Here is a 230686-nt window from a genome sequence, read left to right as displayed (position 1 = left end):
CGAGGCGGACTGGGACGTCCAGCACGACGTGATGGCCAAGGGCTCCTTCCTCGTCTCGCGGGAGGCCGCGCGGGTGCTGCTGGCGCAGGGGATGGGCGGTGACATCGTCTACATCTCCAGCAAGAACTCGCTGTTCGCCGGCCCGAACAACGTGGCGTACGGCGCGGCCAAGGCCGACCAGGCGCACCAGGTCCGCCTGCTCGCCGCCGAACTCGGCGGCCACGGCATCCGGGTCAACGGTGTCAACCCGGACGGGGTGGTCCGCGGTTCCGGCATCTTCGCCGGGGGCTGGGGTGCGCAGCGGGCCGCCGTCTACGGCGTGCCGGAGGAGAAGCTGGGCGAGTTCTACGCCCAGCGCACGCTGCTCAAGCGCGAGGTGCTGCCCGAGCACGTCGCCAACGCGGTCTTCGTGCTCACCGGCGGCGAGTTGTCGCACACCACGGGGCTGCACATCCCGGTGGACGCCGGGGTCGCCGCAGCCTTCCTCCGCTGATGACCGCCGTGCGACTGGCCGCCGTGGACGTGGGCGCGTCCAGCGGCCGGGTCATGCTCGCTCGTGTCGGGCCAGGGACGCTGGAGCTGACCGAGGCGCACCGGTTCCGCAACGATCCGGTGCGGGTAGCAGGCACCCTGCACTGGGACGTCCTGGCGCTCTACCGGGGCGTCCTGGAGGGGCTGCGCGCCGCCGGTCCGGTCGCCGGTCTCGGCATCGACACCTGGGCGGTGGACTACGGGTTGCTCGACGCCACGGGTGCTCTGCTCGGCAATCCGGTGCACTACCGCGACGGGCGTACCGAGGGCGTCGGTGACCGGGTGGCGAAGCAGCTCGGCCCGGCGCGGCTGTATGCCACTACCGGGCTGCAACACCTGCCGTTCAACACCCTCTACCAGCTCGTCGCCGCCGCCGGAACGCCTCAGCTGGAGGCCGCGCACCGGCTGCTGCTGATCCCGGACCTCATCGCCTACTGGCTCACCGGTGTGATCGGCGCCGAGGTCACCAACGCCTCCACCACCCAGCTGTACGACCTGCGCCGCCGCACCTGGGCCACCGACCTGATGGCCGACGCGGGGATCCGCGGCGAGATGTTCCCGCCGCTGCGCGAGCCGGGAACCCCGATCGGCCCCGTGCTGCCCACGCTCGATCTGCCCGGAACGCCCGAGGTGGTGGCGGTGGGATCGCACGACACGGCCTCGGCCGTGGTGGGAGTGCCGGCGGTGGGTGAGCACTTCGCCTACATCTCCTGCGGCACCTGGTCGCTGGTCGGCGTCGAGCTGGACGCCCCGGTGCTCACCGAGGCGAGCCGGCGGGCCAACTTCACTAACGAATCCGGCGTCGACGGCACGTTCCGCTACCTACGTAACGTGATGGGCCTCTGGCCGCTGCAGGAGTCACTGCGTACCTGGGGCACCACGGACCTGCCCGCCCTGCTCCGTCAGGCGGCCGAACAGCCGGCCTTCCGGTCCGTGGTCGATCCGGACGACCCCACGTTCCTGCCACCCGGTGACCTGCCCGCCCGCATCGCCGAGACCTGTCGACGTACCGGCGAGCCGGTGCCGGAGCACCCGGCGGCGACCGTCCGGTGCATCCTGGACAGCCTCGCGTTGGCGCACCGGCGCGCCGTCCAGCAAGCGCAGCAGCTCTCCGGTCGGCACGTCGACGCGGTGCACGTCGTCGGCGGCGGCGCCCGCAACGACCTGCTCTGTCAGCTCACCGCCGACGCCTGCGGCCTGCCGGTCCTCGCCGGGCCGGTCGAGGCCACCGCCCTGGGCAACGCCCTGGTGCAGGCCCGGACCCTCGGCGTGATCGGCGGTGGCCTGGCCGAGCTGCGGTCCGTGCTGCGCGGAACGCAACAGATCGTGCGGTACGAGCCACGCCCCGACGCGACGGCGTGGCGCGCCGCAACCCGAAGGCTCGGATGGGCGGACTGAGCGTGCGGGCGGTTGGCGATCTGACCGGTGCGCTGCACAGGCAGGAACGGGGCGGCGGTCCGGTGACCGCCGCCCCGTTCAACGGGTCAGACCGTGATGCGTCCGGCGCCGGCACCTGCGGTGACGCTCGCCTTCACACCGCTGGCGGCGTCGAGTTGGTAGGAGTAGGGGATGGCCGCGACGTCGCCCGCGCTCTCCGGCGCACCGGAGTTGACGAAGACGTTGTTGCGCTGGACGAGGTCGCCCGGGTCCGATTCGGCGTAGCCGACCGCTGTCGGCCGGGTCACGTTCTCGAAGTAGTTGCCCTCGACGAGTACACCGGCGCCCATGGTGGACGCGACCCCGTAGTCCGCGCCGAAGTAGTAGTTGTTGAACACGTGCACCGGGTCGCCGAACCGGACCCGGGGGTGCCGCTCCTTGCTGCCGTCGAACCAGTTGTGGTGGTAGGTCACCCGCAGGTGCCCGATGTCGGCGGTGAAGCCGTCGTCGTGGCCGAGCAGCATGCTCTTGGTGTGGTTGGTGACCCGGTTCCACGAGACGGTGACGAAGTCGGACTCCCGCTTGATGTCCAACGCGCCGTCGTAGCCGCCGTCGAAGGTGTTGTGGTCGATCCAGACGTTGCGCGAGTTCTGCACGTTGACCGCGTCGTCGTCCCAGCCCCGGAAGGTGAGGTTGCGGATGATGACGTTGCTGGCGCTGCTGACGTTCAGCCCGTTGTCCAGCGTGGCGTTGCCGACGCCGAGCACTGTCTTGTTGGACCGGACGTCGTTCATCTTGTCCGGCATGGTGAGCGAACCCTGCACCCGGATGATCAGCGGTGCTGCCGACTCCAGGGCGTCGGCGAGCGCCGGGCCGTCGGAGACGGTGACCGTCTGGCCACCCGCGCCGCCGGTGGTGCCACCGTTCTGGGTGGCCCAGCCGACCAGGCCGGTCTGCGGTGGGGTGGTCGGCGGCGGGGTGGTCGGGGGAGGGGTCGTCGGGGGCGGGCTGGTCGGCCCGCCCGGCAGGCCGACCTTGCCGACCCCGGCCTGCGCGGTCACGACGGCCTTGATGTCGCAGGCGGTGGTGATGGTGTACGCGTACGGCGGGTTGGTCACGCTGCCGCCGGTCTCACCCGCGCCCGAGTTGATGAGGCAGTTGTTGCGGGCGACGAGCCGACCGGGGCCGGAGTCGGCCTCGGCCAGGTGGTACGGGTCGTCGACGTTCTCGAAGTAGTTGCCCTCCACGATCACGCCGGAGTTCTCCGTCGCGGCGACACCGTAGTCACCGGTGTTGAGGTAGTAGTTGCTGTAGACGTGCACCTGGTCGCCGAAGCGGACGCGGGGGTTGCGCTGACGGGTCTCGTCGAAGAAGTTGTGGTGGTAGGAGACCTTCAGCCGTCCGGTGTCCTGCGCGGCGTTGCCGTCGTCGTGCCCGAGCAGCATGTTCTTGTTGGTGCCGTCGGCGTGGTTGTAGGACACCGTCACGTACGACGAGCCGCGCTTGATGTCGAGGCCGCCGTCCGAGCCGGTGGTCCAGGTGTTGTGGTCGATCCAGATGTGGTGGGAGAACATCTGCACGTTCATCGCGTCGTCGGCCCAGTTGCGGAAGTTGAGGTTCCGCAGGATCACGTTGTGCACGGCGTTCGCGGGCGGGCTGGTGACCGCGTTGTCGATCGGCAGGCCGATGTTGAGGCCGCCGCCGGTGAAGCCTGAGTTGGCGCCGAGCCCGACGATCGTCTTGTCCGAGGTGACCTCGTGCATCGGGCCGGGCAGGGCGATCAGTCCGCTGACCTGGATGATCTTCGGACCGGCGGAGGCGGCCTCGGCGATGAACTGCGCCGCGGTGGTCACCGTGACGGTCGGGCCCCCGGCCCCACCGGTGGTGCCGTTCTGACCCCAGGCGTCGACCGACGCCCAGCCGTCCGCCACGTTCGTGCCCGGGTCACCGGGCGGGGTCGGCGTCGGGTCGGTCGGGTCCGGCCCGGGGGTGGCGCTGGTGACCTGGACGTTGTCGAAGTTCGCGCTGGCGTTGAAGGTGGCGACACCGATCCGGCCGCTGGCGAACTGGCTGTCGGTGGCCTCGGTCAGCAGGGTGCCGTTGACGTAGCCCTTCAGCGAGCTGCCGGCGACGTCGATCCGCAGCGTGTACGCGGTGCCGACGGTCACCGTGGTCGCGGCGCTGTCCAGCGTGGTGCTGGAGCCCCCGCTGAGCCGCTTGAGCTCGACGGTGTTGTTGCTGCGCAGAGCCAGGTAGTAGTAGCTCGTACTGCTCTGCGCCCGGGCCAGCAGCGCGACGAAGCGGTTGGAGCCGTTGAACGCGGTCGGCTTGACGGTGGCCTGGACCGAGTAGTCGGTCCAGCTCGCCGTACCGGCCAACGACCGGGCGTCGCTGCTGGTGCCGGACTGCCGGTAGACGCGGGAGCCGTCGGTGGCGACCGTCCAGCTTCCCCCGGACGCGGTCCATCCGGTGGCGTTGCCGTCCTCGAAGTCGTCGGTGAAGAGGGTGTCGGCGTAGGCGCCGGTGGCGCCCATGCCGAGGGCGAGGGCGACCGCGGCGAGCGCGGCCCCGATGGTGAGCAGGAGACCTCGGCGATGCCTTCGCCAGGTTTCGGTGGTGTGCACGGAACCTCCTTGGTGGTGGGAGCTGTCGCTGCTAGAAGCCGAGCTTTCCGGTGCCGGAGCCGGCCGAGACGAGCGACTTGATGGTGTTCGGATCGGTGACCGTGTACGGGTAGTAGGTGCTGGGCTCCTGCACCGAGCCACCCGCGTCACCCGGCTCGCTGGTGCCGGCGAGCACGTTGTTCCGGGCGATCAGCCGACCCTTGGACCCGGCGTAGCTGATCGACCACGGCACCTCGACGTCCTCGAAGTAGTTGCCCTCGACCACGCAGCCCGAGTTGAGCTGGCAGGCGACCCCGACGTCGGTGTTGTAGACGAAGTAGTTGTTGAACACGTGCACCGGCTCGCCGAAACGGACCCGCGGGTTGCGCTGCGGCGTCCGGTCGAACCAGTTGTGGTGGTAGGTCACCTTCAGATAGCTGGTGTCCTGGGCGGCGTTGCTGTCGTCGTGTCCGAGCAGCATGTTCTTCGTGTGATGGTGGGTGTGGTTCCAGGAGACGGTGACGTAGCTGGCGCCACGCTTGATGTCGATCAGTCCGTCGTAGCCGTACGCCAGGTCGTTGTGGTCGATCCAGATGTGGTGCGAGAACATCTGCACGTTTATCGCGTCGTCCACCGTGTTGCGGAAGTTCAGGTTGCGGACGATCACGTTGTGCACCGCGTTGGCGGGCGGGCTGGTCGCCGTGCTCACCGGCAGGCCGATGTTCAGGCCGCCGCCGGTGATGCCCGAGCTGGCGCCCACGCCGACGATCGTCTTGTCCGAGGTCACGTCGTGCATCGGGCCGGGTAGCGCGATCACGCCGCTGACCCGGATGTTCAAGGCGCCGGCGGTCCCGATCGCGGCGAGGAACTCGGCGGCGGTGTCGACGGTGACTGTCGGACCGCCAGCGCCGCCGGTGGTGCCGTTCTGGCCGAGCGCGTTCACCGACGCGAAGCCGATCGGCGGTGCGCCCGGGTCCAGTGGCGGCTCGGTGGGTGGCAGTGTCGGCTCGCCCGGCGGCTCCCCAGGCGCTCCGGTCTCGGTGTCCACCCGGACGTCGTCGAAGGAGGCGCTGGCGTACGACGTGGCGAGCCCGGCGCGGCCGGCGGCGAACGCGCTGTCGGTCGCCTCGACCACCAGTGCGCCGTTGACGTAGCCCCGCAGTGTCGTGCCCACGGCCTCCAGGCGCAGTGTGGCCCAGCTGCCGGTGGTCACGCCGCCGGCGGCCGAGTCGAGCGCCACCGGGTCTCCACCGGCGCGCCGGAGCAGTTGCACGCCGCCGCTGGCGGTGACCGCCAGCGCGTAGTAGCTGCTGCTGTTCTGTGCCCGGGCGATCACCCCGACGTGCCGGTTCGTGCCGCCGAACCCGGTGGGTCTGACCCGCGCCTGGACGCCGTAGTCCGTCCAGCCCGGGGCGGAGGTCAACGCCCGGGCGTCGCTGCTGGTACCGGACTGCCGAAAGGCCAGTGAACCGTCGGTCACCACCGACCAGCTGCCTCCCGACCGCGACCAGCCCGTCGAGTTGCCGTCGGAGAAGTCGTCGCTGAGCAGCGTGTCGGCGAAGGCGGGCGGGGTGGCGATGAGCACCGCTGTGGCGGCGAGCGCTCCGGCGGCGAGCGCCGCCGCGATCAGCCGGGGCCTCGGCCGGCCCCGAGGGTTCAAAGATTTCATCATGGGCCTCCCTGGTGGTGGTGGCGGGCTCAGATTTCCGTCGGCGTAACGGAATTGAAATGAGCCATACACGAACGGTAGGGAGACGTACTGGCGAGAGTCAATGAATTGAGTGTGCAGGTATGTTGCAGACTATTCGGGAAATGCGTATTGCCCGGCCGCTGGCGGCCGAGCTGTCCTTTATTCGGTGCGATTCCCACCGAACGGTCGCACCCGTTCTCTGCAGCCTTTCAACGCATCTTTAGCGGCGGCTGGTGTTCAGTTGTCGTGGCTTTCCTGTGCTCAACCGGTGTTTCGTGGCGCGGGCCCGGCGGGGCGGCCTCCGCCGGCGCTTGCCGTCAGTCGGTCGAACGAACCGTCGGGCGGTGCGGCGGCGTGTCGGCGCGGGGTGCGGAGGCCTTGGTTGATGGCCGTCGCTGGCACCGGCAATCACCTCCCGAGCCTGCAAAGGTTTGCAGCGAAGGAACCACAGAAGCTGGATGGACGTCAATGCCCTGCCGCGAACCTGCGGCATTTACCCCCGTTGGTGAGGATGGGAGCCGTCTTGCCGCCCCCTGCTGCTGACGAGATCATGAACGTAGACCATGATCAATGCAACAACCGTTTGCAGGAAACGAAGATCCGTTGATTGACATGAATTAATCATCGCGCCTAGCATGGGTTCCGGAAAGCGCTTTCCGCCCTCGCACCCCACCGCCACGGATCGCCGACCGATCCGGCGCTCGCCCCTGCCCCGTGACGCCGACGTCCAGGCGCCGCGGACCGGCTCGGGCTCGCCGCCGCGGCCCGTCGGACCCGCCCCGGTCCGCGATTCGCCCCCGCGAAAGGCAGCCAGATGTTCTCCACCCCCGTTCGCCGTACCGCCTCGCGCTGGTGGTCCCTCGCCGCCGTCGGGGTCGCCACCGTCCTGCTCACCCCGCCCGGGTTGGCCCAAGCCGCGCCCACCGCCACGGCGAACCCCGCCACCAGCGCTGTGGCCGGTCCCGCTGACGGCTTCGCCAGCGTCGCCGCGCTGGGCCAGGCCGGCACCACCGGCGGAGCCGGCGGACCCACCGTCACCGCCACCACCGCCGCCCAGCTCCTGGACTACATCGCACGGCCGGGCCCCTACGTCATCCAGGTCTCCGGCACCATCAACCTGCCCGCGGGCAGCAATGACGGAATGCACGACGTCGCCTCGGACAAGACCATCATCGGGCTCGGCGCCACCGCCACGCTCGCCGGTGGTGGGTTGAACATCGGTGTGCCGGTCGACGACGACGTCACCACGCCGCCGGCGAACGCCGTACACAACATCATCATTCGCAACCTACACCTGACCGGCGCGAGCGACGACCTGATCAACGTGCAGATGTTCTCCCACCACATCTGGATCGACCACAACGAGTTCTCGAATGGTGATGACGGTGCGGTCGACATCAAACGGGGATCAGATTATGTGACCGTCTCCTGGAATCACTTCCACGATCACGACAAGACGCTGTTGCTGGGACATGACGAGGATGCCGGACCGCAGGACACCGGCCGGTTGCGGGTCACCTATCACCACAATTTCTTCGACCGTTCCGACCAGCGCAACCCCAGGGTACGGTTCTCCGCGTTGGCGCACGTCTACAACAACTACTACTACGACAACAGCTACGGGGTCGCGTCCACCTACGACGCCGCCGTGCTGATGGAGAACAACTACTTCTACTCCGTGAACAACCCCGGCCGGGTGGACTTCAGCGGCGACCTGGGTCGGATCGTGGCACGGGGAAACATCCTCGTCGCCTGCAACCATCCGATCGAGATCCGCGGCACCGTTCCCGATCCGCGTGGTTACTACCCCTACCAGCTCACCCCCGCCGCCGACATCCCGACCACGGTTCCGGCCGGCGCCGGGGTGGGCAAGGTGTCGTCGACACTCGCCGGTGCCTCGCCGAGCGCGGTACCGGCCAACCAACCGGACGGGTTCGCCAGCGTCGCCGCGCTCGGTCAGAACGGTACGACCGGCGGAGCAGGAGGCCCGGTGGTCACCGCGACCAACGCGGCGGACTTCCTCGACTACATCGACACCATCGGGCCGATGGTCATCCAGGTCAGCGGCGTGATCCGGATCAGCAGCAAGCAGGGGGTGCGCCCGCACAAGACGATCATCGGCGTGGGGAACGCCGAGATCACCGGGGGTGGGCTGGACTTCTACCGGTCGTACAACGTGATCGTCCGCAACATCAACTTCACCGAGGCCGAGGACGACGCGATAAACGTCGGCCAGAACTCCCACCACATCTGGATCGACCACAACCGCTTCGCCGGCGCGATCGACGGCTCAGTCGACATCGTGCGGGGCGCCGACTACGTGACGGTTTCCTGGAACCACTTCGACCACGCCGACAAGAGCATGCTCATCGGGCATTCCGACGGCGCGGCGTCCACCGACGTCGGGCACCTGAAGGTGAGCATCCACCACAACTTCTTCGACCACAGCCGCCAACGCCATCCCCGGGTGCGGTTCGGCGAGCCGGTGCACGTCTACAACAACTATTTCCTCGGCAACGCCCTCTACGGCGTCGCGTCGACGGAGAACGCCGGCGTCCTGGTCGAGGGCAACTACTTCCGGGACGTCCCGTACCCGCTGCACTCCGCGAGCGGGTACGCCGACAGCGGCCCTGGGCGTGCCGTGCAGCGCGGCAATGTCTTCGTCAACTCCGGCCAGCCCGAGACCGGCGGCACGGTCACGGAGCCGCGAACCTACTACCCGTACCAGCTGGACCCGGCGGCAGACGTTCCGGCGCTGGTCACCGCGGGCGCCGGGGTCGGTCGGCTGACCTGACGCCCGCCGCGTCGTACCGTCGGGGTGGTGCCCAGCACCGCCGGGACGGTACGACGCGGGACGCCCCGGTCAGCGCCGCAGCGTCGCAGACGGTGACTCCCCGAATCGCGTCCGGTACTCGGTCGCGAACCGACCGAGGTGCACGAAGCCGTGTTGCAGGGCAACAGTCGTCACGGACGCCCCCGGGGCGGCCGAGCGGAGCGTGCGGTGTGCCGCGTCGAGCCGGCAGGCCCGCAGGTACGCGGTCGGGGTGGTCTGCAACTCGCGGCGGAAACAGTCCTGCAGTGTTCGTACGCTCACCCGTAGCGCCTCGGCGACATCACCGACGGTCAGTGCCTCCCCGTGGTGTTCAGAGATCAGGGCGCAGGCCCGGCGGACGAGACGCCCGGGGTGGGCGTGCTGGCCCGGCTCGGCCAGCAGGTGGGAGTGGCTGTGCCGATGGGCCAGCAACAGCTTGCCGATGAGCCCCTGTTCGAAACGGGCGGCTACCTGCGGGTGGTCGAACAGGGACGCGTCGGCCGGCTGGGACAGCTCGTCGGCGAGGAACGCCACCCCACGCGCCCACGCCCGCGCGGTCGGCGTGGTCATGAGCATGCCGACGTCGAGGCGGACCGGGTCGTCCACCGGGTGGCCCAGCAGGCGGGCGAGTTCCCGGTCGACGGCCCGCCGGTCGGCGTAGAAGATCCGGTGCGGCGATCCCTCGGACCACCGCATGTCCGAGGAGTCGTACGGGGACAGCACCGAGGCGACGTCCGGGGTCGAGGTCACGATCTGACCGGCGTGCCGGACCATCGTGCTGCCGGCGCTGGGGATCTGGACGAGGTAGAAGGTCTCCAGCGCCGGCGGTTGGATGCGCACCGCCTGCCCGTAGTCCAGATCGATGACGCCCACCCCACCCGCTCGGCGAGCCGCCATCCGCAGTTGCACGGCGTGCACACCCGCCTGCGGGGTGAGCCGGTGTGGACAGAAGACCCGACCCACCTCGGCGCGAGCCCGGTCGACATCGTCCGTCCGGACCGTCACCGCATCCATCCGACACCTCCCGGGCGTCCCGTCGCGCTGACCGTAAGGCGCGACCGGCCCGGACCAGACCCGAAAGCCGCCGACCCGACAGGAAAAGGGTCCGGCTGCGTAGCGCGGACAGCGCCCGCGTCGAGCGGATAGCGACAGTCCCGGCCTGCTCGCTAGCGTGCGACCACCGCGGGCGGTCAGCGCCGGCACGGTTCGTACGTCCTTCGGAGGAGATCATGAGGATTGCCGTCGTCGGTGCCGGATTCGCCGGTGTGAGCGCAGCGAAGGTGCTGCGGCAGAGCGGATTCGACGTCACAGTGTTCGAGCGCGCGCCCGACGTGGGTGGGGTGTGGAGTCGTACCCGGCGATACCCCGGCCTGCACACCCAGAACGACAAGGGCACCTACCACCTCTCCGACCTGCCGATGCCCGCCGACTACCCGCAGTGGCCGTCGGGCGAGCAGGTCCAGCGGTACCTGGAGAGCTATGTGGAGAAGTTCGGGCTGTCCAGCGCGCTGCGCCTGTCCACGGAGGTCGCCTCGGCCGAGCTGGTCAACGACGAGACCGGGTGGCTGGTCACCTCGCGGCCGGCGGGTGCCCCGGACCCGCTGACTGTGGAACGGTACGACCACCTGATCGTCGCCAACGGCATCTTCTGCGACCCGTTCGTTCCGTCCTTCGACGGGCAGGCGAGCTTCACCGCCGCCGGGGGGCGCGTACTGGCGACGGGGGAGTTCCACGACATCGAGGCGGCCCGAGGTAGGAACGTCCTCGTGGTCGGGTACGGCAAGTCGTCCTGCGACGTGGCGGTCCCGGTGAGCGAGGTCGCCGCCCAGACCCACGTGGTGGCGCGCGAACTGCTCTGGAAGATGCCCCGCAAGCTCGGTGGTGCGCTCAACTACAAGTACCTGCTGCTCACCCGGATGGGTGAGGCGCTCTTCCGCTACCTGCACCTGAGGGGCTTCGAGCGGTTCCTGCACGGCCCGGGGAACGGTCTGCGTCGGCGCATGGTCGACAGCGTCGGCTCGGTCGCGACCCGGCAGTTCAAGCTGCGCGAGCTGGGTCTCGTGCCCAACGGCAGCTTCGAGGACATCGCCCGCAGCACTGTCAGCCTCGCCACCGAGGGCTTCTTCGAGCGGGTCACCGACGGTCGCATCGCCGTGCACCGGGAACAGGTGATCACCGAGTTGCTGGTCGACGGCGGCCGGCCCGCCGCCCGCCTGGCCGACGGCACTGTGCTCCCCGCCGACCTGGTGATCTGTGGCACCGGCTTCCGCCAGCACGTGCCGTTCTTCGACGACGCGTTGCACGCCCGCCTCCAGGACGACGCCGGCAACTTCATGCTCTACCGGCAGATCCTGCCGATCGGCGTGCCGCGGCTGACGTTCGCCGGCTACAACTCGTCGTTCTTCAGCCCGCTCAGCGCGGAGATGGCGGCGGTCTGGACGGCCGCGTACCTGCGGGGTGGTCTGACGCTGCCGACCGAGGTCCGGATGCGCGACGAGGTGCGCGCCCGGCTGTTCTGGATGACGAAGCGCACCAACGGACGGCACGCTCGCGGCACGAACATCATCCCGTTCTCGATGCACAACGTCGACGAGGTGCTGGACGAGTTGGGGCTCAACGTCGGCCCGCTGACCCGGGCCCGGCAGTGGCTGTTCCCCGTCGACCCGGGCTCGTACCGCAGGGTGACGGCACAGATGATCCGGCGTACCGCCGACCCGGTATCCGCCATCAGCGACGGAAACCCGATGAAGATGGATAAAATACGCAGATAGGGATCAGGCGGGGCCGGTCGGCGAGGGAGGCTCGGGGACGATGGCAGCGGAACAGGGTCACCACAGTGGTGTGCCCGTGCCGGCGGCCCTGGCCGGCTGAGCTGTCTCGCCCTCCGTGCTGACGCGCACCGAGTTCTTTCGTGGGCTCGGCGACAGTAGGAGCCCACGATCGGCCACCGTCCTGGAACTGCTGTTCGACATCGTCTACGTCTTCGCGCTGGCCCGCCTCGCCGGGCGGGTCGCGGACGACCTGACCATCGTCCGGCACACGCTGCTGTCCGAGGCGGGCCAGACCGTCCTGTTCTTCACGGCGATGTGGATGATCTGGTCGCTCAACGCCCTGCTGGCGAGCACCTACGACCCCCGTCGCCCCGATCTGCAGGCCGTCCTGCTGGCGACGATGTTCGGCACGCTGGTGCTGGCGGTCACCCTGCCGCAGGCCTTCGGCCAACGCGGCGTCGTCTTCGCCTGCACCTACGTCGCCATCCAGGTCGGTCGACCGCTCTTCACGTCGTTCGCCCTGCGGGGTCACCCGGGTCACGCGTTCGCGCTCCGGGTGCTGACCTGGCACCTGGCGTCCAGCGTGCTCTGGATCAGTGGCGGCATCAGCGGTGGTCTCGGTCGGGGCGTCTTCTGGACCCTCGCTCTCGCCATCGAGCTGATCGGCGCCGCCACCACCTACCCCCTGCCCCGGATGGGAAGGAGACAGCTCACCAGCTCGGGGGTCACCGTCTCGCAGGAGCATCTCGCCGAGCGGTACAACCAGTTCTTCATGATCGCTCTCGCCGAGGTGGTGCTCGAAGCCGGCGCCGCGGTCAGCTTCCCGGGCTTCACCACCGAGGGGACCATCGTCCTCGTCGCCTCGTTCGTGGTGGTCGTCTCGTTCTGGCGGATCTACTTCTACCACGTCAGATCCGGCCATGCCTCGACCCCGAGCGGCGAGGGGATCGAGCTGTCGCGGTGGGCGAGCTACAGCCTGCTGTTGATCGTCGGTGGCATCATCTGCACCGCCGTCGGCTTCGGTCAGGTCGTCGAGGACCCGCACCCGCCGATCGACTGGGCCCTGGTGGCCATCATCTTCGGCGGCCCGGTGCTGTTCCTGATCGGGCGGAGCGCCCTGGAGCGGGAGGACCGATCCGCGCCGCGGTGTCGGGCGCTGTACTACGGCGCGGTGGCGCTGGTCGTGGCGGCCCCGCCGATGGTGCTGCTCCCGCCGGTCGCCGTCGCGGCGGTCGCGGCGGTGATCCTGGCCGGCATCACCGTGTACGACCAGCGTGCCCACAAGCGTGGGTCGGAGACCAACCCGACGTTGTGACGACCCGTTGCGAGCCGGCGACCAGTCCGCGTATGGTCGTCGGGCACGCCGTCGAGCTGGAAGGAGGTCAGAACAATGTCCGATGTTCTGCGCCCCCTCCGCGCTCCGGCGTCCGCGCGGATCTGATCCGGGGCGCGCGCTTCCCGGAGGACCAACCCATGACTGATCTGGTCATCCGTCCGCTCGTCGCGGGCGAGGAAAACCTGTTCGACTCCATGCCTGATCCGCTGCCCCAACTACGCCAGGTCGCGTACACCGACGGGATCGCCGGCGGCGGCTACCGGCCCGAGAACACCTGGGTCGCACTGCGCGCCGGCCGGTTGGTGGGTCGGGCCGCCTGGCTCCTTCCGCCGGGCGCCGTCGGTGCCCCCTGGTTGGACCGGTTCGATCTGGACGCCGAGCCGGAGGTGGGCGCCGAGCTGCTGCGCGCCGCCCACGAGGCGCTGGGCGGTCCCGGTCTGTACTACGCCGCACTGCCGGCGCACTGGCGGCGTCGGCCCGAGGTGCTGGCCGTGGTGCGGGCGCCCATGGAGGCCGCCCGGCTCGCCGGGCTGGTCGAGCGGGGGGAGCGGCTCCGCTGTTCCTGGACGGGCACCCCGCTGCCGGCATCGTCCGGGAGGTACAGCTTCCGCCCACCCGTCGACGTGGCGGAGGTCAAGGCCCTGGTCGCCAGGGTCGCCGAGCCGGACGTGCTGACCGGCGTCGAGATCGCGCGGGTGGTCGGCGGCGTCGACCTCGCCACCGACCCGCTGGCCTGGTTGGGCGAGAACACCGAGGAGTGGCGCATCGCCCTGGCGGCCGGCAAGCCGGTCGGGCTGGTCGGCACGGCCGGGGACGCCTGCTACCCCCTGCTCGCCTATCTCGGCCTCCTCGACGAGGCGGCCCGGCCCGAGCTGTTGGCCGAGGCGGTCCGGGTGCTGGCCGCCGGCGGTGCCCGCGAGGTCATCGCCGATGTGGAATCGCACCGGGTGACCGTGCTGGCGGAGTTGGAGCGGACCGGCTTCCGGCAGTTGCGCTCCCGGGTCGTCTTCGCGCCGCCGAACAGTCAGGAATAGCTGACCGGGTGCGCCCGGTCACCCGGGCGCACCCCCTCAGCCAGCGTCGAGCGCGGCCCCTGTCAGCATCTGACCATGCCGGAGATCATCGCGCTTCTCATCGGCGGGTTGGCGCTCGTCGGGGCGCCGATCACCGGGCTCTACCTCTGGCCGGTGGGCCGCCGTGGCCTACGGGTCGCGCCGGCCCGACCGCTCGACTTCGACACGGCCACCCGTGCCGCCGCCGCCATCATCGCCGCCGAGACGGCCGATCCGGAGGTGCGACCGGAGTCGCGCAGCCGCTTGCTGAGCCACGGTTCCCGTACCGGCCGGGCAGTGCTGCTGTTGCACGGGTACACCCTCGCGCCCGAGCAGTACGAAGGGCTGGCCGAGGAGTTCTTCGACAGTGGGTACAACGTCTGGGTTCCCCGGGCGCCCCAGCACGGGACCGTCGACCGGCGGGCCCACCACCGGGTCGAGGCCGGTGAGCTGACGACGTACGCCGTGCAGGGGTGGGCCGTCGCGGCGGCTCTGGGAGACGAGGTCGGCGTCGTGGGGATCTCCGGCGGCGCCGTGCTGGCCGCCTGGCTGGCCCAGGTGCCGGGCAACGTCGTACGGCATCTGCTGTTGCTGTCGCCGTTCTTCGGTCCGAATCCGCGACAGGCGCCGGCCTACGCGGTGAAACCGCTGATCGTGCTGTACGGGCGTCGCGTTCTCCGGGATCGCGTCACGTCACGTGGTTATTCGCTCGCCGCCGTCACCCAGTACCTGACGATCGCCCGTACCCTGCCGAACCCGCCCCGGCGGACCGGTCTGCGGACCGCGGCGGTCGCGATCAGCCCGCTCGACGGCGTGGTGGACCTCAGGGCAGCGGTCGACGTGCCGCGCCGCATCGCCGACGCGAACGCGATAACGCTGCGGGTGTGCACCCTGCCGGCGGCGTTGGGCGTCGAGCACAACACCCTCAACCTCGCTGCCCTCGGCGCCGACGGCGACGAGTGGCGCCGGCGGTACGTCGCGCTCTACGAGGGTGAGAACGCGTCGGCCTCCGGGCTCGCCGGGACGACAAGCGTCGGCGAGTGACGGTCGACGAGGCCGTGGTGGCAGGTGAGCCCCTGCCACCACGGCGTCGGTCGGTCGGTCAGACCCGGACGATCTGTCGGCGCTGCCGCCACGCGAGGCTCGCGGCTTGCAGGACGAAGAAGACACCGCCGGCCGCGGTGTAGACGATCAGCATGCTGAGGCTCGGCTCCTCGCCTAGGGCAGCGGGCAGGTAGGTCGCGCCGGCGATGACCGAGAGCGCGCCGGCGATCAGCATCGGCCACTGGCGGCCGAGTTCGGGGCTGTTGCGGCGGATGGCCACGGTGAACTGAGCCACGCCGGAGACGATCGCCCAGACGCCGAAGGTGAAGAGCACGGCGCCGATCCCGCTGCTTGCCGCCAGCCCCAGGGCGAGCGCCGCCAGGGCGCTGAGCGTGGTGTTGAAGATCTGTAGCTTGCGGGCCGGGGTGCCGGGATCTTCGCGGGCGTCGAGCAGCGAGGCCACCACGTCGATGAGTGGATAGGCGATCAGGAGCACCACGGTGGTGGCGGTGAGCGAGTCGCTGACGGTCGAGAATCCGGCGGCCCAGGCGATCGCCACGAGGCCACGGACGAGGTAGATGCGAAAGAGGGGAGACATCCGAGGGTCAGCTTTCTGCCGGTCGTGTCGGTTACCCGGACGACCCTTCCGGCCGTGTCGCTGGATGGCCCCAGGGAGAAACCCTGGCCGAGGCACTGGCCTCCGACCGACCTGGCCTTCGGCACGCTGGGCCACCGACCCCAGGGCACCGGCCAGGGGTTCTCCCTGGGGCGACCGGCGGGTCCTGCGCGCGACGGTGAGCACCGGACGGCGAATGGCGTCCGGTGCCACAGAGGAGTGAAGATCGTGGATTTCAAGCTTGAGGTCATCGTCCTGCCGGTCTCGGACGTGGACCGGGCCCGGGCCTTCTACCAGAAGGTCGGTTTCCGGCAGGACGTCGACTACGTCGCCTCGGACGGCTTTCGCGTCGTGCACCTCACCCCGCCCGGCTCGGCGTCCTCGATCATCATCGGTGACGGGGTGTCCGACGCCGCGCCGGGATCGGTGCAGGGCATACACCTGGTGGTGGACGACGTGGTCGCCGCTCGCGCGGAACTGGTCGCCCGCGGGGTCGAGGTGAGCGAGGTCTTCCACGACGCCGGAGGCGTGTTCCACCACGCCGGCACCCGCGATCGGGTGACCGGCCCGCAGCCGGAGCGACTGTCATACAGCTCGTTCGCGTCGTTCAGCGACCCGGACGGCAACGGCTTCGTCCTTCAGGAGGTCACCGTGCGGCAACCGGGCCGGATCGCCCATGTCGTCTACGGCTCGGTGCCCGAGGTGGAGCAGGCCCTGCGCGACGCCGCTGCGGCGCACGGCCGGCACGAGGCGGAACTCGGTCACGAGGACGCGGACTGGCCGATCTGGTACGCCGACTACATGGCCCGGACCGCCGGCCTCGGCACCTGATTTCTGCGCGGTCCCTCGCGCAGCCGACGCGCCGGGGCCGCCCTCTGAGCTGGCCGGACCCGAGATCGGTGATCTCACTCGGTGTACCCTCCGCCGGGGAGGATGACGTGCCGAGTAACACCGAGATTTCCGCGCTGCGGGGGCGTCGGCGCGAGCGGGACACGCTCGACCGGCTCCTGCGTGACGTCCGCGCCGGGCACAGCCGGGTGCTGGTGCTTCGTGGTGAGGCCGGGGCCGGCAAGAGCGCGCTCCTGGACTACCTCAGCGAGCACGCGTCGGCCGGTCGGGTGACCCGGGCCGCCGGGGTGGAGCCGGAGTCCGAGATCGCGTACTCGGCGCTCCAGCAACTCTGCGCGCCGCTGCTCGGTCACCTCGACGGGCTGCCGGAGCCACAACGGCTCGCCCTCGCCACCGCCTTCGGGCTGCGCCCCGGCGACCCGCCGGAAGGACTGCTCATCGGCCTCGCCGTCCTCGGGCTGCTCGCCGAGGCCGCGGCGGAACAGCCACTGGTCTGCATCGTGGACGACGTGCAGTGGATGGACCGGATGTCGGAGGTCATCCTCACCTTCGTCGCCCGCCGGCTGGAAGAGGAGTCGATCGCGCTGGTCTTCGCCTCCCGCAGCCCGGGGGACGAACAGATCCTCGGCAGCCTGCCGGAGCTGCGGGTCGACGGCTTGCCGACTGCGGAGGCGCGGGCCCTGCTGGACTCGGTGCTACCTGGCCCGGTGGATGACCGGGTTCGCGACCGGATCGTCGCCGAGACGCGCGGCAACCCGCTCGCCCTGCTCGAGCTGCCGCGCGGCCTGACACCGGCGGAGCTGGCGTTCGGATTCGGCGGGCAGGCCGCAACGCCCCTGGCGAGCCGGATGGAGGAGGGCTTCCGGCGGCGCATCACGGCGCTTCCGGCGGACACCCGTCGACTCCTGCTCGCTGCGGCGGTCGAGCCCCTCGGTGACGTGACGCTGCTTTGGCGCGCCCTGAAGCGGTTGGGGGTCGGACCGGACGCCGCCGCGCCGGCCGAGGCCGCCGGCCTGGTCGCGTTGGGGGCGAGGGTGCAGTTTCGGCACCCGTTGGTGCGTTCGGCCGCGTGGAGGTCGGCCGAGGCCGCCGAACTGCGTGAGGTGCACCGTGCGCTCGCCGAGGCGACCGACCTGGACCACGACCCCGACCGCCGCGCCTGGCACCGGGCGCACGCCGCCGTCGGGCCGGACGAGGAGGTCGCTGCCGAACTGGAGCGTTCGGCCGGTCGCGCCCTCGCCCGGGGGGCCGGTCCGCCGCCGCGTCCTTCCTCGAACGCGCCGCCGAGCTGACCTCGGACCCGAAGGCGCGCGCCGCACGCGCCTTGGGTGCCGCGCGGGCGCGGTTGGACGCCGGGGAACTGAAACAGGTCCCGGGCCTGCTGGCGGCCGCCGAGTTGGGTCCACTCGAACCGTTGCAGCAAGCCGGGGTGACACGTCTGCGGGCTCAGGTCGCGTTCGCGCTCAACCCCGGCAATGCGGCAGGTCCACCACTGCTCGCGGCCGCCCGCCGGCTTGCGGAGCTGGATCCCCCTACGGCACGGACGACGTACCTCTCGGCGGTGGGCGCCGCCGTGCACGCCGGTCGGCTCGCTGACGGTGACCTGCGTCGGGCAGCCGAAGCGGCCCGCGGCGTGCCGGCCGGTGACGAGCCGGCAGACCTGTTCCTGACCGGCCTCACGGCATGGACCCTCGACGGGTACGCGTCCGCCGTCCCGCATCTCCGCCGGGCTCTCGAAACCATGACGGCGGACGAGAACCTGCACCTGCTCTGGCTGGCCGGGCCGGTCGCGCACGAGGTGTGGGACGACGCTGCCTGGTTCCGGCTCACCGAACGGGCGGTCGGGTTTGCCCGCGCCACCGGTGCGCTCTCGCTGCTGCCCACAGCGTTGTCGTTCCGCTCCGGCGCTCTGGTGTTTGCGGGTCGCTTCGCCGACGCGGCCGGTCTGCTCGACGAGGCCGACGCGCTCGGCCAGGCCACCGGGATGGCCATGCATCCGTCCGCCTCGCTCACCCTGGCCGCCCACCGTGGCCGGGAGTTGCCCGCGATGGAGCTGATCGACGCCACGGTCAAGGACGCCGACGCGCGTGGCGAGGGTCGCCTGCTCGGCCTGGCCGGCTACGCCAGGGCGGTGCTGTCCAACGGGCTCGGCCACTATCCCGGCGCGCTGAAAGCCGCACGGCAGGCGGCCGAGTACGAGGATCTCGCCGTGTACAACTGGACGCTCGGCGAGCTGGTCGAGGCCGCCGTACGCGCCGGAGAGGCCGAGGTGGCCGCCGAGGCGAGCGAGCGCCTCGCGGAGCGTACCGGCGCAGCCGGCACGGGCTGGGCGTTCGGCGTGCAGGCCCTCGCCGACGCCCTGACGGGAGCGTCGGGGAAAATCGAGGACCGGTACCGGGAGGCGGTCGAGCGGTTCACGGGTGGCCAGCTCGGTCTGCAACTGGCCCGGGCCCGGCTGCTCTACGGCGAGTGGTTGCGTCGAGAGAATCGCCGCGCCGACGCCCGGACCCAACTGCGTGCAGCGCACGAGGCGTTCGTCACGATGGGCGCGGAGGGCTTCGCGGAGCGGGCGGGCCGGGAACTGTTCGCCACCGGTGAGACCGTCCGCAAGCGGACCCTCGGTGAGCCTGTCGAACTCACCCCGCAGGAGGCGCAGATCGCTCGGCTCGCGGTGGCGGGACGGACCAACCCGGAGATCGGTGCCGCGCTGTTCCTCAGCCCTCGTACCGTCGAGTGGCACCTGCGCAAGGTGTTCACCAAGCTCGGCATCGGGTCGCGCAGGGAGCTGGCGGCGGCCCTGCGCGACCGCTGACCGCGGGTAACGGACCCCCTCGTTCAGTGACTGAGCACGACCTTGCCCGACAGGCGGCCGGCGGCGTGGCGGCGGTGCACCTCGACGATCTCGGTCATCGGGAGGCGCTCGCTGACGCCTGGCGAGACCCCGTCGGCGTCCACCCGGCGGGCAATCTCGTCGAGGTGGGCGGGATCCCGGCGAACGGTCATGACCGTCGCGCGCACCGCGGGGCGGCGGTCCGTCGCGGCAGCCGAGGTGATGGAGACCAGACGGCCCCCCGGCTCGATGAGGGCGACGAGCCGATTCATGCCGGACCCGTCGATGGGTGCCGTGTTGAACACAGCGTCGACCGGCTCGGTCAGCCGGTCGAGCGTGTAGTCCAGGATCTGGTCGGGGCCGGCCGACTGGGCTGCCGTGATGCTGGCCGGACCCGCCACTCCCAGAACGGTGGCGCCGGCCAGCTTGGCGAACTGCACGGCCAACCGACCGACGCCACCGCCCGCGCCGTTGACCAGGATGCGCTGGCCGGGCCGGACCCGCAGGTGGTCGTGAATGCCCTGCCAGGCGGTGAGCCCGGCGATCGGCAGGGCAGCGGCGTCGGCGAGCGGGATGCTCGTTGGCGCGGGGACCACCATCGCCGCCAGAGCGAGGGTGAACTCCCCGGTGGCGCCGTCCGCCGGTCGTGGCAGGGCCGCGATGACCCGGTCGCCGACCGCATGCCCGGTGACACCCGGGCCGAGTTCGACGATCGTGCCAGCGACGTCGGTGCCAGGGATGTGCGGCATCCGGACGGGATGGGAATGGTGCAGGACACCGGCTCGGATGACGGCGTCCGCCGGGTTGAACGACGTGCCCGCGACTTTGATCAGGACCTCGCCGGAACCGGGGACGGGCACGGGTGCCTCCTCGTAGCGGAGCACCTCCGGTCCGCCGTACTCGTGCATTCGGATGGCGTGCATGGCTTCCTCCAGCGGGGTTTGCGGAACAGGGGTGCCCGCGGCCATGACCCGGTGCTGCGGCTTCGTGGCCGCGGGCTGGCGGGCGGGTCAGCCGGTGAGGAGCTTCTGGGCGTACTCCGGGTTGGTGTAGTCACGCCAGGCGGCGATCTTGCCGTCGCGGATCTCGTAGATCGCCATGTTCATGACCGGCGCCACCGGCCGGCCCGGCAGCCCGAGGCCGTGGACCTGCTCGGCGATCACGACGTCGCCGTCGACCGCCTGGTGCACTGTCGCGAACTGGATTTCCGCAAACGTCCCGAAGACGCCGCGCCACACCTCCACGACCGCGTCCCGGCCCCGCACCTGCTGGTCGCCGTACGCATGGAACACGACCTCGGGGTGCAGGTAGGGCACGAGGCGGTCCGCGTCCTTGGTGTTGAACGCCTCGACGAACTCACGAACCAGGGTGTCGTTGCTCTGTGCCATGTCCGGTCCCTTCACTTGGTGGGCTGGGTGGTGCTGTTGAACACGGGCGGGGCGTAGCCGGCCGGCTTGTCGCCGATGCCGAGGCCGGGGCTCACCACCCAGGACTGGTACTGCGGGGTGAACATGCCGTACGGCAGCCCGAGGTCCGGGGCGCTGGCCTCGTCGAGCCGGCGACGGGCGTCGGCCGGGATCTCGAAGTCGAGCGCCTCGAAGTTGCTGCCCACCTGCTCGGCGCTGCTCGCCCCGATGATCACCGAGGCGACGGCGGGCTGGGTGGCGACCCAGTTGATCGCGACCTGGGCCATGCTGCGACCCAGGTCGCTGGCCACGCTCTCGAGGGCCTCGATGACCTTCCAGTCGTTGGGGCTGATCTCCCGACCCGCGGCGTTGGGGTTGGTCAACCGGCCGGTCCCGCTCAGGCCCTCGCTGGTCCGTCGGTACTTGCCACTGAGCAGGCCACCGCCGATCGGGCTCCACGCGGTGAGCCCCATGCCCAGGTTCTGGGCCATCGACACGAACTCGGCCTCGATGCCCCGGCCGACAAGCGAGTACGGGAGCTGCATGTTGATCATTGGGGCCAGGCCGTGCGCCTCGGCGTAGCTCTGCGCGCGGGCCGCGTACCAGGCCGGTACGTCGGAGAGCCCGGCGTACCGGATCTTGCCGGAGCGCACCAGGTCGTCGAGGGTGTGCACGACCTCCTCGACCGGGGTGATCCGGTCCCAGGTGTGCAGCAGGTACAGGTCGATGTAGTCGGTGCCGAGCCGGCGCAGAGACGCCTCCACGGCCCGCATGATGTGCTTGCGGCCGTTGCCGCTGGCGTTCGGGTCGGCCGGGTCGACGGTGTTGGTGAACTTGCTGGTGAGGACGAGCCGTTCGCGGACGCCGGCCCGGTCGATCAGGCGGCCGAGGATCTTCTCGCTCTCTCCGGCGGTGTAGAAGTCCGCCGTGTCGATGAAGTTCCCGCCTGCCTCCAGATACTGGCGGAAGATCGGCTCTGACTCCTCCTCGGTCTTGCCGTACGCGGCGTGGAAACCGTCGACACCGAAGTTCATGGTGCCCAGCGCCAGCCGGCTCACCCGCAGACCGGACCGCCCGAGCAGGTAGTAGTGGTTCATGGCTGTGCCCTCCCGATCGTGATGTCGGCCCGCAGCGGACCGCGCGTTCCAGACCTTTGCTCGCCAAAACTGGACCTGCAAGTCCAAAACCTGCGCTAGGGTTGGGCCATGACACGCGCGTTGACCCGCAAGGGCGAGGCGACCCGGGCGCGGATCGTCGCCGGTGCCGCCGCCGAAGTCCGCGAGCGCGGCGTCGACGAGGTACGCCTCGAGGATGTGATGGCCCACACCGGCACCAGCAAGGGTCAGCTCTTTCACTACTTCCCGGACGGGAAGGAGGGGTTGCTGCTCGCGGTGGCCCAGCACGAGGCAGACCAGGTGCTCATCGACCAGGAGCCGATGCTGAGCAACCTGACGTCCTGGCCGGCCTGGCTCGCCTGGCGCGACCGACTGATCGAGCGGTACCTCGCCCAGGGGGTGAAGTGCCCCCTCAACGGTCTGCTCGGGCAGACCGGCCGGCGGGCGCCCGGCGCGCAGGCCATCGTGACCGGGCTCATGTGGCGCTGGCAGAAGGCGATCACCGAGGGCATCCGGCACATGCAGTCGACCGGCGACATCGACCCGGACCTCGACACCGACCGGGCCGCCGCGGCCCTGCTCGCCGGCATCCAGGGCGGGGTGCTGCTGCTGCTCTCCACCGGAAAGATCGACCATCTCGAAGCCGTCCTCGACCTCACCATCGACTCGCTGCGCGCTGGTGCCCGCACGGGCGGGAGCTGAGCCGAGGCCAGCGACGCACCGAGTTATCCTTACGCCCGAGTTTTCGGAGATCGGAGCAGACGTGGCAGGTGACGACGACATCTCCGGGTGAGCACCCGGACCGGCCGCCGACGAGCGCGTGATCGCGCCCTTGTCGCCGCGGCCTCCGTCGTCATGCCCTGCTCCCGTCGGGGTGCCCCTGTGCGCCCGGATCTTCACTCTCCGAGGGTTCCCATGTCTGTTCGACCTGCTCTCATCGCCCATGACCTCGTGCGGGTCCGCGGCGACCGCCGGGTGCTCGACGGCGTCTCCCTGACCGCCGCACCCGGCCACCGGATCGGCCTGATCGGTGAGAACGGCACCGGCAAGACGACACTGCTGCGGGTCCTGGCCGGCGCCGACGAACCCGACTCCGGCACCGTCACGCGCCCACCACGCCTTGGCTTCCTGCACCAGGAGATGCCCCACGCCCCGTCGGTGACCGTCGCCGCAGTCCTGGACGACGCGCTGCGCGAGGCCCGCGCGGATCTCGCCGAGCTGGATCGGCTTGGCGCCGCGCTGGCCGAAACGTCGGAGAAGCCCGAGCGGCACGAAGGGCTGCTGGCCGCGTACGGCGAGGTTCTGGAACGGGCCCAGGACGGTGACGCCTGGGATGCCGACCGGCGTGCGCTGACGGTGCTCGACGGCCTCGGCCTCGGTGGAATACCCCACCACCGGAGGCTCGGCGCGCTGTCCGGCGGGCAGCGCGGCCGCCTGGCCCTTGCCGCCCTGCTGATCCGCCGGCCGGATGCGCTGCTGCTCGACGAGCCCACCAACCATCTCGACGACGCGGCGGCGGCGTTCTGCGAGGACCAGCTTCGTGCCATGCCGGGGGTGGTCGTGGTCGCCAGTCACGACCGTGCGTTCCTGGACGCGGTCTGCACCGATCTCATCGACCTTGACCCGGCGGTCGACGGGCCGGTCCGCTTCGGCGGCGGCTACACCGCGTACCTGACGGCGAAGCGCGCCGAGGCGCAACGGTGGCGCAGACGTTACGACGACGAGCAGGCGCTCCTCGCCGAGCTGCGTGAGGCCGCCGCCGTGACCGGGCACCAGGTCGCCCACGGCCGCGGCCCGCGCGACAGCGAGAAGATGGGGTACGGGCACACCGCCGGCCGCGTCCAGAACCAGATCTCCCGTCGCGTCCGCGACGCCGCCCGTCGACTGGAGACGATCGAGCGCGACCCCGTTCCGGTGCCGTCGGAGCCGTTGCGCTTCCACGCGCCGGCACTCGCCGTCAGCGACAGCGACAGGGTCATCGTCACGGCGGACCGGCTGGAGGTTCCCGGCCGACTGCGGGTGGCGCACCTGCAACTCAAGTCCCGCGATCGGCTGTTGGTGACCGGCCCCAACGGCGCGGGCAAGTCCACACTGCTCGCCGTGCTCGCCGGCCACCTGGCCGGTGTCGGAGCGCTCTGGCGACGACCGGAGCTGCGGGTCGGCCTGCTCGCCCAGGACACCGTCTTTGCGGATGCGCGGCGGACGGCCCGGCAGGTCTTCGACGCGACCGTCGGCGTGGAGCGGGCCGCTGTCGTACCGCTGTCGTCCCTCGGGCTGCTCGCCCCGGCGGACCTCGACCGCCCGGTGGCCGACCTGTCGGTGGGGCAGCGCCGTCGGCTCGCCCTGGCGGTGCTCGTCGCCGATCCGCCGGAGCTGCTCCTGCTCGACGAACCCACCAACCACCTCTCGCCGACGCTCTGCGACGAACTGGAGGAAGCCCTGGGCGCCGGCCCGGGTGCCATCGTCGTGGCCAGCCACGACCGTAGACTCCGCTCCCGCTGGCCAGGTCGAGAGCTCTCGCTTCCGGGAGCTGGAATGCCGTGCTCGGACCTGGGGTGAGTGACGACGACGGGCTGGGCCGGGTGGTGGTCGCGCAGATCACGGCACCGACACCGGGAGTTCACCCGCCTCGGGTGGTCGGCGGGGCGGAGCCCGCTATCGATGGCTCTGCGGGGTCGAGGTGATCGAGTCGTTCGAGGTCGGCGGTGCCGGACCGGACCACGGCCTCCGCCAGCGCGACGGTGGCCGGCTGGACCCCGTTCTGCTGCTCCGCGGTGGCGATCCGGACCGACTGTGCGAGATGCGCCCGCAGGTGCCCGACCAGCAGGCGGTGAAAGGGCTGCCCGCTGGCCGCCCGCAGCGCTGTCATCTCCTGCGCCGTGGCCATGCCCGGCATGTCGTGCCCCTCGTGCGGATTCGTCGTCGGGGCGGCGGCGTCGGCCAGTAGCCGGCGGGCGCGGTCCAGATCGGCGCGCCGGGTGCCAGCGACCTGAGTGGCCGTCCGCCGCCAGGCCGGGTCGGTGGTCCGCGCCGGCACCAGATCGAGTACGGGCAGCAGGCGTTCGGTCATCGCCACCGTCAGTTGCAGCCAGGCGATGTCGGTGGGGTTGAACGCCGTACCCGTGGGTGTCGGCGCGGCCGTCACCGGTGGCGCGGTCACGGGTGGTGTGGCGGTGCTGGCCGCGTCTTGTGGCCCGTCGGCGCAGCCGGCGACGAGCAGCACGGCGATGAGCAGGGTAAACGCCGTGGGCTTGCGCATCCGATCTCCCTTCCCAACCAGGGCGGCGGGCCCGGGTGACCGGACCCGCCGCAGTGGTGTGGAGCTGTCGCTCAGATCGGTCGGCCGTCGTGACCGCACTTGATGACGGGACGGATGCAGTCCTGGACGCGGCGGGCCAGCTCCGCCACCGGCCAGGCGTTGAAGAAGTCGCCGTGCATCGTGTAGCCCGGTCCGGAGGCCAGCCGGAACCGCGACGGGTCGCCGGTGACCGGGTACCGAAGCACCTGGCGCAACTTCGGCACGTGCACCGGGTGGGTGCTCGGGCAGGCCTGGTTCACCGGGTACGCCAGGTGGCTCTTGTGGTCCGGCGAGTCGAGGTCACGGCCGTTCCAGCACTGCGGGAAGTCCAGGTACGACTCCAGCATCGTGCCCGACGGGCAGTTGACGAAGTCCTTCGACGGTGGCACGTGCCCGGCGTGCAGGCAGGACCAGCGGGCGATGCTGTCGTTCGGCCCGGTGGCCTTCGCGTTGCCGGCGACGAGCCGCAGCCCCAGCGGGAACGGCTGGGTGTTCGCGACGACGTCGGCGCGCACGCCCTCGCCCAGGTAGTAGAACGTGGCGATCGCCGGCTCCACGGCGACGTTGTCCCGATACAGGGTCGGCACCCAGTACGACGAGACGTCCACCCGCGGGTTGCAGGTGGTGGGCGAGTTGACCAGGTCCGGGAGCGTGGTCCTGGCGTTCGTCACAGTGCTGCCGAAGAAGCTGTGCATGTGCGACGCCCCGGGCAGCCCGGGGAAGACGATCGGGTCGTCCGGCAGCCGGTGGCTGTAGGTGCAGTCGGCGGGGAACTCGGCGACCCGGATGGCGTTGGCGCCGAAGTCAGCGCCGGCTCGGCCGGGGGCGGCGTCGGCCCGGTTGGTGGTGGACACCAGGTACGTGCCGAGTAACACCAGCAGGGCACCGATCGCCGTGGCGAGGCGCAGTCGGCGGGGGATGCCGGAGAGGGGTGCGGCCCTGTCCATCGTGACTCCTGTCGGGGGACGGGTCAGGGACAGCTCCGGCGCCGCCGCCGAAGGCATCGGAGTTGTGCCTGGCCAGACTGGGTGGTGGCCGGTTGGGCCGGTGCGAGAGAGCGCTCTCACTGCTCCCAGCCTCACGCTGAAGTCGACAATTGTCAATACGTGCCGCAGTTGGTGGAAAAGACGCCGAAGGGCCGGGCCCCGTGGTGGGGTCCGGCCCTTCGGTGTGTGCGGGTGGTGTGTGGGTCAGCTGGTGGCGTAGCCGCGGGTGGCGATCCAGTCGGCGAGGTGCTCGACGGTGACCTCGTAGGAGGCGGTGTTCGCATCGGCGGAGTCGGCGATCTTCACCACGTTCCCGCCGTCGCGGTAACCCACGACGCTGATGTAGTGCCCGCCCTCGAAGGAGTGCACGCCGCCGTCGGTGTCGACGCTGGTGCCGGCGATGTTCGCGACCACGGCCCGGCCGTCGTCCACGGTCTTGACGATGTCGGCGCGCAGCCGGTCGGTCTGCTTACCGTCAGCGTTGGGGCTGGAGATCTCCACGCTGTGGTAGGCGTCGTTCTTACCGGTCTCCTTGTTCAGCACGGGGGTGATGTCGTTGATGGAGTTCGTGCCGGCCTCGGTGGTGCCCATCTCCTTGGCCATGGCGTCCACGCTGATCTCCTTGCCCTGCACCGACAGGGCGTTACGCGTGGCGGCCGGGCCGCAGTAGTAGAAGTTCGGCTGCGCCTCGTAGCGCACACCCAGCTGACGCTCACCAGCGGGCTTACGGTCGCTCTGCGTCTGGGAGGCCGGCTTGGCATCCGACGCGGCATACGCGGCGGTCACCGGTCCGGCGATAGCCCCACCGGTGAACGCGAGGCCAGCAGCGGTCAGAGCGGTCTTACGGATCAGATCGGTACGCATGATGGCGTGCTCCTCTGCATCGGGGGTGCCCGCACGGCAGTACAGGGGGGTGCGTGCCGTGCGGGGGAAGCTTTTGCCCGGTGACCCGCAACGAGGGGGTCGGCGTCGGGACAGGGTGTAACCGTTCGCGGTGGCAGGTCATTCCGCCTACCCGCGGCAGTCGGCCGTTGTGCTGCTCGACCGTTCGGGGGGTGTAACCGGGGCGGCCCGGCGGGTGTTCCCGGCGGCTGCCCTGCCCGGCCGTTGTGGTGCTCGGCCATGCCGGGGATGTAACCGGGGCGGCCTGGCGGGTGTTCCCGGCGGGGCCGGCGCACCATGACCCGGGCTGTTGCGGTGGTCTGCCAGGTATAACGACCCGGCCCGGCCGCCGATTCCGCCGCCGGGGTGGCCCCGACCACCCGACAGCCGACACCAAACCCGGCAAATCACCCACCTTGCCCGGGCCGGTGACCCCGACACGGCGGTCACGGCGGCATGATCCACTCGGGTTCCTGAAAGTCGCGGTGTCCGGGTGGCGGGGATGCCCCGACATCATGAAAGTCGAGTGGATCATGCCGGTCTGCGCCGTTCGTCTGCCCCGGACCGGTCCGGGCCCGAGGCCAGCGCGCCGTGTGCCCCGGCCTGGTCCGGGTCGGCGCGCCGGACGGAACCTCGCGTCCCGCATGATCGTGCTCGATCCAGGAAACAGGCCCTTCCCCATGCGAGGAAGCCACTACATCCAGGATCGAGCACGATCATGCGGACTCGGGCCAGGGCGGCGGAGTGGTCCCGACATGCGGATGGGGCAGCCCGAACGTGTCGGACTGCCCCACCGGGAGCGCAGGGACGAATCAGAACCCGAGGACGCTCCGCCCGCCGACAACCGGCAGTCGCAGTTCGCTGTCGTTCGGCGCGACCCGCAGTTCGGTGCCGCCCAACGGCAGGAGGGTGTACTCCTGGTCGCTGGAGAAGACGACCACGCCGATCCGGTGTCCCGCCGGGAAGATGTAGTCCTTCGGCTCCATGGTCCACCGGTAGTCGTACAGTTTGCCCTGCTTGACCGGCTCGGTGCGCGCGGCGCTCTTGCGGTTCTGCGGGTCCATCCACCCTCGCGTCACCACTGTCGGGGCGGCGGTCGACCCGGCCGGGCCGTAGTCGACCAGGTACGCGGTGAGGTTCGCGTCCGGCTTGTTGTCGATAGCCATCCGCAGTCGCATCTCCGGACGCCCGGAGATGCGCACGCTCTGCGTCAGCTCGGGGGAGCGGTAGGCGAGTCGGTTGGCGCTCGCGGTGTCCGGGTTGGACACCAGGGTGTCCGGGTGGATGGTCCGGCCCTCGTCGACGAAGCTCTGCTCGACCTTGGCGTTCGGCGGCTTGCCGGTGGTGAGCGCGCCGGGTGCGGTGGCGTCGGTGGCGGCGAACCGCAACCCGACCTCACGCGCCGCCGGGTCGGGCCAGTTGGCGTACGTGGTGTAGGCGCGGTCCTCGCGCTGGAGCACCGCCGTCGGCTCGTCCATGATGCCGTTGCGCACGTTCCACAGCCAGAAGTCGAACCAGCGGTTCTCGGTCTGCTTGTACGTCCACGTCTGGCCGCTGGGCAGGGTCACCGACGCGCTGCTGCCGGGACCACCGTGGCCGCCCTGGTGCAGCCAGATCTTGCGGGGGACGTCGCGCTTGGCGAGCTGGTCCCACCAGCCGGCGAAGTGCTCGGTCTTCACGTTCCAGTCGTTGAGGCCGTGCACGACGAAGACGCTGGCCTTCACGTCGCGGGCGTCGAGGTAGTCGCGGTCGCGCCAGAACTTTGAGTAGTCGCCGGTGACCCGGTCCTGCTTCGCGGTGATGTCCGCGAGCTCGTCGGCGCACTGCCCCTCGGCGCGGGCCTGCCCGGCGGTGTACTGGGCCAGAATATCGAGGTCCTCGCCCTGGAACGTCCCGGGCGCGACCACCAGACCGTTGGCCCGGTAGTAGTCGTACCAGCTGCTGATCGCGGAGACCGGGACGATGGTCTTGAGTCCCTTGACGCCCGTGGTGGCCACCTGGTTGGGCAGCGTCCCGTTGTAGGAGACGCCGGTCATGCCGACCGCGCCGGTGGTCCAGCCGGCGGTGACCGGGGCGCCGTTCGCGTCGTACCCCTTGGCCCGGCCGTTGAGCCAGTCGATGACCGCCTTGGTGCCGAGCGTCTCGGCCTGGTCCCCGCTGGTCGGGCAGCCGTCGGAGTCGCCGGTGCCGACGCTCTGACCGAGCACCACCGCGTACCCGCGGGGCACGTAGTAGTCGTCCAGCGAGCCGGGCAGGTTGGCCTTCGCCTGGGCCCGTTGTGCGCCGGCGTCGAGTGCGCGACGCCCGTTGCGGTCGGTCAGGCCGTTCTGCGGCAGGTCGTCGACCAGCACGCTCGGGTACGGCACGTCACCCCAGGTGCCCTTGCGGTACGGGCTGTGCTCGAAGATGACCGGCACCTTGAAGCCCTGCGTGGCGGTCTCCCGGGGGCGGGAGATGTCGATCGCCACCCGGTCGGGCCGACCGTCGTGGTCGGTGTCCACAGGGGTCTGGACGAACACGCGCTCCTCGATCGCGTCGGCGAGCGAGAACACCGGTTGGGTCATGCCGTCGCTGACCACGATGCCGGTGGGCGTGGTGGGCGTGGGCAAAGCGGCAGCCGCGGGTGGGGCTGCGCCGAGGACCAGGGCGCCGGACACGCCGACGCTCAGGAGTGCCAGATGACGGGGTCGACGCATTCGCGTCTCCCTTCGGTTGGGCTGGTTGCCGGGGTCGGCACTGGCCAATCTCGAAGATCCATTCGTCGCCATGCTAGGGCGGGGCCGGCGTCCCGTCGATCCCTTCGGCCGGGGGCGCATCTGTCGTCCGCACCGTCGCTGTCGGTCCGGTGGGCGGCAATCGAAACGACATCGAACTGAGCCCGGCGGCGAAACAGCGCCGAAATCCTCAGCGCGCGGGCCGGAAAACCCCTCGTCAAGGGGTGCCCGGATGATCGTTCCCCTGCATATGATCTTGCCGAAGCCGCCCGAAGAGGCGGCTTCGTCCACATTAGACGAGGAGCGACATGCTCAGGAAAACGCGATGGCTGTTGGCCGTCGCCGTCACGGCCACGACGCTGACCGCCCTACCGGGCGGCACCGCCACGGCCGGACCCAGCGACATCGGTCAGACCGGCGCACCCGCGGCCACTGCTGATGGGAAGACGCACACCGTCACCCTGCTGACCGGGGACGTGGTGACCGTACGGGACAGCGGATCGGGCTGCCCGCAGGCCACAATTCGGCCGGCGGACGAGAACGCGGTGATCCACCAGAGCTGCGGCCCCGACGGTCACCTGCACGTCATCCCCGCCCGCGTCGCGTCCCAGGTCGGCTCGGTGCTCGACCCCGACCTGTTCGACGTCACCACGCTGATCGCCGACGGCTACGACGACGACAACTCCGCCGAGCTGCCGCTCATCGTGCAGCCCGCTACCGCGTCCGCCCGGGTGGCCGCGCTCGGTGACGTGCTGTCGCTGCCCAGCATCGGTGCGGTCGCCGGCCGCGTACCCAAGAAGAGCCCGGCCACGGCGAAGCTCGCGACCAACTCGCTGCTCGCCGGCGCGAAGAAGGTCTGGCTCGACCGCAAGGTCCGGGCCACCGCCCTGACCGGCGGTGGGCGCCCGGCCGGCCTGGACCGCAACCTGGGCCAGATCGCCGCGCCGGACGCCTGGAAGGCCGGCTACACCGGCAAGGGCGTCCGGGTCGCGGTGCTCGACACTGGCGCCGACTTCAGCCACCCGGACCTGGTCGGCCGGGTCGCCGACCGGGCCGACTTCACCGTCGAGGGTGGTGACGCCGTCGACCACAACGGCCACGGTACGCACGTCGCGTCGACCATCGCCGGCACCGGCGCGGCCTCCCACGGTCAGCGTCGCGGCGTGGCGCCGGACGCCAAGCTGGTGATCGGCAAGGTTCTCGACGACCACGGCTACGGCGATGACTCCGGCATCATCGCCGGCATGGAGTGGGCCGCCACCCGGGCCGACGTCATCAACATGAGCCTCGGCGGCAGCGACCCGGACGACGGCAACGACCCGCTGTCGCTCGCCGTCGACGGTCTGAGCAGGTCCACCGGCGCGCTCTTCGTCATCGCCGCCGGCAACAGCGGCGCCGCCATCTCCTCGCCGGGCTCGGCCGCCAGCGCGCTGACCGTCGGCGCGGTCGACCGGGACGACAAGCTCGCCGACTTCTCCAGCCGCGGGCCGCTGGTCACCAGCAACGTGGCCAAGCCGGAACTGGTCGCGCCCGGCGTCGACATCGTCGCCGCCCGGGCCGCCGGCACCAACCTTCAGGACCCGATCGACAGGTACTACGAGGCGATCAGCGGCACCTCGATGGCGAGCCCGCACGTGGCGGGCGCCGCCGCGCTGCTCGCCCAGCGCCATCCGGACTGGAGCGGTGAGCGACTCAAGGCTGCCCTCGTCGGCGCCGCCGACCCACTCAGCGGCATCGACCCGTACGCCGTCGGCGCCGGTCGGCTCAACGCGGCCCGGCCCCTCGGTGGCCCCACCAGCAACCAGCCGGTGGTCAACCTCGGCACCTTCGCCTACCCGCAGTCCGGGACCAGCGAGACGAAGCTGAGCTGGACCGGTGAGTCGACGGCCGTTCTCGACCTCGACGTATCGATCGTCAACCACGACGGCCAACCGGTGCCGCGTGCCGCGGCGTCGCTGTCGACGAGCCGGCTGGCGCTCAGGCACGGCACCACCGCCTCGGCGACCCTGCGGGTCAACCGTGCGGCGCTGGCCGCCCGACCGGGCTTCTACCTGGCCACCGTCACCGTCCGTTCCGGCCGCAAGCTGGTCGCGACGACTCCGGTGAGCTTCTACGTCGAGCAGCCCAGCTACGACCTGACGATCCAGACGAAGCCGCTGCCGGGCCTGAAGGACGGCGCGGAGAGCTGGATCAACCTGCTGGTCACCAACCTCACCGACCCGGTCATCTATTACGACGGCGCGGGCGGTACGCCCGGAGACACGTTCACGCTGCGGGTGCCGGCCGGCCGGTACGCGGTCCTCGGCTCGTCCGTCGCCTACTACGTCGACAGTGACGTGTTGGAGACGACGCTCGCCGCCGAGGTCGACCTGGACGTGCGCGGCGCTCGGAGCGTGACGCTCGACCCGGCGCGGGCCAGGCCGGTGACGGCGACTGTCGACGGGGTGCCCACCACGCCTACCCGGACCGACCTCACCAACGTCCAGACCGCGCCGAACGGCCTGTCCTGGTGGCACCAGATCAGCGGGTACGGGGCGAAGACGACGGTCCGCACCACCGCGCTGCCCAAGCCCACCGTCGGCTCCCGGCGCACCTGGGCGGCGGTCAACCTGGACTCGCCGGCCGGCACGGTCAAGCCGTACCGCTACAACCTGGTGCACGAGTACGCGGGCGGCGCACCGGCCGACCCCGCCTTCCGGGTGAGCAAGGCCGAGCAGTCCACGCTCGCCCGGATCGAGGAGCGCTTCCACCAGATGGACTCGGAGGGGATGGTCACCCAACTGATCCGCAGCGGCTTCACCCCGGACGGGGTGCCGGTGACGCAGACCCACGAGGGGAACCTGCCGCCGTACCGCACCGACTACCTCTCGGCCGGCTACCGCTGGGCCGACGAGGGTGTCTACGGTGGCCTGTCGGCCCAGGAGGCGCCCCGCACCTACCAGCCGGGCAGTCTGCAGACCAAGGTCTGGGCGCGCCAGCCGCTGCACTCCGGCTGGTACGACGACCCGGCCGGCGTCGACCACAGCTGTGCCACCGCGCCGTCGCGGACCCGGGGCAACCTGCACATCGACCTGGTGTCGCTGACCGACCAGCACCAGCGGGCCGACTGCCTCCAGGGCTCCGCGATCGGCGTGAACCGCAAGCTGTCGTTGTACCGCAACGGGAAACTGGTCGAGGAGCGGGACCGCCCGCTCGCCGACTTCACAGTGCCGCAGCAGGCGGCCGACTACCGGCTGACCCTCGACGTCGACACGAGGCTGATCCTGCCGATCTCCACCACTGTCAACACGTCGTGGACGTTCCGGTCGGCCGGGCCGGACGGCACCGGAAGCGTGCCGCTGCCGCTGCTCGCTGTGGACTACGCGCTGCCGATGGACACCAACAACCACGCCACCGGCGGAACGGCGGAACTGGCCGTCCGGCAGATGCGGGGCATCAAGGCGCAGAAGGTGACGTCGTTCCAGGTCTGGACCTCGACGGACGACGGTGCCACCTGGACGTCGGCCCGGGTCACCGGCAGCGGCGACAGCTACCGGGTCGCGCTGCCGACGGCCGCCGACGGGCAGTCCGTGTCGTTGCGGGTGAAGGCCGCCGCCAACGGCGGTAGCGGAATCGACCAGACGATCATCCGGGCGTACCACGCCGGCTGACCGTCGACAAAGGTGGTGCGGCCCGGCTCCGGCCGGGTCGCACCACCTTTTTGCGTCGCGGTGTCGATCCGGCCCCACCTCGATCGTCGTGACGGTGAACCCCGACGCCGACAACGAGAGGTACGCCCATGACGTCCGTCGCCGAGACAGCGCTGCGCCGAACCCACTTCCTGCTGGGCTGTGGCACGGTCGCCGGCCTGCTCTTCCCCGTCCTGTCGTTCGGGCAGGCGTTCACCCGGTCCGGATTCGACCTGCGCCGGCACGCGATCAGCTCACTCACCCTCGGTGACCTCGGCTGGTTGCAGGTCATCGCGTTCGTGGGCACCGGCGTACTGGCCGTCGCCTTCGCGCTGGGCCTGTGGCAGGCACTGCGACCGGGCCGGGCCGGCACCGTGGTGCCGGTGCTGGTCGGCGTGTACGGGGTGGCGATGATCGGCGGCGGGATCTTCGTGCCCGATCCCGCGCTCGGCTGGCCACCCGGAACCCCGGCCGGGCTGCCCGAGCAGGCCAGCACGGCCAGCATTCTGCACACGGTGTGCGGCGCGGCGGCGTTCCTGTCGCTGATCGCGGCCAGCCTGCTGTTCGCTCGACGGTGCACCGCCCAGGGGGACCGGAAGTGGGCGCTCTACAGCGCCGCCAGCGGTGCTGTCGCATTCGTGCTCACCGCTCTGCCGTGGAGTGAGGGGAGTGCGAGCATCCGCTTCGCCGTCGGAGCGGTGCTCATCTCCGGGTGGCTCGTGGCGCTCTCCTGGCGAACACGCGACGAGGTTGCCTGACCATCACTGGCCCTCCCACACTGCCTTCGCCCCGGAGTCGCCGGTGCGGACCACGTAGTACACGGTGACGGCGGCGGCCACCAACGACAACACCTGCAACGCCAGGGTCACCGGCCGACCGGGCCGTCCGTCCGCGCCGGCGTCGGCGGTCCTCGGCGGGACGAGCCGGACCAGCGCCAGGGCCACCACCCCCAACCCGATGCTGGCGTAGAGCGTGATGTCACCGAACTCCTGGTGCGCCTCCAGCTTCGGCAGGAACTCGGGAGTGACCCGGTTGGCGGCGCGCATCCGCTCGAGGAAGGCGTCACCGGAGAGCTTCGTCAGCAGGGCCGCGACGGGCGCGCCCACGGCGAGCAGCCCCAGCACCCACCGGGTGTGCGGCCGGATCAGCGGGACGAACGCGTAGCCGACAGTCAGCAGGGCCAGCAGCGGCACGAACGCGACAGCGGCGTGCAGCAGCAGAGGATGGGCCGGGATGCCCATGAACTCCTCGAACATCGGCGTCTCCTCCGGTGGCATCGGCCTGGACGTTGATCGTCCACACCGGGACGCTATCGGTACCACGCCGGCGTGTCATCCCCGTCGATCGCTCACCTGTCGCAGCGCAACGCGGCCAGGTCGACGGCGTCCGCCATCGCCTGCATGCCCTTGTCGTTGGGGTGGATGTGATCCCCGCTGTCGAAAAACGGCAGCAGCGCCTGCCTGTCGTACGGGCTGCGGGTGATCCGGTCGAAGTCGACCACGGCGTCGAACACGCCGCTGTGCCGGATCCACTCGTTGACGCCCTGGCGTACGGCCTCACCTGCGGCGTCGTACTCCGGCCAGCCCTTGTACGCCATGACCGTGGCGCCGACGACGCACTTGCCGGCCGCGTGCGCCCGATCGGCCAGCTCCCGGTAACCAGTGGTCAGGTCGTCCACCGTCACGCCGGTGTGGGCCTTGATGTCGTTGATGCCCTCGTACACGAAGACCGTGTCGACCCCGGGCTGGGAGAGCACGTCACGGTCGAACCGGCGCAGCGCGGCCTCCCCGGCGCCGTCGGCGAGCACCTTGTTGCCGGAGATGCCGGCGTTGGCCACGCCCCTGACCGGGCTGTCCGGCGCGGCCTGGAGCCGTCGGGAGAGGTAGTCGGGCCAGCGCCGGTTCGCATCAGTGCTGGAGGCCCACCCGTCGGTGATGGAGTCGCCGAGGGCCACCACCGAGCCGGTCGCTGTGGACGTCCGCACGCTGACCGCGTCCAGCCAGTACCAGGAGGTCATCGAGTCGGTCCAGTTGGTCGCCGCCTCCTCGGCGGCGTGGTCACCGGCGGTCGCGTACGACGTCTGCATGGCCATGCCGTGCCCGCTCGTCGGGCCCTGCGCTCCGGTGACGTGGAGACTCACCACGAGATTGCTCTGGGCGGCCAGCCGGCCGGGCAGCGGGTCGCTGAGGATCGTCTCCCCGGCCGCGACGGTGACGGACGGCTGACCGCCGAACGTCAGCCGCCGGTTGCTGCCTGCGATCAGCTCGGCGCCCTGCCGCTGCAACCCGGCGTACGCGCTGCTGAAGGTCACCGGGTGCTCGCCGAAGGCGTTGGTGAGACGGATCCGCAGCGCGTCCCCGCCGACGCTGGTGCGCACCACCAGCCGGTAGCTGCGCTCGGCGGGCCCGGCGCCCTGCCGGTCGGCACTGGCGGCCCAGGTGACAGCGAAGTGCCGGCCGTCACCGGCCGCCGGGTCGTGCCGCGTCCGCGCCTGCCCCGCCGACCCGACCAGAGGAACGCAGAGCAGCGCGGCGACGGTGGCGGCCGCCCCGCGGCGGGCGAGACCGGCCCGCATCAGAGGTTCCTCAGGGTGACCGACTCGCCGGGGCGCAGTGTGACCTGGCGGGAGCGACCGTTGGCCAGCACTGTGGTGCTGCGGCCACCGACGCTCGTCAACCGCGCCTGGGTGACCCGCCCGTCGCGCCAGCTGAGGTCGGCGGTGAAACCACCGCGTACGCCGACGCCGGCCACCGAACCGGCGGACGCCCAGGCGGCGGGCAGCGCCGGCAGCAACTCGACGTGACCGGGCCGGGAGTAGAGCAGCATCTCGACGATCGCGGCGGGGGTGCCGAGGTTCGCGTCGATCTGGAAGATGCCCCGGCCGGGGTTCGTCTCGTAGATGTCGAAGAGGTTCATGGCGCTGCCGTTGCTGCCGTTGGTCGACGGCCGCAGGTTGTTGACGATGAGCTGGTACGCCTTCTCCGCGTCCTTCAGCCGCGCCCAGCATAGGCTGCGCCACGCGTTGGCCCAGCCGAAGCTGTTCATGCCGCGCGCGGTGAGCAGGGCGGTGGCACCGGCGACGATCGCGGCGGGGGTGGAGCCGTCCGGGCGGATCCGGTCACCGGGGAAGAGACCGATCAGGGGGGAGAGGTGCCGGTGCGTGGTCTCACCGAGGTTGTCCGGTGACATCCACTCCTGCAACCAGCCCGAGGTGGGGCTGACCTCGGGCAGGTAGAGGCGCTTGCGGAGCGCGTCGACGCTGCGGGCGTGGTCGGCGTCGCGACCGAGCACCCGGGCGGCGGTGTGGTAGTTCTCGAAGAGGTTCCACACCAGCTCCTGGGAGTAGGTGTTGCCCCGGGTGTCCTGCGGCCCGTGCTCGGCCGACCAGTCCCGGTCGGCTACCAGCACTTCGCGGGTGGCGCCGGACGCGTCGGTGACGGTAGCGGTGACGAGTCGGGTCTCCCAGAACTCCACGGCACCCTTGACGACCGGGTAGATCTTCGCCAGGTAGCCGCGGTCCTGGGTGTACTCGTAGTGCTCGAACAGGTTCTGGCAGAGCCAGGCGTTACCGCTGGGGTGCCACCACCAGCCGCTGCCGCCGTACGGGTTGGTGGAGAAGGCGACAGCCCACCCGGCGACCCGGCCGCTGCTGTTGCGGAACCGGTTGGTCGAGGTGTTGAAGAGCCGCTGGGTGACCTCGGTCCAGACCGGCAACTGCGCCACGCAGTAGTCCGCGTACGCGTCAAAGGTGTCGGTGAGGCCGGTCCGGTCGGCCGGCCAGTAGGTCATCTGGATGTTGACGTCGCTGTGGTAGTCACCCATCCAGTCCGGGTCGTTGCCGTCCAGCCACGGGCCCTGCAAACCGATCGGCAGGCTGCCCCGCGACCCGGAGATCAGCAGGTACCGGCCGAACTGGAGGTACGCGGCCTCCAGCTCCGGGTCGGGGACGTTGTCGCGCCAGCGCGCCTGCACCCGCTCCCAGGTGTCCAGTTCGCGCTGGCCGGCGGACGACGCGCCGAGGTCGATGGCGAACCGCTCGAACGCCGGCCGGACGTCGGCGACGTGGGTGTGCAGCAGCTCGCGGACCGACGCACGCGCCGCGGCCAGGACCTTGTCCCGGGCCAGCCGTTGCGGCTGTACCGATTCGTCGCGGAACCCGGTGGCGGCGGTCGGCGCGTAGTTGGTGCCGCCGCTGACGATGACGGTGAGGTCCCGGCAGTCGGTGAAGGAGATCGACGTGCCGCTCACCGCCACCGTTCCGGTGCCGCTGTGCGCGGTGACGGCGGCACCGTAGCGCAGCCCGTTGGCGAACGACGCGCCGAACGACGCGTACCGGCCGGTGGGGTCGGCGGTGGTGGACTCGCCGTGGGTGCCGGCCAGGGAGACGGTGCCGGTGTACGTGCCGCCGCTCTGCGAGGTGAAGTGCAGGACGATGACGTCGTCCGGGCGGCTGGCGAAGACTTCCCGTCGGTAGCCGACCCCACCGATGTCGTACGCGGTGCTGACCAGGCCCTGCGCCAGGTCGAGGGTGCGGCGGTAGGCGTCGACCGCGCCGAGGTCGTGCCCGGGGATGTCGACGGTCAGCGTGGCCAGCATGGTGAGCGAGCCGAAGTCCTCGCGCCCGTAGGGGAACTGGCCGTCGCCGTCGAGCGTGTCGTTGCGGCCACCGGTCCAGAGCGTCGCATCGGTGATCGCCAGGAACTCCCGGGACGGGTCGTTGCTGGCGAGCGCCCCGAGTCGGCCGTTGCCCACCGGCAGGCCCTGCTCGATCATCGAGGTGGCGGAGCCGGGTGCCCGCCACCAGAGCTGGTTCTTCTCGGCGACGTTTCCGGCGAGCATCGGCGACGTCGTGGGCCGCCGGGGTGCGGGTGTGGCGGCGAAGGCGGGTAGGCCACCCAGTGCGGTGGCCGCGCCGGTGGCGGCGGCCAGCGCGAGGAAGCCGCGACGGCTGGGGTGGTTGTCGCGCGTGTTGTGGATCTCCATGTCGGGTTCTCCAACCTGGGCGTTCGGCGGATGCGCGCGCCGGCGCGGCCAGGCTGTTCGCGCCGGGCCGCGCCGGGCACGTCAGAGGGTCTGCGGTACGGCGATCCGGTCGATGTCGGGGGAGTACCAGGTGCCGCTGTCGAAGGTGATGGTGTTGGCGCCCGCCTTCAGCGCCAACTGGACGCTGACCGTCTCGACGGTGCCCCAGTCACCAGTGGAGGGGAACTTCAGGTAGCTGCCGTTGCCGCTGTTGGAGGAGACCTGCACCGAGCGCGCGTCACCGCTGACGTAGGAGACGGCGACGGTGTAGATGCCGTCCTTGCGCACTGTCACCTCGTTGAACCGCACAGTGCCGCCGACATAGAGGTTGCCGACCTTCTGACCCCCGGAGCAGGCGTCACAGCCGCCGACGGAGGCGGTACCGGTCAGGGTGTTGACCGCCGCCTCGGCCTCGTAGCTGGTCGAGGTCAGAGCGGTGCCCGGCCGTACGGTGAACAGCCGCGAGCCGTGCGCGGGCAGCGCCGCGGTGATGGCGTTCCTCTGGGTTCCGAGGTCGCGGCGGTTCCACACGTCCCGGACCGAGGCGTTGCCGGTGAACCCGAACGACGCCCAGTGCGCGGTGACCGACGCGGGCGCGTCGCCGAGGTTGAACAGCGCCACGGTGTAGCTGCCGTCCGGGTTCTTCGCACCCCAGACCTGCTGGTCACCGGCCGGGGTGACCGGCCGGGCCGGCGCGCCGCCGTTCTGGTCGATGGCGATGACCTCGCGGTTGGTCAGCAACGACAACCCGTAGTCGTCGAGTCGGGTGAGGTCGTCCCCGGTGTACAGCGGCGACTTCGAGATCGCCCACAGCGTCGCGTACGACTGACGCTCGGCCTTGGTGAGGCCGTCCATCTCGCCGTTGCCCACGTTGAGCGAGTCGAGGTCGTTCCACCCGCCGGGGCCGGCCTTGCGGCTCCAGGCCGGCGCGTCGTCGAACCGGTCGTCTACCGAGTTCTCCCAGCTGACCAGGGTGTTGCAGTAGCACTCGACGTCGGTGTCGATGCGCCAGCCGTTGGAGTACCGCTTCCAGTCGGCGGCGTGGTTGATGTCGAGCGACCAGGACAGTTCGAGGTGGATCGGGCGGCCGGCGGTGGCGATGGCCCGCTGCCAGGCGGCGACGTCGGCCACGTTGTCGTAGTTGTCGCCGGACTTGAACGAGCCCGGGCCGACCCCGTCGAGCTTCAGGAAGTCGTAACCCCAGTCGGCGAAGAGTTGCGCCTGCGAGTCGATGTACTTCTGCGCGCAGGGGTTGTCAAAGTTCAGCTTGTACGCGCTGTCCCAGCCGTTGGTGGTGCGCAGGTCCGGGTAGACGATGTTCGCGGTGGTGCAGCCGGGGGCGTTCCAGATCGGCGCGGCGCCGCCTGCGTACGCCTCCTTCTCCAGCCCGACGGGCAGGTAGATGCCGGCCTTCAGCCCCTTGCCGTGGATGTGCTCGGCGACGGCCTGCATGCCGCGCGGGAACCGCACCGGGTCGGGGGTCTGCCGGGCGTACTGGTCGAAGCGCGGCACCCAGGCGTTGTCCCGCCACCAGCCGGCGTCGATGTTGACGTACTCGTAGCCGTACGGCTTCAGCTTGGTGGCGAGGGCGTCGGTCTGCTTCAGGACGTTGGCCTCGGTGAGGTAGCTGTAGTCGCCGTCGGGGTTCAGGCCCGGGTACTTCGAGGACTGCATGGTCCAACTGGTCCACCCCATGAAGGGGCGCTGCGCGATGTCCGCCGCGGCCTGCGTCGGCGCGGCCTGGGGCACTGTCGTCGGGGCGGCCTGGGCTGGGGCGGCGCCCGCGGCGAGGAGCACGCCCAGCGCCGCCGCGACGAGCGGCACCCGGGTACGGGGCTGTCTGCGCGGGGTTGTCGGTGACGGCATGGTCAACCTCCTGGTGCGGTGGGTCGAGTTGAGCGCTGTGGACGGTGAGTGGCCGAGGTGACGCCGGGGTCAGGGGACGACGAGCGACTGGATGCTCACGGCCGCCGCCGCGCGGGCCCACTCCTCGAAGGGCAACGGGCGGATGAAGAGGGGGCACCGCGCGGCGGCGCCGAAGGCCTGCCGTTCGAAGCTGGCGCGGATGTGGCTGTCGAACAGGTCGTACGCGGCCAGCCCTTCACCGGACACGACGATGCGGGTGGGACCGACCAGGTTCGCGACGGCCGCGATGCCGCAACCGATCGCGCCGCCGGCCCGGGTGAAGACCGCCCGCACCTGCTCGTGGCCGCCGCGTGCCAGGGTCACCGCCTCGTCGATGGTGAGGTCGGGGCGGCCGGTGCGGTCGCGGGCCTGGGCCACTATGGCGTCGGTGCCGGCGATCGACTCGATGCAGCCGCGACCACCGCAGTGGCAGTCCGGGCCGGTGGCGTCGACGGTGAGGTGGCCGATCTCGCCGGCCACGCCGTACGACCCGGAGACCAGACGGCCGTTGACGACGAGGCCACAGCCGATGCCGGTGCCCACGGTGACCAGGGCGAACGACTCGGCCCCCACTCCCTCGCCGAACCAGTGCTCAGCGGCGGTGAGCGCCTTGACGTCGTTCTCCACGGTGACGGTGAGGCCGGTGCGCTGGGCGGCGAGTCGGCCCAGCGGGACGTCCCGCCAGTGCAGGAACGGTGAGTAGCGCACCAGGCCGATGCCGCGGTCGATGTCGCCAGAGAGGGCCAGCCCGAGCCGGCGGACCCGGGTCCGGTCGCCGGGGAACGCGTCGAACAGGTCGTTGGCGAGCCGGTCGACCTCGGTGAGGACCGCGTCGACGTCGGGGTCGTCCAACGGCCGGCGGGCGCTGGCATGGACCTGCGCGCGCAGGTCGCAGACCACGCCGATCACCTCGTCGGCGGTGATTTTCACGCCGAGGAAGAACTCGCGTTCGGCGCGTACCGCGAGAGGGCTGGCGGGGCGTCCGGCGCCCGGCCCGGAGCGTTCGGTGGCGGCCAGTTCGTGCAGGTAACCCAGGTCGATGAGCGGCCGGGCGGCCTTGGTGACGGCGGCGGAGGAGAGCCCGAGCCGGCGGGCGAGCGCGACCCGACTCACCGGCCCCTCGGTCAGCACCGTCGTGAAGATCGCCGTCGCCGCCGGTGGCCCGGCGAACGCGCCGGCGTCGATCCCAGGAAACATGGACGAAATCTAAGGCGAATATTTAACTTCTTCAAGTATTGATTTGCCTCAGTGCTCCGTCCTAGAGTCGGCGACGCACCGGCCACGGCAAACTCAGGTCGCCGCCGCACGTACGCCGAGGCCGACCAGGATCACGCCGGTCAGCCGATCGAGCATGCGTCGCACCGATGCGGTGCGGAGCAACCGGGCGGCGGCACCGGAGACGACGGTCCAGCCGGCGAGCCAACAGGTGGCCAGCGCGACGTGCGCCGTGGCGAGCAGCAACATCGGCACCAGCACCGGTCGGCCCGGTTCGAGGAACTGCGGTGCCAACGTGAGGTAGACGGCGGCGGCCTTGGGGTTCAGCACGTTGCCGAGCAACCCTTGCAGGTACGGGTGGTCCACGCGCCAGGGCAGCCTTCGGGCGGAAACCGTCGGTCGCCGTCCCGCCTCCGTGCGGCGGCGCGACGCGGACCAGAGCATCCAGAGCCCGAGCCCGACCAGATAGCCGGCCCCGACCAGCTTGACCACCCAGAACGCCTGCGACGAGCGGAGCACCAGCGCGGCCAGGCCGACAGCGGCCAGCGTGGCGTGCACGTAGAGCCCGGTCACCGTACCCAGGATCACCCACCAGCCCTGCCGCCGCCCGCCGCTGGCGACCCGTGAGACGACCAGGGTCAGGCTCGCGCCCGGCGTGGCGGTGATCGGCGCGACGGCGAGCAGGAAGCCGAGCACCGCGACGCCGTGCATGCTCAGACCACCACCCGGTAGTGGGTGGTGAACAGCCCGGCGTCGTCGTACACGTGGAACGCGACACCGGGCGGCTGGGTCTGGGTGGTCAACGGGCCCTCGCCCTCCCAGGGCATCCGCAGTGTGGAGACCACACCCGGGGCGATCCGCAGTGGACGGCCCGCGAAGGCGCTCGCGGCGGCGGTGTGGAAATGCCCGGTCAGCACGGCGACGACCTGCGGGTGGGCGGCGACGAGTTCGGCCAGCGGGTCGGCCGGCAGAAGCCGCATCGGGTCGATGACCGGGTGGTGCAGCACCACCGGCGGGTGATGCAGGGCGATGAACGCCGGCGTCCCGGCCGGCACCGAACCCAGCTCGTCGGCGAGCCAGGCCATCGTCTCCTCGTCCAGGTGACCGTCGTCCGCGCCAGGCACCGAGGAGTCGGCGAGGAGGAAGACCGCCCCGGCCACGTCGTGGCGGGCGTTGATCGGGCCGGTGCCGCCGCCGTTGTCACCGAGCAGACCCTTGCGGTACGCGTCGCGCACGTCGTGGTTGCCGGGGCAGACCATCACCGGCAGCGGGGAGTCGAAGAGTTTCGCGGCGGTCTCGTACTCGGCCACCTCGCCGTGGTCGGCGATGTCCCCGGTGATCAGGATCGCGTCGACAGGTCGTGGCAGGCCGTGCAGGTAGTCCATGACCCGGGCGGTCCGCTCGGCCGACCGGGGATGGCCGTCGAGGTGGGTGTCACTGAGATGCGCGATGACCAGCACGAAGTCGCTCCTAACGGCTATTGGTGTCGAAGCCGTTAGGGACGCTACTCCGGGCCAGGTCGGCCACCGCAGCGCGTTAGCCGCCGCGGTCAGCTCCGCGAGCGCGGCAGGCAGTCCTTCTTGTACTTGAGGCCCGAACCACACCAGCAGGCGTCGTTGCGCTCCGGCGGCCAGGCGATCCGTGCGCTGGGCCGCGCCGACACCTCGGCCGCGTAGCCGGACCGGACCGCCGCGTCGGCCGGATCGCCGCCACGTCGACCGGCGAACGCGGTCAACCCGGCCACCGTCGCGCCGAACACGCCCAACCCGGCCTGACCGGCACCCCGCAGCCGAACCAACTCCGTCTCCAGCCGGCCCCGGTGCGCGTCCCAGTCCGGCCCGTACACGTCCGTGAGGGCAGGGTGCTCGGCGAGCAGGCGATCGAACTCGGCCCGCGGCCAGAAGAGCAGATCCGACTCGGCGTCCCGACGCTCCCCGGCCCGACGCACGAGCTGGGTCTCCAACCGGTCCGCCAGGTCGTCCTGCCGGTCGTGCGGCAGGTTCAGGTTGCGGCGTACCCGATGCCGTTGTTGCAGCAGGAAGAAGGTGACACCGGGCGCGTCCGGCGGACCGAGATCGACCACCGGGTCGATAGCGGTGCTGGCCGGCCCGGACGCGGCGGTCGCACGTTCGTTGAGCAGTGTGTCGACCGCCTCGCTCAGCCACGTCTCGGCGGTCGCCGAACGCCCACCGGCGTCCAGCGCGGCACTGACGTAGGCGGGGGCGTCGGGCTGCACGAGCAGCAACGGGCGCAACGCGGTCAACTCCGCCATCGCCTCGTCGTCGTGACCGCCGGCCCGGAACAGCGCGCGGGCCCGCAGCGCGCGGGCGAACCCGGCCCGAGGGTCGTCTCCGGACGGGTACGCCGCCAGGGCCTGCTCCGCGTACCGCAGCGCTGCCTCGGGCCTCGCTCGGATCTCCGCGATCTCGGCGGCCAGAGTCAGCGCGTCCCCGGCGTCGTCCGGGTCCTCCAGCCGGCCCTGCTCGGCGGCCTCCGCGAGGTCGGCGGCCACACCGAGCGGATCGGCCTTCCCGAGCGCGGAGCGGCGCAGTTCGGCGAGGTCAGCCTTGGTGAGTATCTCTCTCGTCGGCACGATCTCACGGTACGTCGGGGTACTCACGGTATGCGGGCAGATCACCTGTTACGCCGCTCTCATACCGCGTCTTCTGCCGCCCTGCCGGGCGGACTACGACCAGGCGCCGGCCGCCGCGGCCCGGGCGGCGTAGGTGTCGAAGTCGAGCGGGTCCCGCCCGAGAACCCGCCGTACCCCGTCGGTCGGTTCGGCGAGATGGCCCGCCCGCATCCCGGCGAACAGGGCGTTCAGCGCCGTAGCCGCCTCCGCCGGATAACCCTCGGCGAGCAGTTCGGCGTGGTACTCCTCCGGGGTGAGCTCCACGTAGCGGATCGAACGACCGGTCACCCGGGCGATCGTCGCCACCGCCGCGTCGAAGGTGAGCGCACGAGGACCGGACAGGTCGTACACCTGTTCGTGGTGACCGGGCGATGTCAACAGCGTCGCGGCCACGTCGGCGACGTCCTGGGCGTCGACGAACGGCTCCGGGGTGGCGCCCATCGGCAGGGCCAGCCGACCGTCGAGCAGCGGTTGGCGAAACAGGTCCTCGCTGAAGTTCTGACAGAAGTTGTTCGGCCGGATGATCGTCCATTCAATGCCGGACTTCCGCACCGCCTCCTCGGCCGCGACCATGCCGGGGGAGAAGTCACCGACCCGGTCGATCCCCCGGCCGGAGAGCGCCACGATCCGGTTGACACCCGAGTCGACCGCCTGGGTCACGAAGTCGGTGGCCAGCGTCGGGTCCTCCGGTGCGAGCAGATAGACCGCAGAGGCGCCCGCCAGGGCTGGCCGCCACGTGTCCCGCCGCGACCAGTCGAACCGCACCTCACCGGAGCGAGAGGCGGCCCGGACGTGCCGACCCGCCGCCCGCAGTGTCTGGACCAGCCGGCGACCGGTCTTGCCGGTGCCGGCCATCACGAGTGTCGAAGGTGCGTCAGTCGTCATGACCACGAGTCAACTCGCCCAGCCGCGGGCGGGACATGTCCCGTCGTACGCCAGGCATGTCCGATCGTCCGCGGCCCATCCTCCGCGATCTATGGTCGGTGCATGGACCCGTTCGACAATCTGCTGCGCGGCGTGCACGCCGACGGCGCGGCCTTCGGCCGGTCGGTGCTGACGCCGCCGTGGGCGCTGCGGTTCACCGACGGCGCCCCGCTGACGCTTTGTGTCCCGATGCGGGGCGAGGGCTGGATCTCCCACCCGGAGAGCGACAAGCCTCGCCTGGTCCGGGTCGGCGAGACGGCCACCGTGCGCGGGCCGGCGCCGTTCGTCTTCTCCGCCGAGCCCCGGTCGAGCTTCGAGCCCGGGGAACTGCGGGACGTCCGGCGCGGCCGGACCGGGGTGCTCGACCCGGTGGGCGCGGATCACACCGACAGCCTCGTGCTGCTGGTCGGGGTGTACCACGTCCGGGGTCGGGTGCCGCAGCGGCTGCTGGGTGCGCTGCCGCCGGTGCTCGTCGTGCCGGAAGACCAGGACTGCGCCGCGCTGCGCGACTACCTGGACGCCCAACTCGACGCGGGTCGGCCCGGACGGCAGGTCGTGCTCGACCGACTGCTGGACTGGTTGTTGGTGTGCACGGTGCGGGACTGGTTCGACCAGCCGGAGGCCGAGGCCCCCGGCTGGTACCGCGCGTTGAGCGACGACACGGTCGGGCCGGTGCTGCGCGCCATGCACGACGCGCCGGGCCGACCGTGGACGCTGGCCAGCCTGGCCGCGCAGGCCGGCGTCTCCCGGTCCACACTGGCCAAACGGTTCACCACGTTGGTGGGCGAACCGCCGCTCACCTACCTGACCGACTGGCGCATGACACTGGCCGCCGACCTGCTGGCCGAATCGACAGCGACGGTCGCCGCCGTGGCGCGTCACCTCGGGTACGCGGACGCGTTCGGCTTCAGCGCGGCCTTCAAACGGGTGCACGGCATGAGCCCCAGCGGGCATCGACGGCTCACCCGGGTCGACGCCACGGCGGCCTGAGCGGCTGCTCTTCAGGCCCAGAGCCGGTCGACGAGTGGTCGCAAAACCAACGAACTACGGTCATCTGCCGTCAACCCGTCGTCGGTAGCGTCCGGTCGCCAGTTTCCCGACCAGGTCGCACAAAGGCGGAGTTATGGGCACCGTGGATCGCCGTACGTTCCTCAAGGCGATGGGAGTTCCCGCGATCGGCGCGGCGCTCCCGTTGGACCTCAGCAAGGCGCTCGCCATCCCGGCGAACAACCGGACCGGCTCGATCACTGACGTCGAGCACGTCATCATCCTGATGCAGGAGAACCGCTCCTTCGACCACTACTTCGGCACCATGCGCGGCGTACGTGGCTTCGGTGACCCCCATCCGGCGACACTGCCGTCCGGCAAGGACGTGTGGCACCAACCCAACGGGGACAACGAGCTGCTGCCCTTCCGCCCCGAGGTGAAGGACCTCGGCCAGACCTTCCTGCCGGACCCGCCGCACGGCTGGAACGACGGGCACGCCGCCTGGAACGACGGCCGCTTCGACAAGTGGGTGCCGAACAAGGGCGTTACGGCGATGACGTACCACACCCGCCAGGACCTGCCGTATCACTACGCGCTCGCCGACGCGTTCACCGTCTGCGACAGTTACCACTGTTCGCTGATGGGGCCGACCGACCCGAACCGCTACCACATGTGGAGCGGCTGGGTCGGCAACGACGGCAAGGGCGGCGGGCCGGTCATCACCAACGCCGAGGCCGGCTACGACTGGTCCACGTACCCGGAGCGCCTGGAGCGCAACGGCATCTCCTGGAAGATCTACCAGGACGTCGGCACCGGCCTCAACGCCGCTGGCTCCTGGGGCTGGACGAACGACCCGTACATCGGCAACTACGGCGACAACTCGCTGCTCTACTTCCACCAGTACCAGAACGCGCAGCCCGGAACGCCGCTGGCCGACAGGGCCAAGACCGGCACCGAGGTCAGGACCCAGGGCCGCGACCCGGAGGCGCTGCTGGCCGACTTCCGCGCCGACGTCGAGGCGGGACGTCTGCCGGAGGTCTCCTGGATCACCGCGCCTGAGGCGTACACCGAGCACCCGAACTGGGAGCCGGCGTACGGCTCCTGGTACATCTCGCAGGTCATTGACATCCTCGCGTCGAACCCCGAGGTGTGGAGCAAGATGGCGCTCTTCATCACGTACGACGAGGAGGGTGGCTTCTTCGACCACGTGGTCCCGCCGACGCCCCCGCAGACCCGCGAGCACGGCCAGTCGACAGTGCCGACCACCAACGAGATATTCCCCGGCGACGCCGACCACCCGGCCGGGCCGTACGGCCTCGGCATCCGGGTGCCGATGGTCATCGTCTCGCCGTGGACGCGCGGCGGCTACGTGAACTCGCAGGTCTTCGACCACACTTCACTGATCAAGTTCCTGGAGGCGCGGTTCGGGCACGGCCGGCCGGACCTGATCGAGCAGAACATCACCCCGTGGCGGCGGGCCGTCGTCGGCGACCTGACCACTGCCTTCGACTTCCGGCACCCGAACCGCTCGCGCGAGGTCAGGTTGCCCGACACCGACGACTTCAAGCCCGAGGAGTTGGTCCGGCACCCCGACGAGGTGCCGGTTCCGCCGGCGGACCAGCGGCTGCCGAAGCAGGAGCACGGGGTACGGCCGGCGCGGCCGATCCCGTACACGCTGCACGCCGACGGGCACCGCGGCGACGACTCGTTCCGGATCGACTTCCGCAACTCCGGCGGGGTCGCCGCGGTCTTCCAGGTCCGCCAGGCGGGCAGCGCGGACGCCCCGCGCAGCTACACCGTCGAGCCGGGCAAACACCTGAGCGACACCTGGCCGGTCACCTCCGGGTACGACCTGTCGGTGCACGGGCCGAACGGGTTCTTCCGCCGGTTCACCGACGGCGGGTCCCACCTTGACGTCACCCCCGCCTACGACGAGCACGGCTACAAGCTGGCCCTCACCCTCAAGAACCGCGGCTCGAAGCGGGTCGAGGTGACCGTCCGCGACGGGTACAACGCCCGACCGGTCAAGCTGTCGCTGCGCCCCGGCGAGACCGAGCGCGCCACGTGGGCGCTCGCCCGCACCCACGGCTGGTACGACCTGACGGTCTCCGTCGCCGGTGATGCCGACTTCGCGTACCGCTGCGCGGGTCATGTCGAGAACGGCAAGGACAGCATCAGCGACCCGGCCCTCGGCGGGCTCGTCTAAGGGACACCGCGTCACCCGGGCCGCTGCCGACCCGGGTGACGCGGTGTCGCCTCGCTGTCGGCCCGTCGCGTGGCTGTCGTCCGGCCGCCTCGCTGCGCGGCCCGGCCGATCGCTGGCTGGAGGCGGATGTCTCGTTGAGCGTTATGACTCACAGGTATAAATATTCCTCTGAGTCATAACGCTCGTCACTGAATCCTCTCGTCCCGAGGTCACGCTTCGTAGCGGCCACGCCAGCCATTGGTGCGCGGCCCTCACCCGCGACAACAGGCAAGGCGACGGTCAGAACTCCTCGTACACCGCCGGGTCCTGGTCCGAGAGCCGCCCGTCCGGGCGGCCCAGCGAGGTGATGGCCTCGACCTGCGCGTCGGTGAGCTTGATGCCGAAGACGTCCAGGTTCTCGACCTGCCGCTGCGGGGAGGCGGCCTTGGGCAGCGGGATCACCTGACGGGCCACGTGCCAGGCGAGGATCGCCTGCGCCGGGCTGACGCCGAGCGCGGTCGCGATCTCCACGACGACGGGGTGCTGCTGCAGGTCGTTGCCATGGCCGAGCGGGCTCCACCCCTGCACCAGGATGCCGTGCTCCCGGTGGTAGTCGAGCGCCTCCTGCTGCGGAAAGTACGGGTGCACCTCGATCTGGTTGACCACCGGGGCGACCCCGGTCTCGGCCACCAGCCGCTCGATGTGCTCGGGCAGGAAGTTGGAGAGCCCGATGTGGCGCACGAGCCCACGCTCACGCGCCTCGATCAGCGCCCGCCAGGCCTGCACGTACAGGTCGACCTTCGGGTTCGGCCAGTGGATCAGGTACAGGTCGACGCGGTCGAGGCCGGTGCGGAACACACTCTCCTCGATGGTGGTCAGCGCCTCGTCGTAGCGGTGGTGCCGCCCCGGCAGCTTCGAGGTGACAATCAGCTCGTCCCGCACGTCACCGGCCGACCGGGCGGCCCGGCCGACCGCGCCCTCGTTCTCGTAGTTCACCGCCGAGTCGATCAACCGATAGCCCGCCCGGATCGCCTGACCGATCGCGTCGACACCCGCCGAGCCGTTCAGCCGGTACGTGCCGAGCCCGATCGCCGGCAGGGTCGTGCCGTCGGCTGCCGCAAGATGGGGAATCGTCATGATTGGGACCCTACCCGCACGAGCTGCGCACCGACGGAGGCTCGTTGCTGAACGCCTTGCGGTTACCGGGTGAGCGCCCGGGCCGTCGAGGACTCACCGCTCAGCAGCGGGTCGGTACGCCGCTCGGACTCGGGTAGATCCATCGCTGCGGCAAGGAGATTGGCGAGCCGGCGGGCGTCGTCCAACCCCTGCCCCTTGCCGGCCCAGTCGTCGAAGGTGAGCTTGATGTTCTCGTCCGTGGTGATGATGTCCAGAACCGGGCCTCGCTTGTCGCGTTCGCGGAACCGCACGTACCGAACGTCCGCGAGAGGGAACTCGCGCTCGATCACGCCTTGTTTGCGAATTGCGCCCTGCGTCGAGATGAAGAGACGTGCCGGTGTGACGCCGAGGTACGCGTCCTCGCCGACGAGGCGGTCAAGATTGACGTCGGCGATGGCCAGCAAGGGTTCCTCGCCAGGCACGACCCACCGGAGGATTCGCAGCACGTCATCTGGCACAGACTCAGCGAAGACGGTGAGAGGCGGGTCCAGCGGAGCGGGTTGCGTGTGAACGCGGTTGCGAAGGGTCGCCACCCGTTCGGCCAATGCCTCGGCCATGGCAACGGTGTCCCGGATGTTCTGACGCTTCGTGGTGAACGGCAGGCTCCACTCGGCCGGGAGTTCGGCGATCAGACGGCACTGACGTTCAAGGTCGGTGAGGAGATCCGCCACCTCGTCCATGGCTCGCGTGTGCTCGCGCTGAGTGTCGGCGACCAACTCGGCCAGGAGCCGTTCGTTCTCGACGGCATTCGCCTCGTCGCGGCTGATGTGACCCGCTCGCAACACTTGAGCGCGATACCAGGACCACTCCGCCATGAGCATGCCGTGCGCGTCGGCGAGAATCTGCTCGATGTTCTTCTGGATATGGGCACGGCGGCTCTGTCCGTCAGTATCGAGCGCCTTGATGTGCCCGCGCACGAACGACCTGAAGAGCAGCCGTTGCTTGCGCAGGTCCGGGTCCCTGGTCGCGATGGAGGCGTAGATGTGGTCGTTGACGGCGCCGGCCGCCTGGGCCTCGCGCACGGCGCGCATTGTCGTCTCGTGCAGGCCAAGCAGCGTCGTCCACTGATCCTCGTGCAGCGCCTGGAGGACGTCACGGGTGAGTTGGATGTTCTCGTCGATACGACGTGAGATCGACGCCAGCTGTACCTGTAGCGCCAGAAGCGCGGCGGCCGGCCCGAGAGCGGTGAGTACGGATGCGGCCTGCGCGCCCGTCACAGGTGCCCAGCGTACGGAGGCGGCGATCTTTCCCTTGCTCGTGACGAGCGAACCCAGGTTCCAGCCGCCCGACGTCATCGGCTGCGCCGTCTTGAGCGCCTGCAACGTCTCGGGCGCCAGACGCACCAGCCCCTGCGCGGTGGCCGCGCCCTGTGCGCCCTGCGCCGCGAGATTGCCGATGCCCGAGGCCATCGCGAGCTTGTCGGTCAGGCCCTGGCTTGCGTGAGGGCTCATCATTTCGAAGGGGATCAGGTCGAAGCCGACGGGCGGCTGGTCCGCGAAGAGCACGGCCAGCCCCGGCTCGATCTCGACGAGGCTGACCATCGGTTCGTCGGGCGCCATCCCACATCCTTCATGATCGACAACGGGAGCATCACAGTACGTGTCAAGCAGGTCACCCCGGCTCAACCGGAGCGGCACCTCATCGCGCGTACCGTCCACACGAGAGTGACTGAACAGGTCGAACGCGTGGTGCGGGCGCGTCGGGTCGCCACAGCGACGCGCCGCCGTGGATGTGCTCACGGGGTTGACGTCGGCGTCGGAGTTGCCGCCCCGATCACACCGCCGAAGAAGACAAGGACCGTGAGCGCGATCATCGGGCCGACGAAGACGTAACCGAGGATCAGGCCTGTCACTGCCATTCCCCGTCCGGACTTCGTGCCATTGCGGGTCTCGTGGAGCCCGACGTGGCCGAGGATGACCGCGAGGACGCACGGTATCCCGAACAGGCACCAGCCACCGAGGACGCCGAGGATCCCGAGGACCATCGACGCGGTAGCGGTGCTGGACGAGGGCGGGGCCTGCACCACCACCTGGGGCAGCAGCTGGTGGTAGTAAGGCGGCGGGTAGGGGCTGGCGGGAACGGCCGAGATCGGCGGCTGCGGACGGGTCGGGTCGTACCCAGGCTGGTAGGACAAGGCGATATCCCTCTTGGTCGAGTCAGATGTCGGGGGTCAGCTCGTGCTGCTGGCGGGTGCCTGGAGTCGGGTGAGCAGGGCGCTCACCTCGGTGTGCAGGCGACGCAGCTCCGCTGCCGTAGGGGCCAGCTCGTAGCAGTGGTGGTGCGTGGCGATGGAGAGCGTCGCCCAGGCGAACGCCACCCGGCGGGCCGTTTCACTGCCCGGACCGAGCCGGCCGCGCAGCATCAACTGCTTGGCGCGACCCTGCCGGCACGCCGCCACGGTCGGCTTCACCCGCCGCCAGTAGGCGTCGACGCCGCCTTCTAGGGCGAGCCGGATCAGACAGGCGCAGGCCCGCGGCCACCAGCCCGCGGTCACGGCAGCAGCGCCGAGCAGCCCGGCCCCGCGCAGCAGCTGATCGGCCGCCGCCAGGCAGCGCTGTGGCGTCGGCGCGGTCACGACAGCGCCGCCGCGAGGAGGCGGGCGTCCGCGACCAGGCCGGGCAGGTCCGCCAGGTACGCGCCGTGCACACCCTCCCGGCATGCCTGGTACGCGTTCACCGCACGTCGTCCGTGCCGGCGGCCCAGCCAGCCGAGCACGTCACCACCCTTCTCGGCGTCGTCGAACACGGCCAGGGCGACGGTGGTGGCGACCCGTCGGGACGCGTCCTCGATGGCCTCCTCGATGTCGGCGTGCCGGACACCCCGCGTCACCCGGTTCCGCCAGACCGAGCGGTGGCAGGCCGCCTCCACCGCAGAGCGGCACAGCTCCGCGACCACCGGCCCGCGCACCTCGGCGGGGATCTCCTCGTTGCGCGCCAACGCGTACGCGTCGTCCAGGTAGCGGGTCACCGGGTCGGAGCCGGGCCGCAGCGTCACCACCGACTTCTCCGCGCGGGTCACCTCGATGATCCGCGCCTTGCCGAGATCGAGTCGGCGGACCGCGTCCGGCAGCCGGGTGTCGTGGGTGAAGACGACCACCTGCCGCTGCTCGGCCAGCTCGGCGAGCACCCGCGCGAGGCCGTCCACCTTCGACGGGTCCATGCTCTGCACCGGGTCGTCGACCACGATGAACCGGAACGGGCTCTCCGGGGCGCAGCTGCGGGGCAGGAATGTCGCCAGCCCGAGCGCCTGCATCTCACCCTGGCTCATCACACCCAGCGCCGTGCCGTTGTCGGCACCGTCCACGCTGACCCGGAAGACCACCCGCCGCCGGGTGTTCGCGCCCTCCAACGTCATCGACCCCAGCTCGACGTTGCTCTCCTGCCGCAGCTGCGCCCAAATGTGCTGCGAGTGCCCGGCGAACGGCGCGACCCGCTCGCTGCGAATCTGCGCACCGGCGTCCTTCAGCCAGGCGCGTGCGGTCTTCAACCGGGCCAGTGTCGCCTCCTGCGCCGGCAGTCCGCCGACGGTGGCCACCCACTCGCGCACGTCGACGGCCGCCGCCCGCCAGCCGGTGTCGCGCTGCCGCAGAAACCCCTCGGCGTACGCACGGGCCGCGTCGACCGCCGCCACCACCGCCGGGTACCGCGCGGCCAGGTGGTCGGCCAGGTCGGCCGGCTCCCCGGGTACGCGCCGCAGCGCGGCAACGGCATCACACAGCGCCCCGACCGTCGGCTCCGACCCGGGGCCCTCGGGCACAACGAGGTCGTCGATCAGGTGGTGCGTCTGCCGCAGCAGAGCCGTCAGCCGGGTCGTCGCCGTCTGGGCGGCGACGCTGCGCTGCCGAAGCTCGCTGAGCGACTCTGCGGCGGCGGCACGCCAGCCGTCGTCGAGGGTGCCGGTGGCGCAGACCGGGCACGACCCGTCGCCCTCGTCCTCGTGATGTTCGAGGGCGAGGCGGAGCAGCTCGGCGCTACGCAGCGCGGCCCGGGACCGACCACCGTCGTACCGCCGGGCCTCGACCGCCGCGTCCCGCAGCTGACCGGCGAGCCTTGTCACCTCGTCGACCGGCGGCGGGGCGAGGGCGGCGAGCGCCCGACAGAGCAGCACCTCCCGGTCGGTGGTCGCCTCGTCCGGCTCGTCGAGGATCGCCGTCACCGCGCCGACGTCGACCGCGCCCCGGCCACGCAGCAGCACGGCGGCCCGCCGGGCCCGCTCGTCGGCGATCCCGTCGAGCGTGGCGACCAGGGTGGCGCGCTGTGCGCGTACCTCCTTGATGGTGTTGTCGTGCGGCCGGGTGGCGCGCAGCAGACGCTGGTCGGCGTCGGTGAGCGCGTCCAGCCCGAGGATCGCGAAGAGCGCGTCGAAGAGCTGACTCTGCGTTCCGGCGGCGAGCTTGCCCAGCTCGGCCGCGGTGAGGAACGGCCGGTACAGCTCCAGAGGGCGGGCCAGGCCCAGCTCAGAGAGGCCCGCATGCCGGCCCTGGGCGCTGGTGACCGTCACCTCGGCGTCGGCCAGCTCGGCCCCGACCGGCCAGGCCCGGTGCACCCGCGTCGGCGTGGCCACCCCGTCGACGCGCAGCTCCACACCCACCCAGCACGGGTCCGGGTTGTGCAGGTTGCGCCACCCGGTACGCCACACGCTCGTCTTGTCGGCCCACCGGGCGCTGTCCCCGGTGAGGGCGAGTTCGGCGGCCTCGGCGAAGCTGGACTTGCCGGAGCCGTTGCGGCCGACGACCAGTGTGAAACCCGGGCCGGGCCCGATCTGGACGGTCCGTTCCGGTCCGACGCCACGGAACCCGGCGACGGTCACCGACTTCAACCAGATCCGTTCCGCCGGACCGTCGTCGGTGGGGGAGCGGGGGTCGAGCCGCGTGGGAGTGCCGGCGAGCGCGGCGGTCAGGTCCTCGTCGCCGGTGAGGGCGGCGAGGACGAGCTCGGCGGTCTCGGTCGGGACGTCGTCAGCGGCGGCCAGTCGGTCGAAGATCAGCTCGATCAGGGGCGCGGTGGTCGGTGCGGGCTGGGTCATGGTCGTCTCCAGGCGTGTGGTGTCCGCGGGCCGACGGCTCGTCGGCCCGCCCGGGGTGAGCGGTGGAAGTGCGGGTTACCGCGGTCGCGCGGTCAGACCGTGGCGTTCGCGTGCCAGTCGCGCAGGAACGCGTCGACCAGGGCGTGCGCCCGAGGACGCAGGTCGAAGGACTCCTCCCGCCGGCGGCGGGCCATGTGCGACAGGCCGTCGGCGGCCTCGTTGAGGGCGTGGCCGCTGTGTCCCTTGACGTGCGAGAACGTCAGGTCGGGACGGTGGGCCACCTGCTCGGCGAGCCGGACCAGGGTCGGCTTGTCTGACCAGCGGCGCTGCCGCAGGCTGTAGCCGGCGGGCATCGCGTCGGTCTCGCCGGCCTGCCAGCGGTGCAGGTACCGCACTGCCGTCAGACTGTCCAGCAGCACTGTCATGCCCGCTGGCACCTCGTCGTACCCGGTGAGCAGATAGTCGACCGCGCGCAGTTCGTCGACGAGCACCCGGGACCTGCCGGTCGGGTCGAGCCGGCCGGTGCCCCGCCCCAGCAGGCCGTAGTGGCCATCGCTGACCACGTACCCGATGCCACCCGCGCGGCCCTTCCAACTGGCGTCGGTCGCGGCCACCAGCGGACCGGCCGCCTTCGCCCAGCGGAGTACCCGGCCGCGCCCACGGTCCTGGTCGGGAAGCGGCAGGCAGTCGGCCTTGCGCCCCGAGTGCTCGGTGTGCGCGGCGGCGAGGCGCTCGGCGGTGTCGAGCAGCTCGGCGGCGGAGGTCAGCTCGTCGTAGTGGGCGGCGGTCAGGGCGAGGTGGACGGCATCACCGATCCCCTGGCAGTCGTCGCAACGGGTGGCGCGGGTGTAGGGGCGAAGGATGAGGACGCGATCGTGCAGGGGCGGGGGGAGCTGGGTCAGGGCGCGGAGGAACTCATCGGGGCGCACGACGCCTCCTGACGTCTGAGGGGAGTTCAGAGGACCTTGATGGAGTCGACCTGGAGCAGGGCGACAGTGGTCTCGCCGCCGATCTGGGTGTCGTAGCTGAAGGAGCCGAGCACCGTCACGTTCGCGCGGAAGATGTCGTCCTCGACGAGGTTGTCGAGGTCCGATGCGGACCCGTTCAAGATGGTGTTGGTCTCGTAGTCGTAGTCCTCGGCCATCCGGCGGTGAGCGACGTCGGCGCGGAAGCTATCGGTTCCGGTGGCCGCATCGAACTGGGTGACCCGCCCGTAGACGACGTAGGTCTTCCCCAGGTAGCCGTCCGGGTCCTTGGCGATCAGCTTCCACTGCCGTTCGGTCAACGTCTTGTACGACGGCGGCTTCGGCTTCGGCGGCGGGGCAGCCTTGGTCGGGCTCGGGATGGCGCTGGTGGGGGCTGCGCTGGTCGGGGCCGCAGTAGTAGGAGTGATCGTCGTCGGCGACGCGCTGGTGGGGCTTGCCGCGGGCGAGCTGCTGGCGCCAGCGGTCGGCTTCGACTCGTCACCGTTGAACGTGCCGATGACAGCGCCACCGCAGCAGAGGATGACGGCGAGTGCGATGCCGCCGACCACCCACGCCCGCACCTTGGACCGCTTCTCGGGGGTGGCGGTGCCGGCACCGGCGACCAGGTTGGCCTCGTGAGTCGGGCTGGCTACAGGCGACATCGGGGGCTGCGGCGGCTCGGTGGGCGGGTCGGGCGGTTTCGGGGTGGTCGGGTCGGTCATGGCGAGGCTCCTTCTGTGAACAGGTGCGCTGTGAACAGCCGGGGCGGGCGTGGGTTGCCCGCCCCGGTCAGTGGGGGAGAGGTCAGCCGAGGGCGACGTCGACGCCGCCGGAGAACATCGAGTCGTGCAGCTCGAGCTTGGTGATCTTGACGTTCTTCGGGATGTCGAAGACCACGACGCCGTTGACCTGGTTGCCGGGGTTGATGTCGTTGAGGAACGTCTCGGCGTTCTTGTTCGCGTAGATCGCCGCGCCGGTGTCGGCGGAGTACTCGGTGCCGTCGGCCGCGTACGCCTTCTGGCTGCTGCCGTCGAACATCTGCGCTTCCTTGCCGATGTTCTTCACGTTGACCGTGACCAGGCAGAACTGGCCCTGCGCCTTCTGGCCGAGCATGTCGCTGCCGATCTTGGCGACGCCGCACTTGGACGACTTGACGGTGAACTCGAACTTCCCGTCCCGGGCCGGCTGCCCGATCTTGGCGGTCTTCGCCGGCTTCTCCTCGGCCTTGGCGCCGCCTTCGTCGCCGCTGGAGCTGCTCGCCTTGCTGTCGCTGCTGGAGTCGCTCGCCTTGTCGGCGGCGCCGGAGCCGCAGCCCAGGGCGATAAGGCCGGTGGCGAGCAGGGCGAGAGTGGTGGTCTTGCGCATCGTTGTCCTCCTGAAGTGAGCGTTGCGGGGTCAATAAGAGCATCGTCCGACAACACTGTCAACAGACAATCTCGTGCTTGACAGGTGTGCGAGACTTTCGGCGTGGAGAACCCGACCATCACGGCAGCGGAGATCGCCCGGCTCGCCGGTGTCGGTCGCGCTGCGGTCAGCAACTGGCGTAAACGGCATCCCGACTTCCCCGCCCCCGTGGGCGGAACGACGGCGAGCCCCGAGTTCGACCTGATCCAGGTCGAGCAGTGGTTGCGCACCCAGGGCAAGCTCCCCGAGCTCGCCACCGCCGACCGGCTCTGGCGACACCTCGCCGCAGCCAGCGACTCCCCGGCCGCCGGCCTCGCCGCCGTCGGCGCCCTGCTGCTGGCCCGTCAACGCGGCTCCCGCAGCGCCAGCATCGATGCCCAGCTCACGCCGCTGCTGCCCGACGTCGACGCCCTCGCCGACGAGTTGGGCCCGCAGGGCGCGTTCGACGAGTTGTGGCAGCGGTTCTCCGCACCAGGGCCCGGTCGCCCCTTCGCCACCCCCGACGACCTCGCCGACCTGATGATCGGGCTCGCCAACGTCGGCGGCGGCTCAGTGCTGGACCCGGCCGCCGGCTCCGGCGCCATCCTGCGAGCCGCCGTCCGCGCCGGCAGCACCTCGATGTACGGGCAGGAACTCGACGACGAGTTGGCCCGGCTCGCCGGCCTGTGGCTAGCCCTGCACGACGTACCCGGGGAGGTCAGCGGCGGTGACTCGCTGCGCGCCGACGCCTTCGCCGGCCGCGCCGTCGACGCCGTCGTCTGCCACCCACCCTTCGGTGCCACCAACTGGGGCGACGAGGAACTCGGCCACGACCCCCGCTGGATCGTCGGCACCACACCCCGCACCGAACCCGAGCTGGCCTGGGTGCAGCACGCCCTCGCCCACGTGCGGGTCGGCGGGCACGCCGTCCTGCTGATGCCACCCACTGTCGCCAGCCGCCGCGCCGGCAAACGCATCCGCGGCGAACTGCTCCGGCGAGGTCACCTGCGCGCCGTCATCGCGCTTCCGCCGGGCGTGGCGGCGCCGCACGGCGTACCCCTGCACCTGTGGGTGCTGCGACGCGCCGCGACCGACGCGCCGCCACCAGCGCGGGCGCTGCTGATCGACGCCGCCGGCGGCGACCTGGCCGACACCGCACCGCGCGTGCTGGCCACGTGGCGGGAGTTCGTTGCCGCCCCCGACGGCGACGTCGAGGAGGCCGGGTTCGCCCGCGCGGTCCCGGTCATCGAACTGCTCGATGAGGAAGTCGACCTCACCCCCGCACGCCGGCAACCCGCCGTCGTGGGCGAGGCTTCCGGAGAGCATCTGGTACGCACCAGAGAACGACTGGCCGCCATCGTCGGCGAGCTTCCGGCGCTACTTCCGCAGGTCACGGCAACACCAACAGAAGCGCCGGCGTCGGGCACCCTGACGGTCGCCGAGTTGGCTCGCACCGGCGCCCTGCAGGTGATCGGGCCCATCCGTTCCACGCCAAGCCGGGCGGAGGGTGGCTCCGTAGCGCACGGGCAAGGCCCACTCGTCCTCACCGGCAGGGACGTCGTCGCAGGTGTCGACGCGTCCGGGCACGACGACGGCACACTGCTGGAACGCGTGCCCCTGATGGCGGGGGACGTGGTCGTGCCTGTGGCGGCGCGGCAACTGATCTCACGGGTGATCACATCCGATGGGGTGCTCCTCGGTGCTCACCTCTATCTGCTGCGTCCTAACCCGGCCGCGCTCGATCCGTGGTTCATGGCCGGGCAGTTGCGCAACTCGGCCAACGACAAGCAGACGACGAGTCTGTCTGGTTCACGGGTCGACGTCCGTCGGGCACAGATCCGGCGGTTGCCATTGGATGAGCAACGGGCACATGGGGAGGCGTTTCAGCGGCTCATCGCGTTCGAATCGGCTGTCGCGGAGGTGGGTTCGCTCAGCGCCGAGCTGGTGCGTCTCACCGCGGACGGACTGGCCGCCGGCGCACTTCACCCCGCAGGTGGGGCGAAGTGACCGCAGGCCTGAACGACACCGCGGCGCAGCGCTGCGACTATCGCACGTTGCTGCCGGACGATGCATCGGTCTACGACAGGGGCGTGGTCGAGGGCGGCCTTGCTCCCGAGGAGCAGGGTTGGCTCAGGCAGCAGCGTCTTGAGTGGGAACTCAGGTCTGGCGGGCACCGCGGTGCCGAAGACCTGGTCAGTGGTCACTCGATCGGCATCGTGCCGGCGCGGTGGGCGAAGTTCAATCAATGGCTGCCCTTCGATGCTGCTGCCACGTCGCCTCCGGCGCTGAATCGAGGCGAGGTGACAAAGGTGGCGCTACGGTGCCGCGAAAGCGAGCTGTGGCTGCCGCTGCTGGTGACGTCCTTTGCCTGGGGCTGGGGGAATCGTGGTTTTGGCCCGATCCGGCTGCGCTGGGTGTTGAACGGCAAGGGTGGCTCGCCAGGGCTGTCGAGCAATGAGATCGAGGAGCGGTTAGCCGCAGCGGTCGACGCTCTCGATCAGCAGGGTGCCCGGAGTGCATACCAGTTGCTGTTGAACGCTGGAAAGATCTCCGAGTTCGGGCCGGCCTTCTTCACAAAGTTCCTCTACTTCGCCAGCAGGACGGGCCAAGGGCGTTGCCCAGCCCTGATCCTGGATGGGCGGCTCGCGCGGCAGATGCGGGGTTTCTGGGAACGGCGGGCCAACGAGCCATACGCGGAAAACGGTAGCTCCGCCCGCTGGCTCTGGCAGGGACCGCGCTGGTCGGACTACCGCTACCAGATTTACCGGACGTTCATGGTTCGGTCAGCATCGCAATTGTCCGAGTCGGGAGACCGGTGGATACCGGAGCTAGTGGAGCTGTTGCTCTTCCGGGCAACCCGGGCGGTCTGACCTATCGATGTCGTGCATCTGACGGGTTAGGCAGTCCCGTCAGTGGGACCGCTAGGGGATGATCGTTTGGCCGCCCCGCGCTGTCCTGTGAAGTGAACAAACAAGCCTTTTGGCGGACTGTGACTCCACGAGTACCGGGCGTACGGTGCGGGTCGGATCGAGTGGGGGCGAACCAACAATGGGGGGACTATGCCGAGCGTGACGACGGCGAAGCCGGGAATCGGCGACCTGGTCGCGGTACGCGGCCAGCGCTGGGTGGTCAGCGATGTGCAGGAGGGCGAGCACAGCAGCCTGGTCAGCCTGCAGAGCGTCGAGGATGGCCGCTACGGCTACACCCTCGACGTCATCTGGGAGGTTGAGCCGGGGCGCCAGGTGCTGCCCAGCGGCTCGTTGCCCGACGTCACCGAGGGCAAGTTCGATTCGCCGCAGCGGCTGGCAGCCTTCCTCGACGCCGTCCGCTGGTCGGCGGTGACCTCCGCCGACGTGAAGACATTGCAGTCCCCGTTCCGCTCTGGTGTCGCCATCGAGGACTACCAACTGGAGCCGGTCGCGCGCGCGGTCGACGCGCCCCGGGTCAACCTGCTCCTCGCCGATGACGTCGGCCTCGGCAAGACCATCGAGGCTGGCCTGGTTGCCCAGGAGCTGCTGCTGCGCCAGAGGGCCCGGCGAATCATGATCGTTTGCCCGGCGGGTCTGACCCTCAAGTGGCGTGACGAGATGGCGGAGAAATTCGGCCTCGACTTCACCATCATCGACGCCGAACGCTGCGCCATGGTTCGTCGAACCCACGGCTCGGCGGCGAACCCCTTCGAGGTCTACCCGCTGAGCATCATCAGCCTGCCGTGGCTACGCGGGCAGAAGGCGCAGCGCCTGCTCGACGAGGTGCTTCCCGCCGACGGCCCTGCCTACCCGCGTACCTTCGACCTGCTGATTCTCGACGAGGCGCACCACGTCGCCCCGGCCGCCCCTAAGCAGGTCTACGCGATCGACTCGCAGCAGACCAAGCTGATCCGCCGGCTCGCGCCGCACTTCACCCACCGGCTGTTCCTCTCCGCCACCCCGCACAACGGCTACCAGGCGTCCTTCACCGCGCTGCTGGAGATCCTCGACAACCAGCGGTTCGCCCGGGGTGTTGACCCGGACCCGTCGGCGGTGAAGGACACTGTCGTCCGGCGGCTCAAGCGCGACGTCACCGACGCCGACGGAAAGCCCCGCTTCGTGGAGCGGGTCGCCACCGCTATCCCGGTTACCTACCCGGAGAGCGAGCGGCAGATCCACGCCCTGCTCACCGAGTTCGCCGAGCTGCGACGGAAGCGGCTGCACTCGCAGCGTGGACGCAAGGCGACCGATCTGGTCACGCTGCTGCTCAAGAAGAGGCTTTTTTCCAGCCCCGCCGCGTTCGCGCACACCGTGGGCGTCTACCTGGAGACCCTGCGCAGCCGTACGGCCCCCGCCGTCCTGCCGGCCGATGACGATGTACCGGAGTGGATGGAGGACTTCTTCGACGACGTCGCGACCTACGCCGACGACCAGCTCGCCGAGGCCGAGGACGACGCGCTCGGCCGGACCCGGGCCATGCAGCCCGACGCCAGCGCCGACGAGATGGCCCTGCTGGAGAAGATGTACCAGTGGGCCGAGGCGAAGGAGGCGCTACCGGACGCCAAGGCCAAGGAGCTGATCGCCTACCTCAGCGCGGTCTGCAAACCGGATGGCCGGCACTGGACCAACGAGCGCGTCGTGGTCTTCACGGAATACCGCGACACCCAGATCTGGCTGGCCGAGCTGCTCCGCCAGGAGGGTCTGGCCGGGCAGGGGCTCGTGCTGCTGCACGGCGGCACGCCCGCCGAGGAGCGGGAGCAGCTACGGCTGGCTTTCCAGGCCGACCCGACGAAGCAGCCGGTGCGCATCCTGCTCGCCACCGACGCCGCCAGCGAGGGCATCGACCTGCAGAAGTACTGCCACCGGCTGGTCAACTACGACATCCCGTTCAACCCCAACAAGCTGGAGCAGCGGATCGGTCGGGTCGACCGGTACGGCCAGACCACCGCCCCCGAGATGAAGCACTTCGTGGGTAGCGGCTTCGGTAAGGCCGTCGACTCGTTCGAGGCGGACCTGGAGTTCCTGTCCCGGATTGCCACCAAGGTGGCCCGGATGGAGGCCGACCTCGGTTCGGTCAACGCCGTGCTCGCCGACGCCGTGCAGCGCCGAATGCTCGGCCAGCACGTCGACGTGGACATCGACAAGGCGGGCAAGGGCAAGAGCACTCGCAGTCTGCCGGCCGAAACCAACCTGCGCGAGCAGGTCGTCAAGCTACGGGCGGAGCTGGACAAGACCGTCGAGGAACTCGGTATCACGCCGCCGGCCGTCAAGCGGGTCGTCGACACGGCGCTGGAGCTGGCACGTCAGCAGCCGCTGAAGCGGCACATCGACGACCGGCACCTGGTCGACGGCCTCTACACCGTCCCGCCGCTGACCGGTTCCTGGCAGCGGGCTGCCGCAGGGCTGACCGCGAAACTGCAGAGCAACGACGAGGAGCCTCGACAACTACCGGTCACCTTCGACTCCATGGTTGCCAAGGACCAGGACGAGATCGTGCTCGCGCACCTGAACCACCCCCTCGTAGCCATGTCGACCCGGCTGCTGCGCGCCGCCGTCTCCAACCCGGACATCGGGCTGCACCGGGTCACCGCCGTGGTCAGCGACGACCCGGCGCTGGAAGACGTGCTGGTCGGGGCGTACTCCCGGTTCGTGCTGGTTGGCACCGACGGCGTGCGGCTGCACGAGGAGGTTCTTTACGCCGGTGGTTGGGCGCCCGAGCACGGCCGATTCCGCCGGCTGGACAACCTCGGTACCCTCGCCGGCATCCTCGACCGGGCGATCACTACCGGCAGCGCCGCCTCCGGCCTGGTGGAAAAGCGGCTCGCCGAGCGCTGGCCCCGCGTCGCCGACGGTCTGCTCGCCGCCATCGACTGGCGCACCGCCACGCGCCACGAATCCCTGAAGCGCAAGCTCGACCAGCGGCAAACGGCTGAGCAGCAGCGCATCGTCGACAACCTCGACCAGTTCGCCGCCACCCTGCGCGGTGCGCTCGCCGACGATGACGCCGAGGACGCACTGTTCAGCCTTGCCGTAGCCGCGAAGAGCAAGGACGAACTGGCGCAATACCGCAAGGACCGTCAATCCTGGGAGGAACGCTTGTCGGCCCTGGAAGTCGAGCGCGACCGCGAACTCGCGGCCGTCGCCGCCCGCTACCGAGACCCGAAGCCGCACCGGTTCCCGGTGGCCGTGGTCTTCGTCGTGCCGAAGCGGGAGGCCATCCGATGAGCCGTACCTTCCGACGTCCCGCGCCCGACGGCGCCGAGCAGCACCGCAACTGGTTGAGCCTGGTCGAGGTCAGCGGGCCGTTCCTGAGCCTGCCGGTGCTCCGCGCCACCTGGCCGACCTTGGACGCGCTCGACAAGAAGACCCGCGAGCGGCTGCGCCAGGAGCACGCCACCTGGCAGGCCGACACCGTCGCGGGCCAGCAGCCCTGGATCGGGTACGTGCTGCGTGAGCTGCTCGGCTGGGGCGACACCCTGCACACCGACGGCCTCGACGCGCTCGCGCACACCGTCGCCGAGCACGACACCGAGCTGCGCCCGTCGATCGCGCTCGTGGAGCCGGGCGAGGAAATCAAGCCCGACAGCGTACGGATGCTGGGGATGATCTGCCCGGCCGGCAGCCAGCCGACCGCCCGGATTCGTGATTCCGCGTGGGCGGCGACCCCGGTCGACCGGCTCGCCCACCTGTGCCGGCACCACAACATCGAGCTGGGTCTGGTCACCGACGGCCGCTGGTGGACGCTGGTTTGGGCGCCGCGCGGTGGCGTCACCACCACGGCCGTCTTCGATGCCGCGGCCTGGCCCGAAGCAGCCGAGCGCGACGTGGTCCGCGCGTTGGTCTCGCTGCTGTCCCGACACCGGTTCTTTGGCGTCCCCGATGCCGAGCGGCTGGTGCCGCTGCTGCGAGCTAGCCTCGGCAGCCAAGAGGAGATCACCGAAGCGCTCGGCGTCCAGGTCCGCCAAGCCGTCGAACTGCTGGTGGCCGCAATGGGCCGCGCCGACGTGCGGGACCGAGAACTCGGCGGGCGCGGCCTCCAGGACGTCGACGCGCACGACGTCTACCGAGGCGCTGTCTCCGTGATGATGCGGATCGTTTTCCTGCTTTTCGCCGAGGAGCGCAAGCTGCTCCCCGCCGACAACGAGCTGTATGTGAAGGCATACTCGGCGGGGCGGCTCTGCGCCGAACTGGAACAGCGGATCGTCGAAGGCAGCGAGGAAGACCTGGAGCACAGCTCCGCCGCCTGGCACCGGCTGCTCGCCCTCTTCAATGCCGTCTACCGCGGCGTCGACCATCCGCGGCTCACCATGCACGGCCACGACGGGTCGCTCTTCGACCCGGAAGCCACGCCGTGGCTGCCGCTGACCATCGACGACCGGACCGTGCTGCACATGCTCAGGGCGGTGCAGTACGTCGAGATCGGCACCGGACGGTCCCGGGAGCGCCGCACGCTCAGCTTCCGTGCCCTCGACGTCGAACAGATCGGGTACGTCTATGAGGGCCTGCTCTCCTTTGAGGGCTTCCGTGGGGAGGACGTGACCGTCGGACTGATCGGCAAGGAAGGGCTGGAGGAGGAGGTCGCGCTCGCCGACCTGGAGGCTCTGGATGAGCGGGCGTCCGACGTGCCCGCGCTGGCCAGGGCGCTCGCTGAGAAGTACAAGGACTCGAAGATCGGGTCGGTCGCGGCGCTGACCAAGCGGCTGGCACCGCTCGACGGGGTGGAGCGCGAGGAGGCCCGCAAGAAGCTGCTCGCCGTGACCGGCGGCGACTACCCGCTCTCCGAGCGGCTGCTGCCCTTCGTCGGGGTCATCCGTGATGACCTGCGGGGTCTGCCCGTGGTGATCCTGCCCGGCGCACTCTTCGTCACGGAGTCGGCGCTGCGCCGCAACACCGGGACGCATTACACGCCGCGCTTCCTAGCTGAAGAGGTGGTCGAGGGGGCGTTGGAGCCGCTGGTTTACGAGCCGGGGCCGTTGCAGACCGCGGACAAGTCGCGGTGGAAGCCGAAGTCCAGCAAGGAAATCCTGTCCCTCAAGGTCGCCGACATCGCCATGGGCTCGGCGGCGTTCCTGGTCGCGGCGGCTCGCTACCTGGCGGGCCACCTGATCGAGGCGTGGTCGCGGGAGGGCAATGAGCAGGCGCTCGCCTACCGGCAGGGCGCCGTCGACCGGCCGGTGGACACCGATGAGGACCCGCTGGTGGTGGAGGCGCGGCGGCAGGTCATCGAGCACTGCCTCTACGGGGTGGACATCAACCCGATGGCTGTGGAGATGGCGAAGCTGTCCCTCTGGCTCGTCTCCATGGACCCGCAGCGCCCGTTCACCTTCCTCGACGACCGGCTCGTCGCTGGCGACTCACTGCTTGGCATCGGCAACCGGACGCTGGCCGACGACGCCGGGCGTGACCTGCGGCTGGACCGGGAGCTGTCCCAGGCCCTTGAGCTGCGGCGGCAGCTCGCCGCGTTGCCCGACAGCCAGGAGACAATGGCGGAGAAGCGGCGACTCCTTGCCGAGGTGCGCGCGGTCCGGCGGCGGGCGGATGCTTACGCCGACCTGCTCGTAGGTGCGTCGCTCGCCTCGGCGAAGCGCGGCCAGGATCCGGTCATCATCGCCGAGCGTGTCGGCGAGTTGGCTCAGCACCTAGCCGGCAACGGCGATCTCGCTCCGCTCATCGAGAAGGCCCGGTCGTGGCTGGCGCTCGACCTGCCGGACGGCGGATTCGATCGGAAGCCGCTGCACTGGCCGCTGGAGTTCCCTGAGGTTTTTGCGCAGGGCGGCTTCGACACCATCATCGGCAATCCGCCGTTTCTCGGCGGCCAGAAGCTGACCGGCGCGATGGGGTCGGCCTACCGTGAGCTGCTGATTAGCGCGATCGGCCGGGGCGCCCGGGGCAGCGCCGACCTGGTCGCGTACTTCCTGCTCCGCGCGCACGACCTGTTAAACCGGGACGGGCAGACCGGGCTGATCGCCACGAACACTCTGGCCCAGGGCGATACCCGTGAGGTCGGTCTCGACCAGGTCGTCGCTGGCGGGGTGACCATCCGGCAGGCGATTAAGAGCCGACCCTGGCCATCGCGGTCGGCGGCACTGGAGTTCTGCGCGGTCTGGACCAGCCGTGCCGGCCTCGGTGCCACTGCCGAGCGGCGTGCGGACGAGTTGGTGGTCGCTGGCATTACGCCGTCCCTGGACACCGAGTCGCGAGTCATTGGCAACCCGCACCGGCTCGCTGAGGCTGCCGGTGTTGCATTCATTGGGTCGTACGTCCTTGGCGCGGGTTTCATGATGACTCCACAGCGGGCAAAAGAACTAATCGCAAGTAACTCTAGGAATTCCGAAGTTATTCTTCCGTACCTCAATGGGCAAGATTTGAATTCCAGCCCGAATTGCTCGGCGAGTAGATGGGTTGTGAACTTCCGAGATTGGCCTGAGGAGCGCGCGCGAGCTTATCCGGACGCTTTCCAACCTGTCAACGATAGAGTGCGCCCTGAACGAGCGCGTAACAAACGCGCCTCGCGGCGCGAGCGTTGGTGGCAGTACGCGGAGCGTTGTGTAGGGCTCTACTCCGCAATTGCTCAAATGGAGAAAGTCATTGTTCTAGCAAAGACCAGCAAGACGTACGCGCCCGTGGTTGTTCCCACCGGGCAGGTATTCGATCAGACTTTGGTCGTCTTTGCTACCGATGATATGGCACACCTTGCTGTGCTTTCAAGTTCCACGCACTTCTGGTGGGCTATGCGCTATTCGTCAACGCTGAAAGCGGACTTAAGTTACACCCCCTCTGACGTTTTTCAGACGTTCCCTTCCCCCCGCCCGACGAACCATCTTCGCGACCACGGAACCCGCCTAGATACGCACCGGCGGAGTGTGATGCTGAGTAGACAAGCAGGTCTCAGTGCGTTATGTGCACTTGTGTTTGACCCTGCTTGCTGGGATGAGGACATCGTGGAACTGCGGCGGATTCACCGCGACATCGACGAGGCGGTCTTCCGCGCGTATGGCTGGGACGACCTAGTGGCGCAGGGCCTCGACCACGGCTTCCACCAGGCGGGTGCGTATACCCGCTACACCGTCGGCCCAGCCGTTCAGCGCGAGATGCTGGACCGCCTCCTGGAACTTAACCACCTTCGCCACGCCAAGGACGTGGGGAACGGTCGGCACGACAAGCAGCCGGGCCGTAGGACCAGCACCAGCACCGAAGGACTGTGGTGATGGCTGAGGCCTTGTTAGCTCTCTGCGACGACCTGGCACTTGAACTTTCCCCTGGCCATGAAGGGACAGAAGCTGCCGAGGAGGAGCGCTTTACGCGCTGCGCCGGATCGGAGTCGAGGACCTCGCTGGCTGCTCGGCTGCGCACTGCTGAGAGCTGCCAGCGGCACATACCGAAGCTAAGGGGGCCACAATGACGGCCGATGTGCAAGGTGGCCTCTTTCCGCACCCGCGCGGCGAGCAGCAGGCGCTTGCGCTGAACGGTGCTGCCGAATCCGCGCCGGTGCTGCCGCTCGACGTGCCGCAGACGTTTCCCGAAGCGACGTCCTACCAGGTGCGGGACGAGCTGGAGGAGCTGATCGGGCGGGACCTGCTCGGGCCCTGGGACGGCGAGCGTGAGGAGTTCCGGTCCGGCGCGATGGGCCCGCGTGAGCGCTACCTCGTCGGCATGCTCGGCCCGAAGCAGCGCCCGCGCTCCGACCGTCGTGAGGCGGCCGAGGTGGCAGACGTGGACTCCGCTGTCCAGGGCGACGGCGCGGAGGCCGAGCTGCCCGAGGTGGTCACCCCGCAGAACCTGGGCAAGATGTGGGCCTCGTCCATGGGCCTGTCGTTCGCCGTTCCCGGCGACGTCGACGTGCTCACCGTGACCGCTGACTGGGGTCGCTACGACCTGCGCGAGTCCGAGGACGAGAAGGGCAAGAAGCGCCGGGTCTGGTACCGCGAGCCGATGTCGTACCGCAAGGAGGTCCGCCTCGACAGCGAGTCGTCCTACCGGATGCCGCTGACGGTGGCGGACGAGGACGAGCCGGGCGTGCACCTGGCCGTCGAGGTCCGGCCGCGCGACGGCCGCCGGGTGGTGCAGCTCGCACTCATCAACACCCAGTCCGAGGTGACCAGTAACGGCGACACGACCTGGCTGTTCCAGGCCGCCCTGACGGTGAGCGCGCTGGACGGCGCTGCCGCCGTCTTCCTGCCGATCGATGACCCGCTGGACGGGGTGCAGGGCGTCGGTGACGATCTGGAGGAGACGCACCTGCGACTCCTCTACCGGTCGCAGCGCCGCTACGCCTCCGGCCGCAACGTCGCCGTCCACCCGTCGGTGCGTGAGGACGAGCGGTGCGCGTATCAGCTCGCGACCACCTGGCTGCCCACCCACAACGTGCCGGCGACCGTCGCTCAGGTTGGAAAAGACAGCGGCCTGGCGGGCGTGGAACTGTCCATGGACGCGCTCTCCACCGCCGACATTGACCGGCTGCGTACCCGGCTCGCGCCACTGGCCGATGGGTACGAGGACTGGCTGGACGACGAAGAGGCCAAGATCCCCGGCCTACCGGAGCCGCTGCGTCCCGCCGCCGTGACCGCCGTGTTCAACGCGCGCCGGGCCGCCGAGCGGATCCGGGCCGGCATCGCGCTGCTCACCGATCCGGAGACCGAGAAACACGCTGATGCCATCGCTGCTTTCCGCTTCGCCAACGAAGCGATGGCGCTGCAACGTCGACACAGCGAGGTTGCCCGGCTCCGCGAGGAGCAAGGCCTGTCGTACGCGAAGGCCAGGGCCGCCATCGACGCGCGCGGCGCCGCAGCCGCCTCCTGGCGCCCGTTCCAGCTCGCGTTCGTACTGCTGAATCTGCCGTCGATCACCGATCCGGCGCATTCGGAGCGGGCCGCCGACCGGGACGCGACCGTCGACCTGCTCTTCTTTCCCACCGGTGGTGGCAAAACGGAGGCGTACCTCGGGCTGACCGCTTTCACCTTCGCGATCCGTCGTCTCCAGGGCGTGGTCGGTGCTGGTGCGGACGCCCGCAGCGGCGCGGGCGGTGTGGCCGTGCTGATGCGGTACACGCTGCGGCTGCTCACCGCGCAGCAGTTCCAGCGGGCCGCTGCCCTGGTTTGCGCTGCCGAGGTGCTGCGCCGACAGGCCGAGAGCACCTGGGGTGCCGAACCGTTCCGGATCGGGCTGTGGGTCGGTGGCGGGGTGTCGCCGAACTGGTTCACCGAAGCCTCCGAGCAGATCGCGGAGGCGCGCGAGGCCGGCAGCGGCAAGTTCACCAACGTCCTGCAGACGTTGAGCTGCCCGTGGTGCGGGTCGAAGCTGCGCGCCGAGCGTGACCTGACCGTCCGCGAGGATGAGCGGCGGGTCCTGGTCTTCTGCCCCGAGGCCGAAGGCGGGGACGCCTGCCCGTTCTCCCGGACCCGCTCCGCCGAGGGCCTGCCGATCCTCACGATCGACGAGGAGATCTACCGGTACGCCCCCAGCCTGGTCATCGCCACCGTCGACAAGCTCGCCCAGCTGCCCTGGCGGGGCTTCGCCGGGATGCTCTTCGGTCGGGTGCGGGAGCGCTGCCCCCGGCACGGCTACCGGCACGACGACCTGGACGCAAAGACCGGTTGCGGGGCTCGGCACAACAAGAAGGGCAAGCTGCCGGCCGTCAACAGTGAGCCGGTCATCCGGCTGCGCCCGCCGGACCTGATCATCCAGGACGAGCTGCACCTCATCTCCGGTGCGCTCGGCACCATCGTCGGCCTGTTCGAGGCGGCCGTCGACCAGCTCTGTACCTGGTCGTTGCCCGGTGGCCGCGAGGCCGGGCCGAAGATCGTGGCGTCCACGGCGACCACCAAGCGGGCCCGGGAGCAGGTGCTCGGCGTCTTCGGCCGACAGCTCGCCGTCTTCCCGCCGCCGGTCATCGACATCACCGACACGTTCTTCAGCCGACAGGTGCCGGTCACCGTGCAGAATCCCGGCCGCCGATACCTGGGCATCTGTGCGCACGGCGTTCGAATGAAGTCGGCAGAGATCCGCGTCTCGGAGATCCTGCTCATCGCCGGGCAGACCCTCTTCGACACGTACGGGCAGCCGGCCGACCCTTACATGACTACCGTCGGCTACTTCAGCGCCACCCGCGAGTTGGCCGGCATGCGCCGTCTCCTCGACGACCAGGTCACCACCCGCGTCCGCAGCCACGGCCGACGCAAGGGACTCTCCGACCGGATCGCCGGCACGCAGATGCTCAACGTGCAGGAACTAACCTCCCGGGTCTCCTCCGCCGACATCAGTGAGGTGCTCAAGCGGCTGGAGAACGGCTTCGACCCGGAGCTCGACACCACTGCCCGACGGCGGGCGGTGCTGGAGGACATGCGGGACGCGTTCAAGGCCAAGACCGCGTCGAACCCGAAGCTGTCCCTGCACCCGGTCACCCAGAGCTTCTACCAACGACAGGACGAGAATCGGGTGCCGGTCGACGCGGTGCTCGCCACCTCGATGCTCCAGGTCGGCGTCGACGTGTCCCGCTTCGGCCTGATGGTCGTCACCGGGCAGCCGAAGAACACCGCCGAGTACATCCAGGCGTCTTCGCGGGTCGGCCGCGACGCGAAGCGGCCCGGCCTGGTGGTCACCCTCTACAACTGGACGAGGCCGCGGGACCTGGCCCACTACGAGGACTTCGAGTACTACCACGCAACCTTCTACCGTCAGGTGGAGGCACTGTCGGTCACCCCGTACACCCGGCGGGCGCTGGACCGAGGCACCACCGCGACCCTCGTCGCGGCCGTGCGCAACGGCGAGGACAGCTTCTCCCGCAACACCGACGCCCATGACGTGCCGCTCGATGGCCCGGAGGTGCAGCGGGTCATCGGCCGGCTGCTGGCCCGCGCCGAAGCGATCGGCGGTACGCGCGGTCGCGACTACCTCCAGGAGCGGCTCAACACGCTCCGCGACGCATGGAACAAGCAGAAGACCGGCTCGTCCCGGCTCGGCTACTCAGAGGGCACGTTCAAGCAACAGAAGCTGGATGGCCTGATGACCGTGGCCGGTGGCGGGCGGTGGACCGGCCTGACGGTCGGCATGTCCATGCGGGAAACCGAGAACGAAATCAACCTGGTGCTGCCCGCCGGCGGGGAAATCTTCAACCCGCAGTACGGGACGCCGGAGTGGTCCTTCGGCCCGCAGACCGACGGTAAACGGGATGAGGATTTGCCCGACGGGGATGAGCTGGGCGAATCGACGCTGACCGGGAAGGGCAACTGATGGCCGCCAACTACTTCCGGCGGGTCGGTGCCGTCCGCCCCAGCCACCTGATGTTCACCACCGGAGTCGGCTCGATTGTCGACCTGCCCAACTTCTCCGTTCTCGTCCGAGGGCTCGACGACTGGAACTACTCGGTTGTGCCCCAGTGGGAGGAGATCGTGGAGCCCCGGCTGCTCGCCGCCGTGCGGGCGCTGGGGTTGCGTTCCGTCAAGGAACTGCGTCCGGCGCCGTGGCTGGACGGTACCGACCGAGAGCCGACCGGCCCGGCCGGCCGAGTGGGCGTGCCGATCACGCCGTTCCCCGGTTGGCTGCGCTGCACCGCCTGCGACGACCTGGCCCCGATCGACTCGAACGTCTTCGGCTTCGAGAACTCCAAACCGCGCAAGCCACACGAGGCCCGCTTCTTCCACACGGTGTGCAGCCGCAAGAAGTCGGGGCGCAAGCCGATGGCGGTGGGTGCCCGGTTCGTGCTTGCCTGCACCGCCGGCCACCTCGACGACTTCCCGTACGCCCACTTCGTCCACCAGGGCGGTGCCTGCCCCAACGCCAGCCATCCCAAGCTGAAGATGGATGACCGCGGCGGCAACCTGGGCGCCAACGTCGAGATCAAGTGCGTCCCCTGCGGCGCCCGCCGCAACATGAAGGAGGTCCTCGGTCCACGGGGCGGGGACAAGCTGCCCCGCTGTCGTGGCCGTCGACCGCACCTGGGCGACTTCGACCCGAAGGGCTGCGGCGGTGCGGAGCTGAAGCTCCTGGTCGTCGGCGCGTCGAACCAGTGGTTCGCGCAGACCCTCTCCGCCCTGGCTGTGCCGCGCACCGGCGCGAGCGAACTCCAGGCCAAGGTGGAACAGCACTGGGCCGCCCTGGAGGGTGTTCCCAACGTGGACATGCTGCCGTACCTGCGGACGGTCGTGCCGGCGTTCCGCGAGCTGGAACGGTGGAGCGACCAGGAAATCTGGACGGCGATCGAGCGGCACCGCACCGGCGCCAAGGGCGACGATGAGGAGAAGGGCTACCCCGACCTGCGGACGCCAGAATGGGAGATCTTCTCCACCGGACAACTGCCGCCGGCCACGGACGACTTCACCCTCCGCCGAGACCCCGACGGTGTTCCTGGTGAGCTGAAGAACGTCTACGCCGACGTGATCCAGGCCGAACGGTTGCGGGAGGTGCGTGCGCTGGTCGGCTTCACCCGACTCGACTCGCCCGACCCGGAAGACCCCGACCTCGTCACCCGCGCGTCGCTGTCCAAGGCGGCGGCGACCTGGGTACCCGCCAGCGAGGTACGCGGCGAGGGCATCTTCCTGCGCCTGCCGGAGGACCTGCTCGCCGCGTGGGAACAGCGGATCGAGTACACGGAGGTTATGCAGGAACACCGGGACGCGTATGCCCGGTTCCGCAAGAACCGCTACTCCGGTCGCATCGCGGGACCGTTCGACCCGATGCACCTCTGGCCGGGGGAGCGCTACATCGCTCTGCACACCCTGTCGCACCTGTTGATCCGCACCATTGCCCTGGAGTGTGGATACAGCTCGGCGAGTCTCTCCGAACGGATTTATTCCGGGACCGAGGCCGACCCGCAGCGCGCGGGCATCCTTATCTACACCGCCGTGCCGGACGCCGAGGGCACCCTCGGCGGGCTGGTGTCGCTGGCCGAGCACGACTCGCTGGTACGGCTTACCCGGCGGGCGCTGTCCGACGCCATGTACTGCTCGTCGGACCCGCTCTGTGCCGAACGGCTGCCCCAGGACCCGGCGGACTTCCTGCACGGGGCCGCCTGCCACGTTTGCTTGTTCGTCTCCGAGACAACCTGCGAGCGTGGCAACCGGTTCTTGGACCGGCGGTTCGTCGTGCCGATCGACAAGCCGGAGCTGGCGCTTTTCCCCGAGCTGCCATGAGCTGGCATCCGGCGTTTGAGGCGGCGGCCGAGGCTGCGGTGAACCGGCTCGGGCCGGGACACCTGCGGGTGCTGGCCGACCGCCTCGGCGACGGCTCGCCGGAGCAGGCCGTCCGGCACGCCGTGCCGGTGCCGGGATTCGCCGAGGCGGCCGGGGCGGTGCTGGCCGCGCAGCGGGCCTCGGGGTTGCCGGGCGTGGAGGTGTCGGCCTACCTGCGAGGGCTGGCTGCCGGGCACGCGCAGCGGTCAGCGGCGGTGCGGATCGAGTCGGTGTGGAGTGGGCCGAGCACCCACCCGGTGCCGGTCCGCGCCACCGCTCAGGTGCTGGTCGACCTGGTCGCCGAGGCCAACGCCGAGCTGCTACTGATGACGTACTCCGCCAAGCCCTACCCGCCCCTGCTGACGGCTCTGGCGGCCGCGGTTGCACGCGGCGTGACCGTGACCGTCGTGGTCGAGACACTGGCCGGAGCCGGTGGAGCGTTGAACGGCACGGAACCCGCCGCTGCCTTCGCTAACCTGCCCGGCGTCCGGTTGTGGCACTGGCCGGTCGAGCGGCGGGCCGAGGACCACGCCAAGATGCACGCGAAGATCGCTGTTGCCGATCGTCGCGTGTTGCTGGTGTCCAGCGCCAACCTCACCCAATCCGGGGTCAACCGCAACATCGAGGCGGGGCTGCTGGTGCGCGGCGGCACAGCACCCCAGCGGGCGGCCGAGCACATCGCGGAGCTTCAGAGCCGTGCGGTGCTGGTCAGGCTCCAGACATCTGGCCAGGGGTGGTGACCATGCTGGGTTCGGACGGCCCCACCGTCGCCACAGGTGACATCGCGCGCCTGGCGGGCGTCGGGCGGGCGGCGGTCAGCAACTGGCGGCGGCGCTTCCCCGACTTTCCGCAGCCCGTCGGCGGTAGCTCTGCCAGCCCTCTGTTCGCTCTGGCGGAGGTCGAGGCGTGGCTGAGCGCACATGACAAGCCGTTCCGACTCACCCCCGTCGACCGGGTCTGGCAGTCGCTGCGAGGCTCCGCTGCCGACCTGGAGCTGGGCGACCGAATCGGCTACCTCGGTGGCTTCCTGGTCTTCCTCGAGCGGGATCCGGCCGGCTGGAAGGCACTCGCCGACCAGCCCGACGCCGTGGTGGTGGACCGGCTGGTCGAGGCCATGCGCACGGCCGTCCCGGAGTTCGGGCACCTCATCACCGACCTGCCGGACCGGGATGCGGCGATCATCGTGCGCCTGGTCGCAGAGGCGGCCGACCAGGAGGGATCCCGGGCCGTCTTCGACTTCCTCTGCCAGCGCTATCTTGAGGTGCACTCCCGCCGCCACACTGTCACGCCCGCGGCGTTCGCCTTCCTCATGGTCGCTCTTGCCGCGTCGGAGACGGAGACCATTCTCGACCCGGCCTGCGGGATCGGCACCCTGCTGCTCGCGGCTGCTGGGAGCCGGGCTCAGGAGTTCCGCGGCCAGGAGGTTAACCGGACGGCAGCCCGTATCGCCGCCGCCCGGCTCCTCCTGCACGCCGGGAATGCCCGGGTCGCCGTGTCAGATTCACTGCGATCCGATGCGTACGCCGGGGACCTGTTCGACGCGGTGGTGTGCAACCCGCCCTTCGCGGACCGGTCCTGGGGGCATGACGAACTGGCCGGCGACGCGCGCTGGGAGTACGGCCTGCCGCCACGGGGGGAACCGGAACTGGCCTGGGTGCAGCACTGTCTCCGGCACGTCAAGCCCGGAGGGCGGGTCGCGATCCTCATGCCGGGCGCTGCCGCCAGCAGGCGTTCGGGCCGACGCATCCGGGGGAACCTGCTCCGTGCCGGGGCGCTGCGCGCGGTGATCTGTCTGTCGGCCACCGGACCGGCCGGGACGCTGGCACCGGATGTGTGGCTGATGCAGCGCCCCGACGGAACGCCGCGTCTTGACGAGGTGCTGATGGTCGATGCGTGCTCCGAACCGGCAGGTGCCGTAGAGGCATGGGTTGCTTTCTGCGCCGGGTCCGAGCTGCCGGCCGGTAGCCGGGCGGTGCCGATCATCGATCTGTTGGACGACGATGTCGATCTCTCTCCGGGACGGCACCTCGCTGCCGCCGGCACGCGACCGTCCGCGTTTCCACCTGTGCTGGCGGCGCTGAGCAAGGCCGTTGATGCCCTCGTGCCGACACTGCCGGACCTGACCGACAATCCGTCGCCTGACGTCCCGGTGATGACCACCGTCGGTGAGCTGCTTAGAACGGGCGCGGTCACCCTCCGGCAGGCTCCGATGAAGATGGGTACGGACGAGGACGGACCCACGCCGGTGCTCACCGCCCGGGACGTCCGGCTCGGGCGCCCGGCATCCGGGACAGCCGTGCCCCTACCCGGTGCGGTCACCCTCAGGGCGGGCGACGTGGTGACACCCCTCGCCTCACAAGCATCCGCTTTCCATGTCGTCACCGAAGGCGGCCCACTGCTCGGCCCGCGGCTCTACCTGCTCCGGGTCGACCCGGAGCAGTTGGATCCGTACTTCCTGGCCGGTTTCCTGCGGGCCACGCGGCATGGCTCGGGCTCCGGCGGTTCGTCCCTCGCCGGCCGCCTCGACATCCGCCGGGCCCGCCTGCCCCGGCTGCCCCTGTCGGAGCAGCGCCGGATCGGAGCAGCGTTCCGCCAGTTGATGGCGTTCGAGACGCGGTTGCGGGAGGCGACGGCTCTGGGGGAGGAGTTGGTCGAGCGAGGGTTCGTCGGTCTCAGCGACGGGACACTGCGCCCGACGGTGGCGGACTAGCGTGCGCATGCCAGTGGATCGAGAACGGGAAGGGCTGTCGCGGTGGGGATGCTGATCAACGGCCGGTATGAGCTGGACGACCTGCCCATCGGCCGTGGCGGCATGGGCGAGGTGTGGCTGGGGCACGACACCAAACTGGACCGGCACGTGGCGGTGAAGTTCATCCGCTTCCCGAACGGTGAGCAGGACAAGGACTACATCCGCCGGTTCGTCCGCGAGTCGCGGATTACCGCCCGGCTCGAGCACCCCGGTGTTCCGGCCGTGTACGACGTCGGGTCGCACGAGGGTCGCCCCTACCTCGTCATGCAGCGCATCCAGGGGATCAGCCTCGCCGACCTGGTCGCCGAGCAGGGCGCGCTGCCCATCGGCTGGGCGGCCGGGATCGCCGCCCAGGTCTGTGCGGTCCTCGCCGCCGCACATCAGGCGTCGCTCGTGCATCGTGACCTCAAGCCGAGCAACCTCATGCTCCAGCCCGACGGCGCGGTCAAGGTGCTCGACTTTGGACTCGCGGCAGCGCCCACCCTCGCGGACTTCTCGAAGATCACCGCCACCGGGCTGCCGCCCGGCACGCCGGCCTACATGGCGCCCGAGCAGATCGAGACGAACATCAGCGGCCCCGCCACCGACCTCTACGCGTTGGGCTGCACCCTGCACGAGATGCTCACCGGCGAGCGGCTCTTCAGCGGGTCGACCTCCTACGACGTGTGGAGCAAGCAGGTCAGCCACAAGCCGCTGCCGGTGCGCGGCGTGCGGGACGACGTACCCGTCGGCCTGGAGGACCTGCTGCTGCATCTGCTGCAGAAGAAGCCCGAGGACCGACCGGTGAGCGCCCAGGTCGTCTTCGACCGGCTCCTTCCCTTCGCCATCGGTCTCGGGCCGATCCCGGGGGTCCTTGATGGGGTGTCGACGGTAAGCCCCACCCGGATGTACGGCTCGATGCTGGCGCGGGTGTTCACCTCGGCCTCCGCGCCGCCGCCCGCCGGGCCGATCCTGCCGCCAGCGCCCACCACTGAGCCGGTCAAGCCGCCGGCACCGCCCCAGCGGCGGCCAGACGAGGCGTCGGGGATCGGACACTCGGACCTGCGGCATGCCCGAGCGGAAGCCAGTCGGCTGGTCGGGTCGTCCCGCTACGGCCAGGCCGCGGAAGTCCTCGCCGCCGCGGTCGCGCCGGCGATCAACGCTCTCGGCGAGGCCGACGACGACGTGGTGGGTGCCCGTCGAGAACTCGCCGACGCGCTCTTCGAAGAAGGCGACTACCGGCGGGCTGCCCCGGCGTATGAGAATCTCGCCCAGGATGTCGCCCGGGAGCAGGGCCCACGGGTTGATCTCGCGCTGCACTGTCGGCTGAGGGGCGCCACCTGCCGCGCGCTCCTCGGTGAGACCAGCGAGGCGTTGCGGCAGCTCGATGCACTCGTGCGGGACGAGACCGAGGCGTTCGGCGCTGACCACTCACGCACCTTGGAGCTGCGGCGCCAGATCGGCCTGCTCCAGCTCGGGGCTGGTCAGCGGCACGCCGCTGAGCAGACCCTGACCCGCCTTCTGGCGGACCAGACCCGGCTGCGTGGCGCCACCCACCCCAGCGCTCAGGAGATTGCCGACTTGCTCTCCGGACTGCGCAGGCCCAAATCCCGATGAACCACGCCGCCGATTGGCGGACCGCACCGCAGCACCGACCGATCACGTGACCGCCGCCGAAAGCGGCGTCGACTGAGGAGAGCGTCATGGGTGAGACCGCGGCACAGATCGAACACATCTCCATCCGCGTGCCGTGGCATGACAACGGCTGGAAGGGGACGGTCTGCGCCGATCCGCACGGCAACGGCACCTGCGTGCTGCTCAAGAACATCGGCCAGAACCGCCGTGACGACCATGAGCAGCGCCATGCCGGGCGCGACATCGCCGACCTGCCGCTGGTGGACGCTCCGCCCTGCGTGGCGGAACGGGCCACGTTCATGTCGCCCCGGGTGATCCCGTTCCAGCGCACGCACCCCTTCACGCAGAAGTCGCCGGCCTTCGCGACGTTCCAGCCCACCTCGCAGACCATGCCGCCGTACTCCGCCCAGGCGGTGCCCTTCCGGTGGATGTCCCGAGACGGAGCCAAGACGGTGAACGAGGAACGCCGCCTCGGCCTGCTGCCCGAGCTCGAGGAACGGGTCGACGCCATCACCGGCTGGGGAAACACCACATGGACGATGCACGGCGACAACCAGCGGGCGATCCTGGACTCCTTCTTCAGCTCGGTACAGACGGAGCGCAGCATCGTCTTCTTCTATGCCAAGCACAGTCCGCTCACTGACGACTCCCGTCGATTGCTCGTCGGTGCCGCCATGGTCACCGCCGTCACGCCGACCGGGGCCTACCGCAGCAGCGGTGGGGAGCCCTTCTCGGCCCAGATGTGGGAGACCACCATCGGGCACTCACTGCGCCCCGATCAGCAGCGGGGCTTCCTCATGCCCTATCAGGCGTTACTCGAGGCCCGCGACCGGAAGGGCGTCGACATCAGCGACGCGCTGGCGTTCGCTCCGGAGGGCGGCTGGGAGGCGTTCTCCTACGTCACCGAGCACGTCAGTCACGACCTCGCCATCGATGGACTGCTCGCGTTGATGGCGGCGGGACGCGCCGCCCGACGGGTCCTCGGCGACGATGCGGGCCCGCTCGGCTTCGACTGGCTGGAGGAGCAGCTCAACCGGCTTTGGAAGCTGCGCGGGCCGCGTCCAGGCCTGGCGAGCGTCCTGGCCGCCCTCGGCGTCCCGCAGTACGTGACTTTCGCCCACATGGTCGCCGCGGCTTCCGGTTCGGGTACCGATCCCTGGCAGACCCTTGAGGCGGCGATGGCGGACCCGGAACGGCTCGGTCTGACCGCCAAGACACACCTGACGCCCACCCTGCGCACGACCTGGAAGGCTCTCAGGCCCGAGCGGAGGCAACTGCTGCAACTGCTGAGCCGCTTCTCACTGACTAAGGATCAGGCCGAGAGGTTCTTCGTCGTCGAGCGACGCGACCCCGCGCTCCACGACCGCGACATCATCGCCAACCCGTACCGACTGTATGAGGCCGACCGCGACCAGCCCGAAGGCGTACCTCTCGCCGTCATCGACCGAGGGTGTTTCCCGGACGCCGCCCTGGCTTCCGCGTTCCCGCTGCCCAAGCCCAGTGCAATGGACGACGGCCTCGATGCGCGTCGGGTGCGTGCCTTCATCATGGAGGAGCTGCAACGGGCTAAGGCGGCCGGGCACACGCTCCAGCCTCAGGCCGACGTGGTCAACAGGATCCGAGAACGGACGCTCAGCGCACCGTGCCCGGTCACGGCGGACGTCCTCGACGCCCATCACCTGTCGGCGGAGAGCCTGCCTGCGGACGCATCGCTGACCGGGGTGACCCTGCCAAATGGTGCGCCGGCCCTGCAGCTCGCCGACCTAACCCGGGTCGGGGACGTCATCCGCGACCAGACCGAACGCCGTCTCAAGGCGGTTCCCATCGCCGGCGCACCCGATTTCGCGGTACGTCTCAACACGCTGCTGGGCCCCATGGACAACACCCTCCCAGAGGACGAACTGGACGCCGAGGAGCGTGCCCGGGCCGAGAAGGTCGCCGCCCTCAATACGCTCTACTCGTCGCGGATCAGCGTCCTTATCGGCTCAGCGGGAACTGGCAAGACCACCCTCTTGCAGGTGCTGCGGCACACGGAGTCGGTGGCCGCCGGGGGAGTACTCCTGGTCGCCCCCACCGGTAAGGCCCGGGTGCAGCTGGCGCAGCGGGTCGACGCCCCCGCGGTCACCCTGGCGCAGTTCCTGATCTCAACCAGCCGGTACGACCCGTGGACCGAGCGGTACCTGGTGACCGGTGACGTGCAGACTCGGTCCAAGAACTACAGGACCGTGGTGGTGGACGAGGCTTCGATGCTCACCGAGGAGCAGCTGGCGGCACTGCTCGACGCGGTTACCGGGGTGCAACGGCTGGTGCTGGTCGGAGATCCCCGGCAACTCCCGCCGATCGGCGCCGGTCGCCCCTTCGTCGACATCGTCCGTCGACTCGCACCCGACGACATCGCTACCCGCACGCCACGATGCGGACCTGGCTACGCCGAACTCACCATTCCCCGCCGACAGGTCGGACAGGAACGCGATGACCTGGTCCTGGCCAGTTGGTTTGCCGACGGGGAGCTGTCCCCGGCGGCCGACCTGGTCTGGGAGCGGCTGCGAGCGGGCGAGCAGTTGTCGACACTGCGCGCCGTCCAGTACGGCCGAGGCGACCTGTTCCCGACTCTCCTCGCCGTCCTGCGTGAGGAGGTCGAGGAGATGAGGATGGCGTCCGACGAGGATCTTGCCGCAGCTTTCGGCCGCAGCTACGGCGGCATCGTGTCCGCCAAGGGAAATCTCTACTTTCCGGCTGGCGCGGGAGGCCGCGCCGACGCCTGGCAGATCCTGTCACCTGTTCGCAGCCGGGGTTGGGGCACGATCGAGATCAACCGTGCGCTGAAGGACGCGTTCGGCACTGGTGCCCTCGAACAGGCGGTCGGGCCGACGCGGCGGAACGCCAAGCCGATCGGCCCGGAACGCATTGTCGTCGGCGACAAGGTCATCAACATCCGGAACCACCAGTTCAAGCCGTCCCGGATCTACCCCAAGGACGCGGAGCGTTTCGTCGCCAACGGTGAGCTGGGGGTGGTGGTCGGCCAGACGCGTTCCAAGTGGGTCACCTGGCCGCCGAACAAGACCGAGATTGAGTTCAGCGGCCGCGAGAGAGTCAAGTACGACTTTTACGACTGGTCCGACGACACCCGCGCGCCGATGCTCGAACTCGCATGGGCGATCACCATCCACAAGTCGCAGGGAAGCGAATTCGGTATCACCGTTGTCGTGCTCCCGGCGGAAGCTGCCGGGCTCAGTCGGGAACTGCTTTACACCGCCCTGACCCGGCAGAAGGGCAAGGTGATCCTGCTGCACGAGGCCGACCTCGACGAGGTCGCCAAGCGCGGCTCCCCCGTCTACTCCGACACCGCCGGTCGTCTGACGAACCTGTTCGTGCCGTCGGAACCCATTCAGGTCGGCGATGCCGTGGTCGACCGGGGCCTAGTGCACCGTACTGACCGGGGTGAACTGGTCCGCAGCAAGAGCGAGTTGTTGATCGCGAACCTGCTGCACCAGCTCGGTCTGTCCTACGACTACGAAACGCCCTTCATCGGCGCCGATGGCAGGACTGTTCGACCGGACTTCACGATTGACACGGACCTGGGGGAGAAGGTGATCTGGGAACACCTCGGGATGCTCTCCGACCCAAGGTATGCCGCCAAGTGGGCGCTCAAGAAGGACTGGTATGCCCGCAACGGGATCCTGTCGACGGAGGATGGCGGCGGAGCCCAGGGCATGTTGGTTGTGACAGACGATCGGGGTGGGGTGGACTTCCCGGCCTGGCGAAACCTTGCCCAGAAAGTCTTCGGTCTCTGAGTTTGCGGGCTGCGGCTGACGTCGCTTGCTTATTCGGACGTTGATTTGCTTCCTTGCCGGCTCGGGTGCCGGCCCAAAATAGAGGGGTCGAGGATGGTCGCGGCAGCGGAAACCACGCTTCAAGGGTTGTTGGAGGGGACGAAGCAGTATCAGGTGCCGTTGTATCAGCGCACCTACTCGTGGACAAAGGCGCAGTTGGCGCGACTGTGGGAGGACGTGCGCAAGCTAGCCGAGGACCGGGTGGACAACCCGGGCGCCACGCACTTCATCGGCTCGCTGGTGCTCGCGCCCAGTCCCGCGAACGGTCCGGCGGGCCTCGCCGAGTTTTTGGTGGTCGACGGCCAACAGCGGTTGACCAGCCTGACCATCCTGCTCTGCGCCATTCGCGATCATCGGGCGCAGCACGAGGACCCCAAGCACCGCGACCGTCTCAACCAGCAGTACCTGACGAATCCGTGGGAGCAGGGGCAGCGCCGGTGGAAGCTGGTTCCCACCCAGGCCGACCGGGACGCCTACGTGGCCTGTCTGGAATCCTCCCCTGAGGCCGGGGGCGTCGACCCCGTGGGTGTCGCCTATCAGTTCTTCGCCAACCAACTCGCCGCGGCCGACGACCCGGACGATCCGCTGGACATCGAGCGCATCGAGAGCGCCGTCATCACGGGCCTGGCGCTGGTGTCGGTCACCGCGCAGCCGGGGGACAACGTCTACCGGATCTTCGAGTCGCTGAACAACACCGGTTTAAAGCTCACCCAGGGTGACTTGCTGCGCAACTATCTGTTCATGAGGCTGCCGGTCCGGGGCGAAACGGTCTACCAGGCCCTGTGGCTGCCGCTGCAAAGTCGACTGACGTCGGCGGAGCTGGAGTTGCTCTTCTGGCTCGATCTGGTTCACCACGACCCGCGGATCAAGCAAACCGACATCTATGCGGCGCAGCAGACCCGGCTTGAGCAACTGCGTTCCGAAGAGGAGATTGAGGCGCAGGTGCAGCGGTTCAGCCGCCTTGGTGCCCTGCTCCGGGTGATCCTCCATCCCGGCGAGGAGCAGGACCCTGACGTACAGCGGCGGCTGGAGCGGCTGAGTGCCTGGGGCACGACCACGGTCTACCCGCTGCTGCTGCACCTGCTAGACCGCCGCGAGAACGGCACTGCGACATCCGCCGAGGTCACGTCGGCGATGCTGTACATAGAAAGCTTCTTCGTTCGTCGCCTGGTGATCGGTCGAGCCACCGCGAACATCAATCGGATCCTGTTGTCCGTCGTCACAGAGATGGACCGGGACCTGCCGGTGGATCAGGCTGTGCACTCCTACCTCTCGGTCGGTCGCAAGTACTACGCCACCGATGAAAGCGTCCGGGCCGCCGTCCGGTCGATCCCGTACTACCTCAACGGCCGTCCACACCAACGCAACCTGGTACTGCGGTGGCTGGAGGAGTCGTACGGCAGCAAGGAGCCGGTGGCGCTGGACTCGCTGACCATCGAGCACGTGCTGCCTCAGACCTCCACCAGCGAATGGCGGCAGATGCTGGCACCTGACCTCGGGCCGGAGGAAAACGTTGGTGAGGCGCACGAGGCCCTGGTCCACACCCTCGGGAACCTGACCCTGACCGGCTACAACTCGGAGCTGAGCAACAGCTCCTTCCCGGTCAAGCGAGTCCAGCTCGGCAAGAGCGGGATCGTGCTCAACCAGGAGATCGCCGCCCAGGACCGCTGGGGCCGTCCCGAGATTCATGCCAGGGCTGACGCGCTCGCGGAACGAATCATCTCCATCTGGCGGGGCCCCACGGAGCAGGCGGTCGACCAGTCGGTGGTGCCATGGGATGTGATGAACAAGGCTCTCGCCGAGCTGCCCGCAGGTTCGTGGACCACGTACGGCGACCTGGCCGCACTTATCGGCACCGCTCCAGTGCCCGTTGGTGCCCGACTTGCCAACCACCCTGTCCCGAACGCCCATCGGGTCCTGCAGGTCGAGGGCACGGTCTCCCCGGGCTTCCGCTGGCTCGATCCGAACCGCACCGACGACCCGCGCGCCCTACTGCGTGCGGAGGGCGTGCAGTTCGACCAGTACGACCGCGCGGACCAAGCCCAGCGGATCGGCACCGAGGAGCTGGCGCAGCTGGCCGGGGTGACGCCGGATGACCTGCCCGAGCGCCTGCCCCGGCCGCGCGCCGACCAGGAGGTCGACTACGCCGCACGCTTTCTTGAGCAGTTGACCGCTCTCCAGGGACCGGCGGTTGCCACCGCTACCCAGGTCGTGCTGGAGGCTTGGATCGCGATCGGCGGCACCCTCCTTTTCGGCACGAGGGACGAAACCTCCTGCTTCCTCATGGCCCGCGACCGGAGGCACGAACTCGGTGACGTCTGGCCGGCGACGATCTACCCGAGCGGGAAATTCGAAGTCGTATTCCAGCACCTGAGCGTCCGGCCCCCGTTCGGGGACGTCGCCCTCCGGAAGGAGTTGCGTCAGCGGCTGAACCAGTTGCCAGGTGTGGACATCGCCGCCGCCAAAATCGCGCTTCGGCCCGGGTTTCCGCTGACCGTCCTCACCGACTCCGACGCCCGGGACGCTTTGCTCGACCACCTGCGCTGGTTCTACGACCAGGCGCAGTTGCCCGCCTCGGAGGAGCTGATCATGGTCTAAGCTCCGGCGCCGACACATCCGCTTCCGCAGCGCCCCGGGCTGGGGCGTTGCGGAAGCCGGCCCGCCTGGCGTGGCCCGATAGTGCCACCGCCGCCGACCCCACTCTCTGGAGATTGCTCGTGCCTCAGCTCGCCTTCGCCAACACCTTCTGGGAGAGCTTCGACGTCCTGGAGAAGCCGATAAAGGCCGGCGTACGCAAGGCAATGGCGAAGTTCCAGCAACTCACCATCGCAGACCTGCACGCAGACAAGGGCCTGCACCTGGAGTCGGTGAACAACGCCCGCGACCCGCGGATGCGGACCATCAGGATCAACGACTTCTGGCGTGGAGTCGTCCTAGCACCTGACGACGGCAGCGACACATTCCTCCTGCTGAACGTCGTACCGCACGACCGCGCGTACACGTGGGCGGCAAAGCGCCTCTACACCGTCAATACGGCGACTCGGGCACTGGAGGTCCGCAACGTTGTCGCTCTCGAGCAGCTCACGCCGACACTGGAGAAAGCGGCGGCGAAGGCGCCGGCGCTGCTGTTCGCCCGCCACTCCGACACCGTGCTGCGTCAGCTCGGTATCGACGACCAGGTGCTGCGAGCCGTCCGGACGGTCATCGACAAACCCCAGCTCGAAGCGTTCGGTATGCTGCTTCCTGAGGACCAGTTCGAGGTTTTGCAGTACCTCGCGGAGGGCTTCTCCCCCGATGACGTCTATCGCGACCTCGTTGCCGAACGCCGGCCGGCTGGCGCGACGCCAGAGCAGCCGAGCGGGAGCCTGGCCGCAGCGATCGCCAACACCGCCAGCCGCATCATGCTGGTGACCCGGCCCGACGAGCTGGCCGAGATCCTCGACAAGCCGTTCGCCGCCTGGCGGGTGTTTCTTCACCCGTCGCAGCGGCGGCTGGCGTACCGGGTCTCATACAAGGGACCGGCTCAGGTGACGGGTGGTCCGGGAACCGGCAAGACGGTGGTCGCCCTGCACCGGGTCAAGCACCTGCTGTCCCGCTCGGCCGTCAGTCGGGTGCTGCTCACCACGTACACGAATGCCCTGGCCGCCGCCCTTCGGGAGAACCTGGCGCTGCTCCTCGGCGACGAGAAGCAGATGGCGCGGGTGGAGGTGACCACGGTCAACGCACTCGCCAATCGAACGGTGCGCGCTCTCGCCGGGCGAGTGCCCACTCCGATCGGGGACGCGGACGAGCGACAGGTCTGGCGGCGGGTGTGCCGGCGGCTGACGCTGCCCTGGACCGAGCAGTTCCTCGTCCAGGAGTACCGGCACGTCATCCTCGCCCACGACGTGCGCAGCCGCGAGGAGTACCGCGAGGTCAGCCGGCGGGGAAGAGGATCGGCGCTGGGCCCGCGACAGCGTGACCGGGTATGGGACGCGGTGGAAATGTTCTCGGCCGAGCTGGCGGCGGCCGGCACCATCACCCACCTACAGGTGTGCGCCCGAGCGGCTCAACTGCTCGGTGAAGCCGACCTCGGCGTCCACGGCTTCGACCACCTGGTGGTCGACGAGGCGCAGGACCTGCATCCGGCCCAGTGGCGAGTCCTGCGCGCCGCGGTGGTGCCTGGCCCCGACGACCTGTTCATCACCGGTGACCCACACCAACGGATCTACGACTCCCGGGTGTCACTCGGCGTCCTCGGCATCTCCGTCACGGGGCGCAGCAGCCGGCTGCGCATCAACTACCGCAGCACCGAGGAGATCCTTGTCTGGTCCACGGCTGTGCTGGTCGGGTCGCGGATCGACGACCTCGCCGGTGAGGGCGAGGACAGCCTCACTGGCTACCGCTCCCTGCTGCACGGCAAGCGGCCGCATGCCAAGGGTTATGCGACCAGTCAGGCTGAGGTCGCGGGGCTCGTGGCGCGAGTTCGGGAGTGGCTGGCGCAGGACGTGCAGCCGAATGAGATTGCGGTTTGTGCGCGATTCAACACGACCCTGGGCTCGGTACGCGACGAGTTGTCGGCAGCCGGTATTCCGTCGGTGTGGGTGCGGGACCATCCCGGGACGGAGGTCGACGGGGTGCGGCTCGCCACCATGCACGCCATGAAGGGTCTGGAGTTCCGGTGCGTCGCCGTCGTCGGCGCCACGGCACGGGCCGTGCCTTTCGCGAAGGAGATCACGCCGCCCGAAGTGGACTTGTTGCAGCACGAGAGCGACGTGCTCAGAGAGCGCTGCCTTCTCTTTGTCGCCAGCACGCGGGCGCGAGAGGCGCTATGGGTGTCGTGGAGCGGAGCGCCCAGCCCGTTCCTGGATTTCGCCGCCGGCAGCCCGCCCAGGTGACGACGTCACCGGCGCTCCCGGGTGGTGTGGAGCGCACGTCTAAAGTCTCACCCGTGGATCAGGCGGAGATGGTCGTGGTGCAGGAGTCGGACCGACCTGGCGGACCAGTTCGGGTCGGCGCGGTGTTGTCAAGAAGCGGCGGGAGCTATCAGGTCCGCTGGCACGACGACGGCACCGAGGAGACGGTCAAGATCGGTGGCCGGAACCATTTCGCCCCTCGCGGCTCGTTGCGTCACCAGTTTCTCCTGGACCTGGCAGCGGCGACGGTCATGTTCGACGAGGACCCGACCGCGATGGTCCTACGACTCCTTCGGGAGTACGACTCGGGGCTGACCCGGACCAAGATCAAGGAGAAGCTGGATGCGCTCGGCCTCGACCTTGACCGGGATCGCGCCCGCTGGAGGCTCATTAATCGGTTCCTTACCAGCAGCGACGATGTGCAGATGACCGGTACGGGGGTGGCGGCGACCTTCAAGTGGAAACCACCCAAGAGGCGCCGCACGGAGCTCTCCGAACAGTCGGACGTGGCACCCACCTTGCCCATGGCCGATCAGCAGGATCATGCGACGGCAACACCGGCGTACGCCGTCGAGGAAGGCTCAGTCGAGCACGATGTCCACGAGGCTCGGCAGATCAGTCAGCCCTCGGGTACGTCGCCAACGGCGGAACAGCCGGAGTCCCCAGGATCCCCTTCAAAGGACCAAACCCTACCGGCAACAGATGAGCGGCCGACCGTCGTGGCAAAGGCTGCATCCCTGCCTGATCGGCTGGCCGGAGCGACCGGCGAGGACAGCTCCCGGCCTTTACCGTACTACCTGTCTAAGCCCCTCGCGGTCGGTGCCCAGCTCGGACGACTGAATGACCAGCAGCTGCAAGACCTCATCACTGACCTGGAAGAACCGGAAGCCGCAGCCGCAGCCGCTCTATTGCTTGCTTTGCCCCGGCAATCTGCGGTCGTTGGTCGTGTCACCGCGCTCAGCCATGAAAGCACGACACTGCTTCTGACCTCGGCGGCCGCGGAAATTCAGGTGTACGCAGAGCCAGACCCAGACGTCATCACCGCAGCAGCCGCGCTGCTACGACAGGTCTGCAAGGTCGATAACGTGTCGACGGGGGCAATCTCGCCGCTGATCACCCTCGCGTCAGCCGTTGCTGCCAAACATCCCCAGGATGTAGTGCCGGTGATTGACGGTGTTGCGCAGAAGCTTGGCCGCCTTCTGCCGTTGATGTCGCGCGACGAGCGCAATGCCGTCGACCTCGACCGTCTCGTACCGCTCGTCGTGCGGCTTCCGTTTACCCGAGACGGGGGACGTGCCGCCCTCATCGCCGCCGTGGGCAAGGTGCGGGCCAAGAGCGTTCTTCACGACGCCTGGTGGGCGGGCGCCACCCTGGATGACCTCGCTCGCTGTGCCACCGGCGTCCTCGGCGCGGTCACGTCTATCCCGGAGGTGGCCGCCCGCCATCTTCATCCGCTCGTGCTGCGGGAGCTGGCTGTCACCGAGTCCCGACGACGCTTGACCTTCCTGCTCGGCCTACCTGGTGAGTTCGTCGCCGGACTTCCCTCCGACCCGGTTGTCGCCGCCTTTCACCGGGTGGCCGCAGGCGACCCGGTGGTGGCTGGGTGGACAGGCGCACTGGGGCAGGAGCAGCGGGTGGAGACGCTACGTCACACCGCCGAGCGGGCCGCGGCGGCCGCAGCGGCAGCTGATCAGCGTGCCGAGGCGGCTGAGGGCCGAGCTATTGCTTTGGCGGACCGGGTTTCGCAACTGGAAGAGACCCTGCGGGCGGAGCATCGCCAGACCTCTTCGCTGCGGTCCGCCCAGGACCGGCAGATTCAGATCGACATAATCCGTTCCTTGGCCGATCTTGCCGCCGAAGTGGAGGAACTCGCGGTCGAGCAGACAGCCTCGGAGACTCTGGTCGAACGCGTACGGGCGCTTGTCTCGGCACAGGCACTCGAGCCGATTGGCCAGGCCGGACAGAAACTGACCTTTGATCCGACCGTTCATGAACCCATCGTCGGTGTTCCCACCATAGGAAGCGCAGTTACGGTCATCCGACCTGGATACCACTGGCACCCGTCCGGTGAGGACATTCTCATCGAGAGGGCGCTGGTGACTACGACCTAGGAGCGCTCATGGGGGGAGCCCACGGCCACGCCGTCGGGGTCGATTTCGGCACGTCCACGTCTTTGGTGGCCACCCGGGCGGGTCGCCGCCCCGTGGAGATCGCGCCGCTGGGCCGTACGACCCGATGGTTTCCCTCCCTGGCGGGCTACCGTGGTGAAACGTTGCTGGTCGGAGAGGACGCCGACGCGCTTCCGAGCGACCAGGTGATCCGGTCCATTAAGCGAGCGATCACCGACAACCAGGAGACGGTCTCGTTGCCCGGCCCCGGCGGGTTGCAAACTGTGTCCGCCGATGACGTCATGATCGCCCTTCTTGCCGAGATCGGTGAACGGGCCGCCAGGGCGGGCGAGCCGCTAACCGCCGATCGCGAGTTTCGGCTGGGTTGTCCGGCCATGTGGGATGGGCCGCAACGGCAACGCCTGCTTGACCTGGCCGCGAAGGCAGGCCTGCCGGTAGACGATTCGGCTCTTGTCGACGAACCGATCGCTGCCGGCATCGCCTGGGTGACCCACCGATTCCTCGCGCACGGTGAGCGACCGGAGGGCCGCCTGCTCGTGTTCGACATGGGCGGCGGCACCCTCGACATCGCGGTCCTCGACGTGGTGGGCGGCGCCCACCCCGAGATCTCAGTGCTGACGGCACTCGGCACCGCGTACGCCGGCGACGCGCTCGACCATGCGATAGCACGGGATCTCCTTGAGGGCCTGGGCGCGCGGGGCGTCGACTTGGAGGCCCTGCGGCACCCGGAACTGCTGCGAGCGCTTGTCCTCCGCGCCGCCCGCGACGCCAAGGTCAGTCTTTCCCGCCTGCCTGAACACCGCATTGTGCTGCCCTCTCGACAGATCGGGCATATGCCGGTCTTGACCTACAGCCGGGAGCAGTTGGAGGAGGCATTTCGGGAGCAGATGGACAATGCGGAGCAGCTGGTTTGGGCTGCGCTGCGGGCCGCTCAGCTGACTGAACGTGGCAGCCGGTCGCCGTCTGAGCTACGCGCGATGGGGCCGGCGGAGCTGAGCGGCGACATCGACTACGTGCTGCTTGCCGGGGGAATGAGTCGCATCCCGTATGTGGAGCGGCGCATTGGCGCGCTGTTCCCGAACGCCCAGGTATTCGACAACGCCGGAGTGCAGCCCGACGAGGCGATTGTTGCAGGGCTGGCCGATACCGCCAGCTACGAGCGGCTCAACCTGCACCGCCCCGGGTTCGACTTCGTCGTCGAGTGGGAAGAGGGCGGTCAGGTACGGCAAGAAATCTTGTACGCGGCGTACACCCCGTTCTACGAGCCATGGCAGGTGCTCACCGGTCAGTCCAATCTCGGATATGAACGTCGCGACCGAGCCTTCCCAGGCCCGCAGCAGGGCATTGGCCGGCTCCGCGTTCGCGCCACCAGCGGGGAGCCGCTCGGCCTGAAGTTTGACGGTCAGGTCATGGACGGATTGAGGCTGAACTTCGGCCACAAGATGATCTTCAAGCTCTACTGCGACGGGCGAATCCTCATCCAGCACGGGTCGGGTAGCAGGATTCAGATGCGGGTCGACCGGTGGCCGGTGATCCGCGGTCGCGACCATGCGCAACTGGTGCTGCGCAGTGCCGAGGAGTCGGCACCCACGCCTCCTACTCCCTGGTACATGGAGAAGGAGTGGGCTCCGCCGATTCGATGAGTGCGATGGCCACGGCGGTCAGCGAGATCTCCAGCTCTTGACGGCTGGCCAGTTCGTAACGGATCTCGGCGCGGCGCGCACGAAGATTGCGGAGCCGCCCCTCGTACAGCCGGACGATGGTCGGCCCGCGCCCGTCGACACGCAGTCGCGCGAGCAGCTCTTGGGTCTTCTGAATCTGAATGTCCAGCGATCCCTGTCGGGCCAGGATTCGTCCCTCGACAAGAGCGGCGTTCTCCTGCCGCCGGGTCCGCTCGGTGTCCCGATGCCGAACGGCGAGATGCTCCTGCGCCTGGCGCCACACCTCAGACAGTTCGTCAGGCGGCGTCGGCGTGCCGTCCCGGAGTCTGCCTTCGGCCAGGGCGGTGAGTACAAGGTCCCCAACTTCGGGGTTTGGACGACGCGTGCCAAGGTCGATCGCCGTCGCCCACAATTCGAGCAGTGGCCGGAGCCCTGACGTTTCAGCAAGGTCCAACATGACCAGATACCTCTTACCCGCCGGGAGTGCCGGTACGGCCATCGATCCAAACCGCGGCAGCGCCAGCGTCTCGTCGTTCAACACCTCAAGCGCGAGCTTGACGAGCGGGTGCCGGCCAGAGAGGAGTTCGACGTCGTACTTGCTGGCTGCCTCCGGCTGGAACGTGCACTCCAGCGGAGTCTCGCTCTGCAGAAGAGCCGCGAGCTTGGATCGACTGTGCTTGCTCCCGCCGTCGCCCACCCGGCTTGAGCGCAGCCGCTCAGCCAACTCGCTGGACCCAATGATCGAGAAAATGCCGCTCTTGTTCGGCTTGCGGCGGCGGCCCCCAACCCGATCGAAAAGTTCATCGAGCATCCGCTGAACCTCTGCTGGGCCGATGAAGCGGCCGTTGCCTGGCCCCGTCTCGGTGAGGCCCTCGACAATCAGCCCATCGAGTCCGGAAAGCTGCGCTTGAGAAGCACGCAGTTCGTCGGTCTCATGGGAGCGCTGTTGAATGGCGACCTCGATCCGGTCGATTTCGCGCCGACGGCCTGCCATGTCGAGTCTGGGGTCAAGCAGTCGTTTGGTGATGTCGCCGAGCTGGTCGCGCAGGATGGGTTCGAGTTCGCCGATAGAATTCTCGAACACGCCGATCCGATCGTAGAGTCGCTGGAAGATGTCCGTCTCGATCGTTCCAGGCACGCGCATGTTGTAGATGAAGATCTTCTCGTGCTCCTGACCGAAACGATCGAGTCGGCCGATGCGCTGTTCCACGCGCATGGGGTTCCAGGGCAGGTCGTAATTGACCAGGACATTACAGAACTCGAAGTCGAGACCTTCCGAGCCGACCTCACTGAGCAGGAGAATCTCGAAACGGCCGTCGCGGAACTCCCGCATAATCTTTTCTCGGTCAGCCATTGGCACACCGCCGTGCATAACCCGCACGCTGAAGTGCTTCCCAAGGCGGCCAGCCAGGTAGGAGAGCGTGCGCCGGAAGAACGAAAAGATCATCACCTGCCGTAGTTCCGCCCCGCGCACCTTGCGCAGTTCGGCCAGGAGCTGCTCGTACTTGCTGTCCACCGGTACCGGACGCGCGAGCGTCGGTAGGTCGAGCAGGCCGGTCAGATCCCCACTGATCTCCTCCTCGCTGTCGTCGACCTCCTGCCGGAAGAGCTCCGGGTTGCGCTCCCGCATGAGCTCTTGCGAGGCCGGGATGCAGCTCGCCGCCTGGCGTAGCGGCATTTGCATGGCGAAGCCTGGCGGGGTGTTCATCTCCAAGGCCCGGCTCATGTACCAGGCATAGACCGAGTCATAATAGTTCTGCTCCTCGGTCGTCCACTCCACGTCGATATTCCGAGGATCCCGTACGGCTTTCCGATCAGGCACGTCCGCCTTGCGGGTCCGGGTCAACACGCTGCCAAGGACGTTCAGGTCGGCGAGCAACCGACGTGCCCGGGCAACCTCATCGTGGGTGAGTGGCCCGTCGACGTCGAACAGACTGCGGAGCAGTTGGTAATCGGGGCGATCGGTGACGGTCGACCCGAATTGGAGAGCGTCGAGCTCGGCGAGTTGACGTACCAGCTTTCGGGGTGTCCGCCGACCTTCCTCCAGTAGTGACCGCGCTACTCCGTTCAAAATCTGATTGGGCTCAAGCTGCGCTTCGAAGATCGCATGGTCGCCGAAATGCCCCTCGTCGAGGAGATTCATCAGATTGAAGAGATCCTTGTTGCCAAGGTTGAGTGGCGTGGCGGAGAGGAAGATCAGGTAGTCGGACCAGTCCGCCAGCAATCGCCCCAGGGCGTGTGACTTGCTGTCGCTGTTCCGCAGATAGTGCGCCTCATCGATGATGACCAGGTCGAAGCGCGGATGAAGATCGTTGAGCTTCTCGAGAACAGCGTCGGCCGAGCGCAGCGACTCGAGGGAAACGACGCCCTGGAGGTTTGGCTCGTCGCCGTTCGCGAGCCTGTCCGCGAAGTCCGCCAGGTCGCGGGGTCGAAGTATCTCGAGTGGGCGGTCGAACCGGCGCCCCATCTCGGTCTTCCACTTGAGCGTCAGTACAGCGGGGGACACGACGAGGACCCGCTCAAGTCGCGACCGCTGTTCAAGCTCGCTCCAGATGAGGCCAGCCTCGATCGTCTTACCGAGGCCGACCTCGTCCGCGATCAGAAGGCGTCCCGAGGATGCGGTGAGAACTTTCAAGACCGGCTTGAACTGGTACGGCCGGAAGACTGTCTTGCTGGATGCGAACGAGTAGAGGGTGTCGGTGAGCGGGTGACGCAGCTTCGTCCAGGTCAGCGTCAGCGACAGACCCTTCGCGCCGACGGGAGCTTGGGACAGCCAGAAAGCAGGATCACGCGGGTCGCCCTCGACAAGGACGAGTGCCTCCTCGCTGTAGCGTTTGATGTCGCCGTGCATGTCGACCTGGTACTGGTAGCTCCCGGCCGCTGGTAGGACCTCGTTCACGCGCCCCACGCTTCGGGCGCCGCCCCGGGTGCGCACCATGTCCCCACGGTTGAACTTCGCTCGACCAGCGAATGGATCTGCACCCACCCACAACGTGTCGTAGACCGCCCCGGCCGTCACGAGATGGCCGTCCTCGGCGTATCTCCGCCGGTCACTCGCTGCATCCGTTGGTGGCCTACCGGTTGCCACCACCATCGCGTGCCAGGAGCCGGTTCGATTGAAGGCATAGGCGCCGCAGTGGAGTAGTCCTGTGAGCGGACTAGCGGAGGATCCGCGGACGTCACCCGCGATGGTGCTGACGATGTCGCGATGATGTTCGGGTATCTGACCGACGACGAGGCAGGAGGCCGGCTGCAGTCGAGCCAACCAGTCATATCCGTGCTGTGGCGGCTCATACCGAAGGTCGTCGTCGGGCACGGCTTGTCCCCCGTCCTACCCGTATGCGCAGAGTCCCCCGATCCTGCTGGAGAGGATTGCCCGTGTAACGGCCCGGTCGTCCAGAAGGCGCTCCACCGTTGGTCCAGAGACTCCGCTTGAGGGAGAAGACCTTCCCCCGGTTCCCAAGGACGGCAAGTGGTCCGGGCCTTGCAGCGGCGGCCGTTTTGTAAGCCCACCTCTCGGCAAAGCTGCCCTCGTTCCCGCCGCCGCCCCGACCTGGCTGCCGGGCAACGCCTGACCCGGGTCACCGGGCGTTGGATGCTGGTGCCACCGACGACCGATCTGGGGGAGACCACCGTCTCCGAAGAAGACCATCGGCTCGTCCGGCGCCGAGTCTTCTGCGATCGGCGGATGCGTGGGCGCTGCCTCCTCCGCGACGGCCACGACGGCGCCTGCTCCCGCTGCCTACGCCGCTGACCCGGCGTCTCGAGGCTGGTGCAGCATGATCGCGATCTGCGACGGTACGTGACGAACCGACCAACTACCCGTCTCGGCGTACTACCTGCTCCGCCCGGAGCGTGACCATGGCGATGGTGCGGCCGTCGGCGTCGGCGAATTCGACCTCGTAGGCAGTCGAGGGGTCGTTGAATATATGAACGACGGTTCCGACTGCCCCGGCTGGCAGTTGTTCTCCCGGAATGGCTTCGCGGAGCTCAACCACGTCGTACAGCTCCAACATGTCACCCTTCCTTGGGCGGGAACGAGATGGTCACCATTCGCGGTGAGGAGGACCCATTCTCCAGTATCCAGGCTGTGCGGACGACGACCGTGCCACCCGGCCCGTTCAGGGGTAGGTCGACGTTCCACCGCTGGCCGAACTCGTCGGCCTTGCCCAGCAAAGGCGTGCCAGCGACGACGCCTTCGCGGATCTGCTGCATGATCACGTCGGCGTCGTCCGGCCCGAGGCCGGTGGTGGAGTTGATGACGCGGTACTTGTTCTTGCCAACAGGGTGGTCCGGGTTCATGGCGTAGGCGGTGATCTTCCGTGCGTCGATCTCGGCCTTGGTGAAGTCCGGTCGGCCGGGATCGCCCGGAATCTTCGTGGGCTCGGGGCCATCTGGCTTCTGTGGGGTGGGCGGCTGCTTCTGGAGTCGCCCAAGTGCCTGCTTGAGCCTCTCGATGAGGTCGCCGAGCCGACGCATCTCCGGAATCAGCCGTCGCAGGCTGGCCAACAGCCCTCGCAACAACCGCGCAATCCGCGCCCCCCACGACGCCACCAAGGTCGTGACCTGCTCCACCACCAGCGGCGCGGCCAGTCCGCCGGTGATGAGGAGTTCTCCCGCGTACACGATGATCCGGGACACGCAGGTGGCGATGGCGTCGCGGACCAGGAGTCGGACGGCGGCCACCAGGCCGGCGGCGCCTTCGGTGATCGCGGCCATGGTGTCGGCGCCCTGGGCGAGCCCGGTGATGGCCTGTCGCTGTTCGTTGGCCCAGGCTCGGTAGGCGGGTCCGGCACTGCCGTCCCAGCCTGCGATGTCGGTGCGGACGGCGCGTGCCAGTTCGGCGGCGTCGTCGCGGAGCGACCCGGCGACGTTGCGCCAGGTCTGGGCGTGTGCGGTGATCTGCGCTGGGTCGCCGGCGAGCCAGTCCAGCGCCTCGCTGAGCGGTTTGACGTGTTCGATGAGCCAGGCGATCCCGTACTGGAGCAGGGCGCCGACCGGGTCGGAGACGAAAGCGAGAGCGTCCAGGCCGGCGCTCACCACGCCGAGGCTGCCGTCGATCCAACTGCCGGTCCGGACGCCCTGGGCGATGAGTTCGATGTCCTCGCAGATCCACACGCCCGCCCAGGCGCTGGGCGGGGTATCCGCAGTGGCGGTGACGAGCGGGTTCGACGTCACCGGCGCTGCCGCGCCTCATCGAGCTGGCGCTGCCGCACCCCGTCGAGCAGTTGTTTGGCATGGGCGTCGGAGCTTCGGTAGCGGTCGGCTCCGACCCGCAGCTTGCCGGCGGTGTCCCGTACCGACGCGGCGGCGGCTCCGATGCCGTCGACCAGGGTTCGCTGGAGACCGTCGAGCAGCACCGGCATCATCGCGCAGAGCTGTCCGTAGGCGTCGGCGCCCAGCCGGACGTGCTGGCCTGCCTGCTGGGCGGTGTCGAGACTGCTGGCACAGCGATCGAGGCGTGCGGCGTGGGCGGTCAGGTCGTCCGGGTCGACCTGGATGCCGTCACCGGCGGGCATCGTTCGATCCCTGGTCGGGGAGGAGCCGGCTGCGGTACGAGTCGATGATGGCCTGGGCGCTCGCGTCGTCGCCCAATGAATCCGTGACTGCGTCGCCGACCTGTCGGAGCAGGTCGGCGCGCGCGGCACTGGTGGTCTCCAGGATCTGCCGAGCGGTGTGCGCGGCGGGTTGTTGCCGGATGCGCTCGTCGAGCCGTAGGTCGATCAGCAGGCCGGCCGAGTCGACTGTGACGCCGACAGTCCGGTCCGCGTTGTGGGCGGTGCCGGCCAGATCCCGCATCGTCGCCGACAGCGTTTTCGCTCGCGCCGCCCGCTCGGTGAGCGACTTCTCCCACTCGTCGAGCCGGCGCTCCGCCGCGTCGAGCGCAGCGTCGTCCGCCCACATGTCGACCCTCCCCAGGGGACCACTGCCGGCGGCAACCGGCGCGACATCACCGGCACGCTATCAACCGACGACGCTGCGTGCATGCCCCCTCAGGATGGTCGGCAAGACCGGACCCCCTCCGCGCGATCTTGCACTTTCTGTCGCGACGAATGACGCAGAATCCCGCATAACGACGACCGAAACTGCAAGATCGGCGCAGCAGGGGGCGGCGTCCGTATCATCTCGGCATGACGCGGTTCAGTCGGCGGGCGGTGCTGCTGGCCGCCGGCGGGCTGCTCGTTGGCTGTTCACGGCGGCCCGAGGCGGACGAGGTCCACCTGCGACTGGCTACCGGGCCGGCGGGGGCGGTCTACCGGCGGATCGGCGGGGCGTTGGCCGAGCACATCTCCGAGCAGGTCCCGGGTGCCACTGTGACGACAGTGCCGAGCGGGGCGTCCACCGACAACATTCGGATGCTGCGGGCCGGCGAGGTGCATCTGGGGCTGACCAGCCTGGACGCGCTGATCACCAGTGACGGCAGCGCGCCCGGGGGACTGTCGGCGATCTGCCGGCTCTACGACAGTCATCTGCATCTCGTGGTGATGGCCGGTTCGGCGATCGACGAGTTTCGGGATCTTGAGGGCAAGCGGGTGTCTCTCGGGGCGCACGACTCGGGCACCGAGTTCACGTCGCGGCGGGTCCTGCAGCTCGGCCCGCTCAAAGCCGACGCCTGGAACCTCAGCCAGGCCGGGTCGGCGGGGGCGCTGCGCGACGGCACGATCGACGCGATGTTCTCCCTGACCGGCGTTCCGACGCCCGCCATCACCGAGTTGGCGCAGCGGCACCCGATCCGGTTGATTCCGTTGGACGCGCAGGCGGATGGGCTCTTCACTGCGTACCCGGGTCCCTACGCCCCGGCGATGATCCACGCGGCCGCCTACGCCGGCGTCCCGGCGACGCGCACGGTCGCCGTGCCGAACGTGCTGCTCGCGCGCGATGACCTGCCTGACGACCTGGTCTACGCCATCACCGACACTGTCTTCCGGCACACCGGGGCGATCACCTCCGCTGGTCGTGACGGTGGCGAGGACCTTCCGGAGGCGTGGCAGATCAACGTGCGTACCGGAATCTCCACCGCGTCGGTTCCGCTGCATCCGGGTGCGGCGGCCTGGTTCCGCGACCGCAAACGCTGAGCCCGGTGGTCGTCAGACCGGCGCGGACGCGGGAGCGACCGGCAACACCACCACCGCGGCCAGCCCGTGCCCGGAGCCGTCCGGACGCGGCAGGCCCTCCTCCAGCCGCAGCTCACCGCCGGCCGCCCCGATGAGGTCGGCGCAGATCGCCAGGCCCAGGCCGGTCCCGGACACGTTCTGGTGCCGAGGTGAGCGCCAGAACCGTTGCACCGCCTGGGCCCGCTCGGACACGTCGATGCCCTGGCCGTCGTCGCGAACGGCGACCGTGACGGTGCCCGGACCAGCGGAGACGACCTGCGCGGTGACCTCTACGACCTGCGCGTCGGACAGCCGCAACGCGTTGCTGATCAGTTCGTCCAGGATGCTGCCCAGGCCGCCCGGCGGCTCCAGTAACCGCAACCCAGGGGGTACGTCGACAGTCAGGGTCTGCCCGGCCGTGGCCGTCAGGGCCCGCCACCGGTCCACCCGGGTCGCGAGCACCTCGTCGAGGTCCACCGGCGACGCCGTGCGCAGGCTCTCCATCCGCGCGCTGGCCTGCAGCGAGTTCAGCAACCGCTGCATCGCCTTCAGCTCGTCGACGGCGACGTCGTACACCTGCTGCCCGCCGCCGTCGGACCGCAGGTGTGGTGCGAGGCTCTCCACGGCGAGCCGGAGGCTGGTCAGCGGGTTGCGTAGCTGGTGTGACGCGTCGGAGACGAAGGCCCGCTGTCGTTGGGCCGCGTTCTCGACGGCGTCCATCATCGTGTTGAACGATCGTGCCAGCCGCCGCAGCTCGATGGGGCCGGCCTCGGCGTCGGCGCGGATGGTCAGGTCGCCCTCGGAGATCCGCGAGGTCGCCGCGTCGAGTTTCCGCACCGGCCGCAGCACCCACGCCGACACCGGCCAGGCGACGGCCGTCAGCGCGAGCAACGGCAGCAGCCCGAGCCCGGCCAGCCGGGCCCAGCGTACGAGGATGAGCTCGCGCGTCCGGGACAGGTCGGAGATGGTCACGACGGCACCGACGACCTCACTGTCCCGGCCGACCGGCTCCGCCACGACGAGTGCGGAGTCGTCCCACGGTGCCCACTCCCAGGACGGTTCGGAGCGCGCGCCGGCAAGCGCGGCGGTCACGATCCGCGGCAACGCCGCCTCGGCGCGCGCCGCCTTCTGGTACGGATCGGCCGGTCCGAGCAGCACCGCGCCCGACGTGTCAATCAGCGCGACCGGGATGCCGTAGAGCTCGTGGTAGCGCGTCAGCTCCTGCTGTAACGCCTCGGTCCGGCCGGTCGACAGCGCGGTCTCGGCCAGTGAGGCGAACCGGCCGACGTCGCCCAGCCGGTTGACGTACGTCTCCTGCATCTCGCGTTCGGCAACGGTGATGCTGAGCGGCACCCCGAGCGCCGCGACGAGCAGCACCGCGAGGGGGACCAGGACGACGAGCAGCCGGCGGTGCACGCGGTCAGCCGATCAGCTCCGGCTGGTCGGCCATCAGCCGATAGCCGACGCCGTGGACAGTCCGAATGACCACGTCGGGCCCCAGCTTGTGCCGCAACGCCGCGATGTGGGTGTCCAGGGTGCGGCTCGACGATTCCCAGGTCGCGCCCCAGATCTGGTCGAGGATGACGTCACGGCTGACCACGTTGGGTGCCCGCCGGGCCAGGAGCAGGAGCAGTTCGAACTCCTTGCGGGTCAACGGCACGAGCGCGCCGTCGACGGTGACCTCGCGGGTGCCGACGCCGATCCGCATCGGGCCGAGGACGAGTGGCTCGTCGGTCTGGCCGAGCGCGCGAGCGGCCCGGGTGCGCCGCAGGACGGCGTCGATCCGGGCGAGCAACTCGGGGATGCCGAACGGTTTGACGATGTAGTCGTCGGCGCCGGCGCGCAGGCCACGGACCCGCTCGTGCTCCTCGGACCGCGCGGTCACCGCGATGACTGCGGTCTGCGGCTGGTCACGCAGTTTGCGGATCACATCGAGCCCGTCGCCGTCGGGGAGACCCAGGTCGACGAGGACCACGTCGGACGGCGCGGCGCGCTCGGCTTCCGCGGCGGTGGCGACGCGGTGAACCTCGAAGCCCGCCTGGGTCAGGACTGTCACCAGACCCCGCGCCACGCGGTCGTCATCCTCGATGACGGTTATCCGCATACCGGCGAAGTGTACGGCCCGGATCGGTGCTCGTGCCGGCCCGGTTCTTGGGATTTTTCTGACACCATCCGGGCCCCGACCAGCCCAGACTGGGGGCCACCAACTTGCCGAGGGATGTCCATGCGTTGATGGGGAGGTCGCCGTATGCGAACGACCAGCAGGTACCGGGCCACCGCGCGGATGATCGCCGCGATCGGTGTCGTCTCGCTCGCCGCCGCCTGTTCGGGTAACGGGGGTGCCGCCGGCGGAGGGGACGCCGCGAACTACCCGGACGAGAACATCACGATCGTCGTGCCGTTCAGCGCGGGTGGCCCGACGGACACTGTCACCCGGATGATCGCCGGGCCGATGGCCGCGAAGCTCGGCGGCAAGATCGTCGTCCAGAACGTCGAGGGTGCCGGCGGCACTGTCGGCGCCGGCGATGTCGCGCGGGCCAGGCCGGACGGCTACACAGTGCTCATGCACCACATCGGCATGTCGACGGCGCCCGCCCTCTACAAGAGCCTGGGCTACAAGCCCCTGGAGGACTTCGAGACGGTCGGGCTCGTCACCGAGGTGCCGATGACGATCGTCGCTCGTAAGGACTTCGCGCCCGCGACGCTCCAGGACCTGGTGACCCACGTGAAGGCCAACGCCAGCAAGGTCACGCTGGCCAACGCCGGTATCGGCGCCGCGTCGCACCTGTGCGGCCTGCTGTTCCAGAGCACCACCGGTGTGAAGCTCCAGGAGGTGCCGTACCAGGGCACCGGTCCCGCGCTGACCGACCTCGTCGGCGGCCAGGTCGACTTCATGTGCGACCAGACGACAAACACCAGCGGCCAGATCGCCGCGGGAAAGGTGAAGGCGTACGCGGTCACCACGCCCGAGCGGGTGAAGAGCCTTCCCGACCTGCCCACCACCACCGAGGCCGGGTTGCCGCAGCTGAAGGTCAGCGTGTGGCACGGCCTCTACGTTCCGGCCGACACGCCGCCGGAGATCGTCCAGAAACTCTCCGAGGCGTTGAAGGTGGCACTCGCCGACCAGGGGGTCATCGACCAGATGGCCAAGCTGGGCACCGCGCCGGTCCCGGCCCAGGACGCGACACCGGACGCGCACCGGGCGAAGCTCGACGAGCAGCTCGGCACCTGGGCGAAGATCATTGCCGACTCCGGGGTCAAGGTCTCCTGAGGTGGAGCGCCGTCGGTCGTTCCCGGACGTCCTCGCCGGGGGGATCTTCGTCCTGATCGGTGGCGCATTCGTGGTGGGGGCGCTCGGCTACGAGCTGGGCACCCCGACACGGATGGGCCCGGGCGCCTTCCCGCTGCTGGTCGGCGCGGCCGTGGTCGCCCTGGGCCTGGCGATCGCCGGCAAGGGGCTCATCGCCGGTGAGGTGATCTCGTTCGGGCCGGTCCCGTGGCGGGCGGTCGCCGTCATCGTGCTCGCGGTCCTGTTCTTCGGGTTCACCATCCGGCGACTCGGGTTCGTACCGACCACGGCGGTGACCGCACTGCTCACCACCCTGGCCAGCGCCCGCGTACGGCTGCTCACGGCGGTGGCAGTGGCCGCCGGGCTGACAGTGGCCAGCACGCTCATCTTCGTCGTCGGACTTCAGCTGCGGATCCCGCTGTGGGGCCCCTGGCTGGGCCTCTGACGCGGCAACCGGATTGAGGCATGGAACTCCTCGACAACCTCGCGCTGGGCTTCTCGACGGCCCTGCTGGTCCAGAACGTCCTCTACTGCTTCGTGGGAGTGCTGCTCGGGACCGCGGTCGGCGTGCTGCCCGGCATCGGGCCCACGGCCACGGTGGCGATGCTGCTGCCGATCACGTTCAGCTTCGAGCCGGTCACCGCGCTGATCATGCTGGCCGGCATCTACTACGGGGCACAGTACGGCGGCTCGACGACCGCCATCCTGATCAACCTGCCCGGTGAGTCGTCAGCGGCGGTCACCGCACTGGACGGGCACGAGATGGCCCGCCAGGGACGGGCCGGTCCCGCCCTGGCAGCCGCAGCGATCGGGTCCTTCGTCGCGGGCACTGTCGCCACCGTGGCGCTGGCCGCCGCGGCCCCGCCCCTGGCCAGTGTCGCGCTGAAATTCGGCCCGGCCGACTACTTCTCACTCGTGCTGTTCGGCCTGATCGTGTCGATCGCGCTGGCGCGGGGCACGGCGCTCAAGGCACTGGCGATGATCGCGCTCGGCGTGCTGCTCGGCACGGTCGGCCAGGACATCTACACCGGAACCCCCCGCTTCGTGTTCGAGCAGCGCGAGCTGTACGGCGGCATCGACTTCGTGTCGGTCGCCGTGGGCCTGTTCGGGGTGGCCGAGATCCTGCGCAACCTGGAGAACGAGCAGACCCGTACGGCGATCGTCAGCAAGGTGACCAACCTCTGGCCGACCCGCGAGGACCGGCGTCGGATCGTCGCCCCGATCCTGCGGGGCACCGGTCTCGGCGCCGCGCTCGGTGTCCTGCCCGGCGGCGGTCACGTGCTCGCCTCGTTCACCTCGTACGCGGTCGAGAAGCGCATCTCGAAGCGTCCGCAGGAGTTCGGGCGGGGCGCGATCGAGGGCGTCGCCGGCCCCGAGTCGGCGAACAACGCCGCCGCGCAGACCTCGTTCATTCCGCTGCTCACCCTGGGCCTGCCCGCCCACCCGGTGATGGCACTGATGATCGGCGCGTTCATCGTCCACGGCATCACCCCGGGCCCGAACGTCATCAACGACGAGCCGGCGCTGTTCTGGGGCCTGATCGCGTCGATGTGGATCGGCAACGTGCTCCTGCTGCTGCTGAACCTGCCGCTGATCGGCCTCTGGGTGCGCATGCTGCGCATCCCGTACCAGGTGCTCTTCCCGATGATCATCCTGTTCGCCGCGATCGGCACCTACTCACTGAACTTCAACGCGTACGACGTCTACGCCATCGCGTTCTTCGGGATCCTGGGCTACGTCCTGATCAAGTGCGGGTGCGAGCCGGCGCCCCTGCTGCTCGGCTTCGTCCTCGGCCCGCTGCTGGAGGAGAACCTGCGGCGGGCGCTCATCATCTCCCGCGGCGACCCGTCGGTCTTCGTGACCCGGCCGATCTCCGCCGCGCTGCTGGCCCTGGCGCTCGCCGCGCTCGTCGTCGCCGTCCTGCCGACGATCCGCCGGCGCCGCGCTGTCGTCTTCGCCGAGGAGGAGTAGCAATCCGAACCACGTGACGGTCAGGTCGACGAAGATTGTTCCCGTGACGAGCGACAACACGCCCCGGGGCTGGACCAGCCGGACTGTCTGGGACAGGCGGTTCAACGCCCCGCTGCGCTCGTTCCTGCGTACCGAGACCGGCGGCGCGCGGGTGGTGCTGATCGCCGCGGTGGTGGCTCTCGGCTGGGCGAACCTCAGCGCATCGTCGTACGAGTCGGTCTGGAACACCTCCTTGTCGATCCAGCTCGGCGACTGGCAGGTGGCGCATGACGTGCGTACCTGGATCAACAGCGGCCTGATGACGTTCTTCTTCCTGGTCGCGGGGCTGGAGTTGCGCCGCGAGTTCGACATCGGCGAGTTGCGGGAGCGGCGTCGCCTGGCGTTGCCGATACTGGCCGGGGTCGGCGGCATGCTCGTGCCGATCGCGATCTACCTCGCCATCAACGCCGGGCACACCACCGCGGCGGGCTGGGGCGCGGTGATGGCCACCGACACGGCGCTCGCGCTCGGAGCGCTGGCCGTCTTCGGGCCGCGCTTCTCGGAACGGCTGCGGGGTTTCCTGCTGACCGTCGCCGTCGTCGACGATGTGGTGGCGATCGCGGTGCTGGCCATCGCGTACCCGCACCACCCCTCGCTGACGGCGCTGATCGTCGCGGCGGCGATCTTCGGCGTCGTACTGCTAGTGCGGGGCTGCGGGGTGCGGTTCGGCCCGGTCTACGCGCTGCTCGGGGTGGCGGCCTGGCTCGCCGTCTCGATGTCCGGTGTCGACCCGGTCGCGGTGGGTCTGGTGATGGGGTTGCTGACCTACGCCTACGCTCCCGGCCGCAGCGATCTGCAGAGGGCCAGCGACCAGTTCCGCCTCTTCCGGGAACAGCCCACCCCGCAGCTCGCCCGGATGGCCCGGGCCGGACTCACCTCGGCGCTGTCGCCCAACGAACGGTTGCAGACGCTCTACCACCCGTTGGCGAGCTACGTGGTGGTGCCACTGTTCGCGCTGGCCAACGTCGGCATCGTGATCGACGGCGACCTGCTGGCCCGGGCCGTGACCTCTCCGGTCACGCTGGGGGTCGTGGTCGCGTACGTTGTCGGCAAGCCCGCCGGGATCGTGGTCGCCGCGTGGCTGGTGACCAGGCTGAGCGGTAACCGGTTCCGGCCGCCCGTCGGTTGGGTTGCCGTCGCGGGGGTCGGCACGATCTCCGGCATCGGCTTCACCGTCGCGCTTCTGATCGCCACCCATGCCCTGAGCGGCCCGGCCCTTGACGAGGCGAAGTTCGGCATTCTCGTGGCGACGCTCGGCGCGTCCCTCGTCACCTGGCTGGTGTTCCGCTCCGTCAGACGGCTCTCGCCGGCGCGGCGGACCCGCGCGCTGCTGGGCGTCGCCGAGGGGATCGTCGACCTGATGCTGCCGGTCGACGCGGAGCGCGACCACCTGCGGGGGTCGCTTGAGGCGCCGGTGACGGTGGTGGAGTACGGCGACTTCGAGTGCCCCTACTGCGGGCAGGCCGAGCCGGTGGTCCGGGAGCTGCTGGCGGACTTCGCCAACATCCGGTACGTCTGGCGGCACCTGCCGCTCACCGACGTCCACCCCCATGCCCAACTCGCCGCCGAGGCCGCCGAGGCGGCGGGGGAGCAGGGAGCGTTCTGGGAGATGCACGATCTGCTGCTCGCCCACCAGGACGCTCTCAACCCCACTGACCTGCTCGGTTACGCCGAACAGCTCGGCCTGGACCTGGACGGGTTCCGGGAGCACATGGTGAAGCGAATGGGCGTGGACCGGATCGCCGAGGACGTCGACTCGGCCGACCTCAGCGGCGTCACCGGCACCCCTACCTTCTTCATCAACGGCCGGCGGCACCACGGCGCGTACGACATCGCTGCGCTCTCGGCGGCGGTGAAGTCGGCGTTCGCGAGCGCGAAGCTCCGTCCCGAGTACCACCCTCGGAATCCCGGCCGCCGGGAGACCGGCCCGGCGAGCTGATCGCGCGGGCGCGTGGTCGCCACCCGGCGCGGTGGTCAACGGGTACGGAGTGGGTCGCCGACGAGCCTTCGGGTCCGATCGGCAGCTGTGCGGGTGCTGCCGCGCGGGTGGAGGAGGTGGCGGTCGCTGCCTTCGGAGCTGAATCGTTGACGACATCACCGCCCAGGCGGCGCGTGGACAGCATGGGTTGTTGCCGCATCGCCGGCCAGGAGCGTGGGTCGGTCGGTAACGGCTTAGCGGATTGTCACCGACTCCCCGACCGGGATGCGCGCGTATTCAGTGCCGCCCTTGAGGTCCAACCAGCCGTCGAAGTACTCCTGGCCGAGCTCGTTGAGCGTGGCATCGTGGATCGGGAACGCCCGCTTCGGCCGCACCGCCCGCACGAAGTCCAACGCCTCGCTGAGCTTGAGCCAGGGTGCGGCAGCCGGCACGAGCAGCGTCGCCACCGGCGACGGCGGGACAAACAGCGAGTCGCCCGGGTGGTAGACCGTGCCGTCGACGACGAAACCGACGTTGGCGCAGCCGGGCAGACCGTCGTAGATCTCGGCGTGTTCCCCGCCCACGACGTCGACGGCGAACCCGGCCGCCGTGAACCGCTGCCCCGCGTCGACGGCGACCGCTGCGCTGCCCAGTTCGGGGGCCGACTCGATCACTGCCGACGGCAGGTACACCCGGAACGCGGAGTTGCGCTGACTCGCCGCCACGAGCTTGGCGATGTCGAGGTGGTCGGGGTGCTCGTGCGTCACCAGCACCTCGTCGACCCCGTCGAGCGCCTCGGCCTCCGAGAACGTCCCCGGGTCGATTACCAGCACCCGGTCGTCCGCCTCGAGGCGCACACAGGCGTGGCCATACTTGATCAACCGCATGCGCCCACTATGGCAGGGACGGTCGAAGGCGGGGGTCCGCTCGATCAGGCTGTGTCGGGCGGCCTGATTCGTTTGGGACATCAGCTCCAAAGGCAACCCGTCAAGCCTGCCGCCCCTGCGCCGCGAGGACCCGGGCCGCGAGGCCCCGGAGCCCCGGAGCCGCGGAGCCCCGGAGTCACCACCAAGGTCCCGCAGTCCACGGCCGCGTACCCGCAGTCCGGCACTCTCGCAGCCCCGCCGCCCGCGCGGGCGGTCAGGTGACCGGAAGGGCGGCGAGCCGGTTGGCGCGGCGGCCCGCGACGGCCACGACGACGGCCAGGGCCAGGGCGATCAGGAAGAAGACGTCCGCGCCGGTGAAGGCCGCGTGGAAGCCCGCCGTCGGGTCGGTGGTGGAGCTGGCACGGGTGTACGCGATGGTGAGGATCGCGATGCCGAGTGAGCCGCCGAGTTGGTGGGCGACGTTGACGAGGCCGGACGCGGCGCCGGCGTCCTGCGGTTCGACTCCGGCGACGCCGCCCTGGGTCATCAGGATGATGGCGATGCCCTGGCCGATTCCGATCACCAGTAGGGGCAGCAGCACGTCCGGGAAGTAGCTGGAGCCGGTGGAAATGCGCGACAGCCACGCCATGCCGGCGAGCGCGAGGACGAGGGACGCCACCAGCAGGATGGGACGGCCGAGCCGGTTCTGCAGGGGCCGGATGGCGTACACCATGGCGAAGAACATGCCGGTGATGGGCACGTACGCGAAGCCGGTCTGTAGGGCGCTGAGGTGCAGCACCTCCTGGAGGTACTGGCTGAGGAAGTAGAAGGTGGAGGAGGTCGCGCCGACGATGAGGATCCGCCCGGCGTACGCGCCGGAGCGCTCCAGGCTGCGGAAGAGTCGCAGTGGGGTGATGGGCTGCGGTGCCCGGTGCTCGATCAGCACGAAGGCGGTCAGGAGGCCGGTGCCGAGGCCCAACGCGACCACGGTGGTCGGTGCGCCCCAGCCGGCCGCTGCGGCCTGGATGAAGCCGTACACCAGGGCGGTCATGCCGACGGTGGAGGTCAACGCCCCGCCGAGGTCGAACGTGCCGGCACGGCGTTCGGTCTCGATCAGGAACCGTGGTGCGAGCAGCGCGATGGCGATGCCGATCGGAACGTTGACGAGCATTCCCCAGCGCCAGGAGAGCAGGTCGGTGAAGACGCCGCCGATGACGATGCCGACGCTGCCGCCAGCACCGATGACCCCGCTGTAGAGGGCGATCACCCTGGCTCGGGCCCCCGGTTGGGGGTGGTCGGCGACCAGCAGCGCGAGCGTGGAGGGCACCGCGAGCGCGGCGGCGAGACCCTGCACGACGCGGGCGGTGATCAGCCAGCTGCCGCCCTGAGCGAGGCCGGCGGCGAGGGACGCCGCAGTGAACAGTGTGATCCCGGCGAGGAAGACGCGGCGGCGGCCGAGCAGGTCACCGGCTCGGGCGCCGAGCAGGAGCAGGCCGCCGAACGCCAGGACGTAGGCGTTCTGCACCCAGGAGAGCCCGGACTGGGAGAAGCCGAACTGCCGTTGCACGTGCGGCAATGCGGTCGTGATGATCGAGGTGTCCAGCGTCATCATGAGCTGCGAGCCGAGGATGAGCGCCAAGGGGATCCCGCGGCGGGAAGCGGGAGTCGGAGACATGGTCCGCCTACTTTCGGACTAGACTGATAGGAGACCTCCGAATAAGTGGAGGCTTACTATCACTCTAGTGATAGCTCGCCTCCGGTTGCTAGCACTGGGAGACATCGGCATCGTGACGGCCCTCACCCACCTGCGCGTGGCCCGCCCGCACCGGGCAGACGCCGCCCGCAACTACGACGCGATCCTGGCGGCTGCCCGGGTCGCCTTCGCCGAGCAGGGCGCGGAAGCTCCGCTGGAGGAGATCGCCCGCCGGGCCGGGGTGGGCATCGCGACGCTCTACCGCAACTTCCCGACCCGGGAGGTGCTGATCGAGAACGTCTACGTCACCGAGGTCGAGGCGGTGTGCGCGACCGCCGGGGAGGCGGAGAGGCTCGCCCCACGCGACGGCCTGTACGCATGGCTGCGGCGCTTCGTGGAGTACATCGGGGCGAAGCAACCGCTGGCCGCCGGCCTGAACCGGGAGTCCACCGCCTACCTGGAGTGTCGGCGGGCGCTCTACGCCGCCGGTGGGCCGCTGCTGGAGCGGGCCCAGCGGGCGCGCGAGGTGCGCGCCGACGTGACCATCGACGACGTCATGCGCCTGACCAGCGCCATCGCCTCCGGGCACTTCCCCCGCGCCGACCAGCGCGATCACGTGCTCGCGGTCGCCCTGGACGGGCTGAGCACGCAGCCGGAGTGACCTCAGGCCTGCCTGCGGGTCGATGTCCGAAGTGGAACAGCTGCGGAACGTGTTCGGGGAATCACGATGGACTCGGACCCTTGACTCTCAGGAAACATCGGGCCACCATCTGACAACGTTGTCAGAGACCCCCGCCATCTGACAACGTTGTCATGTCTGGAGGCAAGATGTCCGAGCCATCGCCGATTTCCCGGCGTACCTTCCTCTCCGCCGGCGCGACGCTGCTGGCGTCGGTCGGGGTGACCGCGGCCCTCCCGGACGCCCTCGCGTCCGCCGCCGCGCCGGCGCCGACCCCCACCCCCACCGACCTGGCCCGGTACCGCCCGGTGACGGTCTCCTCGACCGACTACGCGCCGACGCCGGCGACCTTCGCCGTGGACGGCCTGCCGCAGGTCGGCGTCCGGGGGAGTGGATGGCGCGCCGCCAACGGCGATCCACAGTGGATTTCGGTGGACCTCCAGGCGCTGTGCCGGATCGAGGCCGTCTCCCTGGTCTTCGAGGCCACGCTCACCGACGGGCCGTTCGACGGCAACTACACCGACACCGACGGCGACGAGATCCTCTCCAGCGCCGCGACGGCGTACCGGATCGAGGTCTCCACCGACGGCCGTGCCTGGCGGTCGGTGTACGAGACCAGCGAGGGCCAGGGCGGCGCGCAGACCATCAAGCTGCCCGAACCGGTCACCGCCCGGTGGATCCGGATGACCGCCACGAAGCGCTCGAACAGCAACCCGGTGGGCCTCAACGGCTTCCAGGTCTACGGCGTACCGCTGGCCGGCCGGCCGAAGGTCGAGGGCTGGACCAGTTGGGAGGGCGGCAACACCGGCCCGGCCCCCGAGCTGAGGGTCGCCGCCGACGGCACGGTGCCGCTGGAGTCGGGCTGGTCGTTGACGATGGACGACTTCGCCGGCACCGCCGACGGCGCCGAACTCTCCCGCGCCGGCGTCGACGTCCGGTCCTGGCTGCCGGCGACGGTGCCCGGCACCGTGCTGGGCACCCTGGTCGAGCAGGGTCACCTGCCCGACCCGGTGGCCGGTTTCAACAACATGCGCATCCCGGAGGCGCTGTCCCGGCACACCTGGTGGTACCGGCGCGCGCTAAGGCTGCCCCGCGACCTGGACACCTCGCCCGTCCGTCGGATCTGGCTGGAGTTCGACGGGATCAACCACGAGGCGACCGCGTGGGTCAACGGCGTGCAGGTCGGCAGCGTCAAGCACCCGTTCGCGCGGGCGGCCTTCGACATCACCGACGCGTTGGCCGGTCACCGTGGCGAGCACGTCCTCGCCGTCCGGGTCACCCCGATGCCGCACCCGGGCACCCCGGGCGACAAGGGCCCCGACGGTCGTACCTTCCTCCAGTCGGCCCACCACTACCTTGACGCGCCGACCTACCTCGCGGTGTCCGGGTGGGACTGGATGCCCGCCGTCCGTGACCGGGTCACCGGCCTCTGGGACCACGTCCGGCTGCGCAGCACCGGCGCCGTGGTCATCGGCGACCCGCACGTGCAGACCACGCTGCCCGACCTGCCCGGCACCGACACCGCCGAGGTCACCATCCGGGTGCCGGTCCGAAACGCGGCGGCCACCGCCACCACCGTCACCGTCCGCGCCGAGTTCGACAAGGTACGCGTCGAGTCCACGGTGACCGTCCCCGCCGGCGGGAGCACCACGGTCACCTTCACGCCGGAGCGCTTCCGCGCGCTGCGGCTGCGCAACCCCCGGCTCTGGTGGCCCAACGGCTACGGCGACCCGCACCTGTACGACCTCACGCTCACCGCCACCGTGAAGCGCTCGGTCAGCGACCGGCGTGCGCTCCGTTTCGGTGTCCGCGAGTTCGCCTACGACTGGCACCAGCCGATCGTCATCTCGCCGCCCGGCAAGCCTGCGCTGGAGTTCGTCGACGGCGCGGCGACCCAGACGGTCACGTTCGACAGGCAGCACGCCCGGCACGTGCGCATCCAGGCCGGCCAGCGCGCCACCGGGTGGGGCATCTCGATGTTCTCGCTGTCGGTGGCCGACGGCACCGGCCCGGATCTCGCACTGCGCCGCGACGCCAGCGCGTCGTCGTCGGAGAACGACGGCAACGGTCCCGGCAAGGCCGTCGACGGCGACACGGCGACCCGGTGGGCCTCGCAGGCCGAGGACAACCAGTGGATCCAGGTCGACCTCGGCGCGGCGGTCGACTTCGACCGCGTCACCATCGTGTGGGAGCAGGCGTACGCGCTGGACTACCGCGTCCAGGTCTCCGCCGACGGGGACGCCTGGAACGACGTGACGTCGGTCAGCAACGACACCCCGTTGGGCAGCCGCGCCACCCAGGTCGAGACGTTCGCCAGCCAGACCGCGCAGCACCTGCGGATCCAGACCGGCGCGCGGGTGACCTCGTGGGGCGTGTCCATGTGGGCGCTCTCGGTGCAGCGGCAGGCCGAGCCGGACCTCGACCTGGCTCTGGGACGGACCGCTACCGCGTCGTCGTCCGACAGCGACTCCAACGGCCCGGACCGGGCCGTCGACGGCAACCCCCGCACCCGCTGGTCGTCGAAGTTCGAGGACAACCAGTGGATCCAGGTCGACCTCGGCGCTCCGGTCAGCTTCGACCAGGTCACCATCGTCTGGGAGCAGGCGTACGCCCGCGACTTCGTCATCCAGGTGTCGGACGACGGGCAGCGGTGGACCGACGTGAAGTCGGTCAGCAACGCCGTCACCCAACTCAAGATCAGCGTGAACGGTGTGCCGGTGTTCGCCCGGGGCGGCAACTGGGGCTGGGACGAGCTGCTGCGCCGGGTGCTGCCCGACCGGCTGGCCGACACCGTCGAGATGCACCGCGACATGAACTTCACGATGATCCGCAACTGGCTCGGCAGCAGCAACCGCGAGGAGCTGTACCAGGCCTGCGACGAGCAGGGCATCCTGGTGTGGAACGACTTCTGGCAGGCGGGCGCGTTCCTGCCCAACCCGCCCGGCTACGTCGACATCGCCGCCGACACGATCCGGCGGTTCCGCCACCACCCGAGCATCGTCGTGTGGTGCGGCGCGAACGAGGGTGACCCGCCGCCGATCGTGGACGCCGGGCTCAAGCAGGCCGCGGCCACCGAGCACCCGGAGATCCTCTACATCCCCAACTCGGCCGGCGGCATCGTCAGCGGCCACGGTCCGTACCACTGGGTGGAGCCGGCGACGTACAACAACAGGAACACCTACGACACTGGCGCGTTCGGTTTCCACACCGAGATCGGCATGCCGGTGGTGTCGGTGGTCGAGAGCATGCGCAACCTCGTCGGTGACGCGCCGGAGTGGCCGATCGGTGAGGTGTGGAACTACCACGACTGGTCGACCATCGGTAACCAGCGTGTCGGCACGTACCAGGCGGCGATCGACGCCCGGCTCGGTGAGTCCGACTCGCTCGACGAGTTCGCCACCCGGGCGCAGTTCGTCAACTACGAGAGCCACCGCGCGATGTTCGAGGCGTGGAACGCCAACCTGTGGCAGGACGCCACCGGTCTGCTGCTGTGGATGTCGCACCCGGCGTGGCACAGCACGGTCTGGCAGACCTACGACTACGACCTCGACGTGAACGGCGCCTACTACGGCGCGCGCAAGGGGTGCGAACCGGTGCACGTCCAGGCCGACCCGGGCACCTGGCAGGTCCGGGTGGTCAACCACACCGCCGCCCCGCTCAGCGGGGTCACGGTCAGCGCCCGACGCTACGACCTGAGCGGCCGGTCGCTGGGTTCGCCCCAGCGTCAGCGGGTGGACGTGGCCCGCTCGGCCACCACGGCGGTCTTCCCGCTCGCCGCGCCGGACGGGGGCGGGCTGCACCTGGTGCGACTGGAGCTGCGGGACAGCCGGGACCGACTTCTCGCGGAGAACACCTACTGGCGCTACGACAAGGCCGAGCAGTTGCGGGCGCTCAACGACGTGCCGAGCACCCGACTGTCGACGTCGTCGAGCACGGTACGCGTCGTGGACGGGCGCAACACCGTCACCACGACGGTCCGCAACCAGGGTCGTACGGTCGCCGCGTTGGTGCGGCTCGCCGTACGCGACCAGCGCGGTGAGCGGGTTCTGCCGGCCCGCTACGACGACAACTACTTCTGGCTCCTGCCGGGGGAGAGCCGCGAGGTGCGGATCTCCTGGCCTGCCCGGTCGGGCCTCGCCCGCCAGGTCACGGTGACCGCACAGGCGTACAACTCCTAGACGAGGGCGCTGCGAGGCTTGCTGGCTCTGCGGGCGGATGCGGTATTGAGCGGTATACCTCAGAGGTATATTTATGCCTCTGAGGTATACCGCTCTACAGCACATCGACATGCCGGGCCAGCCGACGCGCATGGCGCGCCGCTTCCCACCGTGACCCCTGCGTTGCCACCTGATGCGGGGGATTAGGTCCGTTACCGCACCTCGGCTCGGAACCGAGATCCATGCTGTACGTGTGACACGGTCCGGTTCCACGTCCGGGGCGGTACGGGTCGCGTTCGCGTTCTGGATCACGCTCGTGGGCACCACAGTGCCGACGCCGCTCTACCCGCTCTACGAGCTGGAGTTCGGGTTCTCGTCGTTGACAGTGACAGTGGTCTACGCGCTGTACGCGCTGGGAGTCGTCGTCGGGCTGCTGGTCTTCGGTCGGCTCTCCGACCAGATCGGCCGACGCCCGGTCATCCTCATCGCGCTGCTGCTCTCGGTCGCCGCCGACGCCGTGTTCCTGGCCGCCGTGGACCTGGCGATGATCATCGTGGGTCGGGTGCTCGCCGGGCTGTCCGCCGCACTGATCATCGGCACGGCGACCGCGGCGTTGGCGGAGCTGATCGACCCGCGGCACCCGAAACGTGCCGCCACCGTGTCGATCTTCGCGAACCTGGGCGGCCTGGCCACCGGCACCCTGCTGTCCGGGATCGTGTCGGACGTGGCACCCGAACCGCTCCGGCTGCCCTGGGTGATCGTGCTGGTCCTGGCGGTTATCGCGATCATCGCGCTGCGCGGGGTCCCGGAGACGGTCCGCGAACGTTCGCCGGTGACAGTGCGGGTGCAGCGGTTGCACGTGCCGGCGACCATCCGGGGCGCCTTCGTCCGCTCGGCGATCACCGCTGGCGCGGGCTTCGCCGCTCTCGGTGTGCTCACGTCGGTGAGCGGGCTGTTCCTCGGCATGGTCCTGCACGAGACCTCACACACCCTGGCCGCGCTGGTGGTCTTCGTGGCGTTCGCCGGCGCGGCGTTCGGTCAGCTGCTGACCCGCGTGCTGTCCTCGCGCGCCGCGCTGGCCAGCGCCTGCGCCGGCCTGGTCGTGGGGGCGGGCCTGCTCGCATTCAGCATGTGGATGGCGTTGCTGGCGACGCTGCTCATCAGCGCGGCGATCATCGGTGTCGCGTCCGGGGTGGCGGTCGGCGACGGCATCGCGACGATCACGATGAAGACCGAACCGAAGCACCGGGCCGAGGCGGTGTCGACGTTCTTCGCCATCCTGTTCGCGATGCTCGGTGTGCCCGCGGTGGGGGTCGGTCTGCTGATCCAGACGATCGGTCTGCGCCCGGCCGGCGAGGTCTTCAGCGCGGTGGTGGCGGTGCTCGCGCTGGTCGTCCTGCTCAGCCTGGTTCGGGGCGGCCGGACGCGGCCCGCGAGCTGATCGCCGGTCAGGCCTGTTCAGGGCGCCCGGGGTGCCTGGCGAGCCATCTACGGAGGTCTTGCGGCGGTCATCGTATACAACATACGCTCCCGGAATCGCCCACTTGAGGAGCTCTCCATGACGAACCTCTCCGTCCGCGAAACGAGCCTGCCCCGCCGTCGGCTGCTCCGGGTCGCGGTGGCGGCGGCCGCCGTCGTCTGCACTGTCGTCGCCTGCTCACCGGTGTCGAACAACGAAGGCGGCGACCCGTCCGGCGGCGACCAGTCGGCAGGCCAGGATTCCTTCGGTACGCCCGCCGACCCCGCCGCCGTGAAGCAGGGCGGCAAGCTGGTCATCGCCCTCTCCGCCGAGCCCGACGCGCTGGACCCGACGCTGTCGAGAAGCCTCTACTCCCGCTACGTCTTCCAGGCAATGTGCCAGAAGCTCTACGACGTCAACGAACAGGCGCAGGTCGTACCGCAGCTCGCGACGGCGCTGCCCACCACGAGCGGCGACGGCCGGACGGTGACCATTCCGCTGCGACCCGGGGTGCGCTTCGCGGACGGCACGGCGTTCGACTCGGCCGCGGTGAAGGCCACACTGCAACGCCACCTCACCAACGCGCGGTCGGCGCGCAAGAGCGAACTCGGCCCCATCGACGGCGTCGACACCCCGGACGCGCAGACAGTCGTCCTGCGGCTGAAGCAGCCGTTCGCACCGCTGCTCGGGGCCCTCGCCGACCGGGCCGGCATGATCATGAGTGCGCAGGCGCTGCGGACCCTGGGCGACGACTTCGCCTCGGCGCCGGTCTGCGTCGGCCCCTTCAAGTTCGCGAAGCGGGTGCCGCAGAACTCCATCGAGGTGGTGCGGGACCCGAACTACTACGACGCGAGCAAGGTGCACCTGGACGCCATCTCGTGGCGGATCCTCACCGACGCCAGCATCCGCGCCGCCAACCTGCGCTCCGGCGACGCGCAGGTCGCCGACTCGGTCTCCACCCAGGACGTCGCCTCGCTCCGGCAGGACACGGCGGCCTCCGTCCTCCAGTCGCAGTCCCTCGGCTACCAGGGTCTGACCATCAACGTCGGCAACGTCGACGGCGTCGGCACCGCCCCCAAGCCCATCAACCGCCCCCTCGCCCAGAACGCCAAGGTGCGGCAGGCCTTCGAGCACGCCATCGACCGCAAGGCCCTGGTCGACGCGGTCTTCAACGGTCTGCACGCCGCCGCCTGCTCCCCGATCTCGCCCGCGAGCACGTTCTCGTCTCCCGAGGCGCAGACCTGCCCGGCGCACGACCCCGCCAAGGCCAAGCAGTTGCTGGCCGAGGCCGGCGTGCAGACGCCGTACACGGTGACGATGCTCGCCTCGAACACCCCCGACACGCTGCGTCTCGCCCAGGCGTTGCAGTCCATGGTCAAGGACGGCGGCTTCGACCTGAAGATCAACCCGGTGGAGTACTCGTCGCTCCTCGACGAGCAGGACCGCGGCAACTTCGAGCTGCTGCAACTGGGGTGGAGCGGCCGGATCGACCCGGACGCCAACATCACGAACTTCGTCGGCACCGGTGCCAGCCAGAACGTCGCCGGCTACAGCAACCCGCAGCTCGACACAGTGCTGACCCAGGCCCGACAGGCCGGCGACGTGGAGGAGCGCAGGAAGCTGTACGGGCAGGCGGTCACACTGCTCCAGCAGGACGACGCCCTGATCTACCTCTACCGGCAGCGCAACCTGACCGCCGTCAGCAAGCAGATCCAGGGCCTTCAGGTCTACCCGGACGGCGTGATCCGGGCGGCCTTCGCCGGCTTCGGCAAGTAGGCCGCCGTGGCCCGGTATCTGCTCACCCGCGCCTGGCAGTCGGCGCTGACCCTGCTGTTGTCGACGATCGTGGTCTTCGTCGGCGTACGGGCGCTCCCCGGCGACCCGGCCCTCGCCCTGGCCGGTGAGGACCGGTCGCCGGAGGCCCTGGAGGCCATCCGCCGGCACTACGGGCTGGACCAGCCGCTGCCCGTGCAGTTCGCCCAGTACGTGGAGCGCATGGCACAGGGCGACTTCGGGGTATCGATCCGCACCGGTACGCCGGTCTCGTCGATGCTCACGACCGCTCTGCCGGTGACCGTCGAGCTGTCCGTCCTGGCGATCCTCATCGCGGCGGCGCTCGGCGTCGGCGCCGGGGTGCTCGCGGCGGTCCGTCGTGGACGTCCGGCGGAGTGGCTCGCCAACGGCCTGGCCCTGATCGGCCTGTCGGTGCCGCACTTCTGGCTGGGGCTGCTGGCGATCCTCTACCTGTCCGTGGCGACCGGGCTCTTCCCCGCCTCCGGCTTCGTGCCGATCCTGGAGGACCCCGTGGACAACCTGCACCACATCGTCCTGCCGGCCGTGATCCTCGGCACCGGCCTGGCCGCCATCATCATGCGGCAGACCCGGTCGGCGATGTTGGACTCGCTCTCCTCCGACTACGTCCGCACGGCGAAGGCGAAGGGGCTGCGCCCGCGCGCCGTCATCACCCGGCACGCCCTGCGGAACAGCCTCATCGTGGTGGTGACCGTCGTGGGTCTCCAACTCGGCGGGCTGATCTCGGGCGCTGTCGTCACCGAACAGATCTTCGGGCTGCCGGGCTTCGGCAAGATGACCATCGACGCGGTGTTCCAACGGGACTACCCGGTGATCCAGGCCGTCGTCCTGCTCACCGCCGCCGCCTACATCGTGATCAACTTCTTCGTGGACCTGCTCTACTCGGTCATCGATCCACGCATCCGGGTGACGGGAGATCCGGCATGACCGTCCTCACCGTACCGATGGCGGAGACCGGCACCGCCAGCATCACCAGGCGTACCCGGGTGCTGCGGCGGCTGCAGCGCAACCCGCTCGCCGTGGTGAGCTTCGTCGTGCTCGCGCTGGCAGGTGTCATCGCGCTGCTCTCGCCCTGGCTCGCGCCCTACTCGGTCGACCAGACCGACTTCGCCCGTACGTTCGCACCTCCCGGCACTGCCGGTCACCTGCTGGGCACCGACGACCTCGGCCGGGACGTCCTCTCCCGCATCATGCTCGGCGCGAGAGCGTCGTTGCAGGTGGGGCTCCTGGCGGTGGCCACATCACTGGTCATCGGGGTGCCGCTCGGGCTCGCCGCTGGCTACTTCCGGGCCTGGGACGCGGTGATCTCGCGCTTCACCGACCTGCTGCTGGCGTTTCCGTTTCTGATCATGGCGGTGGGTTTGGCGGCCATCCGGGGCGCCAGCCTCGGCAACGCCGCGGTGGCCATCGGCATCGCCCAGATCCCCGGGGTGATCCGGGTCGTCCGCTCGGACACCCTGCGCCTCAAGTCGCTGGATTTCGTCGCGGCGGCCGTCGTGGACGGCGCGAGCGACCTGTGGGTGCTGGCCCGGCACATCCTGCCGAACGCGACCTCGGTGATCCTGGTGCAGGCCACTGTCGCCATCCCGGCCGCGATCCTCGGCGAGGCGGTGCTGTCCTTCCTCGGCCTCGGCATCCAGCCACCCGCGCCCAGTCTCGGCACCATGCTGGCCACCGCCCAGCAGTTCGCCGCCCGCGCACCGTGGGCCGCCGTTCTCCCCGGCGTGGTGATCATGGGTCTGGCGCTGGCGTTCAACGTCTTCGGTGACGCCCTGCGCGACGCCCTCGACCCGAAGGGAGACCGGCGATGACCACCGCCTCCGCGCCCGTGCTGGAGATCCGCGACCTGTCGGTGTCGTTCCCGACCGAGACCGGCACCGTCTCGGCGGTCGACGGGGTCAGCCTGGACCTCGCAGCCGGGGAGATCGTCGGAATGGTGGGCGAGTCGGGGTGCGGTAAGAGCGTCACCGCGATGAGCATCGCCGGACTGCTCCCGGGCAGCGCCCGGGTCACCGGGTCGGTGCGCCTGGACGGCACCCAGCTGGTCGGGGCCCGCGAGTCGGCCCTGCGTCGGGTCCGTGGCCGGGAGATCGCCTACATCTTCCAGGAGCCGATGACGTCCTTGAACCCGGTGCTCACCGTCGGGCGGCAGATCGGAGAGGTGCTCCAGGTCCACGAACGGATGTCCCGACGGGCGGCGCGGGCCCGCGCCGTCGAGCTGTTGACGCTCGTCGGGATCCCGTCCGCCGCCCAGCGGGTCGACAACTATCCGCACCAACTCTCCGGCGGCATGCGCCAGCGCGTGATGATCGCGATGGCTGTCGCCTGCGGCCCGAAGGTGCTGGTGGCCGACGAGCCGACCACCGCGCTGGACGTCACCGTCCAGGCCGGCATCCTCCAGGTGCTGCGGGACCTGCGCGACCGGCTCGGCACGAGCGTCCTCATCATCACCCACGACCTCGGCGTGATCGCCGACATCGCGGACCGCGTCGTCGTCATGTACGCGGGCCGGGTGGTGGAACGGGCGCCGGTGGACGACCTGTTCGCCCACCCACGGCACCGGTACACGGCCGGGCTCCTGTCGGCGTCACCGCAGCCGGGCCGGCACGCCGGGACCGACCGGTTGACCGAGATCCCCGGGCTGGTGCCCGTCCTGGCCAGCCAACCCGACGCCTGCACCTTCGCGGATCGCTGCCCGGCCGCCGACGAGCAGTGCCGGGCGGCCGCCCCGCCGTTGGAGGATGTCGGTGGCACCGACCATGTCGCGGCCTGTTGGCACCCCTGCCTCACAGCACCGACGGCAGCTCAGGAGGCGAACCGATGACGCCGCAGCCGAACGCCCTGGAGATCGCGGACCTGGTGATGCACTTCGGCCCGGTGCGTGCCGTGGACGGGGTGTCCCTGACCATCCCCCGGGGCCGGGTCACGGCCCTGGTGGGGGAGAGCGGTTCCGGCAAGTCCACAGTGGGCCGATGCGTGGTGCGGCTCGTCGAACCGACGGCGGGAACTGTCCGGATCGCGGGCACGGACGTCACCCACCTGTCCCGACGGCGACTGCGTCCCCATCGCGGCGCGGTGTCGATCGTCTTCCAGGACCCGGCCGCGTCACTGGACCCGCGCATGCTGGTGGGCGAGATCGTGGCCGAGCCGTTGCGGCTGGCCGGCAAGCGGATCTCCCGGCGCGAGCGGGACGCCCGCGTCGCCCCCCAACTCGAACGGGTGGGCCTGCGCGCCGAGGTGGCCCGTCGCTATCCCCACGAGCTTTCCGGCGGGCAACGCCAACGGGTCAGCATCGCGCGGGCCCTGATCTCCGAGCCCATGCTGCTCATCGCTGACGAACCCACCAGCGCGCTCGACGTGTCAGTGCAGGCGTCGGTGCTCAACCTCCTCGCCGACCTGCAACGCGACATCGGGTTCGCCTGCCTCTTCATCACCCACGACCTCTCCGCTGTCGAGTACCTGGCCGACGACATCGCGGTCATGTACCTGGGTCAACTCGTCGAGACCGGCAGCCGCGAGCGGATCTTCGCCCGGCCAGCACACCCGTACACGCAGGCGCTGCTGTCCGCCGCGCCGGTGGCCGACCCGGTGCGTCAGCGCCACCGCCAGCCGGTGCTGCTCGGCGACGACCTGCCGTCCGCGCTCGACCCGCCGTCGGGCTGCCGGTTCCGGACCCGGTGCCCGCTCGCCTTCGACAGGTGCGCGACGGAGGTGCCGGCGCGGACCGCCATCGGCGACGGCATGGCCGCGTGCCACCTGGTCCGGCCGGACGGCACCGGTCCCGACGTTCGTACCGCAGATCCCAGTGAGGTGTTGTCATGACGTTCACCACCCGACCCACGTTGCAGGGCACCTTCGGCATGGTGTCCTCCACCCACTGGCTCGCCAGCCAGTCGGCGATGGGCATCCTGGAACGCGGGGGCAACGCCTTCGACGCCGCGGTCACCGCCGGTTTCGTCCTGCACGTCGTCGAGCCGCACCTGAACGGGCCGGGCGGCGAGGTGCCGGCCATCGTGGCCACCGCGCGGGACCCCCGACCGAAGGTGCTGTGCGGGCAGGGGCCGGCGCCGGCCGGCGCCACCATCGCGCACTTCCGGTCCCTCGGGATGGACCTCATCCCGGGTGCCGGGCCGCTCGCGGCGGCCGTACCCGGCGCGGTGGACGCCTGGCTCCTGCTGCTGCGCGAGCACGGCACGCTCACGCTCGCCGAGGTGCTGGAGCCGGCGATCGGCTACGCCGGCGCCGGGCACCCGCTTGTGGGCCGGGTCGGTGACACAGTGGCGGCCGTCCGGTCGTTGTTCGAGGAACACTGGCCCACCTCCGCCGCGCTCTGGCTGCGCGGCGGCCGGCCACCGGCTGCGGGGGAGTTGGTCACCAACCCGGCGTACGCGGACACCCTGCGCCGGCTCGTCGAGGCGGGACGGGCGGCCGGCGTCGACCGGGAGGCCCAGATCGAGGCTGCGCGCCGGGCCTGGAGCACGGGTTTCGTCGCCGAGGCGATCGACGCGTTCAGCCGGCGACCGTTCCAGGACTCCAGTGGCCGCCCGCACGCCGGGCTGGTCACCGGCGACGATCTGGCCGCGTACTCGGCGAGCTGGGAGCCGCCCGCCACCCTCGACTGGCACGGCTACTCGGTCGCGAAGACCGGTTTCTGGGGCCAGGGTCCGGTGCTGCTGGAGTCCCTGGCCACACTGGACGCGCTCGACGACCCGGGCGCGTACGACCCGGCGGCCGCGGCGGGTGTGCACGCCCAGGTCGAGGCGCTCAAGCTCGCCTTCGCCGACCGGGAGGCCTGGTACGGCGACGGCGCCGACGTGCCCGCCAAGGCGTTGCTCTCACCGCAGTACGCACGGGAGCGGGCCGCCCTGATCGGCGACCGCGCGTCGGCGGAGTTGCGGCCGGGGCGTCCGGACGGGGCGCAGCCGCGCCTGCCCGCCCACGTCCGACCCGGCGCCACCCGGCGTGCCGACCCGACAGACCCGACGACGGGGGAGCCGACCGTGCAGGCGGACGGGGTGACCCGGGGCGACACCTGTCACGTGGACGTTGTCGACCGCTGGGGCAACATGATCTCCGCGACGCCCAGCGGCGGTTGGTTGCAGAGTTCCCCGACGATTCCGGAGCTGGGCTTTCCGCTGGGCAGCAGGTTGCAGATGTTCTGGCTGGAGGAGGGGCTCGCCTCGTCGCTGGCGCCGGGCCGCCGCCCGCGTACGACGTTGAGCCCGACGATGGTGCACCGCGACGGCGAGCCGGTGCTGGCCTGCGGCACCCCCGGTGGCGACCAGCAGGACCAGTGGCAGTTGCCGTTCCTGCTGCGGCACCTCGTCGGTGGGCAGAGCCTTCAGGAGGCCATCGACGCGCCGGCGTGGCACACGGTCAGCCTGCCGGGGTCGTTCTATCCCCGCGACATGGAGCCCGGTGTCCTGGTGGTGGAGGACCGGTTCGACGAGGGCGTGCTCGCGGCCCTGCGGGCGTACGGGCACGAGGTGCGGGTCACCGACGGGTGGAGCCTCGGTCGGCTCTGCGCGGTGACCCGTGACCCGGCGACGGGAGTGCTGGCGGCCGGCGCGAACCCCCGGGGGATGCAGGGCTACGCGTGCGGCCGGTAGCCGATGCCGCAGCCGCGTGCCCGTCAGCGGGCGCCGTAGCCGCCTTCGGCGTTCTCGTACGCCGCGGCGGATGCCGCGTCGAGATGGTCGAGCGCGGCCCGCTCGGCGCGGTCGCCGTCGCCTGACTCGATGGCGTCGACGAGTTGGATGTGCTCGGCCCACGAGTGTGGCGCGCGTTCGGCCGCCCCGAGCCGGAAGACCCACTGGACATGGAGGTAGAGCGACTTGGCGATCGACGACAGCCAGGGGTTTCCGCTGATCTGGAGGATGCGCAGGTGCAGCGTACTGTTCAGTTCGGCGACCCGGGCCAGGTCGTGGCGCTGCGTCGCCTCGCGGCCCTGGTCGAGAAGAGCGCGCAGGGACGCCACGTCGGCCGCGGTGGCCCGCTCGGCGGCCAGCCGGGCGGCCAGCGTCTCCAGGCGCTGGCGCACGGCGAACATGTCGGTGATGGTCCCGCTGCTCGGTGAGGCGACGACCGCTCCCCGGCGGGGGAGGATCACGACGAACCCCTCCGCCTCGGCGACGCGCAGTGCCTCCCGGACGGGGTTGCGGGAGACACCGAAGTCCTCGGCGAGCCGGTCCTCGGTCAGCCGTTCCCCGGGCAGGTAGTCGCCGTCGATGATGGCGGTCCGCAACGCGGCGAGGACCTGATCGCGTAGCGGCAGGTGTTGCGCGCCGAGTTTGTCCCGTAGGTCTTCAGCCACCTGGTCGCCTCTCCGTGAACGTGTCCGAACAAAGTGTATACGAAGAACAATTACTGGAAGGTGGCCGACAGTGTCGAGCACAGCGCCCCGCGTCACCCACCCCCGCGTCGCTCCGCGCCGAGACGAGCGCCTGCTGCGGCGACGGCAGGCGCTCGTTGTCGTCCTCACCTTCCTCACCGGCAGCGCCGACGCTCTCGGCTTCCTCGCCCTCGGCGGCGCCTTCGCCAGCGTGATGACCGGCAACATGGTCCTGCTCGGGCTCTCGGCCGGCCGGGGCGAGGCCGACCTGGCTCTGACGTCGGGCTGCGCCATCGTCAGCTTCATCGTCGGTGTCCTCGCGGGCGCCCGCGTCGTCGGCTCGGCGCAGCCCGACGATCCGGTCTGGCCCCGGCGGGTCACCTGGGCGCTGGTCCTGGAGCTGTCGGTGTTCGTGGTGTTCGCCGTCGTCTGGGAGGTCACCCTGCACACCCCCGACGCGGGTGTCCACCTGGCGCTGCTGATGCTGTCCGCTGTCGCGCTGGGCGTGCAGAGCAGTGCGATCCAACGCTTCGGCGTGTCCGGCCTGTCCTCCACCTACCTGACCGGCACCCTCACCAGCCTGATCGCCGGGGTCGCCGCGCGCAGCCCGTGGGCCAGCCTGCGCCCCAAGGCTCAGGTGCTGCTGGCCCTCATGGTCGGCGCGGCGGTCGGCGCTCTGGTCGCCCTGCACCTGCCGGTCGTCGCCCCGGCTCTGCTGATCGTGCCGCTGCTGCTCGTCATCGCCGTGTCCGCGCGGATGCGGGCCTGAGCGTCAGACGCCGCGAGCGAACAGGGCCAGACGTACCCGGTTGGGGCTGTCGGTCTTGGTCATCAGGCTGGTGATGTGGGTCTTGACCGTGGTGACACCGATGTGGAGCTGGTCGGCGATCTCGGTGTTGGACAGGCCCTCGGCGACCAGGTTGAGCACGTCCCGTTCCCGGGCGGTCAGGCCCGGCAGGGCCGGTGGTGACCCGGGGCGGGCGTGCACCGCGCGTTGCACGAGGCGGCGCAGCACCTCGGGGCTGAACGGGCTGTCGCCGACGGCGGCCCGGCGGATGCCGTCCAGCAGCTCGGTCGGGGGTGCGTCCTTGAGCAGGAACCCACACGCCCCGGCGGTCAGCGCTGGGTAGAGGTGGTCGTCGTCGCCGAACGTGGTCAGCACCAGGACGCGGGTGGCGGGGCGTTCGGCGAGGATCCGGCTGGTCGCGGTGATCCCGTCGACACCGGGCATCCGCAGGTCCATGACGACGACGTCGGGGAGGAGCCGCCCGGCCAGCGGGATCGCCTCACGGCCGCTGTCGGCCTCCCCGACGACCTCGATGTCGGGTTGGGCGTCGCAGAGCATGCGCAGCCCGGCCCGGATGAGGTGCTGGTCGTCGACCAGCAGCACCCGGATCACGCCGGCTCCGGCGCGGGCGACCCGGCCGGGGCCTCCCGTTCGCGGGGCACCGACCCGACCGGTGCGTCGGCGGACGCGGCGGCCACGGCCGGAAGGACGGTACGCACCCGCCACCCGGTGTCGGTCGGGCCCGCCTCCAGCCGGCCGCCGAGGACCTCGACACGCTCGCGCATCCCGGTGATGCCGTGCCCGCCACCGGCCGGCACGCCCGCCGGCATCCCGCCGCGCCCGTTGTCGGTGACCTCCCAGTGCACGGCGCCGTCCCGGACAGCGACCACGAGGTGCGCGAGCGCGGAGGTTCCCGCGTGTTTGGCCACGTTGATCAGCGCCTCCTGGGTCAGTCGCAGCACCGCCATGCCGCGCACCGCGTCGAGCGAACCGATCGCCGGGTCGAGATCGGCCTCCACCGTGACACCCGCCTGCCGGGCCCGGTCGATGGACGCGCCGATCGCCGCCGGCAGCGCGGACGGTTCGATCGCGGTCAGCGCCGCGTCGCCGCGTACCCCGTCGGGGTCGCGCAGCACCGCGACCAGCCGGCGCAGCTCCGCGAGGGCCGCGGTGCCGGTGCCGTGCACGTCGTCGAAGACCTCGCCCACCCGGGGGTCCAGGTCGGTGAGCACGTGCCGGGCCACGCCGACCCGCAGGACCATCGACGCCACGTGGTGCGCGACGACGTCGTGCAGCTCGCGGGCGATGGCGCTGCGTTCGTCGGCGCGCGCCGCACGACTCTCCGACGCGTGCTGGCGTTGCTCGGCCACCGCCCGCTCCACGGCCTGCCGACTCAGCTCCCGGTTGGTCCGGATGACGAGGCCGAGCAGCACCGGCACACCGACCTCCAGGGCCAGTCCGACGACGCCGGAGACGACCCTGCCGGCTGGGTCGCCCACCGAGTCGGTCAGGTCGACCACGACCAGCAGCGCGGTGGACAGCCAGATGGTCCGGGGGCGACGCGCCCGCATGGTGATCTCGAGCAGGGCCCAACTCGCGCCGACCTGGTTGATGGTGAAGTCGTCGACCAGGCTGATCGCGACCGTCAGCAGGGCGGCCTGCGCCACCAGGTTGACCACCGGCCGACGGTGCGCCGCCAGCGCCACTGTGAACGCGAGGACCGCGAGGATCCACTGTGTCGTCGTGGGCGTGCTGGTGGAGTGCGGAACGAAGAGCAGGTAGCACAACCCGCTGAGATCGAGCAGCACCATCCGCACGAGGGTGTCCCGCATGTCGAACAGTCGCCCCGGCCAGCTCACGGTGGTCAGCCTAGGTGCTGCGGGCCGGTGGCGACGGCCGTCGGCCGCCGCCACCGGGTCCGGACCGCGAGGTACGCGGCCAGGCCGAGCGGTCCGAGCAGGATGGTCAGCAGCAGCACCGGAGCCATCACCAGCGCCGGCACCCCCCGATCGCGGCTGTCCAACCACGCCCACCGTCCGACGAACAGATCGAACGCGATCATGTGGGCCCAACCCGCCGCGGCCCCGTCGGAGGTGCCGAGCAGGTCGCGTACCCCGGCCAGGGTCGGCGACGCCACGGCCGGCAGCACGTCGTTGAACGCCGGGAGCACCAGCAGCGCGTAGATCACCACGACCGGCAGCACGATCAGCGGTGAGGCGATGATCCGGGCGGTCCACGACCAGCGCGGCAGCAGGATCATCAGCGCCCAGAACGGCGCGGCCACCGCGAACGTCAGGGAGAACAGCGTCCCGGTCATGCGGCCAGCGCCAGTTCCGGGCGACGGCGGCGGGCCAGCACCAGGCCGGTAGCGGTCGCCGTCGCGACCACCAGGGCCGCGACCGCGGCGAGCGTGACGGCGTCCGGCCGCAGCAGCGGCTGTTCGCGCAGGGCCTGCCAGGTCAACAGCACGGTGAGTACGCCGTACGCGACGCCCGCGACGACCAGCAGCCGGGCGCGGGTGCGCTCGTCCAACCGCGTCGCGAACCGGCTCAGCAGGATCGCCAGGATCGGCAACGCCTGGAGGGCGTGCAGCCCCACGAAGTGCCCGATCCGCAGGTCACCGCCTGTAGTGCTCCAGCCCACCAGTGGCAATCCCGGCCCACCGTCGGGCACGCCGACGCTGTGCGCCCCACCGATGCCCTCGATCCCCGGGTCCTGCATCGGCAGCGCCATCGGCACCGCCGCGAGCATGCCCAGCAGGGACAGACCGAGCCCCCACCCGACGGCGGTCGCGGCGACCCGATCGGGGATCCGCTGGATCAGGACCACGATCCCGATGACGAGGTGCGCGAAGAACAGCACCATGATCGCCGCGCCCATCGCCGCGAACAGCGCGGTGTTCAGGGGGGTGGTGTCGTTGAAGTGACTGGTCTGCCCGCGTATCACCTGACCGACGATCACCGCGTTCTCGACGACCGCCACCGCGACGATGACGACGACCGCCCTCTCGACGGCCCGGCTGCGTCGCGGCAGCAGGGAGAGCATCCAGGCGAGCGTCGCGCCGTAGAGCACGAACGACACCGCGAACTTGAACGGCTTCAGCCAGATCGGCGCCCCGGTGAGGACGCGCGGGTCGACGAGGATGCCGACCACGGTGACGACGGCCAGCACCGCCATCACGGATACCAGGAACATCAGCGGGCGGTTCCAACGCGCCGCCCGGCGCACAACAGTAGTCATGCCTGTAGATGTTCGCGGCCGCGCACACCGATCGCGTCCGACCCCGGGCCCCGGTTCCAGCCGCTGGTCGGAGCCCGCCTCCTCCCTGGGTAGGAGAGGAAACCCGTCGAAGCCGCTCGGTGGAGCTGGCACAATGGCCGGCCTGCCGACGGGACGGGGATCGACAATGACGACCAATGCGGACCGTGTCCAACCGAACGAGACCACAGTGCCGCTGCTGCACTGCGCGGCCCCGGAGGAGACCCTGGCGTTCTGGCGGGCCCTCGGGTTCGAGGTGGCCTTTGAGCAACTCAGGCCATACGTCTACCTGGCGTTGACCTGGAGTGGGTTCCAGCTGCACTACGGCCCGGCACCGAAGGATCTCGACCCGGCGAAGGAGCATTCCGGCGGCTGCCTGGTGATGGTGGACGCGGTGGCGTCATACCACGCGGTGTTCGCCGAGGCGATGCGCCGCAGCTACGGCAAGGTGCTGGTCAAGGGCCTTCCCCGGATGACCCGCTACCGGGCCGGGGCGTCGCGGTTCAGCATCGTCGACCCGTCGGGCAACACCATCGTCTTCATCCAGCGGGATGAACCGAAGGACGTGGAGTACGGCGGGTCGAAGGAGCTCGACGGGCTGGCCCGGGTGCTCGACAACGCGCGGATCCTGCGCGAGTTCAAGATGGACGACCGGGCGGCCTATCGGGCGCTCGACTCGGGGATGCGCCGCCGCGCCGAGGACGCGCCGGCGGTCGAGCAGGCGATGGCGCTGGCCGGGCTGATCGAGCTGGCCACCGCGTTGGACAAGGCTGACCGGGTGCCCGAGTGGGGCGCCCGACTCCAGGCGCTGTCGCTGACCCCGGAACAGCGGACGCAGGTGGCGCAGTACGTCGCCGACCCCACCCTCCTCGAACCGTGGTGGCCCGACCCGCGCTGACCCGGCCCCCGCGTCTGGCCCGCCAAGATCCGCACAACTTCCGGGATGTAGGTGCCTCCGCGGCCGGTGAGGCAGCACTTTCCCTGTTCCTGTGCGGATCTTGGCCGAGCGGTTTTAGGCCGTACGGCTCATCGGGCTTGTGCCGCGGCGCTGTGGCGGAACAGCGCCGCCACGCCGGCGAGCATGACAAGTAGCAACCCGGTGAACCAGTTCATCGCCGTGCCGGCGGTGACGGCCTGGGTGGCGACGCCGATGCCGACGGACGGCAGGATCATCCCCAGGTAGCCGATGAGGAACAGCCCGGCCAGGGCCTCGCCGCGCTGCGCGGGTGCGGCCATCGCCGCGACGGCGCCGACGGCGGCCTTGAAGAGCACGCCGGCGCCGATGCCGGCGACCACCCCGCCGACCAGGAACACCGAGAGGCTGGCGGTGTGCATCCCCACCAGCAGGACGGGCACGCCGACGGCCTGGGCGAGCAGCCCCAGGCGCACCTTCGCCGGGGCGGCCAGCCGGCTGGTGAGGGTCTGCGCCACGGCCGCACCGCCGAACACGGCGAACACGATGGTGCCGGCCAGGGCCCGCGACGGGAGGTGCAGGGCACCCGCGACGAAACCCGGGGCGACCGAGGTGAACAGGCCGAACACGGCGAACGAGGCGAACCCGGCGGCTGCCGCGGCCAGGTAGCCGGCGCGGTCCCCGTGGTCGGCGCTGATCCGCTGCGGCCGGTAGGTGGGCTTGACCGGCCGCTCCTCGACGGTCTCCGGGGACAGGGCGACCGCCACGATGCTCACCGCCAGCAGGACGGCGAACACCAGGTACGGCGTACGTAGCGGTGCGTCGACGTACTGGGCGAGGACGCCCGCGACCAACGCGCCGACGCCCAGCCCGCCGATGTTGGCGGCGGTGGAGACCATCTCGAAGCGCTGACGGGACGAGCCGGGCCGGTGTGCGGCGTGCAACTCCTGGAGGTACGCGGTGGCGGTCGCGGTGATCAGGCCGATGCCCAGCCCGCTCACCAGCCGGGCGACCAGCAGCACCGGCAGGGACGGGTCACCCAGGAACAGGGCGGCGGCCACCAGCTCCAACGCCAACGCCGGAATGAGGATCTTCTTGCGGCCGACCCAGTCCGAGACGTGACCGGCGAGCAGCAGGCTGATCACCACGCCCACCGCGTAGACCGCGAACACGATCGTGCCCATGAACGTGGAGAAGCCGTCCCGCGCCATGTAGAGCGGGTAGAGCGGGGCCGGCACGGTGCAGAACGCCATCGCGGTCAGGAACGCCAGGGCGATCGCCCAGAAGCCACGGCCGTGCCGGCGCGACGAGCCGTCGCCGCGGTCGGACGTGGTGGGTCGGGGTGTCAGGGTCGACAAGGACATGACCCCACTGTTGCCCCACCCAAGCATCAGGTCCAACGAAAGTTGATGTTCGCGACGATCGCGATCGGTGATACTTGGTGGTGTGGAGCTCCGCCAACTTGAGTACTTCGTCGCCGTGGCCGAGGAACAGAACTTCACCCGCGCCGCCGCCCGCCTGCACGTCGTCCAGTCCGCCGTCTCCGCCGCGGTCAAGACCCTCGAACGCGAACTGGGCGCGTCACTGCTGGACCGCAACTCCAAGCGCGTACGCCTCACCGACGCCGGTGCCGCGCTGCTGCCGCGCGCCCGGATCGCCCTCGACGCGGCCCGCGACGCCCGCGACGCGGTCGCCGAGGTGCACGGCGGCCTGCGCGGCACCCTGCGCATCGGCACGATGACCTCGATCAGACTCCTGCACCTGCCGGCCCTGCTCGGCGAGTTCCACCGCCGGCACCCCGGAGTGCTGCTGCACACCAGCGTCGCCCCGCACGGCTCCCAGGGGCTCATCGACGCCCTCGCGGAACGCCGGCTCGACCTCGCGTTCGTCTCGCTGCCCGGCACGCCTCCGGCGGAGATCCACCTCACCGAGCTGGCCAGCTCGGTTCTCGACCTCGTCGTCCCGGACGACCACCCGCTGGCGACCCGCGAGGCGGTCACCCTCGCCGACATCGCCGGGTTGGACTTCATCGACTCCCCGGTCGGCTACGGCAACCGGGCCGTGACCGACCGGGCGTTCGCGGCCGCCGGCCTGTCCCGGCGCGTCACGATCGAGATCCCCGACATCGCCACCGGCGCCGAACACGTGCGGCACGGGCTCGGCATCGCGCTGCTGCCCCGCTTCGCCGTCGCCGACGACCACGGGGTGCGCCTGCTGAGCGTCGCCGGCGTCGACCTGAACTGGACGGCGTCCCTTGCCACCCCGGTGGACCGCCCGGTCGGGGCCGCCGCCCGTGCGCTGATCAGCCTGACCGCCGAGTTCCTGCCCTGACGGGCCGCGGATCCGCTTTGCCCCCGATGCCACCTCTGCCCGCACGTCTGCTCATTCCACGGAACGGCACGAAATTACCGCTTTAGGGTAAGTGAGTCGAACGCGCCTACCTGCTCCGATAGCTTTCGAAGGAGAGGAAAACTCGTATTCCTCCCTTCGGGTGCACAAGGAGTCAGTGATGAAGCGCAGTGTGGCGCTCGCGGCAGCCCTCCTGGCAGGTCTGACCAGCATCGGATCGATCCCCGGGGCCGCCTTCGCCGATGGCGGCGGCCCCGGGTACCACGACGACCGCAAGGGGGGTGATCACCACCACGGCGACGAGGGCGCGGTCTTCGTCCAGACCAACAAGGCCGAGGGCAACACCATCAAGGTGTACGACCGCGACGAGGACGGCCGCCTCACCAAGGCGGGCGAGTACGAGACCGGCGGGCTGGGCGGCTTCACCATCGGCGCGCCGCTCGACGCGCTGGCCTCGCAGGGCTCCCTCACGTACCACCGCGGACTGCTGTTCGCGGTGAACGCCGGCAGCAACACCGTGACGGTCTTCCGCGTCGAGGGCACCAAGCTGCACAAACTCCAGGTCATCTGGTCCGGGGGTCTGCTGCCGGTCAGCGTCGCGGCCCGTGGCGACCTCGTCTACGTCCTCAACGCCGGCGGCGAGGGCTCGGTGCAGGGCTTCGAGCTGCACAAGGGGCGCCTGTCGCGGATCGAGGACGCCAACCGGTCGCTCGGGCTGCACAACGGCAACCCGCCCGCGTTCGGAACCGCCCCGGCCCAGGTCAAGATCGACCCGGACAGCGAGTTCGTCCTGGTGTCGACCAAGGCCGCCAACGTGATGTTCAGCTACGAGATCGGTCGCAACGGCAAGCTGTCCCGCAACCCCGTCATCAGCGACGCGGGGAACACCCCGTTCGGCTTCACCTTCGACACCGATGACTCGCTGCTGGTCACCGAGTCGGGTGCGAACGCGGTCAGCCGGTTCGAGCTGGAGGACGACGGCGCGCTCGACCAGGTCGGACCGTCGGTGCCGAACGGACAGCAGGCGCCATGCTGGATCCAGCGCGTCGGCGACTACTTCTTCGTCGCCAACGCCGGCAGCTCCACCATCAGCTCATACCGGGTCGACGACGACGGCAAGCTCGAACTCGTCAAGAACGTCGCCGCCGACACCAACGGCGGGTCGATCGACATGACCAGCAGTGACGGCTTCCTGTACGTGCAGAACGCCACCGCCGGCAACGTGCAGGGCTACAAGGTGCACGAGGACGGCTCCCTGAATCTCGTCACCACAGTGGAGGGTCTGCCGAAGTTCGCCGACGGCATCGGCATGGAGGGCATCGCCGCCTCCTGAGCGCACCACCCGCTGGCCCCGGTCGTTCATCGACCGGGGCCAGCTCCCGCCGGTTTCTAGACGGCATCCGCTGAGTCCGGCCGCGTTCGCTCGCCCCATCGGACGACCGCCGGGGCGGCGAGCCCGACCGCGACGAAGATGCCACCCATCAGCAGCCAGCCGGGGGCACCCCAGGCGATGCAGAGCAGGCCCAGGAGGGAAGGGGCGGCGACGTTGGCCAGGCCCGTGCCAAGGCCGGAGATCCCCATGTACTGCCCCTGCGCGTGCGCGGGAGCGAGCCGGAACTGCAACTCGAGTGAGCCCGCCGCGTGCCACAACTCGCCGACGGTGTGCGAGGCGACCCCCAGCGTGAGCACCGTGACGGCGACCCATCCGGGCATTGCCGACGTGGTGGCGATCAGGGCCATTCCGATCAGGAACGCCAGCCCGGAGCGGCGCATCGCCCGACCTGCCGCTGAACTGGTGTCGACCCCCCGGCTCGCTCTGACCTGCAGCGTCGCCACGAGTGCGGTGTTGACCAGCACGGCCACCCCGACGAACCAGCGTGGCGCGTCGGTCTCCGAGATGATCCACACCGGCAGCGCGAAGACCAGTACCTGGCCCTGTATTCCCAGGATGGCGTCGAGCACTGTGACTGTCAGAAACGGCCTGTCCTTCAGTGCGATCCAACGCCCGGTCAACTGGGGCGCTGGGACGGGCGGCAGCGAGGGCAGTCGAGTGATGATGGCGGCGCATGCCACGAAGCTGACGGCGTTGCCGACGACCAGGGCCAGATAGGCCGCGCGGGTGTCCAGTTGCACCGCTGCGCCGGCGGCGAGGGCGCCGCAACATCCCGCGAGGTTGGCGATCGACCGCAGATAGGCCCGGTACTGGCCAAGGTTGGCGCCGCCGAAGCCACGCACCAGCGGACCGCGAGATGCCCCGCCGGCTGAGTGCGCGAGCTGGGTCAGGCAGACCAGGACGACAAACGGCCAGAACGTGTGCACGAAGGCCAGAGCGGCCATGGTGGCGGCTCGGATGACCAGGGTCAGCAGATAGATCTCGCGCGGGCCCCGACGATCGGCGAGATGCCCCACCGGAACTCCGGCGAGCATCCCGACGAGCGCCGCGATGCCCATCCCCAGAGCGACCTGCGCAAGGGGAAGACCGACGGATCGGGTGAAGAAGAGCACGGCGGTGGCCATGAAGATGCCACTTCCGAGCATGTTGACGAAGGTCGCGACGGCCAGGACGCGCCGAGGGCCGTGATCGGGGATGAGTCCTCGGGCAACGAGCCACGAGGTGTCGCGCGGAGGAATGGGAACGGGCGTTGTCGCTGTCTGCACAGTGACGAACCTTCCGGCCGAGATGCCGGAGAGTCCGGCGTCACGAAGCTCGGACCAGCGCGCCGAATCCGATCCGATTGACGCTCAGGTCGCCGAGCGTCCAGGTACCCGCGGATTCCGCACCGATCATGTTGGTCGGGCATTGGGCGAACTTAGCCACCGCCGCTGACCTGCGCAGTCGGGCGTCTGCCCGATACCGATCGGGAAGGATCACTGTTAGGTTATCTATCGTGGGAAGCGCTTTGCCGGCAGCGCCGTGACAGCCCGCAGTTCATTCGGGGCCTGAGCGCATTCGCGTTCCGCACCTGACGACAGGCCGTCCCGAAGACGAAGCCTTGACCGAGTCCTGGCCGACAAGGCGTACACAGCGCGAGCGAATCGGGCCCACCCGCGGCGGCGTCAACCGGCTCGACCGCAGCGCGCTAGGAGGCCAACCGTTCGCGCGCGGTGCGCGTCGGTCGGGGGAGTTCGGCGCTGCCGTCCGACGTGTTGATCTCCGACCAGACGGCGTCGAGGGAGAGGCCGAGGACGTCGGCGATCGCCGCGATGGTCGGAAACGCGGGGGTGGCTATCCGGCCGGACTCGATCTTTCGAAGGGTCTCCGGCGAGACGCCCGCGTCCAACGCGGTGAGGAGCATCGAACGCTCTCCACGGGCTCGACGCAGGAGGGCACCGAGGCGCTGTCCGCGTTCGAGCTCTGCGGGAGTGAGCGGCAACCTGACCATGCTCCGATTCTAGTACCGGGATAATATGGCCGGGATACTTATTGGTCGTCCGAGGAAGGCGCTGCATGATCGAGATCCTGAGCCCCACCGACGTGCTGCGAGCGAAGGGCGCCGGCGCGCTGGTCGCCGGCATCCTGCAGACGCTGAAGAGCCGCTGCGTGGTCGGCACCAACCTCCTGGACATCGACCGGTGGGCGCAGGCCATGATCACCGAGGCCGGGGCGCAGTCCTGCTACGTCGACTATGAGCCGTCCTTCGGTCGCGGGCCGTTCGGCCACTACATCTGCACGTCGGTGAATGACGCCGTGCTGCACGGATTGCCGTACGACTACCCGCTCGCCGACGGCGACCTGCTCTCGCTCGACCTCGCCGTCTCCCAGGGTGGAGTCGTCGCGGACTCGGCGATCAGCTTCATCGTTGGCGACGTGCGGCCCCCGGAGAGCGTCGCGCTGATCGAGGCGACCGAGCGCGCCTTGCAGGCGGGGATCGCCGCCGCCGGCCCCGGCGTCCCCATCGGTGACATCTCCCACGCGATCGGCTCGGTCCTCAAGGCGGCGGGATACTCGGTCAACACGGAGTTCGGCGGCCACGGCGTCGGATCGACGATGCACCAGGACCCGCACGTCTCCAACACCGGGCGCCCCGGTCGCGGCTACCGGCTACGCCCGGGGCTGCTGCTGGCGCTGGAGCCGTGGGTGATGGCGGACACCGCCACGCTCGTCACCGATGCCGATGGCTGGACCCTCCGTAGCGCGACGGGCTGCCGGACGGCGCACAGCGAGCACACCATCGCCATCACCGACGACGGTGCGGACGTGCTCACCCTGCCGACGCCCTGACCCGTACGCGACGATCGACGCCCGCACCGGTCAGCCGAAGACGGGCCGCCCACGATGGACGATTAACCGGCGGCCGAAGGGGCACGTCCCTCCGTGGCACCCTGCCGGATCGCGTTCAGAATGAACCGATCGGTCATATTTTCCGTGATGACGGTCAGGGTCACCCACCAGAGTCACGGAGGCACGATGTCAACGGTTCGAACTGGTCCGGTCATCGGACTGCTCGTGCAGATCGTCCTGCTGGCGGTGCTGGCGGAGACAGTCGGTCTGGGCGCGGCGGGCTGGGTGGCGGGGCTGGCGTACGGGGTGGCCCTGTGCGCCCTGCTCAGCCGGGGAATGTCCCGCTCGGGCGCGGGTGCGCTCAGCCCGGCCGACCGGGTGACCCTGAGCCGGGCGATCCTCGTCGGCGGCGTGACGGCCCTGGCCGCCGACTCGTTCGGCCGGTCGGCGCCGATCACGGTGATGGTCGTCCTCACCAGCGTGGCGTTGGCCCTCGACGCCGTGGACGGGTACACGGCCCGCCGCACCGGGACCACCAGCGAGCTCGGCGCGCGCTTCGACATGGAGATCGACTCCTTCCTGGTCCTGGTGCTCTGCCTGCACGTGGCCCCCGCGGTGGGTGGCTGGGTGCTCGTGATCGGCGCGATGCGTTACCTCTTCGGCGCCGCGACCTGGGTGTTGGAGTGGATGCGGGGATCCGCGCCGCCGCGTTACTGGAGCAAGGTCGTCGCCGCGATCCAGGGCGTGGTGTTGACGGTGGCGATGGCCGACGTGCTGCCCCCGCCGCTGACGACAGTGGTGCTGGTGGCGTCGGTGGCGCTGCTGGTCGAGTCGTTCGGGCGTGACGTCGCCTGGCTCTGGACGACCCGGCGCCTCCGCCACGCAGTCATCCACGACGCCCAGGGTGCGATGGTTCAGCCGGTCAGCTCGCAGAGCCACGGCGCCCCAGGCGCCGGAGCGGGGCTGGCCGAGCTGATCCCGAGCACTACCGATGGGCTGCCGTGGTCGGACCGTCCCACTGTCGCCGTGGCCCGACGCGGGATCGCCCGCGTCTGAGCCGCCCGGATGCCGCTCCCAGCAAAGATCATGGAAGGATGCCCGGGTTGTCGCTCTTGACGCGCGTACGTCAGTTGCCGAGCCAGGGACGGAGGGCGATGAGGGGCGAAGCCTCGGGCGGGACCGCTGACGGCACCGACGTCGAGGATCGGCCGAAACGCTCCATCGCCGCCCGGCTGACGACCGTGCTGGCCGCGCTGCTTGTGCTGCTCGTCCTCACCGTGCCGTACGACTTCGGCCGGCTCAGCCCGGCGGCGTTCGCGCGGATCCCCCTGGAGGCGCTGCTGGTCGTGGCCCTCCTGCTCGCCCTGCCGTCTCGTGGCAGCCGACTGGTCGCGACGCTGGCCGGCGTGGCCCTCGGCCTGCTCGGCCTGTTGAAGCTGCTCGACCTGGGGTTCACCGCCTCGCTGAGCCGGGCGTTCGACCCGGTGCTCGACTGGGCGCTCCTCGACGAGGGGTTCGCCTTCCTCAGCGAGTCGTACGGTCGACCCGCCGCCATCGGCGTCGCCATCACCCTGGCGGTGGTGTTCGTGGGCCTGCCCACACTGGTCACGCTGTCGATGCGGCGGCTGCGGCGACTGGTGGTCCGGCACCGCACCGGGACCACCCGGATCGTGGCCGCGCTGGTGGTCGTCTGGGTGGCCTGCGCCGCGTTCAACGTGCGGGTGGTCGAGGGCGTGCCGGTCGCCGACACGTCCGCGACCACCCTGGCCAACGGTCACGGCTTCCAGGTGCGCCTGCGCCTCGACGACCGCGAGACGTTCGGCGCGTTGATTGAGGCCGACAGGTTCGGCGACACCCCGGGTGACCAGCTACTGACCGCGCTGCGCGGCAAGAACGTGGTCGTCGCCTTCGTGGAGAGCTACGGCCGGGATGCCGTCGAGGACCCGGAGTTCGCGCCGCAGGTCGGCGCGGTCCTCGACCGCGGCACCAGCGAGCTGGGCGCGGCGGGTTTCGCCGCGCAGAGCGGCTTCCTCACCTCGCCGACTTTCGGTGGCGGCAGTTGGCTCGCGCACGACACGTTGCTCTCCGGCCTCTGGATCGACAACGACCAGCGGCACCGCACCCTGCTGGCCAGTGACCGGATGACCCTCAACGGCGCCTTCCGACGGGCGAACTGGCAGACCGTCGGCGTGATGCCAGCCGTCACCAGGGCATGGCCGGAGGGTTCCTTCTTCGGCTACGACCGGTTCTACGACGCCAAGGCTCTCGCGTACCGTGGCCCGAAGTTCAGCTTCGGCACCCCGCCCGACCAGTACACCCTGGCCAGCTGGCAGCGCCTGGAGCAGGCGAAGCGCGACGGCAACGTGATGACCGAGCTGGCGCTGGTGTCGAGTCACGCGCCCTGGACGCCCGTCCCGCCGCTGCTCGACTGGGCCGACGTCGGCGACGGCGCGGTCTACCGTGGGGCTGGCGCGCGCAGGTCGGACGACAAGCGCCGCAACACCGCCCAGATCCGGGCGGACTACCGAAAGTCCATCGAGTACACCCTCGGCTCGCTCATCTCCTACGTGCGGACCTACGGAGACGACGACCTCGTGTTCATCGTCCTCGGTGACCACCAACCCGCCGCGGTCGTCACCGGCGAGAACGCCAGCCACGACGTGCCGATCTCGATCATCACCCGTGATCGGGCCGTGTTGGACCGGATCTCCGGGTGGGGCTGGCAGGACGGGCTGAAGCCCGGGCCGCAGGCGCCGGTCTGGCGGATGGACGCCTTCCGGGACCGGTTCCTGACCGCCTTCGGACCGTAACCCGGCCACCTCTCTCACGGACTGGACACCAGACAGATGACGGCTACCACCGACACCAGGATCGCCGCGCTCCGGAACGACCCGGCCCTGTCCCTGCTGCACCGGTCGCTGGACGTCTACTACGGCGATCCCGAACGGGACGCGAGGATGGACGCCTTCTACTCCCGCTTCGTCGGGAGTGGGGACCTCGTCTTCGACATCGGCTCCCACGTGGGCGACCACATCGCCAGCTTCCGTCGCCTCGGTGCCCGGGTCGTCGCTGTGGAACCGCAGCCGCTGTGTCTGCGCGTCCTGCGGGCGATCTACGCCGACGACGACCAGGTGACTGTTGTCGACGCAGCGTGCGGCGCACTCCCTGGGCGCACCCGGTTGCACGTCAACTCCGCCAACCCCACCGTCTCGACCGCCTCACCGGACTTCGTCCGCGCCGCGAAGGGCGCGGGCGGGTGGGAGGGCGAGGTGTGGGACACCGACATCGAGGTCCCGGTGGTCACCGTCGACGCGCTGATCGAGACGTACGGCGTGCCGACCTTCACCAAGATTGACGTTGAGGGTTTCGAGGACGAGGTGCTGGCCGGCCTGAGCCGCCCACTGCCCGCGTTGTCGTTCGAGTTCACCACCATCGCGCGTGCGGTCGCCGACCGGTGCCTCGATCGCCTGACCGCGCTGGGCTTCGACGGCTTCGACGTCGCGGTGGGCGACGACAAGTCGATGACGTTCCGGCGTTGGATGCCCGCGACCGACCTGGCCACGCACCTGCACGAACTGCCGCACGCCGCGAACTCCGGCGACGTGTACTGCGTGTCCGGGAGCCAGGCGGCCCCCACCGAGAGCTGACCGGAGCACGCGTCACCGCTTCGGTCCACCGTGAACGGCATCGGGCCCGACGATCAGATGATCGGCCGCTGGCGGTGGGACGGACCAGCGCGGGATGATCGACGTTCGTCTCGACGCCGAGCCGAGCCACGCGATCGCGGGGAAGAGGGTGCCGGTGACCCCGACACAGCTGCGCGCGTACGTCGCCGTGGTCCGGCTGGGCTCGGTCAAACAGGCCGCCGCGGAGCTTCAGGTCTCCGAGTCGGCGGTGTCGCTGCACATCGCCCAGCTGCGCAAGGAGTTCGGCGACAAGCTCTTCGCCCGGACGGCGGCGGGCCTCGCGTTCACCCCGGGTGGGCTGCGGCTGGCCAGTCGCGCGGCGGAACTGCTGGGCCTGCAGGACCGCACCATGCTGGAGGTCAGCGCCGCGACGCGCGGCCGACGGATGCTGCGGGTCGCCGCGTCGAGCCTGTTCGCCGAGTTCGCCGCGCCGGGGCTGATCGAACTCTTCGCGAAGCGGGCCGCCGACCTCGACGTCGAGTTGAGCGTGCGCAACCCGGGGTCGTTTGAGTCGCTGTTGTTGACCCGCGCCGTGGACATCGCGATCGGGCCGCAACCCTCGGTCGTCGACAGCGCCATCGGCTGCCGGCCGGTGATGAACTACCGGCTCGTGATCGCCGTCGGTCCGGAGCACCCACTGGCTGGCCTGGCGGCGTCCCCAGGGCAGTTGCGGGAGCAGACCTGGCTGCTCGGGCCGTCGGCCGCCACCGAGTGGGGCGCGGTCCCGGCGCTGCTGCGCCGGCTGGCCGTGCCGGACGAGCGGCAGCAGATTTTCCAGAGCCACGCGGCCGCGCTGGGGGAGGCCAAGCGGGGCAGGGGGGTGGCACCGGCCCTCGCGTTCACCGTCGCGCCCGACATCCGTCAGGGCCAGCTCGGGCAGGTGGTGGGGCCGCACGCGACGATGGAAGCGGTGTGGCATGCGCAGGTGCTCGCCACCCCCGGTTCGATGTCGGCCGCCGAGGAGCTGTCGCGCTTCTCATCGACGCCCAGGGCGATTCAGGCGATGATGCGCGGCGCGGGCGTCAGCGTCGGCCATTTCCGGCCGTCGGTGCACGTGACGCTCTGGAGCTGACGGGCGACGACCAGCAGGTCCTGGAAGGTACCGGCCGGCAGCATCCGGTCGCAGTAGGGGAGTGCGGCGGCCATCCCGCCGACCCGGGGGGCAAAGCCGGGAGCGCCGGCGCGGGGATTCAACCAGACGATCCGGTACGCGCGCCGGCTCAGCCGGGCCATCACCGTCGCCAGAGCGGCGGGCGGATCGCTGTCCCAACCGTCCGACCCGATCACCACCACCGCCCCGCGTACGGCCTCCGCGTGGTGGGAGGTGAGCAGGGCACGCAGGTTCGTGGCGATCCGGGTGCCCCCGTACCGGTCGGTCACGGCGGCGCTGGCCTGCGCGACCGCCTCGGCCGCCGAGGTGTGCCGGAGCAGCACTGTGAGCCGGGTCAGCGTCGTGGCGAACGCGAACACCTCCGCGTCGGCGACCACCGCGAACGCCCGCATCAGATGCAGGTACGCGGTCGCCTGCGCCCGCATCGACTCGCTGACGTCGCAGAGCAGCACGACCCGGCGTGGCCGTCGTACCGGGCGCGCGCGGACGACCTCGACGGGTTCCCAGCCGGTACGCCGGGCCCGGGCGATGGTGGCCCGCAACGCGATCCGGGCACCGGACGAGCCGATGCTGTGCCGCCGGGTGCGTCGGGTCGGCCAGCCGGCGACGGCCGCGCGCAGGGCGTCGCCGAGTTGCGTGACCTGTGCGGCGTCGAGTTCGTCGAACGGACGGTCGGCGAGCCCGGTGTGGGCGCTCGGGCGTCGCTCGGGCAGTCGCAGCACTGTGTCGCGCTCGGGTGTCTCGGCGACCGCCGGCGGCACTGTCGCCCACGGCAGGCCGCCGCCCGGCCCCGCGTCGTCGGTGTCGGCCGGCACCCGGACGTACACGTCGTCGGGGCCGCCGGTCGGGGGCGCGGACCGCTGCGATCGGGGCAACGGCGGCGGGTCCGCGAAGACCGCCGCGAAGACCCGGTCGAACGCGGGGACGTCGGTGTGCCGTCGCACCAGGCTGATCCGGGCGGCCCAGTAGAGCGACGACATCGAGTCGGGCGGGCTGGCGGCGAGCGCCCGGACGAAGTCGTCGACGCTGGTCAGCCCGGTCGGAACGCCGGCTCGGCGCAGCCGGCTGGCGAGGGCCACCGCGAACGCGGCCCGGTCCACGCCGCGCAGCACGCCCGGGCTCACCGGCGCGCGACCAGCCAGGCGATCACCGCGCCGACCGCGACCAGACCGACGAGCACCGGTACGAGGCGCTTGGTGACCGACCCGCCGGCGATGCTGAGCAGGTCGAGCGCCTCCGGCTCGGCGGTCGGCGCGACACGTACGGCATCGCCCGACGGCCTGACGACCGACGGCCCGGCGGCCGACGGCGCGACCGGTGGCGGCGAACCTGGCCGTGACGAGACCGGCGACGGTCCGACGACCGACGGTGCGACCGGTGACGGCTCGACGGGTGAGGGTGCCACGGCGGCGGTGCTGGGGGTGGTCGCGACCGCCGTGGCGGACGCGGCCGGGGTTGGCTCGGGCGGCGCGGCGGACGTGGCCGTCACGGGTTCGGCGTTCGGATGCGGGGCCGGCGGTTCGGCGGCGAGCTTGGCCTCCAGGTTGGCGACGAACTGGGCCAGCAGTTTGCCCGACACCTCCTTGATCATGCCGCTGCCGAACTGGGCCAGCCTGCCGGAGATCTTCAGATCGGTGTCCACACTGACCAACGTCCGGTCGCCGTCCGGCCGCAGGTGCGCGGTGACCAGCGCGGACGCGGTACCGGCCGAGCGGGCGTCACGGCCCTTCGCGTCGATCACCCCGCGATACGCGGCGTCGTCCTTCTCGACGAACCGGGCGGTGCCCGCGAACTCCGAGACGACCGGCCCGACCTTGACCCGCACCCGGCCCTGGTAGACGTCGCCGTCGACGTCGGTCAGTTGGGCGCCCGGCAGGCACGGCGCGAGCCCCTCCAGGTCGGTGAGCACCGCCCAGGCCTGTTCGATCGGGACGGTGACCGCGAACTCGTTGGTGATCTTCATGGCGGACTCTCCTGGTAGGCGCCGAGCGCGGCGGCGACCACGGCGCGGTCGTCGGGGGTCTTGGCGATGGTGCCGATGGTCTGCGCGACACCGTCGGCGGCCAGGTCGGTGACGCCCAGCACGGACAGCGCACCGACCCAGTCGATGGTTTCCGCCATCCCGGGCGCCTTCTCCAACTCCCGGTGGCGTACGCCGCCGATGAACTGCACGGCCGTCTGGATCAGCGGCCCGGTCGCGCCCGGTACGGCTCGGCGGACGATCTCCACGGCGCGGGCCGGTTCGGGGAAGTCGATCCAGTGGTACAGGCAGCGGCGGCGCAGCGCGTCGTGCAACTCCCGGCTGCGGTTGGAGGTGAGCACCACGACGGGTGGGGTGCGGGCGGTGAAGGTGCCGAGTTCGGGGATCGTGATGCCGGCCTCGCCGAGGAACTCGAACAGCAGCGCCTCGAACTCGTCGTCGGCCCGGTCGATCTCGTCGATCAGCAGCACCGGCGGGACCGGCCCACTGTGGCGTACGGCCCGCAGGATCGGCCGTTCCTGGAGGTACTCGGCGCTGAACAGGTCCGCGTCGGTGAGCCGGGTGTGGTGCGCCTCGGCGAGCCGGATCGCCAGCAGTTGCCGCTGGTAGTTCCACTCGTAGAGCGCCTCGCCCGCGGTGAGCCCCTCATAGCACTGCAACCGGATCAGCGGTGTCTCCAGCGCGCGGGCCAACGCCTTCGCGGCGGCGGTCTTGCCGACCCCCGGCTCGCCCTCCAGCAGCAGGGGCCGGCCGAGGCGCAAGGCCAGGAACAGGGCCATCGCCATGCCGTCGTCGACCAGGTAGTCGACGGCGTCGAGGCGGTGCCGGACGGCTTGGGCGTCCTTCATGCCTCGCCCGCCAGCAGGCGCTCGTAGTCGGCTCGGGTGTCCACGTCGATCGGCACCGGCCCGTCGACGGTCACCTCGGTCACCGGGTGGCGTCCGGAGTGCAGGAGCTTCCAGACGGCCTTGTCGCCGTGCAGGTCGTACAACTCGGGCAGGACCTCCCGGCCGAAGCGGAAGGGGTGGCCCAAGCCGTCCGCGTACCGGCACACGGCCAGCGGGGTGCCCGCCGCGGCGACCCGGCGGACGTCCGCGGCGCGGACGCCGGGCTGGTCGCCGAGGAGCAGCACGAGCGCGTCGGCGCGCGGGTCCACCGCACGCGCGGCGGTGCGCACCGACGACCCGCAGCCGGTGCTGAACGCCGGGTTCTGCACGACCTGGCAGCCGGTCAGGTCCACCCGGTCGCGGATGTCGCCCGCCGCGCCGCCCACTGTGACGAGCAACTGGTCGAAGCCGCACGAGCGGGCCAGGTCGACTGTGGCGTCGAGCAGCGTCCGCCCCCGGTACGGGAGCAGTTGCTTGGGCTCACCGAGCCGCACCGACGCTCCCGCGGCGAGCACCACGCCGGTCAGGAACACGTGTCACGCCGCCGTGTAGCTCGCGAGGCAACCGGCGCAGCAGAACCAGAAGTCCTGCCCGTCGACGCGCGCCTGTGGCGTCTCCGCCCCGACCAGCACTGTCATCCCGCACACCGGGTCGACGGCCTGCTGCGGTCGGGCAGCCGGCGCGCCGGCGGACGGGGCCAACCCGTCCACCCGGATGGCCCGGACCACCTCGCCCATGATCGCCAGGGCGATCTCCGCTGGCGTACGCGCGCCGATCTCCAGCCCGGCCGGAGTGTGGACGCGGGCGCGTTCCGCGTCGGTGAGCCCCAGCTCGTCGAGCAGGACCCCGCCGCGTTTGCCGCTGGCGACCACCGCGATGAACCCGACGCCGGCGTCGAGCGCTGCCCGGATCGCCTCCGGCTCGCCCTTTCCCAACCCGGCCACCACCACGGCGGTGCAGCCGGTGCTGTCGTCGGCGGCGACGACGTCGAAGTCGAGGAACGCGGCCAGGGTCGCCACGGCGGCGCTGATCGGGGTGTCACCGACCACGCGCACCGCCGGCGCCGGCAGCATCGGTCGGAGGAAGACCTCGATCGCCCCGCCGGAGTGGCACGGGTTCACCACCACCCGCGCTCCCGGCGTGTCCGGGAACGGGGCCGCGCCCTCCGGCAGCACCCGCAGCAGCAGGGCGGTCCCCTCGCGCAGGGCGTCGAGCGCCGCCGCCCGTACCGAACTTTCCGCGCAGACCCCGCCCACGAAGCCCTCGATCGAGCCGTCGGACCGGATCACCGCGGCGTCGCCCGGCCGGGCCGACGTCGGATCCTGCGCGCGGACCACTGTGGCGTGGACGAACGGCTCCCGGGTGTCGGTCAGCTCCCGGGCGCGTTCGGCGATGGTGGTCATCCTCGGCTCCTCAGATCGGCGGCCGGGCCTGGCCGCGCATCGCGTCCCAGACCCGCGACGGCGTCAGCGGCATGTCGGCGTGGCGGACGCCGAAGGGCTTCAGGGCGTCGATGACCGCGTTGACGATCGCGGGCGGCGACCCCACTGTGGCGGACTCGCCCACGCCCTTCGCGCCGATCGGGTGGTGCGGCGACGGCGTGACGGTGAAGCCGGTCTCCCAGTCGGGCACTTCGAGGGACGTCGGGATCAGGTAGTCCATCAGGGACGCGCCCAGGCAGTTGCCGTCCTCGTCGAACGCGATCATCTCCATCAGCGCCATGCCGACCCCGTCGGTCAACCCGCCGTGCACCTGCCCCTCGATGATCATCGGGTTGATCCGGGTGCCGCAGTCGTCGACAGCGATGAACCGTCGTACCGTCACCTGCGCCGTGCCGGGGTCGATGTCCACCACGCAGATGTACGCGCCGTGTGGATAGGTGAGGTTCGACGGGTTGTAGCAGATCTGCGCCTCCAGGCCACCCTCGATGCCCTCGGGCAGGTCGCCCGCGCCGTGCGCGCGCAGAGCGATGTCCTGGATCGTGACGGACCGGCCCGGGTCACCGGCGACGTGGAACGCGCCCCTCTCCCACTCCAGGTCGGCGACCGACACCTCGAGCATCCCGGAGGCGATGATCCGGGCCTTGTCGCGGACCTTCCGGGCCACCAGGGCCGCCGCCGCGCCCGAGACGGGTGTCGAGCGGCTGCCGTACGTGCCGAGGCCGAACGGGGTGTTGTCGGTGTCGCCGTGCAGCACCTCGATGTCCGCCGGGGGGATCCCGATCTCCTCGGCGACGATCTGCGCGAACGTCGTCTCGTGCCCCTGGCCCTGCGACTGGACGCTGAGGCGTACCACTGCCTTCCCGGTCGGGTGGACGCGCAGCTCGCAGCCGTCGGCCATGCCCAGCCCGAGAATGTCCATGTCCTTGCGCGGCCCGGCGCCGACGGCCTCGGTGAAGAAGGCGATGCCGATGCCCATCAGCTCGCCCCGGGCCCGCTTCTCGGCCTGCTCGCGGCGCAACTCGTCGTAGCCGGCCATCTCCATCGCGAGCCGCATCGTCGGCTCGTAGTTGCCCGAGTCGTACACCCAGCCGGTCTTCGTCGTGTACGGGAACTGCTCCGGCTGGATGAAGTTCTTCAACCGCAGCTCGGCCGGGTCCATGCCGAGTTCGTCGGCGAGGCAGTCGACGATCCGCTCGACCAGGTAGACCGCCTCGGTGATCCGGAACGAGCAGGCGTACGCGACACCGCCGGGCGCCTTGTTGGTGTAGACCGCTGTCATCTTGCAGTACGCGGCCTCGATGTCGTAGCTGCCGGTGAAGACCCCGAAGAAACCGGCCGGGTACTTCACCGGGGCGGCGGTGCCGTTGAACGCGCCGTGGTCGGCCAGCACGTTGGTGCGGATGCCGAGGATCCGGCCGTCGCGGGTCGCGGCGATCTCCCCGCGCATGATGTAGTCGCGGGCGAAACCGGTGCTGATCAGGTTCTCCGAGCGGTCCTCCATCCACTTCACCGGCTTGCCGGTGACGATCGAGGCGACGATCGCGCAGACGTACCCGGGATAGATCGGCACCTTGTTGCCGAACCCGCCGCCGATGTCCGGCGAGATCACCTGGATCTTGTGCTCGGGTAGGCCCGCCACGATGGCGTAGAGGGTGCGGTGCGCGTGCGGGGCCTGGGTGGTCGACCAGAGTCGCAGCTTGCCGTCGACAGCGTCGTAGTCGGCGACCGCCCCGCACGTCTCCATCGGCGCCGGGTGCACCCGGGGGTAGACGAGATCCTGGCTGACCACGACGTCGGCGCGGGCGAAGACCGCCTCGGTGGCCGCCTCGTCGCCGGTCTCCCAGTCGAAGCAGTGGTTGTTCGTCTTGCCGTCCAGATCGTCGCGGATCAGCGGTGCGTCCGACTCCAACGCCCGGCGTGCGTCGATCACCGGGTCGAGCACGTCGTACTCGACGTCGATCAGCTCCAGCGCGTCACGCGCCGCGTACCGGTCCTCGGCGACGACGAACGCCACCTCCTGGCCCTGGAAACGCACCTTGTCGGTGGCGAGCACGGCCTGCACGTCGTTGGAGAGCGTCGGCATCCAGGCCAGGTTCTGCTGCGCCAGCATCGCCCCGGTCACCACCGCCTTCACCCCGGGCGACGCCTCGGCGGCGCTGGTGTCGATGCTGACGATCCGGGCGTGCGCCACCGGCGACCGGAGGATCGCGAGGTGCAGCATGCCGGGCAGTTGGACGTCATCGACGTACCGGCCACGACCACGCAGAAAGCGTGGATCCTCCTTGCGCAGCATCCGGCCGTACCCGACGGGCTTCTGGTCGTTGTCGTGGAACGTGTCCACGCGCTCGTGCACAGTGGTCATGCGACGGCCTCCGCGGGCTGGCCGGCGTTGTCGATCTCGCCGGCCTCGGACGATTCGGTGGTCTCGGTGACCTGGGCCGCAGCCTGCGCCTCCGCCACGGCGGCCCAGCGGACCGAGCGCACGATGGTGGCGTAACCCGTGCACCGGCAGATCTGACCCGAGATCGCCTCCCGGATCTCCGTCTCGCTCGGGTCGGGGTTGCGGTCGAGCAGCGCCCGCGCGGTCATCATCATCCCCGGGGTGCAGAAACCGCACTGCAGACCGTGGCACTGCATGAACCCCTGCTGGACCGGGTCCAGCTCGGCGCCCTTGGCGAGGCCCTCGACGGTACGCACCTGGTGGCCGCCGGCCATCGCCGCGAGCACCGTGCACGACTTCACCGGCTCGCCGTCGAGCCAGACCACGCAGGTGCCACAGTTGCTGGTGTCGCAGCCCCAGTGCGTGCCGGTCAAACCCAGCACGTCGCGCAGGAAGTGCACCAGCAGCAGCCGGGCCTCGATCTCCCGGGTGACCTCGACGTCGTTGACGGTCATGGTGACCTGCATGCTCAGCTCCTCGCCCGTTCGACGGCCCGGCGCAGGGTCCGCCGGGTCAGCTCGGCGGCCAGATGCCGCTTGTAGTCCGCGCTGCCGCGCTGGTCGGTCACCGGGTCGCAGCTGTCCGCCGCGATCGCCCCGGCCTGCTCGTAGAGGCTCTCCGAGGGTTCCTGCCCGCGCAGCGCCGCCGAGATCGCCGGGATGCCGGTGGTGTTCGGGCCGACCGCCGCGAGCCCGACCCGGGCGTCGACGATCGCGCCGCCGTCGAGCCACACCGCCGCGCCCGCCGACACCACGGCCCAGTCGCCGGCCCGGCGCTCGACCTTGGCGTACGCGCTGCCACAGCCGGGCCGTACCGGTAGCCGGATCTCGACCAGGATCTCGTCGTCCGCGACGGCCGTCTCGTACGGCCCGACGTGGAAGTCCTCCATCGACACGACCCGCTCCGCGCCGCCCGGACCACGGATCACGCACCGCGCGTCCAGCGTCGTGCAGACCGCCGACAGGTCCTCGGACGGGTCGGCCTGGCACAGCGAGCCGCCCAGCGTGCCCCGGTTGCGCACCACCGGGTCGGCGATCACCCGCTCGGCGTCGGCGAAGATCGGGAACGCCGCCGCCAGCACGGGGGATTCGAGGAGTTCCCGATGCCGGGTCAGCGCACCGATGCGGACCTCGTCCGGGCCCGCCTCGACGTAGCCCAACTCGCCGTGCAGGTCGTTGATGTCGATCAGATAGTCGAAGTTGGCCAGCCGGAGCTTCATCATCGGCAACAGGCTGTGCCCGCCGGCGATCAGGCGGGCTGTCCCGCCCAGCCGCTCCAGCAGGCTGATCGCATGGTCCACACTGGTGGCTCGCTCGTACTCGAACGGTGCCGGCACCTGCATGTCGCACCTCCGCAGTCCGGCAAAATCTCTGCCCGGCGGTGGCCAAAGTCAACGGCGACCTAAGCAACTGCTTAGGTCGCCGTTGACGCTGCCGCCGGGGCTCGCGGATCGTGCGGCCATGCGGGACATCGTCGACGGACTGGCCGGCTGGCGCGTCGCGGGCGTCGCGTTCGCCGTCGCGACCGTCGCGCGGACCTGGCAGTCCGCGCCTCGGCAACCTGGCGCGGCGATGGCCGTCTCGGCGCACGGAGACGTGGTGGGCAGCATCTCGGGCGGCTGCGTCGAGGGCGCCGTCTACGAACTCTGCCGGACCGCGATCCAGACCGGCGCGGCGCACACCCAGACCTTCGGCGTCAGCGACGACGACGCGTTGGACGTCGGGCTGACCTGCGGTGGCACCATCCAGGTCCTGGTGCAACCGAGCGTCGCGATGACCGAGTTCGATCAGGTCCTCGCCGCGATCCGCGACGGCCGTCCGGTCGCCACCGCATCGGTCGAGAACGCCCAACTGGTGATCTGGCCCGATCGGGTCGCGGGCAGCCTCGGCGCACCCGACCTGGACGACGCGGCGGCCCGGCAGGCGACCGGGATGCTCGCCCTCGGCGTCACCGGCACGATCCACCTGGGCCGGCAGGGGCAGCAGCGCGGCGACGAGGTGGCCGTGTTCGTCCAGTCGTACGTGCCACCACCTCGGATGATCATCTTCGGTGCGATCGACTTCGCCGCCGCGATGGCCCGGATCGGTAAGTTCCTCGGCTACCACGTCACGGTCTGCGACGCCCGCCCGGTGTTCGCCACCCGTGCGCGTTTCCCGGACGTCGACGACCTCGTCGTCCGCTGGCCGCACGCGTACCTGGAGTCCACTGCCGTCGACGACCGCACGGTGCTCTGCGTCCTGACCCACGACCCCAAGTTCGACGTGCCGCTGCTCCAGGTCGCCTTCGCCACACCCGCCCGTTACATCGGCGCGATGGGCAGCCGGCGCGCCCACGACGATCGGATGCGCCGGCTGCGCGAGGCGGGTGTACCGGAGAGCGCGCTGGCCCGACTCTGCTCACCCATCGGGCTGGACCTGGGCGCGCGGACACCGGAGGAGACGGCCGTGGCGATCGCCGCCGAGATCACCGCCCAGACCTGGGGCGGCTCGGGTCGCCCGCTCAGCGACCTGGCGACCCCGATCCACCACAGCTGACCGAGGGCCAATTCGTCGGCACAGCCCGCTCCCGTCGATCATGGAAATGTGGTGCCAAAATTCGCACTGTAAAAGCTTCTTTGTCACCCACCACAACTGCCTGATCGTTGAGGCAGGGCAGGTTGACGACGTTTGAAGCTAGATCATGCGCAGGACCAGGGCGGTGGAGACCGCCAGCTCACGATCGAGCACCTCGTCTCGAGGAATGAACACCATCGCTTGCCCCTCGCCGACCATCACGTCCTCCTGACGAGCCGTGGTGGTGCCACGGAACACGTGGACAGTCACGGTGTGCGGAAAATCCGCTTCGTACCGGCGCGGTCCGCTCCACAGCGGGTGCAGCTCACCCACGGTCAGACCAGTTTCCTCCAGCAGTTCGCGGCGGGCCGCCTCCTCCGGTGACTCGCCGGGCTCAATGTGGCCACCCGGCAGGCTCCACTGGCCCGGCGAGACGACCGCATCCTCGTCGCGGTGCTGTAGCAGCACCGCGCCCGACGAATCGACAAGCAGTACGAGGGCGACGCCATAGGTGGCCATGACGAGACCGTGCCACCTTGCCGCGAGCATGTCGACGACGGTCCCTCACACGCACCGGATCGCGTACCCTCCGCGGATGGACCTCGACGATCTTCCGCTTGCTGAGTTCGCCTTTCCGGGGCCACTGCGGGACAAACTCGTGGGCGCGATCCTGTCCGGGGCGAAGACCTCGACGACCGGCCTGCTGGCCGGGTACGAGTGCGCGAACGAGCCGCTGCCCGAGGTGGGTCAACTGTCCGCCGTGGTCGACTCCGCCGGCCGCCGGGTCGCGGCCATCGAGCTGACCGACGTACGGGTGGTCCGGCTCGCCGAGGTCGACCTGCCACACGCCCTGGCCGAGGGGGAGGGCGACGAGTCGGTGGCGCAGTGGCGTGCGGGGCACGAGGCGTTCTGGCACAGTGCCGAGGTGCGCGCCGAGCTGGGCGACCCGGACTTCACCGTGGACGACGACACCCTGGTGGTGACCGAACGCTTCCGACTGGTGCACGTCGTCTGAGCAGCTCCGCCCACTGTGGACTTGTGAGCGCCGGGCCACGGGGCAGCGCAAGGTCACCTATGCTCGGCGCGTGATCCCCCCGGCACTAGAGATCCGTGGCCTGGTCAAGACCTTCGCGGCGCATCGCGCGGTGGACGGCATCGATCTGACCGTGCACCCCGGCACCTTCCACGGCATCGTCGGGCCCAACGGCGCCGGCAAGTCCACCACCATCGGGATGGCCGTCGGCCTGGTCACCCCGGACTCCGGGCAGATCCGGATCCTCGGCCACGACGCGCTGCGCGAGCGCGGCCTCACCCGCGCGCTGACCGGCGTGCTGCCCGACGGCCTCGACTTCCCGGAACGCCTCACCGGTGCCGAACTGCTGCGCTACAGCGCCGGCCTGCGCGGGCTACCCCGGGCCACAGCCGCCGACCGTGCCGCCGAACTGATCGACGTGCTCGGCCTGGCCAAGGGCGCCGGCACCCCGCTGGCCGACTGCTCCACCGGCACCCGCAAGAAGCTCGGCCTCGCCCAGGCGCTGCTGCACGCGCCCCGGCTGCTCGTGCTCGACGAACCCTTCGAGGCGGTCGACCCGGTCTCCGCGGCCACCATCCGCCAGGTGCTGCGCCGGTTCGTGGCCGGCGGCGGCACCTGCGTGCTGTCCACCCACTCGATGCTGCTCGTCGAGCAGATGTGCGACGAGGTCACCGTGATCCATCAGGGTCAGGTGGTCGCCGCCGGGTCGGTCGCCGAGGTCGCCGCCGGCAGCAGCCTGGAGGACCGGTTCGTCGAGTTGGTCGGCGCCGAAGCCTCCGGCAGCGCCGGTCTGGACTGGCTGACCGGGGCACGATGAGCACGCAACTGACCGCCCCCGGCCAGCTGGGCGGCGCTCTCGGCGCCATCACGGTGCCGGCCCGGATGCGTGCGACGATGGTGCGTCGCTCGCTGCGCGAGCACCCCGGACCCACGGTGGCCGGCCTGGTCGGTCTGCTCGCCGCCGCCTGGTTGATCCGGTACGCGCATCGCGGCGACCAGCACACCCTTGGCCTGCTGGCTGGGGCGTGGGTTCTCGGCTGGATCGTGTTGCCGCTGCTGCTCGGCGGCGGGCGCGGCCGGGTCCGCCCGGCCCACCTGCGGTTGGAGCCGATCGGCGGCGTCTCGGCCGCGATCGGCCTGCTCGCCGCGTCGGCGATCGGTATCGGCCCGGCCGTGTCGCTGGTGGCACTCGCCGCGCTGCCGGTGCACGCCGCCCGGTACGGCACCGTCGCGGTCCTCGTCACCGCCGGCGGCGCGGTGCTGCTCTGGTTGCTCGGACTGATCGGCTCGGCCATCGCGCTGGAGGTCGTCGGCCACGCCGGCGGTCCGGCCGGGGCGCTGCTCACTGGCGTATTCACCGGCACGGCGATGGGTGTCGCCGGGTCGCTCTGGGCGGTCTTCCCGTGGGTGTCGGTACTGCTCGTGGCAGCGCCGGAGGAGGTGGTCCGGGCCATGGCGTACGTGCCGAGCGCCTGGCCGGTCTCCGCCGTGACCGGGCCAACCGGGCAAGGGGTGCGCCTGATGGCGACCCTGGTGGGCATCGTGGCGCTCTGCGCCGCCGCGTACATCATGCTCGTCCGAAGGGTGATCGCCGCCGGCGCGCCGTTCCGGCCGCGCCGGACCACGGCGGCGTCACCGGCCACGACTGAGCGCGAGTGGCTGGGGTGGGTGCCGGCGGCGACGCGGGCGGTCGTCGGCCGTGAGCTGCGGGCCTGGATGCGGCATCCGTTGCGGTTGCAGTATCTGGCGTTCGCTGTGGTGTACGGAGCGTTGCTCGCCGGGCTGCCGCTGCTGTCCGACGTGGACCTGCTGCTGCCGTGGGCGGGACCGCTGGCAGTGCTCGGCGCGGCGGCGATGTCCGCTGGGCTGGTCGGGCTGGACGGCACCGCGTTGTGGCTGCCGCTCACCACGCCCGGCGGCGAACGGGCCGAGGTCCGGGGTCGGGCCCTGGCGTGGTTGGTGCTGGTCACCCCGATCGGGCTGCTGCTCACCGTCGCGGGCATCCTCCTCGCGCCCGACGTCGACCCGCTGGCCGCGCTCTGCACCCTGCCGGCCCTGCTCGGTGCGGGCGCGTCGGTGCCGGTGTGGGTGTCGCTGCTGCGCGTACGCCCGGTAGCCGACCCGCGGCATCCGACAGCGGCTGACAACCCGACCGACATCGTCAGCGTGCTGGTCGCCACCGCGGCTGGACTGCTCGCTGCGGCGCCGGTGCTCGCCCTGATGATCTGGGGTCCGCCGGGGGCGGCACTGTTATTGCCGCTGGTCGGGCTGCTCGGAGGCGCCGCAGTCTGGTGGGGTGGCGTATGGCTGGCCGACGAGCGGTTCGCCCGGCGCGGCACGGCGGTGCTCGCCGCGGCCGGTCAGCGGAGCCGGCCCCCGGAGACGGTGCTCCCGCTGAGCTGGGACGCGCAGTGGTATCGGGAGAACAAGTCGACAGCGTGGGCGCTGGGGTTGCTGACGGTCGGGTGGATCCCGGTGATCCCGCAGGGGTTGATGCCGTTGGCGTTCGGAATCGACAGCGGGTGGATCGTGGCGGGTCACCTGAGCGGGAGCGCGCACACGGCGGTGGGGTTGGCGATGGTCGGTCTGGGCGTCGCGATGCTGCTCACCGGCCTGGTGCTGTGGGATCGCCGACCGCAACCGGGCGGCAGTGCCCAACCCGCTCCCCCCGGGTGACCGTCCTCTGTATGGGGAATCGCCACGTCGATCGGTGGCAGCTCAGCAGGGCACCGCTCGGCGTGTCGAACAGCTCAGCTGCCAACGATCAAGGGAGCAGCACCACCTACAGCAGTGCGAGCTGGCCCTCGACCTCATCCGTGTGCGGCTCGCGTAGCTGCCAGAGCCGGACCACCCCGAGGCGGGCGTCGTGCGTCATCCACCGTCCGTGTCCACCGGCGGACCGAATCGAGTTCTGCGGCATGTCGATGCCGTAATCCATCACGGTCTGCGGGCGCAGCGTGCGGGTGGAGAGCAGGAGATGCTGCTCGGCGTCGCTCTCGTCGGTCGCGACGCCGACCATCTCTGGAGAGGATGCCGGCCGACCTCCGATCCGCCTGCGGAGTCCCATACGACGACGTGGTCACCGGAATCGTCGGGCACGAACATATAGACAAGGCCGTCACCGGCCAGGTGACAGTGTGGTTGTGGCCATCCGATCGACAGTGCTACGCCGTGCTCGGCCGACCATTGAACGCGGCCGTCGGCACCCCGGATCTGCACCTCACGCGGCCCCACCAGCGCGAACCGCGACCGGTCCGGTGCCACGCCGACAGCCAGAATCGGATCCGCGTCGGGGCTTACCGCCTCCCACGCGAGCGCGACGCTCAGATCCGGGTCCAACACCCGCAGCGAGCGACGGTCCCAGACCAGCGCCCCCGCGCCGGCCACCCACTCGACACAGCTCGACGGCGTCACCACCGTCTCGGCGATCCGCAATGGGCGCACGGCCGAGAGCCTACGCACCGCGAGGAGCCGACGGGCGCGCGGTCGTACCGATCAGCTGTGACGGCACCGGCCCCCCGATCGTTGTCCGACAGCGCCTTCGACTGGAGTCGTCAGGATCTCAGCGCCGTGGCTGGTCTTCGTAACCTTGGTCCGCCAGACTGCGCGGTATGGGTGATCGTTGGCGCCGGTGGGCGTGGGTCGGGGTGCTCGTCATCGGGCTGATCCTTTATCTGGCGGTGCTGCGGACCCTGGTCAGCACCAAGAATCCGAACTTCGTACCGGCGTTGATCCTGCTCGGGGCGACGTTGGTGCCGTTGACGTTCCTGACGTTCGCGCAGGCCCGCACCGGGCAGTGGCAGGTGCCGGCGTCGGTGTTGGTGACGTCGGCGTTCTTCGGCGGTGTGATCGGCACGGTCGTCGCCGGCACCCTGGAGTACGACACCCTGCGCGGCCTCGGCACCCTGCCGATGCTGTTCGTCGCGTTGATCGAGGAGTCGGCGAAGCTGATCGTCCCGGTGGTGCTGCTGTTCACGGTGGTGGCCCAGCGTCGGCGCCGGGTGCCCTCCGACGGGCTGATCATCGGCATCGCCGCCGGGATGGGGTTCGCCGCGCTGGAGACGATGGGCTACGCCTTCAGCGCGCTGCTGAGTTCGCAGGGCAACATCGGCGCGGTGGAGCAGACGCTCTTCATCCGGGGTCTGACGGCGCCCGCCGGTCACACCGCCTGGACCGGGCTGACCGCCGGCGCGCTCTGGGCATTGCTGGCGAGCCCGAGCGTCGCTCGGCTCTTCGGGTTCATCGGCACGTTCGTGGGCGTCGTCGTCCTGCACACCCTCTGGGACACGTTCTCCGGTTCGCTGGTCTTCGTCGTGTTGGCGATCATCAGCATCGGCTGGCTGTTCTGGGAGCTGCGCCGCTACCGGACGTTCAGCGACCAGCACATGGGCCAGCTGCAACCGCACTGACCAGCGCCGTACTCCATGCCTCTCCCGGCCCGCACCAAGGGGCTGGGGAAGGCATGACTGTTTGTGATCCCGCTGCGACCGGGCCGGCTCCTCATCTAACGTCAGAGTGTTCATATTTGGCGGGATTGGTCGGGAAGGTGCGGCGATGGGGGTGCGCAGCTGGTTCGAGGGCTGGCCGGTCTATCGCCAGCTCACCGGCACGGACCCGCTGGGCCGGGGTGCCGCGGCGAAGTCCGACGGGTCCCGCGCGCTCACCGCCCGCACCGACACCGCCGATTCGATGGCCCGGTCCGTGTGCCCGTACTGCGCTGTTGGTTGTGGTCAGCGGGTGTTCGTGAAGGACGGGCAGGTCAGTCAGATCGAGGGTGATCCGGACAGCCCGATCTCGCGGGGTCGGCTCTGCCCGAAGGGTTCGGCGAGCAAGAGCCTGGTCACCAGCCCGCTGCGGCAGACCACGGTCCGCTACCGCCGGCCGTACGGCACCGAGTGGGAGGACCTCGACCTCGACACGGCGCTGAACATGATCGCCGATCGGGTCCTGGCCGCCCGGGACGAGACCTGGGAGGACGTTGACGCCGAGGGTCGACCGCTCAACCGGACGCTGGGTATCTCCAGCCTGGGTGGGGCGACGCTGGACAACGAGGAGAACTACCTCATCAAGAAGTTGTTCACCGCGATGGGGGCGCTCCAGATCGAGAACCAGGCCCGTATTTGACACTCCTCCACCGTCCCCGGTCTGGGGACCAGCTTCGGTCGTGGCGGCGCCACCCAGTACCAGCAGGACCTGTCGAACTCCGACGTCATCGTCATCCAGGGTTCGAACATGGCCGAGGCGCACCCGGTGGGCTTCCAGTGGGTGATGGAGGCCAAGCGTCGCGGGGCGAAGGTCTTCCACGTCGACCCGCGGTTCACCCGCACCAGCGCGCTGGCTGACTCGTACCTGCCGATCCGGGCGGGCACCGACATCGCGCTGCTCGGCGGGGTGGTGCGCTACATCCTCGACAACGAGCTGGACTTCCGGGAGTACGTCGTCGCCTACACCAACGCCGCGACCATCGTGACCGAGGAGTACGCCGACACCGAGGACATGCACGGCCTCTTCTCCGGCTTCAACGACGACAACGCCACCTACGACCAGGCCAGTTGGCGGTACGAGGGTCACTCGCAGAACCGGACGACACGCGACAGCGAGACGCAGCGGGAGACGGCGGCCGGGCTGGAGAACGAGTCGCACGGCGCGCCTGTCGGCGGCGAGACCGAACGGGACGAGACGTTGCAGCACCCGCGCTGCGTCTACCAGATCCTCAAGCGGCACTTCGCCCGCTACACCCCGGAGATGGTGGAACGGGTCTGCGGCATCCCGCAGGAGAAGTTCTTCGAACTGGCCCGGGCGTGGACGGAGAACTCCGGCCGGGACCGGACCGGCATGCTCGTCTACTCGGTGGGCTGGACGCAGCACAGCGTCGGCGTGCAGTACATCCGCACCGGCGCGATCATCCAGCTCCTGCTGGGCAACGTGGGCCGCCCGGGCGGTGGGGTGATGGCCCTGCGCGGGCACGCCAGCATCCAGGGGTCCACTGACATCCCGACGCTGTTCAACCTGCTTCCGGGCTACCTGCCGATGCCGCATCACGCCAATCACCCGACCCTGGACGAGTGGGTGAACAGCATCGCGCACCCCGGCCAGAAGGGCTTCTGGGGCAACGCCCGCACCTACGGCGTCAACCTGCTCAAGGCGTACTGGGGCGACGCCGCCACCGCCGACAACGACTACTGCTACGGGTACATGCCCCGGATGACCGGCGACCACGGCACCTACCAGCAGGTGCTCGACATGATCGACGGCAAGATCAAGGGCTATTTCCTGCTTGGGCAGAACCCGGCGGTCGGCTCCGCGCACGGCCGGGCGCAGCGTCTCGGCATGGCCAACCTCGACTGGCTCGTGGTCCGCGACCTGTTCATGATCGAGAGCGCCACGTTCTGGCAGAACGCGCCGGAGATCGAGACCGGCGAGATCGTGCCCGAGCGGTGCCGCACCGAGGTGTTCTTCCTACCGGCCGCCTCCCACGTGGAGAAGGAGGGCACCTTCACCCAGACCCAACGGCTGTTGCAGTGGCGGGAGAAGGCCGTCGAGCCACCAGGCGACGCCCGCTCCGAACTCTGGTTCTTCTACCACCTCGGTCGCGTCATCCGGGAACGGCTGGCGACGTCGACGAAGCCGCGCGACCGCGCGCTGCTCGACCTGGCCTGGGACTACCCCACGCACGGCCCGACCGCCGAGCCGAGCGCCGAGGCGGTGCTGCGCGAGATCAACGGGTACGACGTGACCACCGGCCGGCCGCTGGCGTCGTTCACCGAGATGAAGGACGACGGCTCCACCGTCGGCGGTTGCTGGATCTACACGGGGGTGTACGCCGACGGCGTCAACCAGGCGGCCCGCCGCAAACCCGGCTCGGAGCAGTCCCTGGTGGCACCCGAGTGGGGTTGGGCGTGGCCGGCGAACCGGCGCATCCTCTACAACCGTGCCTCCGCCGACCCGGACGGCAACCCGTGGAGTGAGCGCAAACGCTACGTCTGGTGGGACGCGGACAAGAGCGAGTGGACCGGCTACGACGTACCGGACTTCGAAAAGACCAAACCGCCGTCCTACCGGCCGGCGCACGACGCCTCGGGTGTGGCGGGCATCGCCGGCGACGACCCGTTCATCCTTCAGGGCGACGGCAAAGGCTGGCTGTACGCGCCGACCGGGGTGCTCGACGGGCCGATGCCCACCCACTACGAGCCGGTCGAGTCGCCGGTGCGCAACCCGCTCTACCGCCAGCAGGCCAACCCGACCCGCAAGGTCTACACCCACCCGATCAACACGCTCAACCCGAGCCCGCCACAGGAGCACAGCCAGGTGTTCCCGTACGTGTTCACTGTCAGCCGGCTCACCGAGCACCACACCGCCGGCGGGATGAGCCGGACGGTGTCACCGCTGGCCGAGCTGCAACCCGAGATGTTCGTCGAGGTGTCGCCGGAGTTGGCGGCCCTGCGAGGGTTGAGTCACCTGGGCTGGGCCCACCTGGTCACCAGCCGGGCGGCGGTCGAGGCGAAGGTGCTGGTGACCGACCGCGTGACGCCTCTGCGGGTGGATGGCCGGATCATCCACCAGCTCTGGCTGCCGTACCACTTCGGGTACGAGGGCCTGGTGACCGGCGACTCGGCCAACGACCTGTTCGGCATCACCCTCGACCCCAACGTCCTGATTCAGGAGAGCAAGGTCGGCACGTGCGACGTCCGGCCCGGACGACGCCCCAGAGGACAGGACCTGGTGGACCTCGTCATCGACTACCGGCGGCGGTCGGGAAACCTCGTCCACCGATACCCGCCGATGGTCACGACCGACGTCGCCGACAGCAGCAGCGACCAGGAGGCCTGACCGATGCCCCACGCCAACGCCCTGTACGGGCCGCTGGACCCCGCACCGGACGCCGGCTACGAGAACCCGCCGCCGCGGATGGGGTTCTTCACCGACACCAGCGTCTGCATCGGCTGCAAAGCGTGCGAGGTGGCCTGCAAGGAGTGGAACGGCGTCCCCGAGAGTGGGCTCGACCTGCTGGGCATGTCGTACGACAACACGGGCGCGTTGACCGCCAACTCGTGGCGGCACGTCGCGTTCGTGGAGCAGCCCCGCTCGGTGGGCTGGGCGACTCCGGCGTTCGAGGGGGACCCGGACGGGCCGGCGATCAGCCCGGTGACGGCTGCGGTCGGCGCGCGTACCAGCACCGACACCGGAACGGACCCCGGCCTGCCCACCGGCTCACCCGCCGCGGCGGCCCGCATGTCGGGCGGGCCGGAGTTTCTGGGGATGCCGGGTGCGCAGCCGCCGGGGAGGGGTTCGGGCGCGGAGGGACGGACGGATTTTCGCTGGTTGATGATGTCGGATGTGTGCAAGCACTGCACCCACGCCGCCTGCCTGGATGTCTGCCCGACAGGTTCCCTGTTCCGGACGGAGTTCGGCACCGTGGTGGTGCAGGAGGACATCTGCAACGGCTGCGGTTACTGCATCTCCGCCTGCCCGTACGGCGTCATTGATCAACGTAAGGATGATGGTCGGGCGTGGAAGTGCACGCTGTGCTACGACCGGCTCGGCGTCGGCATGACTCCGGCGTGTGCGCAGGCGTGCCCGACGGAGTCGATCCAGTACGGGGAACTGGACGAGTTGCGGGAGCGGGCCGCCGCGCGGGTGGCGAAGCTGCATGAGCGGGGCGTGCCGGAGGCGCGGTTGTACGGGCACGACCCGAACGACGGTGTCGGTGGTGATGGAGCGTTCTTCCTGCTGCTGGACGAGCCGGAGGTGTACGGGCTGCCACCGGACCCGATTGTGACCACCCGTGACCTGCCGGCCATGTGGAAGCGTGCCGGCCTGGCGGCGATGACGATGGCGGTCGCCGCGGCGGTCTCGTTCCTGGGCAGGCGGCGATGACCCGCGGCGGCGAGCAACTCACGGTGCCGCCGGCCGACTTCGCCTCCTACTACGGCCGACCGGTACTGAAGCCGCCGGTGTGGAAGTACGACATCGCCGGCTACCTGTTCACCGGAGGCCTCGCCGCCGGAAGTGCACTGATCGGCGCGGGCGCCCAACTGACCGGACGACCCGCGCTGCGCACTGTGGGCCGTTGGACTGCCCTCGGTGGCGTCGCCGCCAGCACCTACCTGCTGGTCCACGACCTCGGCCGGCCGGCCCGGTTCCATCACATGCTCCGGGTGGCCAAGGTGACCTCGCCGATGTCGGTCGGCACCTGGATTCTCGCCGCGTTCGGCCCGATGGCCGGCGTGGCCGCGGTCGCCGAGCTCGCGCCGCTGCTCCCGCAGCACGGTGTGCTCGGCCTCGCCCGTCGGATCGCGCCGCCCATCGGCAACGTCGCCGGCCTGGCTGCGGCGGCCACCGCGCCGGCGCTGGCGACGTACACCGGGGTGCTGCTCGCCGACACGGCGGTGCCGTCCTGGCACGACGCCTACCCGTCGTTGCCGTTCGTCTTCGCCGGCAGCGCGCTCGCCGCCGCGTCCGGGGTCGGCTTGATCGCGGCACCGGCCGCGGAGACCGCCCCACTGCGACGACTCGCCCTGGCCGCCGCGGCCATCGAGTTCGGCGGAGGGCACCAGCTGGAGCGGCAGGGCCTCACCAGCGAGCCCTACACGCACGGACGCAGCGGCCGGCTGGTCAAGGCGGGACGCGCCCTGCTCGCCGTGGGCGCAGCCACCGCGCTGCTCAGTCGACGCAGCCGGGTCCTGGCGGCGATCTCCGGCGCCGCCCTCGTGGCATCGTCGGTCGCCACCCGGTTCGGCGTCTTCGAAGCGGGAAGGGTGTCGGCCCGCGATCCGAAGTACACGGTCGTGCCACAACGGGAGCGGCTCAACGAGAACCGGTCGGTGACCCGGCTCTGAGCGGATCGGCGGAACGGAAGGAAGGCGCCCCTTTCGAGGGGCGCCTTCCGTTGCGATGCAAAGGGTTTGGCGGCGATGGGCCGCCGCGCGTCAGCCGGTGAACAGCTTCGCGGCGGTGATGGCGGTCTGAACGATGCCGTACCCGAGTAGCACCGCGACCAGCAGCCACGACAACCAGAGCCGACCGGTCTGGCTACCGACGCGCGGCGGCGCGGGCGGCTGGCTGTCCCGCCCGAGAGCGACCGGCTCGGTGACGGTGGCCTTCGCCACGGGCGAGGTCGGTCCTCGGTTCGGTTCGTGGAACCGATCGGGCACGGAACGGACCAGCAGGTTCGCGATGAACCCGATGGCGAGGATGCCGACCATGGTGAACAGCGCGGGCCGGTACGCCGACGCGGTGAGGGTGCCGGGCTTGCCCTGGGTGTCGAGGATCCCGTTGACGATCAGCGGGCCGGCGACACCCGCGGCCGACCAGGCGGTGAGGATCCGGCCGTGGATGGCCCCGACCTGGAAGGTGCCGAACAGGTCACGCAGGTAGGCGGGCATTGTGGCGAAGCCACCGCCGTAGAAGGAGATGATCGCGGCGGCGATCAGCACGAAGACCGCGGTCGCGGAGTGGCCGGCCACGGCGAGCAGCAGGTACAGCACCATGCCGACGCCGAGGTAGACCATGTAGATGGGCTTGCGGCCGATGAGGTCCGACGTCGTCGACCAGACGAACCGGCCAGCCATGTTGAACAGCGACAGCACTCCCACGAAACCGGCCGCCGCCGTCACCGAGACCGTGGTGGCGGTCCCGTTGTCCCGGAAGAAGTCCTGGATCATCGGGCTTGCCTGCTCCAGGATGCCGATGCCCGCTGTGACGTTGCAGAACAGCACGATCCACAGCAACCAGAACGACCGGGTACGCACGGCGTTCGACGCGGACACGCTCGCCGTCGTCACCAGAGGCCGGGCGGCGACGCTCGCAGGATCGAACCCGGCGGGCCGCCAGTCGGGTGCCGGAACCCGGACGTTGAACGGGCCGAACATCATGATCACGAAATAGCCGATGCCGAACGTGACGAAGAGCGCCACGAGGGCGCTGCCCGACGCCACGGCGGCCGGGTTGCTGGGGTTGTAGCCGGAGTCGTAGAGGGAGAGCAGTTGGCGCGCGAGGGGGCCGGCGACCAGGGCGCCGCCGCCGAACCCCATGATGGCCAGCCCGGTGGCGAGGCCGGGGCGGTCCGGAAACCACTTGATCAGTGTGGAGACGGGCGAGATGTAGCCGATGCCGAGCCCAATGCCGCCGATGACGCCGTATCCGAGGTAGAGGAGCCAGAGTTGTTGGGTCGCGATGCCGAGCGCGCCGACCAGGAAACCGACGGCCCAGAAGCACGCCGAGACGAACATCGCCCGGCGCGGTCCGTTCCGCTCCACCCAACGGCCACCCACCGCCGCCGACGAGCCCAGCATGACGATGGCGATACTGAAGATCGCCCCGATCGCTGTCTGGCTGACGTCGAAGTGCGCGATGAGGGAGTTCTTGTAGACACTCGTCGCGTAGACCTGGCCGATGCACACGTGCACGGCCAGTGCCGCGGTCGGGATGAGCCAGCGGCTGTATCCCGGGGGAGCGACAGTGTGCCGGGGATCGAAGACCGACAGCATGGGCATCGTCCACACCTCCTGCGGCCGAACAGGCCGCAACGTTGCCGAGCTGTCCGACCCGGCAGTTGGCCGAGCGGCGCCGCCGCAGTGGCGGCCCGGCGCACGTCTGGCGTCAGCCGTTGACCGGCTCAATCTCACGTTACGTGGCAACGGGTTCACACCATGTCATTACCGAGAAACGCGGAACCGGGCGCAGAGCGGGGGCGGGCCAACCGGCCCGCCCCCGCCCTGCTGGCGTACGGCTCAGTGAATCGCGACCTTTGCGGCCGCCTCCTCCTGGGCGCGTCGTTCGTCCCCGCTGAGGGTGTGCAGCGGCTTCTCCTTGATGAACAGCACGACGATCAGCGCGAGCAGCGCGATCGGCGCGCCGACCAGGAAGAGGTCCGCGGTGGCGATGCCGTACACGTCCTGCACGATGCGCAGCACCGGCTCGGGCAGGGTGGACAGGTCGGGCACCTCGGCGGAGCCACCGCCGGCGGTCGCCGCCGGGCCGAGCCGGTCGGTCGTCAGCGAGGTCACCCGACTTGCCAGGACCGCGCCGAGGGCGCTGACTCCGATCGCGCCGCCCATGCTGCGGAAGAACGTCAGCACGGAGGTGGTGGCACCGAGCTCGTGGGCCGGCACGTCGTTCTGCGCAGCGAGCACGAGATTCTGCATGAGCATGCCGACGCCGACGCCCAGCACGGCCATGTAGATCGACAGCACGACGACGCTGGTGTTGGCGTCGATGGTGCCCAACAGCAGCATCCCGACGGTCATCACCGCGGCGCCGGCCACCAGGTACGCCTTCCACCGGCCGTACTTCGTGATGAGCTGGCCGGCCACCGTCGACGAGACGAGCAGACCGAAGATCATCGGAAGGCTCATCAGGCCCGCGACGGTGGGCGACTTGCCCAGCGAGATCTGGAAGTACTGGGACAGGAAGACGGTGCCGCCGAACATCGCGACACCGACCAGCACGCTGGCGATGGTGGCCAGGGAGACAGTGCGGTTGCGGAAGATGCTCAGCGGGACGATCGGCTCCGCCGCCCGCGACTCGACGACCACGGCCAGCGCCAGCAGGACCAGCCCGCCGATGACCATCAGGGCCGTCCAGCCGGAGGCCCAGTCGAACTTGTTGCCGGCGAGGGACGACCAGATCAGCAGGGTGGAGACGCCCGAGGTGATGAGCAGGGCGCCCAGCCAGTCGATCTTCGCCTTGCGGCGGACGACCGGCAGGTGCAGGGTGCGCTGGAGCAGGGCGATGGAGATGATGCTGAACGGGACGCCGATCAGGAAGCACCACCGCCAGCCCAGCCATGACGTGTCGACGAGCAGGCCGCCGATCAGCGGACCGGCGATGGTGCCCACACCGAAGACCGCGCCGAAGATGCCGGCGTAGCGGCCCAGCTCACGTGGCGGGATCATCGCCGCCATGACGATCGTGGCCAGCGCCGTCATGCCGCCGGCGCCGATGCCCTGGACGACCCGGCTGAGCAGCAGAACCTCGACGTTCGGCGTGAAGCCCGCGATGAGTGAACCCACCACGAACAGTCCCAGCGACAACTGGATCAGCAGCTTCTTGCTGTACAGGTCGGCCATCTTGCCCCACAGCGGCACCGTCGCCGTCATGGCGAGCAGTTCGCTGGTGACGATCCACGTGTAGACGGTCTGGCTGCCGTTCAGATCCGCGATGATCCGCGGCAGCGCGTTCGCCACCACAGTGGAGGCGAGGATGGACACGAACATGCCGACCATCAGGCCGGAAAGGGCCTGCAGAACCTCCCGACGCGACATGCGCGTGCCGACGTCGGCGGTGTCGGCGGGCGGGACGGTGGTGGTCATTGACGCTCCCTTGTCGGGTTTGTGGCGGAGTGACTGACCCCGGAGCTGATGCGGCGGGGCAGGGGCTGGCGGGTCAGGAGAGGGCCGGCGGATCAGGTAGGCCGGCGGCGATCGCGGCGAACGCCTCGTCGACGAAGTCGTGCAGGGGCCGGTCGTCGTCACCGGCGGCCCAGCGCAGCATCGCGGTGCGGAAGGCGGCACCGGCGACAGCGACGACCAGCGGCGGATGGCCGTGGTCGAGGCCGACGCCGAGGCGGGTGGCGACGACCGCGACCATGGCCTGCTCGGTCGCGCTGTTGCCGGCCACCAGCCGGGGCAGCAGCGCGGGGTTCTGGGTGATGACCGTCAGTCGCAGCCGCCACAACTCCCGGTCGGCCTGGATCGAGTCGACCGACTCGTCGAGGGCGACCCGCACGGCCTGCAACGCCGACACCTGCGCGGGGGCGGCTGCCAGACGCGCCACGACCGGGTTGCCGTCGAGTGCCGGATCGTCGGTGAGGGCCTCGTCCTTGCAGGTGAAGTAGTTGAAGAAGGTCCGTGAGGACACGTCCGCGGCCTCGCTGATCTCCTCCACCGTGACGTGCTCCAGGCCGCGCTCCGCGACCAGCCGTAGCGCGGCGGCGGTCAGCGCGGCCCGCGTCTGCGCTTTCTTGCGGTCGCGACGCCCGGGCGCAGCGTGGTCGGTGTCGGTCACGCGGGCGAGATTAGGAGCGAACTTGCACAGTCTGCAAGTTTTTAGAGTGTGAAGTGATCTTCCTGACTCGTGACCTGGGCGGAGACCGACGCATCCGGTCGTTCGGTGCGGGGCACGGCGCCGGTGGTCTCCAGGATGAGCGCGGCCACCAGGTCCGGGTCGTCGCTCATCGGCACGTGCCCGCAACGGGGCAACGTCACCACCCGCGCCGCCGGCAGGCCCGCCCGGGCGCGCTCGGCCTGGTGGACGCCGAAGATCCGGTCGCAGTCCCCCCAGCCGATGGTCACCGGCACCGTCGCGTCGGACAACCGAGGGCAGTCGAAGCGATAGTCGCGGGCGGCTCGGGCCACGGCGTTGAAGCCGGCCCCGCGTCGCAGCGCGAGCGCGTCGCCCAGCGCGCGCTCGACATCCAGCAGCGTCGGGCGGGCCATCAGCGGCGCGAAGCACAACGCCCGCAGGTACGCCGAGCGCAGTGCGACCCGCATGATCGGGGTGGGCAGGTACGAGTTGGCCCGCAGCATCCGGAGGATGGCCAGCGCCCGGCGGCGCTCCGCCGCTGTGAAGAAGCCGGCGGGGGAGAAGGCGGTGGCCGAGGCGACCGCCCCGGTGACGGCAAGCTCCAGGGCGATCGCTCCACCGAGGCTGTAGCCGGCGACGTGCGGACGCTCCAGCCCCCACTCGGTCAGTGCCGGCAGGACCCCGGCCACTGTGGCGGCCATGTCGGCGGGCATGCCGGTGCCGGGCACCGGAGAGTTCCCGAAGCCCGGCAGGTCGAGCGCGATCACCTCGTGGTGGGCGGTCAGCCTGTCGAACACCGGCTCCCACGCCTGATGGCGGTGACCGATACCGTGGATGAGCACGAGCGGCTCACCGCTGCCAGCACGTCGGAAATGAATGCTCATGACCGCTCTCCCACCGACGTCCTGCCGAAGGAACGCCCGAGCTGGCGTACCTCGTCCTCCATCTGGCCGACCATGCTCTGGCCGCCGAACCGGTTGATCAACGCGTCCGAGAGGCCGCTCAGCACCACCGGCCGCAGCGCCTGCACCAGGGCGAGCGACCGTGGCACGTACACCTTGCGCTTGCGGCGCTCGATGCCGTGAAGCAGGGCCTCGACGCACTGCTCGACGGGTACGACGGTGGACAGCGGCCACGGCAACCGGCCCAGCGCGGTGCGGAACGACGCCAGGTCGTCACGGATGTCGCGGACCAGGTCGGTGTCGATCCAGATGGAATGCGCCGTGCCGACGGTGACGCCGCGTGGGCGGGTCTCCAGGCGCAGCACGTTGGCGAACTGCTCCACACCCGCCTTGGACGCGCAGTAGGCGGCCATCCCGGGCATCGCCGTGAAAGCGGCGGCCGACGAGACGATCAGGACGTGGCCCCGGGCGGCGGTGACGTGAGGTAGCGCCGCGCTGACCGTGCGGATCGCGCCGCAGAGGTTCACCTCGACGGTACGGACCAGCGCGTCGACAGGTCCCACGGCGACGGTGCCGAGGTTCGCGATGCCCGCGTTGGCCACGACCACGTCGATGCCACCGAAGCGGTCCACAGTGGACGTCACCGCCGCGTCCAACGCCGCCTGATCGGTGACGTCACACTCGTACCAGTGCGCGTCGAGGTCGGCGCTGAGCTGTTCGAGCAGCTCGCCTTCCAGACCGACGAGGGCGACCCGGGCCCCGCGGGCGACGGCCTCGCGGGCCAGCTGCGCCCCGATGCCGCGCGCCGCGCCGGTGATGAGCAGGATCTTGCCGGCCAGGTCATACCGCATCGGCGTGCTCCCGCTCCGGTTCGTTGGGGGTGCTGCCGGTCGAGACGATCTGGTAGTCGGCCGGGCGGAACCGGCGCAGCCGCATCCGGAAGCTGGTGGCGAAGCCCGGCCAGATGGTGGTGTTGCGGCCGGTGGTGTCGAGGTACCAGCTCGAACAGCCGGTCTGCCAGACGGTGCCGGCCATCTTCTGGTCGACCCGCTCGGTCCAGCGTCGTTGCGCCTGGGCGGTGGGCTCGATGGCCTGAACGCCAGTGGCCCGCATGTGACGCAGGGCCGCGAGCACCAGATGCAGCTGTGCCTCGATCATCAGCACCACCGATGTGTGCCCGAGCCCGGTGTTCGGGCCGAGCAGGAAGAACAGGTTGGGGAAACCGGCGATGGTCGTGCCCCGGTACGCGCGCATGCTGGGGGTCCACGCGTCGCCCAGGCTGCGCCCGCCCCGACCGTGGATGCGCCGGACGACGGGGGAGTCGGTGACGTGGAAGCCGGTCCCGAGGATGATCGTGTCCGCCCGGTGGTGGACGTCGTCGTCGGTGACGAGACCGTCCGGCACGATCCGGGCGATGCCGGCGGTGACCACGTCGACGTTCGGACGGGTGAGCGACGGCCAGTAGTCGTTGGAGATCAGCACCCGCTTGCAGCCCATCGCGTACCGGGGGGTGAGCTTGTCCCGCAGGTTCGGGTCGGGAACCTGCCGCCGCAGCGTACGCACTGACAGGCGCGAGGCGAGGCGGTTGACCGCCGGGTGCAGGAAGCCCAGGCCCATGCTCTCGCGTACCAGGTAGAGCCATGCCCGGGCGGCCCGCTGTGCGCCGGGCACTGTGCGGAACGCGGCCTGCTCGACCCCGCTGATCCGGCGCGTCAACCTCGGCATGATCCAGGCGGGAGTGCGCTGGAAGAGCGTCAGCTTCTCGACCGTCGGCTGGATCTGTGGCACGAACTGGACGGCCGAGGCGCCGGTGCCGATCACCGCGACGCGCCGGCCGGCCAGGTCGTGGTCGTGCCGCCAACGGGCGGAGTGGAACACCGTGCCGGCGAACTCGTCGATCCCGGGCAGGTCGGGGATGGCCGGGTCGCTGAGCGGGCCGGCGGCACAGATCAGGACCCGGGCGCTGTGGTCGCCGCCCGAGGTGCGCAACAGCCAGCGTTGGCGCTGCTCGTCCCATCTCGCCTCCCGCACCTCGTGGCGCAACCGCAACCTGGGGCGTATCCCGAAGCGGTCGACGCAGCCGCGCAGGTAGTCCCAGATCTCCGGCTGGCCGGAGAACGTGTTCGACCAGCCGGGGTTGGGGGCGAAGGAGAACGAGTAGAGGTGCGACGGGACATCGCAGGCGCAGCCCGGATAGCTGTTGTCACGCCAGGTGCCGCCGACGTCCGTACCCCGGTCGAAGACGAGAAAGTCGGTGAAGCCGGCCCGCTGTAGGCGGATGGCGGCGCCCAGGCCGCCGAAGCCGGCGCCGATGATGGCAACGTCTGTCTCCATTCACTCCTCCGTGAGCTCAGGCGCGCAGGTCGGGTCGGCCACGGGTGGCCAGGGCGGATCGCCCACGCCGGTGATTCGGACGCCGCCCCACGGATCGACCTCGGCCAGTCGGGCCGCCCGGACGCGGTCGGCGATGCGCAACTCGACGTCGCGCCGGCCGGAGCGCAGCAGGTGAGCCATCCGTGGCTCGGGCTCGATCCGGCCGCCCCAGTGGAAGCGGCCGTCGACCGGCTCCCACCGCCCGCTGAGGTGCACCCGGACCGAGGTGCCCTCGACACCCGCCGGGCCGTGGTAGCTCACGGCACGATCCGCTCGTGGGCGCGGGTGAGCTCGTGCGGCAGGTCGGCGCTGGCTCGCACCCCTTCGATGCCGCTCCACAGCAGAGTGGTCAGGTAGTCGGTGAGGGCGGCCCTGCTGATCGGCTGGCCGTGCGTGGTCCACCAGTCGCCGACCGCCTGCACGAAACCCACCAGGCCGTACGCCCAGGGCTCGGCGGGACCGGCGTCCAGGCCCAGCGTGCGTAGTCGGTCGCCGATCACCCGGGCGAGCCCGGCGGCCACCTGCCGGCTGGTGCCGGCGATCACCTGGTGGATGCCGGGGTCGCCGGACTGGTGCATCAGGAACCGGTAGAGCGTCGGCTCCGACTCGATCACGCCGAGGTAGGCGTCGATCGTCGCCTCGACCAGGCCACGTTCCTCGCGGACCTGTTCGACGGCGGGCGCGATGGTGTCGACCATCCGGGCCGCGACCACCTCGCTGACCGCGACCCAGAGCTGCGACTTGTCGGCGAAGTAGCGGTACAGGACCGGTTTGCTGACGCCCGCGGCGGCGGCCACCTGTTCCATGTCGACCTCCGGCCCGTGCCGCAGCAGCGCCTGCACCGCGGCACCCACCAGCTCCTGCCGTCGCTGCTCGCGATGGTCTGCCCAACGGTCTCGGCGGCCGTTGCCCTTCGCCTTTGGACTGCCGTCGGGGGGCGTGACCGACGGGTCGGACGCATTGACATCGGTGAGCGACGATTGCATGCTACTACTCGTAACAGTTACTGGTCGTCACGTCAATATGGAGGAGCCATGGAGGCGGCGGAAACCGGGCGCGCGGCGGTCGCCGAGCGACTGCTCACGTCCTCACTGCGGACCAGCTACGACCCCACCGTCGAGATCGACTGGGACGCCCCGCACACCCCCGGCGCCTACTGGCTCCCGCCACAGCGCAGCAGCCTCTACGGCACGCCACTGTGGGAACAGCTCAGCGAGGAGCAGCGCGTCGAGCTGACCAGGCACGAGGTGGCCAGCGCGGCCAGCGCCGGGCTGTGGTTCGAGACGATCCTCATGCAGATGCTGATCCGGGAGTACTACCGTGCCGACCCGACCAGCCGGCAGGCCCAGTACGCGTTGACCGAGGTCGCCGACGAGTGCCGGCACTCCATCATGTTCGGCCGGCTGATCGAGGCGATGGGTTGTCCGGTCTACCGCGCGAGCACCGTGGACCACCACCTCGGGCGCTTCCTCAAGGCCACCGCCAGCGGCCCCCGGATGTACGCCGCGATCCTCATCGCGGAGGAGATCCTCGACGCGTTCCAGCGCGAGATCATGGCGGACGAGTCACTCCAGCCGCTCATCCGGATGGTCTCCCGCATCCACGTGGTGGAGGAGGCGCGGCACGTCCGGTTCGCCCGCGAGGAACTGGCCGCCGAGGTCGCGGCCACCGGTTCGGTGGGCATGGCGTACGCCCGACTGTTGGTCGGTCGCGCGGCCTGCACGATCGCCAACCGCCTGGTCCATCCCGACGTGTACGCGGCCGTGGGCATTCCGCCAGCCGTCGGTCGGGCCGCTGCCCGCGCCAACCCGCACTGGCGTGCCACCCTCCGCTGGTCCGCGGCGCGGGTGCACGCCCACCTGGCGGACGTTGGCCTGGTGGCCGGGCCGGGGCGCCTGCTGTGGGCGCGGGCCGGGCTGATCTGATCCGTTGTCCCTGGGGTGAGCGGCGTGGGGGCCCCGTTCCCGGCCGGACCCCCACGCCGCCCGTGTCGGCTCACTCGCTGCGGGCGAAGCCACCCTTCGGCGCGATGATCTCCAGGTTCGTCCCGTCCGGGTCGTTGAAGTACGCGACCTCGGTGCCGACCGCCGCCGGCGGCTCCACCTCGCCGGACGCGAACGTGTACGGCTGTCCGAGGAACTCGAACCCGGCCTCGCTCATCCGGTCGTAGACCGCGCGCACGTCGTCCACGTGGAAGCACAGGTGCATCGAGCCGGGCCGGTTGGCCGCCACCTGGGCGGCGTCACCGACCGGCTCCTGAAACTGGATCAGGTCGATCCCGAGGTTGTCGAGGTTGAACGTGGCGTACCGCAGCTTCGTCGTCGGCAACCCTTGTGACTGCGCGAAACCGGTGCCGTGCATGTTCTCGTCCCGAACGACCGGTTCCGCGCCGAGCAGGGCCTGGTAGAACGCGACCGAGCGGTCGAGGTCACTCACCGCGATCCCGACGTGCGCGGCCTTCTTCAGCCCGATGGACACGGTCGCGGGATTGGGGAATGGCATCCTGACTCTCCTTACCAGCGCTCTTCGTCGCCTGTGTCGATGCTGATCTTCCTGGCGTACCCCGGGTGAGATCAGTTCATGCGACCTCGCTGTCAGGCCCGTTCGACCCGCGCCTGCTGGTGATCGGTCAACCGCAGCCCCACACCGCGGACGACATCGATGGTGGCCCCGGTGCCCAGGTCTTGCAGCTTGCGGCGCAGCCGCTTGACCAGCGACTGCACGTCCGCCTTGCGTTCGCGCCCCTCGTCACCCCAGACCGACCGGTGCAACTCGGCGTAGCTCCAGACCCGGGCCGGCTCGGTGATCAGGCAGGTCAGCAGGTCGTGTTCCAGGCGGGTGAGGTCGATCTCACGTTGTCCGCAGCGGGCGCTGGAGCGGGCGGAGTCGATCACCAGTGCGGCGACCGGCGCCGGTTCGGACGGGGCGGCTGCCTGCTGCGGAGCGGCGATCAGCCGGCGCAGCTCATCGAGGTCGGACACCAGCAGCAGCGGTGCGATGCCGTCGAGAAGCTCCGCGAGCCGGATGCGCTCGGCTGGCGACGGGGTCACCGCGATCAGCAGTGGGAACGGCTCGTCGGCCGGATCGCCCCTGTTCACCGTTGCCTCGTCCTCGGCCACCGCACCACCCGGGATCGATGGGCATCCCTGCCCAGCTCTCGTCACGGTTCTGACAATGATTGGCAAGCGTGCCGCCAGCCAGGGCAACTCTTAGCGACAAGTTGCTCACGGCAAGTTCTTGATCGTCCGTTCTTCTCGATCATAGTGTCCACTCGGGCAACCGGCGTGACCCGCGCGGTGCATGGGGGAGGTCCACCATGGCCCATTTACACCCTGGGTCGTTCTGAGGGAGGCAGCACCGATGTTCAGACGTCCACAATGGCGGCGCGCGGCCAGATCACTGGTAAGCGCCGGCGCGGCGACGATCCTCGCCGCGACATGCTTGGCCACGATCAGCTCGGGCGCGCAGGCTGCGCCGGGCGGTGCGATGGGGGCGGGCGCCCAGACCGGGGACAAGATCCGACCGGAGCTCGCCAAGCAGCTCCAGGCCAAGAGTGAAGGGGACTTCTGGATCCGGTTCAAGGACCGGGCGGACCTGAGCAAGGCCAGCGCCATCAAGGACTGGTCGAAGCGTGGCACGGCGGTGGCGGACGCGCTGCGCAAGACCGCCGCCGCGAGCCAGGGCAAGATCCGGGCCGACCTCGACAGCTCGGGCACCAAATACCAGACCTTCTGGGCCACCAACGCCATCAAGGTGAACAGCGGTTCGCTGGCGATGGCCCAGAAGTTCGCCGGGCACTCGGAGGTCGAGGGCCTCTACGCGCCGGTCGCGTACAAGGTGCCGGAGACGACCAAGGGCACCGACGAGAAGACCGTGAACGCCCTGGAGTGGGGCATCGCCAACATCAACGCCGACGACGTCTGGTCCCAGTACGGCGTCAAGGGCGAGGGCATCACCGTCGCGAACATCGACACCGGGGTGCAGTTCAACCACCCGGCGCTGGTGAACTCCTACCGGGGCAACAACGGCGACGGGACGTTCGACCACAACTACAACTGGTTCAACGCCGCCAACGCCACCGGGGCCTGCGCCACCGCCCCCTGCGACGGCGACGGCCACGGCACGCACACGATGGGCACCATGGCCGGCTCCGACGGCGCGAACCAGATCGGTGTCGCCCCCGGGGTGAAGTGGATCGCGGCGAACGGCTGCTGCCCCAGTGACGCCGCTCTGGTCGAATCCGGTCAGTGGATGCTCGAACCGCTGGACCTCAACGGTCAGAACGCGGACGCGAGCAAGCGCCCCAACATCATCAACAACTCGTGGGGCACCCGGGACCCGTCCAACGAGCCGTTCATGGAGGACGTGACGAACGCCTGGGCCGCGTCCGGGATCTTCGGCAGCTGGTCCAACGGCAACAGCGGACCGGCCTGCCAGACCAGTGGCTCGCCGGGCAGTCTCGTCAGCAACTACTCGACCGGCGCGTACGACAGCAACAACAACGTCGCCGGCTTCTCTGCCCGCGGCGCCGGCCAGAACGGCGAGATCAAGCCCAACATCTCCGCGCCGGGCGTGAACGTGCGGTCGAGCATCCCGGGCAGCGCCTACGGCAGCATCAGCGGCACCTCGATGGCCGCACCGCACCTCGCGGGCGCGATCGCGCTGCTGTACTCGGCGGCACCGTCGCTGGTCGGCGACGTCAATGCGACCCGCGCGCTGCTCAACGGCGCGGCGATCGACAAGGCCGATGACCAGTGTGGTGGCACCGCCGCCGACAACAACGTCTACGGCGAAGGCCGACTGGACGCCCTCGCGTTGCTCAACGCCGCCCCGACCGGCGACATCGGCACGCTGGCCGGCACTGTCACCGACGCGACCTCCGGCGCCCCGATCGCCGGCGCGACACTGACGCTCACCGGCGCGTCCGAGCGTGAGCTGACCACCGGTGCCGACGGCAAGTTCTCCACCCAGCTCCCCGCCGGCGACTACCAGGTCGCCGTCGCGGCGTTCGGGTACGCCAGCACCAGCAAGACGGCGACGGTCACCAAGGGCGCCACCACGACGCTCGACGTCGCCCTCACGGCGGTGCCGAGTGTCAACGTCACCGGAGCGGTCACCGACGGCTCCGGCCACGGCTGGCCGTTGTACGCGAAGGTGACAGTGACGGGTGTGTCCGGTGTCTACGACTACACCACCCCGTCGAACGGCCGCTACAGCATCAAGCTGCCGGCCGGGCAGACGTACACCCTGAAGTACGAGCCGCAGTACCCGGGCTACCAGACCGTCACCAAGGAGGTTGTTGTCGGCTCGGGCAACGCCACCGCCAACGTCGCCGTGCCGGTGGACAGCACCGTGTGCACCACCGCGCCCGGATACACGACCGGCTCCGACGGTGAGTACGAGACCTTCGACGCAACGACCACGCCGGCCGGCTGGACCGTCGTGGACAACGCGGGCAGCGGTCAGGTCTGGAAGTTCACCGACGACGGCGACCGGGGCAACCTGACCGGCGGCAGCGGCAACTTCGCGATGATCGACAGCGACAACTACGGTGCCGGCACCAGCCAGGACACGTCCCTGGTCAGCCCGGTGGTCGACCTGACCAGCGTCACGGCCCCGGTCATCCGGTTCAACCAGGACTTCAACCAGCTCAACGACGACACCGCTGACGTGGACCTCAGCATCGACGGCGGTGCCACCTGGACCAACGTGCTCCGGCAGGAGACCGACGTCCGGGGACCGAAGCTGACCGAGATCCCGATCCCGCAGGCGGCCGGTAAGGCGCAGGTGCAGGTTCGGTTCCACTACTACGACGCCTCGTACGAGTGGTGGTGGGAGGTCGACAACGTCCTGATCGGCAGCCAGGTCACCTGCGTGCCGGTCGACGGCGGTCTGGTCGTCGGCAACGTCCGCGACAAGAACGACGACAGCTACGTCAACGGCGCGACCGTCACCAGCAAGGATCGGCCCGCCGAGAAGGCCGTCACCGTGGCGACCCCGGACGACCCGGGGCTGGCCGACGGCTTCTACTGGATCTACTCCTCGCTGACCGGCGAGCACCCGTTCACGGCGACCGCCGGCAACTACGTCAGCCAGACCAAGCCTGTCGACGTCGAGGCCGACTGGGCGACCACCGCGAACTTCCAGCTGGCGGCCGGTCGACTGGCGGTGACGCCGACGCAGCTGAGCGCGACGCTCCAGATGCCCAACGGCAAGACCAGCAAGTCGTTCACGGTGACCAACACCGGCGGCGCGCCGGTCGAGGTCAAGTTCGGTGAGCGGGACAACGGGTTCGAACTCCTGCGGGCGGACGGCTCCACTGTCACCCGGCAGCAGGTGCTCGGGTCCAGCGGTGCGCCGGAGCAGCGGCTCACCGTACCGACGTCGTTCGCCGCCAAGGCGTCCGGCAAGGAGGCCAAGGCCGCTGCCGCGGCGGCCGGCCCGCAGGCGGCGCCGTGGACCGACATCGCCAACTACCCGTCCACGATCATGGACAACCGGGTGGTGAACCTGGACGGCAAGGTGTACTCGCTCGGTGGCGGCGACGGTGAGGCCTCCACCGCCAAGAACTACGCCTACGACCCGGCCGCGCAGACCTGGACGGCGATCGCCGACCTTCCGGGCGCGCGCAACGCAGTGACCGCGGGCGTGGTGAACGGCAAGATCATTGTCACTGGCGGCTGGGCCGACGCCGGCCCGGACTCCGCCACCTGGTCGTACGACCCGGGGGCCAACACCTGGACCGAGCTGGCCGACAACCCGGCACCGCGGGCCGCGGCCGGTCAGGCCGTCGTCGACGGCAAGCTGTACGCGGTCGGTGGCTGCACCACGGCCGCCTGTCTGCCGATGTCGAACAGCGTCGTCCGGTACGACCCCACCGGTGACAAGTGGGAGACGATGGCCAACTACCCGAAGTCGGTGGCCTTCGCCTCCTGCGGCGGGATCGACGGCGTCCTCTACTGCACCGGCGGCAACGACGGTTCCGCCGCGCAGAAGTCCAGCTACGCCTTCGACCCGGGGGCCAACACCTGGACCGCCATCGCCGACGCGCCGGCCGACAACTGGGCCAGCTCGTACGCCGTCGCCAGCGGCAAGCTCCTCGTCGTCGGTGGCTCGCAGGGTGGGGCCATCAGCAACGCCGGCTTCGCCTTCGACCCGGCCGCCGGTTCCTGGTCAAACCTGCCCAACTCCAACACCGCGCGGTACCGCGGCGGCGCGGCGTGTGGCTTCTACAAGATCGGCGGCTCGTCCGGCAGCTTCAACGCGGCTCCGGACAGCGAGGTGCTCCCGGGCTTCGAGGGATGCTCCGAGTCGGCGGCCGACGTCAGCTGGATGACCATCGACAAGTCGGCTGTCACCCTCGCACCGGGTGCGAAGGTCACTGTCACCGTCGGTCTGACGGCGAACGTGGACCAGCCGGGCACCTACTCCGGCGCGGTCGCGATCTCCGAGAACACCCCGTACTCGGTGGCACCGGTCGCGGTGACCATGACCGCGAACCCCCCGAAGACCTGGGGCAAGCTCATGGGTACGGTCACCGGCACCAGCTGCCAGGGTGCGACCTCGCCGCTCACCGGCGCGGTCGTGCAGGTCGACTCGTGGGCGGCGTCGTACACCTTCGCCACCGACGCCGAGGGCAAGTACGCCTACTGGGTGGACCGCCGCAACAACCCGCTCACGATGATCGTGGCCAAGGACGGCTGGAAGCCGCAGACCCGTCAGACCCGGATCGACACCGCCACTCCGACCGTGGAGAACTTCGGGTTGGCACCCATCAAGTGCTGATGCTTGAGCACTAGCCGAAAAAATCCGGCCCGCCTGGTCCCCGACCAGGCGGGCCGGACCGCGCCCCGGGTGATCAGACGGGAGCGAGCCGGAAGCCGACGCCGCGTACCGAGTGGATCGTCGCCGTGGCGTTGAGACTGGCGAGCTTGCCGCGCACCCGGCGGATCACCGAGTGCATGTCGGAGCCCCGGCCGAGGTGCCGGTTGCCCCAGACCTCGAGGTGCAGGCGCTCGTAGGTCCAGACCTGCCCGGGCGCGTGCACCAGGCAGAGCAGGACGTCATGCTCCAGCCGGGTCAGGTCGATCTCCTGGTCGCGCCAGCGCAGCACCCGGCGGTCGGAGTCGACGGCCAGATCCGGTGGCGGTGGCTGTGGGCTCGGCGCCACCTCGGCGAGCGCCACAGTGGTCGGGGGAGCCGGGGCGGCAGGCGCCTCGACCACCCCGAGGAACTCTCGTGCCTGGTCGACGGTCGAGACGATCAGGAAGGCGTCACTGCCACCGAGCAGCCGGGCCAGATGTCGCCGCTCGGCCGGCGAAGATGCGATGCCGATGACCAGGCTGGCCACTGGAATTCCCTGCATTTGCCAACACCTTCCGGTTCCCCAACTCACTCCGGATGGATTTTTCGCACCGCCGACCGAAACATCGATCGGCGTCCTGACCCTAGTGGTGACTGATCTCGGCTGGGTAAAACCTGGTCGCATGTAAGCACGTGAATCCCGCCGCGCCGTCCAGGTCCCCCCGGCCCACCGCCGACGATCCGCTTTTCCGGAAGCGGCGGGGGTGGTTGTGACAGAACCAAGACAATCCGAGGACGGGGTACGGACCTGCCGGGGCGAGCATGGTCGCCATGTCCATCGGATCGTTGTACTCCGTCGGGCGGTCGACGCCCGGTCCGGCGCGACCGCTGCCGCACGCTCGCGCCGCGGTGCCGCTGGGGCTCCGACTGCTCGCGGCGGCGCTGTCCGGTCTGGTTGCCCTGACCCTCACCGCCGTCGTCTTCGTGCGGACGTACCCCGGGCAGTGGCTGGACGGGGTGCTCCTGCCGCGCGCCGAGCGGGGCGGGGGGTACGAGCAGCAGACCGTGCTGGTGGGCCCGGCCAAGACCGTGCTGGCCACCTTCGGCAGCCCGAGCCTCATCGCGGCCCTGCTCGGTGTGGTGCTGCTGGTGGGTCTGCTCCGCCGGCGGCTGGTGGCGGGGGTCGTCGGTGTGGGCATTGTCGTCTGCGCGGTGCTGCTGGCCGGCGCGGTGAAATCGGAGCTGCCCCGCCCGGATCTGCAGATCCTGAGCTCCACCACCCACAACAGCTTCCCCAGCGGCCATGTCGCGGCGGCGACCGCCCTGCTGCTGGCGTTCATGCTGGTCCTGCCCGGGTGGGCCCGGCGCTGGCTGGCGGCGCCGGGCGCGGTGGGTGTCTCGGTGATCGCCTCCGCCACGATGATCGCGGGCTGGCACCGGTTCAGCGACGTGCTCGGTGGCGTACTGCTGGGGGTGACAGTGTTCTGCCTGGCCGCGGCCGCGTTGGCGGCCCGTTCCGGCGACCGCGACCCGACCGGCGGTTCGGGCGGCGGCAGCCTCTGGCGCGGGCTGGCCGAGGCGGGGGTTGGGCTGGTGGTGCTGGTCTGGGCGCTGCTGGTGGTCGTGCCCGGTCTGGCCGCGTCGGTGCAGCGCGGCTTGTTGATCGCCATCGTGGCCGCTGCCGCGTCGACGATGTTCCTGGTGGGCGCTGTGGTGTTCCTGGTGCGTTCGACGGATTTCGCGGTGCCGCTCTCCCCACGGAACCCCGCGCAGCCACGGCCGACGACCGAAACCCGAAAGATCTCATGATGGGATACTTGACGACATGTCCCAGGTGCTGTTGATCGAGGACCACCAGACGGTGCGCGACGGACTGCAGTTGGCGCTCACCCGACAGGGCCACACCGTGCATGCCGTGGGCACCGGTGAGCAGGGGTTGGAGCGGCTGCGCACGACCCCGTCCGATGTCGTGGTCCTCGATCTCATGCTGCCCGGGATGGACGGGTTCGAGGTCTGCCGCCGGATCCGGCAGCTCGGCGACCTGCCGATCATCATGCTCACCGCCCGCAACGACGACATGGACGTGGTCGCGGGCCTGGAGGCCGGCGCCGACGACTACGTGGTCAAGCCCGTTCAGGCCCGGGTGCTGGAGGCCCGCATCCGCGCGGTGCTGCGCAGGACCGGTGGCGACTCGCGGCGCGGCGGCGACCGGGCCGGCCTGGAGCAGCACGGCGCGTTGACCATCGACCGGGCCGCGCTGGTGGTCAGCAAGGACGGAACGCCGGTCAGCCTCGCCCCGACGGAGCTGCGGCTGCTGCTCGAACTCTCGCACACGCCGGGCCAGGTGCTCAGCCGCCAGCAGCTGCTGGAGGCCGTGTGGGAGCACGGCTATCTCGGCGACTCGCGACTCGTGGACGCGTGCGTCCAGCGGGTACGCGCCAAGATCGAGGTCGATTCGTCGGCACCGGTCTACATCCAGACCGTGCGTGGTTTCGGATACCGGTTCGGGCCGCTGTGACACAGTGGCGCCGGGTCGGCGCGTGGGTCTCGGGTCTACGGGTCCGGCTCGTCCTGGCGTTCGCGCTGCTGGGCGTCACCACGACGGTGGCGGTGGCCAGTGGCAGCTACTTCCAGGCTCGGAACGTCATCCTGCAGCAGGCGCAGGACGCCGCGGTGATGTCGCTGACCGACCAGCTCACCAAGGTCTACCCGATCGCCCAGCTTCCGCCGACCCAGGACGACCTCGAACTGTTGGCCCAGCGCCTCAGCGACCGGGAGAGCTTCGCGGTGGTCCTCTACCGGGACATGCGGGCACAGGGGGGCTCCGAAATCACCGACCCGCTCACCCCGGAGCTGCGGCAGGAGGTCCGTGACGGTCGCATCGCCTGGCAGCGGGTCTTACTCGCCGGACAGCCCGCGCTGCTCATCGGTACCCAGTTGGCGCTGGACCGCCCGGACGGCACGTCCCGCCCGTCCGGGGTGGAGGTCTACTCGGTGCGCAATCTCGTGCCCGAGCAGCAGAGCATCGACCAGCTCGCCACCAGGGCGTGGCTGACCGGCGGGTTGTCCCTGGTCCTCGCCGTCCTGCTGGCCCTGCTGTCCGCCCGCGGAGTCCTGCGACCCGTCCGCGACCTCAGCCGGGCTGCGCGCCGCCTCGGTGAGGGCGATCTGAGCACCCGGTTGACGGTCCGCGGCGCCGACGAGCTGGCGGATGTGGCACGGACCTTCAACGACACCGCGGGCACGTTGGAGCGGCAGGTCGGCGAGCTGCGGCGGTTGGAAGCCGACGCGCGCCGCTTCGTGGCCGACGTCTCGCACGAACTCCGGACACCGCTGGCCGCGATGACGGCGGTCACCGACGTGCTCGACGAGGAGGCGGAACACCTGCCCGGGGACGCGGGCCGGGCCGCCCGGCTGGTCAGCCAGGAGACGCAGAACCTCACCCAGCTGGTCAACGACCTCATCGAGATCAGCAGGTTCGACTCCGGCACCGCGCGGCTCGCCCTGGACGACGTGGACGTGGCCGCGGCGGTGACCGCGACCCTGCGGATCCGCGGCTGGCTGGACCGGGTACGAACGGAGTTGCCACCTGGCGTCGTGGCTCGACTCGACCCCCGCCGACTGGACGTCATCGTCGCCAACCTGGTCGGCAACGCCTTCCGGCACGGTGCCGAGCCGGTGTCGGTGCGACTCAGCGCCGACCCGGACTGGGTCACCATCGAGGTGGCCGACCGGGGGCCCGGACTGGACCCGGAGGTGTTGCCGCACGTCTTCGACCGCCTCTACAAGGCCGACACCGCGCGAACCCGCTCCGAGGGCAGTGGCCTCGGTCTCGCCATCTCCTGGGAGAACGCGCGCCTGCACCGTCACGGCGAGCGACGGGGGAGCCTCGTCGCGGGCAACGGCACCCACGGCGGCGCGGTGTTCACCCTCCGACTGCCCCGCGAAACGGCGGACACCGGAGGTGCCCGGTGACCGGCCGACGGACGGGCCGCGCGCTGCTCGCCAGCGGACTGCTTCTGACGCTGCTCGCGGCGGGCTGTGGGGTACGCCCCAGCGCGGTCATCACCGGTCGCCCGCCGATCAGCGGCCCCGCCCAGGGCACCTGGGTCTATCTTCTCGCACAGGGCGAACTGGTGCTGGTCCTCCGCCCGGTCACCACGGACCCGTCGCCCGCCGCCGCGCTCTCGCTGCTCGCGGCCGGTCCGCAGGAGAACGAACGCGCCCAGGGTTTCACCAGCGACGTTCCGGCCGGGCTCGACCCGGTCACGGTGACGGCGGGAGCCGGTCGGTCCGGTGACCTCACGGTGCGGGCGAACATCGCCGCGCAGGCGTTGTCAGCGCACGCGGCCGACCAGATCATCTGCACGACGGTCGCCGCCGCGGCGCAGGTCAGCGCGGCGAACACCGCCACCACCGTCACCATCGTCGGGTCGGACGGCGTCCGAGGGCCTCGGGCGTGCCCGATCAGGTGACCGCGCACGACCGCCGACTCACACCAGGTGGTCGACCGCTCGGGCCGGCCGGGGCAACCCGCTGTGGCGGCCGTGGTCCTGGTCGGCCAGCGCGCCGGCGATCAGGATGTCGATCAAAGCGGCGAAGCCGATGCCGGCCTGCTGCCAGATCTGCGGGAACTGGGACGCGGCGGTGAAGCCGGGGAACGTGTTGACCTCGTTCACGATGGGCTCGGGCGACCCCTCGGTGGGCAGGAAAAAGTCGACCCGCAGCAGCCCACGGCAGTCGAGGGCCTGGAAGGCGCGAATCGCACGGTCCTGAAGCACCTCGGTGGTCGCCGCGTCGAGCGGGGCGGGAATCTGGAAGATCGCCCCGCCGTCGTACTTCGCGTCGTAGTCGAAGAAGCCGGCGCCGGTCACCCGGATCTCCAGCGGCGGGCCGGCCTGCACCCGGCCGTCCGGGTGCTGGAGGACGGCCACGTCGATCTCGCGTCCCCGCGCCCCCTGCTCGACGAGCACCTTCGGGTCGACCTGGCGGGCCTGCTCCAGCGCGGCGGGAACTCCCGCCCAGTCGTCCACCCTGACGACGCCCAGGCTCGACCCGGCCCGGGCCGGCTTGACAAAGACCGGCAGTTCCAGCCGACGCTGGTCCTCGGGCGACAGGGCCTCGCCGGGACGCAGGGTCACCCCCGGGCTGACCCGCAGGCCCTCCGCCGCGAGAAGCCGCTTGGTGACCCCCTTGTCCATGCCGGCGGCGCTGGCGAAGACGCCGTTGCCGACGTACGGCACGCCGAGCCATTCCAGCAACGACGACACGGTGCCGTCCTCGCCGTACGGGCCGTGCAGGGCCGGGAACACCACGTCCTGGGCGCGCAGGACGCGCAACGCCGCCGGCAGGGGCGTCGGTCGGCCGCCGACGTGCCACCCGCCGTCGCGGTCGATGAGCACCTCGGTGACCTGGTACCGCTCACGGTCCAGGTGGGCGAGGATGCTCGCCGCCGAGCGGCAGGACACCTCGTGCTCGCCGCTCTGCCCGCCGTACAGCACTGCCAGTCGGGTTGTCATGAGTTCCGTGCCCTTCCGTGGAGGTACTCGCGGGCCACCCGGGCCCCGATGCCGGTCAAGATCTCGTGTGGGTTGGTGTCGGCCCAGCGGGCCCACTCGACGACCGTCGGAGGGCGCTGGTCACCCTCGGCCGGGCCGAACACCACGACCGGATCGCCGATCGTCACGGGAAGATCCCCGGCGTCGACCACGCACTGGTCCATGGCGATGCGCCCGACGATCGGGCACCGCCGGCCGGCGAGCCACACCGAGGCACGGCCACCCGCGGCCCGGGGCAGCCCGTCGGCGTAGCCGAGCGGCAGCAGCGCCAGCGTGGTCGGTGTGCCGGTCACGTGCTCGGGCCCGTAGGAGACGCCAGTGCCGGCCGGCACCCGCTTGACGTTGACCACGCTCGTTCGCAGGGTCATCGCGGGGTGCAGCCCGAACTCGCCCGGACCGCTCACGCCGAACGGGTCCACGCCGTAGAGGGCGATCCCGATCCGGCAGAGGTCGAAGCGGGTCCGTGGTGCGGAGAGCGCGGCCGCCGAGTTGGCCAGGTGGACGAGATCGGGGTCCAGGCCAGCCGACCGTGCGGTCCGCAGCGCCTCCTCGAAGATCGCCACCTGACGGGTGAGCGCGGGGGCGCCCGGCAGGTCGGCGTCGGCGAGATGGGACCACACCCCGCGCACCCGGATCCCGCCCTCTCGTTCGTACTTGCGGGCCCAACCGACCAACTCGGGCCAGTCGTCCCCGGCGGCCCCGTTGCGGGACAACCCGGTGTCCGCCTTGAGCTGCACCATTGCCGGTGCGCCGAGCAGACGGGCCGCGTCGGCGACGGCGTGCAGGTGCGTCGTCGTGGACACGCCGATGTCGACGCCACCCTTGATCAACATACCGAAGTCGTCATTCGGGCCGTGCAGCCAGCTCAAGGTGGGCGCTGTCACACCCGCTTTGCGCAGGGTCAGCGCCTCGGCCGAGGAGGTCACTCCCAGCCAGGAGGCGCCGGCGCGCAGCGCGGCCCGGGCCACCTGCACCGCGCCGTGGCCGAACCCGTCGGCCTTCACCACGGCCATCAGTCCGGTGCCGGTGACCGACGCGATAGTCCGCACGTTGCTGGCGATCGCGTCCAGGTCGATCAGGGCTTCGGCGAGGGCGCTCATCCGGTCGCCTCCACCCGGCGCGTGCCGGGCAGCGCGAACAGCCAGCCCGCGCGAACCGCCAGCAGCCCGCGGTGAACGGCCAGGCTCAGGCCGATCACCAGCCCGCTCAGCAGAATCGGATAACCGAGCACGATCAGGCCCTGAGCGGACCCACCCAGCCCGGAAACCGGTACCAGCAACAGCCGGTGCAGCAGGGCCAGGACCGGCATGTGAATGACGTAGATCGGCAGGGTGATGCGGCCGAGCCTAGCCAGTGGTCTGCTCAGCGCCGACCACCGCGACAGCCGGGCAGCGGCGGTTATGCCGAAGATCACTGCCACCACGGACACTGCCGGCCACACCCCGAACCACTGCTGGGCGCCGGTCACCGCCATCGCGGTGAGCGCCAGGACGTAGCCACCCGAGGTCAGCAACAGCCGGCGGCGGCTTGCGGTGGCGGCCCACCGCTGGATCTGCGGCCGCAGGTACAGGCCGGCGAGGAAGAAGACCAGGTTCTGGTAGAGGCCGGCGCGGTTGCCCGGGGTGTCGAGCAGGCCGGCGGCGGCGACGGCGGACAGCGCGGCGGCGGGGACCAGGACCAGCGCCCGGGGCAGCCTGCGGGTCGCCTTGGCGATCGTGAAGTACAGCGCCAGGGCGTACAGGTACCAGAGGTTGGACGGCGTGATGGTGAGCTGCTGCAGCAGGCCGAGCGCCGAGGTGGCCCGGTCGGTCGGCAGTCCCGGCGCGGCGGCGAGGACCACCGTGTGGATCAGCAGCCAGACGGCGTACAGGTAGAGGAACCCGGCGATCCGGCTGCGGGCGACCACCCGCCACGGCCGCTGGGCGGCGTTCGCCGCGAAGACGCCCGAGATGGTGAAGAACAGCGGCATCCGCAGCGGGAGGAACTGCTCACCCAGGGTTCCCCAGAAGCCCGGCACCGGTACGCCGATGTGCCAGTCGATCTGGAGGTAGTCCTTCACGACGACGTGCCACAGGACGACGAGGATGATGCAGACGCCCTTCGCGGCATCGGCCCACTCCGCCCGGTGCGATCCGGCGGCGCGCGCGGGCGCGGAGGCAGGCGTGGGTCCGGTCCGTTGGCGGTGGCGGAACCGGACGCGCGTCGCGTCGGGCTCCAGCTCGGCGGGCCGGGACTCGGTCAGCTGTCGGATCACTCACCGAAAGCTGCCAGCCGGATATCCGCACGTGATCCACGAATTGTCATGAGTTGGTAATGGACGCCGCCGGACCCGATCCGTGGGCGGTTCCGAGCCGCCCCCGGCGGACGCCGGGCGGCACTAGGCTCGTTGCGGAGGTGCCGAACATGAAGCTCGGGCTGCACTACTGGAACTACTCGACCCCGGCCGACCCCGCCGCGATCGCACCGACCCTGGCGCAGACGGCGACAGTCGCCGAGCAGGCCGGCGTCGCGTCGTTCACGGTGATGGACCACTTCTTCCAGATGGACGCGGTGTTCGCGGCCGAGGAGCCGATGCTGGAGGCGTACACCACGCTCGGCTACGTCGCGGCCATGACCCAGCGGATGACACTGGGCGTGCTGGTCACCGGCGTGATGTACCGCTACCCGGGGTTGCTCGCCAAGACCGTGACGACCCTCGACGTGCTCTCCGGCGGCCGGGCCCGCCTCGGCATCGGCGCCTCCTGGTACGAGCGGGAGCAGCTCGGGTTGGGCGTGCCGGTCGTCCCGGTGGCCGAGCGGTTCGAGCGGTTGGAGGAGACGCTGCGCATCTGCCTTCAGATGTGGAGTGCCGACGACGGCCCGTTCAACGGGCAGCACTACCAGCTCGCCGAGACCATCAACTCGCCGCAGCCGTTGAGCCGCCCGCACCCGCCGATCATGATCGGTGGCGGCGGCGAGAAGAAGACCCTGTTATTGGTGGCCCGGTACGCCGACGCCTGCAACCTGTTCGGCCGTGGCGGCATCGACGACGTCGCGCGCAAGCTGGATGTGCTGCGCGGGCACTGCGCCGCCGAGGGCCGCGACTACGACACCATCGAGAAGACGGTGGTCGCCTCGCAGGCGCCGCTGGACGACACCGACGCGTTTCTCGCCGAGGTGGCCGAGTACGCCGCGCTCGGAGTGAGCGAGGTGCAGGTGACACCGGATCGGCACCCGGTCGAGTTCGCGCAGCGGCTCGGCGACGAGGTGCTGCCCCGGTTGGCCGACATCGGCTGATTCCGCCACGAGGGGTGCGGGCGGCCATTGTGAACGACTGGCCAATTCCTGGGGGATCAATGGTGCGCCCGCGCCGGCTTCGGCTCCACGAACGACGTTGCCGGCGGGGATGAGCCGGATCACATATGGCGGTTCGCTTCGACTGCCGGAAATTGTTCGACGGCGTGCCAGGTAGCCTCTCCGGGTGTCGCAGATGTTACCGCTTCTTGTTACCGATCGGTATGACGTCGTCGAGCTCATCGGCCAGGGCGGAATGGGTCGAGTGTGGAAAGCCCGCGACCGAATGCTGCAACGGGACGTCGCCATCAAGGAAATCGTTCCGCCCCCCGGCCTGACCATTGAGGCGCGACAGGAATTGCGGGTCCGGTCACTTCGGGAGGCTCGGGCAATTGCGCAACTCGACCACGTCAACGTTGTCCGGGTCTTCGATGTGCTGTTGAGCGCCGACGGCGACCCGCAGATCGTGATGGAGTACGTGCCGTCCCGTTCGCTGCACGACACCATCACCACCGACGGTCCCGTCCCGCCGGTGCGGGCGGCCGAGATCGGGCTGGCCGTGCTCGGCGCGCTGCGCGCCGCCCACCGCGCTGGGATCATGCACCGCGACGTCAAACCGGCCAACATCCTCGTCGGCGCGGACGACCGGATCGTGCTCACCGACTTCGGCCTGGCCACTGCCGTCGAGGACGTGAACCTGACCCTCAGCGGTGTGGTGCTCGGCTCGCCCGCGTACGTGTCTCCCGAGCGGGCCATGCGGGGCACGGTGGGTCCGGAGGGGGATTTCTGGTCGCTCGGCGCGACCCTGTACGCCGCCGTGGAGGGCCAGTCGCCGTACGCCCGGCCGTCGAGTCTGATGAGCCTCACCGCGCTGGTCACCGAGCCCCCACCCGCGGCGCGACGGGCGGGACCGCTCGCACCGGTGCTGGCCGGTCTGCTGCGCAAGGACCCGGCCGAGCGGGTGGACGCCGACGCGGCCGAGCAGTTGCTCCGGGCGGCGCTGGACGGCACACCGCGGCCGCCCATCGCGGTGACGTGGCGTCCGGCGCCCGCACCAGCGGCGGTCACGGCCCATCCGGTCGGCGCGCCCGGCGTACCCCGGTCGTCGGCCCCGGTGGCGGCGGATCGTGCCGGTCGGGGACCGGCCCGCCGACGGCGGACCTGGGTCCTCGGTGGTCTCGCGGCAGTGGTCGCGCTCGGCCTGGCGGTAGCGGTTCCGCTGGCCACCCGCCGTGCGTCACGGCCGGCCGGGGGAGAGGCCGAGCTGGTGGACGCCGCCGTGCCGGGTACGCCGTCGACGCCCGGTGCCGCACCGACGACCGCTGCGCTCCAGCCAATCTCGTGGTCGGTCTACCGGGACAGCAGCGGCTTCTCGATGCCGGCGCCGCGCGACTGGCAGATCGTCCGACGCGGGCAGCGGGTCGAACTCCACGAGCCGGGTGGCGAACGGATGCTGGTCGTCAGCCGGACCGGCTCGCCACGCAGCGACCCGTTGGCCGAACTGGGCGGACCGGCCGTCAGTGGGCGGTACCGCGACTACCGCCGGATCGAGCTGATCGCCGTCAACTACCAGGTCAAGGCTGCCGACCTGGAGTGGGTCTACACCAGCGAGGCGGGTACCGCGATGCGCGGGCGCCAGCGCGCCTTCACGACGGGTGAGCGCCTGGGCTACAGCATCGCCTGGTTGACACCCGAGTCCGCCTGGGCGGTGGCCGGGGCGGACGCGTTCCGGGAGGTCACCGCGGGCTTCCGGCCGGCGTCGACGGCGGGCGGGGCGACCCCGTCCGCCACGCCGGACCGTCGAGTGTCACCGACTCCGAGCGTGTCCCCGGCGCGGTCGGGCAACCGGCTCGTCGGGGTGGCGAGCAAGCGGTGCCTGGACGTCAGCGCGCCGGACTCACCCGACCCGGTCCGGCTCGGGATCTGGGACTGTCGGGACGATCGCGCCTCCCACCAGCTCTGGTCGATGCGGTCGGACAGGAGCGTGCAGTTGGGTGGGCGTTGCCTGGACGTGCTCTCCGCGTCCAGCGACGCCGGGGCGGCGATCCAGCTCACCACCTGCAACACGACCCCGGCGCAACAGTTCACCCTGAACGAGGCCGGGCAACTCGTCAACGCGCACAGCGGACTGTGCCTGGGCACTGTCGGCCAGAGCACCGCGAACGGCGCGATGATCGAGCAGCGCAGCTGTAGCGCCGGCACGAGCCACCTGCAGTGGACCCGGCGATAGCGCCCGGACACGGACGAGGGCCGTCCTCCCTGTGGTGCGGAGGACGGCCCTCGTCGGTGGTTGGATCAGGCGACCGCGGCGGGGAACCGTTCCCAGACCCGGTGCGCGGCCATCAACTGCTGCACCGCGGTCAGCGCCTCGGCGCCCGAGCCCGCCGCCACGACGCCCGGGGTGCCGGCGACGCCGGCCTGCTCCAGCACTGTGACGCCGGCGCCCCAGGCGCCGATCGCCTTGGCGTGCCGCCAGGACTCCTCGACGAGCAGCAGCACGCGGGGGTCCACGGTGGCCGGGGCCGGTGTGCCCGCCTTGGCGTCGCGGGCGGGCAGGGCATCCGGTGCGGGTGCCGGCGCTCCGGCCAGCAGGACTGCGTCGAACTCGACCGACCGGCCGGTGGCGAAGGTGCGCTGCACCGGCAGGTCGCCCACCATGCCGCCGTGGGGGGCGATCAGCAGCGGCACCATGCCGGCGCTGAACACGGCCCTGCGGACCTCGTCGACGCCCTCCAGGTCGCCGTCGGGGTCGACGACGATCCCGACCATCCGGCCGTCGCTCGGCCACTCCCGACCGACCTGCGACAGCGCCGGGCTGGGCGTGACGTCGGGGAGCGGCACGGTCGGCTGGGGTGCGGGCAGGCCCAGGCCGGTGGCGACCTGCTCGCACAGCACCGGGTCGATGTTGGCGAGGCTCTGCAGCTGACGCTCCTTGATCGTCTGGTGGTAGCACTTGCCCAGCTCGAAGGTGTACGCCCGGATGATGTGTTCCTTCTCGACCGGCGACATGCTCAGCCAGAACAGGCGGACCTGGCTGTAGTGGTCGTCGAACGAGGCCGGGTTCGCGCGTACCTTCGGTGCCTGCGCGACAGTGACCGGCACGTCGACGAAGGCGTGCTCGGCGTCCCCGGCGGGGAACGGGTTGCCGCCGTCGAGCGAGTTCGGTCGGTACGGCGCGACGCCGGCGTGCACGGCGTGCTGGTGGAAGCCGTCGCGCAGCATGTCGTTCACAGCCGCGTGCGGGCGATTGATCGGGATCTGCGTGAAGTTCGGCCCGCCCAGCCGGGTGAGCTGCGTGTCGACGTACGAGAAGAGCCGGCCCTGCAACAGCGGGTCGTTGGTGACGTCGATGCCCGGGGGCAGGTGACCGAGGTGGAAGGCGACCTGTTCGGTCTCGGCGAAGAAGTTCGTCGGCGTCCGGTTGAGCACCAGCCGCCCGATGGGCTGTACCTCGGCCAGCTCCTCCGGCACGATCTTCGTGGGGTCAAGCAGGTCGATGCCGGCGAAGGTCTCCTCGGGAGTGTCCGGGAAGACCTGGATGCCCAGCTCCCACTCGGGGTACGCGCCGGCCTCGATGGCGTCGTAGAGGTCGCGGCGGTGGAAGTCCGGGTCGATGCCGCCGATCAGCTGCGCCTCCTCCCAGGTCAGCGAGTGCACGCCCAGCTTCGGCTTCCAGTGGAACTTGGCCAGCACCGTCTCCCCGGCCTCGTTGACGAGGCGGAAGGTGTGCACGCCGAAGCCCTCCATCGTCCGGTACGAACGCGGAATGCCCCGGTCGGACATGTTCCAGATGGTGTGGTGCTGCGCCTCGGTGTGCAGCGACACGAAGTCCCAGAAGGTGTCGTGGGCGCTCTGCGCCTGCGGGATCTCCCGGTCGGGGTGCGGCTTGCCGGCGTGGATGATGTCCGGGAACTTGATCGCGTCCTGGATGAAGAAGACCGGGATGTTGTTGCCGACCAGGTCGAAGGTGCCCTCGTCGGTGTAGAACTTCGTGGCGAAGCCACGGGTGTCGCGGACCGTGTCGGCCGAACCCCGCGAACCGAGCACCGTGGAGAACCGGACGAAGACGTCGGTCTCGCGTCCCTTCTTGAGGAAGCCGGCCCGGGTGACCGCCTCGGCGGTGCCGTACGCGGTGAACACACCGTGCGCGCCGGCACCCCGGGCGTGCACCACGCGCTCCGGAATACGTTCGTGGTCGAAGTGCGTGATCTTCTCGCGTAGGTGGTGGTCCTGGAGGAGCACCGGGCCGCGCGGGCCGGCCTTGAGCGAGTGGTCGGTGTCGCGCAGCCGCGCCCCGTTCGCGGTCGTGAGGTAGGCCCCCTGCTGGCCGTTCGCGATCGTCGGCGCGCCGGTCTCCGCGCCGGTCGGCGTGCGCGTCTGCGGTGCCCCCTGTTCCGACTTCGGCGGCAGCGGGTCGTGCGGCGTCGTCGGCTCCTCAAGCGGCGGTGGCGCGCTCCCCGGCGCGCCGGGGACGTCCGGGGTGAGGGCATCGGCGATCTTTCCTGAGGCGGTCTTCACGACGTTCTTGACCGCCTCGGCGGGCTTGCTGGAATCCACTGAAAGAACCTCTCCATGGCGCGTGTGCGGGCCGGCGCCTGCCCTGCTACCCCAGGTCAGAGGGTCGAAACACGACTGATCTCGGCATCCTGCGCCGGGACTGGTGATTTCGCCGATGCCGGGATCGGCGGAGCAGCCAAAACTGACACACGTCGATATCCCTCGACTTTAGGGAGTGCCCGACGTGTCCTCACCAACCACCACCCGTCCCCGTTCCGTCGCAGCCCGTGCCACCCGGCTCGCGCTGGCCGCCGTCCTGGCCGCCGGCGGCGTCCTGGCCGGATCGTCCGGCGCCGCCCAGGCCGCCGGCCCGTACGAGCGGGGCCCCGCCCCGACCACGGCGATCCTGGAGGCCAGCCGTGGCCCGTTCGCGACGTCCTCGCAGAGCGTGTCCTCGCTGAGCGTCACCGGCTTCGGCGGCGGCGTCATCTACTACCCGACCAGCACCAGCGAGGGCACCTTCGGCGCCATCGCCATCTCGCCCGGCTACACCGCCGCCTGGTCCAGCATCAGCTGGCTCGGACCACGCATCGCCTCGCACGGTTTCGTGGTGATCGGCATCGAAACCAACAGTCGGCTGGACCAGCCGGACAGCCGGGGCCGGCAGTTGCTCGCCGCGCTGGACTACCTCACCCAGCGCAGCTCGGTGCGCACCCGGATCGACAGCAGTCGGCTCGCGGTGGCCGGCCACTCCATGGGTGGCGGGGGCAGCCTGGAGGCGGCCTCGTCGCGGCCGTCGTTGCAGGCCGCGGTGCCGCTGGCACCGTGGAACCTGGACAAGAGCTGGTCCGAGCTGCGGGTGCCCACGCTGATCGTCGGTGGCGAGAGCGACTCCGTCGCGCCGGTCTCGTCGCACTCGGTGCCGTTCTACAACAGCATCCCGGCCTCCGCCGAGAAGGCGTACCTGGAGCTGAACGGGGCGAGCCACTTCTTCCCGCAGACCACGAACACGCCGACCGCCCGGCAGATGGTGGCCTGGTTGAAGCGGTTCGTCGACGACGACACCCGCTACGAGCAGTTCCTCTGCCCCGGCCCGAGCGGCTCGCAGATCCAGGAGTACCGCAACACCTGTCCCAGCGCCTGACGGCGGTCACGGGGCGGTCGCTGCTGGCGGCCGCCCCGTCCACGTGCGTAAAGGGGGCATTGAAGGTCTTGACGCCAAACCCGAGAAACGTACACTGCGAGTGTAAATAAACACCCGCCACGACAGAGGGATGGGTGATGGAGCGCGGCCTCGAACTGCACCACATCGGCGTCCGTTTCGGCGGCCTCACCGCCCTCGACGACGTGTCCCTGCGGGTGCCACCCAACCGGGTGGTGGGCGTCATCGGGCCCAACGGCGCCGGCAAGACCACGCTGTTCAACGTGATCTGCGGCTTCGTCGCACCGGAGACGGGTTCACTCACCCTCGACGGCCGGCCGCTGCGGCCACGGCCGCACCGGCTGACCCGGCTCGGCATCGCCCGGACCCTGCAGGGCACCGGGCTCTTCGCCGGGCTGAGCGTGCTGGAGAACGTGATGACCGGCGCTTCGCACACCGCCCGTGCCGGCTTCGTCCCGGCGCTGCTCGGGCTGCCGGCCAGTGACCGCGACGAGCGCCGGCTCCGCGGGGACGCCCTGGCCATCCTCGACGAGCTGGGCATCGCCGAGCACGCCGAGGCCGCGCCGACCACCCTGCCCTTCGCCGTACGCCAGCGGGTCGCCCTGGCCCGCGCGCTCGCCGCCCGGCCCCGGCTGCTCCTGCTCGACGAGCCGGCCGGTGGCCTCGGGGCGGACGACATCGCCGAGCTGGCGGAGCTGGTCCGGCAACTGCCCCGACGGGACACCGACCCCTGCGCCGTGCTCCTGGTCGAGCACCACATGGACCTGGTGATGGCCGTCTGCGACGAGCTCGTGGTCCTCGACTTCGGCCGGGTCATCGCCGCCGGCACCCCGGACGAGATCCGCGACGACCCCGCGGTCACCGACGCGTACCTCGGTGCCACCGTCGAGGAGGCCTCCCAATGACCGCGACCGACCTGCTCGTCGTGCGGGGGCTGGTCGCCGGCTACGGTGCCGCGCCCGTGTTGCGGGCAATCGACCTCACCGTTCCGGCCGGCACCATCGCCGCGGTCGTCGGCGCCAACGGCGCCGGCAAGACCACTCTCCTGCGCGCGCTCTCCGGCATGATCCGCCCGGCCGCCGGCCAGGTCCTGCTGGCCGGTGAGGACCTTCGCGGTACGCCGGTGGAACAGCTCGTCCGACGCGGCATGGCGCACGTCCCGGAGGGCCGGGGCGTGATCAGCGAGCTGACCGTCGATGAGAACCTGCGACTGGGCGGGCTGTGGCGACGCGACCGGGCCGACGCCGGGCGGGCCCTCGACGAGGTCTACCAGCTCTTCGAGCCGCTGGCCCGACGCCGTCGGCACCTCGGTCACCAGCTCTCCGGCGGCGAGCGGCAGATGCTCGCGCTCGGTCGGGCCCTGGTCGGCCGACCCCGTCTGCTGCTGCTGGACGAGCCGTCGCTCGGCCTGGCGCCACGGGTGGTCGCCCGGACCATGGCCCTGCTCCGCCAACTGCGCGACCGCACCGGGCTGACCGTCCTGCTGGTCGAGCAGAACGTGCGCAGCGCGCTCGCCGTCGCCGACCAGGGCGTCGTGATGTCCCTCGGCCGGGTGGTGATCGCCGCCCCGGCGGTGCAGCTACGCGACGACGTCGACCTGCGCCACGCGTACCTCGGTTTCTGACCACCACCTCGTCCCCCGGAGGGAGAACTGTTGGACCGCTTCGTCTTCCTCACCGTCGACGGCCTGTCCCGGGGCGCGGTGTACGCCGCGTTCGCACTGGCCCTGGTGCTCATCTGGCGGGCGGCGCGGGTCGTCAACTTCGCCCAGGGAGCGATGGCCGTCGCCGCCGCGTACGTCGCCTACACCGTCAGCACCGCGACCGGTTCCTACTGGCTGGGCTTCGTGGTCGCGATCGTCGCCGGCCTGCTGCTCGGTGCGCTGGTGGACCGTGCGGTGATGCGGCACGTCGATCACGCCTCACCGCTCAACCCGGTGATCGTCGCGCTCGGGCTGGTGCTGCTGATCCAGGCCGTGCTCGGCATGGTGTACGGCAGCGAGTTCCGCCCCGCCGAGGCCCCGTTCAGCCGGTCCGCCCTCACCGTGGGCGGCGTCGCCGTGCTGTCCCCGTACGACCTGTTCGTCTTCGCCACGATCGGCGTGGTGGTCAGTGGCCTGGCCTGGATGTTCGCCCGTACCCCGGTGGGGTTGCGGATGCGCGCGGCGGCCTTCGCTCCGGAGGTCTCCCGGCTGCTCGGGGTCAACGTCGGTGGGATGCTGACCCTCGGTTGGGCGCTCGCCTCCGGGGTGGGCGCGTTGGCCGCCATGCTGGTCCTGCCGACCGAGCTGGGCCTGCACCCGCACGCGATGGACCTGGTGTTCGTCTCGGCGTTCACAGCGGCGGTGGTCGGCGGGCTGGACAGTCCACCGGGGGCGGTGGTCGGTGGGCTGGTGGTGGGGCTCTTGCTCTCCTACGTGAGCGGCTACGCCGGCAGTGACCTGACCCCGCTCGCGGTGCTGGTACTGCTGCTGGCGGTGCTGCTGGTCCGGCCCGGTGGGCTGTTCGCCCCGGTCGCGGCGAGGCGGGTGTGAGCGCCACGAGGGCGGCACTGCCGCCGAAGGAGCAGCTCGACGAACAGGGCGGCCGACCGGTCGACCGGCGACACGGCTCCACACTGCTGCGCCACCTCGCCGTGGTGCTGGCCGCCGGGTTGCTGCTGGTGGCGGTCAGCTACTCCGTCGAGCCGTTCCGCAACTTCCAGCTCGCCACCGTGGCCGCCTACCTCTGCGCGACCGCCGGGCTGACCGTCCTCACCGGGCTCAACGGTCAACTGTCGCTCGGGCACGGCGCGCTGATGGCCACCGGGGCGTACACAGTGGCGCTGTGCCAGACCGCGTTCGCCGACCGGGGAATGACCGGCGGCTGGCTGTTGCCGCTGTCGTTGGCTGCGGCGATCGTCAGCACTGTCGCGGTCGGCGCTGTGGTCGGTGTGGCAGCGGCCCGGCTGCGCGGTCCCTATCTGGCCGGGGTCACCCTCGCGGTTGCCGTTGTGGTGCCGGCGCTGGCGGTCACCTTCGACGGCGTGTTCAACGGCGAGCAGGGGCTGTCGGTGCCCGTGGAGCCGCCGCCGCTGTCGCTCGGCCCGTACTTCCCCTACGAGCGGTGGCAGCTTTGGGTCACCGGCGCGGCCACCCTGCTCGCGTTGCTGCTGTTGGCGAACCTGATCCGCAGCCGGTACGGGCGTACCTTCCGGGCGGTCCGCGACGACGAGGTGGCGGCCCGCCTCGCCGGCATCCACGTGGCCCGCACCCAGGTCCTCGCGTTCGTGGTCAGCGCCGCCACCGCCGGGCTCGGCGGCGCGCTGCTGGCGGTGCTCGCGCAGAGCGTCTCACCCGGGGCGTTCTCGCTGACCCTGTCGCTGTTCCTGCTGATGGCCGTCGTGATCGGTGGCCTGGGTCGACTGACCGGCGCGCTGTGGGGGGCCGTCCTGCTGGTCGCCCTGCCCGATCTGACCCACTCGGTGACCGAGATGCTCACGCTCTCACCCGCGGTGGCGCAGCGGCTGGAGGGCAACCTCCCCCTGGCGATCTTCGGACTCACCCTGATCGTCGTCATGATCGCCGCCCCCGGCGGTGTGCAGGGTCTGCTGTCGCGTCTCGGCCGGGCGCTACTGGCCAGGCGGCCGACCCGGCGTTCCTGAGCTGTCCTCGGTCCGGCCTCGGCCGGGCGCCCCACCACCACACCGTTCCCACAGACAACCGGACCGAGAAAGGTCGGTGTTTCCCATGCACCGTAAAGCGCATCGCGGCCTCGCGATCGCCAGCACCCTTGCCCTGCTCATCACCGCAGCCGGCTGTAGCGGCGACGACGGCCCCGGCTCCGGCGGGGCGTCGGTGCCGGGCGTCACCGACACCGAGATCGTCGTCGGCACCCACATGCCGCTGACCGGTCCGGCCTCGGCCGGCTACTCGAAGATCGCCCCGGCGACGAAGGCGTACTTCGACTACGTCAACGCCAACGGCGGAGTGCACGGCCGCAAGATCACCTACAAGATCATGGACGACGGTTACAACCCGGCGAACACCCAGCAGGTGGTCCGTCAGCTCGTCCTCCAGGACAAGGTCTTCGCCGTCCTCAATGGTCTGGGCACGCCGACGCACACCGGTGTGCTCGACTTCCTCAAGAGCAACCGGGTGCCCGATCTGTTCGTCGCCTCCGGCAGCCGCAGCTGGGACCAGCCGGACAAGTATCCGGGCACGTTCGGGTTCAACCCGGACTACACGGTCGAGGGCAAGATCCTCGCCAACTACGCGAAGGCGAACCTGGCCGGCCAGAAGGTCTGCTTCCTCGGTCAGGACGACGACTTCGGCCGGGACAGCCTGGCCGGCGTGGAGAAGGTGCTCGGCGCCGGTGCCGTTGCGGTCAAGCAGACGTACGTCACCAGCAACACCAACGTGGCGCCACAGATCGGCGCGTTCAAGGCGGCCGGCTGCCAGGTCGTCGTGCTCGCCACAGTGCCCGGATTCACCGCGCTCTCCGTCGGCACTGCGGCACGGCTGGGTTTCAAGCCGCAGTGGCTGGTCTCCAACGTCGGCGCCGACCACCCGACCCTGGCCAAGCAGCTCGGCGCCGCCGCGCCGCTGCTGGAGGGCATGGTCGGCACCAACTACCTCCCGATGCAGAACGACACCGCGAACCCGTGGATCCAGCTCTTCACGAAGGTCAACAAGGAGCACAACGGGGACGCGCCGTTCGACGGCAACACCGTCTACGGCATGTCGGTCGGCTACCTCTTCGTGCAGGTGCTGCTCGCCGCCGGCAAGGACCTCACCCGGGAGAAGGTGCTGGACGCCGTGCAGAAGGGCGGCTACCAGGGCCCAGGGCTGGTGCCGCTGCGCTTCTCTGCCACTGACCACTCCGGGTACGGCGGTCAGCGCCTGAGCCGGGTGAGTGGGGGAGTGCAGAGCTACTTCGGGCCGGCGTACGAGACGGACGAGGCGGACGGGGCGGTCAACGAGTACACCGCCACCCCGGCCGCGCCGCCGGCGAACGGGGTGCCGACCGTCTCCTGAGGGCCCCGCAGCGCCGACGTCCGACCGGGCGTGGTCCCGCCTGACCACGTCCGGTCGGACGGCTGCGCTCGTGCTGCCGCGTGGCCTGCCGGCCGATCGTCGGAGGCGTTGACCGATACCGATCGACGCTCCTACTATCTGCACCGTGAATGCATATTCGGACCGGCTTGCGGGCCGGGTCGCCATCGTCACCGGCGCCAGTCGCGGGATCGGTCTGGCCATCGCCCAACGCCTCGTCGCCGAAGGCGCGCGGGTGGGCCTGACCGCCCGCCGCCCCGAGGGGCTGGCCGAGGCGGTCGCCACCCTGGGCGGTCCGGCACACGCCCTGTCGGTGCCGGGCCGGGCCGACGATCCCGAGCATCGGGTCGCAGCGGTCAGCCAGGTGAGCGCGGCGTTCGGGCCGGTGGACCTGCTGGTCAACAACACCGGCATCAACCCGGTGCACGGCCCGCTGGTCGAGCTGGACCTGGCCGCGGCCCGCAAGATCCTCGACGTGAACGTGGTCGCCGCGCTCGGCTGGGTGCAGGAGGTCTGCGCCGCCGGCATGAGCGAGCGCGGCGGCTGCGTCGTCAACGTCTCGTCGATCGCCGGGCTCGGTCCGTCGCCCGGCATCGCCTGCTACGGGGTCAGCAAGGCCGCGCTCAACCACCTCACCGCCAGCCTCGCCGTGGAGCTGGGGCCGACGGTCCGGGTCAACGCGGTCGCCCCCGGCGTGGTGAAGACCCGCTTCGCCGCCGCCCTCTACGACGGGCGGGAGGCCGAGGTCGCCGCGCGGTACCCGCTCGGGCGCCTCGGTCTGCCGTCGGACGTGGCGGGCGCGGTCGCCTTCCTGGCCTCCGACGACGCCAGTTGGATCACCGGGCAGACCATCGTCTGCGACGGCGGCGTCTCGCTGACCGGCCGGGCCGGATGAGGGCGTCGGCGGAGCGTCCGGAGCCGCTGATCAACGGCTGTCTAGACTCGGCGGTGCGTCGGGGGACGCCGTGGCGGTGAGGGGGCGAGGGCGGATGGACGGGGTCGATGTGGCGGGCCGGGTCGACGGGCGCACCGCCCGCGCCGAGCGGACCCGCGCGGCCATCGTCGAGGCGCACCTCGCGCTCATCTCCGAGGGCGACCTCCGCCCGACCGGGGAACGCATCGCCGAGCGGGCCGGCATCTCGCTGCGCACCCTCTGGACCAACTTCAAGGACATGGAGACGCTCTTCGAGGCCAGCGGCGCGGAGGTGCTCCGCCAGCAGGACGCCGCCTACCGGCCGATCTCGACCGGGCTGCCGTTGGCGAAGCGGGTCGACGCGTACTGCCGGCAGCGAGCTCGACTGCTCCAGCTCATCGCGCCGTCGGCGCGGGCCGCCCAGATGCGTGAGCCGGTCTCCGAACAGCTGCACCGCAACCGTCTCAAGCACATCGAGCGGGTCCGCGACGAGGTCGAGGAGCTTTTCGCCGTCGAGCTGGCCGAGGCCGGGCCGGGGCGGGAGCAGTTGCTCAACGCCCTGGTGGCGGCGAGCACCTGGCAGGCCTGGTCGATGCTGCGCTACGGGCTCGGTCTCGGCGTGGACCAGGCCCGCGCGGTGATGGCCCGGACCGTGGGCGCCCTGCTGGCCGAGGTCGCGCCCGACTGATTCCGGCCCGGCCCGATATCGCCCCCTCTTTCCATTCGGTTTCCGATGGGTAACACTGGCAGGCATGGTTACTGCATCAAGAGTGCAACTAACCGTGCTGCGTGGCCGGGACGACGAGTGCCGGGCTGTCCGGAGCCTGCTCGACGGCATGACCAACGCCGGCGGTGCCCTGCTGTTGCGCGGAGAGCCCGGATCGGGCCGGACGGCGCTTCTCGGCTACGCCCATCGGCACGCCGAGAGTCGCTGCACAGTGCTCGCCGGCAGCGGGCTCGCCGAGGAGGCCGCCCTGCCGTACGCCGGCCTGCAACGCCTGGTCGACCCGGTGCTCGACCGGGCCGCCGCGCTCCCCGGCGAGCAGCGCCAACTGCTACGGCGCGCACTGGGCGGGGAGAGCTGCCCGGCCGACCGGCAGCTGACCCTGTCGATGGCCGTGCTCGGGCTGCTCGCCGCCGCCGCCCGGGACCGGCCGTTGCTCGCCACCATGGACGACATCGACCGAGGGGACCCGCAGACCGCGCAGGTGCTGGCGTTCGTGGCCCGCCGACTGCGGCACCTGCCGCTCGCCGTCCTGCTCACCGCGGACGTCACCGCCAACCTCGACGGAATACCGGCGCACCGGCTGCGTGCGTTGACCGAGCACGAGAGCGGCGCGGTCCTCACCGATCGACTCGATCGGCTGACCGAACGCGAGGGCGGCGACCGGCTTCCCGACCGGCCAGCCGCGTCGGCCCTGACCGCGCTGGCCACGATCGGCGGCGGCAACCCGCAGGCCCTGGTGGACCTCGCCGAGGTGCTCACCGCAGGGCAGTGGCGGGGCGAGGAGTCGTTGCCCGCCGCGCCACCGGCGGACGGAGCGCTGGGTCGCTCGTACCGAACCCGGCTGGACCGGCTGCCCCCGGAGACCCGACGGGTGCTGTTGCTCGCCGCGCTCGACGAGGACGGGGAGCCGGGCACAGTGATCCGGGCCGCGGCGGCCGCCGGCGCCGAGGTCGAGGCGCTCGCCCCGGCGGAGGTCGCCGGCCTGGTACGCGTCGAGCAACGCGGCGTCACCTTTCCGCAGCCGCTGGTCCGCACGATGATCGCGGCCAGCGCGCCGCTCGCGGAGCGCCGCGCGGCGCACCGACTGCTCGCCGAGGTGCTGGTCGCGGACGGGCAGCGGCTGCGCCGGGCGATGCACCTCGCCGCCGCGACCGCGGGTGCCGATCCGGCCCTCGCCGCCGAGCTGGAACAGGCGGCGGTCGGCGGACCCGACGGCTGGGCCGCCGCCTCGGTGGCCCTGCGGTGGGCCGCCGAACTGAGCGACCATCCGAGGCTGACCACCACCCGTCTGCTGACCGCAGCCCGCTACGCCTGGGCCGGGGGGCAACCCGACGAGGCCCGGCTGCTGCTCGACCGCCTCCGCGCGGTCTGCGTAGACCCGGTCGTTCGAGGCCGCGCCGACCTGCTCCGCGGTGAGCTGGAGTTGCGCTGCGGTACCGCGTCGAGTGCGTCGGCCACGCTGCTGGCCGCAGCCGCGGCGGTGGACGGCACCGACCGCGCCCTGGCGTTGACCGGGCTGGTGCGGGCCGGCGAGGCGGTCTGCTTCACCGGCGACCAGTACCGGTACGCCGAGGTCGGCCGGCGGTCGCTGGCGTTGCGGCGCCCAGACGACCCGCCGGCCCTGGAGGTCATGGGCTGTCTGATCGCCGGGGTGGCCGCGACCCTGCGGGGCGACCACGAGCGAGCCGGGCCCGTGCTGCGCCGCGCCGTGGTGCTGGGCGACCGGCTGACCGGTTGGGCGTTGACCCCCACCGCGCTCAGCTGCGCCGCGGCGGCCGGACTGCTGGTGGCCGTGGACGGCGCGGCCCACCGGCTCGCCGAACGCGCCGTCGAGCTGGCCCGGGAACGGGGTGAGCTGTCCATGCTGTCGCGGGCGTTGGAACTGCGGGCGGTCGCCGAGTACTGGCTGGGTCGACACGAGGCGGCGGCGGAGACCTCCCGCGACGGGCTGCGCGTCGCCCGGGCAACCGGGCAGGTCAACTGCGCCAACGTCCATCTGGGCATGCTCGCCGTCCTCGCCGCGATCCGGGCCGATCGGGAGACCAGCCTGCGGCGGATCCGCGAGATCGGCGAGTCGCCGACGCCGGGCAGCCGCCCGCACGCGCTCGCCGCGTGGGCCCTGGCGGTGCTCGACCTGGTCGACGGCCGGCACGCCGAGGCCGCGGAGCGGTTGGCGTCGCTGGCTCGGCTCGGCACGCGTCGAGGTCAGATCCTCGTGCAGGTGATGGCCACCCCGTACCTGGTGGAGGCGGCGGCACACCTGGCGCACCGGCCGGCGGCGACGGCCGCGCTCGCCGCGTTCGACAGGTGGGCCAGCAGCACCGCGAGCCCGTTGCGCCGGGCCCTCTCCGCGCGGTGTCACGCACTGCTCGCCCCTCGGGGCGGCACCGAGGCGGAACGGGACTTCCAGGCGGCGCTGCGCCTGCACCCGACCGAGGCCGGCACGTTCGAGCGGGCCCGCACCGAACTGCTCTTCGGCCAGGAGCTGCGCCGCAGTCGACGCCCTCGTGACGCGCGGACGCACCTGCACCAGGCCCGCGAGATGTTCAGCCTGCTCGGGGTGGAGTGCTGGGCCGAGCAGGCCACCACGGAGCTGCGGGCGGCCGGGGAGTCGATCGGTCCGCCGGACCTGCCCGCGGCGCGGTTGTTGACCGGCCAGCAACTGCGGATCGCCGAGCTGGTCGCCGAGGGCGCCACCAACCGGGAGATCGCCGCCCGGATGTTCCTCTCCACCCGTACGGTCGACCATCACCTGCGCAACGTGTTCCACCGGCTGGGCATCCGTTCGCGGACCGAGCTGGCCCGCGCGTTCACCGCCGAGCGGCACGTCGGTCTGGCCTCAGACCGGTGAACGTCCGGTCTGGACGCGTTTAACTATCACCGCTAGTTTGAGCGTCATGGACCTCACCCTCTCCGCCGAGCAGGCGGCGGTCCGCCAACTGGCCGCCGAGTTCGCCGACCGCGAGCTGCTGCCGCACGCCGCCGCCTGGGATCGCCGCGAATCGGTCGACCCCGCCATCGTCGGCATGCTCGGTGACCTGGGCTTCCTGGGGCTGACCATCGCCGAGACCGACGGCGGTTCCGGCGGCGACCACCTCGCGTACTGCCTGGTCCTGGAGGAGTTGGGCCGGGGCGACTCGGCGGTGCGCGGCATCGTCTCGGTCTCCCTCGGCCTGGTGGCGAAGTCGATCGCCGCGCACGGGAGCGCGGAACAGCGGGCCGAGTGGCTACCGAGGCTCTGCGCCGGCAGCGCACTCGGATGCTTCGCGCTGACCGAGCCGGACAGCGGCTCGGACGCGGCCGCCCTGCGCACCCGTGCGGTCCGCGACGGCACCGACTGGCTGCTCACCGGCACGAAGACGTTCATCACCAACGGCACCACCGCCGACGTCGCGCTGGTCTTCGCCCGCACCGGCGGCCCCGGGCACCGAGGAATCACCGCGTTCCTGGTGCCCACCGACAGCCCCGGGCTGACCCGGCGGGAAATCCACGGCAAGCTCGGCCTGCGCGGTCAGGCCACCGGCGAGCTGGGCTTCGACGAGGTGCGCGTGCCCGACACGGCCCGCCTCGGCGCCGAGGGCGCCGGATTCCGGCTGGCCCTGGCCACCCTCGCCAAGGGTCGGATGTCGGTGGCCGCCGGGTGCGTCGGCATCGCCCAGGGCTGCCTCGACGCGGCGGTCGGTTACGCCGGGCAGCGCACCCAGTTCGGCAAGCCGATCGCCGGGCACCAACTCGTCCAACAACTGCTGGCCGCCATCGCGGTGGACACCGCCGCCGCCCGGCTGCTGGTCTGGCAGGTCGCCGACCTGATCGACCGCGGCCAGCCGTTCGCCACCGAGGCGTCGATGGCCAAGCTCTTCGCCAGTGAGGCCGCCGTCCGCGCGGCCAACAACGCGGTCCAGGTCTTCGGCGGGTACGGCTACATCGACGAGTACCCGGTCGGTAAGTATCTGCGCGATGCCCGGGTGGCCACGCTCTACGAGGGCACCAGTCAGATTCAGCAACTCCTCATCGGACGTGCGCTCACCGGCGTCAACGCCTTCTAGTAGCTGTAGGGAGATCCGGCATGAGAGTCTTCACCTCATTCGAGGAGTTGGCCGCCGCGACCGGCGAGAGCCTCGGGCCCGGTCCGTGGCAGCGCGTCGAGCAGAGCCGCGTCGACCTCTTCGCCGACGCCACCGACGACCACCAGTGGATCCATCTCGACCCGGTCCGAGCCGCGGCGGGGCCGTTCGGCGGGACGATCGCACACGGGTACCTCACCCTGTCGCTGTTGCCGGCGTTGGCGAGCGGGCTCTACCGGGTCGAGGGGGTGGCGATGGGCGTCAACTACGGACTGAACCGGGTGCGCTTCCCCGCGCCGCTGCGGGTCGGCGCCGCCGTACGCGCCACCGCCACCATTGCCGACGTGTCGCCGGTGAGCGGCGGTGTGCAGCTGGTCGTGACGGTCACCGTGGAGAGCGACAGCGGCGGCAAGCCCGTCTGCGTGGCCGAAACCGTGAGCCGGCTCTACCACGCCGTGGAGCAGTGACCCTCCGCAGGCTGACGGGGCGGCGACGGATCCCGTCGCCGCCCCGTCACCGCACCCCCGTAGCGGTCGATGCGGAGGGAGATGGTCCTGGTCCTCGCCGACTCGATACCGGCGGCGACCGCGAGGGCCGCGAATCGATGACGCACCGAACGTTGGGCCCCGAGGCGAACTGCCGAAACGGGCCCCATTCAGTCGCGCTAGCGAAATCGTAATCGAATAAGAGTCCCCCTTGTCTATCCGGGATTGCGTGACGCCCCCCGTACCCAGGACGACCATCAGTGCTGTGGGTAAACAGCGCCGGTGCCGTTTCTGGCGTGCATCACACACCCCCTCCCGGTCCTCCTCCGTGTCGTTGATCGCGTTGAGTCGTCGCACGCCAAGTTGCGCTGTGGCTGCTACCCGACACTCGCCGATCGACGTCCACGGAACTAGATATAGTCCCGTATGGATTGTTTGCCAATCATGTCGCCAGGCTGACAAACAACTCTGTGACGGGGGACAACGTGGGAAGACCTGAGCGGCCGCTCGACCCGGAGGCAGGCGCACTGGAGCGGTTTGCCCTCGACCTGCGCCAGCTGCGGACAAAGGCGGGTTCGCCGACCTACCGTCAACTGGCCAGGCGCGCGCACTTCTCGGTGACCACACTGGCGAAGGCGGCCAGCGGCGACACCGTGCCGAGCCTTCAGGTGACACTGGCGTACGTGGCCGCCTGCGACGGCGATCCGGCCGAATGGACCGAACGGTGGCACAGCCTGATCGCAAGCGTGACGTCCGCCGAGACGGTGGGGGTCAGCCGCGGGCCGTACTGGGGAATGGCAGCGTTTCAGCCGGAAGACTCAGAATGGTTCTTCGGACGCGAGCACCTGGTGGCTCAGCTCTGTGAAATGCTCACCCGCCGCCGGTTCGTCGCGGTTTTCGCCCCGTCCGGTGCGGGCAAGTCATCCCTGCTACGAGCGGGTCTGATAGCGGCAGTGGTCGAGAATCCGGTCAAGGGTCAGCCGGCCTGGGCCACGGTGCTGATGACGCCCGGCGAACATCCCATCGAAGAGCTCGCGTTCCAGCTCGTCAATGAGCAGGACCTGGCTCGTGACACGATCCAGCGCCACCTGGCCGATGATCCGGCCAGCATTCGCGGAATGATCGAGCAGATTCTCAATTCGCGTCCATCGGTCGCGAACATGCTCATCGTGGTGGACCAGTTCGAGGAGCTCTTCACGCTCTGCCGGGACGAGGAGGAGCGATCGGGGTTCATTGCCGCGCTGCTCGCCGCAGCGGAGATCCCCAGGGTGCGCGTGGTGCTGGGAGTGCGGGCCGACTTCTATGGTCGGTGTGCCGCCTATCCGGCCCTGGTGGCCGCTCTCCATGAGCACCAGCTGTTGATCGGCCCGATGGACGATGAGGATCTGCGTCGGACGATCACCGGCCCCGCGGAGCGCGCCGGGTTGCTGGTGGATCCGGCGTTGGTGGAGATGGCCGTGGCAGACGTTGGCGGTCAGACAAGTGCGCTACCGCTGCTGTCCCATGCACTCTTGGAGACGTCGCGCCTGCGGCAGGGCAAGCGGATCACGCTGGCCCACTACCGCGAGTCAGGCGGCGTGAACGGCGCCATCACCCGTACCGCTGAAGGGGTGTACGCGCAGTTCGATGAGGGGCAGCGAGGGCTGGCACGGGACATCTTCCTGCGCCTGACCGCCCTCGGCGACGGCACCGAGGACACCCGACGCCGGGCACCCCTCGCCGAGTTGGTGGGCGGGGTGGACCCCTTGGCCGCGGCTGGGGTACTGGCCAGGTTGACGGCCGCGCGGCTGGTCATGGCGGACGAGAAGGGCGTCATGGTGGCCCACGAGGCCCTGATCCAGGAGTGGCCCCGGCTGCGTCGCTGGCTGACCGAAGATCGGGAGCTGCTGCGCTCGCACCGCAGGCTGACAGAGGCTGCCGCCGAGTGGGATCGGCACGACCGCGTGGACGGATTCCTGTATCGGGGGGTCCAGTTGGCGCTCTGGGGAACGCGCCAGGTGATGGACCTCAGTGACCTGGAACGGGACTTTCTGGAGACCAGCCGTGCACGCGAGAGCCGGCACCGGGCAGCCCGACGGCGGCGGAGCAGGGTGGCATTGACCGGGCTCGCGGCAACAGTTGTCGTGGTGAGCGTCCTCGCGGCAGTGGCACTGGTGCAGGCGAACCGGGCGGCCGCCGAACGAGACCTCGCTGTTTCCCGGCAGCTGACGGTCGAGGCCGACAACCAACTCCAGATCGATCCGCGGCAGGCGCAGCGCCTCGCCAGACGCGCTCTGACCACCCGCCCGACCGTCGGTGCGGAGATGGTGCTCCGCCAGGCCGCCGTCGACGACCGGCTGCAGGCGATTGTGCCGATGAGCAGCAAGAAGGCCTTGGGCGTGGCGTTCAGTCCGGACGGAAGGCGGGTGGCGGCCACCGGGACGGACGGCGAGGTGCGGGTGTGGACCTGGGCCGGGCACGGCGTCTCCGGACCGGGCCAGGCTCTCACCGGCGGACCCGAGGGACAGCTCTGGAGCCCGATGTTCAGCCCGGACGGGAAGCGACTGGTCACCGCCGGCTCGGACGGCACCGTCCGGATCTGGCAGGTCGATGGAAGCGCTGGGCCCATCGTCCTCCGCGGACACGAGGGCCCGGTCTGGGGAGTGGCCTTCAGCCCCGACGGACGGTTGATCGCCAGCGCTGGCGAGGACACCACCGTTCGGGTCTGGGATGCCCGCGGCGACGAACGACCGGTGGTGCTGCGTGGGCACACGAAGGTCGCGGTCGGTGTGGCCTTCAGCCCCGACGGGCGCCAGTTGGCCAGCAGTGGCCACGACGCGACGGTACGGCTCTGGGATCTGGCCGCGCGATCCACCAGAACGGTCCTCACCGGGCCACGCGAGGCCACCAGGACGTTGGTGTTCAGCCAGGACGGCACCCGCCTGGCCTGCTCCAGCGCCGACGGTACGGCCTGGGTCTGGCCGCTGACCGGGTCGGCGGCCCCGGTGGTGCTGCGTGGGCATGAGGGCACTGTGGAAGGGCTCGCGCTGAGCCCGGACGAGCAGTGGTTCGCGACCACCAGTGACGATCTGACCGTACGGATCTGGAACGCCAACGGCGCTGGTGACCCGTTGGTGTTGCGCGGCCACACCAACCGGGTCTGGGCGTTGGCGTTCAGCCCGGACGGATCCCGGCTGGTGAGCGCGGCCGATGACGGCACGCTACGGATCTGGGACCCGGGCAGCGATCGTCTGATCCTGCGGGGCCACAAGAAAGCCACCTGGTCCGCCGCGTTCACCCCGGACGGGCAGCGGGTGGTCAGCGGCGGCGAGGACGGCACGGTACAGGTCTGGAACCTGGCCACACCGGCCGAGCCCCGGGTGCTCGGCCGCCACGACGGCGACGTCTACGGTCTCACCGTGAGTTCGGACGGGGCGAGTGTGGCCACCGGCGGCCGCGACGGCAGCGTGCGAGTCTGGGACCTCGCCGGCAGACACGATCCTGTGGTGCTTCGCGGGCACGAGAAGCAGGCGTGGATCGCCGACTTCAGCCCTGACGGCCGTCGCCTGGCCAGCGTCAGCAACGACAGGAGCCTACGAATCTGGGACCTCACCGGCCGGAGTGCCCCGGTGGTCCATCGAGCCGCCGAAGAGATCCGGTACGCCGCCTTCAGCCCGGACGGCCGGAAGGTCGCCACAGCTGGCGCGGAGGGCACCCTACGGATCTGGGACGCTCTCGGCACGGCCGAACCACTACTACTTCCCGGTCATGAGGGATTGGTATGGGCCGTGGCCTTCAGCCCGGACGGACAACGGGTCGCCAGTGCCGGCTTCGACGGCACCGTGCAGATCCACTCCGTCACGAGCGGCATCGCGCCTATGGTGTTGCGAGGACACGAGGGGCCGGTCTGGCACGTGTCGTTCAGCCCGGACGGGCAATGGGTGCTCAGTTCTGGAAAGGACGGCACCGCTCGGCTGTGGCGCGCTTCGGAGGCCGCGCGGTCCGTGACCTTCGGGGGATTCGGTGCCTCCGTGGAGACCGTCGACTTCAGCCCGGACGGCGAGCGGCTCGTCTCGACGCATGACGACGGCACCGTACGCGTCTGGCCCTGCCGGGCGTGTGCTCCGGTCCAGAACCTGCTGGAGCCGTGACCAGGGAAGGTGGGCCGTTCAGGCCCGCGCTGAGTGGAGCACCGAGCCCAGCCAGCGCAGCTGACGCCGGACGTGCACGGCCTCGCCGCCCTCATGACCGTTGAACGGGTAGACGTGCATCTCCCGCTCGGGCGGCACCGGCTTCCCGTTCGCGGCGCCGTAGTGGTTGTAGGCGGCGAAGGCGGTTCGCGGTGGGCAGACGGTGTCGCGTTGGCCGACTCCGAAATGTGCCGGCGCCGTCGCCCGGCGCGCGAAGCTCACGCCGTCGACATAGGACAGGGTGCGCCACACCGCCTCCTCGGCCTCCCGGTGCACCGCCAGGTACCGGGCGATCTCGCCGTACGGCGCGAGGTCGGTGAGCGCGACGGCCCGGCGCATGTCGCACAGGAACGGGGCGGTGGTCAGTACCGCGCTGAGGTCCTCGACGAGACCCGCCACCGCCAGGGCGATGCCACCGCCCTGGCTGTTGCCGATCACGGTGACCCGGTCACCCGCGGCCCCCGGCAGCGCGCGGACCGCCTCGACCGCCCGCACCGCGTCAGTGATCAGGCGGCGGTAGTGGTAGTCGCGCGGATCGAGGATCCCCCAGGTGGCCGGCCAGGGCCCGCCGGGCGCGCCGTGCGGGTCGGGGGTGTCCCCGGCGCCGTGCTGCCCCGCCTGGCCCCGGTTGTCCATCAACAGGTGCGCGTACCCGGCAACGGCCCAGGTCGGCCGTTCGTGGGGCAGGCCCCGCCCGCGACCGTAGCCGGCGTACTCGACAACGGCCGGCAGCGGCTCGCGAACCCCGGCCGGGCGGGTGTACCAGGCGCGGACCGGGTCACCGCCGAAGCCGGCGAACGTGACGTCCCAGGAGTCGAGCAGCCGCAGGTCGGTGGGTTCGGGGCGGACGTCGACGAGCACCGGCACGGCGGCCGCCTCGGCGAGCGTGTCCCGCCAGAACTCGTCGAAGTCATCGGGTTCGGCGACCTCGGGTGCGTACCGCTGAAGGTCGTCGAAGGTGAAGGCGGAGTGGGGCACGGGTCCTCGCAGGGGCCGGGGTCAGTGCGGGTGGGCGGGGGGCGCGGTGCTCTCCCGGACGACCAGCTCGGTCACCAGGTCGATCCGGCTGGTCGCCGGCTCGTTCCCCCTGGTCAGGTCGAGCAACATCTGGGTGGCGATGCCGGCCATGTCACGCAACGGCTGGTTGATCGTGGTGAGGGCCGGGTCGGTCCAGGCCGAGACCGGCAGGTTGTCGTACCCGATCACCGAGAGGTCCTCGGGCACTCGCAGGCCGCACTGACGGGCGGCCCGGAGCACCCCCATGGCCTGGATGTCCGACCCGGCGAAGATCGCCGTGGGTCGGTCCGGCCGCTGGAGCAGTTGCAGCCCGTGGGCGTGCCCCGCTCCGGCGGAGAAACTGCCGTAGCGGATCAGCTCGCGGTCGACCACTATTCCGGCTTCGTCGTGGGCCGACTGGAAGCCGGCGGCCCGGGCTCTGCTGCACAGCACGTCGGGTGGCCCGGAGATGATGGCGATCCGTCGGTGCCCCAGCTCCAGCAGGTGCCGGGCGGCGAGCAGACCGCCGTTCCAGTTGTTCGACCCGACGGTCGGCACGGAGGCCGAGGTGGCACTGTCCGTGTCGACGACGACGAACGGAATGCCCTGCCGGCGCAGGTGCTGCTGTTGGGCCTCGGCCAGGTGGGAGAGGACGAACACCACGCCCAGGGGGCGGTCGGCGAGTAACGCCTCCAGCCATCGTGCCGGCGGGCGGTGCGCGCCGTCGAGCTGGGCGATCGACAGCCCGATGCCGGCGGCGGAGGTCACCGCCTCGACGCCCCGCAGGATCTCCATCGCCCAACCCGTGTCGAACTCGTGGAACACGAGGTCCACCCGGCCGCCGCTGGTCGCGTGTCGCCGGGCGCGGCGCTGGTACTGGTGGCGGTCGAGGCTCGCCTCCACCCGGGCTCTGGTGCCGGGGGCGACATCGCCGCGTCCGTTGAGGACCTTGGACACGGTCGCGACCGATACGCCGACATCGTTGGCGATGGTCGCGATGGTGGTGGAGGCGGGTGGGTCGAGCGGGCGGTGCTCTGTCATCGCGGCCTCATACAACATCCGAAAGTTTCGGGCGACCTTAACACGATGAGACATTCACGCCAGTGGGTGCCGCACTCGGGCTGGGCATTCACGGGACATTGCGCGGCTTCTCGGCGACTGAGCGCTGATCGTGGGGTCACCGTGTGCAGGATCCGCCCCCTGGTAGTCCGATTGAGACTCTTGACAGGCATCGATGGGACACTTAGGTTGCCGAAAAGGTTACGCAGGTTTCCGGAAAGTTTCGGATCGTGAGATACGTCCGCCACGCAGCTGGTTCACGAGGGCACGGGGATGTGGCCGGAGCTAAGGGGTCATGGCATGAGAAGTCAGTCGCTCGAGGACGGCGGCGCCGCGCCGTGGCGTGATCAGCGGCTGTCGCCCACCGAGCGAGCCGAGGCGCTCCTACCGAAGATGACCCTCGAAGAGAAGATCGCCCAGCTCGTCGGTGTCTGGGTCGGCGCGGACGCCAGCGGCGAGGGCGTCGCACCGCACCAGTCGGACATGATCAGCGAGTTGCCGCCGTGGAGCACTGTCATCCAGTACGGGTTGGGTCAGCTGACCCGCCCGTTCGGCACCGCCCCGGTCGACCCGGTGTTCGGCGCCCGGTCGCTGGCGGCCTCACAGGCGCAGATCGTGGCCGCGAGTCGGTTCGGCATTCCGGCGCAGGTGCACGAGGAGTGCCTCACCGGGTTCGCGGCCTGGCGGGCCACCGTCTACCCGACTCCGCTCAGCTGGGGCGCGTCCTTCGACCCCGAACTGGTCGAGGCGATGGCCGACCGGATCGGGCGGTCGATGCGCGCCGCCGGTGTGCACCAGGGCCTCGCACCGGTGCTGGACGTCACCCGGGACTACCGCTGGGGCCGTACCGAGGAGACGATCGGCGAGGACCCCTACCTGGTCGGCACGACAGGTGCCGCCTACGTGCGGGGCCTGGAGCGGGCCGGCGTCGTGGCCACTCTGAAACACTTCGCCGGCTACTCCGCCTCCCGGGGCGGACGCAACCTCGCGCCGGTGCCGATGGGTCGCCGCGAGCTGGCCGACGTCATCCTGCCGCCGTTCGAGATGGCGCTGCGCCTCGGCGGCGCGCGCTCGGTGATGAACTCCTACGCCGAGATCGACGGCCTGCCCGTGGCGGCAGACCGTGGGCTGCTGACCGGGTTGTTGCGGGACGAGTGGGGCTTCACCGGCACCGTGGTGGCCGACTACTTCGCCGTACGGTTCCTCCAGACCCTGCACGGAGTCGCCGGGGATCCCGCCGACGCGGCCCGGCTCGCCCTGCGGGCCGGGATCGACGTCGAGCTGCCCACAGTGGACGCCTTCGGTGGACCGCTGGTGGAGGCGGCTCGCCGCGGCGAGGTCGACGAGGCGCTGATCGACTGCGCGCTGCGTCGGGTGCTGATCCAGAAGATCGAGCTCGGTCTGCTCGACGAGGGCTGGCAGGAGCTGCCCGACGACGTGGCGTCCCTGCGCTTCGACGACGAGGCCAGCCAGGACATCGCCCTTCGCCTGGCCCGCGAGTCAGTCGTCCTGCTGCGCAACACCGGCGTCCTCCCGCTGACCGTGGGTAGCCGGGTCGCCCTGGTCGGTCCGGTCGCCGACGACCCGATGGCCATGCTCGGCTGCTATTCGTTCCCCAACCACGTGGGCGTCAACCACAGCGAATTCGGGCTCGGCCTGGACATCCCCACACTGCGCGACGAGTTGGCCCGACGCGTCCCGCTGCTCACCCACGAGCCGGGCTGCGCCATCACCGGCGAGGACACCTCGGGTATCCCGGCCGCGGTCGCCGCGGCCGCCGACGCCGACGTGTGCGTGCTGGCCGTCGGCGACCGGGCGGGAATGTTCGGTCGGGGCACCTCCGGTGAGGGCTGCGACGCGGTCGACCTGCGACTACCCGGCGTGCAGAGCGACCTCGTCCGCGCCGTCCTCGCCACCGGCACCCCGGTCGTCCTGGTGTTGATGGCCGGTCGCCCCTACGCGCTCGGCCCGGAGTTCGACGGCGCGGCGGCCGTGGTGCAGACGTTCTTCCTCGGTCAGCTCGGTGGGCAGGCACTCGCCGAGGTGCTCACCGGCGCGGTCGACCCCTCCGGGCGGTTGCCGGTCAGTGTTCCCCGCGACGCTGGCGGGCTGCCGAGCACCTACCTCGCGCCGCCACTCGGTCGGCGCAACAAGGTCTCCTCGGTCGATCCGACCCCGACGTACCCGTTCGGCCACGGGCTGAGCTACACCACCTTCGAGTGGTCCGACGCGACGGTGGTCGAACCGCGCGAAGATCCGACTGCCTGGCCGGTCGACGGCGAGGTACGGGTGCGGATCACCGTCGCCAACACCGGTGAGCGGGCCGCGACCGAGGTCGTGCAGCTCTACCTGCACGACCCGGTCGCGCAGACCACCCGTCCGGTGGTGCGGCTGATCGGCTACACCCGGCTGCCGTTGGCGCCCGGCGAGGCCGCGCACGTGACGTTCGGCGTACCGGCCGACGTGGCGTCGTTCGCCGGGCTGACCGGCCAACGGATCGTCGAGCCCGGCGACGTCGAGCTGCGGTTCGGCCGATCGAGCGGCGACGCGGCGGCGGCCCTGCCGCTGCGACTGGTCGGCACCGAGCGCCAGGTCGGTTTCGAGCGGGAACTGCTCACCTCGGTGCGGGTCGAGCCCCTCGTTGCCGTTCCACAGTCGGCATAGGAGGCCACGGATGACATCCACCCTGCGGCCACCGCCGCCGGCGCCGCCGAATTCTCCGCAGCAGGCGCAGAGCCCTGCCCCGCGCTCGCCACGACGCCGTCGCAGTTGGCGCCAGGCACTGCGCCGGGACTGGCAGCTCTACTCCCTCGCCATCCTGCCGCTGCTGTTCTTCCTGGTCTTCCGCTACCTGCCGATGATCGGCAACATCATCGCCTTCCGCCGGTTCAAGCCGGGCGGCAGCATCTTCGGTGAGTACTGGGTCGGGCTGCGCTACTTCCGGATGTTCCTCACCGACCCGACGTTCTGGGAGGTGTTCACCAACACCCTGGTGCTCGGGACGCTGACCCTGCTGTTCTGTTTCCCGCTGCCGATCGTGCTGGCGCTGCTGCTCAACGAGGTCCGGGCCCGCCGTTTCAAGCGGTTCGTCCAGTCCGTGTCCTACCTGCCGCACTTCCTGTCGATCGTGATCGTGGCGGCGATGGTCATGCAGTTGACCTCGATCGACGGCACGGCCAACCAACTCGTCAACCTGTTCGGTGGCGACCCGGTGGCGTTCCTGCAGAAACCGGAGTGGTTCCGCACCATCTACGTCTCGTCCGAGGTCTGGCAGACCGTCGGGTGGGGCACGATCCTCTACCTCGCCGCCCTCACCACCGTCGACGAGGACCTGTACGAGGCCGCCCGGATCGACGGCGCCGGCCGGCTGCGGCAGACCTGGCACGTCACGCTGCCCGGCATCCGCCCGACGATGGTGACCCTGCTGATCCTCAACATCGGCAGCTTCCTGGCGGTCGGGTTCGAGAAGATCCTGCTGCTCTACAACCCGTTGACGTATCCGACCGCCGACGTGGTCTCCACCTATCTGTTCCGGATGGGCTTCCAGTCGAGCAACTTCAGCTACGCGGCCGCCATCGGCCTCTTCGAGGCGGTGATCGGGCTGATCCTCGTCCTGTCGGCGAACGTCATCTCCCGTCGCACTGTGGGGACGAGCCTGTGGTGACCCTTGGTACGAAGATCGACGCCCCGAAGACGCGCGGGCCGGTGGACAGCCGGGGCTACCGGATCTTCCGGGTGGTCAACACGATCGTCCTGCTCGGCGTCGTGGTCGTGACGCTGTACCCGTTCCTCAACATCGTTGCCCGCTCGCTCAGCGAAGAGGCGTACATCATCGCCGGCAAGGTGACCATCGTCCCGCGTGGGTTCGACGTGACCGCGTACAAGCTGGTGATGTCCGACTCGCTGTTCTGGACGAACTATCGCAACACGCTGGTGTACACGGTGGTCGCCACGCTCATCTCGATCGTGCTGACCACGTGCTACGCGTACGTGCTGTCCAAGCCGCAGCTCAAGGGCCGCGGGGTCCTCGTCGGCATCGCGCTGTTCACCATGTTCTTTTCCGGGGGCCTGATCCCCAACTACGTGCTGGTCACCAGCCTGGGAATGAAGAACACCATCTGGGCCGTGGTGATCCCCAACGCCATCAGTGTCTTCAACCTGCTGGTCATGAAGGCGTTCTTCGAGAGCCTGCCGACCGAGTTGGAGGAGGCTGCGGCGGTCGACGGGTTGAACACCTACGGCATTCTGCTGCGGATCGTGCTGCCGCTGTCGAAGGCGATCATCGCGACGATGGTGCTCTTCTACGCGGTCTCGTTCTGGAACTCGTGGTTCACCGCGTTCCTCTACATGGACCAGCAGGATCTGCTGCCGGTCACCGTGTATCTGCGCAACCTCATCGCGGGTGCCACCGACGCACAGCAGTCCGGCGCTGCCGACGCCGACGTCGTGCAGGCCGCGGCCACGCTCCAAGCCGTGACGATCGTGCTCACCACACTGCCCATCCTGGCGGTCTACCCCTTCGTCCAGAGGTACTTCGTCTCCGGCGTGATGCTCGGCGCGGTCAAGGGATGACGCCGGGCGCTGCATCGCATCACCTCCGTTACCCCCACCACCGAAAGGACGAGCCATGCTGTACAAGACGTGGCGCCGGGTGGCGATAGCCACCGCGGGTCTGCTCGCGCTCAGCCTCACCACCGCCTGTTCCGAGGATCCCGGCGAGTCGACTGACCTCTCCGAGAACCGGGCCGGCGCGATGGCCAACTACGGCGTCGGTGACCAGTTCAAGGCCACCGAGGCCCTCTCGTTCTCCACCCTCTACAACAACCACACGTTCTATCCACTCAAGGAAGACTGGCTGTTCTGGTCGGAGCTCACCAAGCGGACCAATGTCAAGATCGATCCGGTGGCCGTGCCGCTGAGCGACTACGAGCAGAAGCGCAGCCTGCTGATCGGCGCCGGAGACGCTCCGCTGATCATCCCGAAGACGTACCACCCGCAGGAGGACGCATTCGTGTCCTCCGGGGCGATCCTCCCGGTGAGCGACTACCTGGATCTGATGCCCAACCTCAAGGAAAAGATCACCAAGTGGAACCTCAAGCCGGAGATCGACAACCTGCGGCAGTCCGACGGTAAGTTCTACCTGCTCCCCGGCATGCACGAGAAGCCCACGCAGGACTACACGGTCCTGGTGCGCACCGACATCATGCAGGAGCTCAACCTCCCCGTCCCGAAGACCTGGGACGACCTGTACACCGTGATGAAGGCGATGAAGGCGAAGTACCCGAACGTCTACCCGTACTCCGACCTGTTCAGCAAGCCCAATCCGACCGGCGCTCTGCTGAACATCCTCGGCTCGGCCCACGGCACCCAGGCGGGTTGGGACTACCAGCACGCCACCTGGGACCCGGCGGCGAAGAAGTTCGTCTACACCGGCGCGTCCGAGCAGTACAAGCAGATGGTCACCTACCTGCACAAGCTCGTCGCCGAGGGCCTGCTCGACCCGGAGAGCTTCACCCAGACCGACGACCAGGCTCGGCAGAAGCTCGCCAACGGCAAGTCCTTCATGGTCACCGGCAACGCGCAGACGCTCGTCAACAACCACCGGCCCGACCTGGCCAAGACCCTGCCGAACGCCAAGATGGCCAAGATCCCGCTGCCGATCGGCCCGGCCGGCGAGATCAACCCGTTCCCGAGGCTGGAGAACGGCATCATGATCTCCTCGAAGGCCCGGGAGAGCAAGAACTTCGTGGCCATGATGCAGTTCATCGACTGGCTGTGGTATTCGGACGCCGGCATGGAGTTCGCCCGCTGGGGCGTCGAGGGCACGACCTTCACCAAGGACGCGTCCGGCAAGCGCTCGGTCACCCCGGAGGTCGACGTCCTCGGGCTCAACCCGAAGGCCACCAAGCACCTCCAGAAGGATTTCGGCTTCTACAACGGCGTCTTCACCTACGGCGGCACCCCGGACCTGGTCCGTGGATTCTTCTCCCCCGAGGAGTTGGAGTTCCAGAAGGTGATGGACGCCCGCAAGCCGAGGGAGGTCCCTCCGCCGCGCCCGTTGACCGACGAGGAGCGCGAGCAGGTGTCGCTCTGGGAGACCCCGCTGAAGGACTTCGTCACCCAGAACACGCTGAAGTTCGCCCTGGGGCAGCGTCCGCTCAGCGAGTGGGACGCGTACGTGGCCGAGCTGAAGGCCAAGAACTCCGACCAGTACATCGACCTGGTCAACAAGGCGTACGAGCGGTTCCAGAAGAACAACAGCTGATCAGCGGGGGTCCGGTCGGGCGGCCTGTCGCGGCCCGGCCGGACCCCCGGCGACCACGGATCAGCGGAGTCGACCGGAGGGAGCGACAGTGAGCGGCGCGACTCAGACCCGGCGACAGTTCGGCGACGGACCACTGTCGCGGATCACCTCGCGCGTCTACATCCTGCTCGTGGTCGAGCTGCTCCTGCTGCTCACCACGTTGCCCGCCCTGCTCCCGCTGCTGGTGCTGGGCCGCGATCCGAGCAACCTGCCGCTGGCCGCGCTCCTCCTGGTACCAGTCGGCCCGGCGATCTCCGCCGCCCTGTACGCCCTGCGCCACCAGCGAACCGACCTGACCGACCTGCGCCCGGCCACCCTGTTCTGGCGTGGCTACCGGGCCAATGTGCTCGGCGTGCTGCGCGTCTGGTTGCCGACGCTGCTGTGGCTGACAGTGCTCGCCGTCAACCTTGCCTACCGCGGTGCGGTCGGCCTGGCAAGCTGGTGGGCGGTGCCGCTGGTGCTGATCGGAGTGGGCGTGACGCTCTGCGCGGCCAACGCCCTGGTGATCACATCGCTGTTCGACTTCCGCACCAGGGACGTGCTGCGGCTGGCCGTGCACTTCCTCGTGCGTACCCCCGGTGTCTCCGTCGGCAACGCCCTGCTGCTGGCCGCGGCGGCCGGGATCACCGCGGTCTTCTCCGAAGCGGTGTTGATGCTGCTCGCGTCGATCGCGGTCCTGGCGTACCTGCGCATCAGCGACCCGATGATCCACCTGATCCGGAAGGAGTTCACCTCGTGAGCCTGCCCCTCAGCGCCAAGGTGCCCTTCGGGGGCGACTACAACCCGGAACAGTGGCCCGAGGACGTGTGGAAGCAGGACTACCGTCTCTTCGACACCGCACGGATCGACCTGGTCACCCTCGGGGTGTTCGACTGGGCGCTCACCCAGCCAGCCGAGGACACCTACGATTTCGCGCTGCTGGACAGGGTCGTCGAGCGGGCCAGCGCAGAGGGACGCGGGATCTGTTTGGCCACCGGCACCGGCGCCCACCCACCGTGGTTGGCGAAGGCGTACCCCGAGGTGACCCGGACCGACTTCGAGGGCCGCAAGCACCGCTTCGGCCAGCGACACAACTCCTGCCCCAGCTCGCCGGTCTTCCGCCGGCTCTCGACGGAGCTGGCCCGCCGGGTCGCCCGCCGCTACGCCGACACCCCGGCGGTGCTCGCCTGGCATGTCGGCAACGAGTACGGCGGCGCCTGCTACTGCGAACTGTGCGCGGCCGGCTTCCGGAACTGGCTGCGCCACCGCTACGGCACCCTCGACGAGCTGAACGAGGCCTGGTACACCACCTTCTGGTCGCACACCTTCACCGACTGGGACGAGATCGAGCCGCCGTCGGCGCTGACCGAGCACTGGCGCGGCCCGGACCACACCGCGTTCCAGGGCATCACAGTGGACTACCTGCGGTTCACCTCCGACGCGATGCTGACCAACTTCCGCGACGAGAAGGCGGCCATCCGGGAGTCCAGCCCCACGCTGCCGGTGACCACGAACTTCATGGGCATGTACCGGCCGATCGACTACCACCGCTGGGCCCCTCATCTGGACTTCGTCTCCTGGGACAACTACCCGCCCGACGACGAGTCGGCGGCCCGGATGGCACTGACCCACGACCTGATGCGCGGGCTCAAGGACGGCCAGCCGTTCTGGCTGATGGAACAGACCCCGAGCTGCACCGCGTGCCGCGACGTCAACCCGTTGAAGCGTCCCGGGCTGATGCGGCTGTGGAGTTGGCAGGCCGTGGCGCACGGCGCCGACGCGGTGCTCTTCTTCCAACTGCGTGCCTCCCGGGGTGCCAGCGAGAAGTACCACGGTGCGGTCATCGGGCACGCCGGTCGCGCCGACACCCGGGTGTTCCGGGAGGTCGCCGAGCTGGGCGTCGAACTGGAACGGCTCGGCCCGGCGTCGCTGGGCGCGCGGACCCCGGCCCGGGTGGCGCTGCTGTTCGACTGGGACAGCTGGTGGGCGCTGGAGCTGTCCGACGGCCCGTCCCGGCTGGTCCGCTACCAGCAGGTCGTGCTCGCGTACCACCGGGCACTCTGGGACGCCGGTGTGGACCTGGACGTCGTCGCGGTGACCGCCGACCTGTCCCGCTACGACGTGGTCGTGGCCCCGGCCCTGCACCTGCTCAAGGGGGACCTGCCGCAGCGGCTGGAGGCGGTGGCGACGCGCGGCGGGTCGGTGCTGACCACCTACCTGTCCGGCCGGGTGGACGAGAACGACCAGGCGTTCCTGATGGACGTGCCGGGCCCGCTCGGGCAGCTCATGGGCGTCCGGGTCGACGAGTGGGACGCCCGCGGCCCGGAGGTGGTCAATCCGGTCCGCCTCGGCGACGGCGCGGATCAGGTCGAGGTCGACGCGCGGCTGCTGTTCGAGCTGGTGATTCCGCAGGGCGCGCAGGTCGTCGGCACCTACCAGGCCGACTTCTACGCGGGCACCCCGGCGGTGACCCGCAACTCCTTCGGCGCCGGCGACGGCTGGTACGTGGCCGCCGGACTGGACCAGGCCGGGGTGTCCTGGGTGGTGCGGCAGGTGCTCGCCCGCCATGACCTGCTCGGGCCCTACCCGGACGTGCCGGACCTGGAATCCGCCGTCCGGGTCGCGGCGGACGGGTCGCGGCTGCTGTTTCTGCTCAACCACCGCGCCGAGCCGGTCGAGGTGACCGCCCGGACCGGCGGCGTCGACCTGCTCACCGGCGACCGTACGGCGGCCGGCGGTGTGCTGCGGCTGCCGGCGTACGGGGTTGTCGTGCTGGAGGAGGACCGGTGAACGCCGAAGAGTCGGTGGAGTTGGAGCAGCTGATGTTCGTCGAGGAGCCGATGGACGGTGACGAGCCGCGCGTCCACCCGGCCTGGCTGCCCCCGGAGGCGTTCCGGTCGCTCGGCGCGCGCCGCGTCCTCCTGCACGGCGAGGGGTTGCTCGTCGACACCGTCCTCAACGAGGTCTCGCGCGCCTGCGCGCGTTACGGCGGACGGGTGTGGCACTCTCCGTCCTGGGACGTCGACGTCGACCTGGTGCTTGCTCTGCGCGACGCCGATGAGCTACCCAACCCGTCGGTGGAGGCGGCACGCGCCGCCGGCGAGGCGGCGCTGGTCGAGCTGGGCGACGGCGGGCCGCTCGGCGACGAGGGTTTCGTGTTGGCGCGGGCCGGCGACGTGACCGCGGTGCTGGCCGACGCGCCCGCCGGCCTGCTGTACGGGCTCTTCCACGTGGTCCGGCTCTGCGCGGCGGCCTTCGACCCGGCCCGACCGCCCGAGCGGCACCGGCCGGCGCTGCGCCGACGAATGCTGAACCACTGGGACAACGTGGCCGTGCACCCGGTGATGGGCCAGGTCGAACGGGGGTACGCGGGCGGCTCGATCTTTTGGCGGGACGGCCGTCCGCGCGGCGACCTGGCCCGGGTACGGGAGTACGGGCGGCTGCTGGCCTCCTGCGGGGTCAACGCGATCTCGGTGAACAACGTCAACGTGGCCCGTACCGAGGCGCTGCTGCTCACCGAACGGCTCGGCGACGTGGCCGAGATCGCCGACGCGCTGCGCCCGTACGGCATCCGGGTGCACCTGTCGGTCAGCTTCGCCGCGCCGGTGCTCCTCGGAGGCCTGTCGACCGCCGACCCCCTGGACGAGGCGGTGCGGGCCTGGTGGGCCGCTACCACCCGGCGGGTCTACGACCGCATCCCGGACTTCGGCGGTTATCTGGTGAAGGCCGACTCGGAGGGGCAGCCCGGCCCGTTCACGTACGGCCGCGACCACGCCGACGGGGCGAACCTGCTGGCCGAGGCCCTCGCCCCGCACGGGGGAGTGGTGCACTGGCGGGCGTTCGTCTACAACCACCACCAGGACTGGCGGGACCGGTCCACCGACCGGGCTCGGGCCGCGTACGACCACTTCGCCCCGCTCGACGGGCGGTTCCGCACCAACGTGGTCGTTCAGGTGAAGTTCGGCCCGGTGGACTTCCAGACGCGCGAGCCGGTCTCACCGGTGCTCGCCGCGATGCCGGCGACCCGGCTGGCGGTGGAGTTGCAGGTCACCCAGGAGTACACGGGCCAACAGCGGCACGTCTGCCACCTCGGCCCGTGGTGGAGTGAGGTGCTCGGCTTCGCCCCCTGGGGGCCGGACGGGCGGACGATCGCCGACGTGGTCACGGGGGAGTCGGCGTCGGGCGGCGGGATGGTCGCCGTCGCCAACGTCGGCGACGACCTCTTCTGGACCGGGCATCCGTTGGCACAGGCCAACCTGTACACGTTCGGCCGGCTGGCCTGGGACCCTCGGCGGGACCCGACGGCGATCCTCGACGAGTGGATCACGCTGACCTTTCCGCCGTCGGCGACCGCCGACGCGGAGCTGGTGCGGCGGACCCTGCACGAGATCATGGACGACTCGTGGCGCACGTACGAGCGCTACACCGCCCCGCTGGGCGTCGGCTTCATGGTCAACCCCGGTGATCACTACGGTCCCGGCGTCGACGGGTACGAGTACACCCGGTGGGGCACCTACCACTTCGCCGACCGCGACGGCGTCGGCGTGGACCGCAGCCTCGCGTCGGGCACCGGCTTCGCCGACCAGTACCCGCCGTACTGGGCCCAGGTGTACGAGTCACCCGAGACCTGCCCCGACGAGCTGCTGCTCTTCTTCCACCACGTGCCGTACGGGCACGTGCTGCACAGCGGCTCGACAGTCATCCAGCACATCTACGACACCCACTTCGCGGGGGTCGACGAGGTGACCGCGATGCGACGGAAGTGGCAGACGTTGACCGGCATGATCGACCCGAGCGTGTACGAGCGGGTCGCCGAGCGCCTCGATGAGCAGGTGCGCTGCGCCACAGAGTGGCGTGACCAGATCAACACGTACTTCTTCCGCAAGTCCGGGGTGCCGGACGAGCGAGGGCGGGTCATCTACTGAGCGGCGCTGAGGCACGGCCCGGCCATCCGGTCGGGCCGCCCTCGTGCCGTGCGCCCCAGCGCCCTGGCAGGTTCCGAAAACGTCCCGATAATTTATCGCCACCCATCGGCGCTGACCATGCCCGCCGATGCCCACTGCTGCGCAGGTGGCCGCCGGAACCGTTGCGGCGAAAGGTTTCCGGAAGTCTTGACAATCGACTGTGCTCGATCGAAGCTGACATGGTCACGCGAGCCGCGGTCAAGGTCGGGCGAAGGGCAGTCCTCGACTTAAGTCCCCTTCCACGCGCCTTTTTCGCAAGGGATCGCGACGATGACACTGAAGACGAAAATGCTTGGCGTCGTCATGGCGGCCGTGACACTGGCCGCCGCCGCGTTGACGTTCGCCACTCCCGCGTCGGCGGCGACGCTCACGCAGGTGACCAACTTCGGCACCAACCCCACCAACCTGCAGATGCACCTGTACGTCCCGGACCGGGTGGCGGCCCGACCGGCGATCCTCCTGGCCATGCACTACTGCACCGGCACGGGCCCCGCGTTCCACTCCGGCACCCAGTACGCCTCCCTCGCGGACCGGTACGGGTTCATCGTGATCTACCCGTCGGCCACCCGCAGCAGCAAGTGCTGGGACGTCTACTCACCGCAGGCGTTACGCCGTGGCGGCGGCAGCGACCCGGTCGGGCTCATGTCGATGGTTGACTACGTGCGGCAGCGCTACTCCGCCGACCCCGCGCGGATCTTCGCCACCGGCACCTCTTCCGGCGCGATGATGACCAACGTCATGCTGGGCGTCTACCCGGACGTGTTCGCGGCGGGCGCCTCGTTCGCCGGGGTGCCGTTCGCCTGCTTCGCCACCGGCGGCACCTCGGAGTGGAACAGCCAGTGCGCCAACGGGCAACTCATCCGGACCGGGCAGCAGTGGGGTGACCTGGTTCGGGAGGCGTACCCCGGCTACACCGGCCAGCGGCCCCGGATGCAGATCTGGCACGGTACCAACGACGAGACGCTGCGCTACCCGAACTTCGGTGAGCAGGTCAAGCAGTGGACCAACGTGCACGGGCTGAGTCAGACCCCGACGTACACCGACTCCCCGCAGTCCGGCTACACCCGCACCCGGTACGGCAGCAGCGGCCCGATGGCGCCGGTCGAGGCGATCAGCATGCAGGGCGTCACGCACAACCTGCCGGTCGACGCCGCGCAGGTGATCCGCTTCTTCGGGCTGGACGGCACCCCGCCGCCGACCACGCCGCCCCCGACCACGCCGCCCCCGACCACCCCGCCGCCGACCACTCCGCCCCCGACAACCCCGCCCCCGACCACGCCGCCGCCGACCGAGGGCGCCTGCCGGGTCGGCTACACGGTCAACGCCTGGAACAGCGGCCTCACCGCGAGCGTGGCCATCACCAACACCGGTGCCACCGCCGTGAACGGCTGGGCGCTGACCTTCACGCTGCCCAGCGGACAGCGCATCACCAGCGGCTGGAACGCGCAGTACGCCCCGGCGAGCGGTGCGGTGACCGCCCGCAACGTCTCCTACAACAACACCATCGCCCCGAACGCGTCGGTCGAGATCGGCTTCCAGGCCACGCACGAGGGCGGCACCGGCAAGCCCACCTCGTTCGCCCTCAACGGTGCCGCCTGTTCGGTGTCCTGATTTCCCTTCCCACCCCACCACCCTCAGAAGGAGCCACACGATGAGAAGTACGAGATGGAAGGCGGCATCGAGAGCCACGCTAGCGCTGGCCGGCGCGGGCGCCCTCGCGGCCGGCATGGCGCTGTTCGCGACGGCACCCGCCTCCGCCGGGACGACGCTCGGTGCGTCCGCCGCCGAGAAGGGTCGGTACTTCGGCACGGCGGTGGCCGGATTCAAGCTCTCCGACAGTGCGTACACCACGATTTTGAACCGTGAGTTCAACATGGTGACCGCCGAGAACGAAATGAAGATGAACGCCACCGAGCCGCAGCAGAATCAGTTCAGCTACGGGGCGGCGGACCAGATCGTCAACCACGCGCGCAGCCGCGGGATGAGCGTGCGGGGTCACACGCTGGCGTGGCACTCGCAGCAGCCCGGCTGGATGGAGAGCATGAGCGGCAGCCCGCTGCGGCAGGCGATGCTCAACCACGTCACGCAGGTGGCCACCCACTTCCGCGGTCAGGTCGTGGCGTGGGACGTGGTGAACGAGGCGTTCGCCGACGGCAGCTCCGGAGGCCGTCGCGACTCCAACCTCCAGCGCACCGGCAACGACTGGATCGAGGCGGCGTTCCGGGCGGCGCGTGCCGCGGATCCGGGCGCGAAGCTCTGCTACAACGACTACAACACCGACAACTGGACGCACGCCAAGACCCAGGGCGTCTACAACATGGTGCGCGACTTCAAGGCTCGTGGCGTGCCGATCGACTGCGTGGGCTTCCAGTCGCACTTCAACAACGAGTCCCCGTACGTGAGCAACTACCGCACCACGCTGTCGAGCTTCGCGGCGCTCGGTGTGGACGTGCAGATCACCGAGTTGGACATCCAGGGCGCTTCGGCGAGCACCTACCGCAGCGTCGTCGAGGACTGCCTGGCCGTGGCCCGCTGCAACGGCATCACCGTGTGGGGCATCCGCGACAGCGACTCCTGGCGGGCTTCGCAGACCCCGCTGCTGTTCAACAGCAACGGCTCGAAGAAGCCCGCGTACGACGCGGTTCTCGCGGCGCTGAACAACGGCACCACACCCACGGATCCGCCGACGGACCCGCCCACGGACCCGCCGACCGACCCGCCGACCGACCCGCCCACGACTCCGCCTCCGGGCCCGGGTGGTTGCACGGCGACGGTGTCGTTGAACCAGTGGACGGGTGGCTTCGTGGCCACGGTGAAGGTGACGGCCGGTTCGTCGGCCATCAGCGGCTGGACGGTCGCCATCGGTCTCCCGTCCGGCGCGACGGTCACCAACGCGTGGAACGCCAACCGCAGCGGTAACACCGGCACGACGAACTGGACGAACGTGGCGTACAACGGCCAGATCGGCGCCGGACAATCCACCGAGTACGGCTTCCAGGCCAACGGCACCGCCGGCAGTCTCAGCCCCACCTGCTCAGCCCGCTAAAGCCCCACCGGCCGGTGCGGAGGCTCCCGCCCCCGCACCGGCCCATCACCCGGGGGGCTAGTCGCCGGAGAAGCCCCAGAAGTAGATTTCCTCCGGCTTGCCCTGAGCGTCGTGCAGGACCGCGCAGCGGCCGAACCATCTCTGCTCGGCCAGCCCCTCGATCGCGGCCAGGTGCTCGCGGGTCAGCCGCTCGGTGCCCGCATGGCGCAGTGCCTCGGCAGGGCTCACCGGCTCGACAGTGCCGAATTCGGGCCGTTCGCCCTCGTCGAGGACTCGGTAGACATCGAGGATGGAATGGGTGCCCGATTCCTGCACCCATTCGTCGTTGAACAGCTCTTCCATCGTGGCGGGACGGTTCGGATAGTCGCTCGCCGAGCTCGGGATCTCACCGCGGGCCCACCAGTAGTCACCCTCGGCGAAGGTCCTGTCCCGCAGCGCGTCCAACGCCGCGTCCAGGTCTGGCTGGTACGCGACGAAGTAGCTCCACCCGGATGCGCCCACCACTGCCTCTTTCCTCAGCGTGTCAACAGTGCCGGCACGGTAGCGGGCAGCACCGACATCGGTGGCGGGGCGGGCTTCCTCGAAGGTGGTGGCTAGCCGTCGATGCGGACGATGTTGCGGATCTTGTTGGACGCGTCCAGGGCGGCGACCTTGTACGCCTCGGCCAGCGTCGGGTAGTTGAACACCGCGTCGACCAGGTAGTCGATCGTGCCGCCGCAACCCATCACCGCCTGACCGATGTGGACGATCTCGGTGGCGGCGGTGCCGAACACGTGCACCCCGAGCAGTCGGCCGTCGTCGGGGGAGACGAGCAGCTTCAGCATCCCGTACGAGTCGCCCACGATCTGACCCCGGGCCAACTCGCGGTAGCGGGCGATGCCCACCTCGAACGGTGTTGAGCTTTCGGTGAGCTGCGCCTCGGTCTGCCCGACGAAGCTGATCTCCGGAATCGTGTAGATGCCGATCGGTTGCAGGCCGTGCATCTCCCGGATCGGCTCGCCGCAGGCGTGCTGCGCGGCCAGCCGGCCCTGCTCCATCGAGGTGGACGCGAGCGCGGGAAAGCCGATCACGTCGCCGACGGCGTAGATGTTCTCCACCGAGGTGCGGTAGTTGGCGTCCACCTTGATGCGGCCGCGTCGGTCCGCCTCCAGCCCCGCGGCCTCCAACGCCAGGTCGTCGGTCTGACCCTGCCGCCCGGCCGAGTACATCACCGTGTCGGCGGCGATTTTCTTGCCGCTCTTGAGGATGCACAGCGCCGCCGTCTGGTGCTTCTCCACTGCGGCGACCTCCTCGCCGAAGCGGAACGCCACGGACAGGTCGCGCAGGTGGTATTTGAGTGACTCGACGACCTCGTCGTCGCAGAAATCCAACATCCGCTCGCGGCGTTCCACTACCGTCACCTTGGTGCCGAGGGCGGCGAACATCGAGGCGTACTCCATGCCGATCACGCCGGCGCCGACCACGACCATGCTGCGGGGTACGGCCTGAAGGTTGATGACACCGTCGGAGTCCACGATCGTCCGGTCGTCGAAGTCGACGCTGTCCGGGCGGGCCGGGCGGGTGCCCGCGGCGATGACGATCTTGTCGAAGGTCACTTTGGACTCGCGGCCGGAGCCGCCGTCGACCCAGATCGAGTGCGCGTCGGCGAAACGCCCGGTGCCGGTGATCATCGCGACCCGATTGCGGGCCAGTTGATTGCGGATGACGTCGGTCTGCCTGGTGATCACGTGCTGGGTCCGGGCCGCCAGGTCGCTGACCGTGATCTCTTCCTTGACCCGGTAGCTGCTGCCGTACAGGTCCCGCTGACTCAGGCCGGTCAGGTAGAGCACGGCCTCGCGCAGCGTCTTGGAGGGGACCGTGCCGGTGTTGATGCACACCCCACCGATCATGTCGCGGCGGTCCACGATGCCGACCCGCCTGCCGAGCTTGGCGGCGGCGATCGCGGCCTTCTGACCGCCGGGTCCGGAGCCCAGCACCAACAGGTCGTAGTCATACACAACCGCTAGCGTCGCAAGATGTCGTGGCCAGCGCCAGACCCCGGAGTCGAGCGTTATTCGTCTGCCACAGTGCAGAGGCCGCCGTTCAGTGTGATCTCCTCCGGTAGTTGCGTGCCGGTGGCGACGAGGCCCAGCGACACCGTGCCGCCGGGCGGGATCACCGCGTTGCGACCGGTGTTGCGCACCCGCAGGTAGCTGTTGTTGAGCCGGTCGACGACCTTCGCGCCCCAGATGCCCTGCACCTGCTGGCTGGCCCAGAACCGCCACGTCATCGTCCACCCGTCGATGGCCGTGGTGCCGGTGTTCTCGACGACGAGGTGGGCCACGAAGCCGTCCGGCCACTGCCGCACGACGGACCGGACCGCGCAGCTCGGCGGCGGTGGCAGGGTGGTCACGGTGACCGGTGCGGACAGTGGGGACAGGTGTCCGACCTCGTCGCGGGCCTGCACCACGAAGGTGTACGTGGTGTCCGGCGCCAACCCGCTGATCTGTGCACTGTTCACGGGCGGGTACTGGTACACCTCGCGGACCCGGGTGAGAGTGCCGCCGGCGTCGACCCGGAACACCTCGTACCGGTCGAGCGCGACGTTCTCCACCGAGTGCGCCCACCGCAGCCGGACCACCGTGGCGGCGACGTCGTACGCCACCGGCTGGCCCGGCGCGCTCGGCGGTTGGTCGTCCCCCGGTGGCATGGTCAGCCGCAGGGTCGGGTTGGACACCGAGCTGTTGCCGGCCGCGTCCAGCGCCCACACCGAGAAGGTGTACGTGCGCGACGGCCGCAGGTTGATGATCCGGATGCTGTTGGTGTCGGTCGAATACTGGGCGCCGGAATCCTCGAACTGCGCGCCGACCGGGTAGCGGACCACGCCCACGTTGTCGGTGGAGGCCGCCCAGGTCAGCTCGACCGAGGTGGTGTCGATGGCGACGACCGTGATCGGGCCGGGCGCGGTGGGACGTTCGGTGTCGGCGGCGGCGTGCGCCGGGGTCGCGCCCGCCGCGACCAGGGCCACCACTAGCGCGCCGGCGGCCAGCGTGGCGGCCTTCGACCGGATTGCTCGACTTCGACGATCACGCACGATGAATCTCGCCGCCCTCCGGTCGCCCACCGCTTTCATCAATCCATTTCCGTCAATGCTAAGTCACTGTGGCTCGGCAGGTTGCCCCGCCGGACCCGGACGCCGCCCTCGGTGCGCGGAGTAGCCCGAGGGCTGGTGGATGGTGTGCCGTTCGTTGCCTTTGGAGCTGAATCGTCTATGACATCGGTGGTCGCCGGTGCCGCTGATTCGTTGACGACATCAGCTCCAAAGGAAACGAACAAGACACCAACCCGCCCGGGACCGCCGCGCGGGAGCCGCCGCCCGGGAGCCGCCGCCCGCCAGGGCCCGATCTAGCCGACGAGGCGGCGTTCCCAGGCCCAGGCGGCGATCTCGACCCGGTTGCGCGCCTTGAGTTTCATCTGCACGCTCGCCAGGTGGGTCTTGACCGTGCCCACGGCGATGAAGAGATGGGTGGCGATCTCGGCGTTGGTCAGGCCCCGGGCGACGAGCTTCACGACGTCGAGTTCCCGTGGCGACAGGCCACCGTCGTCGCGCGCCGGAGCCGGCGAGCTGAGGTGCTCCAGCAGCCGTACCGTGATCGAAGGGCTGATCAGCGCGTCGCCGGACACGGCCGCGCGGACCGCCTCCACCAGCAGGGCCGGGCCGGAGTCCTTGAGCAGGAAGCCGCACGCGCCGTTGGAGAGCGCGGTGTGCACGTACTCGTCGAGGTCGAAGGTCGTCACGACGACCACCCGGACCGGGTCGGCGACGCCCGGTCCCGCGAGCAGCCGCAGTGCCTCAAGACCGTCGAGGCGGGGCATCCGGATGTCCAGCAGCACCACGTCCGGGCGCAGTCGTCGGGCCAGTTCGACGGCCTGGACGCCGTCGGCGGCCTCGCCGACCACCTCCATGTCCGACTGGGCGCCAATGATCATGCCGAAGCCGGTCCGGACCATGGCCTGGTCATCGGCGATCAGCACCCGGATCACCGCGTCACCGCCACCTGAAGTGGGAACGCCGCGTCGAGCACCCAGCCACCGGCGACGCCGGGCCCGGCGGTGATCGTGCCGCCGAGGGCGCGTACCCGCTCGTTGAGGCCGATCAGACCGAAGCCGTGCCCCCGGGCCGGCGCGGTGCGCGGCGACGCGCCGTCGTCGGCGACCCGGACCAGCAACCAGTCCGGGGTACGCCGCACCGCCACGTCCACTGACCGCGCGTCCGGCGCGTGCTGGCGGGTGTTGGTCAGCCCCTCCATCACCACCCGGTACGCCGACGTGGACACCTCCACCGGCAGCCCGTTCAGGTCGCCGTCGACGTGCAGTCGTGCCGGCGCGTTCGCCGCGCCGTTGAAGCCGGTCAGCAGCGGCTCCAGTTCGGTCACCCCGGCCAGTGGCGCCAGCGGCGCGTCCGGCGGGGCGTCCGGGTTGCGCAGGATGCCGACCATCCGGCGCATCGAGGTCATCGTCTCCGCGCCGGCCCGCTCGATCTGCTCCAGGGCGACGATCACCCGTTGCGGGTCCTGCTCGGCGACGAACCGGGCACCCTGGGCCTGCACCACGATGCCGGTCACGTGGTGGGCGATGAAGTCGTGCAGGTCCCGGGCGAACTCGGCACGCTGCTCGGCCCGGACCAGCGCGATGGCCCGCTCCCGGCCGGCGGCCATGATGCGCAGGTAGAGCCCCACCCCGGCGGCGCCGGCCGCGGCGAGCACCTGGAGCAGGCCGAAGATCACCAGCAGGTTCTCGGTGCCGACGCGCAGCGGCATCGCGGCGACGGCGAGCCCGGCGGCCACCGCGGCCCACGGGGCGAGCCGCGGTGCGCCCCAGCGGCTCACCACGAAGACCACGCCGATCAGCCCGGCCGACTCGGCGAGCCCCCAGGTGCGGGCGAGCAGGATGCCGCCGCCTCCGGAGAGGAGCACCACCCCGGCGGTCACGGCCAGTGAGGCGGTGGCGAGTGCCAGCGCGGCCAGCGGCAGCCGGCGGGAACCCAGCCGGTGCACCGGCAGCCACAGCGGCACCGTCGCCACCGCCAACCCCATCGGCACCAGCAGGAGCAGAAGAGTTCCGATGCCGGAGTCATCCGCCGTGCTGGCCGCAAAGTCGAAGAGGGCGAGCAGGCCGAAGGCCACCAGCCCGGCCGCTTGGGCCAGGCGTACCCACAGACGTCGAAGATCCGGCGCGCTCATGGTGACCCAGCGTAGCCAGCCGGGTGGAGGTGGTGGATCGGCCAAAAGGCAGACCCCGCACCGGCGATACCCGGCCCTGGGCCGATGCGCGCACCCGCCGGTGGCGGCGACGCTTCCCGGGTCACCACGCAGCCACTGGAGGAACGATGACAACCCACGCCCCGCCGGAGACCAGCCACGCCGCGGTCGCCGCGGTCGACCTGGTGAAGGTGTACGGCAGCGGCGACACCGCCGTCCGTGCCCTGGACGGGGTCTCGGTCGGCTTCGGTCGGGCCGAGTTCACCGCGATCATGGGCTCGTCCGGGTCCGGCAAGTCGACACTGATGCACTGCCTCGCCGGCCTCGACACGGCCACCTCCGGTCGCGTCCTGCTCGGCGGCACGGAGCTGACCGGCCAGTCGGACCGGACGCTGACCCGGGTACGCCGGGAGCGGATCGGATTCGTCTTCCAGTCCTTCAACCTGCTGCCGCAGCTCACCGCCGCGCAGAACATCACGCTGCCGCTGGACCTCGCCGGTCGGCAGCCCGACGCCGAACTCCTGGCGCGCCTGGTCGACCTGCTGGGCCTCGGCGACCGCCTGAAGCACCGGCCGAGCGAGCTGTCCGGCGGCCAGCAGCAGCGCGTGGCGCTGGCCCGGGCGTTGGTGGCCCGGCCCGAGGTGGTCTTCGCCGACGAGCCGACCGGCAACCTCGACTCCCGCTCCGGCGCCGAGGTGCTCACCATCCTGCGCGACTCGGTACGCGACCTCGGCCAGACCGTCGTCATGGTCACCCACGACCCGATCGCCGCCGCGTACGCCGACCGGGTGGTGCTGCTCGCCGACGGGCGGTTGGCCGGCGAGATCGACAAGCCGAACCAGGTGTCGGTCACCGACGCGCTGCGCGATCTGGCGGCCCGCCGATGAGGGCGACAGTGCTGCGTACCCAGACGACCGCCGCAGCCCGGCGGCCCGGCCGGCTGATCCTGACCGGCCTGGCGATCCTGGTCGCGTCGTTCGTCGTGTTCGGCACCGTTCTGGTGCAACAGATCACCGAACGGACCGTGCGGGACAACCTCAGCGGCACCCCGGCCGTCACCGACCTGGTGATCGGCAGCGTTGACGTGCCGCCACCCACAGTGACCGACGTGCGGCAGGTCCGGGCCGTGCCCGGGGTGGCCGAGGCGGTGGCCCGGGTCTCGACCGGGGTCTCCATCGGAGAGGGGTACCTCAACCTCCAGTCCGATCCGGGCACCGGCGCGCTGACGACGGTCCGGGTGATCGAGGGCAGCTACCCGGATCAGCCCGGCGAGATCGCGATCACGCCGCGTACCGCCGAACGGCTCGGACTCTCGGTGGGCACCACCACCAGCGGCACCGGCGGTGAACTCACCACGCCTGCCCCACTCACAGTGACCGGCGTGGTGGAGAGCAGCGCCGACGCCGGCTACGACGCGTACGCCCCGGACAGCGCCGTGATCGCCTGGGCGCGCCTGACGACCGTGGAGCGCGTCGACGTGCGGGTGGCCCCCGGGGCCTCGACCGACGCGGTCCGCCAACGGGTTACCGCGGCGGTCGCCGGCCAGCCGATCCGCTCCGGCGCCGAGGTGCGCGAGGCCGAGGCCCAGGCGGCGGCCGAGCAGGTCGGGAGACTCTTCATCCTGGTCGGCATGTTCGTCTCCATCGCGGTCGTCGCGGCCGCGCTGGTGGTCACCTCGACCTTCCGCATCGTCTTCGCCCAGCGGATGCGGCAGCTCGCGCTGTTGCGGGCGGTCGGCGCGAGTCGGGCCACCCTGGTGGGGGCCCTGACCGCCGAGGGAGCCCTGACCGGGCTGGTCGCCGGCGTCGTCGGGGTCGCCAGCGCCCTCACCCTCGGGTACGCGCTGCCGGCGATCCTGCGCGCCACCGGCCACGCCGTCTCGTCGCCGGGCCTGCCACTGGCGGCGGCGGTCACTGTGGTGATCGGCGCCGTCGTGATCACCGTGCTGGCCGTGCTGGCACCGGCGCTCTCCGCCGCCCGGGTCTCCCCGCTGGAGGCGCTGCGGGCGGCGAGCGTCACCGCCGGCCGCCGCGGCATCGGCGTGCTGCGTCTGGTCTTCGGGCTGCTCCTGGCCGGCGGCGCGGTCCTGGCGGCGGTCGGGACGATCAGCCAGTTGCCGAAGCCGGAGCAGTCGGACTACGACCCGTCGATGCCACTGCTCCTGCTGGTCGGGTCCGGCGCGTTGGCGTTCTTCGCGCTGGTGGCCCTCGGCCCACTGCTGGTGCGCCCGGTGCTGGCCGTGGTGGGTTGGCCGCTGCGCCAGCTCGGGCCGCTCGGGCGGATGTCGGTCGGCGGAATCGGCGGGACGCCGCGCCGCGCCGCCGCGGTCTCCGTCGTGGTCGCCCTCGGCGTGACCCTGATCTCCGGGGTGGTCATCGGCGGCGCGTCGTTGCAGATCCTCGCCGACCGCGAGATGGCGCTCTCGGCCCCGTCCGACTTCGAGGTCACCAGCAACGGTGGGACGCTCCCGCCGGCCATCGTGAACCGGGCCGAGGCGGCACACGGTGCGCTGGCCAGAGTGGTGCCGTACCGGATGGTCGGCGACGCCACGCTGCTTCGCGGCGCGGACAAGCTCGGCGACGTCGAGGCCGGTTATCCGACCAGCGACCTGGACCTGGCGGCGTTGCCGAGCACCGGCGACCTGGACGTGGCCCAGGGCACCCTGACCGATCGTGGCCCCGGCCGGATCGTGCTCAACAGCTGGGTCGCGCGGGACGCGGGCCTGCGCGCCGGCGACACTGTCACGCTCGCCGTCGCCACCGGCACCGTCGAGGTGCGGGTGGCCGCGGTCCTGCCCGGTGACGGGCCGCTGCACGCGGGCATCCTCGTCGATCCGGCCGACCTGGACCGGCTCGGTGTGCCGGCCGCGTACACCGGTCTGCTGGCCGACGCGGCCGGTGCCGGCGAGGACGGTCGCACCGCCGGCGTGCGGGCGCTGCGGCAGGCGATCGGGGGTAGCGACGGGGTGGGCCTCGCGGTGCTCGCCGACGAACGGGACCGCAACGACGCGTTGGTGCGCACGCTGGTCTGGATCGCTGTCGGTCTGGTCAGCCTGACCGTGCTGATCGCGGTTGTCGGCGTGGGCTCCACGACCGCGCTGTCGGTGGTGGAGCGGGTACGCGAGTCCGGGTTGCTCCGGGCGATCGGGCTGTCCCGGACCGGCCTGCGCACCATGCTGACCGTCGAGTCCGGCCTGTACGGGGTGATCGGCGCGACCATCGGCCTGGTGCTCGGCATTCCGTACGCCTGGTTGGCGGTCCAGACCCTCGGGATCGAGGCACCGCTGACCGCGCCTCTGCTGCCGCTGGCCGGGCTCTTCGTGGTGCTGGTCGGGCTGACCGCGCTGGCCGGGGTGCTGCCGGCCCGTCGGGCGTCGCGGGTCAGCCCGGTGGTGGCACTGGGGGCCGACAACTGAGCACCGTCGTGGGGTGGCGCCGCGCCTTCGGCGCCACCCCACGGCGGCCTGGTCAGTTGGGGTTGTTGGCGTGGGTCAGCGTCTCCCAGGCGACGAAGAGGTTGTTGGTTCCGGCCGGACGTTGTTGCAGCGTGAGGGTCTGGGTGTTGGTCATGACGTTGCCCAACCGGGTGCTCATCGCGTTGAAGCCGACCTCGGTGATCGGCCCGAGGCCCCGGGTGAGGCTGCCACCGCAGAGCCAGGATGGCGGCGCCTCGCCGAGCTGGTAGCGCGAGTGGAAGCCCAGCGCCTGACGAAGCCGCTCACCGACCTGTGGGTACAGGTCCCGTCCCTGGATCCGGGAGGTCTCCGCGACGTGCGAGATGGCGGAGATCCCGTACCCGGTGTGGACGAAGTCGCGGCAGGTCTCCTGGGCGAGGCCGGCGACGAAGGTGGACTGGCCCTGCCAGTAGCCGATGATCTCCGCGCTGGTGTCCAGGCCGCTGCCGGGCATCGTGTACGGCAACGTGCCGTCGCTGGGCAGGTAGACGAACGCCCGGGTGCGGTTGAGGAAGCGGCTGACCGCCGCGTCGTACACGGCCCGATCGTCCAGGAACACCGCGGTGCCGACGGCGGCCTCCATCATGGTCAGTTCCCAGTTGCCGTTGCTGTTCGAGCCGTTGCGCACCACCGGCAGGTAGACGTTGCGCAGCATGGTGGCGAAGCGGTTGGCGTTGGGCCAACTCGTGTACGTGTACTTGATGATCTCCGCCGCCCGGGGCCAGACCGAGGCGGCCCAGCCGGTTTGTAGTGGCGCGTTGCTGCCGGTGTGCGCGGTGATGGTGGCCGACCACGCGTCCATGATCTGGATCGACTTCTGCGCGTACCGCGCGTCCCCGGTGAAGTACCAGGCGAGCGCGTCGGTGTACGCCGCGATGGCGTCCTCCCGTTCGTCGGTGCAGCCGTTGTTCGGGTTGGAGTAGGAACCACACTCGACCACCGAACGGGGAGCCGGGGTACGCGACAGGGAGGCGTACCGGCTGCTCATCATCTGGTTGTAGGCCGCCGCCCACGGCTGCGCGCCGGCCTGCACCCGGCCGCGGACGAAGTCGAGCTGGCCTCGGCTGACCAGCACTCCGGGGTGGGTGAAACCACCCGAGGGCGGTGGTGTGGTGCCGCCGCCGGTGGGCAGCGCCCAGGTCTGGTTGGCGGTGCCGGTGCAGCTCCAGATCTGCAGCGGGGTGCCGTCGGCCGAGCTGGGGCCGGTCGCGTCGAGGCACTTGCCCGAGGTCGGGTTGACCAGTTGCCCGGCGCTGGGCGACCACTGCTGCGCTCCGGTGCCGTTGCAGTCGTAGATCTGCACCCGGGCGCCGTTGGCGGTGCTGGCGGCGGCGATGTCCAGGCACTTGCCCAGCGCCCGGATCGTGCCGTCGTCGGCCACCGTCCACTGTTGCGCGGTGGAGCCGTTGCAGGTGAAGAGCTGCACCGCTGTGTTGTTGGCCGCGTTCGCGGCGGCCACGTCGACGCACTTGCCGCCGTACCCGGTGATGGCGCCCGTCGCGGCCGCCACCGCGGGCGATGCGGCGACGACCAGGCCGGTCGGTACGGCGAGCACTGCCGCGGCGAGCGCGGAGGTCAGTCTGATGCGGGGGCGGCGGGGCAGGAGCCCGGCCGATCGTCGCGCCATGTGGGGGTCCTTCCGGGGCGGCGAAACAACTGTAAAGTGTATTAATCATTACAGCCATACACACCGATATCAATGTCTTCGTCGCCACGGATGCCGTTACGGGTGCATGGACGCACCCTTGAGCACCTTGTCCACCACGTTGCGCGGCGCGTGCAGCGCCAGGCCCGTCAGCCCCGCCCGCCACCCCCGCCCGAGTTGATCGCGGTCAGACGAGCTGGCCGCCGATGACGGCGAGCAGGCGCAGCTTCTCGTCGCTCGGCGACCCGGGCACGGCCGTGAAGACCAACAGTGTCTGTGACTGGTCGGGGTCCACCAGCGTCTGGCAGTGCAGCTCCAGCGCCCCGACCTCCGGGTGCACGAAGTGCTTGGGCGGGCAGTAACCGGCGGGCACCGGGTGCTCCCGCCACAGCTGCGCGAACTCCGGGCTCCTGGCCAGCAGGTCGTCGACGAGCGCGGCGGCCCGTGAGCCGCGCCCGTCGCGGGTGTACGCCGCGTGCAGGTGCGCCACGAGCAGGCGACTCTGCGTCTGGTGATCCTGCGCCGGGTGCAGCTGCCGTGCCGCCGGGTCGGTGAACCAGCGGTGGTGCGCGCTGCGCGCGAACCCGGTGTACCGGGTCTCGTCACCGAGCAGGGCGATGGCCGGCGCGGTCTGCGCCAGGGTCTCGCCGAGGTGGTTCACCACCTGGGCCGGGGTGTCGTGCATCCGGTCGAGGATCCGCATCATTCCCGGGTTCACGTGGTCGGCCCGCACCGCGCGGCGCGGAACGGCGTGACCGGCGAGTTGAAACAGGTGGTCCCGTTCGGCCAGGGAGAGCCGCAGGCCCCGGGCCAGGGCGGCGAGCATCTGCTCCGAGGGGTGCGGCCCGCGCTGCTGCTCCAACCGGCTGTAGTAGTCGGTGGACATTCCGCTCAACGTGGCGACTTCCTCGCGCCGCAGCCCTCCGGTGCGCCGGCGCGGGCCTCGGGGCAACCCGACGTCCTCGGGCTGGAGCGCCTCGCGGCGGGTGCGCAGGAAGCTGGCGAGTTGGGCGCGGTCCACGGTGTCTCCGA

At 70.4% G+C, this 230686-nt stretch carries 171 protein-coding genes and 1 pseudogene (1 of these 172 running past the window's edge); 93 read left to right on the top strand and 79 right to left on the bottom strand.

Going from position 1 to position 230686, the window contains the following annotated elements:
- Together MED15_RS02435 and MED15_RS02430 are read left to right on the top strand one after the other, a co-directional pair.
- Positions 1–493: the 3' portion of a bifunctional aldolase/short-chain dehydrogenase gene (locus MED15_RS02435; RefSeq protein WP_112730576.1), read on the top strand. It extends 1541 nt beyond the left edge of the window; only the last 493 of its 2034 coding nucleotides appear in the window; its start codon lies beyond the left edge, outside the window; its stop codon occupies positions 491–493.
- Positions 493–1929, top strand: coding sequence for a rhamnulokinase (locus MED15_RS02430; protein WP_112605303.1), 1437 nt, complete (start codon positions 493–495; stop codon positions 1927–1929). Before MED15_RS02435 ends, MED15_RS02430 begins: the two co-directional genes overlap by 1 nt.
- Positions 1930–2015: 86 nt before the next feature.
- Here MED15_RS02430 and MED15_RS33985 read toward each other — a convergent pair whose 3' ends face one another.
- Both MED15_RS33985 and MED15_RS02420 read right to left on the bottom strand, forming a co-directional pair.
- Positions 2016–4532, bottom strand: a complete 2517-nt coding sequence (locus MED15_RS33985; RefSeq protein WP_244220335.1) for a pectate lyase family protein — start codon at positions 4530–4532, stop codon at positions 2016–2018.
- 31 nt (positions 4533–4563) lie between these two features.
- Positions 4564–6183 carry a pectate lyase family protein gene (locus MED15_RS02420; protein WP_244220334.1) on the bottom strand — a complete coding sequence of 540 codons (1620 nt, stop codon included), beginning with the start codon at positions 6181–6183 and terminating at the stop codon, positions 4564–4566.
- 832 nt (positions 6184–7015) lie between these two features.
- Between MED15_RS02420 and MED15_RS33980 the strand changes: the two genes are divergently transcribed.
- Positions 7016–8995 (top strand): pectate lyase family protein, encoded by a 1980-nt coding sequence (locus MED15_RS33980; RefSeq protein WP_244220333.1) that lies wholly within the window; start codon positions 7016–7018, stop codon positions 8993–8995.
- A 69-nt stretch (positions 8996–9064) separates the two neighbouring features.
- Here the strand turns inward: MED15_RS33980 and MED15_RS02410 are convergent, their stop codons facing one another.
- Positions 9065–10027, bottom strand: coding sequence for an AraC family transcriptional regulator (locus MED15_RS02410; protein ID WP_112734697.1), 963 nt, complete (start codon positions 10025–10027; stop codon positions 9065–9067).
- Between the two features lie 215 nt (positions 10028–10242).
- On the opposite strand from MED15_RS02410, the gene MED15_RS02405 reads away from it, so the two are divergent.
- From MED15_RS02405 to MED15_RS02390, 4 genes are all read left to right on the top strand, one after another.
- Complete coding sequence (locus tag MED15_RS02405; RefSeq protein WP_112734696.1) at positions 10243–11784, top strand: flavin-containing monooxygenase; 1542 nt, start codon at positions 10243–10245, stop codon at positions 11782–11784.
- 115 nt (positions 11785–11899) lie between these two features.
- Positions 11900–13099, top strand: coding sequence for a low temperature requirement protein A (locus tag MED15_RS02400; RefSeq protein WP_112605295.1), 1200 nt, complete (start codon positions 11900–11902; stop codon positions 13097–13099).
- Positions 13100–13257: 158 nt separating this feature from the next.
- Entirely contained in the window at positions 13258–14154 is an 897-nt protein-coding gene (locus tag MED15_RS02395) for an acetyltransferase (protein ID WP_112700231.1), read from the top strand.
- Between the two features lie 75 nt (positions 14155–14229).
- The gene (locus tag MED15_RS02390) at positions 14230–15216 is read left to right on the top strand and encodes an alpha/beta hydrolase (protein WP_112734695.1); all 987 of its coding nucleotides are present in this window, start codon (positions 14230–14232) and stop codon (positions 15214–15216) included.
- A 58-nt stretch (positions 15217–15274) separates the two neighbouring features.
- On the opposite strand, the gene MED15_RS02385 is transcribed toward MED15_RS02390, so the two are convergent.
- Positions 15275–15814 (bottom strand): DUF308 domain-containing protein, encoded by a 540-nt coding sequence (locus MED15_RS02385; RefSeq protein ID WP_112605286.1) that lies wholly within the window; start codon positions 15812–15814, stop codon positions 15275–15277.
- A 246-nt stretch (positions 15815–16060) separates the two neighbouring features.
- Between MED15_RS02385 and MED15_RS02380 the strand changes: the two genes are divergently transcribed.
- The 3 genes from MED15_RS02380 (at position 16061) to MED15_RS34630 (ending at position 19493) form a co-directional block, all read left to right on the top strand.
- Positions 16061–16663, top strand: coding sequence for a VOC family protein (locus MED15_RS02380; protein ID WP_208646454.1), 603 nt, complete (start codon positions 16061–16063; stop codon positions 16661–16663).
- Between the two features lie 107 nt (positions 16664–16770).
- Complete coding sequence (locus MED15_RS34635) at positions 16771–17973, top strand: AAA family ATPase (protein ID WP_341866327.1); 1203 nt, start codon at positions 16771–16773, stop codon at positions 17971–17973.
- Positions 17974–18110: 137 nt separating this feature from the next.
- Positions 18111–19493: a LuxR C-terminal-related transcriptional regulator gene (locus MED15_RS34630; protein WP_341866326.1), complete on the top strand. Its 1383-nt coding sequence runs from the start codon at positions 18111–18113 to the stop codon at positions 19491–19493.
- 23 nt (positions 19494–19516) lie between these two features.
- Here MED15_RS34630 and MED15_RS02370 read toward each other — a convergent pair whose 3' ends face one another.
- The 3 genes from MED15_RS02370 to MED15_RS02360 form a co-directional block, all read right to left on the bottom strand.
- Positions 19517–20434 carry an NADP-dependent oxidoreductase gene (locus MED15_RS02370; protein ID WP_112734694.1) on the bottom strand — a complete coding sequence of 306 codons (918 nt, stop codon included), beginning with the start codon at positions 20432–20434 and terminating at the stop codon, positions 19517–19519.
- A gap of 87 nt (positions 20435–20521) precedes the next feature.
- Complete coding sequence (locus MED15_RS02365) at positions 20522–20899, bottom strand: nuclear transport factor 2 family protein (RefSeq protein WP_112605280.1); 378 nt, start codon at positions 20897–20899, stop codon at positions 20522–20524.
- Positions 20900–20910: 11 nt separating this feature from the next.
- Positions 20911–22014 (bottom strand): aldo/keto reductase, encoded by a 1104-nt coding sequence (locus MED15_RS02360; protein WP_112605277.1) that lies wholly within the window; start codon positions 22012–22014, stop codon positions 20911–20913.
- Positions 22015–22122: 108 nt separating this feature from the next.
- On the opposite strand from MED15_RS02360, the gene MED15_RS02355 reads away from it, so the two are divergent.
- Both MED15_RS02355 and MED15_RS02350 read left to right on the top strand, forming a co-directional pair.
- On the top strand, positions 22123–22734 hold the full coding sequence (locus MED15_RS02355; RefSeq protein ID WP_112734693.1) for a TetR/AcrR family transcriptional regulator: 612 nt from the start codon (positions 22123–22125) through the stop codon (positions 22732–22734).
- Positions 22735–22947: 213 nt separating this feature from the next.
- On the top strand, positions 22948–24591 hold the full coding sequence (locus MED15_RS02350) for an ABC-F family ATP-binding cassette domain-containing protein (RefSeq protein WP_112734692.1): 1644 nt from the start codon (positions 22948–22950) through the stop codon (positions 24589–24591).
- A 61-nt stretch (positions 24592–24652) separates the two neighbouring features.
- Here the strand turns inward: MED15_RS02350 and MED15_RS02345 are convergent, their stop codons facing one another.
- From MED15_RS02345 to MED15_RS02330, 4 genes are all read right to left on the bottom strand, one after another.
- Positions 24653–25291, bottom strand: coding sequence for a DUF305 domain-containing protein (locus MED15_RS02345; protein ID WP_112588991.1), 639 nt, complete (start codon positions 25289–25291; stop codon positions 24653–24655).
- A 71-nt stretch (positions 25292–25362) separates the two neighbouring features.
- A complete protein-coding gene (locus MED15_RS02340; protein WP_112700226.1) occupies positions 25363–26277 on the bottom strand; it encodes a DUF1996 domain-containing protein in 915 nt (304 codons plus the stop codon).
- A 243-nt stretch (positions 26278–26520) separates the two neighbouring features.
- A complete protein-coding gene (locus tag MED15_RS02335; protein WP_112726833.1) occupies positions 26521–27180 on the bottom strand; it encodes a C39 family peptidase in 660 nt (219 codons plus the stop codon).
- Positions 27181–28010: 830 nt separating this feature from the next.
- The gene (locus tag MED15_RS02330) at positions 28011–29894 is read right to left on the bottom strand and encodes a Xaa-Pro dipeptidyl-peptidase (RefSeq protein WP_112734691.1); all 1884 of its coding nucleotides are present in this window, start codon (positions 29892–29894) and stop codon (positions 28011–28013) included.
- 326 nt (positions 29895–30220) lie between these two features.
- On the opposite strand from MED15_RS02330, the gene MED15_RS02325 reads away from it, so the two are divergent.
- Positions 30221–33562 carry a S8 family peptidase gene (locus MED15_RS02325; RefSeq protein ID WP_112734690.1) on the top strand — a complete coding sequence of 1114 codons (3342 nt, stop codon included), beginning with the start codon at positions 30221–30223 and terminating at the stop codon, positions 33560–33562.
- Positions 33563–33690: 128 nt separating this feature from the next.
- Positions 33691–34338, top strand: a complete 648-nt coding sequence (locus MED15_RS02320) for a DUF998 domain-containing protein (protein WP_112734689.1) — start codon at positions 33691–33693, stop codon at positions 34336–34338.
- 3 nt (positions 34339–34341) lie between these two features.
- Here the strand turns inward: MED15_RS02320 and MED15_RS02315 are convergent, their stop codons facing one another.
- From MED15_RS02315 to MED15_RS02275, 9 genes are all read right to left on the bottom strand, one after another.
- Positions 34342–34836, bottom strand: a complete 495-nt coding sequence (locus MED15_RS02315; protein WP_146754506.1) for a DUF2231 domain-containing protein — start codon at positions 34834–34836, stop codon at positions 34342–34344.
- Between the two features lie 92 nt (positions 34837–34928).
- On the bottom strand, positions 34929–36155 hold the full coding sequence (locus MED15_RS02310; protein ID WP_112734687.1) for an SGNH/GDSL hydrolase family protein: 1227 nt from the start codon (positions 36153–36155) through the stop codon (positions 34929–34931).
- On the bottom strand, positions 36155–38563 hold the full coding sequence (locus MED15_RS02305) for a glycosyl hydrolase family 95 catalytic domain-containing protein (protein ID WP_112734686.1): 2409 nt from the start codon (positions 38561–38563) through the stop codon (positions 36155–36157). Before MED15_RS02305 ends, MED15_RS02310 begins: the two co-directional genes overlap by 1 nt.
- Positions 38564–38644: 81 nt before the next feature.
- Positions 38645–40468, bottom strand: a complete 1824-nt coding sequence (locus MED15_RS02300; protein WP_112734685.1) for an alpha-galactosidase D — start codon at positions 40466–40468, stop codon at positions 38645–38647.
- Positions 40469–40537: 69 nt separating this feature from the next.
- The gene (locus tag MED15_RS02295) at positions 40538–41704 is read right to left on the bottom strand and encodes an ROK family transcriptional regulator (RefSeq protein ID WP_112734684.1); all 1167 of its coding nucleotides are present in this window, start codon (positions 41702–41704) and stop codon (positions 40538–40540) included.
- 93 nt (positions 41705–41797) lie between these two features.
- Positions 41798–42433, bottom strand: coding sequence for a LysE family translocator (locus MED15_RS02290; protein WP_112589011.1), 636 nt, complete (start codon positions 42431–42433; stop codon positions 41798–41800).
- 2 nt (positions 42434–42435) lie between these two features.
- The gene (locus tag MED15_RS02285; protein WP_112734683.1) at positions 42436–43182 is read right to left on the bottom strand and encodes a metallophosphoesterase; all 747 of its coding nucleotides are present in this window, start codon (positions 43180–43182) and stop codon (positions 42436–42438) included.
- Positions 43183–43271: 89 nt separating this feature from the next.
- Positions 43272–44315 (bottom strand): SEC-C domain-containing protein, encoded by a 1044-nt coding sequence (locus MED15_RS02280; protein WP_112734926.1) that lies wholly within the window; start codon positions 44313–44315, stop codon positions 43272–43274.
- A gap of 93 nt (positions 44316–44408) precedes the next feature.
- Positions 44409–45239 (bottom strand): NAD(P)H-binding protein, encoded by an 831-nt coding sequence (locus tag MED15_RS02275; protein WP_112734682.1) that lies wholly within the window; start codon positions 45237–45239, stop codon positions 44409–44411.
- Between the two features lie 102 nt (positions 45240–45341).
- Here MED15_RS02275 and MED15_RS02270 point away from each other — a divergent pair, with 102 nt between their 5' ends.
- Positions 45342–46268 carry an AraC family transcriptional regulator gene (locus MED15_RS02270; RefSeq protein ID WP_112734681.1) on the top strand — a complete coding sequence of 309 codons (927 nt, stop codon included), beginning with the start codon at positions 45342–45344 and terminating at the stop codon, positions 46266–46268.
- A 133-nt stretch (positions 46269–46401) separates the two neighbouring features.
- Positions 46402–48471: a phosphocholine-specific phospholipase C gene (locus MED15_RS02265; RefSeq protein WP_112734680.1), complete on the top strand. Its 2070-nt coding sequence runs from the start codon at positions 46402–46404 to the stop codon at positions 48469–48471.
- Positions 48472–48750: 279 nt separating this feature from the next.
- Here MED15_RS02265 and MED15_RS02260 read toward each other — a convergent pair whose 3' ends face one another.
- The 8 genes from MED15_RS02260 to MED15_RS02230 all read right to left on the bottom strand — a co-directional run bounded on the left by MED15_RS02260 (position 48751) and on the right by MED15_RS02230 (position 56981).
- Positions 48751–49587: an aldo/keto reductase gene (locus MED15_RS02260; protein WP_112734679.1), complete on the bottom strand. Its 837-nt coding sequence runs from the start codon at positions 49585–49587 to the stop codon at positions 48751–48753.
- A gap of 62 nt (positions 49588–49649) precedes the next feature.
- Positions 49650–51185: a hypothetical protein gene (locus tag MED15_RS02255; protein WP_112734678.1), complete on the bottom strand. Its 1536-nt coding sequence runs from the start codon at positions 51183–51185 to the stop codon at positions 49650–49652.
- A gap of 176 nt (positions 51186–51361) precedes the next feature.
- On the bottom strand, positions 51362–51760 hold the full coding sequence (locus MED15_RS02250; RefSeq protein WP_112619397.1) for a DUF4190 domain-containing protein: 399 nt from the start codon (positions 51758–51760) through the stop codon (positions 51362–51364).
- A gap of 36 nt (positions 51761–51796) precedes the next feature.
- Positions 51797–52201 carry a hypothetical protein gene (locus MED15_RS02245; RefSeq protein WP_112734677.1) on the bottom strand — a complete coding sequence of 135 codons (405 nt, stop codon included), beginning with the start codon at positions 52199–52201 and terminating at the stop codon, positions 51797–51799.
- Entirely contained in the window at positions 52198–54651 is a 2454-nt protein-coding gene (locus tag MED15_RS02240; RefSeq protein ID WP_112734676.1) for an AAA family ATPase, read from the bottom strand. The genes MED15_RS02245 and MED15_RS02240 overlap by 4 nt, the downstream gene beginning before the upstream one ends.
- Before the next feature lie 92 nt (positions 54652–54743).
- Positions 54744–55580, bottom strand: a complete 837-nt coding sequence (locus tag MED15_RS02235) for a ribonuclease HI (protein WP_146766672.1) — start codon at positions 55578–55580, stop codon at positions 54744–54746.
- A gap of 26 nt (positions 55581–55606) precedes the next feature.
- A complete protein-coding gene (locus MED15_RS33160; protein ID WP_112602849.1) occupies positions 55607–56338 on the bottom strand; it encodes a hypothetical protein in 732 nt (243 codons plus the stop codon).
- Between the two features lie 82 nt (positions 56339–56420).
- Positions 56421–56981, bottom strand: a complete 561-nt coding sequence (locus MED15_RS02230) for a DUF4352 domain-containing protein (RefSeq protein ID WP_112602851.1) — start codon at positions 56979–56981, stop codon at positions 56421–56423.
- A gap of 102 nt (positions 56982–57083) precedes the next feature.
- On the opposite strand from MED15_RS02230, the gene MED15_RS02225 reads away from it, so the two are divergent.
- From MED15_RS02225 to MED15_RS02160, 14 genes are all read left to right on the top strand, one after another.
- The gene (locus MED15_RS02225) at positions 57084–59006 is read left to right on the top strand and encodes an N-6 DNA methylase (protein ID WP_112698156.1); all 1923 of its coding nucleotides are present in this window, start codon (positions 57084–57086) and stop codon (positions 59004–59006) included.
- Complete coding sequence (locus MED15_RS02220; protein WP_112698155.1) at positions 59003–59869, top strand: 8-oxoguanine DNA glycosylase OGG fold protein; 867 nt, start codon at positions 59003–59005, stop codon at positions 59867–59869. The genes MED15_RS02225 and MED15_RS02220 overlap by 4 nt, the downstream gene beginning before the upstream one ends.
- A gap of 198 nt (positions 59870–60067) precedes the next feature.
- On the top strand, positions 60068–63193 hold the full coding sequence (gene drmD / locus MED15_RS02215; protein ID WP_208646452.1) for a DISARM system SNF2-like helicase DrmD: 3126 nt from the start codon (positions 60068–60070) through the stop codon (positions 63191–63193).
- Positions 63190–67176: an Eco57I restriction-modification methylase domain-containing protein gene (locus MED15_RS02210; RefSeq protein WP_112734673.1), complete on the top strand. Its 3987-nt coding sequence runs from the start codon at positions 63190–63192 to the stop codon at positions 67174–67176. Before drmD ends, MED15_RS02210 begins: the two co-directional genes overlap by 4 nt.
- Positions 67177–67366: 190 nt before the next feature.
- On the top strand, positions 67367–71197 hold the full coding sequence (gene drmA / locus MED15_RS02205) for a DISARM system helicase DrmA (protein WP_112734672.1): 3831 nt from the start codon (positions 67367–67369) through the stop codon (positions 71195–71197).
- Complete coding sequence (gene drmB, locus MED15_RS02200; RefSeq protein WP_112698151.1) at positions 71197–73095, top strand: DUF1998 domain-containing protein; 1899 nt, start codon at positions 71197–71199, stop codon at positions 73093–73095. The genes drmA and drmB overlap by 1 nt, the downstream gene beginning before the upstream one ends.
- Positions 73092–73874 carry a DISARM system phospholipase D-like protein DrmC gene (drmC, locus tag MED15_RS02195; protein ID WP_112698150.1) on the top strand — a complete coding sequence of 261 codons (783 nt, stop codon included), beginning with the start codon at positions 73092–73094 and terminating at the stop codon, positions 73872–73874. The genes drmB and drmC overlap by 4 nt, the downstream gene beginning before the upstream one ends.
- A gap of 2 nt (positions 73875–73876) precedes the next feature.
- On the top strand, positions 73877–75844 hold the full coding sequence (locus MED15_RS02190) for an N-6 DNA methylase (RefSeq protein WP_112698188.1): 1968 nt from the start codon (positions 73877–73879) through the stop codon (positions 75842–75844).
- A 48-nt stretch (positions 75845–75892) separates the two neighbouring features.
- A complete protein-coding gene (locus tag MED15_RS02185) occupies positions 75893–77479 on the top strand; it encodes a serine/threonine-protein kinase (protein ID WP_112698149.1) in 1587 nt (528 codons plus the stop codon).
- Between the two features lie 86 nt (positions 77480–77565).
- Positions 77566–81291 (top strand): AAA family ATPase, encoded by a 3726-nt coding sequence (locus tag MED15_RS02180; protein ID WP_112698148.1) that lies wholly within the window; start codon positions 77566–77568, stop codon positions 81289–81291.
- 93 nt (positions 81292–81384) lie between these two features.
- Complete coding sequence (locus tag MED15_RS02175; RefSeq protein WP_112698147.1) at positions 81385–83928, top strand: GmrSD restriction endonuclease domain-containing protein; 2544 nt, start codon at positions 81385–81387, stop codon at positions 83926–83928.
- Between the two features lie 119 nt (positions 83929–84047).
- The gene (locus MED15_RS02170) at positions 84048–86207 is read left to right on the top strand and encodes a UvrD-helicase domain-containing protein (protein ID WP_112698146.1); all 2160 of its coding nucleotides are present in this window, start codon (positions 84048–84050) and stop codon (positions 86205–86207) included.
- A gap of 53 nt (positions 86208–86260) precedes the next feature.
- Positions 86261–88336 carry a hypothetical protein gene (locus MED15_RS02165; RefSeq protein WP_112734671.1) on the top strand — a complete coding sequence of 692 codons (2076 nt, stop codon included), beginning with the start codon at positions 86261–86263 and terminating at the stop codon, positions 88334–88336.
- An 8-nt stretch (positions 88337–88344) separates the two neighbouring features.
- Positions 88345–89997, top strand: coding sequence for an Hsp70 family protein (locus MED15_RS02160; RefSeq protein WP_112698144.1), 1653 nt, complete (start codon positions 88345–88347; stop codon positions 89995–89997).
- On the opposite strand, the gene MED15_RS02155 is transcribed toward MED15_RS02160, so the two are convergent.
- Entirely contained in the window at positions 89951–93331 is a 3381-nt protein-coding gene (locus MED15_RS02155) for a DEAD/DEAH box helicase (RefSeq protein ID WP_146766671.1), read from the bottom strand. The genes MED15_RS02160 and MED15_RS02155 overlap by 47 nt on opposite strands.
- Before the next feature lie 237 nt (positions 93332–93568).
- Between MED15_RS02155 and MED15_RS33975 the strand changes: the two genes are divergently transcribed.
- Positions 93569–93769, top strand: coding sequence for a hypothetical protein (locus MED15_RS33975; RefSeq protein ID WP_112734925.1), 201 nt, complete (start codon positions 93569–93571; stop codon positions 93767–93769).
- A 64-nt stretch (positions 93770–93833) separates the two neighbouring features.
- Here MED15_RS33975 and MED15_RS02145 read toward each other — a convergent pair whose 3' ends face one another.
- The 4 genes from MED15_RS02145 to MED15_RS02130 are packed head-to-tail and all read right to left on the bottom strand — an operon-like array spanning position 93834 to position 95919.
- Entirely contained in the window at positions 93834–94031 is a 198-nt protein-coding gene (locus MED15_RS02145; RefSeq protein ID WP_112734669.1) for a DUF4926 domain-containing protein, read from the bottom strand.
- Position 94032: 1 nt separating this feature from the next.
- Positions 94033–95193 carry a WXG100 family type VII secretion target gene (locus tag MED15_RS33970; protein WP_244220331.1) on the bottom strand — a complete coding sequence of 387 codons (1161 nt, stop codon included), beginning with the start codon at positions 95191–95193 and terminating at the stop codon, positions 94033–94035.
- The gene (locus tag MED15_RS02135) at positions 95190–95534 is read right to left on the bottom strand and encodes a type VII secretion target (RefSeq protein ID WP_112734668.1); all 345 of its coding nucleotides are present in this window, start codon (positions 95532–95534) and stop codon (positions 95190–95192) included. The genes MED15_RS33970 and MED15_RS02135 overlap by 4 nt, the downstream gene beginning before the upstream one ends.
- Positions 95521–95919: a YbaB/EbfC family DNA-binding protein gene (locus MED15_RS02130; RefSeq protein ID WP_112734667.1), complete on the bottom strand. Its 399-nt coding sequence runs from the start codon at positions 95917–95919 to the stop codon at positions 95521–95523. The genes MED15_RS02135 and MED15_RS02130 overlap by 14 nt, the downstream gene beginning before the upstream one ends.
- 227 nt (positions 95920–96146) lie before the next feature.
- Between MED15_RS02130 and MED15_RS02125 the strand changes: the two genes are divergently transcribed.
- Entirely contained in the window at positions 96147–97091 is a 945-nt protein-coding gene (locus tag MED15_RS02125; protein ID WP_112734666.1) for a TAXI family TRAP transporter solute-binding subunit, read from the top strand.
- A 12-nt stretch (positions 97092–97103) separates the two neighbouring features.
- Here MED15_RS02125 and MED15_RS02120 read toward each other — a convergent pair whose 3' ends face one another.
- Together MED15_RS02120 and MED15_RS02115 are read right to left on the bottom strand one after the other, a co-directional pair.
- Entirely contained in the window at positions 97104–98525 is a 1422-nt protein-coding gene (locus MED15_RS02120) for a sensor histidine kinase (RefSeq protein ID WP_112734665.1), read from the bottom strand.
- Positions 98526–98529: 4 nt separating this feature from the next.
- Entirely contained in the window at positions 98530–99213 is a 684-nt protein-coding gene (locus tag MED15_RS02115; protein ID WP_112734664.1) for a response regulator transcription factor, read from the bottom strand.
- 144 nt (positions 99214–99357) lie between these two features.
- Between MED15_RS02115 and MED15_RS02110 the strand changes: the two genes are divergently transcribed.
- The 4 genes from MED15_RS02110 to MED15_RS02095 are packed head-to-tail and all read left to right on the top strand — an operon-like array spanning position 99358 to position 104347.
- The gene (locus tag MED15_RS02110) at positions 99358–100380 is read left to right on the top strand and encodes a tripartite tricarboxylate transporter substrate-binding protein (RefSeq protein WP_112734663.1); all 1023 of its coding nucleotides are present in this window, start codon (positions 99358–99360) and stop codon (positions 100378–100380) included.
- 1 nt (position 100381) lies between these two features.
- Positions 100382–100843, top strand: coding sequence for a tripartite tricarboxylate transporter TctB family protein (locus tag MED15_RS02105; RefSeq protein ID WP_112669133.1), 462 nt, complete (start codon positions 100382–100384; stop codon positions 100841–100843).
- A 20-nt stretch (positions 100844–100863) separates the two neighbouring features.
- Positions 100864–102369 (top strand): tripartite tricarboxylate transporter permease, encoded by a 1506-nt coding sequence (locus MED15_RS02100; RefSeq protein ID WP_112589334.1) that lies wholly within the window; start codon positions 100864–100866, stop codon positions 102367–102369.
- A 43-nt stretch (positions 102370–102412) separates the two neighbouring features.
- Positions 102413–104347 carry a Na+/H+ antiporter NhaA gene (locus MED15_RS02095; protein ID WP_112589336.1) on the top strand — a complete coding sequence of 645 codons (1935 nt, stop codon included), beginning with the start codon at positions 102413–102415 and terminating at the stop codon, positions 104345–104347.
- A 233-nt stretch (positions 104348–104580) separates the two neighbouring features.
- Here the strand turns inward: MED15_RS02095 and MED15_RS02090 are convergent, their stop codons facing one another.
- Together MED15_RS02090 and MED15_RS02085 are read right to left on the bottom strand one after the other, a co-directional pair.
- Positions 104581–105213 carry an MBL fold metallo-hydrolase gene (locus tag MED15_RS02090; RefSeq protein ID WP_112734662.1) on the bottom strand — a complete coding sequence of 211 codons (633 nt, stop codon included), beginning with the start codon at positions 105211–105213 and terminating at the stop codon, positions 104581–104583.
- Between the two features lie 253 nt (positions 105214–105466).
- On the bottom strand, positions 105467–106867 hold the full coding sequence (locus tag MED15_RS02085) for an MFS transporter (protein WP_112734661.1): 1401 nt from the start codon (positions 106865–106867) through the stop codon (positions 105467–105469).
- A gap of 112 nt (positions 106868–106979) precedes the next feature.
- Between MED15_RS02085 and MED15_RS02080 the strand changes: the two genes are divergently transcribed.
- The 9 genes from MED15_RS02080 (at position 106980) to MED15_RS02040 (ending at position 120601) form a co-directional block, all read left to right on the top strand.
- Positions 106980–107546, top strand: a complete 567-nt coding sequence (locus tag MED15_RS02080; protein ID WP_225854983.1) for a TetR/AcrR family transcriptional regulator — start codon at positions 106980–106982, stop codon at positions 107544–107546.
- A gap of 167 nt (positions 107547–107713) precedes the next feature.
- Positions 107714–111742, top strand: a complete 4029-nt coding sequence (locus MED15_RS02075; protein ID WP_112734660.1) for a discoidin domain-containing protein — start codon at positions 107714–107716, stop codon at positions 111740–111742.
- 232 nt (positions 111743–111974) lie between these two features.
- Positions 111975–113162, top strand: a complete 1188-nt coding sequence (locus tag MED15_RS02070) for an MFS transporter (protein WP_208646450.1) — start codon at positions 111975–111977, stop codon at positions 113160–113162.
- 117 nt (positions 113163–113279) lie between these two features.
- Positions 113280–114956, top strand: a complete 1677-nt coding sequence (locus tag MED15_RS02065) for an ABC transporter substrate-binding protein (protein ID WP_112734658.1) — start codon at positions 113280–113282, stop codon at positions 114954–114956.
- Positions 114957–114962: 6 nt separating this feature from the next.
- Positions 114963–115919 (top strand): ABC transporter permease, encoded by a 957-nt coding sequence (locus MED15_RS02060; RefSeq protein ID WP_091399352.1) that lies wholly within the window; start codon positions 114963–114965, stop codon positions 115917–115919.
- Positions 115916–116803 carry an ABC transporter permease gene (locus MED15_RS02055; RefSeq protein ID WP_112602900.1) on the top strand — a complete coding sequence of 296 codons (888 nt, stop codon included), beginning with the start codon at positions 115916–115918 and terminating at the stop codon, positions 116801–116803. Before MED15_RS02060 ends, MED15_RS02055 begins: the two co-directional genes overlap by 4 nt.
- Positions 116800–117816, top strand: coding sequence for an ABC transporter ATP-binding protein (locus tag MED15_RS02050; protein ID WP_112602902.1), 1017 nt, complete (start codon positions 116800–116802; stop codon positions 117814–117816). Before MED15_RS02055 ends, MED15_RS02050 begins: the two co-directional genes overlap by 4 nt.
- Positions 117813–118814 carry an ABC transporter ATP-binding protein gene (locus tag MED15_RS02045; protein WP_112734657.1) on the top strand — a complete coding sequence of 334 codons (1002 nt, stop codon included), beginning with the start codon at positions 117813–117815 and terminating at the stop codon, positions 118812–118814. Before MED15_RS02050 ends, MED15_RS02045 begins: the two co-directional genes overlap by 4 nt.
- Positions 118811–120601: a gamma-glutamyltransferase family protein gene (locus MED15_RS02040; protein WP_112734656.1), complete on the top strand. Its 1791-nt coding sequence runs from the start codon at positions 118811–118813 to the stop codon at positions 120599–120601. Before MED15_RS02045 ends, MED15_RS02040 begins: the two co-directional genes overlap by 4 nt.
- 23 nt (positions 120602–120624) lie before the next feature.
- Here the strand turns inward: MED15_RS02040 and MED15_RS33155 are convergent, their stop codons facing one another.
- Positions 120625–121305, bottom strand: coding sequence for a GntR family transcriptional regulator (locus MED15_RS33155; protein ID WP_167457549.1), 681 nt, complete (start codon positions 121303–121305; stop codon positions 120625–120627).
- A gap of 70 nt (positions 121306–121375) precedes the next feature.
- On the opposite strand from MED15_RS33155, the gene MED15_RS02025 reads away from it, so the two are divergent.
- Entirely contained in the window at positions 121376–122092 is a 717-nt protein-coding gene (locus MED15_RS02025) for a YoaK family protein (RefSeq protein ID WP_167457548.1), read from the top strand.
- Between the two features lie 3 nt (positions 122093–122095).
- On the opposite strand, the gene MED15_RS02020 is transcribed toward MED15_RS02025, so the two are convergent.
- From MED15_RS02020 to MED15_RS02005, 4 genes are read right to left on the bottom strand one after another with little or no spacing between them, the layout of a single operon-like run.
- Positions 122096–122722 (bottom strand): response regulator transcription factor, encoded by a 627-nt coding sequence (locus MED15_RS02020; protein WP_112605650.1) that lies wholly within the window; start codon positions 122720–122722, stop codon positions 122096–122098.
- Positions 122719–123969 carry a sensor histidine kinase gene (locus MED15_RS02015; RefSeq protein ID WP_112725537.1) on the bottom strand — a complete coding sequence of 417 codons (1251 nt, stop codon included), beginning with the start codon at positions 123967–123969 and terminating at the stop codon, positions 122719–122721. The genes MED15_RS02020 and MED15_RS02015 overlap by 4 nt, the downstream gene beginning before the upstream one ends.
- Before the next feature lie 5 nt (positions 123970–123974).
- Complete coding sequence (locus tag MED15_RS02010; RefSeq protein WP_112725426.1) at positions 123975–124427, bottom strand: ABA4-like family protein; 453 nt, start codon at positions 124425–124427, stop codon at positions 123975–123977.
- On the bottom strand, positions 124424–125350 hold the full coding sequence (locus MED15_RS02005; RefSeq protein ID WP_112725425.1) for a hypothetical protein: 927 nt from the start codon (positions 125348–125350) through the stop codon (positions 124424–124426). Before MED15_RS02005 ends, MED15_RS02010 begins: the two co-directional genes overlap by 4 nt.
- Positions 125351–125516: 166 nt before the next feature.
- Between MED15_RS02005 and MED15_RS34465 the strand changes: the two genes are divergently transcribed.
- Entirely contained in the window at positions 125517–126266 is a 750-nt protein-coding gene (locus tag MED15_RS34465; RefSeq protein ID WP_112725424.1) for a VOC family protein, read from the top strand.
- A 128-nt stretch (positions 126267–126394) separates the two neighbouring features.
- Here MED15_RS34465 and MED15_RS01995 read toward each other — a convergent pair whose 3' ends face one another.
- Positions 126395–127645, bottom strand: a complete 1251-nt coding sequence (locus MED15_RS01995) for an MFS transporter (protein ID WP_112734655.1) — start codon at positions 127643–127645, stop codon at positions 126395–126397.
- An 82-nt stretch (positions 127646–127727) separates the two neighbouring features.
- On the opposite strand from MED15_RS01995, the gene MED15_RS01990 reads away from it, so the two are divergent.
- Complete coding sequence (locus MED15_RS01990; protein ID WP_112725422.1) at positions 127728–128612, top strand: LysR family transcriptional regulator; 885 nt, start codon at positions 127728–127730, stop codon at positions 128610–128612.
- 178 nt (positions 128613–128790) lie between these two features.
- Complete coding sequence (locus MED15_RS01985; RefSeq protein ID WP_112734654.1) at positions 128791–129963, top strand: lactonase family protein; 1173 nt, start codon at positions 128791–128793, stop codon at positions 129961–129963.
- Positions 129964–130019: 56 nt separating this feature from the next.
- Here MED15_RS01985 and MED15_RS01980 read toward each other — a convergent pair whose 3' ends face one another.
- Together MED15_RS01980 and MED15_RS01975 are read right to left on the bottom strand one after the other, a co-directional pair.
- Positions 130020–131288, bottom strand: coding sequence for an MFS transporter (locus tag MED15_RS01980; RefSeq protein WP_279636229.1), 1269 nt, complete (start codon positions 131286–131288; stop codon positions 130020–130022).
- A 422-nt stretch (positions 131289–131710) separates the two neighbouring features.
- A complete protein-coding gene (locus MED15_RS01975; protein ID WP_091399313.1) occupies positions 131711–132013 on the bottom strand; it encodes a helix-turn-helix domain-containing protein in 303 nt (100 codons plus the stop codon).
- A 65-nt stretch (positions 132014–132078) separates the two neighbouring features.
- Here MED15_RS01975 and map point away from each other — a divergent pair, with 65 nt between their 5' ends.
- The 5 genes from map to MED15_RS01950 all read left to right on the top strand — a co-directional run bounded on the left by map (position 132079) and on the right by MED15_RS01950 (position 137610).
- Positions 132079–132852, top strand: coding sequence for a type I methionyl aminopeptidase (gene map / locus MED15_RS01970; protein WP_091399310.1), 774 nt, complete (start codon positions 132079–132081; stop codon positions 132850–132852).
- Between the two features lie 186 nt (positions 132853–133038).
- Positions 133039–133908: a CDP-alcohol phosphatidyltransferase family protein gene (locus MED15_RS01965; RefSeq protein ID WP_112589371.1), complete on the top strand. Its 870-nt coding sequence runs from the start codon at positions 133039–133041 to the stop codon at positions 133906–133908.
- Positions 133909–134006: 98 nt separating this feature from the next.
- Entirely contained in the window at positions 134007–135662 is a 1656-nt protein-coding gene (locus MED15_RS01960) for a sulfatase-like hydrolase/transferase (protein ID WP_244220330.1), read from the top strand.
- A gap of 36 nt (positions 135663–135698) precedes the next feature.
- Positions 135699–136499 carry an FkbM family methyltransferase gene (locus MED15_RS01955; protein ID WP_112698122.1) on the top strand — a complete coding sequence of 267 codons (801 nt, stop codon included), beginning with the start codon at positions 135699–135701 and terminating at the stop codon, positions 136497–136499.
- A gap of 154 nt (positions 136500–136653) precedes the next feature.
- Positions 136654–137610, top strand: a complete 957-nt coding sequence (locus MED15_RS01950; protein WP_112698183.1) for a LysR family transcriptional regulator — start codon at positions 136654–136656, stop codon at positions 137608–137610.
- Here MED15_RS01950 and MED15_RS01945 read toward each other — a convergent pair.
- The 8 genes from MED15_RS01945 to MED15_RS01910 are packed head-to-tail and all read right to left on the bottom strand — an operon-like array spanning position 137535 to position 145741.
- Positions 137535–138761: a vWA domain-containing protein gene (locus tag MED15_RS01945; protein ID WP_244220329.1), complete on the bottom strand. Its 1227-nt coding sequence runs from the start codon at positions 138759–138761 to the stop codon at positions 137535–137537. The two genes, MED15_RS01950 and MED15_RS01945, sit on opposite strands and share 76 nt — an antisense overlap.
- A gap of 8 nt (positions 138762–138769) precedes the next feature.
- On the bottom strand, positions 138770–139612 hold the full coding sequence (locus tag MED15_RS01940) for an SRPBCC family protein (RefSeq protein ID WP_112698120.1): 843 nt from the start codon (positions 139610–139612) through the stop codon (positions 138770–138772).
- Positions 139609–140478: an AAA family ATPase gene (locus tag MED15_RS01935; protein ID WP_112589381.1), complete on the bottom strand. Its 870-nt coding sequence runs from the start codon at positions 140476–140478 to the stop codon at positions 139609–139611. The genes MED15_RS01940 and MED15_RS01935 overlap by 4 nt, the downstream gene beginning before the upstream one ends.
- Positions 140475–141050 carry a nucleotidyltransferase family protein gene (locus tag MED15_RS01930; protein ID WP_112698119.1) on the bottom strand — a complete coding sequence of 192 codons (576 nt, stop codon included), beginning with the start codon at positions 141048–141050 and terminating at the stop codon, positions 140475–140477. The genes MED15_RS01935 and MED15_RS01930 overlap by 4 nt, the downstream gene beginning before the upstream one ends.
- Positions 141051–141053: 3 nt before the next feature.
- Positions 141054–141920, bottom strand: coding sequence for an XdhC family protein (locus MED15_RS01925; RefSeq protein WP_112734653.1), 867 nt, complete (start codon positions 141918–141920; stop codon positions 141054–141056).
- Positions 141921–141930: 10 nt separating this feature from the next.
- The gene (locus tag MED15_RS01920) at positions 141931–144321 is read right to left on the bottom strand and encodes an aerobic carbon-monoxide dehydrogenase large subunit (RefSeq protein WP_112698117.1); all 2391 of its coding nucleotides are present in this window, start codon (positions 144319–144321) and stop codon (positions 141931–141933) included.
- A complete protein-coding gene (locus tag MED15_RS01915) occupies positions 144318–144866 on the bottom strand; it encodes a (2Fe-2S)-binding protein (RefSeq protein WP_112698116.1) in 549 nt (182 codons plus the stop codon). Before MED15_RS01915 ends, MED15_RS01920 begins: the two co-directional genes overlap by 4 nt.
- Positions 144867–144868: 2 nt before the next feature.
- The gene (locus tag MED15_RS01910) at positions 144869–145741 is read right to left on the bottom strand and encodes an FAD binding domain-containing protein (protein ID WP_112589391.1); all 873 of its coding nucleotides are present in this window, start codon (positions 145739–145741) and stop codon (positions 144869–144871) included.
- A 118-nt stretch (positions 145742–145859) separates the two neighbouring features.
- Here MED15_RS01910 and MED15_RS01905 point away from each other — a divergent pair, with 118 nt between their 5' ends.
- Complete coding sequence (locus MED15_RS01905) at positions 145860–146933, top strand: XdhC family protein (RefSeq protein WP_112589393.1); 1074 nt, start codon at positions 145860–145862, stop codon at positions 146931–146933.
- Between the two features lie 138 nt (positions 146934–147071).
- Here MED15_RS01905 and MED15_RS01900 read toward each other — a convergent pair whose 3' ends face one another.
- Entirely contained in the window at positions 147072–147470 is a 399-nt protein-coding gene (locus MED15_RS01900) for an NUDIX hydrolase (protein WP_112698182.1), read from the bottom strand.
- 76 nt (positions 147471–147546) lie between these two features.
- On the opposite strand from MED15_RS01900, the gene MED15_RS01895 reads away from it, so the two are divergent.
- From MED15_RS01895 to MED15_RS01885, 3 genes are all read left to right on the top strand, one after another.
- On the top strand, positions 147547–147966 hold the full coding sequence (locus MED15_RS01895; protein WP_112698114.1) for an ASCH domain-containing protein: 420 nt from the start codon (positions 147547–147549) through the stop codon (positions 147964–147966).
- Between the two features lie 70 nt (positions 147967–148036).
- Complete coding sequence (locus MED15_RS01890; protein ID WP_112725412.1) at positions 148037–148801, top strand: ABC transporter ATP-binding protein; 765 nt, start codon at positions 148037–148039, stop codon at positions 148799–148801.
- Complete coding sequence (locus tag MED15_RS01885) at positions 148798–150660, top strand: hypothetical protein (protein ID WP_112734652.1); 1863 nt, start codon at positions 148798–148800, stop codon at positions 150658–150660. Before MED15_RS01890 ends, MED15_RS01885 begins: the two co-directional genes overlap by 4 nt.
- Positions 150661–150766: 106 nt before the next feature.
- Here the strand turns inward: MED15_RS01885 and MED15_RS01880 are convergent, their stop codons facing one another.
- Positions 150767–151003, bottom strand: coding sequence for a hypothetical protein (locus MED15_RS01880; protein ID WP_112605586.1), 237 nt, complete (start codon positions 151001–151003; stop codon positions 150767–150769).
- A gap of 592 nt (positions 151004–151595) precedes the next feature.
- Here MED15_RS01880 and MED15_RS01875 point away from each other — a divergent pair.
- From MED15_RS01875 to nrfD, 4 genes and pseudogenes are all read left to right on the top strand, one after another.
- Complete coding sequence (locus MED15_RS01875) at positions 151596–152393, top strand: PrsW family intramembrane metalloprotease (RefSeq protein ID WP_112734651.1); 798 nt, start codon at positions 151596–151598, stop codon at positions 152391–152393.
- 145 nt (positions 152394–152538) lie between these two features.
- Positions 152539–155787 (top strand): annotated as a pseudogene (fdh, locus tag MED15_RS01865) (formate dehydrogenase); the annotation flags it as partial.
- 30 nt (positions 155788–155817) lie between these two features.
- A complete protein-coding gene (locus MED15_RS01860; RefSeq protein WP_112605577.1) occupies positions 155818–156861 on the top strand; it encodes a 4Fe-4S dicluster domain-containing protein in 1044 nt (347 codons plus the stop codon).
- Entirely contained in the window at positions 156858–157823 is a 966-nt protein-coding gene (gene nrfD / locus MED15_RS01855) for an NrfD/PsrC family molybdoenzyme membrane anchor subunit (protein ID WP_112589411.1), read from the top strand. The genes MED15_RS01860 and nrfD overlap by 4 nt, the downstream gene beginning before the upstream one ends.
- Positions 157824–157913: 90 nt before the next feature.
- Here nrfD and MED15_RS01850 read toward each other — a convergent pair whose 3' ends face one another.
- From MED15_RS01850 to MED15_RS01815, 8 genes are all read right to left on the bottom strand, one after another.
- The gene (locus MED15_RS01850) at positions 157914–159473 is read right to left on the bottom strand and encodes an OFA family MFS transporter (protein ID WP_112589413.1); all 1560 of its coding nucleotides are present in this window, start codon (positions 159471–159473) and stop codon (positions 157914–157916) included.
- Positions 159474–159716: 243 nt separating this feature from the next.
- Entirely contained in the window at positions 159717–161297 is a 1581-nt protein-coding gene (locus MED15_RS01845; protein WP_112698108.1) for an MDR family MFS transporter, read from the bottom strand.
- A 73-nt stretch (positions 161298–161370) separates the two neighbouring features.
- Positions 161371–161991 carry an acyl-CoA-like ligand-binding transcription factor gene (locus tag MED15_RS01840; RefSeq protein WP_112589417.1) on the bottom strand — a complete coding sequence of 207 codons (621 nt, stop codon included), beginning with the start codon at positions 161989–161991 and terminating at the stop codon, positions 161371–161373.
- 41 nt (positions 161992–162032) lie between these two features.
- On the bottom strand, positions 162033–162893 hold the full coding sequence (locus MED15_RS01835) for an alpha/beta fold hydrolase (protein ID WP_112734650.1): 861 nt from the start codon (positions 162891–162893) through the stop codon (positions 162033–162035).
- Entirely contained in the window at positions 162890–163762 is an 873-nt protein-coding gene (locus MED15_RS01830) for an SDR family oxidoreductase (protein WP_112734649.1), read from the bottom strand. Before MED15_RS01830 ends, MED15_RS01835 begins: the two co-directional genes overlap by 4 nt.
- Positions 163752–165245: a flavin-containing monooxygenase gene (locus MED15_RS01825; RefSeq protein WP_112734648.1), complete on the bottom strand. Its 1494-nt coding sequence runs from the start codon at positions 165243–165245 to the stop codon at positions 163752–163754. Before MED15_RS01825 ends, MED15_RS01830 begins: the two co-directional genes overlap by 11 nt.
- Positions 165246–165545, bottom strand: a complete 300-nt coding sequence (locus MED15_RS01820; protein ID WP_112698103.1) for a DUF4873 domain-containing protein — start codon at positions 165543–165545, stop codon at positions 165246–165248.
- The gene (locus tag MED15_RS01815) at positions 165542–166270 is read right to left on the bottom strand and encodes a TetR family transcriptional regulator (protein WP_112734647.1); all 729 of its coding nucleotides are present in this window, start codon (positions 166268–166270) and stop codon (positions 165542–165544) included. The genes MED15_RS01820 and MED15_RS01815 overlap by 4 nt, the downstream gene beginning before the upstream one ends.
- Positions 166271–166318: 48 nt before the next feature.
- Here MED15_RS01815 and MED15_RS01810 point away from each other — a divergent pair, with 48 nt between their 5' ends.
- Positions 166319–167209 (top strand): AurF N-oxygenase family protein, encoded by an 891-nt coding sequence (locus tag MED15_RS01810; protein WP_112734646.1) that lies wholly within the window; start codon positions 166319–166321, stop codon positions 167207–167209.
- A gap of 70 nt (positions 167210–167279) precedes the next feature.
- Here the strand turns inward: MED15_RS01810 and MED15_RS01805 are convergent, their stop codons facing one another.
- Both MED15_RS01805 and MED15_RS01800 read right to left on the bottom strand, forming a co-directional pair.
- Positions 167280–167786 carry a VOC family protein gene (locus MED15_RS01805; RefSeq protein WP_112589431.1) on the bottom strand — a complete coding sequence of 169 codons (507 nt, stop codon included), beginning with the start codon at positions 167784–167786 and terminating at the stop codon, positions 167280–167282.
- Positions 167787–167878: 92 nt separating this feature from the next.
- Complete coding sequence (locus MED15_RS01800; protein ID WP_112725405.1) at positions 167879–168403, bottom strand: winged helix-turn-helix domain-containing protein; 525 nt, start codon at positions 168401–168403, stop codon at positions 167879–167881.
- A 241-nt stretch (positions 168404–168644) separates the two neighbouring features.
- Between MED15_RS01800 and MED15_RS01795 the strand changes: the two genes are divergently transcribed.
- The gene (locus MED15_RS01795; protein WP_112734645.1) at positions 168645–173069 is read left to right on the top strand and encodes a S8 family serine peptidase; all 4425 of its coding nucleotides are present in this window, start codon (positions 168645–168647) and stop codon (positions 173067–173069) included.
- Positions 173070–173142: 73 nt separating this feature from the next.
- Here MED15_RS01795 and MED15_RS01790 read toward each other — a convergent pair whose 3' ends face one another.
- Positions 173143–173649, bottom strand: a complete 507-nt coding sequence (locus MED15_RS01790; protein WP_112589437.1) for a winged helix-turn-helix domain-containing protein — start codon at positions 173647–173649, stop codon at positions 173143–173145.
- A 269-nt stretch (positions 173650–173918) separates the two neighbouring features.
- On the opposite strand from MED15_RS01790, the gene MED15_RS01785 reads away from it, so the two are divergent.
- From MED15_RS01785 to MED15_RS01770, 4 genes are read left to right on the top strand one after another with little or no spacing between them, the layout of a single operon-like run.
- Positions 173919–174896: a phosphatase PAP2 family protein gene (locus tag MED15_RS01785; RefSeq protein WP_167457546.1), complete on the top strand. Its 978-nt coding sequence runs from the start codon at positions 173919–173921 to the stop codon at positions 174894–174896.
- Positions 174897–174912: 16 nt separating this feature from the next.
- Positions 174913–175605 carry a response regulator transcription factor gene (locus tag MED15_RS01780; protein WP_112589441.1) on the top strand — a complete coding sequence of 231 codons (693 nt, stop codon included), beginning with the start codon at positions 174913–174915 and terminating at the stop codon, positions 175603–175605.
- Complete coding sequence (locus MED15_RS01775; protein WP_112734643.1) at positions 175602–177062, top strand: sensor histidine kinase; 1461 nt, start codon at positions 175602–175604, stop codon at positions 177060–177062. The genes MED15_RS01780 and MED15_RS01775 overlap by 4 nt, the downstream gene beginning before the upstream one ends.
- A complete protein-coding gene (locus MED15_RS01770) occupies positions 177059–177562 on the top strand; it encodes a hypothetical protein (protein ID WP_244220328.1) in 504 nt (167 codons plus the stop codon). The genes MED15_RS01775 and MED15_RS01770 overlap by 4 nt, the downstream gene beginning before the upstream one ends.
- Before the next feature lie 18 nt (positions 177563–177580).
- On the opposite strand, the gene MED15_RS01765 is transcribed toward MED15_RS01770, so the two are convergent.
- The 3 genes from MED15_RS01765 to MED15_RS01755 are packed head-to-tail and all read right to left on the bottom strand — an operon-like array spanning position 177581 to position 180899.
- Positions 177581–178606 carry a D-alanine--D-alanine ligase family protein gene (locus MED15_RS01765; RefSeq protein WP_112589445.1) on the bottom strand — a complete coding sequence of 342 codons (1026 nt, stop codon included), beginning with the start codon at positions 178604–178606 and terminating at the stop codon, positions 177581–177583.
- On the bottom strand, positions 178603–179745 hold the full coding sequence (gene alr, locus MED15_RS01760) for an alanine racemase (protein WP_112734642.1): 1143 nt from the start codon (positions 179743–179745) through the stop codon (positions 178603–178605). The genes MED15_RS01765 and alr overlap by 4 nt, the downstream gene beginning before the upstream one ends.
- On the bottom strand, positions 179742–180899 hold the full coding sequence (locus MED15_RS01755) for an acyltransferase family protein (RefSeq protein ID WP_112733472.1): 1158 nt from the start codon (positions 180897–180899) through the stop codon (positions 179742–179744). The genes alr and MED15_RS01755 overlap by 4 nt, the downstream gene beginning before the upstream one ends.
- Before the next feature lie 149 nt (positions 180900–181048).
- Here MED15_RS01755 and MED15_RS01750 point away from each other — a divergent pair, with 149 nt between their 5' ends.
- Together MED15_RS01750 and MED15_RS01745 are read left to right on the top strand one after the other, a co-directional pair.
- Positions 181049–181921, top strand: coding sequence for an LLM class F420-dependent oxidoreductase (locus tag MED15_RS01750; RefSeq protein ID WP_112733480.1), 873 nt, complete (start codon positions 181049–181051; stop codon positions 181919–181921).
- Between the two features lie 184 nt (positions 181922–182105).
- Positions 182106–184148 carry a serine/threonine protein kinase gene (locus MED15_RS01745; RefSeq protein ID WP_112734641.1) on the top strand — a complete coding sequence of 681 codons (2043 nt, stop codon included), beginning with the start codon at positions 182106–182108 and terminating at the stop codon, positions 184146–184148.
- A gap of 65 nt (positions 184149–184213) precedes the next feature.
- Here MED15_RS01745 and MED15_RS01740 read toward each other — a convergent pair whose 3' ends face one another.
- Positions 184214–186475 (bottom strand): catalase, encoded by a 2262-nt coding sequence (locus tag MED15_RS01740; RefSeq protein WP_112734640.1) that lies wholly within the window; start codon positions 186473–186475, stop codon positions 184214–184216.
- Positions 186476–186659: 184 nt separating this feature from the next.
- Here MED15_RS01740 and MED15_RS01735 point away from each other — a divergent pair, with 184 nt between their 5' ends.
- From MED15_RS01735 to MED15_RS01680, 12 genes are all read left to right on the top strand, one after another.
- Positions 186660–187559: an alpha/beta hydrolase family protein gene (locus MED15_RS01735; protein WP_112605684.1), complete on the top strand. Its 900-nt coding sequence runs from the start codon at positions 186660–186662 to the stop codon at positions 187557–187559.
- A gap of 137 nt (positions 187560–187696) precedes the next feature.
- Complete coding sequence (locus MED15_RS01730; protein ID WP_112589455.1) at positions 187697–188482, top strand: ABC transporter ATP-binding protein; 786 nt, start codon at positions 187697–187699, stop codon at positions 188480–188482.
- Entirely contained in the window at positions 188479–189201 is a 723-nt protein-coding gene (locus tag MED15_RS01725) for an ABC transporter ATP-binding protein (RefSeq protein ID WP_030490741.1), read from the top strand. Before MED15_RS01730 ends, MED15_RS01725 begins: the two co-directional genes overlap by 4 nt.
- Before the next feature lie 30 nt (positions 189202–189231).
- Positions 189232–190110 (top strand): branched-chain amino acid ABC transporter permease, encoded by an 879-nt coding sequence (locus MED15_RS01720; protein WP_112698092.1) that lies wholly within the window; start codon positions 189232–189234, stop codon positions 190108–190110.
- Positions 190107–191219, top strand: coding sequence for a branched-chain amino acid ABC transporter permease (locus tag MED15_RS01715; protein WP_112698091.1), 1113 nt, complete (start codon positions 190107–190109; stop codon positions 191217–191219). Before MED15_RS01720 ends, MED15_RS01715 begins: the two co-directional genes overlap by 4 nt.
- A gap of 85 nt (positions 191220–191304) precedes the next feature.
- Positions 191305–192591: an ABC transporter substrate-binding protein gene (locus MED15_RS01710; RefSeq protein WP_112589459.1), complete on the top strand. Its 1287-nt coding sequence runs from the start codon at positions 191305–191307 to the stop codon at positions 192589–192591.
- Positions 192592–192736: 145 nt separating this feature from the next.
- Positions 192737–193504 carry an SDR family oxidoreductase gene (locus tag MED15_RS01705; RefSeq protein ID WP_112605524.1) on the top strand — a complete coding sequence of 256 codons (768 nt, stop codon included), beginning with the start codon at positions 192737–192739 and terminating at the stop codon, positions 193502–193504.
- A gap of 94 nt (positions 193505–193598) precedes the next feature.
- Entirely contained in the window at positions 193599–194210 is a 612-nt protein-coding gene (locus MED15_RS01700; RefSeq protein ID WP_112589463.1) for a TetR/AcrR family transcriptional regulator, read from the top strand.
- Between the two features lie 64 nt (positions 194211–194274).
- Positions 194275–197100 (top strand): helix-turn-helix transcriptional regulator, encoded by a 2826-nt coding sequence (locus tag MED15_RS01695; protein ID WP_112734639.1) that lies wholly within the window; start codon positions 194275–194277, stop codon positions 197098–197100.
- A 46-nt stretch (positions 197101–197146) separates the two neighbouring features.
- On the top strand, positions 197147–198295 hold the full coding sequence (locus MED15_RS01690) for an acyl-CoA dehydrogenase family protein (protein WP_112734638.1): 1149 nt from the start codon (positions 197147–197149) through the stop codon (positions 198293–198295).
- A 20-nt stretch (positions 198296–198315) separates the two neighbouring features.
- Entirely contained in the window at positions 198316–198780 is a 465-nt protein-coding gene (locus MED15_RS01685; RefSeq protein ID WP_112589469.1) for a MaoC family dehydratase, read from the top strand.
- A 503-nt stretch (positions 198781–199283) separates the two neighbouring features.
- A complete protein-coding gene (locus MED15_RS01680) occupies positions 199284–202928 on the top strand; it encodes an nSTAND1 domain-containing NTPase (RefSeq protein WP_146766669.1) in 3645 nt (1214 codons plus the stop codon).
- Positions 202929–202946: 18 nt separating this feature from the next.
- Here MED15_RS01680 and MED15_RS01675 read toward each other — a convergent pair whose 3' ends face one another.
- Complete coding sequence (locus MED15_RS01675; protein ID WP_112698087.1) at positions 202947–203945, bottom strand: acetylxylan esterase; 999 nt, start codon at positions 203943–203945, stop codon at positions 202947–202949.
- Between the two features lie 21 nt (positions 203946–203966).
- Positions 203967–205004: a LacI family DNA-binding transcriptional regulator gene (locus tag MED15_RS01670; RefSeq protein WP_112698181.1), complete on the bottom strand. Its 1038-nt coding sequence runs from the start codon at positions 205002–205004 to the stop codon at positions 203967–203969.
- 318 nt (positions 205005–205322) lie between these two features.
- On the opposite strand from MED15_RS01670, the gene MED15_RS01665 reads away from it, so the two are divergent.
- The 9 genes from MED15_RS01665 to MED15_RS01625 all read left to right on the top strand — a co-directional run bounded on the left by MED15_RS01665 (position 205323) and on the right by MED15_RS01625 (position 219315).
- Positions 205323–207686: a beta-xylosidase/alpha-l-arabinosidase gene (locus tag MED15_RS01665; RefSeq protein WP_112734636.1), complete on the top strand. Its 2364-nt coding sequence runs from the start codon at positions 205323–205325 to the stop codon at positions 207684–207686.
- 10 nt (positions 207687–207696) lie between these two features.
- On the top strand, positions 207697–208686 hold the full coding sequence (locus MED15_RS01660; RefSeq protein WP_112698085.1) for an ABC transporter permease: 990 nt from the start codon (positions 207697–207699) through the stop codon (positions 208684–208686).
- The gene (locus tag MED15_RS01655) at positions 208683–209594 is read left to right on the top strand and encodes a carbohydrate ABC transporter permease (RefSeq protein ID WP_244220327.1); all 912 of its coding nucleotides are present in this window, start codon (positions 208683–208685) and stop codon (positions 209592–209594) included. The genes MED15_RS01660 and MED15_RS01655 overlap by 4 nt, the downstream gene beginning before the upstream one ends.
- Before the next feature lie 55 nt (positions 209595–209649).
- On the top strand, positions 209650–211287 hold the full coding sequence (locus MED15_RS01650; protein WP_112734635.1) for an ABC transporter substrate-binding protein: 1638 nt from the start codon (positions 209650–209652) through the stop codon (positions 211285–211287).
- 88 nt (positions 211288–211375) lie between these two features.
- Positions 211376–212065, top strand: coding sequence for a DUF624 domain-containing protein (locus MED15_RS01645; RefSeq protein ID WP_112734634.1), 690 nt, complete (start codon positions 211376–211378; stop codon positions 212063–212065).
- Entirely contained in the window at positions 212062–214095 is a 2034-nt protein-coding gene (locus tag MED15_RS01640) for a beta-galactosidase (RefSeq protein WP_112589483.1), read from the top strand. Before MED15_RS01645 ends, MED15_RS01640 begins: the two co-directional genes overlap by 4 nt.
- The gene (locus MED15_RS01635; RefSeq protein ID WP_244220326.1) at positions 214092–216230 is read left to right on the top strand and encodes an alpha-glucuronidase; all 2139 of its coding nucleotides are present in this window, start codon (positions 214092–214094) and stop codon (positions 216228–216230) included. The genes MED15_RS01640 and MED15_RS01635 overlap by 4 nt, the downstream gene beginning before the upstream one ends.
- 309 nt (positions 216231–216539) lie before the next feature.
- Positions 216540–217880 (top strand): extracellular catalytic domain type 1 short-chain-length polyhydroxyalkanoate depolymerase, encoded by a 1341-nt coding sequence (locus tag MED15_RS01630; RefSeq protein ID WP_112734633.1) that lies wholly within the window; start codon positions 216540–216542, stop codon positions 217878–217880.
- Between the two features lie 40 nt (positions 217881–217920).
- A complete protein-coding gene (locus MED15_RS01625; RefSeq protein ID WP_112605509.1) occupies positions 217921–219315 on the top strand; it encodes a glycoside hydrolase family 10 protein in 1395 nt (464 codons plus the stop codon).
- 57 nt (positions 219316–219372) lie between these two features.
- On the opposite strand, the gene MED15_RS01620 is transcribed toward MED15_RS01625, so the two are convergent.
- The 5 genes from MED15_RS01620 to MED15_RS01600 all read right to left on the bottom strand — a co-directional run bounded on the left by MED15_RS01620 (position 219373) and on the right by MED15_RS01600 (position 224537).
- Positions 219373–219816: a hypothetical protein gene (locus MED15_RS01620; protein ID WP_112589632.1), complete on the bottom strand. Its 444-nt coding sequence runs from the start codon at positions 219814–219816 to the stop codon at positions 219373–219375.
- Between the two features lie 92 nt (positions 219817–219908).
- Positions 219909–221312, bottom strand: a complete 1404-nt coding sequence (gene sthA, locus MED15_RS01615) for a Si-specific NAD(P)(+) transhydrogenase (RefSeq protein WP_112725387.1) — start codon at positions 221310–221312, stop codon at positions 219909–219911.
- A 53-nt stretch (positions 221313–221365) separates the two neighbouring features.
- Entirely contained in the window at positions 221366–222388 is a 1023-nt protein-coding gene (locus MED15_RS01610) for a fibronectin type III domain-containing protein (RefSeq protein ID WP_146765859.1), read from the bottom strand.
- 311 nt (positions 222389–222699) lie between these two features.
- Positions 222700–223338, bottom strand: coding sequence for a response regulator (locus MED15_RS01605; protein WP_112589493.1), 639 nt, complete (start codon positions 223336–223338; stop codon positions 222700–222702).
- Complete coding sequence (locus MED15_RS01600; protein ID WP_112589495.1) at positions 223335–224537, bottom strand: sensor histidine kinase; 1203 nt, start codon at positions 224535–224537, stop codon at positions 223335–223337. The genes MED15_RS01605 and MED15_RS01600 overlap by 4 nt, the downstream gene beginning before the upstream one ends.
- A 146-nt stretch (positions 224538–224683) precedes the next feature.
- Here MED15_RS01600 and MED15_RS01595 point away from each other — a divergent pair, with 146 nt between their 5' ends.
- Positions 224684–225442 carry an ABC transporter ATP-binding protein gene (locus MED15_RS01595; protein WP_112589497.1) on the top strand — a complete coding sequence of 253 codons (759 nt, stop codon included), beginning with the start codon at positions 224684–224686 and terminating at the stop codon, positions 225440–225442.
- Positions 225443–225450: 8 nt separating this feature from the next.
- Positions 225451–227970, top strand: a complete 2520-nt coding sequence (locus tag MED15_RS01590) for an ABC transporter permease (protein WP_244220325.1) — start codon at positions 225451–225453, stop codon at positions 227968–227970.
- 52 nt (positions 227971–228022) lie between these two features.
- Here the strand turns inward: MED15_RS01590 and MED15_RS01585 are convergent, their stop codons facing one another.
- The gene (locus tag MED15_RS01585) at positions 228023–229636 is read right to left on the bottom strand and encodes a ricin-type beta-trefoil lectin domain protein (RefSeq protein ID WP_112734630.1); all 1614 of its coding nucleotides are present in this window, start codon (positions 229634–229636) and stop codon (positions 228023–228025) included.
- A gap of 205 nt (positions 229637–229841) precedes the next feature.
- Complete coding sequence (locus MED15_RS01575; RefSeq protein ID WP_112589635.1) at positions 229842–230675, bottom strand: helix-turn-helix transcriptional regulator; 834 nt, start codon at positions 230673–230675, stop codon at positions 229842–229844.
- Between the last annotated feature and the right edge of the window lie 11 nt (positions 230676–230686).

It is taken from the genome of Micromonospora noduli, from assembly GCF_003264475.1.
In the GTDB taxonomy this organism is placed as follows: Bacteria; Actinomycetota; Actinomycetes; order Mycobacteriales; family Micromonosporaceae; genus Micromonospora; species Micromonospora noduli.
The sequence above is the reverse complement of the archived record's forward strand: the minus strand, read 5'-3'. Positions and strand labels throughout refer to the sequence as shown.

Excerpts from the sequence above, each read along its gene's own strand:
- MED15_RS02430 (WP_112605303.1), top strand. The coding sequence starts at position 493 with ATGACCGCCGTGCGACTGGCCGCCGTGGACGTGGGCGCGTCCAGCGGC.
- MED15_RS02420 (WP_244220334.1), bottom strand. The coding sequence starts at position 6,183 with ATGATGAAATCTTTGAACCCTCGGGGCCGGCCGAGGCCCCGGCTGATC.
- MED15_RS33980 (WP_244220333.1), top strand. The coding sequence starts at position 7,016 with ATGTTCTCCACCCCCGTTCGCCGTACCGCCTCGCGCTGGTGGTCCCTC.
- MED15_RS02410 (WP_112734697.1), bottom strand. The coding sequence starts at position 10,027 with ATGGATGCGGTGACGGTCCGGACGGACGATGTCGACCGGGCTCGCGCC.
- MED15_RS02405 (WP_112734696.1), top strand. The coding sequence starts at position 10,243 with ATGAGGATTGCCGTCGTCGGTGCCGGATTCGCCGGTGTGAGCGCAGCG.
- MED15_RS02395 (WP_112700231.1), top strand. The coding sequence starts at position 13,258 with ATGACTGATCTGGTCATCCGTCCGCTCGTCGCGGGCGAGGAAAACCTG.
- MED15_RS02390 (WP_112734695.1), top strand. The coding sequence starts at position 14,230 with ATGCCGGAGATCATCGCGCTTCTCATCGGCGGGTTGGCGCTCGTCGGG.
- MED15_RS02385 (WP_112605286.1), bottom strand. The coding sequence starts at position 15,814 with ATGTCTCCCCTCTTTCGCATCTACCTCGTCCGTGGCCTCGTGGCGATC.
- MED15_RS02370 (WP_112734694.1), bottom strand. The coding sequence starts at position 20,434 with ATGCACGCCATCCGAATGCACGAGTACGGCGGACCGGAGGTGCTCCGC.
- MED15_RS02365 (WP_112605280.1), bottom strand. The coding sequence starts at position 20,899 with ATGGCACAGAGCAACGACACCCTGGTTCGTGAGTTCGTCGAGGCGTTC.
- MED15_RS02360 (WP_112605277.1), bottom strand. The coding sequence starts at position 22,014 with ATGAACCACTACTACCTGCTCGGGCGGTCCGGTCTGCGGGTGAGCCGG.
- MED15_RS02355 (WP_112734693.1), top strand. The coding sequence starts at position 22,123 with ATGACACGCGCGTTGACCCGCAAGGGCGAGGCGACCCGGGCGCGGATC.
- MED15_RS02350 (WP_112734692.1), top strand. The coding sequence starts at position 22,948 with ATGTCTGTTCGACCTGCTCTCATCGCCCATGACCTCGTGCGGGTCCGC.
- MED15_RS02345 (WP_112588991.1), bottom strand. The coding sequence starts at position 25,291 with ATGCGCAAGCCCACGGCGTTTACCCTGCTCATCGCCGTGCTGCTCGTC.
- MED15_RS02340 (WP_112700226.1), bottom strand. The coding sequence starts at position 26,277 with ATGGACAGGGCCGCACCCCTCTCCGGCATCCCCCGCCGACTGCGCCTC.
- MED15_RS02335 (WP_112726833.1), bottom strand. The coding sequence starts at position 27,180 with ATGCGTACCGATCTGATCCGTAAGACCGCTCTGACCGCTGCTGGCCTC.
- MED15_RS02330 (WP_112734691.1), bottom strand. The coding sequence starts at position 29,894 with ATGCGTCGACCCCGTCATCTGGCACTCCTGAGCGTCGGCGTGTCCGGC.
- MED15_RS02325 (WP_112734690.1), top strand. The coding sequence starts at position 30,221 with ATGCTCAGGAAAACGCGATGGCTGTTGGCCGTCGCCGTCACGGCCACG.
- MED15_RS02320 (WP_112734689.1), top strand. The coding sequence starts at position 33,691 with ATGACGTCCGTCGCCGAGACAGCGCTGCGCCGAACCCACTTCCTGCTG.
- MED15_RS02315 (WP_146754506.1), bottom strand. The coding sequence starts at position 34,836 with ATGTTCGAGGAGTTCATGGGCATCCCGGCCCATCCTCTGCTGCTGCAC.
- MED15_RS02310 (WP_112734687.1), bottom strand. The coding sequence starts at position 36,155 with ATGCGGGCCGGTCTCGCCCGCCGCGGGGCGGCCGCCACCGTCGCCGCG.
- MED15_RS02305 (WP_112734686.1), bottom strand. The coding sequence starts at position 38,563 with ATGGAGATCCACAACACGCGCGACAACCACCCCAGCCGTCGCGGCTTC.
- MED15_RS02300 (WP_112734685.1), bottom strand. The coding sequence starts at position 40,468 with ATGCCGTCACCGACAACCCCGCGCAGACAGCCCCGTACCCGGGTGCCG.
- MED15_RS02295 (WP_112734684.1), bottom strand. The coding sequence starts at position 41,704 with ATGTTTCCTGGGATCGACGCCGGCGCGTTCGCCGGGCCACCGGCGGCG.
- MED15_RS02290 (WP_112589011.1), bottom strand. The coding sequence starts at position 42,433 with ATGCACGGCGTCGCGGTGCTCGGCTTCCTGCTCGCCGTCGCGCCGATC.
- MED15_RS02275 (WP_112734682.1), bottom strand. The coding sequence starts at position 45,239 with ATGACGACTGACGCACCTTCGACACTCGTGATGGCCGGCACCGGCAAG.
- MED15_RS02270 (WP_112734681.1), top strand. The coding sequence starts at position 45,342 with ATGGACCCGTTCGACAATCTGCTGCGCGGCGTGCACGCCGACGGCGCG.
- MED15_RS02265 (WP_112734680.1), top strand. The coding sequence starts at position 46,402 with ATGGGCACCGTGGATCGCCGTACGTTCCTCAAGGCGATGGGAGTTCCC.
- MED15_RS02260 (WP_112734679.1), bottom strand. The coding sequence starts at position 49,587 with ATGACGATTCCCCATCTTGCGGCAGCCGACGGCACGACCCTGCCGGCG.
- MED15_RS02255 (WP_112734678.1), bottom strand. The coding sequence starts at position 51,185 with ATGGCGCCCGACGAACCGATGGTCAGCCTCGTCGAGATCGAGCCGGGG.
- MED15_RS02240 (WP_112734676.1), bottom strand. The coding sequence starts at position 54,651 with ATGACCCAGCCCGCACCGACCACCGCGCCCCTGATCGAGCTGATCTTC.
- MED15_RS33160 (WP_112602849.1), bottom strand. The coding sequence starts at position 56,338 with ATGACCGACCCGACCACCCCGAAACCGCCCGACCCGCCCACCGAGCCG.
- MED15_RS02230 (WP_112602851.1), bottom strand. The coding sequence starts at position 56,981 with ATGCGCAAGACCACCACTCTCGCCCTGCTCGCCACCGGCCTTATCGCC.
- MED15_RS02210 (WP_112734673.1), top strand. The coding sequence starts at position 63,190 with ATGAGCCGTACCTTCCGACGTCCCGCGCCCGACGGCGCCGAGCAGCAC.
- drmA (WP_112734672.1), top strand. The coding sequence starts at position 67,367 with ATGACGGCCGATGTGCAAGGTGGCCTCTTTCCGCACCCGCGCGGCGAG.
- drmB (WP_112698151.1), top strand. The coding sequence starts at position 71,197 with ATGGCCGCCAACTACTTCCGGCGGGTCGGTGCCGTCCGCCCCAGCCAC.
- drmC (WP_112698150.1), top strand. The coding sequence starts at position 73,092 with ATGAGCTGGCATCCGGCGTTTGAGGCGGCGGCCGAGGCTGCGGTGAAC.
- MED15_RS02190 (WP_112698188.1), top strand. The coding sequence starts at position 73,877 with ATGCTGGGTTCGGACGGCCCCACCGTCGCCACAGGTGACATCGCGCGC.
- MED15_RS02185 (WP_112698149.1), top strand. The coding sequence starts at position 75,893 with ATGCTGATCAACGGCCGGTATGAGCTGGACGACCTGCCCATCGGCCGT.
- MED15_RS02180 (WP_112698148.1), top strand. The coding sequence starts at position 77,566 with ATGGGTGAGACCGCGGCACAGATCGAACACATCTCCATCCGCGTGCCG.
- MED15_RS02175 (WP_112698147.1), top strand. The coding sequence starts at position 81,385 with ATGGTCGCGGCAGCGGAAACCACGCTTCAAGGGTTGTTGGAGGGGACG.
- MED15_RS02160 (WP_112698144.1), top strand. The coding sequence starts at position 88,345 with ATGGGGGGAGCCCACGGCCACGCCGTCGGGGTCGATTTCGGCACGTCC.
- MED15_RS02145 (WP_112734669.1), bottom strand. The coding sequence starts at position 94,031 with ATGTTGGAGCTGTACGACGTGGTTGAGCTCCGCGAAGCCATTCCGGGA.
- MED15_RS02135 (WP_112734668.1), bottom strand. The coding sequence starts at position 95,534 with ATGCCCGCCGGTGACGGCATCCAGGTCGACCCGGACGACCTGACCGCC.
- MED15_RS02130 (WP_112734667.1), bottom strand. The coding sequence starts at position 95,919 with ATGTGGGCGGACGACGCTGCGCTCGACGCGGCGGAGCGCCGGCTCGAC.
- MED15_RS02125 (WP_112734666.1), top strand. The coding sequence starts at position 96,147 with ATGACGCGGTTCAGTCGGCGGGCGGTGCTGCTGGCCGCCGGCGGGCTG.
- MED15_RS02115 (WP_112734664.1), bottom strand. The coding sequence starts at position 99,213 with ATGCGGATAACCGTCATCGAGGATGACGACCGCGTGGCGCGGGGTCTG.
- MED15_RS02110 (WP_112734663.1), top strand. The coding sequence starts at position 99,358 with ATGCGAACGACCAGCAGGTACCGGGCCACCGCGCGGATGATCGCCGCG.
- MED15_RS02100 (WP_112589334.1), top strand. The coding sequence starts at position 100,864 with ATGGAACTCCTCGACAACCTCGCGCTGGGCTTCTCGACGGCCCTGCTG.
- MED15_RS02090 (WP_112734662.1), bottom strand. The coding sequence starts at position 105,213 with ATGCGGTTGATCAAGTATGGCCACGCCTGTGTGCGCCTCGAGGCGGAC.
- MED15_RS02085 (WP_112734661.1), bottom strand. The coding sequence starts at position 106,867 with ATGTCTCCGACTCCCGCTTCCCGCCGCGGGATCCCCTTGGCGCTCATC.
- MED15_RS02075 (WP_112734660.1), top strand. The coding sequence starts at position 107,714 with ATGTCCGAGCCATCGCCGATTTCCCGGCGTACCTTCCTCTCCGCCGGC.
- MED15_RS02065 (WP_112734658.1), top strand. The coding sequence starts at position 113,280 with ATGACGAACCTCTCCGTCCGCGAAACGAGCCTGCCCCGCCGTCGGCTG.
- MED15_RS02055 (WP_112602900.1), top strand. The coding sequence starts at position 115,916 with ATGACCGTCCTCACCGTACCGATGGCGGAGACCGGCACCGCCAGCATC.
- MED15_RS02050 (WP_112602902.1), top strand. The coding sequence starts at position 116,800 with ATGACCACCGCCTCCGCGCCCGTGCTGGAGATCCGCGACCTGTCGGTG.
- MED15_RS02045 (WP_112734657.1), top strand. The coding sequence starts at position 117,813 with ATGACGCCGCAGCCGAACGCCCTGGAGATCGCGGACCTGGTGATGCAC.
- MED15_RS02040 (WP_112734656.1), top strand. The coding sequence starts at position 118,811 with ATGACGTTCACCACCCGACCCACGTTGCAGGGCACCTTCGGCATGGTG.
- MED15_RS02010 (WP_112725426.1), bottom strand. The coding sequence starts at position 124,427 with ATGACCGGGACGCTGTTCTCCCTGACGTTCGCGGTGGCCGCGCCGTTC.
- MED15_RS02005 (WP_112725425.1), bottom strand. The coding sequence starts at position 125,350 with ATGACTACTGTTGTGCGCCGGGCGGCGCGTTGGAACCGCCCGCTGATG.
- MED15_RS34465 (WP_112725424.1), top strand. The coding sequence starts at position 125,517 with ATGACGACCAATGCGGACCGTGTCCAACCGAACGAGACCACAGTGCCG.
- MED15_RS01995 (WP_112734655.1), bottom strand. The coding sequence starts at position 127,645 with ATGTCCTTGTCGACCCTGACACCCCGACCCACCACGTCCGACCGCGGC.
- MED15_RS01985 (WP_112734654.1), top strand. The coding sequence starts at position 128,791 with ATGAAGCGCAGTGTGGCGCTCGCGGCAGCCCTCCTGGCAGGTCTGACC.
- MED15_RS01975 (WP_091399313.1), bottom strand. The coding sequence starts at position 132,013 with ATGGTCAGGTTGCCGCTCACTCCCGCAGAGCTCGAACGCGGACAGCGC.
- map (WP_091399310.1), top strand. The coding sequence starts at position 132,079 with ATGATCGAGATCCTGAGCCCCACCGACGTGCTGCGAGCGAAGGGCGCC.
- MED15_RS01965 (WP_112589371.1), top strand. The coding sequence starts at position 133,039 with ATGTCAACGGTTCGAACTGGTCCGGTCATCGGACTGCTCGTGCAGATC.
- MED15_RS01960 (WP_244220330.1), top strand. The coding sequence starts at position 134,007 with ATGAGGGGCGAAGCCTCGGGCGGGACCGCTGACGGCACCGACGTCGAG.
- MED15_RS01955 (WP_112698122.1), top strand. The coding sequence starts at position 135,699 with ATGACGGCTACCACCGACACCAGGATCGCCGCGCTCCGGAACGACCCG.
- MED15_RS01940 (WP_112698120.1), bottom strand. The coding sequence starts at position 139,612 with ATGAAGATCACCAACGAGTTCGCGGTCACCGTCCCGATCGAACAGGCC.
- MED15_RS01935 (WP_112589381.1), bottom strand. The coding sequence starts at position 140,478 with ATGAAGGACGCCCAAGCCGTCCGGCACCGCCTCGACGCCGTCGACTAC.
- MED15_RS01925 (WP_112734653.1), bottom strand. The coding sequence starts at position 141,920 with ATGACCACCATCGCCGAACGCGCCCGGGAGCTGACCGACACCCGGGAG.
- MED15_RS01920 (WP_112698117.1), bottom strand. The coding sequence starts at position 144,321 with ATGACCACTGTGCACGAGCGCGTGGACACGTTCCACGACAACGACCAG.
- MED15_RS01915 (WP_112698116.1), bottom strand. The coding sequence starts at position 144,866 with ATGCAGGTCACCATGACCGTCAACGACGTCGAGGTCACCCGGGAGATC.
- MED15_RS01910 (WP_112589391.1), bottom strand. The coding sequence starts at position 145,741 with ATGCAGGTGCCGGCACCGTTCGAGTACGAGCGAGCCACCAGTGTGGAC.
- MED15_RS01905 (WP_112589393.1), top strand. The coding sequence starts at position 145,860 with ATGCGGGACATCGTCGACGGACTGGCCGGCTGGCGCGTCGCGGGCGTC.
- MED15_RS01900 (WP_112698182.1), bottom strand. The coding sequence starts at position 147,470 with ATGGCCACCTATGGCGTCGCCCTCGTACTGCTTGTCGATTCGTCGGGC.
- MED15_RS01895 (WP_112698114.1), top strand. The coding sequence starts at position 147,547 with ATGGACCTCGACGATCTTCCGCTTGCTGAGTTCGCCTTTCCGGGGCCA.
- MED15_RS01885 (WP_112734652.1), top strand. The coding sequence starts at position 148,798 with ATGAGCACGCAACTGACCGCCCCCGGCCAGCTGGGCGGCGCTCTCGGC.
- MED15_RS01880 (WP_112605586.1), bottom strand. The coding sequence starts at position 151,003 with ATGGTCGGCGTCGCGACCGACGAGAGCGACGCCGAGCAGCATCTCCTG.
- MED15_RS01875 (WP_112734651.1), top strand. The coding sequence starts at position 151,596 with ATGGGTGATCGTTGGCGCCGGTGGGCGTGGGTCGGGGTGCTCGTCATC.
- MED15_RS01860 (WP_112605577.1), top strand. The coding sequence starts at position 155,818 with ATGCCCCACGCCAACGCCCTGTACGGGCCGCTGGACCCCGCACCGGAC.
- nrfD (WP_112589411.1), top strand. The coding sequence starts at position 156,858 with ATGACCCGCGGCGGCGAGCAACTCACGGTGCCGCCGGCCGACTTCGCC.
- MED15_RS01850 (WP_112589413.1), bottom strand. The coding sequence starts at position 159,473 with ATGCTGTCGGTCTTCGATCCCCGGCACACTGTCGCTCCCCCGGGATAC.
- MED15_RS01845 (WP_112698108.1), bottom strand. The coding sequence starts at position 161,297 with ATGACCACCACCGTCCCGCCCGCCGACACCGCCGACGTCGGCACGCGC.
- MED15_RS01835 (WP_112734650.1), bottom strand. The coding sequence starts at position 162,893 with ATGAGCATTCATTTCCGACGTGCTGGCAGCGGTGAGCCGCTCGTGCTC.
- MED15_RS01830 (WP_112734649.1), bottom strand. The coding sequence starts at position 163,762 with ATGCGGTATGACCTGGCCGGCAAGATCCTGCTCATCACCGGCGCGGCG.
- MED15_RS01825 (WP_112734648.1), bottom strand. The coding sequence starts at position 165,245 with ATGGAGACAGACGTTGCCATCATCGGCGCCGGCTTCGGCGGCCTGGGC.
- MED15_RS01815 (WP_112734647.1), bottom strand. The coding sequence starts at position 166,270 with ATGCAATCGTCGCTCACCGATGTCAATGCGTCCGACCCGTCGGTCACG.
- MED15_RS01810 (WP_112734646.1), top strand. The coding sequence starts at position 166,319 with ATGGAGGCGGCGGAAACCGGGCGCGCGGCGGTCGCCGAGCGACTGCTC.
- MED15_RS01805 (WP_112589431.1), bottom strand. The coding sequence starts at position 167,786 with ATGCCATTCCCCAATCCCGCGACCGTGTCCATCGGGCTGAAGAAGGCC.
- MED15_RS01795 (WP_112734645.1), top strand. The coding sequence starts at position 168,645 with ATGTTCAGACGTCCACAATGGCGGCGCGCGGCCAGATCACTGGTAAGC.
- MED15_RS01790 (WP_112589437.1), bottom strand. The coding sequence starts at position 173,649 with ATGCAGGGAATTCCAGTGGCCAGCCTGGTCATCGGCATCGCATCTTCG.
- MED15_RS01785 (WP_167457546.1), top strand. The coding sequence starts at position 173,919 with ATGTCCATCGGATCGTTGTACTCCGTCGGGCGGTCGACGCCCGGTCCG.
- MED15_RS01780 (WP_112589441.1), top strand. The coding sequence starts at position 174,913 with ATGTCCCAGGTGCTGTTGATCGAGGACCACCAGACGGTGCGCGACGGA.
- MED15_RS01765 (WP_112589445.1), bottom strand. The coding sequence starts at position 178,606 with ATGACAACCCGACTGGCAGTGCTGTACGGCGGGCAGAGCGGCGAGCAC.
- alr (WP_112734642.1), bottom strand. The coding sequence starts at position 179,745 with ATGAGCGCCCTCGCCGAAGCCCTGATCGACCTGGACGCGATCGCCAGC.
- MED15_RS01750 (WP_112733480.1), top strand. The coding sequence starts at position 181,049 with ATGAAGCTCGGGCTGCACTACTGGAACTACTCGACCCCGGCCGACCCC.
- MED15_RS01730 (WP_112589455.1), top strand. The coding sequence starts at position 187,697 with ATGGAGCGCGGCCTCGAACTGCACCACATCGGCGTCCGTTTCGGCGGC.
- MED15_RS01725 (WP_030490741.1), top strand. The coding sequence starts at position 188,479 with ATGACCGCGACCGACCTGCTCGTCGTGCGGGGGCTGGTCGCCGGCTAC.
- MED15_RS01710 (WP_112589459.1), top strand. The coding sequence starts at position 191,305 with ATGCACCGTAAAGCGCATCGCGGCCTCGCGATCGCCAGCACCCTTGCC.
- MED15_RS01700 (WP_112589463.1), top strand. The coding sequence starts at position 193,599 with ATGGACGGGGTCGATGTGGCGGGCCGGGTCGACGGGCGCACCGCCCGC.
- MED15_RS01695 (WP_112734639.1), top strand. The coding sequence starts at position 194,275 with ATGGTTACTGCATCAAGAGTGCAACTAACCGTGCTGCGTGGCCGGGAC.
- MED15_RS01690 (WP_112734638.1), top strand. The coding sequence starts at position 197,147 with ATGGACCTCACCCTCTCCGCCGAGCAGGCGGCGGTCCGCCAACTGGCC.
- MED15_RS01685 (WP_112589469.1), top strand. The coding sequence starts at position 198,316 with ATGAGAGTCTTCACCTCATTCGAGGAGTTGGCCGCCGCGACCGGCGAG.
- MED15_RS01670 (WP_112698181.1), bottom strand. The coding sequence starts at position 205,004 with ATGACAGAGCACCGCCCGCTCGACCCACCCGCCTCCACCACCATCGCG.
- MED15_RS01665 (WP_112734636.1), top strand. The coding sequence starts at position 205,323 with ATGAGAAGTCAGTCGCTCGAGGACGGCGGCGCCGCGCCGTGGCGTGAT.
- MED15_RS01660 (WP_112698085.1), top strand. The coding sequence starts at position 207,697 with ATGACATCCACCCTGCGGCCACCGCCGCCGGCGCCGCCGAATTCTCCG.
- MED15_RS01650 (WP_112734635.1), top strand. The coding sequence starts at position 209,650 with ATGCTGTACAAGACGTGGCGCCGGGTGGCGATAGCCACCGCGGGTCTG.
- MED15_RS01630 (WP_112734633.1), top strand. The coding sequence starts at position 216,540 with ATGACACTGAAGACGAAAATGCTTGGCGTCGTCATGGCGGCCGTGACA.
- MED15_RS01625 (WP_112605509.1), top strand. The coding sequence starts at position 217,921 with ATGAGAAGTACGAGATGGAAGGCGGCATCGAGAGCCACGCTAGCGCTG.
- MED15_RS01600 (WP_112589495.1), bottom strand. The coding sequence starts at position 224,537 with ATGAGCGCGCCGGATCTTCGACGTCTGTGGGTACGCCTGGCCCAAGCG.
- MED15_RS01595 (WP_112589497.1), top strand. The coding sequence starts at position 224,684 with ATGACAACCCACGCCCCGCCGGAGACCAGCCACGCCGCGGTCGCCGCG.
- MED15_RS01585 (WP_112734630.1), bottom strand. The coding sequence starts at position 229,636 with ATGGCGCGACGATCGGCCGGGCTCCTGCCCCGCCGCCCCCGCATCAGA.